Origin of the sequence: Bradyrhizobium sp. IAR9, from assembly GCF_013408065.1 — a bacterium.
Lineage (GTDB): Bacteria > Pseudomonadota > Alphaproteobacteria > Rhizobiales > Xanthobacteraceae > Bradyrhizobium.
This window is the reverse complement of the sequence record NZ_JACBZW010000001.1, coordinates 115,344-338,494: the sequence shown is the minus strand read 5'-3', so window position 1 is coordinate 338,494 and position 223,151 is coordinate 115,344. Positions and strand designations below refer to the sequence as shown.

Here is a 223,151-nt window from a genome sequence, read left to right as displayed (position 1 = left end):
GCTGGAAGCGCGGCGCTCGGCCAGTCCCTTCTGCACGAGGCGGTCGATCACGCCGGTGATGGTGGTGCGGTCATAGGCGATCAAGCCTGCCAGCGTCACCTGGTCGAGCCCCGGATTGGCCTTGATGGTCGCGAGCGCGGCGTATTGCACCGGCGTGAGATCGAAGCCGGCATCCTCGACCTCGGCCAGGAACACCGCGACGGCGATCTGCTGGAACCGGCGTGCCAGATGCCCGGGCATGTCGTTGTTGTCTTTCACCGAATTCTCCTCGAAGGCGGGGCGGTGCGCGATCGTTGACAAGTATACTGATAGTCAGCATACTGAGCAATATCAAAACAGGTTGACGGGAGAGGCTCATGCAATTCCATCTGAATGGATTTCAGCCGGGCGACCCTGACATTGCCGACCCCGCCGAGCGCGTTCAGGCCCCGGGCGCGGCGGGCGCCGTGCCTGGCGAGGTCGATGTCCTCATCGTCGGCTGCGGTCCTGCGGGCCTCACGCTCGCTGCCCAGCTCGCGCAATTCCCCGACATCAAGACCTGCATCGTCGAGCAGAAGCCGGATCGCTTGCTGGTCGGGCAGGCCGACGGCATCGCCTGCCGCACCATGGAAATGTTTCACGCCTACGGCTTCAGCGAGCGCGTGCTGAAGGAGGCCTATTGGGTCAACGAGACGACATTCTGGAAGCCGGACGAGCGCCTGCCCGAGACCATCGTCCGCAGCGGAAGGGTGCAGGACGTCGAGGACGGCCTGTCCGAATTCCCGCATGTCATCCTCAACCAAGCGCGCATCCATGACGGCTTTCTGGACGTGATGCGCAAATCGCCGGCCAAGCTCGCCCCACATTACAGCCGCCGCCTGCTCGACCTCGAGGTCGATCCGGACGCGGGTCCGGCCGACCATGCCGTGACCGCGCGCCTCGAACGCGTTGATGTCGGAAGCGAGGGCAAGGTCGAGACGATCAAGGCGCGCTATGTCGTCGGCTGCGATGGCGCGCGCAGCACCGTGCGCAAGTCGATCGGGCGCGAGCTGCATGGCGATTCCGCCAACCACGCCTGGGGCGTGATGGACGTGCTGGCGGTGACCGATTTTCCGGACATCCGCTTCAAATCGCTGATCCAATCGGCGAAGGACGGCAGCCTGCTGATCATTCCGCGCGAAGGCGGCTACATGGTCCGCATCTATGTCGAGCTCGCCAAGCTCGATGTCGGCGAGCGCGTCGCCAGCCGCAACATCACCGCCGATGACGTGATTGCGAAAGCGCAGAGGATTCTGAAGCCCCATACGCTGGACGTGAAGGAGATCGCCTGGTGGTCGGTCTACGAGATCGGCCAGCGTCTCACCGACAAGTTCGACGACGTGCCGGAAGCCGAGATCGCAACGCGGCTGCCGCGCATCTTCATCGCCGGCGATGCCTGCCATACCCACAGTCCGAAAGCCGGGCAGGGCATGAACGTCTCGATGCAGGATGCCTTCAATCTCGGCTGGAAGCTTGCCGCCGTCCTCCGGAAGCAGTGCGCCCCACACCTGCTGCATTCCTATTCGGCGGAGCGTCAGGCGGTTGCGAAAGAGCTGATCGATTTTGATCGCGAGTGGGCGGGGATTCTGGCTTCGTCAGCAAAGGCGGGCGGCGCCGACGCCGCCAGGACGCAGGACTATTTTGTCAGGCATGGCCGCTACACCGCGGGCACGGCGACACATTACGCGCCATCGATCCTCACTGGTGCAGCCTCGCATCAGTACCTCGCGCAAGGCCTCGTCATCGGCAAGCGCTTCCATTCCGCCCCGGTGATACGGCTGGCGGATGCCAAGCCGTTTCATCTCGGCCACGCCGCGCAGGCTGATGGCCGCTTCCGGATCTATGCGTTTTCGCCTGCTGAAAATCCCGCAGCGTCGGACTCGGCCATTCGTAAATTGTGCAATTTTCTCGCGGAATCCCCGAAATCTCCGATCCGGCGACACACGACCCGAAGCTCCGACATCGACAGCGTGATCGATCTGCGCGCGGTGTTTCAGCAGGATCATCGAGAACTCGCGATCGAGGCGATGTCGCCCATGTTGCTTCCGAGCAAAGGCCGTTACGGCTTGTACGACTACGAGAAGATGTTCTGTCCGGACCTCAAGAGCGGCCAGGACGTTTTCGCCATGCGCGGCATCGATCGGAAAGCCGGCTGCATGGTCGTGGTGCGGCCGGACCAGTATGTCGCGAACGTGCTGCCGCTCTCTGACTTCGCCGGGCTTGCGTCGTACTTCGACGCGTTCATGTTGCAGGCCAACTGATTGCAGGTCGACTGACGGTCCGCCAGCGCCGCTTACGCGTTGCGCCGATGAACGGCGGATGAATATTGAACCGCGCGCGGCACGCGTTTCAATCTTTCGATGGATGGGCGCGCCATGTGCGGAACGCCTGTTCTGCCCGCGCGTTCCGACTCGAAAGAGGAGGAACACGCCATGACATTCAAGAGCGTTTTGGTTGCCGCATTGCTGCTCGCGCCAACAGCCGCATTGGCCGCGCCGGGCATCGTCACCGTCTCGACCGGCCTGCGCGCCGGGCCGGGTTCAGGCTTTCCCCTGGTCGATCGCATCCCCGGGGGCGCCCGCGTCAACATCCATGGCTGCCTGCGCGGCAATGCCTGGTGCGACGTCAGCTTCTCCGATGATCGCGGCTGGGTGTCGTCGCAATATCTCGAATATCTCTATCGCAATCACTACGTCTATCTCCCCGACTATGTCGACCAGATCGATGTGCCCGTCGTTCCCTTCGTGCTGACCTCGTATTGGTCGAGTTACTATGGGGGACGTCCCTGGTATCGACGCCATGCCTATTGGAGTAATTACTGGACCTCTCATCAGAGCGTCGCGACGCGGATGACGATTGATCCGCGTGCGGCCCGCATCGGCCGCGCGGCAACGCGCGACGGGGCGATCGCACTCGAACGCAGCGGTGTGCGCGGCAAGGGAGCCGCCGCGATCTTAACGCGCGACGCCGCGACTACACAGCGCGATGCGGCGATCGCGAAGCGCGACGCTGCGATCGCGAGGCGGGACGCTGCGGTCGCCAAGCGCGGCGCTGCGGTTACGCCCGACCGGACCCGCGTTGGACCAAGTGAGCGCATCGCGCATGAGCGGACCAATGTGCAGACCCGCAATCCGCGTGATGCACAAGCCCGCATGATGCGTGAGCAGGCCGCGACCCGCGCCCCGGTGCGCGCGCAGCCGATGGCCCGCACGCATGAAGCGCCGCGTGCGTCGGCCGCGCCTTCAGCACGTCCCGCGACGCCGCATGTCGCCCAGCCAAGCGTGAGCCATGGTTCGCCGATGAATGCCCGTGCGCAGATGCCGGCGCCGCGCGCGGCCGCGCCTGCCATGCCGCACGGCGGCGGGGGTGGTGCTCCGCATATCAATGCCGCCCCGCGTGGCGGCGGCGCCCCGGCGGGCGGGCCCGCCGGCGGACATCAGAAGCACTAGCTTTGCAAGGAAAAGCCCGGCCCTGATGCCGGGCTTTTTCTTCGCCGTGCCGAGGCCTTTACAATTTAAGTCAGATCTTCGCGGGCAGATTTCATCGATCGTAACATGTCTACCCAAAGGTGTAAGCATCCACTCGGGGCAGCGGGGCACGGGAGGATGATATGAGACAGAGCCAGGCGGAGACGCGCCGCCAAAATGTCGCGAAGCGTTCGATGACGAAGGAGGCCAAACAGCTGACCGGCCTGATTGCCGGGCTGCGCGAATCCCTCGAAGGGATCCACAAGGAACGGACGAGCACAAAGCTCACCGGCGCCGAGATGGGCATGCTCGACGAGCGTCGCAACAACCTGCTGCTCACCATCGCAGCCCTCGACGACCGCCTCTCCGCGGTGCAGGGGCTGATCGATCTCGGCCGACCCCACATCATCCGCGTGCACTAGCGGGGGCTCGGCCATGGGACGCTCGGTTCCGTTGCTGCCGTGACGGGCCGCCCCCGGCGGTCGATCCGGCACGCCATGGTCCAGCACGGCTGGTAGACGGCCCCGTCGTCGCAGGGAAAACCTGCGGCGGGCCGGAATCGCATCCCAGCGGGGCACGGCTCGACGCCGGTCGCCGGCGCCGATCATCGGCGCCACGCCTGCGGTTGGCACCAAATTGCCATGCTCCCGGCGAATTGCCGCCAAAGCCCGCTGCCACGAGGAGGCCGGGTGCAGGGCGACGCAAGGGGATGCGAATTGGCCTACAAGATGGTCGCAGAACGCGACAACGAGAAGTACAGTTTCGCTCGCGAGAGCCGGCTGCTCATCGTGGCGAAGGCGAAGGTGTGGGCGAGCGAGGGATGGCGGGTCGTCATCACCGACCAGGACGGCAAGGCCTACGCACCGCCGGAGTTCGATCAGCTGTCGGCGGCGTGACCGAAGGGCGGGCGAGGGGACGGCATTTGAGATCGCTGTTTCGACTGGGGCGCGATCGGATCGTGCCCGTGATGACTTTTGCAGCCGCCGCTGTTCTGACGGTGACGGTCGCCGCCGCGCAAAATCTCGACGCCGGCAAGCCGCCCGCAAAGCTCTTCGCTGAGGGCTGCGCGACCTGCCATCGCAGCCCGCGCGGCCTGGCCAAGGGTCGCTTCAGCCTGACGTTAACCTGGTTCCTGAAGGACCATTACGCGACCAGCTCGGACTCGGCCAAGGCGCTCGCGGCGTATCTTGAGTCAGTCGATACTCCGCCGCCGCGCGCTGCGGCCAAGCCCGCCAAGAAGCCCACCCGGTCCGCACCGCATCCGCCCAAGCCGGTGCAGAGCCAGTAGGGCGTGCGAGGCCGCTATCTGCGCCGATTGGTCTGAGCGAGCAGCCGTGCGTGCACGGCGCGTAGCTCGGCGCTCATCCGCGTCTGTCCCGTCGTGACATAGGAGAGCCATGCGCCGTCGGCGGCGAGACGCACGATTTGCAGATCGGGCGCGTCGTCGGTCGTGCGATGACGCTTCAGGCGCGCCTTGATCCAGTCGTTCCAGAGCCGGCGCAGCGGCGGATCGGTGACGACGACCATGCTCAACGCCGCCCAGGGGGTCGCGAAGCCGAAGGCCTTGCCGGTGAACACGGCATTCACATAGGCCCGCGTGAAGCGGCCGCGAGGCTTCGGATCGGCTTCAATCGCGGCGTCGATCTCGGCATCGACGCGCGCGAGCAGGTCGGCAAACAGGCCCTCAATCAACGCCTGCTTGCTGCCAAAGTGGTGAAACAGCCCGCCCTTGGTGACGCCGGCTGCGACTGCGACCGCCTGCACCGTGACGCCGGCGACGCCGTGGTCCATGGCGATAGCCGCGGCACAGTCGAGCAGGGCGCGCCGGACCTGCTCCGGCCGCTTGGCGCGGGTGTAGCGGCTTTCCGCCATCAATGCACACTGGCCTGCGAGAACAGGTTGATGACCACGACCCCTGACACGATCAGCGCGATGCCGACGAAGGCCGCGGAGTCCAGCATCTGGCGGAACAGCACGAAGGAGACGGTCGCCGTCAGGATGATGCCGACCCCGCCCCAGATCGCATAGGCGATGCTCAAGGGGATGACGCGGATCGCCACCGACAGCGCATAGAATGAGGCGACATAGAACAGCACCATCGCCAGCGTCGGCCACGGGCGAGTGAATTGCGCGGATTGCTGCAGGAAGGCGGACGCCGTGACCTCGAGAACGATGGCGAGGGCGAGCGCTGCGTAGGCACTGAAGGCGGAGGTCATGGTCAGCTCCGGCGGGGCGATAGAAAGATACCGCGCGGTAGGTATGTTTAGCACGCCGTGTCCGGCTTTGGCCATGACGAGGTATCACGTGTGCGTGACGCGGCTGCGACACGCGGCAACGCAGCAGGACGCCGCCGCGCGATGGATCGCGCAGCGGCTTCAAGCTTTCGTGGCGTTTCGGCCGGTGTTCAGCTGATCCGCATCGAGAGTTCGACGTCTTCGGCGAAGGGCGTGGACATGTAGCCGCTGCCGGGCGCGCGCACGCGCGCCAGATAGTCCGGGCTGTCGTCGGCATTGTCGGCGACGATGATCGCACCCGGTCCGAGATGGCCTTCCAGCAGATCGAGGATATCCGGATAGAGCGCCTTGGCGCCGTCGAGCAGCACGAAGTCGATCGCATCGGGCAGATCGGCGCTGAGCGTCTTCAGCGCGTCGCCTTCACGGATTTCGACCAGATCGATCAAGCCGCCGGCGATCAGGTTCTCCCGCGCCCGCGCCGCCTTGGACGGCTCGAACTCGCTCGTGATGAGGTGGCCGCCGCCATTGTCGCGCAGGCCTGCGGCGAGGTGCAGCGTCGAGATGCCGAACGACGTGCCGAACTCGACGATCACCCGGGCGCGGGAGCTGCGTGCCAGCATGTAGAGCAGGTGGCCCGTCTCGCGCGAGACCGCGAGCGGCGCGTCCTTCAGGCGTCCGTAGAGGTCGCGATAGTCGGTCTTGCTTCGCATCAAGCGCGCCCGATCTGCGTCGGACAAATCTGCGACGGCGGCGCGCGTTGCGCCATTTGCCGCCTCGGCCTCGTCGAACAGGCGGTCCAGCAGCGGCGCAAGCGATGTGATGGTCGGGGTGGTCATATGAGGTCTCCAGAGTTGGCGAAGAAACGCGTGCTTGCGTGCCGAGTGAAATACGACTAATTCGTCGCATTTCCTATTCGCATTGCCTGAGTGAGCCATGGCCGATCGTCGAAGCCGTTCAATTTCTTCACGAAAACAGCCGCAACAGGCCCGCTCCAGCGAGCTGGTCGCGGCCATTCTCGATGCTGCTGTTCAGGTCCTGACCAAGGAGGGCGCGCAGCGTTTCACCACGGCGCGGGTGGCGGAGCGGGCCGGGGTGAGCGTCGGCTCGCTCTATCAATATTTTCCGAACAAGGCCGCGATCCTGTTCCGCCTGCAAAGCGATGAGTGGCGGCGCACGAGTGACCTCTTGCGCGGCATCCTCGAAGACCGGGTGAAGCCACCGCCGGCGCGGCTGCGCGAGCTGGTCCATGCCTTCATTCTGTCCGAGTGCGATGAGGTCGCGATAGAGCGGCGCGCTCAGCGATGCCGCGCCGCTCTATCGCGACGCGCCCGAGGCGCAGGACGCGCGCGCCGCCGGCGAGGGGATCATCGCGGCGTTCATGCGGGAAGCGTTGCCCAAAGCCTCCGAGGCGACCCGCGCGCTTGCCGGCGAGTTGATCAAGACGACGCTGAGTGAGGTCGGCAAGCGGTTTTCGGAGACGCCGCGCAGCGAGGCCGAGATCGCGCGTCATGCTGACGGGCTCGCCGACATGTTCTGCGCTTACCTCGGCGAGCTGGCGCAACGCTGAGGCTACTCTTGCCACACACGACGTTTGACCTTACGGACCTCTTTCATGCTCGTGATCTCCATTCAAAGCCAGGTGGTCCACGGCCATGTCGGCAACAGCGCGGCCGCCTACGCCATCCAGGCGGAGGGCGTGAACGTTGCGGCGGTGCCGACGACGCTGCTGTCCAATCATCCGCGCTATCCGAGCCTGCGCGGGCGGGTGCTGGAGACCGAGCTCATTGCCGATCTTCTGACGGGCGTGGAGGAGCGCGGTCTGGTCGATGAGGCCGCCGTGCTCATCACCGGCTATCTCGGCTCGCCGGGCAACGCTGCCGTCATCGCCGATTTCGTCGAGCGGGCGCTCACGCGGAATTCCAAGCTCGTCTATCTCTGCGATCCCGTGATCGGCGATGATGGCCGCGTCTATGTCGCCGACGGCATTTTGGATGTGGTCCGGCACCGGCTGCTGCCGGCAGCGAAGCTGGCGACGCCGAACCAGTTCGAGCTCGAGCTGCTCTCAGGCCTCAGAACTGCGGATGCGCAGGGCCTGCGCGCGGCGTGTGCGGCGTTGGTGGGGACCGGCCGCATCGAAATCGTCGCCACTGGCTGTACGCTCACCGATACGCCCGGAGGGCAGGTGGAGACGATCCTGTGCGCCGGCGGGCAATTGTCGCGCTTTGCGACGCCGCGCCTGCCGATCCGTCCCTACGGCACCGGTGATCTCCTCACCGGCCTGATCGCGGCGCATCTGGCCAAGGGCCAGGCGACCGAGGCCGCGGTGCGGCTTGCGGTCGAGACCGTCTTTGCGGTGCTCGTGCGCACGCAGGACGCCGGCACGGCCGAGATGCGGCTCGTGCCGCTGCCGACGCCGGGACACCAGCCGTAGGCCTCAGGTCGCGCGCTTGCCGGTCGATTGCGCCGATTTCTGTGGCTTGGCCGGGCTCTTCTGCTCGCGCGCGGCCTGTGCCTTTTGGGCCTTTGACGGCTTGGCGCTCGCAACAGTCCGCGTCTTCTTCGATTTGGCGCTGGCGACTTCCTTGCGCTCGCTCGTGCCACGCTTTGAGATGTATTCAGCGCCGTCGACCGGGCCGACATGCGGCGGATCGCGGCCGAGATAGGGCCGGCCGATGCCGTAGGCCTTGCCGTTGGCGTCGACCCACTTCCACAGAATTTCCGTCGAGACCCAGCGCTGCGCGCGGTTGTTGCCCTGGGTGCTGACGATGTCCGCGGCCATGCCGTGGCCGTAGCCGCCGCGCGTGCTGCCACCGTGATAGGAGCGGTCGGAGGCGGCCTTCAGGCCGCTCGCAATCGACTGGCGATAATCGTCACGGAACGCGCTGGTGATGCCGGGCGAGAGGCCGGCGGCTTCCGCAGCGAGCAGCGTGCGGAATAGTTTCCGCTTGAAGCTCTTGTCCATGCCGCCGATGACGTAGTCCATCATCGACATGCCGGCGTGCTCGGCGGCCTTCGGATCCTTCCATGTGAAATCCTGGTCGACCAGCTTGGTGAAGCTGCGCATCACCGTGACCGTCTTGCCCTTGCGCTTGATGGTGACGGCGCGGCGCTCCTGGACCTTGATCGAGTCCTCTTTTGCGGTGCGCTGATAGAGCGCCCAGAGGTAGCGGTCGATGCAGGCATCCATGACGAAGCATTCGTCGAGTACGGCGACGGTGTCGGCCGGCGGCGATGCCTTGCTCGCAGGCGTGACGGGGCCGCTCGCGATCGCCGCGGGGGACAGCGCGTCGGTCGTCACGATCTCGGTGGGATCGGCAGATGCGAGCTTGACGGGCGCCGGCGCTGCAACTGGAGCAGTCTCGCTGATGACGGGCTCTGGTTCAGGCGATATCTGCGGCGCGGGCGGCGTCTCCGTCGGAAGGATCAGCGCCGGATCTGCCGAGGCGAGCTTGATGGCGGGAGGCTCGGGCACCGCTTCAGTGATCATCGGGGCCGGGGCCGCAGCGACGGCAGCCGCGATGTCGGCGGTCAAGGCGATGCCGTCCTCGATCGTCGCAGCGTGCGGCACGTCCGCGAGGTCGAGCCGGCTGAGATCTTTCGCGCGCGACACGGCAGCGGCATTGGCGCCGCTGTTCTCGATGAGGGCAGGGGCATAGGCGGAGAGGGAAAGTGCCAGCCAGCCGGCGAGAACGGCCGAGGGGCACGCGACCGCCACCAGAAGAGACCGCCGATCGTTCATGATCCCTGCCTCCAAACGGTTCTGTTCGGACACGCTCTGTCGGAACAGTCATGATGCAAAAACAATCTTGCACGGAAAGGCACGCAGCGCCTCGATTGTTCGGAGGACCGTGTGGCGACGCAATGGCGTAATTCGGTGAAATCGGGCTTTTCGCGGAGGTGTTGCCAAGCTGCAACGCGAGTTCCCACCGCAGTTTTCAAGGGAATCGTCGGCAAATGCGGCGTTCATTGTCGTCAACTTGAAGCCATTGGGTTTACTCAATCTTGGATTGTAGTCGTGCATTTCTCGCCTGCCGGCCGTTCCGGCAGAGTTGGGAAGGACACGATTGTGAAGTTGAAATGCAAATGGGCTGAATTCGCCGCCGATGAATCCGGCGCCACCGCGATCGAATACGGCCTGATCGCAGCCGGCATCGCGCTCGCGATCATCGAGATCATCTATGCGCTCGGCACCAATCTGGTCGCAAAGCTGCAATCGCTGGCGACCGCTTTGAAATAGGGAGTCGCGCCACGGCATCGATGATGGAGTGCGGGGGCCAGCATCACCTTCTTGATGAGAGCGTCTTGCCTGACGCGTTGCCGCAACTTTGCTGCGGCTGGCGCGTTTGGTCGGCCATGACGCATTCCTCGCTTCGTCCCATGGACGCCTTCGATCCCACCGAACCCGCCATTCTGCACGATCGCCTGACGGATACGATCATCACCTGGACCGCTGACCAGGCCGACGATTACCGCCAGGCCAGTCGCCCGGGCGAGGACGGAACCGTGGCCTGGAAGGCCTATCTGTTCGATGGCTGGGGCAATGTGCTCGGTGGCTGAGCACCGTCCATAAAACCGTCATGTCGCGGCCGGCGGTGATTCGGCCAACGCCTTGTACGCATTAAACATATCGCCATGCATAATGCGCGCTGTTGCAATGCAACAAAGCATGTCGCATTGCAGCAAAACGCGCCTAAATATGCTTCGACTCTTCCACTCAGGAGCATCACCAATGAACAAGAAGACTCTGTCGATCGCCGCCGCCATCCTGACGATCGCGGGCAGCACCGCGGCTTTCGCCGCCGAACTGCCGACTTACGAGACCAACGGATTTCCGGTCTCGCCCTTGCAGGTTCGCGTCCTCGGCGCCGCGCATGTCGAGCAGCAGACCGCTGCGCCGACCACGCTGGCCTCGGTCCACCAGGCGAAGGCGCTCAGCCCGCGCAAGGTGAAGACCGCGACCGTTGGCGTGGCCCACTAAGCTGACATCGTGAACGGCAGATGGGTTCCGCGGAGAGGCGGGACCCATCTGCATCACGTGATCGAAATCGACGCTGCTCGCGCATCGCATCGTGCAAGGTCTCGGCACGATGAATTGACACCGATGCGCTGATTGAGAATCCGGCCGCGAACAAGTTCGCGTGAATGTGCTGGTGATGTATGCCCGTTCATAACGGGCTTGATCCTTTTAACAGTTGCTTTGCACGTCGGGTTGCTTGATGCGGCCGCCGCATTGTTGCGGCCAATTTTGAAATCATAATGGAGGCCATTATGCCCGTTGCGCAGAAAGTCGTTGCCGCCACCACGTCGCCGCGTGCGTTCATTCTCAAGCAGACAACTTTGTTCGCCGCCGCCGCTTTGTTCGTGTTCGTGCTGAGCCTGACCTACGGCCTCGATCTCAGCCCCGGATTTTTCTGAGCGATCTTCCGCCGCGCGCTAAGCTCTCCGCGCGCGCAGGCTTGACGGCGCGCGGCCGTAGAGCTCGGCGAAGGCGGCGTTGAATCTGCGCAGGCTGCCGAAGCCGGCCTGGAATGCGATATCGGTCATGCTGTCGTCGCCGGCATCGAGCAGGCGCTTGGCGCGCTGGACCCGCAGCGTCCTGGCGAGCTGATGCGGCGTGGCGCCGACGTGGCGCTCGAACAGGCGCGCCAGGTGACGCGAGGAGATGCCGAGCCGCATCGCCAGATCGACCACCGAGCCTTCGTCGAGCGCGCCGTCATCGATCAGCTTCATGGCCCGCGCCACCGTGGAGCGCGTGCCGTTCCAGGCCGGGCAGAACGGCGCGGTTTCGGGCCGGCAGCGCAGGCAGGGCCGGAAGCCGGCGGCTTCGGCCGCCGCTGCCGTCGGATAATAGGCGACGTTGCGCGTCAGCGGTTGCTTGGCCGGACAGACCGGGCGGCAATAGATGCCCGTGGTCTTCACGGCCGTGAAGAAGCGGCCGTCATACCGGGGATCACGGCGCAGGCGCGCGGCGTTGCAGACATCGAAGCTCAGCATGGCCGGATCATAACGCATGAGGGCAGGGGTGGAAGGGTTGCGGGATGACCGAGTCCGATTGTGGCGAGCTGCAAGGCGCATCGCGGCCTAGAAGGCGCCCCTCAACGAAAACGAGGGAGCGCATCATGTCCAGCCCAAGAGATATCGTCCTGAACGCGTGGAAGATCTTTTCGACGCGCGATGCCGAGCGCATCGCCGCATTGTTCACCGATGACGCCGAATGGATCGCGCCGAAGGGCAATGCCACCGCCGTCGCGCTCGATCACACCGACCACATGGTGGGACCGCACCAGATCGCGCGCTTCATCGCGCAGGAGATGCACAGGATGTTCTCGAACATCGATATCGCGTTCCGCGGCGTCTATGCCGACGGCGATGTCGTGATCGTGGAGGAACGGATGCGCGCCACGCTGCCCGGCGGCAAGCCCTACGAGAACGACTATTGCTTCGTGTTCACGGTGGCGGGCGACCGGATCCGGCAGGTGCGGGAATACATGGATACGCGCAAGGGATGGCAGATGGTCTTCGAACAGGAGGCTGATGCGTGAGCCCCACAATCACCGCCGCGTGCCAGCCCTGCAGCCGCGTGGGTTGAGCCGATATACGCGCTGACATAAGGCTTGACCCCATGGACCAGCGAACGAGCGGCGCCGACGCTCTATCTCAGAACAAGATTGCGGCGCCGGCACTGCTCGGCGTCACTTGCGGCCTTGCCGCGGCGCTGTTCTGGGCGCTCGGCTTTGCCGCCACGCGGCATGGCCTCAAGCTCGGCTTCACGCCGGTCGATCTCCTGGTGCATCGCTATGTCTGGTCGGGGATCGCGTTCCTGCCGCTGGTGTTCCGCGCCGGCATCTCCGATCTCTGCGGCATCGGCTGGAGCAGGGGCCTCGTGCTGATGGTGCTCGGCGGCCCCGTGATGTCGCTGATCTCCTACACCGGCTTCCTGTTCGTGCCGCTCGGCCATGGCAGCGTGATCCAGCCCTCCTGCGCGACGCTCGGCGGCCTGCTGCTCGCGGCGGTCGTGCTGAAGGAGCACATCTCCGCCTCGCGCCTTGCCGGCGCGGTCGTCATCGTCGGCGGCCTCGGCGTGATCGGGACGGAATCGATCGGCCATATCGGGGCCGACGGCGTGCTCGGCGATTTGATCTTCGTGCTCACCGGATTGATGTTCGCCGGCTTCGGCGCAGCTCTGCGCCACTGGCGCGTCTCGGCCGTGTCGGCCGCGCTGGTGATCAACGTGCTGTCGCTGCTGCTGCTGCCGGTCTACATCGCAACCGTCGGGCTCGCCCATGTCGCGGCGATCGGCGTGACCGAGAACGCGATCCAGGCGCTGGCGCAGGGCGTGCTCGCCGGCCCCGCCGCGCTCTATCTCTACGCCGTCTCGGTCCAGCGCCTCGGCGTTGCCCGCGCGGCGGTGTTTCCGGCCTGCGTGCCGGCGCTGACGCTGCTCACCGGCTGGCTGCTGCTCGGCGAGCCGCCGACGATGCTGCAGGCGGCGGGACTGGTGGCGGTGCTGTGCGGGTTCTATCTGGCGCAGCGGCAAAGGTAAGCGCGAGCTACGCCTTCTTCACGAACTCCGACTTCAGGTTCATCGCGCCGATTCCGTCGATCTTGCAGGCGATGTTGTGGCCGTCGCTGGCGTCCTGCAGGCGGATGTTGCGCACCTTGGTGCCGCCCTTGACCACCGAGGAGGAGCCCTTGATCTTGAGATCCTTGATCACGATGACGCTGTCGCCGTCCGCGAGCACATTGCCGTTGGCATCGCGCACGCCCGCGTCCTGCGCGGTGTCCGCCGCCGCCTCCGCCGCACCGCTCCATTCATGGCCGCATTCCGGGCAGACCCAGAGATCGCGGTCCTGATAGGCGTGCTCGGAGTTGCAGGCGGGGCATTTCATCGTGTCGGTCATGGCAAGTCTGGTCTAACCCTTCGCTCGTCTCAACGCTTCGTTCGCGGCGCGACCGTAGGGGCAGGATTTGGGAAAGCAAGGGAAAGCTGCGGCCTGCTCGCAATCGCCGTCGCCTGCCGGTGCGATATCACCGAAACAGCGCGACGAAGATCACGTAGAACCAGCCCAGGATGCCGTGGATGATCGCCCACAGGATGGAATGGTTGTTGGTGTAGGAGATCGCGATGGCGAGCGCCGAGCCGAAGCCGACGCCGTATTTCGCGCCCTCGACGCGGACGCCGTAAGAGCGATTGCCGTTCATGGTGATGCCTCCGTGAGTCGTTGACGGGCGCGAGCCTATGCGGTTGCCGCGATCCTGGCGACCGGCTTGATCCATGAGGCAATGTCGCCCTTGCGAGTTGACTGCCTCAACACCTCCGACACATCGAATCGCGAAAACAACCCCATGCACAGTAGAGACAGCCTTGATAAGGCTCGTGTTTTCGGTTGTGCCGAATAATGTTCTGATGCGTCGGGCAAAACAGTGGCATGATGCGATGGTGCCGCTCGTCCGCGAGGCGCTTTGAGCGGAGTGCGCAGCACGGATGGAGCGCAAGCGTAATCCGGGATTTCATCCTTCCGAGACAAGACCCGGATTGCGCTTCGCTCCATCCGGGCTACGCTGCGCCGGCAGTCGAGATAACGGGACCACATGCCGGCAAAACCGAAACGAAAACTGAAGACCTACCAGACCTCGCTCGGCTTCTATGACCAGGCCATCGCCGCGCCTTCGATGAAGGCGGCGCTGGAGGCCTGGGGCGCCAGCTCCAACCTGTTCCATCAGGGCGCGGCGAAGGAGACTGACGATCCCGATATCGTCGCGGCGACCATGGCAAAGCCAGGCGTCGTGCTCAGGCGCCCCGTGGGATCGGACGGGCGGTTCACCGAGAGCGCCGAGCTGCCCACCGATCTCGTCGATGACGACGCCAGGCCCAGACGCAAGGCCAAGGGCAAGACGCGATCGACGAAGGCTCCCTCCAAGGCCGCCAACAAATCATCCGGCAAGATCGACGCTCAGGCCGCCCGCAAGGCGGCTGCGGCATTCGAGAAGGAGGAGCGGCGGCGCGAGGCCGAGCGCCGCAAGGAGGAGGCCGCCCGTGCCAAAGAGCGCGCGCGCCGCGACAAGGCGGTCGCCCTCGCCGAGGCGGCGCTGGACAAAGCGAGACGGGAGCACGATGCCAAGGCGGAGGAGATCGACGCCGAGCGGGCCGCACTGGATGAGCGCGCCGCGGCGGAGGAGGCGCGCTGGGACAAGCAGCGGGCGAAGCTGGAACAGGCCCTGCGCCGCGCGCGGGAGTAGGGCCTTGCTACGATCCAAGAGATCGCGAGAGCAATTCCTTTACCATGCCATCCAGTCCCGGCTGAGGCGGCTGCCGGTTAGGAGTTGCAGGAAAGTTCTGCGCTATCTTCGTCCCGATTTCGGCAGCGTTGGAAACGCTGCCGCAAGTTTTCGGGAGCTGTCATGAGCGATCATCGCGCCGCAGTCAGGCATCACACGTTGCGCACCGGCATGGTCGAGTTCGACAACGGCACCGGCAGCATCGTCAGCGTGCCCTGCACGATCCGCGATGTCTCCGGCACCGGCGCGCGCGTGGCGCTCAACAGCTCGGCGTGGGTGCCGGAGCAGTTTTCGCTGATCTTCTCGAACGGTCTGCGCAAGGGCTGCCGGCTCGCCTGGCGCAAGGAGCGGCTGATCGGCGGCGCGTTCGCGGACGGCTATGCGAGCGTGGACGAGCAGGCGGCCATGATGACCGCGGACGAGCAGGCCCGGCATAGGCTGGGGATCGGCGCGCGCGTCAGGGCCGCACGCGAGACCCGCGGCTATACCGCGGCCCAGCTCGCCGAGCGCCTCAGCGTCACCCCCGCCTTCGTGTCGCAGGCAGAGCAGGGCGAGGCGGACATTCCGCTGTACCAGCTGATGCACATCGCCGATCTGCTGATGGTCAGTCTTGACGGGCTCGTGGCGGGGCCGGTGCCTGAGGATGTTGATGCGGGGTAGGGTTTCGCAAGCCTCCCGTAGCCCGGATGGAGCGAAGCGCAATCCGGGATGTTGCCACCGTATTCACTGGTCCCGGATTACGCTGCGCTCCATCCGGGCTACGCGCGCTGAAGCGCCCAAGCGCGCGCCTCGTCGCTGAGGAGCCCGCTCTAAGCGGGCGTCTCGAAGGATGGCCGCAGAAAAAGTCGCGCGAAATTCGCTTGCCTTGCCCCGAGTCCTTTTGCACTCTTGCCGCGAAGGAGACCACCGCATGACAAAAATGACCGCCGCCTGCGCGCTCGGAACTGCCCTGGTGCTGAGCAGCCTTGCAACATCAGGCGCGGAAGCGCGGACGCGGAAAGCCGTCGTCGTTCGAGCCCCACAAGAGCGGCTCATCGTCACGGCGCCGGTGCTGAGGCCGACGCCGTGGGATTACAATGTCGTTCCGCGCTATCGTTATCGCCCCGAGGACGACAAGGTCGATCCCTACGGCCCGCCGCTGGTGCCGTCCTATGTTCGCTATGAGGGATGGCGCTGGCCGTATTGGTGGTAGTGATCGACGCTTCGCAGTTCGTAGCTTCGTAGAGTGGGCAAAGGCGCACTTGCGCCGTGCCCCACGTCCTCTCCTCGATCAGCCAAGACGTGGGCACGCTTCCGCCTTCGCTCTTCGAGCTACGGCGGACAAGTCGCTTTGCCCACCCTACGGCACTGCGCGTGCGGCGGCCCTCGATTCCGCCACGCTCGATCGGGGCCGGGCTCGTTCGGCAATTCGGACCCGTTCATTTGTGTTTGACAGGTCCGGAGCTTGAGAAAACGACATCTCCTCCAACTGATACGCCGATAAGTTGAAGTCTGATTGCTCGTCATCTCTGCGTGCAGAGGTGACGATTGGGAAAAAATGGCAAAGTGGAGGCTGTCAAGAGTACATCGAGGTAGAACGACACTTATCCCCGTAATAAACCCGATGCTGTTTGGGGTTCTGGGCGTATCGGGAGGATCAGTCGTGGCAAGTGTTGAACAATTGCACAGACGAGAGGGAGTGAACTTGGTCCAACTCGAAGCGGACATCACGTCGATCCGCTCGGGAAGCTCCATTACTTCAATTAATTTGCCTGATTACGTCGAGCACACCGCGGGCGTGTCGCGCGTCGGTGCGCTCAGTGCAGAGGCGGTCGTTCGCGACTATGAGTCCGCTGCAAAAGAGATCGAGGCCATGGGCACCGAGTTGATCGACGCCGCGCGAAAATGCGAGGCGCTGACGGCTCAGGTTCATGATGCGATCGCCTTCATGCGAGAAACGGCGGCGGGGTATCGTGAAGAGGGACGGAAGATCTTCCAACGCATCGAAGAATGCGCGCTGTTCACCGAAGACGTGCGCAAGACCTGCGAACAGGTCAAACGCAGAATGGCTGGAGTTTCATTTGGCCCATCTTCCGATGAGGAGCTTGCGCCGCAAGATCCCGAGCTGACGGGGATCGCGGCCAAGGTGACGATGAGCGAGATACGGTAAGGCGAGTGGAGAGCATAGTAGCTTCGTAGGGTGGGCAAACGCGCACTTGCGCCGTGCCCACGTCTTCTCCTCGATCAGCCAAGACGTGGGCACGCTTCCGCCTTCGCTCTTCGAGCTACGGCGGACAAGTCGCTTTGCCCACCCTACGGCAGCTCGCTCACCAATCCGGATCGCCGTAATAAGGGTCGTAGGGCGGCGGCATCCACGGGCCTCGCGGCGGCGGCCTCGGCCGCCGTGGCGCGGCGTCTGGTACGTGCGCCCGGGCACGCGCAGCCGAATCGTTGTTCACCACGCTGCGCGCGACCGGCTTGGCGGCTGCAGAGGCGGATGACGCCGGTGACGCGGTCAGTTGCGTTTGCAGCGCCTGGACCTGTGCGGCGAGGCGCGCATTGTCCGCCGCATCCTTCTCTTGCGCTGTCTTGAGCTGTTGAATGGTGTCGGCCTGCTCGCGCAGGGTCTGCTCGCTCCGGCCTTTCAGTTGCTCGAGCTTGCCGTTGATGTTCGCAAGCTCGCTTGTGATGGCCTTGAGCGATTGCGCCAGCTCCGATGACGACGCCTCAGGCGCCGCGGCGCCGGACTTTGGGGCGCTGTCCGTTTCCTTGGGCACTGGCGGCGCGGCCACCGGGCTCGGCTCATCCGCAGCAGCCAGCAGCACGACGGGCGGCTGCACCGGGTTTTCCGCCGCGGACGCCTGCGGGGGCGTGCTCGCGACCGGCGGAGCCCATCGCGCCATGATCGACTGGCCGATCGATTGGGCCTCATCGCGATATTGCGAAGCGACGGCGGCACCGAGCAGGCCGATCGCCAGCACGAGAATGACCAAGGCGCGCATCATGGCCGGATCGTTCTTCAAGCCGCGATCGCGACCCCCGGTATTCGGAACGTAGGGGCTCGGAACCCTGGCATCGGGCTTCGGCGCCTCGTCTCCGGGAGTGGCGGCTGCCGCCGGCGCGGCGCTTGCACGTGAGGCCCGCGGGCTCTCGCTCTCGCGTTCCATTCCGGAAACCAGTCGGTCCAACCGCGCCAGGTCCTGCTCCGCGCTCTTGATCCGGTCGTAGGCCTGCGCGAACCCGCTATCGGCGCGCGCCTCGTCCGGCTTGGGGGCGTCAGGCTTGCTGGTGTCAGGTTTGGGGTCGTTCGTGTCAGGCACCGATGCGCTCTCCATCCGGTCGGGCGTCAATGGGAGGCAGTCCGATCAAGAAGGATAGGTCTCGCCGCTATCCAACACAACGCGCGTGCAAAGGAAAAATTATGGCGGGACGGGAGCGGGGCTGTGCTCTTCAATGATCCTGGTCCGCCGCCAGCCGCGCAAACTGCCGTTTCATCGCATTGACCCTGCCGACATAGCCCGCGACGAGATGATCGCCGCAGCGTGTCCCGGCGATCATCACAAACTTGCGCCGCGCATAGGCCGCGGCGGGACCTGCGCCGCAGAGATGGATGAAGGCGGCCAGATCCTGCTTCTGCTGCGCGCTCGCTTTCACATCGCCCGCGAGCGTGAGGACCATGGCCACCTGGCGGTCCAGATACACCGAGGCCAGCTCGATGGCATGGCTCGGGATCGCGCGGACGTAGAGGAAGGGAGACCCGCAGCCGGTTTGCGTGACCGCGTTGCCGCGGACACAGAACCGCGCGGCTTCCATGAAGGCCGGATCGGTCATCTGGAAGAGCCCGACGGCGCTGGAGGCGGGCTTGTAAATCGCCAGCGGATTAAGGCTCCACCGCCAGCGCCAATAGGTGCGCGCCACCGGATTGCCCGAACTCTCCACCTGCGCCAGCGCGGCCAGCAATTCCGGCGTGATCGCAGCCGTGGAATAGGTGTGGAAGAGCGGCCCGTATCTCGCCCAGGTCTCGGCCGGCTCCTTGTCGAGGGCGTGACCGACGACGACGAAGAGTTCGGTTGGCTTGCGGAAGATCTGATAGGCGATGTTGAGGAGCGCGAGGGCTGCCAGAAGGATCAATACGCTGCCCGTGATCCGGACCGTCCGCGGCGCGCGCGCAAACTTCTTTCGCGCCCACTGGACGCTCCGCCGGACACTGCGAAGGCGGAGGAGGAGCTTGCTTTTCCTTGGCATGGGCGCTGTGGGCGTAAATCGCGGAGACAATGATGCATGGCGCCACCATCAAGACATGAAGACCATGCAGCTGGGATCACGTAGCATAGACAGAGCGCTCGGCCCCAGTGGCGGCGACTGCATGACCACGGGACAGGACGCCTAGGCCCATGAACTATCTCGATCTCATGGACAACCGACGCCCACCGGCGTCCGCCGACGCCATCCGCGCGCTGGAACAACATATCGGCGCGCCGCTGCCCGCGCCCTACAAGGCGCTGCTGGCGCAATCCGACGGCGGCGGCTTCGAGCCCTGCGGCGTCGAGCTGCCCTGGCGCAACGACCGCACCGTCCTGGACCTGCTGTTCACGACCCATCCGACCGACAGCTACGGCGTCATCGACAATTACGACATGTATCGGAGCATGAACCGAATCCCCCGCCTGAGCTGCCCCTTCGCGCCCGATCCCGGCGGCGACCTGTTCTTGCTGAGCCTCGAGCCGGACAGCTATGGCCAGGTGTTCTACTGGGAGCACGAGCGTGAGCCGCCGGACGGTGGCGAAGAGTTCGCCGATTTCGCGAATACGAACCAACTGGCGCCTGATCTTGAGAGCTTTATTCTCGGGTTGGGGGAGGCGTGAGTTCGGAGATTAGTCCGCAAAGATCAGACCAAAAGAGTTGAGTGCACTGTCACTGAAATTTGGTAGCCCGGATGGAGCGCAGTGCAATCCGGGATGTTGCCACAGGATATACCGCCCCGGATTTCGCTGCGCTCCATCCGGGCTACGCGCTCCATGTGTTAATTGCCGGCCATCAATAGCGGCCGCCGCTGCCCTTTTGCTGCGTGATCCAGGCCGACAATGATTTCGGTGCCGCCTTCGCAGTCCGGCCCGGTGATGCCTTCGCATTGTCGCGGACGCCTTTCGTCGGAGGGGTGCGCGACGCTTCCGTTACGCCAGCGCCCTTCAAGGCAGAAGTCGATGCCTCTGCAGCTTCCTTCTCCAGGCGCAACTGTTTCAATCGCGCCATCTTGATGCGCTCTGCCTCGACTTCGGGTCGTTCGGCGAGCAGCGGCTTGTGTTGAGCAAGCTCGGCCGGGACCAGCACACCGAGAATGGTCGTCTCGCCGAGCGCCTTGCAGGCCTCTAACCGATGCAGTCCCTCGACCAGAACGAGGCGGTCTCCGTCGAGCCTGATGGAAATGGGCTCCTGTTGTCCGATCTCCAACATGCTTTCCGCGACCTCCGCGACGGTCTCGGGCTTGATGGCCTTCTTCTGCTTCGTGGGAACGAAGATCTTCTCGATCGGGAAGCTTTCCGGTTTGGGCATAACTCGACTCCGCTTCTCCCGGGCCCGTCGGAACCCATGCCGGTGGTGGTCGGGAGTTTAGGGGGGAAGGGCGTGACGGCAAAGGCAATTTCGGCGGCGGCGTTTTGATGAGCGTCGAAGCCCAAACCGCGATTACAGCAAAAGTGCACTTAATCGGGATCGCATGTGAAAGTTAACCGAAGTAGCTGATCCGGCGATATCAAACGAATCTAGTGCACGGCAATTTTGGACCCCTCGCGGCGCGCGGGCGAATGTCTTTCGCATGCACCGAGCGCCCCGCCTGACGTTCCGAAGGCCTGGGAGGAGGCTGCTACTCTTCCTTGGCATGACCTGTGTGAAGACAATGGGGGAGTTGGTGCGGTGGCAATTTATGGTTGAATTGCATCAGGCGTCGGTCAAGGATTGGGTAAGGTCGTAAGCGATTAGAAAGATGCGCATCGTCCATGTCCTTACCCGCCGTCCGCGCGCTACTGGAAAGCATCGACGATCTTCCGGATGACCTCGACTTCGAAGAGGAGGACGGCTGCATCTATCTCCGAGCCCCGATCGGATTGAGTGAAGACGATCGATGGCTCACGTTAATTGATGTTGGCCTTACACCGCGGCGCGATTCGACACCGTTCCCCGATCTGAGATCGTTCGACTATCACGAGTTTGGGTATGAAATTACCATACTAGATCAGCTCGGGAAGGTTCCGATCCGGTCGACAATGAACAGGGACATCGCAAAGACCTGGTTACCACCGCGCTGTTCGGGGTTGGTCGTTGATGTTGTAAGTCATTGTTGCCGCAGGCTTTTGCAGGAGCATTCGCCTGGCTATATCTATCGTGTGACGTCCGCCAAACAGGTCGGCGGGCCGGCCCTGCACAAGCACACTTTGGTGACGAATGTGATGCAGAATGAAGGTTACTCGATCCTTATGGACGGGGTGGACGATTGGAAACGGACGTTCTGGCTGATGGGCCGAGAGGGATTTGATCTCTCTTACCTGAGGTAGGGAGTCGATGAAGGTCTTGCGATGAACTGGCAAACGTTGATCTCGACGGCGCTGCAAGCAATCGGTTTCCGGAAGGAGAGCGGGCCGCAACCGCGTGTCTATGAGGGTATCCGCGAACGCCGGGGAGAAGAGGCACAACGGTACCTCGAACAAGCAAACCGTTCGCTGGCCAAAGTTCGGAAGAAGCGGGACGAACGCGCGCATGAGTGCGTATAGCGTGTGAGAAGGGCGCTTAACCCGCTATCTCTGCTGAGCACTGCATGTCGTATCGCTCTAGTTCAACCAGCTGGTCGGAGCCACGCGCCGAAAGTTGAGTGCACGTCACCGTCGCGGTTTCAATTTAACTTTTCAACAACTACAGGATGTTTCGGTTGTTGACCGAATCGACTGTTCATATTATGTTCTCGTGGTTCGGTCGCGGAGGCACCCGTCATGTTTGAGTTGCCCAGATGCCGCCACTGCAGACGTAAGTGGGTTCCGGCCGAAGGCGTGTCCGCGAGGGACAGCTTTTGCTCCGCCTGCAGCGAGGAAAGGCGGGAGCTTGCCAAAATGAAGCTCCGTCTAAAGCCAATTCGACGAAGCGACGTAGTGGGCGGACACATTTTGCCTCGATCGCATCGGGCAAAGAAATCTGCAGCTAGGTAGAGAAGAATTTCTCTAAGGCTCGTATGCAGTCTTTCTTACTGCTAGTGGCTTTGCCTAGATTGCGTTTATTTCCATCACCGATGGGGTAGCTGGCGGCCGACCATTCGTGTTTCTTTAAGCTGCGCTCTAGCCATTCCACTTTAAACCGACGCTTGTCGGTTTTTCGTTCCCAGACAACATGCCCGGCTGCAATTCTGCACTCCCACTTGGGATCGCATGTTACGCCAGAGATTGCGTTGAGAAATTGAGCGGCATTTTGATATCGCTGCTTGGTGTCATCATGCATGGCCTTTCGAATGACGCGACGCCAGCTATCAGGTACGTGGGGCAGCCACGGCAATCGTTGTGCAAAGTTGCCCTTTTTTACTTCGTCAGATGCCGATGGAATTTGAAGACACCATTGTCGGCCGTGCATAAGTCGAAACAAAGTCATGGCAACTGCCCAGATGTCTGATTTCACACTTGTGCCTAGACCTGCCCAGACTTCCGGCGCGAGATGATTGCTGTAGCCTGCGCCCGAACCATACCCGAGGATCAAATCATCCGTCACAAGTCCGAAGTCGCCAATTTTTGCCGTACCGTGTTGATCCAGCAGAATGTTGCCTGGCTTTATGTCTCTGTGAAGCATGCCCCGCGAATGGAGTGCGTCGAGTCCAAGAAGAGTGTCGGATGCAATCCTTTGCACTCGATACAAAGGTAGTGGACCTGCCTCAAAGGTTTTTTGGAGTGATCCTTCGCAGAGCTCCATTGCGAGATGAAGCGTATCGTCGCTAGCGTGTCTGACCAGCTGATGCACTCTAACTATGTTTGGGTGCTCGGCCTGAACTAGCATCTGCGCTTCGTGGAGCAGCGTCTCTTTTCTGACGTTCCAGTCGGCGTCCGATTCTCCTGAATATTGATGTAGCCTTTTCACGGCAACCGGTCCCCGAGCGGGGTCGTCTGCTATGAAGACCTTTCCGAAAAAGCCAGACGCGATCTCCTTGCCGAGTTTAAGCTCGGATGTGAAATCGCTCATTTCCCGCGGCTCGCAATAAGCAGAAGTGCGGCTTCACGACTGCCGCCTCGCAGCTCTTCTCCCGCAACTTGTTCCTTCCAAAATCCATCGTCTTTCAGATACTCGTCGGCCTTTCGCTCGCCAAAGGTGCGGCTAATATTTGCCTTGGCTCTGATCTCCACATCCGCCCCTCCATAGCGAAGAGCGCAGATCGTGACCCCTCGCAATTCGGCGGATTCGAGATGGGCTAGTTTGGGCTTCCCAGCCTGGGTGAGAGCGCTTGCCTTTACGATAGCCTTTTTGATTTTCTTCTCTCGTACGTAATCGCTGATCCTTTGGTGGATCAGCCGATATGCCTCAGCTCTATCACCTTTCTGCAACTTGATGGTCTGATCAAGTACGATGGTGATGGCACCATCGTCGGGCACGTTCGCATCCACCAAGATCACCGCGTCCCCAGATGCAACAACCCCCAATGAACGAATTGCCATTGCGACTCCTTATTGGTCTAAAATATATGGCAACCTAAAGCAGTAAGCAATTTTTGTCGGGCTTCCTGGTTGTAGAAGTTTGTGCGGCGCGAGACTTTGGCCGCACTCCAGTAGCGGGCAAAACCAAACGGGGCGCTCTAAGGAACGCCCCGCCGGTCTCGAAAGTAGTGTTCTACCGTTGGAGGGCTCTACGAACACCCCGTCGTGCTGCCGCACGTATCGCACTTCATACAGGTCCCATTCCGCACCAGCGTGAAGTTGCCGCACTCGCTGCACATCTCGCCTTCGTAGCCCTTGGCCTTGGCTTCCGCGCGCCGCTCGGCCTTGGTGGGGACGAGGGTCTGGGCGGTGCTGCCGGCCTTGCTCCATTGCAGCGCCTCGAGCTTCTCCGTGGGGGAGAGGTCGTGGGCGGCTTCCTGCTTCAGGGCGACGGCGCCTTCGAGGGCGTCGCCGACGCGGGCGCTGGGGCCGTGCGCGGCCAGCGCAGTCACCTTGCTGCCGCCGGTGGGGGCGCCGTCATTGCCCGGCGCGATCGCGGCGGAGCCGCCGCGCATCACGACGAGGTTGTCGGTTCGCGAGCGGGTGAGGCCGCGCGAGACCAGGCGGGTGGCGTGGTGGCCGCCGTCCTCGTCCGGCTCCTTGCCTTCCTCGACGCCCTTGCCGAGCGCGTCGAAGCCGGTCTCGTTGGGATCGACATGGGCGAGGTCGAAGCGCGACATGTAGCTCACCGCCAGCTCGCGGAAGACGTAGTCGAGGATCGAGGTCGCGTACTTGATGCTGTCGTTGCCCTGCACGGGGCCCGCCGGCTCGAAGCGGGTGAAGGTGAAGGCATCGACATATTCGTCCAGCGGCACGCCGTATTGCAGGCCGAGCGACACCGCGATGGCGAAGTTGTTGATGAAGGAGCGGAGCGCCGCGCCTTCCTTGTGCATGTCGATGAAGATCTCGCCGAGACGGCCATCGTCATATTCGCCGGTACGCAAGTAAACCTTGTGGCCGCCGACGACCGCCTTCTGGGTGTAGCCCTTGCGTCGGTCAGGCATCTTCTCGCGCTCGCGCATCACGATGATCCGCTCGACCAGCTTCTCGACGATCTTCTCCGAGACCTGGGCGGTGCGCGCCGCCATCGGCTTCTCGTAGAGGCTCTCGACCGCATCGTCCTCGTCCTCATCATCGCTGATGAGCTGCGAGTTGAGCGGCTGGGAGAGCTTGGAGCCGTCGCGATAGAGCGCGTTGGCCTTCAGCGCCAGCTTCCACGACAGCATGTAGGCGGACTTGCAGTCCTCTACAGTTGCGTCGTTCGGCATGTTGATGGTCTTGGAGATCGCACCCGAGATGAAGGGCTGCGCCGCCGCCATCATGCGGATGTGGCTCTCGACCGACAGATAGCGCTTGCCGATCTTGCCGCAGGGGTTGGCGCAGTCGAACACCGCATAGTGCTCGGCCTTGAGGTGCGGGGCACCTTCCACCGTCATGGCGCCGCAGATGTGGACGTTGGCCGCCTCGATCTCGCGCTTGGTGAAGCCGACGGCCTGGAGCAGGTCGAAGCCGGGGGCGGCGATCGCCTCGGCGCCGATGCCGAGCTGGTCGCGGATGAAGTCTTCGCCAAAGGTCCACTTGTTGAAGGCGAACTTGATGTCGAAGGCGGTCGGCAGCGCCTTTTCGACCTTGGCGATGGCTTCATCGGTGAAGCCCTTTGCCTTGAGGGTCGAGGCGTTGATGCCGGGCGCGTTGGAGAGCGAGCCGTGGCCGACGGCGTAGGCCTCGATCTCCGCGATATCAGCTTCGCGATAGCCGAGCGCGCGCAGCGCCGCGGGGACCGCGCGGTTGATGATCTTGAAGTAGCCTCCGCCGGCGAGCTTCTTGAACTTCACCAGCGCGAAGTCGGGCTCGATGCCGGTGGTGTCGCAATCCATCACGAGGCCGATCGTGCCGGTCGGCGCGATCACCGTGGTCTGGGCATTGCGATAGCCGTGCTGCTCGCCGAGCGCGAGCGCCGCATCCCAGGCCGCCTTGGCATGGGTGACGAGGTCTTGTTGCGGGCACGAGGCGTGGTCGAGCGGCACCGGGTTGACGCTGAGCGCCTCGTAACCGGAGGCCTCGCCGTGCGCGGCGCGGCGGTGGTTGCGGATGACGCGCAGCATGTGCGCGGCGTTCTTCTTGTAGCCGGGGAAGGTGCCGAGCTCGGCCGCCATCTCCGCGGAGGTCTTGTAGGTGATGCCGGTCATCACAGCGGTGAGGGCGCCGCAGAGCGCGCGGCCTTCCTTGCTGTCATAGGACAGGCCCATGGTCATCAGGAGGCCGCCGATATTGGCGTAGCCGAGGCCGAGCGTGCGGAACTCGTAGGAGAGCTCGGCGATCGCCTTCGACGGGAACTGCGCCATCATCACCGAGATTTCGAGCACGATGGTCCAGAGCTGGCAGAGGTGCTCGTAACCCCTGACGTCGAACTGCTTGGTTTCGGTGTTGTAGAAGGTCAGCAGGTTCGCGGAGGCCAGGTTGCACGCCGTGTCGTCCAGGAACATGTATTCCGAGCACGGATTGGAGGCGCGGATGTCGCCCGACGCCTTGCAGGTGTGCCAGTCGTTCATGGTGGTGTTGAAGTGCAGGCCCGGGTCGGCCGAGGCCCAGGCGGCGTAGCCAATCTTTTCCCAGAGGTCGCGCGCCTTCAGCGTCTTCGTCACCTTCTTGGAGGTGCGGGCGTTCAGATTCCAGTCGCCATCGGTCTCGACGGCGCGCAGGAAGTCGTCCTTCAGCGAGACCGAGTTGTTGGAGTTCTGGCCGGAGACGGTGAGGTAGGCTTCGCTATCCCAGTCGGTGTCGTAGGTGTCGAACTGGATGTCCTTGTAGCCTTGCTTCGCAAACTGGATGACGCGCTTGATGTAATTGTCAGGCACGAGGCTGCGGCGCGCGAGCTTGATTTCCCGGCGCAGCGCCGGGTTCTTCTCGGGGTCGAAGCAGTCGTCGCCCGAGCCTTCGCAATTGACGCAGGCCTTGAGCACCAGCTTGAGGTGCTTCTGGTTGATCTTGGATCCCGTGACGAGGGCGGCGACCTTCTGCTCCTCCTTCACCTTCCAGTCGATATAGGTCTCGATGTCGGGGTGGTCGACGTCGACGACGACCATCTTGGCGGCGCGGCGCGTGGTGCCGCCCGACTTGATCGCGCCGGCGGCGCGGTCGCCGATCTTGAGGAAGCTCATCAGGCCGGATGAGCGGCCGCCGCCGGACAGCTTCTCGCCTTCACCGCGCAGGCGCGAGAAGTTGGAGCCGGTGCCGGAGCCGTATTTGAACAGGCGGGCTTCGCGGACCCAGAGGTCCATGATGCCGCCCTCGTTGACGAGGTCGTCACCGACGCCCTGGATGAAGCAGGCGTGCGGCTGCGGATGCTCGTAGGAGGATTTCGAGCGGGTCAGCTTGCCGGTGAAGGGGTCGACGTAATAGTGGCCCTGGCCGGGGCCGTCGATGCCATAGGCCCAGTGCAGGCCGGTGTTGAACCATTGCGGCGAGTTCGGCGCGACCATCTGCATGGCGAGCATGTAGCGGAGCTCGTCGTAGAACGCCTGGGCGTCCTCGTCGGTCGAGAAGTACTTGCCCTTCCAGCCCCAATAGGTCCAGCAGCCGGCGAGGCGGTCGAACACCTGCTTTGCTGAGAGCTCGCTGACATAGCGCTCCTTCTCGGGCAGCGCGGCGAGTGCGTCAGTATCGGGCACGGAGCGCCACAGGAAGGAGGGGACGGATTCCTCCTCGACCTTCTTCAGGCGCGCGGCGACGCCGGCTTTGCGGAAATACTTCTGGGCGAGCACGTCGGAGGCGACCTGCGACCACTCGGTCGGGACCTCGACGCCATCAAGTTTAAACACGACCGAGCCGTCGGGATTCCTGATCTCCGACGTGGTCTGGCGGAAATCGATTCCCGCGTAAGGTGACTGTCCTGCCGTGGTGTGGCGCCGCTCAATCCGCATCGTCTTGCCCCGTCCTTAAGTTTTGACCGGTCCCGCCTCCGTTCAGGCGTGCCGGTCGACATTTCGTTTCGCGGCGCTGTCAGCCATTCGGCCTTTGGCACCGCAGTTCAGCCGGTGGATCCGGCTCTTGTTCTCCCGACGCGATGGCTCGATGCGCGCACCGATCATCCGCCGGCATGTCCAGACCCATCCGCCCCCAAGGGGATGGGCCCGACATGCGTTCAACGCCCCACAACGTTACTTCTACCGATGCCATTCGAGCCTTTTGCCGGCCCGTTCTGGCGCCCGAAAAGTCCCCCTTTCGCGGGCAGACAAGCCCTCATCCGCTGCCTTTGGCTGGCTTGGCGGAGTTGAGATTTGCGAGACCCTTTGGGGGAGTGCCGGCGGGACGCAAACTCACTCGCGCCGAACGGACCGAAAGCTAGGACTCTCCATTGCGCCCGTCAAGAACTAGTGCGAGTTCCTGAATCAAATACTAAATATGGTGGATTGCGGGGGATAACAGGGGGCAAGCCCGCGCCTGTTGTGGAGGCAAGTATCAGTGAGTCCTCAGAGATTCCCAACCGAAAAAATTTGCATCCCGTGGTGCTGCGGATGCTTCATCCCGCTGTTCACAGGGCAGGTATATTTTTGAGCGATGGGATTGCGTCAGCGGGACTCACGTAGCCCTACGGAAGGTGAGGGCAGGCATGCCCGCCGAGGTGGTGGCGAGAGGGGCGAATCCGGGCCAAGCTGAGGGTCGATTTTGCCGGACCACCCACATGCTTGATTCGACCCGCCGGGATGCGCGGCCGTGCATCGCCCCGGCCGGCCTGATGTTCCTTGCCATCACCTCGATCGGCTGGGGCTTCAATTGGCCGGTGACGAAATTCCTGCTCTCCGAGCTGCCGCCGCTGACGCTGCGCGGGGTGACCGGCGTGCTGGGGGCGGTGCTGCTGGCGGCGCTGGCGGTCATCCGCCGGCAGAGCCTCACGGTGGACCCCGCGATCTGGCCGCGCCTCCTCACCGCCGCCGTGCTCAACGTCACCGGCTGGATGGTGCTGATGGGCCTGGCGCTGCTCTGGCTGCCGGCGAGCGAGGCGGCGCTGATCGCCTATACGATGCCGGTCTGGGCCTCGATCATCGCCTGGCCGGTGCTCGGCGAGCGGCCGACCGTGCCGCGCACGCTGGGGCTGGTGATGGCCTTCGTCGGCCTCGCCTCGATCATGGGCGGCAACGGCATCGCCGCCAGCGTCGAGAAGCTGCCGGGTATCATCATGGCGCTGTGCGGCGCGCTGGGCTTTGCCGTCGGCACGGTGTTCTCGAAGAAGTACCCGATCCATCTGCCCCCGATCACGGCCGCGGCCTGGCAGATCGGCATCGGCTGCCTGCCGATCTCGATCATCGGCCTCCTGGTCGAGACCACGCATCTGTCCCAGGTGACGCCGGTCGGCTGGTGGCTCCTGGTCTATTCGACCGTGGTGCAGTTCTGCATCGCCTATGTCAGCTGGTTCGCAGCACTGGCCCGCCTGCCGGCCTCGGTCGCCGCGATCGGCACCATGGCGGTGCCCGTCATCGGCGTCGTCGCCTCCGCGATCGCGCTCGGCGAGCCGCTGGGGGCAGGGCAGATCGCGGCGCTGGTCTTCACGCTGGCGGCGGTGGTGCTGGCGACGCGTTAGCCGTCCGGACGCCGGGATATCAGTGGTCCTGAGGCTCTTTCTCCCGCCGGTGTTGTCCGGAGCCCGGCGATTTCGACCGCAGGTCAGCAGGTGCGACAGCAAAGACTTCGAGGGCCTGGTCGTAGCCTTTGATGGTCCGCTGTCCGAGCGATGCCAACGGAACGCTATCCCTTACCCTTCCAGCGATAGTGGGATCAGCCAGGATCTGTGCGTCCTTGGCGAGATTGCAGAGCCGCGACGCCAAATTCACCACGGCTCCCATCGCCGTGTAGTCCAGCCGACCGTTATAACCAACCGTTCCTACCGTTGCCGGTCCCATCGCAACGCCCACACCAAAGCCGATCGCGTGGCCGGCGTCGCACCATTTGCCGGCAAGGGACTGCACCGTCATTTGCAGGTCGATCGCGAGTCGAACCGCTTGAGTTGCCGGCTGATCGCATGCGACCGGGGCATTGACCAGGAGCATGACTCCGTCGCCGTCAAAGCCGATGAGCGTTGCCTCGTGACGAGTCGTCACGGCGCCGACGGCCTCGTAGTACTCTCGCATGACGGCCATGATGACATCGGGCTCATTGCGGGTGGAGAACGCCGTGAAGCCGCGTAAGTCGCCAAAAATGACAGCCACTTCGCGTCGCTGCCCTTCGAGCAGCTCATGAGAATGCTCGACCAGTTCGGCGACCTGTGACGGCAGGAACTGCTTCAGCCGTTCGATCCGCGCGGATTTCTGCTGCGAGATCGCCAGTTCAGAAGCCATTTCATTGAAGCGCAACGCCAGTTGCTGCAACTCGTCACCGCTGAAGATCTTGATGCGATGCTCGAATTGTCCGGTTCTGATCCGCTCCACGCCCTCTTCCAGTTGCTTGATCGGGCCGGACATTCTGTGCGCGCGCCAATAGGCGAGCGCCAGCGCGATGAGAACACCAAAGGCAATGAGAATTGACGAGCGCCACAACGCCGCGCGAATTGATGCAAAGGCTTCCGAGACCGGCTGCATCGCGATCACCGTCCATCCCACATCGGCGGCCTGAACGGATAGCGCCACCACCGGGTTGCCTCGGTCCCCGGTTATCACCGCCGCTCCGCTCGCCGCGCCGGCGAGATGCTTGATCCGGCCGAAACTGCCCGAGCTGGCGCGGCCGCGCAGGACCAGACTGATATCGGGATGTGCGATCAGATGACCGGAATCATCGACAACAATGGCGTAGCCGGTCTCGCCAATTCTAATGGCTGCGATGACATCCCAGATCAGCTTCAGATTGACCTCGGCGATCGCAACCCCCGCGGCCGGCAGGCTCCCGGCAACCGCGATCCTCATGTAGGGCTCTGAATCTCGCTGGTACTGAACCGGTCCATACCAAACCTTGTTGGCGCGTGCGCCCAGAACAGCGGGATCCGTAGACATATCAATGCCGCGCCCGGTCCTGTTCAGATGCAGCCTGGAAACAAAGACCCGTTCGGCACCGGTCTCATCCAGCAGCGAAACCGAAACGATTGCGGGCACCTGCTGGAGGAGGCGCAAGGCATCGATCTTGTGTTGCGCATCGTCTCCGACAGACCAGGGAAGCTGTACCATCCAACCCAGCTGATCTCGGATGCCATCGGTGAACGCCTCGATCCTGTCGGACGCCGCGCGGGCATCGGCCTGCAGCACCGCGCTGATCTGGCGGCGCTGGTCTCGGTAACCGAAAGAAGCCTCGACGGCCGCGCCGAGTATCAGAGGCACGACCGCAGCGACAAACAACGTCGCGAAGTACTTGCAGAACAGCGAGCGACGCGGGGGCATCGCACACGAAGAGGACTGCGCAGCACCGTCCGTCATAACTACTCTCAGGAGATCACCTTGCTGGCGCGAAACAGGATCGACGACACATCCAGGTCGATACCCAGAAGCCTGGCTGTCTTCAGATTGACTGCCAGTTCAAACTTCTCGGGGCGCATCACCGGAAGATCTGACGGATTTTCACCGCGCAGGATGCGATCGGCATAAGTGGCAAGCCGAAAATAGGTCGTGCGCTGGTTTGCGCCGTAACTCAAGAGACCTCCAGCGTCACAATATTCAGACCAGCCAAACATCGAAGGCAGCCGGTGCGCGATTGCAAACTCCGCAATCTTCGCACGATGCACCAGCGTCACGACATCGGGAAACACGAGGAGAGCGTCCGCGTCCACCTTGCCGGCAGCCATCAACCCATTCTCGATTTCGCGAGCGCCACAGAACGGAACGTAGGCTGCCTCAATGCCGAGCTTCCGGCACGACTCCAAAGTCGCACGCCATTCCAATGGCTCTCCCGGATGATCCGTGTTCGAGAAGACCGCCAGTTTTCGCAGCTTTGGATAAATGTCCTTGAGCAGCTCAACGCGCTTTCCTGCCAGCTCGAGCGACAGGAATGTGCTGCCGGTGAAATTGGTGCCGGGGTGAGCAAGGCTCTTCACCACACCCAAGGCGACGGGGTCACCGCTCAATGCAAACAGCACGGGGATGTCGGTGACCGCAGTCATGACGCGTGTCGCCGGACCGCTCGAGACCACAAGGTCGATATCCCCTCGCTGCAACTCGGAGACGATCTTGCGCAGTGCCTGCGGATTTCCAGGGGCATAATGCGTCTCGAAGGTTACGGTCTTGCCCTCGACGTATCCCAGCGCGCGCATTCCCTCGCGAAAGCCGTCCAGGAAGGGATCTGGTTGGGACTCGGTGGAGACCCAGAAGATCCGATGCAGCTTGGCTCCGCCCTGCGCCCGTGCGATCGCAGGCCAGGCCAGTCCGCCACCAATCAACAAGATGAACTCTCGTCTTCTCATGCGAGCACCTGTCGAAGCTGCGCCGTCAATTCCGGCCGCAGACCAAGATCCTAGCTGTGCATCTGATGACTGCGCTCGGTATCGCGCTCCGCAAGCGGACTGTCGCGACACCGGCTCCAACATTTGTCGCTGAGAGCATGCTCAGAGATTGGGTTGGTGAGACGATTTGTCCTTGAGGTGCGCTTGAGTTTTGCTTGAGACCGGCCCGATCGAGATCAAAACGGCCTTACTTGGTGCATAGCACGGTGTCTAAACACCTCGGACGCGGATCCAGGCGAGCTACGGCGTCTCAAGAGGACAACCGGAACTCACATCAGGAGCCAGTGCCCTCGACCTCTTATATGGTGTGATTGCAGCGCGCCTTCGGCAGTTCACGCCCTAGAGTACTCATCAAGGCAATGTCCGCTCCAGAGGGACGAGCGGAGATCTTCCGATCGGCCGGAGTACTACGGCTTGTGACCCAAGCCGGACGTTAAGCGGCTAGTCTGCGGCTGACTGGGCGAACCGCCCTTCCGTTCCGATGGCCAAGACAGATAAGATGCCCGCGCTCGACCCAGGGGCCGGAAATGACGCGCGTGGTAAAGACGGGCAACAAGGCAGCCAAGGCGAGAGCCCGCAGGAGAAGTTCGCCAAAAGATCGCAAATCGGCCAAGACCAAGCGCGGGATAGCCCCATCTGTCACTCGTCGCGAGGCAGCTTCGGTTGCCGATCTACAGGCGCAGCTTGAACGTCGGACTGTGGAGCTGGATCAAGCGCTAGAGCAGCAGACCGCGACTTCGGAAGTGCTGCAAGTCATATCCAGTTCGCCTGGTGAGCTTGGGCCCGTGTTCGAGGCCATGCTGGAAAATGCCGTGCGCATCTGCAGCGCCAGTTTTGGGACGCTGCTCCTATACGAAGGCGACAGGTTCCGGCGGGTGGCGCGAATGGCCGCGCAAAACGTGCCGCAATTGTATGCGCCCGACCAGGAAACGCCGCCACACTTCATCGCGCCGTTTGATGGGACGCCTTCGCTGGGGCGCCTCGTCGAGACCAAGGCGCTGGTTCACATTGCCGATATTGCCATCGAGTATCCCGACGATCTGATCTACAAGGTCGCCGCAGCCCGCACCGTTCTGATTGTGCCGATGCTCAAGGAGAGCGAGCTTATCGGCGCCTTTGCCGTCTACCGCAAGGAGGTGCAAGAGTTCAGCGACAAGCAGGTCGAGTTGCTAGAACATTTTGCGGCACAAGCGGTGATCGCCATCGAGAACACGCGGCTGCTCCGCGAGCTGCGCGAGCGCACTGACGATTTGACTCGTTCCCTCGACGACCTGCGCGCCGCGCAGGACCGCCTGGTGCAGACCGAGAAGCTGGCGTCGCTCGGTCAACTCACCGCCGGCATCGCCCACGAGATCAAGAATCCGCTCAACTTCGTCAACAATTTCTCCGCGCTCTCTGCAGAGCTCATCGACGAGCTGAACGATACGCTGAAAGCCGCTGCTCTGAACGACAAGCTCCGCGAGGAAGTCAACGAACTGACGAAGTTGCTCAAGGAGAATCTGGAAAAGGTCGGGCAGCACGGCAAGCGCGCCGACTCCATCGTCAAGAACATGCTGCTGCATTCCCGCGAGGGGCCGGGTGAGCAGCGGCCCGCCGACATCAATTCGCTGGTGGATGAAAGCCTCAATCTTGCCTACCACGGCGCACGCGCCGAAAAGCCCGGCTTCAGCATCACGCTGCAGCGCGACTTCGATGCGAATGCGGGTGCGGCCGAGCTGTTTCCGCAGGAGATCACGCGCGCGTTGCTTAATCTGATCTCGAACGGTTTCTATGCCGCGACTAGGCGAAAGGCCGAAGCAGCCGACGATACCTTTGAGCCTGTCCTTAGCGCTGCCACCAAGAACCTTGGCAAGACAGTCGAAATTCGGATTCGCGACAATGGTGTCGGCATTTCACCCGAAGTCAGAGAAAAGATCTTCGATCCCTTCTTCACCACTAAACCGGCCGGAGAAGGAACGGGGCTCGGCCTCTCAATGACCCATGACATCATTGTCAAACAACACGGCGGCAGGATCGACGTCGAGACCGAGCCTGGCGCTTTTACTGAGTTTATCATTACCCTGCCGCGCGGCAACGGCACCGCATCCGGCCCGCGGCCGGAATGATTGCTTATGGCCCTTCTCGGACCTCCTGTTATGTCCGCTACTGCGCCGTTGTTTGGGGGATAGGCGGACATCGCGGATTTATGAGTGCACGCGCTAGCTCGCCGTCATCGTCCCGCCGCCCAGCGCCTTCCTGATCATCTCGGCGAGTTGGTTTCTCCGATAGGGCTTGGTCAGCAGCATCACGCCGTCATCTAACTTGCCGTGATGGACGATGGCGTTGTCGGTGTAACCGGAGGTGTAGAGCACCTTCACACCCGGCCGCAGTTTGGCCACCTCGTCGGCAAGGTCGCGTCCGCTCATGCCGCCGGGGATGACGACGTCGGTGAAGAGGAGATCGAACGGCTGGCCGGCCGCGATCAATTCCAGCGCGGATTTGCCGTCGGGCGCGGCAACCGTCTTGTAGCCGAGGCTCTCGAGCTGCGCAGTGACGAAGTTGCGCACGAGGTTGTCGTCCTCGACGACGAAGATGGTCTCGGCGCCGCCTTCGGCCTGCGGGGCGTGGGCTGCGACGACGTCCGCCGTGCCTTCGCCCGGCGGCAGATAGAGCTTGATCGTGGTGCCGTGGTTTTCTTCGCTGTAGATCTTGATGTGGCCGCCGGACTGCTTGACGAAGCCGTAGACCATGGAAAGGCCGAGGCCTGATCCCTTGCCGACCTCCTTGGTGGTGAAGAAGGGCTCGAACGCCTTCTGCTGGATGTCGGGCGACATGCCGGTGCCGGTGTCGCTCACCGCGAGCATGACGTAGGGGCCGGCCACCACGTCCGCATGGGCCTGCGCATAGGCCTCATCCAGCACGACGCGGTGGGTCTCCAGCAGCAGCTTGCCACCGTTCGGCATGGCGTCGCGCGCGTTGATCGCCATGTTGAGCACGGCATTGGTGAGCCGGGACGGATCGATATGCGCGGTCATCGGCCCCTGTTCAAGCACGGTCTCGATCTGGATCTGCTCGCCGAGGGTGGGACGCAGAAGTTTCGCGATGTCCGCGATCGCGGCGTTGATCTCGACGTTGCGCGGCTGCAGCGGCTGCCTGCGCGCAAACGCGAGCAGATGCTGGATCAGCTCGGCGCAGCGCTCGGCAGCATCGTCGATCAGCCGCGCCGCGCGCTGGAGCTCGGGCTGCTGCTTCAGGCTCGCCACCAGCGTCTCGGTGTTGCCGGAGATCACGGTCAGCATGTTGTTGAAGTCGTGCGCGACGCCGCCGGTCAGCTTGCCGATCGCGTCCAGCTTCTGCGACTGGTACAGCTGCCGCTCGGTCTCGCGCGACATGGTGGCGTCGTGATAGACCAGCACCGCGCCCGTGATGTCGCCTTGCCCGTCCAGCATCGGCCGGCCGCTGATCATGAGATGGCGGGGAGCATTGCCGCTGTGCGGGCGGACGATCATCTCCAGATCCTCGAACTTCTCGCCGCGCAGCACGCGCACCGAGGGCAGCTCGTCGGCCTTCATCGGCGTGACCCCGTCGCCGTGAAACACATCTGACAGCGCGCGCAGATTGCGCAGGTTCATGCCGGCGCGATGCAGCAGCATGCGCTCCGCGGCCGGATTGGACAGCAGGACGTTGCCCTCGGCGTCGATGACCAGCACCGCCTCCGCCATGCTGTGAAACGTGCTTTGCAGCACGTTGACCGACAGGCGCAGCTCGTCATGCGCGGTCACCAGATGCTCGGTCCGCTCGGCCACCGCCGCTTCGAGGGCGTGCTTGGCGGCTTGTGTTTGCTCGAGCGTGGTCTGCAGCTGCACCGTGGCGCGCTGGCTCTCGCGCATCACCAGCGCCACCAGCAGCAGGATCAGCACGGCGCCGGCGACGTCGATGCCGAGCAGCACGATGCCGGTGCGACGTGAGTCCTGGGAGCGCGCGGTGAGCAGGCGTTCTTCATCCGCGCTCAGATGGTCGAGATTGCCCATCACCGTGTCCATCAGGCCGCGGCCCTCGGCCTTGCTGTTGAGCGCGGCAATGCCGGCCTGGTCATTCGCCGCGCGCAGGCGCATCGCTTCGGCGGCGATCTCGACCCGGCGCAGCGCCAGCGGTTCGGTGCCCTCCAGCAGCGTGACCTGATCGGGATTGTCGCGCACGCCGCGCTTCAGCTCGGCCAGCGCCGGTGCGATCTGGACCCGCACGCCCTGAAACTCGTCGGCGAGCGTTTGGCTGCGATAGAGTTCATAGCCGCGGGCGGCGCTCTCGGCGCGGCGCAGCAGCACGCGCAGATCGGAGATCTTCTTCTGCACCTGGACGGTGTGGTTGACCCACGCCGCGTCGGACCGCGACTTGACGTCGAGGGCGATCGAGGCCGCGGTGATGATCAGGAGGATGGCAAGTCCAGCACCGAGAATGACGCGCTGCGTTGGGATCAAGGGGCTTCTTTCTTGTCCTTCGGCTGTGCGCTCTCGCCCGGACCGGCGAGGCATTCCCGGATCGTGGTCAGCAGCGCTTCCGGCGTGAACGGCTTGCGCAGGCAGCGCGTTGCCCCGAGCTCCAGCGCCATGCGGAGGAAATCGGGAGAGGGCGAGGCGGATGAGGCGAAGGCATAGCCGGACATCGCGATCAGCGGAGTAGCCGGCGCGCGCTCGTGAAAGATGCGGATGGATTCGAAGCCGCGCATATGCGGCATGAAGATATCAACGAGCATCACCTCAAAGGCCTGCGCTTCCAGCGCAGCCAGTCCTGTTTCGCCGCCGTCGGCCAGCGTGACGTCGAAGCCCTGACGTTGGAGGAGGACCTCGATGGTCGCGCCGACCATCGGATCGTCATCAACCACGAGAATACGCGGCATGACACTTCCCAGTAATCGAAGTCCCCACTGTGATTGGTGATATCCGCGAATCGTGCCTCGGGTCAATTTTGGATTGGATCGGGGTAGATATGCACGGTGCGGTGCATAGGCTGCGGCGCGTGTTCCGTGCCTTATCTTGGGCCACGCGTCATCTATGCGTCATGGTTCGCGCGGGAGCGCACGCGGCACGCGAAGTGGGAGCAGCTTCGATGAAAGGTTGAAGCAAAGTCGAGGGGATCGCGAGGCCGAACGCGATCGGCAAGACGACTGGCGAAACTGCAGCGGCTCGCAGAACAGACATGGGCGGCGCCCGGCCATCACCGGCGCCGCCCATGAGGTTTGTTGCATCGTCGATTGTTCAGACCGTCTTACGGGCAGGGATGCCGCTGGCCGTCATAACCGAGATAGGTGCCCGAAGCCGGGTCGTATGACTTGTAGCGCCGCGCGCAATAGGCAGAGTCGCCGCCGCTATCCGGCACCACCGCCACGGTCGGCTCATCATAGTAGCTGTCGCCATAGTAGTAGGGGTCATCGTAATAGCCGCCGCCGTAATAGGCATACGAGCCGAGCCCGCCGATCGCCGCACCGGCCGCGAAGCCCGGCCAGAAGCCGCCGCGACGATGATGATGATGCCAGCCTCCGCCGCTCCAGTTGCCGCCGCGGCCTTGCCAGGTGCCGCTGTTGGCGGCTGCAAAGTTACGGCTGACGCCGCCGGTAAAGGACGTGCCGCCGCCCGGACGGACCGCTGGGCCGGCCGCGAAGCTGCCGCCACCTCCCTGCAACGCAGGGCCGCCGCCAACCCGTGCTCCGCCACCGAAACCGCCGCCACCCATGCGCGCGCCGCCGCCACCACCGAAGTGAGCGCCGCCGCCACCGCCACCGCCGATGTGAGCACCACCACCGCCACCGCCGACGTGGCCGCCACCACCGCCGCCACGGCCACCGCCGCCGGGCCCCTGTGCAAAGCTCGGTGAAGTCATGGGTAGAACGAGCGCCAGCGCTGCGGCGGCACTCAAAACTTTCAGACTTTTCATGATAAAACTCCTTTCCCGGAAGCAAACCCTATGAAAGGGCTGGAGTTCCTGGGATCACGCCGGTTTGCGCGTGAACGGAGCCTCGCTCTCAATGGCTGTACCCCGCATGAACGGATCGCGTCCGATTTGCGGCAGCGTTCATGGCGAGGCCGGCGCATTTGCCGAGGGCACCGCCGCCCCGCCGAACTGGACATTTCGCCGCCCGGATGGCATCAGGACCCGACGAAAGCAGGGCCCTTGCCGCATGAAACAATTCTTCCTCAAGTTCTTCACCTGGTGGAACGGCCAGACTTTTGGCACCCAACTCTGGACCAAGCGGTACGGAGAGCTGGTCGGCCAGGACGAGCAGGGCAATCTCTACTATCGCACCCGCGGCGGCGCTGTCGATCCCACGCTCGGCTTCGAGCGACGCTGGGTGGTCTATAACGGCTATGCGGAAGCCAGCCGGATCCCGCCGTCCTGGCACGGCTGGATTCATCACGTTGTCGATGTGCCGCCGACCGAGGCCAACTATCAGCCGCGCGAATGGGAAAAGCCGCACCAGCCGAATCTTACCGGCACGGCAAAGGCCTATCGGCCCTCGGGCTCGACCCTTGCCAGCGGCAGGCGTCCGAAGGCGACCGGCGATTATCAGCCCTGGACGCCTGGCTAGGCTTTCGGTCCTTCCTCGAATCTCGATCGTTCGGTTGGATGCACGCGCATCCGCCTCACCCTGCTGTGGACAACGGGAACAGCGGGGATGCCTTCTGCGTGGGCGTTGCAGCCGCGCAAGCCATGTGGCTCAATGATCCCATCTTACGGAGATGGGAAACCATCGCGTTCGGTTCGGGCAACAGCTCGCGACTGTCCCGAAATGCAGCGGCCGCCGACAAGGACTCGATCGGGAGATAGGCCCCCGGTCTGGAAGGTCCGAAATCGCCCGATGTGAATGTGCAGCCGCCGTAAGACAGGAAAGGCCGCTTGGGAAACCGAGCGGCCTTTTTCTTTGAGGCGCTTCGTCGGCCGGTTTGTGCGCCTCAGTCGTAGCGCACCTTCGGGAAGAAGTCGCCGCGGCCTTCAGGTGTCATGTCGAGCAGGCCCCAGAGCGGATCGACCAGATCACCGGCGCGATGATGCTGCTTCGGCGCGGGCGGCGCGAAACTCATCTCCGAACCCCAGAAGTGCCTGATCTTGCCGTTCGCTCTCTTGAAGACGTTGAAGATCGTCTCGTCCCAATTCTGCCCGTCGGGAACGTGGTGCTGCGCGCGCATACCCTTGGAGAACTTCGAGGTGTCGCCGAAGTAATCCGCGTCAAAGGAGTTGCCGGCTGTGGACAGCAGCGACAGATGCTCCCAACCGCGTTCGTGGGCCCAGGCGGCGAGACGCGCGATCGGCGATTTTGCAACGATGTGAAGCGCGGCACGCTCGCCGACATGCCTTGCGGCGCCGTCGAGCCCGTCAAGCAAATGGGTGCAGCCGGGGCACGGCAGCTCGCGCTCCGGCCCATACATGAAGCTGTACAGGATCAGCGTGTCATGCGGGCCGAACAGCTCCGACATCCTGACCTGTTCCGGCATGTTCGTTTTGCCGATGCGTTCGAAGACGTAATCCTGGGGCACCTCGCCACCGAGCGGCAGCGCGCGACGCCTGGCAGAAACGACCTCAATCTGAGCCCGGAGGGCAATCTCCTCATCCAGCAATGCATTTCGCGCGGCACGATACTCAGTGCTTTCGTTGGGGTAGTGGAGATGCTCCATGATTGCGCTCCGGATGCTGTGAGTTTCGTGCGCATTCAACTCGTCCCCCGAAACCTCGGTTCCGTCGCCGAAAGTGGAACGTCTACACCACCCGCTCCGCCGCGCGCTTCACCGCCTCGAGCCGCCGTGCATGGTTTTGCGCGCCGCGCTCCCGGAGCAAGGTCATTACTTCGGCCGGCGCTGTATCGGGCGAGCCCGAATTGAACGGCGGGGCGGGGTTATATTCCATCTGGAGCTGGATCGCTTCCGCGGTGGTACGATTGACGAGGATCGACACCAGCGTCAGCGCGAAATCGATTCCCGCGGTGACGCCGCCGCCGGTGATGCGGTTGCGGTCGATGCAGACACGCGTCTTGGTCGGCGTGGCGCCAAGTTGGCTCAGCATCTCCATCGCGCTCCAATGGGTGGCGGCGCGGTAGCCCTTGAGCAGACCGGCAGCGCCGAGCGCCAGCGACCCCGTGCAGACGGAGGTGACGTATTTTGCGCCCTCGGCTTGCCGGCGCAGGAAGTCGAGCACCTCCTCGTCATTGAGCAGGTCGTCAGTACCGCGGCCGCCAGGTACGCAGATCACGTCCAGTTGCGGGCAGTCGGCGAATGTCGTGGTCGGCGTCAGCGTCAGCACGGAATCGCTCGGCACCGGCTCGATCCGCTTCCAGATCAAATGCAGCTTTGCGCCGGGCACCATGGCGAACACCTGCAAGGGACCGGTGAAGTCGAGCTGGGTGACGCGCGGAAATACCAGAAGACCGATCTGGAGCGGTGACGACATCGGCAGGTCCTCCAAAGATGAGCTTGACGGGCGAAGATTGGCATGGTGCGGTTGTGTCTGAAATGGCGTAATTCCCTCTATTTCGGACATACCCTATGATCGGCATCCTGATCTTCCCGGACTTCCAGCTGCTCGATGCGGCCGGCCCGATCTCGGTGTTCGAGGTCGCGGCGCGCTGCACTGGCAAGACGCTTGCGCTGCGCGTGCTGGCCGCGAGCGCGGGACTGGTGCGCAGCTCGTCGGGCGTCGAGATGATGGCGCGTGATTTCAAGTCGGCGAATGCGATCACGACGCTGGTGATCGCGGGCGGCGCGGGCGTTGCGGATGCCGCGCGCTGCGAGGTCATGCGCGCCTTCGTGCAGCGGCTGGCGCGGCGCGGCGTGCGCGTGGCGAGCGTCTGCTCAGGCGCCTATGTGCTTGCCGAGGCGGGACTGCTCGACGGCCGCCGCGCCACCACGCATTGGGGGCGGACGCGCGATTTCGTCGCGCGCTATCCGAAGGTGAAGTTCGAGCCGGACCAGATCTTCACCCGCGACGGCAATGTCTGGACGTCGGCAGGAATTACGGCGGGCATCGACCTCGCGCTCGCGATGGTCACCGAGGACCATGGCGAGGAGATCGCGCAGCAGGCCGCGCGGCAGCTCGTGCTCTACCATCGCCGCAGCGGCGGCCAGTCGCAGTTCTCCTCGCTGCTGGAGCTGAAGACACCGAACGGCCGCTTCGGCGCGCTGTTGTCCTGGGCGCGCGAAAATCTCGACGCGCCGCTGACGGTGGAGGACCTCGCCGATCGCGCCGGCATGAGCGCACGGCATTTCGCCCGCGCGTTCGCCGCCGAGACCGGCGCGACGCCGTCGAAGGCGATCGAGCGGCTGCGGCTCGAAGTCGCGCGCGAGCGCGTGCAGTCCTCGCGCGAAGCGATCGAGCTCGTCGCTGAGGCGACCGGCTTCGGCGATCCCGAGCGCATGCGCCGCGCCTTCATCCGCGCCTTCGGCCAGCCGCCCCAGGCGCTGCGGCGCGCGGCGCGGGCAGGTTAGGGGATGCTCGTCGCAGCAGAGCTGGAGGTGTTCGCGCGTACCGTCAGGCGCCGCGCGATCGGCATCAGCATGTAGGGCGCGAGATGGATCGGAAACTGTGTCATCGCGAAATAGAGCCAGGTGGTGGGCGGCAATGCGCCGGCCGTGGCCGCCAGCATCAGGCCGAGATTGCGCTGTGACACCATCAGCCCGAGTGCGAGCGCGCGCTCGGTGCCGATGCGGCGGAATAGCAGCGTGGTGATCGCGAGCAGGGTGAAATAGATCGCGAATGAAAGAGCTGCGAGGCCGAGGGTGAACAGCGGCTGTGCGAGAAGGTCGCTGACGACATCGCCCATGATCGCAGCAGCGAAGATGAAGAGGATGATGATGTTGAGGCCGTCGATCGGCGTCTTGTGACGCTGGATCGCCTCCGCGCCGAAGATCCATCGGATCGCTGTGGCGGCCAGCAGCGACGCTGCGAGGATGCCGAGCAGTTTCAGGCCCAGCGTCAGCGGCGTGACGCTGAGCATGTCGCCGAGGAAGAGGCCGGCGAATAACGAGGCCGTGAAGGGCACCAGCGCGGTCGAAGTCACCAGCGTGATCAGCACGAGCGTGGCATCGAGACCCATCAGTGCGGCCAGTGCCGGAGAGGCCATCATCGGCGAGGCCATGCTCTGGAGCATCAGCGCGAGCGAAAGCCCGGGCGCGCGAGCCGTAAGTCCGGTTGCGTGGGCGATCAATCCGACGATCAGCGGCACGCCGATCGTGGTCCAGGCCGTGGCGGTTGCAACCAGCGCCGGCCGGCGCAGATGGCCGTAGAGGGCGGCCAGATCGACCCGCATGAAGGAGATGCAGAGCAGGCAGAGGATTGCCTCGGTGAGATAGGGACGCAGCAGCGCGCCGAGCGGTGGCACCGCAGCCGCGATGAACACGACAGCCGCGACTCCGCGTGTGCCCTGGCTGCCGAGCCATGTCAGGACGCGCAGCGGGAAGGTGATGATGGTTTGGAGAAGGACAGGCATCGGTATCATTGGTGGTCGGCCTACGGGACTGTCATCCCAATCCCTTCAACCATGCGCCGATCTCGCCGACGGCGACGTTGGCCTGCTGCAACAACTTGCCCATCGTGAAGAAGCCATGGAATTGGCCGGGATAGTGCTTGGTCGTGACCGATACGCCGGCCTGTCTGAGGCGCTCGGCATAATCGTCGCCTTCGTCGCGCAGCGGATCGGCGCCGGCGGTCAGCACATAGGCGGGCGGCAGGCCGGCCAGGTTTTGCGCACGTGCCGGCGAAGCGCGCCAGTCATGGATGTCGGCGGCGCCATTGAGGTAGTGGTCGCGAAACCAGCGGATCACCGAATGCGTCAGCAGCACGCTGGTCTCGGGTTCGCTGTGGGAGCCGTGGGTCATGGCGAAGTCGGTCGCCGGGTAGATCAACACCTGGCCTGCGAGTGCGGGACCGCCAGCCTCGCGCGCGGCGAGCGCGACGACCGCGGTGAGGTTGCCGCCGGCGCTGTCGCCGCCGATCGACAGGCGCGAGGCATCGATGCCGAGCTCGCGCGCGTTCGCGGCGATCCATTGGGTCGCGGCGATGGCGTCCTCAGTCGCCGCGGGAAACTTGTGCTCGGGCGCGAGACGGTAGTCGACCGAGATCACGATCAGCGCGCCCTCAACCGCGAGCTGGCGGCAGACGACGTCGTGGGAGTCGAGATCGCCGATCACCCAGCCGCCGCCATGGAAGAACACCAGCGCCGGCGACAGGCCGTCGTGCCGGCGTGGCTCCTTGGGAACGTAGAGGCGGGTGGGGATCACCCCGTGCGGCGCCGGGATCGATAGCGGCGTGACGCGCGCGAGCTCCGGCGGCTCGGGGTTGGTGGCAAAGCGGGCCTGAGCGTAATAGGCGCGCGCTTCATCCGCCGTCAGCGTCTCGTAGGCGGGGCGGCCGGCCTCCTGGAAAGCCCTATAGACGGCGGCGGCATCGGGATCGAGCATAACGGGCATGGAACGGCGCACCTCGGGGTTTCCGGTTATCGTTGAATGTGATTTTCGGGGCGATGCCCGCCGCGCGCCCCCAAGGAGGGGCTTTCCGACTATCCCACCCGTCAGCCGCCCTGGCCAGCGGGCGGCGGGCAGGGCAGGGATGCCGCCCTTCCCCCGCCGTATTCCCCGTGTTAACCGGAGGGCCTGCGAGCGGCGGTATCCCCTGTAGAATGTCCAACAAGCCCGATTCGCTGTTGAAGCCGCGCGAGATGTTTCGAACCATTACCCTGACAGGTCTTGCGGCGCTTTTGGCCGCCACCGCACTGACGGTTGCGACGCCGGCTCAGGCGCAGATCGGCACGATTTTTTCCGATCCGCCGCCGCTGCGGCCGCCCGGCAACATTCCGCGTGGCCAGCCCCAGCCGCAGCAGATCCCCGATGACGACGAAGAGGTACCGGAGCTGCCGCCGCAGGGCCGCGTGCTGCCGTCGCGCCCGATGCCTCCGCCGCCGGGCCGGCAGGGCAATGTGATGCCGGGGCCGGTCGAGACCCAGCCGCTGGCGCCGCCGCCGGGCTCCACCGTCGCCCCGCCAAACCAGCCGCCGCCTGTGGCGGTCGTGCCGCCGGGCGCCGGCCAGCCGGGTGCGCCGGGTCGCCAGCCGCAGCAGAAGGGCGGGCCGGGTGGCGCCGTGCCGCAGACCCCGGCGAGCCTGCAGCCGGGCGACGAGGTCGTCACCGAGCCGCCGGCCCAGAAGATCGTGAACAAGAAGGCGACCTTCTCGGGGCTCGACAAGATCACCGGGCGCATCATCAATTTCGACGAGGAGATCGGCGAGACCGTCCAGTTCGGCGCGCTCAGGGTCAAGACCGACGCTTGCTACACGCGACCGGCGACCGAGGCCACCAACACCGACGCCTTCGTCGAGGTCGACGAGATCACCTTGCAGGGCGAGGTGAAGCGGATCTTCTCGGGCTGGATGTACGCGGCAAGCCCGGGCCTGCACGGCGTCGAGCATCCGATCTACGACATCTGGCTCACCGACTGCAAAGAGCCGCAGCAGACCATTGCGACCGCAGCGCCGGATCCGGCGACCAAGCCTGCACCTCCGCCGCCGCCCGCGCAGAAGAAGGCCGCGCCGAAACAGGTGCAGCAGCGTCCGCCGCAGCCTCTGCCGCCGATCCAGCAGCAGCAACCGGCACCGCCGCCGCCTCCGCCGCCGGAGCAGCGACCAGGTCTGTTCGGTATCCCGGGGTTTGGCCGCTAGGCCTGGCTATCGATTATTGCCGCGCGGCGATGATCTCGAGCGCGCGTGCGCCTGGGATCGCCTCACCCGCCGAGAGCTTCAGGAAATCGCCCGGCTCGCCCGCGAGCGCCTTGTCGAGCAGCGCGGTGTAGCGCCGCCGCGAAATCTCGGCCGCACCAAAGCTCTTCAGATGTTCGGTGACATATTGGGTGTCGAGCAGCTCGAAGCCGCCATGGATGAGCCGCGCGACCAGATGCACCAGAGCGACCTTCGAGGCATCGCGCGCGGTGTGGAACATGCTCTCGCCGAAGAAGGCCCGTCCGAGGCTGACGCCGTACAGCCCGCCGACGAGGTCCTCGCCCTGCCAGGCCTCGACGCTATGGCAATGGCCGAGCTCGAACAGGCCGCCATAGAGGTCACGGATGCGCTTGTTGATCCAGGTGTCCTCGCGTCCGGCCTGCGGCGCGGCGCAGCCGGCGATCGTCGCCTTGAACGCGGTGTTGACGGTTACGCGAAACACATCCGAGCGCACGGTGCGCGCGAGTCGCGAGGCGACGCGAAATCCGTCGAGGGGGATGACGCCGCGCAGCTCCGGCTCGACCCAGAACAGGGTCGGATCTTCGGCGCTTTCGGCCATCGGAAAGATGCCGCAGGCATAGGCGCGCAGCAGCACGGCCGGTGTGATTTCAGACGGGGCGGAGTCGCGCGAAGTCATGGTTCGCAACCATAGCAGGATCGCGACGCGGTTGCGATGGGGGTGAGCAGGACAGCGAGATCAGCTCGCGGCTGCGGTGCTGGTCCTGCCGGGGGCTGCCGGCATGCGCGCGAATTTCAGCACGATCCGGGTTCCGGAATGGGCGGGATCGCGCTCGACCGTGGCGTCGAGCTTCGAGGCCATGGCCGCGACGATGCGCTGGCCCATGCCGGTGGAGCGCGGATCGGCCTTGACGTTGTCACCAACGCCGTTGTCGGTGATCGACAGCAGGACATCCTCGCCCTGCGCGTGCAGCTCGACATGGATCGGGCCGGCGCCGTCGGGATAGGCGTATTTCACCGCGTTCATCACCAGCTCGTTGACGATGATGCCGACGGCGACCGCGCGGTCGGGATCGATCTCGATCGGCTCGGCCTTCAGCGTCAGGCGCGACATCCGGTTGCCTTCGGCCGAGCGGCGGAGATCCTCGAGCAGCGAGTCCAGATACTGGTTCAGGACCACGCTCTTCAGATCCTGCGAGGTGTAGAGGCGGCGGTGCACTTGCGCGACCGCGGCGACGCGGCCCATCGCGTTGGTCAGTGCCGCCTTGACCTCGTCCTGCGCGGCGGAGCTTGCCTGAAGGTGCAGCAGCGAGGCGATGATCTGGAGCGAGTTGCCGACGCGATGATTGACCTCGCGCAGCAGCAGCTCGCGTTCGGCGGCAAGGGCGGCGTAGCGGTCGCGCGAGGCATGAATCTCGGCCTCGGCTTCCTCGCGCGCCTTCTGCAGTTCCGCCTGGCGTAGCGCGCCCTCGGTTGCGACGTGGAGCAGGGGGATGAAATCGCCGGTGACGTCCTTGACGAGATAGTCGGCCGCGCCGGCCTTCAGCGCGGTCACCGCGATGCTGGAATCCTGCGAGGCCGTGACGAACACCACGGGCGGCGCACCCGGGATCGCCATGATCTGCTCCAGCGTCTCCAGCCCGTCGAGGCCGGGCATGTACTGGTCGAGCGCCACCACGTCGATGCCGCCCTCGACCGCGGCGCGGCGGATGCGCTCCAGGCCTTCCTCGCCGCTCGCGGCATGGACGACCCTGTAGCCGCGCCGCGTCAGGCCGCGATCGACCAGGCGCGCCAGCGCACTGTCGTCGTCGATGTAGAGCAGTGTTGGCGTGCGCTGGTTCATGGGGCGGCGGGAGGGACCTGGATGACCGAGAAGAACAGGCCGAGCTGCCGGATGGCATTGGCGAAATTCTCGTAGTTGACGGGCTTGGTGATGTAGACGTTGCAGCCGAGCTCGTAGCAACGCTTGATTTCCTGGGAATCGTCGGTGGTGGTCAGCACCACCACGGGCGAAGCCTTCAGATATTTGTTTTCCTTGATCTGCCTCAGGATGTCGATCCCGGTCATGTCGGGCAGGTTGAGGTCGAGCAGGATCAGCAGCGCATTACCCTTCTGCACGAGCCCGCTGCCGTCGGCGCCGAACAAATGCTGCATTGCGTCCGTGCCGTTGGGGAACGAGACGATCTCGTTGTTGACTCCCGAGCGGCGGATGTTGCGCTCGATCAGGCGGGCGTGGCCCTCATCGTCCTCGATCATGATGATGGTGACAGGCTGGGTCATCGATCTCAGTTCCGGTTGCTCACATTCCAGGCGATCGGCAGCGTGATCGTGAAGGTGCTGCCCGCGTCCAGTTCCGACGATACCGACATGGTGCCGCCGAGGCGACGCACAAGTGCACGCACATGCGCAAGACCAATGCCTTGGCCGGGCTGGTCCTGGGTTCCCGCACGGCGGAACAGGTCAAATATCCGCTGATGGTCCTTCGGATCGATGCCGCGGCCATTGTCGCTGATCTCGAAGATAGCGTAGCCGAGCTTGGTGCGCCCGCGGATTCTAATTTCGCCGGGCACCCCGCGCTTCAGGTACTTGATCGCATTGTCGATCAGATTGGAGAAGATCTGCTCGAGTGCGAGCCGGTCGCTGACAATGTCAGGCAGCGGCTCGAGGTGGATCTCGGCCTGCGCCTCGGCCGCCTGGTGCGCCAGTGTCGACACGATGGCCTCGATCAGCTCGCTGGTGTCGATCTTCACCGGCTGGAATTCGCGTCGGCCCTCGCGGGTGAGGTTGAGGATGGCCGAGATCAGCCGGTCCATCTTGGCGATCGACGTCTTGATGAAGCCGAGCGCCTCGGAAAAATCCTCCGAGAGCTGCTTGTCGGCGCCTTCGAGCACGATCTCGCCGGGCGCGCCTGGCGCCAGCGGCGGCCCGTCGGCTGGGACGTGGGCGAGGCTGCCGATGCGGCGGAAGACATCGCCGCTGAGCTCTTCGAGCTCGCTGGTGAAGCCCATGATGTTGACGAGCGGCGAGCGCAGATCGTGACTGACGATATAGGCAAAGCGCTGGATCTCGTCGTTGGCCTCGCGCAGGTCCGCGGTGCGTTCGTCGACGACGGACTCCAGATTGACGTTGGCGTCGCGCAGGCGCGCTTCGGCCTCGTCACGGGCGCGGGCCGAGCGCCGCACCAGCCAGGTCGAGATCAGGGCCAGCAGCACGACGAGGCCGGAGCCGATGCCGGTCATCGATGCAGCCAGGGTCTGGCTCCGGTCGGAGTTGGCCGTTCGGACCCGGAACAGCCGCTCCTCCTCGCGGATCATCGCGTTGGCCAAATTGCTGATGGTAGTTGTGGTGTTGCCGGCCGCGGCCTCGCGGATCAGCGCCGTGGCCCTGTCCGGTTGGCCGTCCTTCACGAACTTCATTTCGCGCGAGAACTGGTCGAGCCGGGTCTCGATCGCCGCGCTCAGTTTTTCGATGCTGTCGCGTTGCGCCGGATTGTCGCCGATCTGGCGCGTGAGCTTGTCGAGTGCCGGAATGATCGCTGCGACGGCCTTCTCGTGGTCCGACTGGAAATCCGGTCCCTGCGTCAGCAGAAAGCCGCGGGCGCTGCTCTCGGCGCGGCGGATTTCAAGCAGTAGGGCGTTGATCTGGCTCTCAGCCTCGATCGTGTGAAGCACCCATGTGCTGTCTTCCCTCGCCTTGTTGACGAGATAGACCGAGCCGGCGCTGATCACGGTCAGAATCAGAAGACCCGCCGAAATCAGCAGGATCTGCCAAAATGCGCGCCGTCGATGGGCCTCGGCCGTCACGACGGCCTCGCTCTGTCACGTTCAGCGGAAGTCAAAACGCCCCCTTGGAACTGTCCCCGCGTCGAGAACGCGATGGGGGCCAAAGGGTTCCACGACGAAGTGGATTTATCGCGGAGCGGGTTCCGTCTTGCCGGCCAGATACTGTTCCAGCCAGTGGATGTGATAATCGCCGTTGATGATGTCGTCTTCACGCACCAGCGCGCGGAACAGCGGCAGCGTGGTCTCGATGCCTTCCACGACCATCTCGTCCAGCGCCCGGCGCAGCCGCATCAGGCATTCGGCGCGGGTCTTGCCGTGCACGATCAGCTTGCCGACCAGGGAATCGTAATAGGGCGGGATCGTGTAGCCCTGGTAGACCGCGGAATCGATCCGGACCCCGAGTCCACCGGGCGGATGGTATTGCAGGATGCGGCCGGGCGAGGGACGGAAGGTCTGGGGATTCTCGGCGTTGATGCGGCACTCGATCGCATGGCCGATGACCTGGACCTCTTCCTGCCTGGCCGGCAAATCGCCGCCGGCGGCGATGCGGATCTGCTCCAGCACGAGGTCGATGTCGGTGATGCTCTCGGTGACGGGATGCTCGACCTGGATGCGGGTGTTCATCTCGATGAAGTAGAACTCGCCGTCCTCGAACAGGAACTCGATGGTGCCGACGCCGAGATATTTCATCTCGCGCATGGCTTTCGCACAGGTCTCGCCGATCTTGGCGCGCGCGGCGGCGGCAAGGACAGGCGAGGGGCCCTCCTCCCAGACCTTCTGGTGGCGGCGTTGCAGCGAGCAGTCGCGCTCGCCGAGATGGATCGCGCCGCCGCGGCCGTCGCCGAGAATCTGAATCTCGATGTGACGCGGCTTCTGGAGGTATTTTTCCAGATAGACCGAGGCATCGCCGAAGGCCGATTTGGCCTCGTTGGCAGCCGTCGACAGCGCGACCTGCAGGTCGGCCTCGCTGTGCGCCACCTTCATGCCGCGGCCGCCGCCGCCGGCCGCCGCCTTCACCAGCACCGGAAAGCCGATCTTCCTGGCGATCGCCAGCGCGTCGTCATCGGGACCGACCGCGCCGTCGGAGCCGGGCACCACGGGGATGCCGAGCCGCTTGGCGGTCTTCTTCGCCTCGATCTTGTCGCCCATCAGGCGGATGTGCTCGGCCTTGGGGCCGATGAAATGCAGATTGTGCTCGGCGAGGATCTCCGCAAAGCGGGCATTCTCGGACAAGAAGCCGTAACCGGGATGCACGGCATCGGCGCCGGTGATCTCGCAGGCCGCGAGCAGCGCGGGCACGTTGAGGTAGCTGTCCTTGGATGCCGGCGGTCCGATGCAGACGCTCTCGTCCGACAGGCGCACATGCATGGCATCGGCGTCGGCGGTGGAGTGCACGGCGACGGTCGCGATGCCGAGCTCCTTGCAGGCCCTGAGGATGCGAAGGGCGATCTCGCCGCGATTGGCTATGAGGATCTTGTCGAACATGGTGTCCTGTCGCGAATGGCGAGTGGCGAATGGCGAGTAGGGAAGGGGTGGACCATTCGCTATTCGCTATTCCCCATTCGCTTACTCAATAATCACCAGCGGCTCGCCGTACTCGACCGGCTGGCCGTCCTCGACCAGGATCTGCGTCACCGTGCCGGCGCGCGGCGAGGGGATCTGGTTCATGGTCTTCATGGCTTCGATGATCAGCAGGGTCTGTCCAACCGAGACCTTGCTGCCGACCTCGATGAACGGCTTGGCGCCGGGCTCCGGTGCCCAATAGGCGGTGCCGACCATCGGCGAGCTGACCGCGCCAGGATGCTTCGACAGGTCGGGTCCGGCGGCGACAGGCGCGGCGGAGGCGACCGGCAGGGCGGCGGGAGCGGCTGCCATCTGCATCGGCATGGTCGCAGCAACGCTGACGTTGCGGGCGACGCGCAGGCGCAGGCCCGCACGTTCGATCTCGATCTCGGTGAGACTGGTCTCATCGAGCAGCAAAGCGAGCTCGCGGACGAGCGCGGAATCCTCGCTGGAAAACTTTGCGGCTGCTTTGTCGTCTGGCTGGCGCGCCATGTTGTTTGATCCGAATGTTCTGTTTGATGAGGGGGCTTCAGGCTTTGGGCTTGATGGCAAGCTTGGCGGCAAGGCCCTGGATGGCGAGGCGGTAGCCCTCGATGCCGAAACCGCAGAGCGAGGCGAAAGCGGCGCGTGCGGTGTAGGAGTGGTGACGAAAGCTCTCGCGGGCGTGGATGTTGGTTACATGCACTTCGACCGTCGGGATCTGCACCGCGAGCAGCGCGTCGTGCAGCGCGATCGAGGTGTGCGAATAGCCGCCGGCATTGACGATGATGCCCTTCATCTTGCGCGCATGCGCCTCGTGGATGAAGTCGATCAACTCGCCCTCGCGGTTGGACTGCCGGCAATCGGCCTTGAGGCCGAACGTTGCCGCGGTCTCCCGGCACAGTGCCTCGACGTCGGCCAGCGTGGCGTGGCCGTACTTCTCGGGCTCGCGCGTTCCCAACATGTTGAGGTTCGGCCCGTTCAGGACGAGGATCGTATCGGTTGCAGGTTCTGCCATTCCAATCCCGGGAAGAGGTGCTCGGCGTGGCGGGGTTATAGGTAACAAAGCGGCCTAGGGGAAGCCTTGAAGGGCCTCCCAGAGGCCTTCAAGTACCTCATCCCCGGTGCAAAAACCTGTGCGGAAGCTACGGAAATCGCTTGTTAACCAGTTCTAATCGTGGCTGCCGGAGGGAGGCTCGCAGGAGAGGGCGACGCATAGGCCAAAGGCCCCTGCCGATCTCTCGGCAAGGGCCCATTTGGGTATCAGCGAAGCAGCTTAGCCTTCGATGATGTAGACGATCTCGCGCGTCTGCGGACGGACGATCACGTACTGACCGCGGACGAAGATCACCTCATAGCCACGCCACTCCGGGTAGATCTCCACGATCCGGGGCGGCAGCGGATGGACTCTGACGGAGGCCGGGATCGCGGTGCCGACCGAGATGTTGAAGTTGACGTTCGTCGTCTCTTCGATCTTGGTCGACTTGATCGCCGTCGAGATTTCAGACCGCTTTTCGGCCGGCGGCGCGGAAGCCGTCGCGGAGGCGGTGCCGGTCGTGGTCTGGGACTTGTCGGTCGTAGCCGCATTGTTGGTCTTGGCAGCGCCGCCCGCCTTGTTGTCCTCAGCCTTCATGTCCTTGGCAGACTTGGCGGGGTCCGACTTTGTCGTCGAGTCCGAGCTCATGCTCTTCGACTTGTCCTGCTGGGACTTGTCCTGCGCACGTTCGTCGGTGCGCTGGCCCTTGGTGGCGCCGGCCTTGTCCTCGGCCGCGTTCTTGTTCATCGCGCCGCCCGGGGAGCGCTCGTCCTTCATCGCGCCGGATTTGTCTTCGGAAGCCCGATCGGACTTCATGGTGCCAGCGCCACCGGCCTGGCCGACGGTGCCCTTGTCATGGCTCATGGAATCGCGGCCGCTCGCGCCGCGCTCCGCGGCGCCGCCGGAAGGCTGCGAATGCTGCATCTGCGCGCCACCGGCGCCGCCGCCGCTGTCACGGCCCATGGTGTTCTGTGCGTTCGCCAGACCGGCGCCGGCGACGAGCGCGAGCGTGGCAACCGAAATCATAAAGCGGTTCAACATCGAATTCTCCTCACGTGTTTCTTTGCGTCATTGCCCGCGCCGACAACGAAAGGAGATTTGAGTTGTTCCGGAACTTCGCCTGTTCCGCGGCATTTGTTTGTTGAATGCCAGATGAATGATTTTGCACGAAGACGCCAACGTTCGGCGCAAGAAAAAGGCCGGCTTGTCAGCCGGCCTTTTCGGATTTTCAGGATCGCAAAACGTATGATCAGCAGGTTGCCTTGCCGCAGCGGGCAATGCCGATCTTTTCCTTGAGGCTTTCGACGCCGACCGCGCCGATCACGATCTGCTTGCCGATGACATAGCTCGGCGTGCCGTTCATGCCCATCGCTTCGGCGAGCTTGAAGTTCTCCTCGATGGTGGCGCGCACCTCGGGGCTGGCGATGTCCTTCTCGATCTTTGCGGTGTCGAGGCCGGCTTCCTTGGCCGCTTGAAGCGCGCGCGCCTTGTCGGCCGCGCCACGGCCGCCGAGCAGCTTCTGGTGGAAGTCGAGATATTTCTTGCCCGAGGGATCCTGCATGCGCACGGCGACCGCGACCTGCGCAGCCTCCACCGAGCCCTGGCTCAGCACCGGAAATTCCTTCAGCACCACCTTCAGCTTCGGATCAGCCTTCATGATGGTGAGCATGTCGTCCATCGCGCGCTTGCAGTAGCCGCAATTGTAATCGAAGAACTCGACGAAGGTGACGTCGCCGTCCTTGTTGCCGAGCACGACCTGGCGCGGCGAGTTGAAGATCGCGTCCGCATTCTGCGCGATGCTGGCCTCGTGCTTCTGCGTCTCGGCCGCGGCCTGCCGCTTGCTGAGCTCGGCCATCGCCTCCTCGAGCACCTCGGGATGGCTGATGAGATAGTTCTTGATGATCTTCTCGATGTCGGTGCGCTGGGTGTCGGAGAAACTGTCGGCCGACGCGGGCACGGCTGCGCCGAACAGGGCGAGCGCAAACAACGCGGGAGCAAGCAGGCGCAGCGAAGGCATAGGTAAATCCTCTTATCCAAAGCAGGTTTCGGAATACGTCCCGGCGGACTTAAGCTCGGTGTCGTGACGTCGTGGTATCGGGCGTCGTTCGAGTTACGTCAGTTGCGCGGCGGCTTCGCCGCCACGATGTCGTCGGCCTTGACCCATCCGGGTGTGCCGACGGCGAAACGGGTTTTCGCGCGCGTGGCGAGCTCGCGGGCGGTCTTGTTGTCGCCGCGCAGGTAAGCGGCTTGCGCCGAGGCGAGATCCGCTTCGGCATAGTCGCCCTTCCGGCCATAGGCCATCGCGAGTTGGGTATAGCCGAGCACCGCTTCCGGTTCTCGCGCCACCGCGGCGCGGAGAATCCGAACGGCGTCGTCGGTGTAGGCCTTATTATCGGTTCCAACCAGAGCTTGCCCAAGTAACATCTCGATGAGGGGCGCGTTGTTGGAAAGCTGCGCGGCCTTGCGCAGCGGAGCGACCGCATCGGCCGGCTTGCCGCTCTCCAATAGGGCCTGGCCGCGCACCTCGTAAAAGTACGGGTTGTTGGGCTGCACCTGGATCAGCGCGTCGATCTGGGCCAGCGCGCTGCGCAGATCGCCGTGCAGATAGGTGCTGATGGCGCGGGCATAGCGCGCCGGCATGCTGTCGTTGGTCTGGGGATAGCGTCGGTACACCGTCTCGGGCCGCTCCATGAACGCGGAGATCTTGGCGCGCACCATGTCGTGGCGGAGCTGGAGCGCGGGATCGTCCTTCTTGTTCCAGTAGGGGCTGGAGCTGGCGAATTCCTGAAGCGCGGCGACGCGCTCGGCCGGCATTGGATGCGACTGCAGATAGGGATCGGCGCCGCGCGCGGCGAACAGGCTCTCACTGGTGAAGCGCTTGAAGGTCTCGTACATGCCCTTCGGCGATTGCTGGGTCGCGGTCAGGAATTTCACGCCGGCGCGATCGGCGTTCTCCTCCTGCTGGCGCTGGTAGGACAGCAGCGTCCGGCGGATCACCTCCTGCGGAGCGGAGATCGCGGCGGCGCCGGCATTGGCCAGCCCATTGTTGCCTGCGCTGCTGCGCTGGGTGCTGCCCGCGGCGATCGCGCCGGCGCCGAGCAGCATCGCAATGATCATCTGGGTCTGGGCGGCGGCGAGCTGCTCGCGCAGCTTGGACAGATGGCCGCCGGCCAGATGCCCGGTCTCGTGCGCGAGCACGCCGATGATCTGGTTCGGCGTTTCCGATTGAAGGATCGCGCCGTAATTGACGAAGATGCGGCGGCCGTCGGCGACGAACGCGTTGAACGAGCTGTCGTTCAGGATCACCATCTGGATGTTCTGCTTCTCCAGACCCGCGGCGCGCAGGATCGGGCGCGTATATTCGCGCAGCAGCTGCTCGGTCTCGGTGTCGCGCAGGACAGGCGGCCCCTTTTGCTGCGCCCGCGCCGCCGGAAGCGGCAGCAGCGCGATCGCCGCAGCCGTGACGAGGGCGGTGAGGGCGGTAGCCTTCTTGCGCAATGCGATCTGAAGCAACATCAAACGGTCTGGAGAGCAGTTTCGTGATTGGTTTTGGCGATTGGCGGCGGACCGGATACGCGATATGCCCTTATGAGCCTTACCCCTTATGAGCCGTACAATGCGGCCAGTCTGGGGCGCAAGCGCCCCGTTTCCCGGACCGGACGCACCGGCCCGCCAGCGAAATAGCAGAAATCGATGCACGATGCGACATTGAGGAACCGGTTGGGGCAGTGGCTCGAGCCCTCCCGCCGCAGTGATGTTCCCCCGTTCATGGTGATGGACGTCATGGCCGCGGCAGCCCGAATCGAGGCCGCCGGCGGCCATGTCATCCACATGGAGGTCGGCCAGCCCGCGGCCGGGGCGCCCAGCACCGCGATTGCGGCCGCCCACGCGGCGCTCGAGGCCGGGCGGATCGATTATACCTCCGCACTCGGTATTCCCGGTCTGCGCGAGCGCATCGGGCGCCATTATCGCGATGCCTATGGCTGCGACGTCAGCCCTGACAGGATCGTCGTGACCACCGGCTCCTCCGGCGGGTTCATCCTGGCCTTCCTGTCGATGTTCGAGCCCGGCGACCGCGTCGCGGTGACGGTGCCGGGCTATCCGCCTTATCGCCATATTCTCACCGCGCTCGGTTGCGAGCCGGTGCTGATCGAGACCACGAACGAGACGCGCCATGCGCTCACCGGCGAGGCGTTGCTCGCGGCGCATCGCAAGGCGCCGTTGAAGGGCGTGCTGGTCGGAAGCCCCGCCAATCCGACGGGGACGATGATGTCCCGCGGAGCGCTCGCCGGCTTGATGGCGGCCGCCGAAGACGCAGGCATCCGGTTCATCTCGGACGAGATTTATCACGGGCTCGACTATGCGTTTCCGGCGGTCACCGCGGCCGCGCTCTCCGAGCACGCACTCGTGATCAACTCGTTCTCGAAATATTTTTGCATGACCGGCTGGCGTGTTGGCTGGATGGTCGTGCCCGAAATCCTGGTGCGGCCGATCGAGCGGCTGCAGCAGAACCTATCGATCTCGGTGCCGTCGCTGTCGCAGATCGCGGCAGAGGCCGCCTTCGACGGCGCAGCCGAGATGGAGACGATCAAGCACGGCTATCAGGAAAACCGGCGAATTCTGATCGAGGGATTGCCGAAAGCCGGCCTGAGCAAGTTCTTGCCGGCCGATGGTGCATTTTATCTGTATGCCGACGTCTCGGACTTCACCTCCGACAGTTTCGAGTTCGCCAAGCAGATGCTGGAACAGGCACGCGTTGCGGCCACGCCCGGCGTCGATTTCGATCCCGTTCACGGCCGATCGTTCATTCGCTTTTCTTATGCACGCTCGCCCGAGGAGATGCGCGAGGCAGTTGACCGGATCGCTCACTGGCTTAAATAGCCGCCAGTTTTCGACCACCACCGGAGTTCAACTTGTCTGACCGATCTGTCTCGACCGCTGCTGCGCCACATTCTTCTCTCGCCGCATTGATGTGGCCGACCCGGCCGGGCGAAACCGTCGGCGCGATGCGTGCCGTCGTGCTGATTGTGCTCGGCACCGCTTTGATGGCGCTATCAGCCAAGGTCAGCCTGCCGCTGCCCTATGTTCCGATGACATTACAGACGCTGGTCGTGCTGATGATCGGCGCGGCCTATGGCTGGCGTCTTGGCAGCGCAACCATGATCGCCTACCTCGCCGAGGGCGCGCTTGGCGTGCCGGTATTCGCCGGACCGGTGGGTGGGATTGCACCGCTGGTTGGCCCGACCGCGGGCTATCTGTTCGGCTTCGTCGCTGCCGCTTTCGTGACCGGCTGGCTCGCCGAGCGCGGCTGGGATCGCAGCGTGGCGCTGCTGTTTGCAGCGATGGCGGTTGGCCATATCGTCATTCTGGCCGCCGGGTTCGGCTGGCTGGCGTTCGGCCTCGGGCTGGGCGTTGGAAAGGCCTGGCAGGTCGGCATCGTGCCGTTCATTGCAGCTTCGTTGGTCAAGAATGCGCTTGGCGCGACGTTGATGCCGGCGGCGCGCAGGCTGATCGAGCGCCGCCGGTAAAGCGCGCAAAGAGTTCGCGGTTCCAATTGACAGGGCCGGCCAAGTTGATCTTGGCTGGCCCAGCGTTTTGAGGGGGAGTGAAACAATGACGACGACAACGATGGCGGAGGCGCCGATCGCGCCGCCCGCAGCAAAGCCGTGGTACAAGGTTCTCTACGTCCAGGTGCTGATCGCCATCGTGCTCGGCGCCATCGTCGGTTGGCTGTGGCCACAGTTCGCAACCAACGAATGGATCAAGGCGCTCGGTGACGGTTTCATCAAGCTGATCAAGATGGTGATCGCCCCGATCATCTTCTGCACCGTGGTCTCCGGCATTGCCCACATCCAGGACGCCAAGAAGGTCGGCCGCATCGGCGTCAAGGCGCTGGTCTATTTCGAGGTCGTCTCGACCTTCGCCCTGGTGATCGGCCTCGTCGTCGGCAATCTCGTCAAGCCGGGCGCAGGCTTCGGCAATGCTGCGGCGAGCGAGGCGGCCGTTGCGAACTACGCCAAGCAGGCCGCCGGCCAGAAGTCCGTCGACTTCGTGCTGCACATCATTCCGGACACCGTGGTCGGCGCCTTCGCGCAGGGCGAGATCCTGCAGGTGCTGCTGTTCTCGGTGCTGTTCGGCTTCGCCATCATGAGCTTAGGTGAGCGCGGCCACACCATCCGCAGCTTCATCGACGATGCCGCGCATGCGGTGTTCGGCGTCATCTCGATCGTGATGCGCGCGGCACCGATCGGTGCGTTCGGTGCGATGGCCTACACCATCGGCAAGTTCGGGACCGGTGCGATCCTCAACCTGATCGGTCTGATCGCGACCTTCTATGCCACCGCGGCGCTGTTCGTGTTCGTCGTGCTCGGCATCATCGCGCGCCTGGCCGGCTTCTCGATCTTCAAGTTCCTGGCCTACATCAAGGACGAGTTGCTGATCGTGCTCGGCACCTCCTCCTCGGAGAGCGCGCTACCGTCCATGATGGAGAAGCTGGAGCGGCTCGGCTGCTCCAAGTCGGTGGTCGGTCTGGTAGTGCCCACGGGCTACTCGTTCAACCTCGACGGCACCAACATCTACATGACGCTGGCGACGCTGTTCATCGCACAGGCGCTCGGCGTCGATCTCAGCTTCAGCCAGCAGCTCACCATCCTGGTCGTGGCGATGCTGACCTCGAAGGGCGCCTCCGGCATCACCGGCGCGGGCTTCATCACGCTGGCGGCGACGCTGGCCGTGGTCGATCCGCGCCTCGTGCCGGGCATGGCGATCGTGCTCGGCATCGACAAGTTCATGAGCGAGTGCCGCGCGCTGACCAATCTGTGCGGCAACGGCGTCGCCTGCGTGATCGTCGCCTGGTGGGAGGGTGAGCTCGACCGCGACAAGCTCAACGCCAACCTCTCCAAGCAGATCGATCCGACCGACATGGAGACGGCGATCACGACGGACTGATCTGGACCTGACGGCGCGAGCTGCGCTGTCAGACCTTGAAGTCATAGGGCTGGTCGAGATGCTCGATCAGCCCTTTTTCTTTCGGCTAGAACCGCTCCGGCCGGTACGGCATCGGATCGATCGCAGGCGTCTCGCCGCTCATCATCTCGGCGAGCAGGCGCCCGGTCGCGGGTCCGAGGGTAAAGCCCTGGTGGCCGTGGCCGAAATTCATCCAGAGGCCGGGATGCTGCGGAGCTTGCCCGAGCACCGGCAGCATGTCGGGCGTGCAGGGGCGGGTGCCAAACCACGGATCCGGCTCGACGCGCTTGCCGAGGTCGATCAGCTCGCGTGCGGATGCTTCGGCGCTGGCTAGCTGCACGGGCGTCGCGAGTGCATCCGGGCTCGTCAGCTCGGCTCCGGTGGTGATGCGAATGCCCTTGGCCATCGGCCCCATGGCATAACCGCCGGCCTTGTCGATCAGCGGCAGGTCGAGCGACGCGCCGCCGCTGTAATGCATGTGGTAGCCGCGCTTGCGCACCAGGGGAATGCGATAGCCGAATTTGTGGAGGAGATCGGGCGACCACGGCCCGAGGGTCACGACGGCGTTGGCGGCGTCGAGACGCCCCTGGTCCGTATCGACCGACCAGCCGGTCGCGGTCTGCCGCAGCGACTGCGCATCGCCGAGCACAATGGCGCCGCCGCGGCGCTCGAAAAGCTCGGCATAGGCCGTGACCAGCGCGCCGGGATCGGACACGGTCCAGGTGTCGAGCCAATGGATCGCGCCGGGAAGATCGTCGCGCAGGACCGGCTCGACCCTGGCAAGCTCGCTGCCGGAGAGCACGCGAAAATTCACGCCGAACTCGCGGCGGTCTTCCTCCGCCGTCTTGATCGCCAGATCGAATGAAGCGGCATCGCGATGCAGCATGCGATAGCCGGCGCGGCGGATGAGATTGTCGGCATGGGCTTCGCGAATGAGGATGTCGTGCTCGCTCGTCGCGTAGGCGATCAGCCGCGCCCATGCCTCGACCGCCTCGCGATGGCGCTTCGGGGCCGAATGCCACCAGTAGCGGAGCAGGGGCTCGATATGGAGATGAAGCGACGACAGGCTGTAGCGCACATCGTTGGTGCGGCCGGTCGCGATCTTCAGCAGCGTCGCAAGGTCGCGCGGCATCGGATAGGGGCGGACCGCTTCGGCCTGGATCATCCCGGCGTTGCCGTAGCTGGTCTCGCGGCCCGGCTCCCTGCGGTCGACGAGCCTGACGGCCCAGCCGCGCTGCTGGAGGTGCAGCGCCGCGCTCACGCCGATCATGCCGCCGCCGAGAACAATTGCGCTTTGCATTGGAACTGACCTCGCCAAATCAAAAAACGCCCGGCTTGACCCGGGCGTTTTCTCTTGAGTGTTCGGCTTTATTCACCGCCGCCGAAGCGGCGCGACCACCAGCCGGCGCGGCGTGGCGCCGCCGGTGTTTCGCTTGCCGGTTCCGGCACGGGTTCAGCTGCCGGCGGGGCGGCCGGCTCAGGCGCCTGCGCAACCGGGGCTGCGGGCTCGCTCGGGCTGCTCGACAGGAAGCTCACCTTTTCCCGGACCGTGGAGCGGCGCCGCGCGGTCTTGTCGTCGGCGGGCTCTTCCTCCGCGGCAACCGGCTGAGGCTGGGCCGGCACCGCCTCGGTCTGCACCTCGGCGCGCGGCTCAGGCTGCGAGACTTCAGGCTCAGCGGTGTGTTCGGCCTGGGCAATCGAGGGTGCAGCCTCGCCGCCGAAGCCGTCGAAATCGGCGACTGCGTCGGACGCTTCCGACGGCGCATTTGGCGCGAGCTCGTCGCTGATGGAGCCGGCGAGACCGTCCTCGCCGCCACCACGCCGACGGCGTCCGCCGCGGCGACCACGCCGGCGGCGACGGTCACCGCTGCCCTGCTGCTCGCCGCGGGCCGCCTGTTCCTCGCCTTCTTCGCCATCCTGCTCGGACTCGGCATCCTCTTCGCCTTCGCCGGCCGCAACGGCCGCCTCGGGGAGGGCGGCAGGGCTATCCTCACGCAACTCGCCGTCGCGCTGGCCACCGCGGCCGCGCCGGCGACGGCGGCGCTTGCGGCGCTGGCCGTCCTGCTCGGAAGCTGCCTCGCCCGCAGCCTGCTCCTCGGTGAGACCTTCGGTCTCCTCGGTTTCGACCTCGGATTCGAGTTCGGAATCGAATTCCTCGTCGTCATAGGCGTCTTCAACGATCGGCGGCGGGCTTGCTGCCGCCTGCGCCGCCAGCAGCGCCTTGGCGGCTTCCAGCGTATGGACCTGCTCGCCGCGGTCGATGAGATAGGCCTGCGGCCCGCTGACGCTTGCGTCGGCGATGACCGACAGCGTCACCTTGAAGCCGTTCTCGAGATCGCGCAGATGGCCGCGCTTGTGGTTCAGCACATACAGCGCGACGTCGGTGCGGGTGCGGACCACGAGATTGTGGGTCGCGCCCTTCATCAGGATCTCTTCGAGGCCGCGCAGCAGCTGCAGCGCCACCGAGGACACCGAGCGGACATGGCCGGTGCCGCCGCAATGCGGGCACGGATCGGTCGAGCTCTCGAGCACGCTGGCGCGGATGCGCTGGCGCGACATCTCGAGCAGGCCGAAATGCGAGATGCGGCCGACCTGGATGCGCGCGCGGTCCTGCCGCAGGCAATCGGACAGCTTGCGCTCGACCGCACGGTTGTTGCGCTTCTCGTCCATGTCGATGAAGTCGATGACGATCAGGCCGGCGAGGTCGCGCAGGCGAAGCTGGCGGGCGACCTCTTCGGCCGCCTCCAGATTGGTCTTGAGCGCGGTGTCCTCAATATGGTGCTCGCGGGTCGATCGTCCCGAGTTGACGTCGATCGAGACCAGCGCTTCGGTCTGGTTGATCACGATGTAGCCGCCGGAGCGCAACTGCACGGTCGGCGAGAACATCGCGTCCAGCTGGCTCTCGACGCCCATGCGCGAGAACAGCGGCTGGCCGTCGCGATACTGCTTCACCGCACTGACATTGGCGGGCATCAGCATCTTCATGAAGTCGCGGGCTTCGCGGTAACCGGCTTCACCGGCAACCGAGATCTCGTCGATCTCCTTGTTGTAAAGGTCGCGCAGCGAGCGCTTGATCAGCGAGCCTTCCTCGTAGACGAGGGTCGGGGCCTGCGACTTCAGCGTCAGGTCGCGCACCGTCTCCCACATCCGGATCAGGTATTCGAAGTCGCGCTTGATCTCGGGCTTGGTGCGGGCGGCGCCGGCGGTGCGCAGGATGATGCCCATGCCCTCGGGCACGTCGAGATCCTGCACCACTTCCTTCAGGCGCGAGCGGTCCTGAGCGCTGGTGATCTTGCGGCTGATGCCACCACCGCGTGCGGTGTTCGGCATCAACACGGCATAGCGGCCGGCGAGCGAGAGGTAGGTGGTCAGCGCCGCGCCCTTGTTGCCGCGCTCTTCCTTGACGACCTGCACCAGCATCACCTGGCGGCGCTTGATGACTTCCTGGATCTTGTACTGGCGGCGCGGGCGGAAGGTGCGCTCCGGCACTTCCTCCAGCACGTCGTCGCCGCCGACGGATTCGACGACTTCCTCTTCGGCTTCCTCGCCGTCTTCGTCCTCGTCCTCGTCGTCTTCGCCGGTTGTTTCCGAAGCCTCGGCATGCGGCGCCTCGGCGCTCTCGACCGCAGCATACACGGCATCGGCAGGTTCAGCGGCGGAGGTCACGGCCTCAGCCAGAGCTTCCGCATGCGCTTCGGGGGCGGCGGTCTCCTGCAGCTCGGCGGCGACCACGGGCTCGGCGCCAATCGTTGCGACAGGCGCGGGCGTCTCGTCGGCGTGATCGTGGTCGTGATGATCATGCTCGCCATCGTGACCATGGTCATGATCGTGAGCGTGATGGTGCCCGTCATCATGGGCATGATGATCGTCGTGATCATGCTCGCCATGATCACGATCGTGGTGATCGTGAGCTTCGTGCTCGCCGTGATGCTCTACGTCGGCGTGCAGATGCTCGCCTTCGTGCAGGGCGCCCTCGGCGTGCTCCGGCAGCGCCGCGCCTTCGATCGGCTGGGCCGCGGGATCTGCGCCTTCGACGATGTCGCTGCGCACGCGCTCGCCATGACCGCGGCGGCGGGCGTTGCGGTGGCGCGAACGGCGACGGCCGTGGGAGCGGTTCTCGCTCTCTTCCTCGGCCTCGCGATGGGCCTGTTCCTCGGCCTCGATCAGTGCCTGACGGTCGGCGACCGGGATCTGGTAGTAGTCGGGATGGATTTCGCTGAAGGCGAGGAAGCCGTGGCGGTTGCCGCCATATTCGACGAAGGCGGCCTGGAGCGAGGGTTCGACCCTTGTGACCTTGGCGAGGTAGATATTCCCGCGCAGTTGCTTGCGTTGCGCGGTCTCGAAATCAAACTCTTCGACGCGATTGCCGCGGACCACGACGACCCGGGTCTCTTCCGGGTGGGTGGCATCGATCAACATCTTGTTGGGCATGTCTTAACTCTTGGCGGCGGCGGGCGCGATTCACCGTGGGCGCGAGCTGCGCTGCCGGGTGACGCGACGGTCCACCTGATTCGGGGGTGAGGGGAAGGCCGAAACGCCGTCTCTCGCGCCTTGCCGAACCGGAAGCTTCAGGACCAAGGCGGCGCGCGGGATTTTCACTCCGCAGCGTCGCGAATGATCCTTCAGAATTCGTCGGCACAGTCTGGCGCATCAAGCGTCGGCCCGTATGAAACATTGGGCGGCGAGGCCGCCCTTCAATCAGTTGCTGCTGGCCAGGCATGGCGCGAGCGCGCTCGCCTTGAGGATCACGAACCGCTCCCTTGGGATCAAGGGACCGGGTAATGGGTTACGTCGCTGCCAGAACTGTCCCGGTAACGCGAGAGGTAACCCAGGACCGTCCGCCGCCGGCGCTTGACCCGCTCCACCTCGCTGCCGCGCACCGCGCTGGTCTTAGAGGGGAACGGAAAAACGCTGGAATTCCCAAACCTTGAGAGTTCCGGCGCTGCACCGGGAGGCTGAATGCGACACAACCGGAAATATCGGCCGTCAGCATTCCGTACATACGAGGAATGAGCCATCGGTGCAAGGGAGCGTCGCACGGCGGTCACAGTCAGCGAGTTTCGCGTTTCTGTCATTAAGGATCAATTAACCCTGTGGTTCTATTGCGTTAAAAGGGCTGCTCGGAGGCACGGAATCGGTGGCGAGCCGCACAAATCAACGGGTTTTGCTGGGATGCGCACTTCTGTGCGCCGCAGCGTTGCCGTGCGCTGATTCCTCGCGCCTGAGCGCTGCGGAAAGCCAGCCGCAACCCACTGTTGCGGTAGCGAATTTTCCAGTCGCCTCCGCCGCCCGGCTGGCAGGCGACGGCAAGCAGACCCGCTTCATTCTCGACATCGACCAGACCGTTACCTTCCGTGCGGTCACGCTCGCAGACCCGTACCGGGTCGTCGTTGACGTGCCGCAGGTCAATTTTCAGCTGCCCGCGGGCACGGGGGTCGGGGGGCGCGGCCTGGTCAAGGCCTTCCGCTACGGGCTCGTCATGCCCGGCGGCTCGCGAATCGTCTTCGACCTGACGGGACCGGCCCGGATCGCCAATTCCTATGTGCTGGAGGCGGCCAACGGCCAGCCGGCCCGGCTCGTGCTGGAGCTGGAGGAGGTCGACCGGACCGCCTTCATGCAGTCGCTCGCACCTGAGAACCGCCCCGAGCTGCGACCCACGATCGCCGAGGCGCAGCCTGCAACGGCTCCCGCGACGACAACCCCGGACACGGCGCAGCAGAAGGCCGATGGCCGCCCGGTGGTCGTGATCGATCCCGGCCATGGCGGCATCGATAACGGCACGCAGTCGAGCGGTGAGAGCGAGAAGAACCTGGTGCTGGCCTTTGGACTGGCGCTCCGCGACAAGCTGGAGAAGGCCGGCAAATACCGTGTGGTCATGACGAGGGACGACGACACCTTCATTCCCCTCAATGACCGCACCAAGATCGCCCGGAATCTGAAGGCCGCCTTGTTCGTCTCTATTCACGCTGATGCGCTGCCCCGTGCCGAGGGCGATGCGCAGGGCGCGACCATCTATACGCTGTCCGACAAGGCGTCCGACGCCGAAGCCCAGCGGCTGGCGGACGCGGAAAACCGGGCGGACGCGATCGCAGGCTTCAACCTCGCCGAGGAGCCGACCGACGTCGCCGACATCCTGATCGACCTCACGCAGCGGGAAACACGCACCTTTTCAAACCGTTTTGCCCGTCTTCTGATGGGCGAGATGAAGTCGACGGTGCGGATGCACAAGCATCCCCTGAAGTCGGCGGGTTTCCGGGTGCTGAAGGCGCCCGACGTGCCCTCGGTGCTGGTCGAGATCGGTTATGTCTCAAATAAGGGCGACCTCGAGCATTTGGTCTCCGAGGGCTGGCGGTCGCGTGCCGTGGGTTCGATGGCGCAGGCGATCGACGGGTTCTTGACCAAGCGGATGGCCACGGCGGGATCGTCAAATTGACGACTGGGGGATCGTCGCATTGAAAGGGTTTTTCCGTCCCGCCGCAAAAGCCCTAGTTTGGCCACAGCCGGCGCTTTATAAAAATGCCGCAGGGGGTTCCGGAATCGGAGAGAATCCCGCTCGGCAAGCGTCTAAAGTCCGGCACTGATGGTATTGCGTAAGCCGGTGAATTCGTGACGTGAAGATTGGCCCCTGTTTGGGTGCCAAGGGGCTGATACTGAGCTGATCCAGAGATTGAACGGATAAACACATAATGCGCTTGCTGGTGCGGTTCATGGGCTTCCTGTTCGCCGCGGGAACGGTGGTGTTCCTTGTTGGTGTCGGGGCCGTGGCAGGCCTGATCTGGCATTTCTCCAAGGACTTGCCCGACTACTCTCAGCTTCAGGATTACGAGCCGCCGGTGATGACCCGCGTGCACGCGGTCGACGGCTCGCTGCTCGGCGAGTACGCCAAGGAGCGGCGGCTGTATTTGCCGATCCAGGCGGTGCCGAAGCTCGTGATCAACGCGTTCCTCGCGGCCGAGGACAAGAATTTCTACGAGCATGGCGGCATCGACTACACCGGCATGGCGCGCGCGGGCGTGGTCTACATCCAGAATTACGGCTCGAACCGGCGTCCGCAGGGTGCCTCCACCATCACCCAGCAGGTCGCCAAGAACTTCCTTTTGACCAACGAGGTCTCCTTCGCCCGCAAGATCAAGGAAGCCTTGCTCGCGATGCGGATCGAGAAGACCTACTCGAAGGACAAGATTCTCGAGCTGTATCTGAACGAAATCTATCTCGGTCTGGGTGCCTACGGCATTGCAGCCGCCTCGCTGGTCTATTTCGACAAGTCGGTGAACGAGCTGACGGTGGCGGAAGCGTCCTATCTGGCCGCGTTGCCGAAGATGCCGGCGACGCTGCATCCGGTCCGCAACCGCGACCGCGCCATCGAGCGCCGCAACTACGTCATCGACCGTCTGGTGGAGAACGGCTGGATCAAGCAGGCCGATGCCGACAAGGCCCGCAAGGAGCCGCTGGCCGTCACCAACCGGTCCAACGGCGCCCACACCTTCGCCGGCGAATATTTTGCCGAGGAAGTCCGCCGCGACATCTTCGAGCGCTACGGCGAGAAGAAGCTGTATGAGGGCGGTCTGTCCGTCCGCACCACGCTGGATCCGAAGATCCAGGTCATGGCGCGCAAGGCCATGGTCTCGGGCCTCGTGAACTATGACGAGCAGCAGGGCTATCGCGGCGCCATGAGCAAGCTCGATATTTCGGGCGATTGGGGCGTCAAGCTCGCCGAGATCAAGTCGCTGTCCGACATCTCGCCGTGGCGCATGGCGGTGGTGCTGGAGACCAGCGACCAGTCGGCGCGGATCGGCTTCCAGCCGAACCGCGAGCTTGGCGGCGCCGTGAGCAAGCAGCGCGAGACCGGCATCGTCACGGTTGACGGCGTGCGGTGGGCGCGAGCCGTGCAGGGCGGAACCAAAGGCAAGACGCCGACGGCGGTGTCGCAGGTGCTGCAGCCCGGCGACGTCATCTATGCCGATCCGCTCTACAAGGATGGCCAGCCGGTCGAGGGCCAGTACCGGTTGCGCCAGATCCCCGAAGTGTCCGGCGCAATGGTGGCGATGGATCCCTGGACCGGCCGCGTGCTCGCCATGGTCGGCGGCTTCTCGTTCGACCAGAGCCAGTTCAACCGCGCCACTCAGGCCTATCGGCAGCCGGGTTCGTCGTTCAAGCCGATCGTCTATTCGGCCGCGCTCGACAACGGCTATACACCCTCGACCGTCGTGCTCGACGCCCCCATCGAAATCGACCAGGGGCAGGGCGCTGGCGTGTGGCGGCCTGAGAACTTCTCTTCGGGCAAATTCCAGGGACCGGTGACGCTGCGCAACGCGCTGCGGCAGTCGCTCAACACCGTGACGGTGCGGCTGGCGCAGGACATCGGCATGCCCCTGATCGGCGAATATGCCCGCCGTTTCGGTGTCTATGACGAACTGCCGAACTATCTCTCCTATGCGCTGGGCGCCGGCGAGACGACGGCGATGCGTATGGTCACGGCGTACTCGATGCTCGCCAATGGCGGCCGCCGGGTGAAGCCGACGCTGATCGATCGCATCCAGGACCGCTACGGACACACCATCTTCAAGCACGACCAGCGTGAATGCCGCGGCTGCGACGCGCCGGGCGGCTGGAAGAACCAGGCCGAGCCGCAGCTGATCGACCGCCGCGAGCAGGTGCTGGACTCCATGACGGCCTATCAGATCACCGAGCTGATGGAAGGCGTGGTGCAGGCCGGTACGGCCACGGTCATCAAGGAAGTCGGCAAACCCGTCGCCGGCAAGACCGGCACCACCAACGAGGCCAAGGACGCCTGGTTCGTCGGCTTCTCGCCCGACGTCGCCGTCGCCATCTACATGGGCTACGACAAGCCGCGTCCGCTGGGTAAGGGCAATGCCGCAACCGGCGGCCATCTGGCCGCGCCCATCGCGCGCGATTTCCTCAAGCTCGCGCTCGCCGACAAGCCCGCCGTTCCCTTCAAGGTGCCTGCCGGCATCAAGCTGGTCCGCGTCGTCTCCAAGACCGGCATGCGCGCCGGCCCCGGCGAGACCGGCGGAACCATTTTGGAGGCCTTCAAGCCGGGCACGGCGCCGCCGGATAATTATTCGGTCATTGGCGTTGCCGACGCTGACGGGCGTGGCGGCGGCATGCCGGCCTCGCAGCAGCAGCAGCCGGATTCCGGCTTCTTCATGCAGCCGGGCACCGGCAGGCTGTACTGAGGCTAGAATAATAGGGACGTTATTCGCGTCAGCGGTTGCGCTTTGCAGCCGCCGCCGCTACATCCCCCACTCAATTGCACGCGGGATTCCGCGAGACCAGAGAACGACATGCGCGCCGAAATCGAACGGTTGGTAGAAGAGATCAAGCAGTCAGTCGGGCTGCTGAGGAGGCATCTTTGACGTCGAGAAATCGACGGCACGCCTCGCCGAGCTGAACAAGCTCGCAGAAGATCCCAATCTCTGGAACGATCCCCAGAAAGCCCAGAAGCTGATGCAGGAGCGGACCTCGCTGGAGGATTCGCTCTCGGGCATCGGCAAGGTCGAGCAGGAGCTTGAAGACGACATTGGCATGATCGAGCTCGGCGAGGCCGAGGGCGATGCCGGCGTGGTCGCGGAAGCCGAAGCGGCTCTCAAGAATCTCAAGAAGGAAGTGGCGCGGCGCGAGCTCGAGGCGCTGCTGTCGGGCGAAGCCGACCGGTTCGATTCCTATCTCGAAGTCCACGCCGGCGCCGGCGGCACCGAGAGCCAGGACTGGGCGCAGATGCTGTTGCGCATGTACACGCGCTGGGCCGACACCCACGGCTTCAAGGTCGAGGTGCTGGAAGAGTCCGAGGGCGAAGAGGCCGGCATCAAGTCCGCGACGATCCAGGTCTCGGGCCACAACGCCTATGGCTGGCTGAAGACGGAAGCGGGCGTGCATCGCCTGGTGCGCATCTCGCCGTTCGATTCCAACGCGCGGCGGCACACCTCGTTCTCGAGCGTGCAGGTGTTCCCGGTCATCGACGACAGCATCAAGATCGACATCAAGGAAGCCGACGTCCGCGTCGACACCATGCGCTCGGGCGGCGCCGGCGGCCAGCACGTCAACAAGACCGAATCCGCGGTGCGGCTGACGCACATTCCGACCGGTGTCGCCGTGGTCTGCCAGGCCGGCCGCTCCCAGCACAAGAACCGGGCGCAGGCCTGGGACATGCTGCGCGCGCGGCTGTATGAAATCGAGTTGAAGAAGCGCGAGGAGAAGGCCGCCGCCGACCAGGCCGCCAAGACCGATATCGGCTGGGGCCATCAGATCCGCTCCTACGTGCTCCAGCCCTACCAGATGGTGAAGGATCTGCGCACGGGGGTGCAGACCTCGGACACCTCGGGCGTGCTCGGCGGCGATCTCGACGACTTCATGGCCGCGACGCTGGCGCAACGCGCCTTTGGCACAACCGGTGCCGACATCGAGGACGTGGACTAGCCATGCCCCGCGTCGCCTTCATCGGATTGGGGCGAATGGGTCATGGCATGGCCGGGCGCTACCTCGATGCGGGCTTCACGGTGACGGTGTGGAATCGCAGCAAGGCCAAGGCTGAAGAGCTGATCGCGCGCGGCGCGCTTTGGGCGACCTCGCCCGAGGACGCCGCCATCGATGCCGACGCGGTCGTGACCATGGTGGCCGACGACGAGGCCTCGCGCGCGGTCTGGCTCGGACTGAAGGGCGCCGCGAAGACGGCGAAATCAGGCACGATCGCGATCGAATGCTCCACCGTCTCCTATGACCATGCTCGCGAGATGGGCCGCGAGCTCAACGCGCGCGGGCTGATCTACATCGATTGCCCCGTGACGGGATTGCCGGATGCGGCAGCCGCCGGGAAACTGACGCTGCTGGTCGGCGCCGACGCCGCCGATCTCGAACGCGCGCGGCCGTATCTGACGCCGATCGGCTCGACCATCCGTCATTTCGGCGCCGTCGGCTCGGGCACCGTCTACAAGCTCATCAACAATCTCATGGGCGCGATCCAGATCGCCGGCCTCGCCGAGGGCCTTGCGATCGCCGAGCAGGCCGGGCTCGACATGAAGCTCGTGCTGGAGTCGATCCAGGCAGGCGTGGCCGCAAGCCCGCAGGTAACGCGTCACTCCAAGCGCATGGTCGCCCGCGATTTTTCCGGCGCGACCTTCACGGCGGCACTGCGGCACAAGGATGCGGCCTACGCCGTGAAGCTCGCCGAGAGCCTCTTGGCGGACAAGCCGCTGGTCTCGCGCGCCGCGGTGGAAGCCTACGCGCAGGCGAAGGCTGCGATGCCGGATGATGATGAAGGCAAGATGATCGAGCTGGTGTCGCGGCCGAAGAAGCCGTCTTAGTCAGTCGCATCCACATGGGGCAGCCACGTTCGGAACGCGGTCTCGGCATTGCCCTCGTTATCGCCGCCGCAATTGCTTGGAGCACGGCGCCGTTCTTCACGCGCCTTCTGCCGTTTGATCCCTGGACCATTCTGTTCTGGCGCGGCCTGTTCGCCGGCAGCCTGGTCACCATGCTCCTCGTCGTGATGCAAGGCCGCGCCGGGCTGCGGCAGTTGCTAGTGCCGGGGAAGGCAGGCCTGCTCGTGGCCTCATTGTCCGCGATCGGCATGATTTCGTTCATTCCCGCGCTGCAGATGACCGACGTCATGAACGTGGCGGTGCTGATCGCAACACAGCCGTTCGTCGCGGCCGCGCTGGCTTGGCTGTGGCTCAATGAGGCCGCGACATGGCGCACGCTGATCGCGAGCCTGATTGCCTTTGCCGGCGTGGTGATCACGGTCGGCGGTGTGCAAGCCGGTGCCGATCTCGGTGGCATCGCGCTCAGTTGCCTGATGGTGCTCGCCATCTCCACCATGACGGTGGTGGTCCGGCGCCATCGCGAGACGTCGATGGTGGCGGCAGCCGCGCTGTCGAATTTCATCGGAAGCCTCGTCAGCCTTCCATTCGCCCATGACATCGCTCATGTCGGCGGCAACGGCCTCGCGATCCTTGCGATGTTCGGCTGCCTCCAGGTCGCGCTCGGCCTGACCTTCTACATGCTCGGCTCGCGACTGCTGCGGTCGGGGCAGGCCTCCCTGATCGCGACGCTGGAAACGCCGCTGATGCCGTTCTGGATCTGGGTTGCCTTCCGCGAGATACCCGCCGTCCACGCGCTCATTGGCGGCGCGTTGGTGATTGGGGCGGTAGTTGCGGATATCGCGGGCGATCGCCAGTCACGGGGATGATCTCGAGCAATTTTGTCGGAAACCGGGTGGCGAGATTTTCCGCGTTGTCCTAGGCGAGCAGCCGCGCCGAGGTGAAACGCATGCCCCCAACCGACAACAGGATCGACGCACGCGATTGGTCACTGCTCGCCGTGCTCTCGGTCCTCTGGGGCGGCTCGTTCTTCTTCAACGGCGCGGCCTTGCGGGAATTGCCGCCGCTGACGCTGGTGTTCTTGCGCGTCGCGCTCGGCGCGGCCATGCTGCTGCCGCTGCTGCGCATGCAGGGGATCAGCTTTCCCAGAGGCACGACGGGCTGGAAGCCGTTCGTCGCGATGGGGCTGCTCAACAATGCCATCCCGTTCTCGCTGATCGTGATCGGCCAAACCTTCATCCCGAGCGGTCTGGCATCGATCCTGAACGCGACCACGCCATTGTTCACGGTGCTCGTGATGGCGGCGGCAGGCGAAGAGGCCTTGCACATCCGCCGCGTGGCCGGCGTGGCGCTGGGCCTTGTCGGCGTCATCATCCTGCGCGGATGGGGCCTCGAGACAAGACCGGGGCAGGGGCTCGGCATCCTGCTCTGCCTGGGCGGCGCCCTCAGCTACGGCTTTGCGGCGCTGGCGGCGCGGCGGCTGTTGAAGGACTCTCCGCCGCTGGGCACGGCGACGTTTCAGCTGATGGCATCGACGGTGATGATGGCAATCATCGCTGGCGTGGTGGAGCAGCCATGGCGCCTCGCAGTGCCGGGTGTCGCGACATGGTCCGCGGTGCTTGGCCTTGCGGCCCTGTCGACGGCGCTCGCCTATATCGTGTTCTTCCAGATCATCCGGCGCTCGGGCGCGACCAATGTGATGCTGGTGACGCTGCTCATTCCCGTCACGGCCATCCTGCTGGGATGGCTGGTGCTGGGCGAGCCGATCTCCGCGCGCGAGATCGCAGGCGCGATCGTCATCGGCAGTGCACTGCTGGTGATCGACGGGCGCATTCTGAATCTGCTGCGGCGCGTCACATAGGTTCCATATCCATGTTGCGGAAAATCGCGACGCTTGCCAGTCGCGAGCCGCCTTGCGACACTCTCCGGCAAAACAAGACTACAAAACAGGGGAGAGAAAATGCTGGGTCGTCGCGAAAACCTTGCTGCCCTCGCCATGCTTGCTGCCGGAGTGCTCGCCACGACACCGGCTTTGGCGCAGAAGAAATACGACCCCGGCGCCAGCGACACAGAAATCAAGATCGGCAACATCATGCCCTATAGCGGGCCGGCGTCGTCCTACGGTGTGATCGGCAAGACCGAGGCCGCCTATTTCAGGATGATCAACGATCAGGGCGGCATCAACGGCCGCAAGATCAACTTCATCAGTTATGACGACGCCTATTCGCCGCCGAAGGCGATCGAGCAGGCGCGCAAGCTGGTCGAGAGCGACGAGGTGCTGCTGATCTTCCAGCCGCTCGGCACGCCCTCGAATTCCGCGATCATGAAATACATGAACGCCAAGAAGGTGCCGCAGCTGTTCGTCGCGTCCGGCGGCACCAAGTTCGGCGACCCCAAGAACTTCCCGTGGACCATGGGCTTCCAGCCCAACTACCAGAGCGAAGGACGCATCTACGCCAAGTACATTCGCGATCATTTCCCGAGCAGCAAGATCGCCGTCTTCTGGCAGAATGACGACGCCGGCAAGGACCAGTTCAAGGGCCTGAAGGACGGGCTCGGCGACAAGGCCAGCATGATCATCGCCGACAAGTCCTACGAGGTCAGCGATCCCTCGATCGACTCGCAGATCGTCGCCCTGCACGATTCCGGTGCGGACATCTTCTTCTCATGGGCCGCGCCGAAAGGCTCGGCGCAGGCGATCCGGAAGGTCGGCGAGCTCGGCTTGAAGCCAAAATTCTTCCTGGCCAACACCGCGACCTCCGTCGCCTCGGTACTCAAGCCGGCCGGGCTCGACTACTCCAAGGACATCATCTCGACCATCTATCTGAAAGATCCGACCGACCCGGCCTGGGACAAGGATCCGGCCGTGGTGAAATGGCGGGAGTTCATGGACAAATATTACCCCGATGGCGACAAGACCAATTCCAACAACGTCTACGGTTATGTCCAGGCCGAGGCGATGGCGCAGGTGCTGAAGCAATGCGGCGATAATCTCACCCGCGAAAACGTCATGAAGCAGGCGGCAAACCTGAAGGACTATCACACCGACCTGATGCTGCCGGGCATCATGGTCAACACCTCACCGGACGATTATTTCCCGATCGAGCAGATGCAGCTGATGCGCTTCAACGGGCAAGCCTGGGAGCTGTTCGGCGACGTCATCACCGGCGAGGTCGGCCACGAGCGCAGCCAGTGATGATGTACAGTCGCCTTTTGTCGCGGGCTTAGCCCGCGCTGAGACGCACGCCGGCGCGGAGGAACTTCTGCGGATCGACCGCTTCGCCCTCGATGCGGGTCTCGTAGTGCAGATGCGGACCGGTGGAGCGACCGGTCGACCCGACCAGACCGACGACCTGGCCGATCTTCACGGTCTCGCCGACCCTGACGTTGATCTCGGAGAGATGGCCGTAACGGGTCGAAAGTCCGTTGCCGTGGTCGACCTCGACCATGCGGCCGTAACCGCCGGACCAGCCGGCCGACACCACCTTGCCGTTGGCGGTGACGCGAACCGGATCGCCGGTGGCGGCGCGGAAATCGAGCCCGGTATGCATTGCGGGCCGGCCGAGGAAGGGATCGCTGCGGACGCCGAAGCCGGAGGTGAACTCGACCTCGCCGATGACGGGCTTGCGGTAGGGCACCAGCGCCAGCGTGCGGTTGAGACGGTCCATCTCGGCGCGCGTGGTGTTGATGCGGTAGAGCTGCTTCTCGAACGGTCCGGCATTGGCCGTCAGTTTGACCGGCACGAAAGGACCACCCATCGCGCTGCGCGGCACGGCGGATTCGAGATTGGCGAGATTCAGGCCGAGATCGCTGACGACGCCGCGCATCCGGCGCATCCGTGAATCCATGCCTTCCTCGACGGCGCTGAGCGCCGCCATCTGGCGCCGTTCAACCTGGTCGAGCGAGGTCGTGAGCCGGACCAGGACGCTGTCGAAACCCTGGTTCTTGGCGAATTGGCTGGTCGGGGCCGCTGCGACAGTGGGGGCGCGCGATTCCAGGCGGGCCTCACGGTCCGGAGGCGCCACGAAGATCACGGTGTCGCTGATCGGCGAGGGTTTAGGCGTGCTCTGGCTCGAATCGCCGCGCTGGGGCGTCGCACGCGGAATCGAGCCGGTTACATCAGGCATGGCTCCGAGCGCCGTCGCCCGGGACTCCAGCGCCGTCTGGCGCTTCATGATCTGGTCGAGTTTCTGGTCGAACTGTTCCTGGTCGAGCAACTGGCGGCTGGTGGTGCGGTCGACCTTGGCGCGCAGCTCGGCGATACGGTCCTCATAGGCGTATTGCATCTCGGCCTGACGGGCGATCAGCCGGGTCAGGACGTCGTCACGGAAAGCGAAATAGGTAGCGGTTGCCGCCGACCAGAGACCGAGCAGCACCACCGTGCCAACCACGATCCAGAACACCACGGGCCCGAAGCGAACCTGCTTGCCGGCATGGACGATGGTGTAGGCGTCGTCGGTCGCGGGTAGGGGAATCGCTGCGGTTGCCGCGGGGGCAGGACGGCGTTGGGAGGCCCGTCCGCGGTCGTGAGGATGATGTTGGGCGTACTGCGAGTATTGGGCAGAACTTTTCGACATCGGCACTCCCGCGCCGGTCGGATGAGTCCGTACGGCCTAATTGCCGCAGCAATCTGGGCGGTCATGGTTAATTTTCCGGAAACGGGAACGCGCGAATTTAAAGGACTGGTTAAAGACTTCTTGCCGCTTCCAGCACCTCGTCGGCATGACCGTCGACCCGGACATTGCGCCAGATCCTGGCCAGTTTGCCATCGGCCCCGACCAGTATCGTGGTGCGAAGAATCCCAAGGAAGCTCTTGCCATACATGGACTTTTCGCCCCAGGCGCCATAGGATTCCAGCATCTGGTGCGTCTCATCCGAGATCAGGGGGATACCGAGCTTGTGCTTGTCGCGAAACTTCTCCTGAGCCTTTAACGGATCGGCGGAGACGCCGAGCACGGCAGTGTCGGCAGCCGCGAAGGCACCGGCGAGGCGAGTGAAGTCGATCGCCTCCCGGGTGCACCCCGGGGTGTCGGCGCGGGGGTAGAAGAACAGGACGAGCTTTCGGCCGGCATAGTCCGCCAATGTGACGACCTCGCCGCCGTCGCGGGGCAGGCGGAAGGCGGGGGCCTTCTGGCCCTCGGTCAGGCCCGACTTCGCCTTGGCGGGCGGAGACACCGATTTGGAGGAATTTAACTGTTTCGATGCGGCCGTATGTGATCCTGCTTTTGCTAAGGTCCCGGTTGATTTGCTCGCCGGTGTCCGCGGCGTTTTCGCGGACTTTGTCGGAGTAGAGGCCCGCGTTTTCGGGGCCTGCTTTTTAGCCGTCGGACTGCCGGAGGGCGTTTTGGACGATTTCGTTCGGGATTTCTTGGACATACGCCTTCCTTTCGACGCTTTCGGCGGGTCAACCGAAACGGTATTGCAGCTCTCGTCCGGTGTGCCGGAATCGCCCCCTCGGCTGGGCAAGTCTGGCGGCGCCGGAGTATGGTTACAAGGAATTCCACGCACCACCCCACTGCTCGTTGAACGCGCTCCCGGGGCGAAATGACGAACAGCAGGAATATTCGAGGTATGGCGGCAATGCCGGCGCAGGGAGCTTCGCTTCCCGCGGACGGCTGCGGTCCCGGCGGCGCTCAATCCTATGACGGGCGCCTGTATCGAGAGGCAATGGCAAGGAATAAGTCGCCCCAGGATTATAATCGGGACTTCGATCGGCGCGGCGTTCAGCAACAGCCGCAGGAATGGGACGATGCCGATTGGGATCCGGATCAGGAGGCGGCCGCGGGCCATCGCGCGCGCCGGCTGTTGTCGCGTTCCAATTCGGGCTTTCATCGCTTCGGTGACGGGTTTGGGGCGCTACGCCGCTGGCTGGCGGCCGATCGCTGGCTGAAGCGCGTCGTCCTTGTCGTCGGGACTCTCGCCGTCATCTTCATCGGCTGCTTCGGCGCGCTGTGGTGGCGGCTCGGTGCCGGCCCCATCAATCTCGACATTGCAACGCCATGGCTGGCGGCCGCGATCGAGGACAATATCGGTCACGGCAATACGGTTGAGATCGGAGGCACCCAGATCGAGCGCGCCGGCCGGGTTCGCATCGCCGTCCGCATCCGAGACATCATCGTCCGCGATCGCGATCACGCCATCGTTGCCAGCGCGCCGAAGGCTGAAGTGAAGCTATCGGGTGCCGGCCTGCTGATGGGTCACCTGCGCGCCGAGAGTCTCAATCTGGTCGATGCCGAACTCGCGATCCGCATCGCGCCCGACGGTACCGTCACCGTGTCCGCCGGCGATACCGCAAAGCCGCTGGCAACCGGCGTCGCCTCGAAGAAGGACGCGGGTCTGCCGCCGACATTCCCGCGCAACGGCGTCCCGCCGCCGCCATTCGCCACGGCGCCTGCGAACCAGGATCCATCCCAAGCCGCCTCTCAAGGCCCGCCTCAGGCGACGGCACAAAGCGGCATCCTTCAGGGCCTCGACTGGCTCGACAGTCTCAGCATGACCGGCCTCGACGGCCAGAATCTGAACGAGATCGGCCTGAAGAACGGCAATCTGATCGTCGACGATCAGCAGCGCGGCAGCAAATGGTCGTTTGAGAACATCACGCTCAGCCTGCGTCGGCCGAGCCGGGGTGGCGTCACGCTCAGCCTGGGCGAAGAGGGCGCGCGCCCGTGGATGCTGCGTGCCACGATCGGACCGGCCGAGAACGGCGTGCGCTCGGTCGACATCAAGGCCGACAAGGTCTCGACCTCCAACATCCTCCTGGCACTGCGGGTCAAGGATCTCACCTACACCGCCGACCTGCCGCTGACGGGCGAGCTCAAGGGCGAGCTCGGCCGCGATGGCGTGCCGACCTTCTTCCGCGGCAAGATCGCGGTCGGCGCCGGCAATATCATCGACACCGACACGCCGGACTATCCGATGGCGATCGACCAGGCCGAGATCAACGTCGAGTGGGACGCCAATCGGCGGGTGCTGGTGGCACCGTTCAAGATCCTGTCGGGCGCGAACCGCCTGACGCTTCTGGCTCATCTGGAGCCGCCCAACGGCACCATCAATGACTGGCAGCTCGGCTTCAGCGGCGGTTCGATCCTGCTCGGCGGCATCGACAACGAGCCGCCGCTCGTCTTCAACCGCATCGCGATCGGCTTCCGCTTCGACACCGACCACAAGCGCCTCTTGCTGACGCAGGCCGACATCAGCAATGGCGAGATCGGTGTCGCCGGCACGGGTGCGATCGACTATTCCGGCGAGCCGCGGCTGACGCTGGGCTTTGCGGGAACGCCGATGTCGGCCTCCGCGCTGAAGCGGATGTGGCCGACGCTGGTCGTTCCCGAGTTGCGCGAATGGGTGATCGAGCGGATCGAGCGCGGTACGCTCCAGCGCATCGAGATCGGCGTCAATTCGCCGACGAAGAACTTGCCGCGCAAGGGTCCGCCCATTCCCGACGACGGCCTCTCGGTCAACATCGTCGCGAGCGGCGTCGCGGTCCGTCCCGTGGACGGCATGCCCGTTGTGCACGATGCCGATCTGAAGGCGCGCGTGACCGGCCGCACCGCGACCGTGACCATCGGGCAGGGCATTGCCGATACGCCCGCCGGCCGTAAGGTCACGATTTCCGATTTCGTCTTCGAGGTGCCGGATATGGCGCCCAAGCCGTCGCCGTCGCGGACCAGGTTCCGCGTCGACGGACCCGTGCCTGCGGCGGCCGAGATGCTCTCGAATGATCGCCTGAGTGATCTGTCATCGACCGTCGTCGATCCCAACACCAGCAAGGGGACGTTCACGGCGAACATCCAGCTCGGCCTGCCCGTCAAGGGCGAGCTGACCAAGACGGACACGACCTACGCCGTCACCGCCGATCTCAACGGTTTTGCCGCCGACAAGCTGGTGATGAACCAGAAGCTGGAGGCCAACACTCTCAAGATCGTCGCGAGCAACACGGGTTATCAGGTCAAGGGCGACGTCAAGATCAACGGGCAGGCGGCCTCGCTCGACTATCGCAAGCCCGCCGAGGGCGACGCGGATGTCAGGTTGCAGGCGACGCTGGACGATGCGAGCCGGGCGCGCCTGGGATTCGATCTCAGCCCCGCCGTCAGCGGATCGTTGCCGATCAAGCTGTCGGGCAAGATCGCCGGCAGCCCCGATCAGACGACGAAGCTCGGCGTCGAGGCCGACCTGACCTCGGTGAAGCTCGACAACATCCTGCCCGGCTGGGTCAAGCTGCCGGGCAAGTCGGGCAAGGCCAGCTTCAAGGTCGTGCCGACCGCGCAATCGACGCGACTGGAAGACATCGTCATCGAAGGCGGTGGCGCCTCGATCAAGGGCTCGCTCGAGGTCGACGCGAACGGCGATCTCATGAACGCGAACTTCCCGACCTATTCGCCGTCCGATGGCGACAAGGCGTCGCTGAAGGTGGAGCGCAGCCAGGATGGCGTCATCAAGGGCACGATGCGCGGCGACGTGTTTGACGGTCGCGGCTTCCTGAAGTCGGCGATCTCCGGCAATTCCAAGGACGACAAGAACAAGATGAAGAACGTCGATTTCGACATCGACGTGAAGCTCGGCGCCGTCGCCGGTTTCAACGGCGAGGCGATGCGCAGTGTCGATGCCAAGATGTCGAAACGCAATGGTGCCATCAAGGCGTTCACGCTGAGCGGCAAGGTCGGCAAGGACACGCCGGTGGCGGCTGACCTGCGCGGCGGCCGTGCGCAGGGCAACCGCGAGGTGATCTACCTCCAGACCAACGATGCCGGCGCGCTGCTGCGGTTCACCGACACCTACACCAAGGCGGTCGGCGGCCAGATGGTGGTGGCGATGGAGCCGCCGACATCCGAGCCGAACACCTCGCGCGAGGGCCTCATCAACGTCCGCGACTTCACGGTGAAGGGCGAGGCGCAGCTCGAACGCGTCGCCGCTGGCGCGCCCAACGGCACCGGCAACGGCGTCTCGTTCAGTGCGCTCCGCGCCGAGTTCACGCGGCAGAACGGTGCGCTGACGGTCCGCGACGGCGTGGTCAAGGGTCCCATGATCGGCGCCACCATCGAGGGCTCGATCGACTATCCCGGCAACCAGGTCTGCATGAGCGGTACCTTCGTGCCGATGTATGGCGTCAACAACATCTTCGGCCAGATCCCGTTGTTCGGCATCTTCCTCGGCGGCGGCAACAATGAAGGGCTGATCGGCGTGACCTATGAGGTCGTCGGCACACCGGCTGCGCCCGTGATGCGCGTCAATCCGATCTCGGCGATGGCCCCCGGCCTGTTCCGCAAGATCTTCGAGTTCAACACCGGCAAGCAGAACTCGCCGTTCGAGGAATTCCCCTCGCAGTCGAACGACGGTTCGACCGGGTCGACGCGCCAGCTCTCGAGCGGCTGTAGCCTGACACGGCGGTAGTAGGGGGCGGCTGTCTCCGGCATCATGGCCGGGCTTGTCCCGGCCATCCACGCCTCACCACGCGGCACCAAGAACGTGGTTGCCCGGGACAAGCCCGGGCATGACGGAGATCGCTTGGAGTGTTGTCGGCCGCCTAAGCCGCGCGCACGCCCGCCAGGAAGGTGCCGACTTCACCGGAGAGCTGCTCGGCCTGCTTGGAGAGGTTCGAGGCGGCGGCGAGCACCATGCCGGCGGCGTTGCCGGTCTCGTTCGCGGCGGTCGAGACGCCGCCGATATTGGTGGTGACTTCCTTGGTGGCTTCCGCCGTCTGCGAGACGCTGCGGGCGATCTCGGCGGTGGCGGCACCTTGCTCCTCGATGGCAGCCCCGATCGAGGTGGCGATGCGGCTGACCTCCTCGATGGTGGCGGTGATGCCGCCGATGGCGTCGACGGCCTCCTTGGTCGCGCCCTGGATCTGGGCGATCTTGTCGCCGATCTCGCGCGTGGCTTCGGCAGTCTGGCTCGCCAGCGACTTCACCTCGGAAGCGACGACGGCAAAGCCGCGGCCGGCTTCACCGGCGCGCGCGGCCTCGATGGTGGCGTTGAGTGCGAGCAGGTTGGTCTGCGCGGCAATGCTGGAGATCAGCTCGGCGACGTGCTCGATCTGCTGGGCGCCGTCCGAGAGCGCACGCACGATGGTGTCGGTGCGGCGCGCGCTGTCGACCGCGCGGCCCGTGACTTCTGCGGACTGAGCGACCTGGCGGCTGATCTCGGTGATGGAGGAGGAGAGCTCCTCGGCGGCAGCCGCGACGGTCTGGACGCGCTGGCTCGCCTCGGTGGCGGCCGTGCCGACCACGGCGGCGCGGCGGTTGGTGCCTTCGGCCGTGGATGACATCGACTTGGCGGTGGTCTCGAGCTCGCCGGAGCCGGAAGCCATCAGGCCGACGAGCTGACCGACGGAGGCATCGAAGCGATCGGCGAGGGCGATCAGGGCGTCGCGCTTCTCCTGCTCGCTGCGGGTCTTGGCGGCGACCTGCTCGGCTTCCAGGTTACGCGCCGTCAGTGCGGTCTGCCTGAGCACTTCGAGCGTCTCGGCCATGCGGCCGATCTCGTCGCCGCGGTCGGTCTCCTCGACCGGCTTGTCGATGGCGCCTTCCGAAATCTCCTGCATGCGGTTCTTCTGGCGGTCGAGAGCGCCGAGCACGTCGCGGGCGATCAGCCAGGACAGCGTCGCCATCAGCAGCATCAGGCCGATGCCGATCGCGGCAAGCTCCAGCGTCAGCGCGCGCACGTCGGCGTCGATGTCGTCGACATAGAGACCGTAGCTGATGGTCGCGTTCCAGGGCGCGAATTTGCGCGCAAAGACGGTCTTGCGCACGGGCTCGGTCTGGCCGGGGCGGGGGTAAAGATAGGAGGTCACTCCGCCCTGTGCGGTCTCGCCGCCGGCCTTGATGATGGCGTCGGCGATCAAGACGCCGTTAGAGTCCTTGGCCCCAGTGATCTTGCCTTCCAGCTGCTGGTTGGCGCCATTCACCAGGATGGAGGTGTCGGGGTTGTAGACAACGGGGTAGCCTTGGTTGCCGTTGAAGTTCATGCGGCGGCCACGCTGGTGGAACTGGGCCTTGGCGTCGGCCGGCGTCAGCTTGCCGGCGGCAACCTCTTCCTGAAGCGATTGCGCGTAGTTGTAGAGCAGCTCTACCGCAGTCCGCATCTGCTGGACGCGATCCTCCATCATGCGACTCTTGCTGAGGACGGACGATACGCCGATGATGGCCGTGACTGTGAGAGCTGAAAGACAGACCATGCTGGCGAGCTTGGTCCGGATCTTGAGATGACTCATCAGCTTCATCGCGGCCTCGAAAGAAATGGTTGTTATTGCTCGCGTCGGTAGCATGAAGTTCTTACCAATCATGAATGGACGCGTGCGACGTGCTGCCGCGCGCGCAGCGTTCGCAGCCGGATGCGCAAGCATGCAGGCGGAATCGCGCTTTGCCAGTGCATGGCGCGTCCGGTCGTCGAGACAGATGATGTCGGAATTTGGTGGTGACCGAGCCGGGCCGGAGCGGCAATGAACCGATTCGTTCACCGCATCGTCATGGCCGTGCTGCTCGTGGCTGCCCTGGTCCTGATCTGGAACGTGCTGGGCGCGCGCTGAGTCGGCACCGGCAGATCCGCCGGTGCCGACTTGCTTTCAGGTTAACTAGCGAGCGCCTCAGCGCCGTGCGTAGGCGTCGCCCGCCGCGTCGCTCTCCTTGCCCATCAGCGCATCGACGCTGACCGAACCGCCGCCGGCGGCCGCGAGGTAGAGGCAGGCGAAGCAGAACAGGATTGCTGCGGTGCCGCCATTGAGCAGCGGCAGGAACACAGGCGCTTCGCCTTTGAGCATGTGGCCCATGAAGTAAGCGAAGGCCATTTCGCCCGAGAGAATGAAAGCGGTGAGGCGGGTGAACAAGCCGAGCATCAGAAGCGCGCCGAGCACGAGCTCGAGCGCACCGGCCGTCCAGATCAGCGGCGGGATGTTCGCGAAGTAGGGGAGCACCGGAAACTTGAAGATCTTTGCGATGCCGTACTGGAACAGCAGCAGTCCGGTGACGAAGCGAAACAGGCTCAAGAGAACCGGTTGAAAGCGAGTGAGATACGGAAAGTTCATTGGTTTGTGCCCTCCATCCAATGCTGCGACTTGGACCGCATTCGGTTTCGCCCTGCAAGCCGTGCACACTCGATTCGTCCTGACATTTTCGTCATGTCGGACAAAACACCGCAGGCCAGGATTTCAGCCCCGTGCGACCGCACTTTTTGCGCGTGTTCCCCGTCGCGCCCATCCGTAATTTGCCGGTGACGCGGATGCGCGCAAGTTACCTCCAGGAAACTCACCGCCGCAAGGCGGGCACGATCAGGAACGGGATCATCCCGAGCACCACGCTCGCAAGTGCGAAAGCAAGCAGCGCGTTATACCCGTGGGTCGCGTCATGGATCAGGCCGCCGCTCCAGGAGCCGAACGCCGAGCCGAGTCCACTGCCGATCGAGATGGTGCCGTAGATGGTGCCGACCCGCTTGCCTTGGAAAATCCTCATCGCCGTGGCGCTGATCAGCGGGCCGCGCGAGCCCATCATGCTGCCGAAGCAGACGACGAAACCGGTGAGCAGCAGGATGTTCGGAGAATACTGCAACAGCCACAGCAGGACGATGCCGAGGATCGAGATCGCGTAGCTCAGCAGCACCGACGGCCGGCGCCCGATCAGGCCGTCGAGCGCGGACACGCCGAGCATGCCGAACACAAGCACGACGCCGGAGAAGCCCCAGGCGGTTGCGGCCTGCAGCGGCGGAAAGCCGGCGTCGATCAGATAGGCCACGATCTGCGCGGCAATTGAGTACATGCCGACGGCAGTGAAGAAGAAGGTCCAGAACAGCGCCCAGAAGGCGTGATGGCGCATGGCACGGAGCAGCGTCCAGCCATTGTCGACGAAATCTGGGTCGGTCCTTTTCACGACATGCGGCGAGCCCGCAGCGAACAGCCGCCACGGCAGCAGCATCAGCGGGAGCAACAGGCCGAGTGCCGTAAAGCCGAATAGCTGGTAGGTGTCGCGCCAGCCGACGTGATCGATCAGGAGCTGCGAGGCCGGCAGCAGCGCCAGCACGCCGCCGCCCATCGCCGAATACACCACCGACATTGCAGTCGGCAGACGGGGCCCGAACCAACGGCCGAGCAGGATCGAGTTCGGCACGATGCCGATGAAGGCAACGCCGATGCCGACGCAGAGGCCGATCGAGAGTTGGAACTGCCAGAGATGTTGCGCGTGGGCTGCGACCAGGAATGCCGCGCCCAGCAGCAACAGCCCGAGCGCATAGACGATGCGTGGTCCGGAATGGTCGAACAGGCGTCCGACGAAGGGCGCAGTGAGACCGCTCGCGAGCCAGGTCAGTGAATAGACCGAGACGATCTGCGCGCGGTCCCAGCCAAAACTTTCCGAAATCGGTTTCAGGAACACCGTAAAGCTGTCGCCGAGCCCGCGGCCGAGCACGGCCAGCGTGAAGCACAGGGCGAGCACGACGAGCGCGGTGCGAACAGCGTCCCGCTGATCGCTCGCGACGTTCTCCCTGGGAGTGTTCTGATCCATTGCCTGTCAGGGAGCGCGCATCCGTGCGCCCTGACAAGCAGCGAAAAGCTCATACGCCTATGCAGGCTTAAGCAGGACGTGCTTCTTCTTGCCGAAGGAGAGCTTGATCACGCCCTCGGGCGTCAGATTGTTTGTCGACAGTGCCATCTTTTCGTCAGTGACCGGCTCGTCGTTGACGCGAAGGCCGCCGCCCTTGATCTGGCGCCGGGCTTCGCCGTTGGAAGCAACGAGGCCCGCCTTGACGAAGGCGTTGAGCACGCCGAAGCCGGCGTCGATCTCGCCCCGCGGAATTTCCACCGTCGGCAGGGTTTCGGCCAGCGCACCTTCCTCGAAGGTGCGGCGGGCGGTCTCCGCCGCCTCGTTCGCGGCCTCGCGGCCATGCAGCAGCGCGGTCGCTTCAGTGGCGAGCACCTTCTTGGCCTCGTTGATCTCCGAGCCGCCGAGCGCTTCGAGCTTCCTGGTCTCAGCCATCGGCAGCGTCGTGAACAGCTTCAGGAATTTGCCGACGTCGGCATCCTCGGTGTTGCGCCAGTACTGCCAGAAATCATAGGGCGAGAACGCGTCGGCGTTGAGCCAGACTGCGCCTTGCGCGGTCTTGCCCATCTTGGCGCCCGATGCGGTCGTCAGCAGCGGCGTCGTCAGCGCGAACAGCTGGTGCGTGCCCATGCGGCGGCCGAGATCGACGCCCATGATGATGTTGCCCCACTGGTCCGAGCCGCCCATCTGCAATTTGCAGCCGGTGCGCTTGGCAAGCTCGACGAAGTCGTAGGCCTGGCAGACCATGTAGTTGAACTCGATGAAGCTCATCTCCTGCTCGCGCTCGAGGCGCAGCCGGACGGAGTCCATCGTCAGCATGCGGTTGACCGAGAAGTGCCGGCCGACGTCGCGCAGCATCTCGATCCAGTTCAGCTTGGTCAGCCACTCCGCATTGTCGAGCATGACGGCGTCGCTTGCGCCGCTGCCGTAGCGCAGCACTTTCGCGAACACGCCGCGGATCGATTCCTTGTTGGCCTCGATCTCGGCAATGGTGCGCATCGCGCGCGTCTCGTCCTTGCCGGAGGGATCGCCCACCATGGTGGTGCCACCGCCCATCAGCGTGATCGGCTTGTTGCCGGACTGCTGCAGCCAGTGCAGCATCATCATGGTCAGGTAATTGCCGATATGCAGCGAGCGGGCGGTGCAATCGTAGCCGACATAGGCGGTCGCCTCGCCCTTGGCGGCGAGCGCGTCCAGCCCCTCGAAATCGGAGCATTGGTGGATGAAACCACGTTCCTGCAGGATATTGAGGAAATCCGATTTAAATGCAGTCATCTGTCGGCATGCCCAACAATTCTTGGTTTACTGTTTCGGGAGCAATTTAAGGGTCTTCCGTGGGAACCCGATTGCTGCCCGCCACTTGGCGCTGTGGCATTATAAGATGTGTCCCTCTGGCACAAGATCGGCATGCCGGAGGGGGTCTCTTGAGGACGCTGATCCATGATGTTGACGGCACTCGGTTTGATGAGCGGCACCTCGCTGGACGGGGTGGATGTCGCGCTGATCGAAACCGATGGAAAACAGGTGAAGGCATTTGGGCCGTCCGGCTACCGGGCCTATAGCCCTGCGGAGCGCAATCTGCTGCGTCAGGCTCTCTCCGAGGCTGTGCACCTGGCGCAACGTGACGCCCGGCCAGGCATCCTGGCCGAGGCCGAGCGCGCGGTGACACGGGCCCATGCCGAGGCGGTTGCCGCCTTCTTCGCCCAGAACCGCATGAAGCCCGAGGATGTCGACATCGTCGGCTTCCACGGCCAGACCGTGCTGCACCGCCCCGAGCGGCGCCTGACGGTGCAGATCGGTGACGCCGCGGCGCTGGCGAAGGCGATCCATATCCCCGTGATGCATGATTTCCGCGCCGCCGACGTCGAGGCCGGCGGGCAGGGGGCGCCCTTCGTACCAGTCTACCACCGCGCGCTCGCCAACTCGCTGGATCGCGAGGGGCCGATCGTCGTGGTCAATATCGGCGGCGTCTCCAACATCACCTATATCGACGGCAACGATACGCTGATCGCCTGCGACACCGGCCCCGGCAACGCGCTGCTGGACGATTTCATGTACCGCACCATGAACCAGGCGTTCGATGCGGAAGGAAAGTTCGCAGCCCTCGGGAAGGTCGATGAGGTCTGGATCGCTCGCGCGCTGGAGCTGCCGTTCTTTGCGCTGCCTCCGCCGAAATCGCTCGATCGCAATGATTTTGTCGCCTTGAGGCTCGGCGACGTGGCGCCGGCCGACGGTGCGGCGACCCTGACCGCCTTCACCGCGACGGCGATCACCCGCATCATCCCGTTGCTCCCGCGTCGGCCGCGCAGCTGGATCGTCTGCGGCGGCGGCGCCCGCAACCTCACCATGCTCCGCATGCTGCGGGAGCGGGTGGGATCGGCGACAGTCGAGGCCGCCGAGACGCTCGGCTGGGCCTCCGACGCCATCGAAGCCCAGGCCTTCGGCTTCCTCGCGGCGCGTGGGCTGAAGGGCCTGCCATTGTCCTATCCGACCACCACGGGCGTGCCGATGCCGATGACGGGCGGGGTGATCGCGCGGCCCTGAGCGCGGCTTTTCGAATTGGGGCAACTGCATCGCCCTTTCAATTGGCTTTCCAGATTGCAGACACGCCATTGCAGTCTCGCGGCAGGTTTCGCCCGAGCCTTGCTGTCGTTCGGCGCCCTCAATCGGACCAGAGGGCGCAGGGAAGGCCGGGCGCCGGCGGCACCCGCAGGTCCGTGGGCGATAAGAACGCACACGGGGTGGACCACAGGCGTGCCGGTCGCCCGGCCTTCCCTGCGCGGATGGTTTTAACGGTGTCCTTCGTGCTCTCCTCGGGGAGCGTTGCACTATTGCCCCCGTCGCCTCACGGCTGATCGATGTGCGGACCCGGTCGGGCCGCCGCATCACCGCGAGCCTTGACGCCAGAACCCCGGGCGCCGGGACCACACGACTTCTCCGTCCGCGGACGTCCCCGCCAGATCATCAGGGGCTGACGCGTGCTCGCCCCCGATGTCCAACGTGGCCGCTGTGACCGCGCCGTGTCGTATGCACGTTGCGCCGGGACTCACGGTTGCCCGCCCTGTCCTCACACATCGCGCCGGCGCTACCGCGTCCACCGCAGCCCGGCCCGCATCTCGTGACGATCGCGAAGCGCCCCTCTGGCAGGGCCGGGATAGCGCGTGTATGCCATAAATCCGAAATTCGGAAAAGCGATATATTTCTGCCGGAAGGGGTTGACGGGTTTTGGGTGTTTTGCCCGACGTGTCGCCACGCCGTCATTTGCTTAGCTTCCACTACAATGGGCGACGGTAGCGAGTACGGAGAACGGAGTTGAGACATGATGGGTTCGCAAGGGCTCAACCGATCCTACGAGCTAGGCACGGGGCCTGACCATGAAACTGATGATCGTCTTCCGCCGGATTTTCCCTTTCTGGCGGACCGGCCGGTCTGGCTGTTCGTTCTGCTCTTGGCGGTCGGAATGACGGCCATGTGGATGACCGACAATCTCTATTTTAGCTGGCTGCACCGCAGGGCCCCAAGGCTGTTTCGTCCCCGTGTCCTGCTGGCCATTCTGGCGGCCTGCGTCGCCTTTATCGCGATCGGAATGGCGATCAACCCACTCCCGGTTCGGCCGTAACGCCAGTTCAATGCAGTTGCATTGATCTTGACGTATGCATGCAAGTGCATTTATATTGGATGCAGTTGCATCGAACCGCCGGGATCGCGCCATGACCGCTTCACTGAAACTGATCAGCCACAAGCTTTGTCCCTACGTGCAGCGCGCCGTGATCGCGCTGACGGAGAAGGGCGTTCCGTTCGAGCGGGTCGATATCGATCTCGCCAACAAGCCGGACTGGTTCTTAAAGCTCTCGCCGCTCGGCAAGGTGCCGGTGCTGGTTGTGACGACCGACAAGGGCGAGGTCGCGCTGTTCGAGAGCAACGTGATCTGTGAATACATCGAGGAGACGCAAGCAGGCCTCAAGCTGCATCCGGCGGATGCGCTGAACCGTGCCGAGCATCGCGCCTGGATGGAGTTCGGCTCGGCGATCCTCGGCGACCTCTGGGGACTGGAGACGACGACGGATCCGGCGACCTTCGAAACCAAGCGCCAGGCGCTCGCTGCGAAATTCGCGCGCGTCGAGGCAGCGCTTGGCGCGGGCCCGTATTTCGCAGGCGATGCGTTCAGCCTGGTCGATGCGGTGTTCGCACCCGTCTTCCGCTATTTCGATGTGTTCGACGAACTGACCGAGCTCGGCATCTTCAGCGATCTGCCGAAGGTGCGGGCGTGGCGTGCGGAGCTGGCGAAGCGTCCGAGCGTACGCACCGCGGTCGGCGCCGACTATCCGCAATTGCTGCGGGCTTTCCTGGTGCGGCACGACGCGCATCTGCTCAAGCTCGCCGCCTGAGGCGAGCCGATGTCACAATCCATGGCCTGGCTGATGCTGGTGATCGCCGGCGCGCTCGATGTCGGCTGGGCGATCTCGATGAAGTACGCGGAAGGCTACACGCGGGTGGGCTGGAGCATTGCTTCGCTCGTGCTGCTCGCGGCCTTCGTCTTCCTGCTCGGGCGTGCCTTGAAGGTGCTCGAGGTCGGCGTTGCCTATTCGGTGTGGACCGGCATCGGGGCTGCCGGAACCTTCGTCATGGGCGTGGTGCTGTTCGGCGAGACCTTGAGCGCGATGAAGCTTGCCGGCATCGCGCTCGTCTTGACAGGGATCGCCGCGCTCAAGCTGGCTTGAGCTGCGAGCCTTGGCTTCGTAGCCCGGATGGAGCGGAGCGCAATCCGGGGCCGTGTATCCGCGGATGGAGTTTCCCGGATTTCGCTTCGCTCCATCCGGGCTACAAAATCTCAGCGCACGTTCGCGAGCCGCATGTCGAGATAGGCGGTGATGGTTTCCATCAGCGGCTCGAGCTTGGCGTCGAAGAAATGGTTGGCGCCGGGGATGACCTGCTGGTCGATCACGATGCCCTTCTGCGTCTTCAGCTTCTCGACCAGCGTGTTGACGTCCTTCGGCGGCACCACCGCGTCCTTCTCGCCATGCACGATCAGGCCCGACGACGGGCAGGGCGCAAGGAACGAGAAGTCGTAGAGGTTGGCCGGCGGCGCAATCGAGATGAAGCCCTCGACCTCGGGGCGGCGCATCAGAAGCTGCATGCCGATCCAGGCGCCGAAGGAGAATCCGGCGACCCAGCAGGCGCGTGCTTCGGGATTGATGGTCTGCGCCCAGTCGAGGGCTGCGGCGGCGTCCGACAATTCGCCGGTGCCGTGGTCGAACGAGCCCTGGCTGCGGCCGACGCCGCGGAAATTGAAGCGCAGCACCGAGAAGCCACGATGCGCGAACGCATAATAGCACTGGTACACGATCTGATGATTCATCGTGCCGTGAAACTGCGGATGCGGATGCAGGATCATCGCGATCGGCGCGTTCTTCTGCTTGGCCGGGTGATAGCGGCCTTCGAGACGGCCGGCAGGGCCAGTGAAAATAACTTCAGGCATCGATGATCTCTTGATTGACTTGCTGGAGAGACGATCCTCGGCAATCAACCGATTGTGGCCTCATCGGCAGGTGCCGACGGAAGCGCGAATGAAGGGTGAGAAGGCGCGCCTTGCGGTGATGCGCTGAAGGCGTGCGGTGACTTGACGGTGCGGGTTCTAACATAGGCAGAGGGTCAAAAAGCAAGCATCTTGAACATCACCCAATGGGCTCAAGGCGTTAGCGTGTCATGGTCGCGTCATCGGCTGCCGCGGATCTGGAATCGCCCGTTGCCAAGCGCATGTCGGGGCGCCATGTCGAGCTGGAGGGGGCTCCACGGGCCAAGTTTCCCAAGCAAGGTAATATAATACTAGATGCGGAACCGCGTTTATCTCGACTGGAATGCGACCACACCGCTGCGCGCCGAAGCGCGACGCGCGATGCTCGCCGCCTGGGACCTGGTCGGCAACCCGTCCTCAGTCCATGCCGAGGGGCGGGAGGCGCGACGGCTGGTCGAGGAGGCCCGCGCCGCGCTCGCGGTGGCGGTAGGGACGCTGCCGCGGAACGTCGTCTTCACCTCCGCAGGCACGGAAGCCAACGCACTGGCGCTGTCGCCTGGCCTGCGGCGGTCATCCGGCGGCCCGGTCGAGCGGCTGCTGGTCTCGGCCGTGGAGCACGCTTCGGTGCTGGCCGGTGGCCGGTTCCCGGCGGACAGGGTCAGCCCGATCCCGGTGACGCGTTGCGGTGTGGTTGACCTCGACCATCTCACGAGTCTGCTCGGTGACGGCGCTCCGGCACTGGTTTCCGTCATGGCCGCGAACAACGAAACCGGCGCGCTCCAGCCGGTCGCCGAGATTGCCCGGGTCGTCCACGAGGCCGGCGGCCTCCTGCACGTCGATGCAATCCAGGCGCTTGGCAAAATCCCATTTGAAATCAAAGTTATGGGCGCGGATCTTGCGACTTTTTCTGCGCATAAGGTCGGCGGCCCCAAGGGCGTCGGCGCTCTGGTCGTGGCGGAGGGACTGACGGGACTGGAGCCGTTGTTGCGGGGAGGCGGCCAGGAGCTGAACCGGCGCGCGGGAACCGAGAATGTTGCGGGAATCGCCGGCTTTGGCGCAGCGGTGAAGGCCGCGCTTCAGACTCTTTCCGAAGATGCGGAACAGATGGCAACCCTCAGAATTCGCTTGGAAAACGGCATCCGAGCAATCGCCGGCGCAACGATCTTCTCGGACGAGGTGACGCGGTTGCCAAATACCGTCCTTTTCACCGCGCCCGGCCTCAAGGCTGAAACCGCCGTGATCGGCTTCGACCTCGAAGGCATCGCAGTCTCCTCGGGTTCGGCCTGTTCCTCGGGTAAGGTCCAGCGGTCCCACGTGCTGTCGGCTATGGGGTACGATCCCGCCGTGGCCCAGGGAGCGGTGCGCCTCAGTCTGGGCTGGTCCACGGAACTCGAAGACATCAATAGGGCGTTAGAGGCTTGGCGAAAGCTCGGTAATACCCTACTTAAGAGCTAAGCGATGAAACACGGCTTGAACGGTTCTAAGCACGTGCTTTCCGCCAAAAAACATCGTAATAGACACCGTAATAATCGTTCGAGTTTGATCCACCGCGGTCCTTGAAACCGCGAGCGGAGGATGGAATGCCAGCCGTACAAGAGACGGTCGAGCGCGTGAAGCGCATCGACGTCGACCAGTATCGTTATGGGTTTGAGACCCTGATCGACTCCGAGAAGGCCCCCAAGGGGCTTTCGGAAGAGATCGTAAAATTCATCTCGCAGAAGAAGAACGAACCCGACTGGATGCTCCAGTGGCGGCTCGAGGCCTATCGGCGCTGGCTAACCATGACCGAGCCGACCTGGGCGCGCGTCGACTATCCCAAGATCGACTTCCAGGACCTCTATTACTACGCGGCGCCGAAGCCGAAGAAGACGGTCACCTCGCTGGACGAGATCGATCCGGAGATCCTGAAGACCTACGAGAAGCTCGGCATCCCCTTGCGGGAAGTTGCCATGCTCGAAGGCGTCGAGCCGAAGGTAGGCGAAGAAGATCCCGCCCGCCGGAAGATCGCGGTCGACGCGGTCTTCGATTCGGTGTCGGTTGCGACCACCTTCAAGGCGGAGTTGAAGAAAGCCGGCGTGATCTTCATGCCGATCTCTGAGGCGATCCGCGAGCACCCTGAACTGGTGCAGAAATATCTGGGCTCGGTGGTTCCGACCTCGGACAATTTCTACGCGACACTGAACTCGGCGGTGTTCTCCGACGGCTCGTTCGTCTACGTGCCGCCGGGCGTGCGCTGCCCGATGGAGCTGTCGACCTATTTCCGCATCAACGAGCGCAACACCGGCCAGTTCGAGCGCACGCTGATCATCGCCGACAAGGGCGCCTACGTCTCCTATCTCGAGGGCTGCACCGCGCCGCAGCGCGATGAGAACCAGCTGCACGCCGCCGTGGTCGAGCTCGTCGCGCATGACGATGCCGAGATCAAATATTCGACGGTGCAGAACTGGTACCCCGGCAATTCGGAAGGCAAGGGCGGCATCTACAATTTCGTCACCAAGCGTGGCGACTGCCGCGGCAACCGTTCGAAGATCTCCTGGACCCAGGTCGAAACGGGTTCGGCGATCACCTGGAAATATCCGAGCTGCATTCTCCGCGGTGATAATTCGAGCGGCGAGTTCTACTCGATCGCGATCTCGAACGGCTTCCAGCAGGTCGACTCGGGCACCAAGATGATCCATCTCGGCAAGAACACGTCGAGCCGCATCATCTCCAAGGGCATCGCGGCCGGCAAGTCGCAGAACACCTATCGCGGCCTCGTTACCGCGCACCGGAAAGCGACCGGCGCGCGCAACTTCACCGCCTGCGACTCGCTGCTGATCGGCGATAAATGCGGCGCGCACACCGTGCCGTACATCGAGGCCAAGAACTCCTCGGCGACGTTCGAGCACGAAGCGACGACCTCGAAGATCTCCGAGGACGTGCTGTTCTACTGCATCCAGCGCGGTCTCTCGCAGGAGGAGGCGGTCGGCCTCGTCGTCAACGGCTTCGTCAAGGACGTGCTGCAGCAACTGCCGATGGAATTCGCGGTGGAAGCGCAGAAGCTGATCTCGATCTCGCTTGAAGGGTCGGTCGGTTAATACCGACCCTCGCGGTGCGCTTAGGCGCTCCATGCATCATTTGAATAGACTGGACACCAAAATGGCTTTGCTTGAAGTGAAAGACCTCAAGGTTCGTGTCGAGGAGCGTGAGATCCTCCACGGGCTGACGCTGACCGTGAACGAGGGCGAGGTCCATGCGATCATGGGGCCCAACGGCTCCGGCAAATCGACGCTCTCCCACGTCATCGCCGGCAAGCCCGGCTACGAGGTCACCGACGGCCAGATCCTGTTCAAGGGTGAGGATCTGCTCGAGATGTCGCCGGACGAGCGCGCCGCCAAGGGCGTGTTCCTGGCGTTCCAGTATCCGGTCGAGATTCCCGGCGTCGCCACCATGAACTTCCTGCGCACCGCGCTGAATGCGCAGCGCAAGGCGCGCGGCGAGGATGAATATTCGACGCCGGACTTCCTGAAGAAGGTCCGCGAGGTCTCGAAGTCGTTGAACATCCCGCAGGACATGCTCAAGCGCGGCGTCAATGTCGGCTTCTCCGGCGGTGAGAAGAAGCGCAACGAGGTGCTGCAGATGGCGCTGTTCGAGCCGAGCCTGTGCATCCTCGACGAGATGGATTCCGGCCTCGACATCGATGCGCTGCGCATCGCGGCCGACGGCGTCAACGCGCTGCGTTCGCCGGGGCGCGCGATGGTCGTCATCACCCATTATCAGCGGCTGCTGAACTACATCGTGCCCGACGTCGTGCACGTGATGTCGAAGGGCCGTGTCGTGAAGAGCGGCGGTAAGGAATTGGCGCTGGAGCTGGAAGCATCCGGCTACGCCCAGTTCGAGGATGCCGCGTAAGGAATTTTGCGATGAACGTTGCTGTGGCAAAGACCGGAAAGGGCCGCGCGGTGAGCGATCTCTTCACCAGCGCCGAGGGCCGGCTGCCGGGTTCGTCCGCGGTCACCGCTGTGCGCCGCGAGGCGTTCGAGACCTATGAGCGTCTCGGCCTTCCGCACCGCCGGATCGAGGAATGGAAATACACCGATCTGCGTGCGCTGGTCGGCGAGGTGCTGCCGCTGGCAGCCGCGCCCGATGCGGCCGCGCTGAAGCGCGCCGCGGACACGGTGAAGACGCATGCGATCGCAGGCGCCCGCAAGCTGGTGCTGGTCGACGGCGTGTTCGCAGCCGATCTTTCCGACGTCAAGGCGCTGGCCGCCGAGGTCGGCTTCAAGACGCTACGGGATGCGCTGGAGAAGGATGCCGGTCTGTTGAAGACCGCGTCCACCGATGCCGTGATCTCGCTCAACGCGGCGATGGCGACGGATGGCGTGGTGCTGTCGATTGCCGACGGTGCGCAGCTGTCCGCTCCGATCCAGATCATCCACATCGCCACCGCCACATCGGCGTCGGCCTTCACCCGCTCGCAGGTCACGATCGGCAAGGGCGCGCACGCCACCATCGTCGAGAGCTTCGTTGCGGCAGGCGCTGCGGCCTACCAGGTCAATGACGCCGTGATCGTTTCTGTCGGCGATGACGCCGACGTTGCACACATTCGCCTGATGGACGATGCACCCGACGCCTTGAACGTCTCGTCGCACTTCGTCACCGTCGGCGCCAATGTGAAGTTCAATTTCTTCAACATGACGACCGGGGCTGCTGTCAGCCGCCTCCAGGGCTTCATCACGCTGGCGGGCGAGGGCAGCGAGCTCTCCGCCAACGGCGTCAACCTGTTGCAGAAGACCGAGCATGGCGACACCACGCTGGTGGTCGACCATGCCGTGCCGAACTGCGTCAGCCGCGAAGTTTTCCGCGCGGTGATCGACGATCGCGCCCATTCGGTGTTCCAGGGCCGCATCATCGTCCGTCCCGATGCGCAGAAGACCGACGGCAAGATGATGACCCGCGCGTTGCTGCTCTCGGATGAAGCCGAGGCCGACAACAAGCCCGAGCTCGAGATCTTCGCCGACGACGTCTCCTGCGGCCACGGCGCGACCGCCGGTGCGCTCGACGACAGCCTGCTGTTCTACCTGAAGGCGCGCGGCCTGCCGGAGAAGCAGGCCCAGGCGCTGCTGATCCAGGCTTTCGTCGGCGAGGCGATCGAGCAGATCGCCGATGACGGTTTGCGCGAGCATGTGATCGGCATTGCCGAGCGCTGGCTGGAGCGGCGGTCATGAGCACGCATCCGGCGGTCAAGAACGGTGCCTACGACGTCGCGCGCGTGCGCCAGGATTTTCCGGCGCTCGCGATGCAGGTCTACGGCAAGAAGCTGGTCTATCTCGACAACGCCGCCTCGGCGCAGAAGCCGAGCGCCGTGCTCGACCGCATGACGCAGGCCTATACGAGCGAATACGCCAACGTGCATCGCGGCCTGCATTACCTCGCCAATGCCGCGACCGAAGCCTATGAGGGCGGCCGCACCAAGGTGGCGCAGTTCATCAACGCGCCCCGTACGGAAGAAGTGATCTTCACCCGCAACGCGACCGAGGCGATCAATCTGGTCGCCTCGTCCTGGGGCGGGCCGAACATCAAAGAGGGCGACGAGATCGTCCTTTCGATCATGGAGCACCATTCCAACATCGTGCCGTGGCACTTCCTGAGGGAACGCCAGGGCGCCGTGATCAAATGGGCGCCGGTCGACGACGAGGGCAATTTCCTCATCGACGAGTTCGAGAAGCTGCTGACGGCCAGGACCAAGCTGGTCGCGATCACGCAGATGTCGAACGCGCTCGGCACCATCGTGCCGGTCAAGGAGGTCGTGAAGATCGCCCATGCCCGCGGCATTCCCGTGCTGGTCGACGGCAGCCAGGGCGCGGTGCATCTGCCCGTCGATGTCCAGGACATCGGCTGCGATTTCTACGTCTTCACCGGTCACAAGGTGTATGGGCCGACCGGAATCGGTATCCTCTGGGCCAAGTACGACCACCTCGTCGCGATGCGTCCCTTCAACGGCGGCGGCGAGATGATCCGCGAGGTCTCGCGCGATGTCGTCACCTATGGCGATCCTCCGCACAAATTCGAGGCGGGCACGCCGGCGATTGTCGAGGCCGTCGGCCTTGGCGCGGCCATCGACTACGTCAATTCGATCGGCAAGGAGCGCATCGCCGCGCACGAGCACGATCTCACGACCTATGCCCAGGATCGGCTCCGCGAGATCAATTCGCTGCGGCTGATCGGCACGGCACGGGGCAAGGGCCCGGTGATCTCGTTCGAGCTGAAGGGCGCGCACGCCCACGACGTCGCCACCGTGATCGACCGCCAGGGCATCGCGGTGCGCGCCGGCACCCATTGCGTGATGCCGCTTTTAGAGCGGTTCAACGTAACGGCCACCTGCCGGGCCTCGTTCGGCATGTATAATACGCGGGAAGAAGTCGATCATCTGGCACAGGCGCTTTTGAAGGCGCGGGATTTGTTCGCATGAGTGACACGGCCGAAATCAAAGCTAGTCCGATGGAGACCCATTCGGCGCTGCCGCCGGAGGAAACCGAGCGGCTGACCACGGAGATCATCGCCGGGCTGAAGACCGTGTTCGACCCGGAAATCCCGGCCGACATCTACGAGCTCGGCCTGATCTACAAGGTCGAGATCAAGGACGACCGCTCCGTCGACGTCCAGATGACGCTGACGACGCCGAACTGCCCGGCCGCCGGCGAGTTGCCGACCATGGTCGAGAACGCAGTTGCCAGCGTCCCCGGCGTCGGCGTGGTCGACGTCAAGGTCGTCTGGGAGCCGCCGTGGTCGCCGGAACGCATGAGCGACGAGGCGCGCCTCGTGCTCAACATGTGGTGACGCGTAACCTCAGCATTGAATTTGCTCCGCAACGGACCAGATAGATAAGATGACCCAGGCGACACCAGCATCCACTCCAAAGCCCCGGCGGCCGCGCCCGCAGGTGATGCGGCTGACGGACGCTGCTGCCCAGCGCATCACCGAGCTGACCCAGCGCGCCGATTCCGAGATCGTGGGCTTGCGCGTTGGCGTGAAAAACGGCGGCTGCGCCGGCCAGTCATACACGGTCGAATACGCCCACGACGTCCGCCCGACCGACGAGGTCGTCGAGGACAAGGGCGTCAAGATCCTGGTCGATCCCAAGGCCGTGCTGTTCCTGCTGGGCACCGAGATGGACTACAAGGCCGACAAGATGCAGGCCCAGTTCGTCTTCAACAATCCGAACCAGATCTCCGCCTGCGGCTGCGGCGAGTCGGTCGAGCTGCGGCCGGCCAAGATCGACGGGTAGGCCCGGCTCACGCCAAGCACTCCGCTGTCGTCCCCGCGAACGCGGGGACCCATACCGCGTGGATCTATCTTGAGCGGAAGGTGCCAGTACCGGAGCTGGCACGACTAACAGTCTTCGCTAAACTCCTCCCTGTGATTATCGCGACGAGCGCGAAGCGCTCGCGCTGGGGTCGCTGCGTTCGCAGGGACGACACTAGGGAGTTAGTTGGGCCATGGACCGCGAATTCCTGATCGACCTGTTCGCCGATTTCGGCCCCGTCACCATCCGAAAAATGTTCTCCGGCTACGGCATCTCCGCCGACGGCATCAACTTCGCGCTGTCACTGCGTGCCGGCCTGTTCTTGCGCGCAGACGAGGTGACGATCCCGGACTTTGAAGCCGAAGGCTCAAAACCGTTTCAATATTCGACCCGCGCCAAGACCGTGGTGGTCAACTCCTATTGGGAGCTGCCGGCGCGCCTGTTCGACGATTCCGCCGAGCTCGCGCAATGGGCGAGGGCGGCGCTCGCCGCCGCCCAGCGCGCCAAGGTGAAGACGCGGCCGAAGAAGGTTGCATCGAAGAAGTCCGTTGCCAAGAAGCGGTTGGCAAAGAAGCCAGTCAAGAAGACGGTCCGTAGGGTGGGCAAAGCGAAGCGTGCCCACCGTTCGAAATAATCATGCGCAGATCGTGGGCGCGGCGCTGTGCGCGCCTATGCCCACCCTACGAGAGCTCAGTCTGCGGCCTTGGTCAGGCCGACCCTCATGTCCTTCGCCGTAAACATGCAGATGCCGTCGGCGAGCACGCGGCCGTCGGCTATCCCGAGCACCAGCTTGCCGCGCCTGACCATCCTCATGGCTACCTCGTAACGCACGCATCGCGTCTCCGGCGTGACGGTGCCCGTGCACTCGACTTCGCCGACGCCGATGGCGCGGCCCTTGCCCGGTGAGCCCGACCAGCCGAGCCAATAGCCCACCATCTGCCACATGGCGTCCAGTGCGAGCGTCGGCGGCATCATCGCGTCACCGCAATAATGGGCATCGAAGAACCAGTGGTCGGGCGCGATGTCCAGCTCGCCGACGATATGGCCCTTGCCGAATTCGCCGCCGTCCAGGCTGATTTCCGTGATGCGGTCCATCATCAGCATCGGCGGCGCGGGCAATTGCGCATTGCCGGGGCCGAAATAGCCGCCGTCGCTCGATCTCAGCAGCTCATCCCTGGTGTAGGACGATTGCGGCGTGTGAAAATCATGGGGATTGGGCACGACGACAAGTCCTTTGGGGGCTCGGGTGCAGACGGCCAATGTTGTCTTGTCAGATTTTGTTCGCCACGGAATAATGTCAAGCGGCGATGCTGTAGGGTGGGCAAAGCGAAGCGTGCCCACGGTTCGAAATAATCATGCCGAGATCGTGGGTACGGCGCTCACGCGCCTTTGCCCACCCTACGGCAGCTCTTTGAAAATCTACGCCACCCGGCTGTGGGTTTCGACCGCGTATTCCGGATCGGCTTCGCAGATCACGCGGTTGCGGCCGTTGCGCTTGGCGGCGTAGAGGCAGGCATCCGCACGCTCGATCAGCGCGTCGGTGTCGTCGCCCGGCTTGAGCATGGAGACGCCGACGGAGATGGTGACGCGGCCGAGGATCTCGCCGGTGGACTTCTTCTTCAATTCCTTCGCCATCACCGCGCGGCGGATATGGTCGGCCACCGTGAGAGCCTGACGCAGTGCGGTGTTGGGCAGCACGACCGCGAATTCCTCGCCGCCATAGCGCGCGGTGATGTCCTGGCCCTTGATGGTCTGCTTCAGCGACAGACCGACGAGCCGCAGCACCTGGTCGCCGGTGAGATGGCCGTAGGAATCGTTGAACGACTTGAAATGATCGATGTCGAACAGCAGCAGCGACAGCGGCTCGCCCGAGGCGAGGGCGCTCTGCACCGCCATGTCGATCATGCGGTCGAAATATTTGCGGTTGCCAAGGCCCGTGAGCGGATCGGTCAGGCTCTCGGCGCGGATCGCCTCCAGGCTCTGCTGGAGATTGCTGATCTCGTTCTTCGACAGCGTCAGCCGGTCTTCCAGCGTCTTGTTGGTCTCGCGCATCTCGCTGGTCGAACGCAGCAGCGTCTCGACGATCGCCTTGATCTGCTCGCGGCTCTTGGCCGACGCCAGTTTCTCGGTGGCTCCCGACAGGCTGGCATCGTAGGAGCCGGTCATGCCGAGTGCATCGCTCAACACCTTCATCACGTCGTCGATCTCGCCGATGACGCGCGCGCCGACCTTGTCGATGCGATCGGTGGTCTTGATGTGGGAGAGATAGGTCTCGTAGATCTGCTCAAGATCGGCTTCAGTCAGCTTGCCGCTGCGCGCCAGCGTCTCGTTGACGATCTTGTTGAGCGGCGCGTTGTAGCCGGTGGCGTAGACGTACCAAATCTCATAATTGCGGGGAATTGCCGTCTGCCGCAGCGATCGGATCTGCCCGAGCGCTACCTCGGCGAACGCCATCGTGCGTTCGTGTTCATCGAGAACCTTGACCACGGAACATACCCCACAGCGGTCGATGCGCCGTCGACCGCAGCAATGCTTAAATTATGTTCGTAGGCTAACGGACGATCGTGAACACCCCGTAAATATACGTTCACGAATGCATCTAAAAAATTGTGCGGCGGCTTTGCTCAACCGAAACCTGGGGCGCCTCGCGCCTCAGGCCCCGGCGGGGGAGGAGCGAACCGGCCGCAGCAGAAACGCCGGCAAATGCGAGTGATCGCCCGGCTCGCTGTCGGCCTCGCGCTGACGGCGGGGCTCGGGACGGCCGATCGACGGCACATGCGAATTATTGGACTGCTGTCGCGCGTCGTGACGCGGCTCGGCCCTGCGCTTGTCGTCGGAACGATGCCTTGCTTCAGCGGGCTGTCTTGCCTCCGAAGAACTCTTTGCTTCGGAAGCATGTCGCGTTTCGCCACGGGCCTCGCGCGGCTCATGGCTGCGCTCACGATCACGGCCGCGCTGCGGCTTGCCGCGTCCGCCGCGTGAACGTTCGCGGCCACGCGACTCGCGCGGACGCTCGGCCCCATCGGAGGCTTCGGCGTGGATTTCAAAGTCGCCTTCGGCGCGCGGAATGCTCTGGCCGATCAGCTTCTCGATGGCCACCATCGACTTCTGGTCGAGCGGCGTCACGATCGAGATCGCGGTGCCGGTGCGGCCGGCGCGGCCGGTGCGGCCGACGCGATGGACGTAGTCATCGGGATGGTGGGGGACGTCGAAATTGAAGACGTGGCTGACCTCGGGAATGTCGAGGCCGCGGGCGGCAACGTCCGAGGCGACGAGGAGGGGGAGCTCACCCTTGCGGAACTGTTCGAGCGCCGCCATGCGGGCCGGCTGGTCCATGTCGCCGTGCAGTGCGCCGACGCTGAAACCATGCTTCTGGAGCGATTTGTGAACGATGGCGACTTCGCGCTTGCGATTGCAGAAGATGATCGCGTTCTTGAGGTCCTTGGCCTCGCGCAGCAGGCGGCGAAGCAACTCGCGCTTCTCGTGCGCCTCGCGTCCCGCGGGCACCTGCGACTGCGTGACCGTCACGGCAGTCGTGGCAGGCTTGGACACTTCGACCTTCTGCGGATTGTGCAGGAAGGCTTCGGTGATGCGCCGGATTTCCGGCGGCATGGTCGCAGTGAAGAACAGGGTCTGTCGCGTGAACGGGACGAGCTTGCAGACGCGTTCGATGTCGGGGATGAAGCCCATGTCCAGCATGCGATCGGCTTCGTCGATGACGAGCAGCTCGACCCCGGTGAGGAGCAAGCCGCCGCGCTCGGTATGGTCGAGCAGGCGGCCGGGGGTGGCGATCAGCACGTCGACGCCGCGCGTCAGCTTGGCATCCTGGTCACCGAAGGAAACGCCGCCGATCAGTAGCGCGACGTTGAGTTTCTGGCCGGCGCCGTAGCGGTCGAAGTTTTCCTTGACCTGGGCCGCGAGCTCACGGGTCGGCTCGAGGATCAGGGTGCGCGGCATCCGCGCCCGGGCCCGGCCCTTTTCGAGGATGGTGAGCATCGGCAGCACGAAGGCCGCGGTCTTGCCGGTGCCGGTCTGGGCGATGCCGAGCACGTCCTTGCGTGCGAGGACGTGGGGGATCGCCTGTTCCTGAATGGGGGTGGGGGTGGTGTAACCGGTGGCCGCCACTGCGGCGAGGACTTTTTCGGACAGTCCGAGATCTGAAAAGGACATTGAGCCTCTGGTCGAAACCGCCGTTCGGAATCGAGGGTAATAAGGCTGTCGCGTTCCACCCCGAAACGGCGCGCTCTCAAAGAAGCTGGGGGTGCTGACTCACGCGAACAAAGCGCCAGGCTCAGGAATCGGTCTTCGATCTGAGCCGCGTCGCCCCGGAACATAGGCGGGAATCGGCCAAAGTCAATGGAGCGGGCGCGGGAAGGTCCTAAAAAACCTGAGGTTTTTACCAAATAGCGGGTGCAACTGGGGTTTTTCCGCCCAGCCCCGCGCTCCGGCCGGAGCCGCCAAAACGACGGCTAACCCCTATCCGAGCCCTGCGCCCGGAAGTCACCCGGGGCCATGCCATAGGCGGCATTGAAGACCCGGTAGTAGGTCGCCAGGCTCTCGAAGCCGCAGGAGGTCGCGATGTCGGCGATCAGCCGCTCCGGTGCCTCACGCATCAGGCGGCGGCTCTGTTTCAGGCGCTCGTCCGTCACGGTCTGCGAGAAGCTCTTCGCCGCGGTCTCGAACAGCATGTGCAGGTGGCGCACCGACACGCCGAGCTCGTCGGCCACCATCGTCGGCGCCAGATCCGGGTTTTGCAGGTGGCCCGCGATCAGGCGCCGGGCCCGCGAGAGACGGGCCGTCCGCAGCGCGGCCTGTCCGCGCCGGCTGCCGGGCCTGACGATGCCGCGCTCGATCAGCGCCAGATGGGCCAAAGCCTGAACGAGGGAGGTCGCATCGCTGGCGCCCTGATCCGCGGAGGCTTCGCCGAGCTCGGCAAAGCAGGCCCCGAGCAGGGGCGCCAGGGTGGGATCGCTGAACGTCCGGGGCGCAAGCTCGCGCATGCGTTTGTCCTGCGCCGGGATGCCGCTGACCGGAATCTTCAGGATCCGCAAATGGAATCCCCCGGCGCCCAGCGGCGCCGTGCGGTAAGGCAGGTCAGTATGGCTGGTGGCGAAACTGCCCGGGGCGATCGCGAAGTCGTTTCCGCGCATGCCGCCGAACCAGCCGCCGCTGCCGAGTTGCTGGTAGACGCAGATGCTGTCGCCGGGTGCGTAGGCGATGTCGGAGCTGCTGCGTTCGACCGTATATTGCGAGGCCTTCAGCTCGACGAGGCCGGCGCCGCCCAGCTGGCGCAGCGAGAATTCGCCGAAAAAGTCCGCGCGCCGTTCGCGCTCGAGTTCGGCGGTGACGCCGAACAATCCCTTGGAGCGCACCTCGCGCCAATAATCGAAGCGATCGTGCGGCTCGACTTCGTCGGTACACCAGCGATACACGGCAGCCCCCTCGCTTCGAGCGCGTTTGCCTGATGCCAAAGAAAAAGCAGATTCCAGCGCAATCTGCCATAGGCAGATCGTGGAACCGGGACCCGGGCCCTTGAACCCTCGTTACGTCTGGGCCGACTATCACACAGCGGCAGGGGATCCAATGAACTGCTGTTCGAGGGAAGCGGCGTGGCGCCGTTCTGCAACGGGAATTTTGCGATGACGCGTCGGCTTTTCGGAATTCTGGCGGCCCTTGGCCTGGCGACGGGCCTGAGCGGCTTCGTAGCTCCCGCCTATGCCGAGAAGCGCGTCGCGCTCGTCATTGGTAATAACGACTACAGGAACGTGCCGAAGCTGCTCAAGGCGGTCAACGACGCCCGCACCATGGGCGATACGCTGAAGCAGCTCGGCTTCTCGGTGATGGTCGCAGAGAACCAGAGCCGGCAGCAATTCTCCGAGACCCTGCTCGCCTTCGACAAGGCGATCGAGCCGGGCGATACCGCGTTCTTCTTCTACGCCGGCCACGGCTTCGAGATCGCGGGCCAGAACTACCTGCTGCCGACGGACGTGCCGGCAGCGACCGAAGGGCAGGAAGAGCTGGTGCGTGACGCATCGATCCTGGCCGACCGAATCGTCGAGCGCCTCCAGAACAAGAAGGCGCGGACCTCGATCCTGGTGTTCGATGCCTGCCGCAACAACCCGTTCGAGCGCAAGGGCACCCGCGCGGTGGCCGGTGGCGGCGGGCTTGCTCCGATGGTGCAGCTGCCTGAAGGCGTGTTCTCGGTGTTTTCGGCAGGTCCCCGCCAGACCGCGCTCGACCGCCTCTCCAACGACGACGCCAATCCCAATTCGGTGTTCACGCGCACCTTCGCCAAGGAGTTGCTGCAGCCCGGCGAGAACCTCGTGCAGGTGGCGCAGCGCACCCGCCGTGCCGTCAGCGAGATGGCCGATAGCGTCAAGCACAGGCAGGTGCCGGTCTATTTCGACCAGATGGTCGACGACGTCTTCCTCAGCGGCATGGCGAAGGATGCCGTCGCGCGGCCAGCTGATCCGCCGCGGCAGAAGCTCGCGGCGCTGCCGCCGGTGTCAGTGCCGCAAATGCCGAAGGAGGAGACCCTCAACGCGCCGATCGCGAGCTTCTCGCGGCACAATGGCGGCTGGAGCGTGGTGTTCTCGTTCGCCGACCCGACGCTCGGCATTTCCTGGCGCATGGCCGGCAAGGGCGATTTCCGCGAGACCGGCTTCATCGACACGCTCGATCCGCGCACGCGCAAGCGGATGCCTAACCCGTCGATCGAATTGCCGCCGGACGCTGCGGCCGGCACCATCGAGGTCCGCTATGTCGATCAATCCGGCGACATGAAGGGGCCGTTCCCGATCCGGTTCGATCCCGAGGCCGCGCTGATCCGCGACCAGCGCAAGATCCTCGACATGACGTCGACGAGCTGGCTGTCGTTCCGCGAGTTCAACGGGCTGCTGGTCTACTACACGCACCTCGTGTCCTATCGCTGCGCCATCCGCGAGGTGCGCATCGGCATCGACACTGCCGTGCCCAACCAGGTGCTGAAGATGCCTGCTTGCGACATGCGCGACCCCAGTGCGATCACCGCCGGCATGCCGCTCTACATGAAGCTTGCGCCCGCCACGCAGTCCGTCTCGGTGGAGCTGACTTATCGCGACGGCAGCGTCTCGGAGATCAAGAGCTTTCGGAGTGCGAACCGGCAGTAGTGATTGACGGCGTTCGCTGGCCGGAGCGCGGCCGTCAAAGCAGGGTGGTGACCCGAGGGAGCGGATTTCTCGCAGCGAGGCTCGGATCCGGCAAAATACAGAAAATCTTACGCAATAGCCTTTAATCAATGCGTGAGCTCACCGAACCGAGCAAACCTCTGTTGCTAACCCCGTAATTTGAGCCGAAGACTGGATCAGGCTGGAGGCTAGGCCGGGGGAACGGCTGATGCCAAAAACGATCCAGGAACAACTGGAAGAGGTGGAGCGTGATATCAAGCTTTATAAGGAGTTCGATGAGGCCGAGATAGCTCGCTTCGAACGCGAGTCCTTCCTTTGGACCGCTGAAGGTCGCATCGAGTGGCAGGAGACGCAGCGTTCGAATAAGCAATATCTCCGCGAACTTCACGACAAACGCCGTGCCTTGCTCAAGGAGATTGGGCGGTGACTTGGTACGTCTAGGCCCCCGAGGGGACCAATACACGGCGGGATTGTGGGCGTTTCCCAAGGACGGCGGACCCGTGTTCACCCAGGCGACGGAACAACTCCTTGGTCACATGGATTGTCCACCAAACCAGGGAGACGATTCATGATCCGCAAGTCCATCCTCGTAGCTTTCGCATGCGCTGCGCTTTCGACGACCGCTTTTGCTCAGGGTGGCGGCGGTGCTGGCGGAGGCGGCGGTGGTGCTGCTGGCGGTGGCAGTGCCGCGGCCGGTACAGGGACCGGCGGCGCGGGATCTGCGGCCAGCTCAGGTGCCGGAATGGGTACCTCATCCAGCAGCGCCAATTCGGGGCCGTCGGCTCCTTCGGGAATGGGGGTTCATGGCACCACCACCGGGGCGAACATCAACACCAACACCGGCCTGAACAATCCGAACGTTCAGTCCCCGACTGCAAACGGCACCTCGCCAGCGGCCGCGCAAGCTGGACGGAACGCAGGTGTCGGTCATGCACCGAACGGGTTGCCGATCGGCAGTCCCGGCACCGGGACCAGCAATGAGGATCAGAAATAGTTTGGCTTCCGTCCATGAAAGGGCCCGCGCGGTGCGGGCCTTTGATGCCCTTCAGGGTCTTATCTGCTGATAACAGCAGGGGGCCGCTTATTCCCGGATCGCAAGGATTGGTGCGATCTGAGCGGCCGGCGTTGGAGATCGCACAGCCAAATTCAAGCGCCATTCGACCGGAATCGGCGTTACATTGCCCGCCATATCTTGATCGAGACTCGCATCGCGGATCGTGGCTGCAATGACATCCGACCAACAACCGAACCGCACGAAAAAAGTCCGCTGCTGCATCGTCGGAGGCGGGCCGGCTGGCATGATGCTCGGCTATCTCCTGGGGCGCGCCGGCATCGAAGTCGCGGTGCTGGAGAAGCATGCCGACTTCTTCCGCGATTTCCGCGGCGACACCGTGCATCCCTCGACGCTTCAGGTGATGGACGAGCTCGGTCTGATCGACGGCTTCCTGAAGCTGCCGCACCAGCGCCTACAGAAGATGGACGGCCTGTTCGGCGGCACACCGGTGCGCATCGCCGATCTCAGCCGGCTCCACACCAAATACCCCTTCATCGCCTTCATGCCGCAATGGGACTTTCTGAATTTCCTGCGCGAGGCCGGCCGGCGCTTCGCCTCGCTCGAGGTGATGATGAGCACTGAGGCGGTCGATCTGATCCGCCGCGGCGAGACGATCGCCGGCGTGCGGGCGAAAACGCCCGACGGCATCATCGACATCGAAGCCGATCTCACCATCGCCTGCGACGGCCGGCATTCGACGGTGCGCGAGCGCGCCGGCCTCGTCGTCGAGGAAATCGGCGCGCCGATGGACGTGCTGTGGTTCCGCGCCGGCCGCAAGGCCGACGAGACGGAAAGCGTGTTCGCGCGCGTCGAGCCCGGCAAGATGATGATCACTTTCGACCGCGGCGACTATTGGCAGTGCGCCTATGTCATCGCCAAGGGACAGCATGAGGCGGTGAAGGCGAGGGGACTGCAGGCGCTGCTCGACGACGTCGTGCGCATGGCGCCGATCCTTCGCTCCGGCATCGCCGACGTGAAAAGCTTCGACGACGTCAAGCTGCTGACCGTCGCGATCAACCGCATGGCGCGCTGGACGCGGCCGGGTCTGCTTTGCATTGGCGATGCCGCGCATGCGATGTCTCCGGTCGGCGGAGTCGGTGTCAATCTCGCCGTGCAGGATGCAGTCGCAACCGCCAATCTGCTGGCAGACAAGATGCAGCACGGCTGCCCGTCAGAGAGCGATCTCGATGCCGTGCGCCGTCGCCGCGAGTTCCCGGTGAAGATGACGCAGCGCATGCAGGTGATCGTGCAGAACAACATCATCAGCGGCGCCTTGCAGGGGAGCGATAGGCCGCTCAAGGTGCCGCTGATCGTGCGTCTCATCACTGCGCTGCCATGGCTGCAGGGCATCCCGGCGCGCCTGCTTGCGCTCGGCGTGCGGCCCGAGCACGTGCATTCGAAAGCCGCGCCGGCATCGTAGCGCAGGAGTTCGGCAGGGATAATTTCGCGTTAAATCGCGCATGTGGCGTTGCGGGCGTGCAACAGCGCCAACGGATTCACGGACCTGCGCGTGCCCATCCGCCACGTTAACTCTGTTGATTCGAATTTTAGTAACACCCGTCTGTGACCGTGCGTCCATCAAAGGACACGGGGTTGTACCATGCGTAACAAATTGATTGCCGCCTTCGCCTGCACGACCGCTCTGGTTTCGACGGGCGTGGCCTCTGCCGCCGATCTCGGCGCGCGCTACGCGAAGGCGCCCGCTTATGTCGAGCCGCTGTTCAACTGGACCGGCTTCTATGTCGGCGGCCACATCGGCGGCGCCTGGACCAACCAGCAGTTCATCAACAATGGGATCGGTGCGCCGTTCGGCGATCTCGTCCCGGGCGAGGGCTATCGTCAGCGCAGCGCGGGCATCATGGGCGGCGCCCAGATCGGCTACAACTGGCAGGCCAACAACTACGTGTTCGGCATGGAAGGCACGATCTCCGGTCTCGACAACAAGGGCTCGTTCACCAACACCGCGTTCGGTGCGGGCGACGACGTGTTCTCCTGGCGCACCAACGTGCTCGCGACCGTGGTCGGCCGCGCCGGCTTCGCCGTGCAGAACAACCTCTTCTACGTCAAGGGCGGCTATGCCGGCGCGAACAACCGTCTGTCGGTCAGCGACACCGTCGGTGTGTCGGGCTCGGGCGGACAGACCCACTGGGCCAACGGCTGGACTGTCGGCGCGGGCTGGGAATACGGCGTCACCCGCAACTGGATAGTCGGCCTCGAATACAATTACGCGGCCTTCGGCAGCCAGACCTATCAGCTCGGCGGCACCTCGGGGAATTACACCTTCGACGCCAAGCCGCGCGACATCCAATGGGCCGTCGTGCGCGCGAGCTACAAGTTCGACGCACCGGTCATTGCCCGTTACTGAGCACGTCGACGACGCAACGCGACCAACGATCAAAAAAAGCACTGCATAAATTCAAAAGCCCCGGACTTGTCCGGGGCTTCTTTTTTGCGTTGCTGAATGGCCGGAAGGTGTGGCCTCAGGCCATCACCGAGAAGCCGCCATCGACGGGGATCGCGGTGCCCGTGACGAAGTTCGATGCGGGCGAGGCCAGGAACACGGCGATGCCGGCGAAATCGTCGATGTCGCCCCAGCGCCCCGCAGGCGTGCGCGCCAGCACCCGCTCGTGCAATCCCGATACCTGCTGCCGCGCGCCGCGGGTGAGGTCGGTATCGATCCAGCCCGGCAGGATCGCATTGACCTGGATGTTGTCGGGCGCCCAGGCATTGGCGCAGGCACGCGTGTACTGCACGATGCCGCCCTTGCTTGCCGCGTAGGCGGTGGCGAAGCTCGCACCGAAGATCGACATCATCGAGCCGATGTTGATCACCTTGCCGTTTCCTGACGCCTTCAAGGCCGGATAAGCGAGCTTCGAGCACAGGAAGGCGCTGGTGAGGTTGGTGTCGATCACCTTGTTCCACTCGTCGAGCTCGAGCTCGTGCGGCGGCTTGCGGATGCTCATGCCGGCATTGTTGACGAGGATGTCGATGCGGCCGAGATCCTTCACCACGCGCGCGATCATGGCTTCGATCGCGGCCCTGTCGGTGACATCGGTCGCAACTGCGATCGCCTTGACGCCGCGCTGCCTGAGATCTTCGACCGCTGCTTTGGACTTGGCTTCGTTGCGGCCGACCACGGCGATGTCGGCGCCGGCATCGGCAAGGCCGCGCGCCATGCCGAGCCCGATGCCGCCATTACCTCCTGTTACGACCGCGACCTTGCCGCGGAGCTCGAACCGGCTGGATGTCATGCTTGTATTCCCTGGTTTCTTTTATTGATTGCTCTGCCAGATCAGCACCAGCCCGAAGCCGGCCATGGCGGCGCCATAGCCGGCCCAATGCAGCTGGTCGACCATGAAGCTCGATCGCGGCCACGGAACCGTACCCGTGCCCTGTCCAATCCAGAGCAGCCCGACGGCGAGGGCAAACAGGCCTGCTACAAGCAGAAATCTGCGCATGCATTCCTCCCCGTCGGTCCGCTTCCGTCGCGACCCGCGGCATCAATCGCCACGGTCAGGAAAGCTTGGCACCAGACTAGCCGTAGCTTCAGTTCAGATACAATGGCCGCCGATGCAGGGCCGCAGCAGGACGCATGTCCGGGGCAGGAATGATTCCGGCCGCAGCTATCTTGGCCGCGCTGGTTGCGGATTGTGATGCGATTCCGCGCCCGGGCGGATCTGCTGCAGGCTAGCGCGCGAGGGGAGCCCCATAACGAAAAAGCCCCGGCGATGCCGGGGCTTTGACGTCTGAACTTGCGTTCGGATCAGTACTTCGCGACGACCGGACCGGTCCAGTTGAAGCGGTAGACCAGCGAGGTCGAGATCGTCTGGTTCCAGCTGTTGGCGCGGATGTCGCGGCCGACCAGCGCGTTGGTACCGTCGAAGAGCTCGTTCGAGGTCTTGGCGTTGTAGAAGGCCGAACGATACTCGGTCTTCATGAACCAGCCGGGCGAAGAGACGCCGAAGATGTTCAGGCTGTTCTCGACACCGCCGCCGACGAACCAGCCGTTGCGGTTGTAGCTGTTGAGGTGGATGCCGGCCGGGGTGCCGCCCAGCGTGGTGAAGTTGGTCTGGCCGAAGTGGGCGCCCGAGTAACCGCCGTTGACGTAGGAGAGAACGTTCGGGGCGACCAGCCAGCCGAGGCGCACGCCCGCGGCCCAGGAGGTTTCCAGCTTCTGGTTGCCGGTGATGCCGACGATCGGATCCTGGATGGTGGCGCGGATGCTGCCGAACTGGCCGTCAGCGAACACACCGGCGACCCAGGTGCCGCTGAACTGCCAGTCGTAACCGGCGCCGACGGTGCCGAACCAACCGGAGCCGCCCTGACGCTGATCGATCGTCAGCGGAACCGCACCAACGGTGGTCTGGACGTGCTGGTCGGCATTGGAGAGGCCGCCGCCGCCGCCGCCGAAGACGTAGAAACCAGTCCAGTTGGCGACGGGCGCCGGCATCGGGGCCTTCACGTAGGGACGGGCACCGAGATCGGCCGCCGAGGCCGAACCGGTCATCGCGGCAACCGCGGTCAGAGCGAGCAAAACCTTCTTCATGATAAAAATCCCCAACCTTGGTCTGTGTAGCAGCGCGAGCGCACTGAAGTTCGTGTCATCTGATGTCCGGACTATAGACGTTTCCCGCCGGAATGCTGTTGCCGGGCAGGCACAGTCGCCGGAAAACGCCGATACGCGGGCATTTCGGTCGCGGTTGTCGAGATCTGGAATAACCCCATAAATTCAAAGCCTTACTGAGATTTTTGGAATTCAACCTCGGGTAAGGTTTCGTTAGCAAATCCCGCCTTGTCCGAAATGGAGGCAGTCGTGCCTCCGCCTGAGCGCCGTGAGTCGCTGGCCGAGTCGCAACGATGGTGCCGGGAATCGCTCAAAGCCATCCGGACCGCAGCGACGTCATCGCCCCCGCAAAGCAAAAGAGCCCCGGCTTGTCGCCGGGGCTCTCGATGAAGCGCCACAGCGCCGAGGACTCAAACGTCCAGCAGCTCTTCGCTGGCAAATTCCGCCTTGTCCGAGATGAACGCGAAGCGCGCCTCGGCCTTGGTGCCCATCAGTCGTTCCACCGAATCCGCCGTGGTGTCGCGATCGTCGGCGAGCAGCACCACCTTGAGCAGCGTGCGCTTGCTCGGATCCATGGTGGTCTCCTTGAGCTGCGCCGGCATCATCTCGCCGAGGCCTTTGAAACGGTTCACCTCGACCTTGGCGTTGGCGTTGAACGCGCTCTTGATCAGCTCTTCCTTGTGCTTGTCGTCGCGCGCGTAGACCGACTTGGTGCCGTGCGTGAGCTTGTAGAGCGGCGGCACCGCGAGGAAGAGGTGCCCTTCGTCGATCAGCCGCGGCATCTGCCGATAGAAGAAGGTGATCAGCAGCGAAGCGATGTGTGCGCCGTCGACGTCGGCGTCGGTCATGATGATGATGCGCTGATAGCGCAGATCCTCTTCGCGGTATTGCAGGAGCTGGCCGCAGCCGATCGCCTGCACGAGATCGGAGAGCTGGGCGTTGGCCGTCAGCTTGTCCTTGCCGGCCGATGCGACGTTGAGGATCTTGCCGCGCAGTGGCAGCACGGCCTGGGTCTTGCGGTCGCGCGCCTGCTTGGCGCTGCCGCCGGCCGAGTCGCCTTCGACGATGAAGAGCTCGGAGCCTTCGGTGCCGGCGTCGGTGCAGTCGGCGAGCTTGCCGGGCAGGCGCAGCTTCTTGCCGGCGGTTTTCCGCGCGGTCTCTTTCTCCTGCCGCCGCCGCAGCCGCTCTTCGGCGCGGTCGATCACGAAATCGAGCAGCCTGTTGGCCATGTTCGGATTGCCCGAGAGCCAGTGATCGAACGGATCCTTCATCGCCTGCTCGACGATGCGCTGCGCCTCCGCGGTGGCGAGACGATCCTTGGTCTGGCCCTGGAATTCGGGCTCGCGCACGAACACCGAGAGCATCACGGCGGCACCGACCATCACGTCTTCCGACGTAATGGACGAGGCGCGCTTGCCCTGGCCGACGCGCTCGGCATGATCCTTCAGGCCGCGCAGCAGCGCGCTACGCAGGCCGGATTCGTGCGTGCCGCCGTCGGGTGTCGGGACGGTGTTGGTATAGGAAGAGAGGAAGCCGTCGGCATCTGCGGTCCAGGCCACCGCCCATTCGCAGGCGCCATGCGCGCCATTGCGGCCGGACTTGCCGGAGAAGATATCCGGGTGCACCAGCGTGTCGGCGTGAATTGCTGCCGCCAGATAATCCTTGAGGCCGCCGGGGAAGTGGAACGTCGCCTCCGCCGGGACGTCCTCGACGCCCTTGAGCAGCTCGGGCGCGCAATTCCAGCGGATCTCGACGCCGCCGAACAGATACGCCTTCGAGCGCGTCATCTTGAACAGGCGCTGCGGCTTGAACGCAGCCTTGGCGCCGAAGATGTCGGTATCGGGCTTGAAGCGGACGCGCGTGCCGCGGCGGTTGTTGATCTTGCCGAGATCCTCGAGCTTGCCCTTGGGGTGTCCGCGCTCGAACGTCATGCGGTAGAGCTTCTGGCTGCGCGCGACCTCGACCTCGAGCAGCGAGGAGAGGGCGTTCACCACGGAGATGCCGACGCCGTGCAAGCCGCCGGAGGTCTCGTAGACCTTGGAGTCGAATTTGCCGCCCGAATGCAGCGTGCACATGATGACTTCGAGCGCCGACTTCTTCGGGAATTTTGGATGCGGATCGATCGGGATGCCGCGGCCGTTGTCGGTGACGGTCAGGAAACCATCCGCGGAGAGCTCGACGCCGATGAAGGTCGCATGTCCCGCCAGCGCCTCGTCCATCGAGTTGTCGATGACCTCGGCGAACAGATGATGCAGCGCCTTCTCGTCGGTGCCGCCGATATACATGCCGGGCCGGCGCCGCACCGGTTCCAGGCCTTCGAGCACCTCGATGTCGGCTGCGGTGTAGTCGGCTTCCCCGCCGGTTCCGCGCGAAGCCGCCTTGGCAGGCGCCCGGGTTTTCGGCTCGTCGCCGCCAAAAAAATCGTCTTTTGCTTTGGGTTTCAACTGCTTGGACATATATCTTGATACGCTTTGAGGGCCGCATAAGCGGCGAATCGGTTAGGCCGACTATGCCACTTCTGACTTGGAAAGGTTACCGCGGGGCGGACCCGGCGGTGTCGTTGGGAGCCAATCCCGGCGATTTTACGCCGCTGGCCCTGTAATTCCCGGCAATTTGACCGGCCGGTCTGCGGCGAGGCGAGTTTTGTGACTTGATGTCACACAAGCCCTTGGCTTACCAGTCTTTTTCATCGAGCAGCACCTTGAGACGGGGCGGGAAGGCTTTTTTTGATGGAGCAGTATGCGCACGCCCTGGCCGAATTCGTGCGCGCTCACCAGGCCTGGGCGGCCCCGATCGTGTTCGTGCTCGCCTTCGGGGAATCGCTCGCGTTCATCTCGCTGCTGGTCCCGGCCTGGGGCGCGCTGGTCGCGATCGGTGCGTTGATCGGGGCGAGCGGGATCAGCTTCTATCCGGTCTGGATCGCCGGCGGCCTCGGCGCCGCGCTCGGCGACTGGGTTTCCTACTGGTTCGGCTACCGCTACAAGGAGAAGGTCGCCCAGATGTGGCCGCTCTCGCGCTATCCGGAACTCCTGCCCAGGGGCGAGGCTTTCGTGCGCAGCTGGGGCATCCCCAGCATCTTCATCGGCCGCTTCTTCGGGCCCTTGCGCGCCTCGGTGCCGCTCGCGGCCGGCATCTTCGAGATGCCCTATTGGAGCTTCCAGGCCGCCAATTTCGTCTCGGCCCTGATCTGGTCGGCCGTGCTCCTGATGTTCGGCGACGTGCTCGCCAAGATCATGGAATGGATCTGGCGGGTCATCTGACGCCGAAACCTTGACGGAAACCCGATCTGGCCTTATAGCCGCGCGCCATGATCAACGCCGCGACCATCCTGTTCGCCCGTCGCCGCCGCCGCTCTTTAGCGGTTTGGGCGGTCGATCGCGTTTGAGATCATCGTCTTTGCCGCTGGATCCGATCCGCGGCACTCTCTCTCCTGTCAGCGCGATCTGATCCGGCGGCCCCCCAAGGAGGCCCAGCAGGAGACCACGATGTACACGCCACCCTTTTTCAAGCAGGACCGCGCCGCAAGCCTGAAGTTCGCCGAAGAGCGCGGCTTCGGCACCATGTGCGCCTTTGACGGCAAGAAACCGGTCGCTTCCCCGCTGCCGTTCTATTTGACCTATGCCGCCGACGGCACGCCGCAGGCCGCCTTTCATGTCGCCCGTCACAATCCGCTGCTAAAGCTTGCGGACGGCGCAGCGTCCTGGCTGCTCGCGGTCAATGGCCCCGATGCCTATGTATCGCCGGACTGGTACGTCTCGCCGGACCAGGTGCCGACCTGGCTCTACCAGTCGGTGCATCTGAGCGGGCCGGTGCGGATGTTGTCTGACGACGAGCTGGCGGTGCAGATCGCCACGCTCAGCGACAAGTTCGAGAACTGGCTGCTGCCGAAGAAGCCGTGGACATCGGACAAGATGACGGCTGGACGGCTCGAGACGATGAAGAAGGCGATCGTGGGTCTGGTGATGACGGTTGAGGAGGTCGAAGGCAACTTCAAGCTCAACCAGCACAAATCGGACGCCGACTATGCGGCGATCGCCAATGCGCTCAGCGCCGGCGATGCCGACGCCAAGCAGATCTCAGATTTGATGCGGCAGGCAAGGCCGCAGGTTTTTGCAGACGACACGAACATGCTCGAAGGGAGCGCATCATGAGCCTCGCTGACACCAAACAGGCCCCGAAGGGTGCTGCCACCAAGCCCGCGACCGTCTTCGTCGATGGCGGCTCCGGCACCACCGGGCTCGGCATCAACGAGCGGCTGAAGCTCCAGAACGACGTCGTCGTGAAGACGATCGCCGACGACAAGCGCAAGGACCCCGCGGCCAAGAAGGCGCTGATGGAGGAGGTGGACCTCGTCATCCTCTGCCTGCCCGACGATGCCGCCAAGGAGACGGTCGCGCTGGTCGACAGCATGGGCGCTGCGGGCCCGAAGGTGCTGGACGCCTCGACCGCGTACCGGGTCGCGCCCGACTGGGCCTACGGTTTTCCCGAGCTGACGCCGGACCAGGCCGGCAAGATCAAGGCGGCGAAGAAAGTCTCCAATCCCGGATGCTATCCGACCGGCGCGATCGCGCTGCTGCGGCCCATCGTCGATGCCGGCCTGTTGCCGCCCGATTATCCCGTCACCGTCAACGCGGTGAGCGGCTATTCCGGCGGCGGCAAGTCGATGATCGCGAGCTTCGAGGACGGCAGCGCGCCATCCTTCGAGCTCTACGGCCTCGGCTTCGAGCACAAGCATCTGCCGGAGATGCAGCTCTATTCGAACCTGACGCGGCGGCCGATCTTCATTCCCTCGGTCGGCAACTACCGGCAGGGCATGCTGGTCTCGGTGCCGCTGCAACTCGACACGCTGCCCGGCAAGCCCGGCGGTGCCGATCTGCAGGCTGCGCTCGCCAAGCGTTACGTCGGCTCGAAATACGTTTCGGTGATGCCGCTGCAGAACGAGGCCTCAAAGGGCGGCCGGATCGAGCCGGAGGCGCTCAACGAGACCAACATGCTCGAGCTCTACGTCTTCGCCAGCGACAAATATCACCAGGCCGTGCTGGTCGCCCGGCTCGACAATCTCGGCAAGGGCGCCTCGGGCGCAGCCGTGCAGAACATGCGGCTGATGCTGGGATTGCCGGAGGAGTAGGGCAGTCTCGTGCCCCGGACGCAGCGCAGCGCCACTTGGCGGTGCGCTGCTGAGCCGGGGGCCCATGTTTTCTGCTTCGTTTGCGGCCATCTGGGTCCCGGCTCGCGCTTCGCGCGTCCGGGACACGAAATCAAACCACCTTGAAGATCGCCAGCACCAGCACGGCCTGGGCGAGGAAGCCGACGGTGAAGGCCAGCGTGCGGAACACCGGGATGCCGATCGCGTAGACGATGAGATGCGCGACGCGGGACCAGAAATAGACGGCGCAGGCGAGCACGGTCCATTTTGTCGAATAGTCGATCGCGTTGAGGATCAGCACCAGCGGCGCAAAGAGCACGAGGTTCTCGACCGCATTGTCGTGCGCGAACATCAGGCGGTTCGCCCATTCCGCCTGCGGCTTGTCGCCGCGCGAGGGATTGGCCAGCGCGCCACTGAGACCGCGGACCTGGCACCGGTTGATGGTGTAGGGAATCCAGAGGATGCCGGTCAGGATCACCGTCAGTGTCAGCCAGAACAATTCGCGCGTCATAGTCCGGTCCCCTCTGTCGTCGCTGCTGCCTTGAGAGCGAGTCTATATAAGAGCGCGGCAGAGTCCGCTATGCGCGAACCCTGACATAGCTGCCGGGCGCGTCCTCGATCGGGGGCAGGGCGTCGCTGCCGACGCTGCGCGCCGGGACTTGCTCCGGATCGAGCTCGCCCAGCCATTGGCGCCAGTCCGGCCACCACGAGCCCTTGTGCTCGACGGCTTCCTTCATCCATTGCGCGACGTTGACGTCCTTGATGTTGTCGTTGGTCCAGTACTGGTACTTGTTCGAGGCGGGCGGATTGACGACGCCGGCGATGTGGCCCGAGCCCGACAGCACGTATTTCACCGGGCCGCCGAAGAACTGCGAGCCATACAGCACCGATTCAGCAGGTGCGATGTGGTCCTCGCGGGTGGCGAGGTTGTAGACGGGCACCTTGACCTTGGAGAGATCGAGCAGCGTGTTGTCGAGCACCATCGTGCCGGTGGAGAGGCGGTTCTCCAGATAGCAATTGCGCAAGTAATAGGAATGGTTCGACGCGGTCATCCGCGTCGCGTCCGAATTCCAGTGCAAAAGGTCGAACGCGCTCGGCTGCTGCCCCTTCAGATAGTTGCTGACGACGTAGGACCAGATCAGATCGTTGGAGCGCAGCATGTTGAAGGCCATCGCCATCTTCGAGCCTTCGAGCACGCCGGCCGCCCTCATGTCCTGCTCGAGCGCCGTGATCTGCTCCTCGTCGACGAACACCAGGAGGTCGCCGGCGTGGGTGAAATCGACCTGGGCCGCGAAGAACGTCGCGGACGACACGCGCTGGCGGCGCTTCTCGGCGAGCCAGGCCAGCGTGGTCGCGAGCATGGTGCCGCCGACGCAATAGCCGGCGGTATGCACCTTCATCTCGCCCGTGACCCTCTCGATCACGTCCATCGCCGTGAGCGGACCTTCCTTCATGTAGTCTTCCCAGCTCTTGTTGCCGAGCCGCTTGTCGGGATTGACCCATGAGATCACGAACACGGTGATGCCCTGGTCGACGCACCACTTGATGTAGGATTTCTCCGGCTTGAGATCGAGGATGTAGAACTTGTTGATCCAGGGCGGCACGATCAGGAGCGGGGTGCGCAGCACCGTCTCCGTGGTCGGCGAATACTGGATCAGCTGCATCATCTCGTTCTGGTAGATCACCTTGCCCGGCGTCGTCGCCATGTTGACGCCGACGACGAGGTTGTCCGGATTGGACTGGCGGATCTTCAGCATGCCCTTGCCGGCTGCGATGTCCTCGGCCAGCATCTTCAGGCCGCGGGCGAGGTTCTCGCCGCTGCTGGTCACGGTCTCGCGCAGCACCTCGGGGTTGGTCAGCACGAAGTTGGACGGCGAGATCGCGTTGAGGACCTGCTGGACGTAGAACTCCGCCTTGCGGCGGGTCTGCGGATCGAGCCCCTCGGCATCGCGCACCAGCTCCTGCGCCCATTTGGTCGTGAGCAGATAGAGCTGCATCACGAAATCGAAGAACTGGTTCGATTTCCATTCCGGGTCGGCAAAGCGCTTGTCGCGCGGCGAGGGCGCGATCGCGGGCGGCGCGTCCTGGCCGGCCATGCGGCGCACCGCCGAGCCCCAGAGGTCGAGATAGTCCTTGGCGAGCTTGGTCTGCAGATCGGAAGAGCGGGACGTATCCGAGAGCCAGTATTCGGCAACCGAGGTGAAGGTCTTGACGACCTCGGTGAGCTCGGGCGGCGGGCGATCCTGCACCTCGCCGCTCTCGCGCGGCTTGAGGTAAGCGGCCAGCGCCTTGCCGCCGCTCTCCATCGCCCGCGCGACATTCATCGCGAAGGCTTCCGCATCGAACTTCGTCTCGGGTTTGGGCGTATCGGTCGTGGCCATACTCATGAGCAGAACAGTAACGATTCATTCCGTATTCGTCACCGCGAAGCTCGCATGTTTGACGTTAAACACTCTCGAAGATGTGTTGCACTGCGACAAATCTTCTTGGTTCCGTCACATTCGGGCCGCACCGCTCGGCTTGGTGGGCATTGGCTGTTTTCTGGCTCGCACCATTTGGGCAGCAATGGTTTGAGCTTGGGCACGGTCTTGGGTAAGGTTGCCCGGGGCCGTGCTTTGGGACGAGTAGGGGATTTCCCAAGTGTTGGCGTTGTGGGACCTGCAAAAGACGCTGCCGATCCGCGGCGCGCTGCTGATCGCGGCGCTTGCCGTCGGCGGCTGCTCGAGCCAGCTCGCGGATATGACGCCCACGGACGCGCAGGCGCATCCCAGGGAGCCCGGCACCTATCTGCCGGTGCACGACCTGCCGCCGGATCGCGATCAAGCGGTCATCCCGCCGGAGCAACGTGCCAAGATCGAGGCTGAGCTCGCCGCCGCGCGCGATCGCCAGGCCGTCGCCGGCAAGGATGCGAAATGAGCCGCTCCAAGGTAATCGCTGGCGCCCCCGCCTTGCCGTGCTAAAAGACCACGGTTCAGCCGAGAGTCAGGGCGAACGACTTCAGTCTTCGTCGTCGATGATTGCTCTAAGCACTTGATTTTGAGTAATTTTCACGACGGAAATGGGCGCGTTTCCGAATCGCCGTCCAGGCCTGTCGATTCTGTCCTGACCGGTTGCCCCGGAGCCCAGAGAGCCATGGAAGAATTTTACCGCATCCGCCGCCTTCCGCCTTATGTGTTCGAGCAGGTCAATCGGGCCAAGGCGGCCGCGCGGAATGCCGGCGCCGATATCATCGACCTCGGCATGGGCAATCCGGATCTGCCGGCCCCCTCGCATGTGCTGGAAAAGCTGAAGGAGACACTCGGCAAGCCGCGCACCGATCGCTACTCGGCGTCTCGCGGCATCCCCGGACTGCGCCGGGCCCAGGCCGGCTACTACGCCCGCCGCTTCGGCGTGAAGCTCAACCCCGACACCCAGATCGTCGCGACGCTCGGCTCGAAGGAGGGCTTTGCCAACGTGGCGCAGGCGATCACCGCGCCCGGCGACGTCATCCTCTGTCCGAACCCGAGCTACCCGATTCACGCCTTCGGCTTTTTGATGGCAGGCGGCGTAATCCGCTCGGTGCCGTCGGAGCCGACGCCGCAGTTCTTCGAGGCGGTGGAGCGGGCGATCGTGCATTCGATCCCCAAGCCGCTGGCGCTCGTCGTCTGCTATCCCTCGAACCCGACCGCCTATGTGGCGAGCCTCGACTTCTACAAGGACCTCGTCGCGTTCGCGAAGAAGCACGAGATCCTCATCCTGTCCGATCTCGCCTATGCCGAGGTCTATTTCGACGAGAACAATCCGCCGCCCTCGGTGCTCCAGGTGCCGGGCGCGATGGACGTCACGGTCGAGTTCACCTCGATGTCGAAGACCTATTCGATGGCCGGCTGGCGCATGGGCTTTGCGGTCGGCAATGAGCGCGTGATCGCAGCGCTCGCCCGCGTCAAATCCTACCTCGATTACGGCGCCTTCACGCCGGTGCAGGTCGCGGCGACTGCCGCACTGAACGGCCCGGACGATTGCATCAAGGAGATGCGCGACACCTACCGCAAGCGCCGCGATGCGCTGGTGGAATCGTTCGGCCGCGCCGGCTGGGAGATCCCGCCGCCGGAGGCCTCGATGTTCGCCTGGGTGCCGCTGCCGGAAGCCTTCCGCAGCGTCGGCAGCATGCAATTCGCGACCCTGATGGTGGAGAAATCCGGCGTTGCGGTCTCGCCCGGCGTCGGCTTCGGCGAGCATGGTGAAGGATATGTCCGCATCGCCATGGTGGAAAACGAGCAACGGATCAGGCAGGCCGCGCGCGGCGTGCGACGCTTCCTTGAAAGCGGCATCGAAACGTTGCACAACGTCGTTCCGCTCGCCAATCGGCGTTAAGTTCTCTTCGGCAGGTTTTCTAAGTCATCATGGTTGCACCCCTGAAAGTGGGCATAGCGGGGCTCGGCACCGTGGGCGCCGAAGTTGTCCGTCTGATTGAAACGCAGGCCCGCGTGCTTACAGGCCGCAGCGGCCGCGGCATCCGTGTCGTTGCCGTCACCGCGCGCTCGAAGGCGAAGAAGCGCGGCATCGACCTGCGCGGCGTCGAATGGGTCAAGGATCCCATGGCGCTGGCCACGCATCCCGGCATCGATTGCTTCGTCGAGCTGATGGGCGGCGCTGGCGATCCCGCGCTGTCGGCGGTCGAGGCCGCGCTCAGCGCCGGCAAGTCAGTGGTCACCGCCAACAAGGCGCTGCTCGCGAAGCACGGTTTGAAACTGGCGAAAGCCGCTGAAAAGCACGGCGGCGCGCTGAATTACGAGGCAGCCGTCGGCGCCGCGATCCCCGTCATCAAGACGTTGCGCGAGGGACTTGCCGGAACCGGCATCAACCGCGTCTACGGCATCCTCAACGGCACCTGCAACTACATCCTGACCCGGATGGAGCAGGAGGGCCTGTCCTTCGCCGAATGCCTCGCGGATGCGCAGCGGCTCGGCTATGCCGAGGCCAACCCGTCCTTCGACGTCGACGGCCACGACACCGCGCAAAAACTCGCCATTCTCGCCAGCCTCGCTTTCGGCACGAAAGTTGCTCAAAGCGCAGTGTATGTCGAAGGCATCTCCTCCATCGCGCCGGAAGATCTGCGCGCGGCCGCGGATCTCGGCTACCGCGTCAAGCTGCTCGGCGTTGCGGTGCGCACCGCCAAGGGCATCGAGCAGCGCGTGCATCCGACCATGGTTCCGAAATCCTCCTCGATCGCGCAGGTGATGGGCGTCACCAATGCGGTCACGATCGACGGCGAGGGCATTCCGCCGATCACGCTGGTCGGCCCCGGCGCCGGCGGTGCCGCGACGGCATCCGCCGTAGTCGCCGATATCGCCGATGCCGCGCGCGGCATCCGCGCCAATCCGTTCGGCCGGCCGATTTCTCATTTGCGCGACACCAAGAAGGCGCCGATGGAGCGGCACGAGGGCGGCTATTACATCCGCCTTCTGGCGCGCGATTTCCCCGGCACCGCGGCTGCGATCGCGACCCGGCTGGCAGAGCAGAAGATTTCGATCGAGTCGATCGTGCAGCGTCATCCCAATGGCGGCGCTGCGCCAGCCGACGGCAAGGCGGTCCCCGTGCCCGTCATCCTGATCACCTATGCGACGCATGAGGATGCGGTGCGCCGCGCGCTAGCCGCCGTGCAGAAGGACAAGGTGATCAGCGGACGGCCGCAGGTGATCCGGATCGAGAAGAACTAGAGCGTGCCCCCCGGCCCAGAGGGCCGCGCCAGCGCAAAGCGTTGAAGCGGTTTTCCGGAAAGGTCATGCTGAAACAATGAGGCGGTTTGAGCGAACGAACCGTGGGCGTTGAGAGTTGATGCGGGCAGAGACTTCTGTCCAAAACCGTTTCGAAGGAGTAAGCCGATGTCGACCCATATTTCAGTCCCCCCGCACGCATTGCTCGAGCGCATCCTCACGTTGGAGATCGTACGCGTGACGGAGCGGGCGGCGGTGTCGTCGGCGCGGCTGCGCGGGCACGGTAACGAGAAAGCGGCCGATCAGGCTGCGGTGGATGCGATGCGCCGCGAGCTCAACAAGCTCCCGATCGAGGGTACCATCGTGATCGGCGAGGGCGAGCGCGACGAGGCGCCGATGCTCTTCATCGGCGAGAAGGTCGGCCTGAACGCCGGTCCGCAGGTCGACATCGCGGTCGATCCGCTCGAAGGCACCACGCTGTGCGCCAAGAACATGCCGGGCTCGATCGCCACGATGGCGATGGCCGACGGCGGCACGCTGCTGCACGCGCCCGACGTCTACATGCAGAAGCTCGCGATCGGGCCGGGCTACAACAAGGGCGTCGTCGATCTCGATGCAACGCCGGCCGACAACGTCCGCCGTCTCGCCAAGGCCAAGGGTGTCCAGCCCGACGGCATCACGGTTCTCGTGCTCGATCGTCCGCGCCATGCCAGCATCATCGAGAGCGTGCGCTCGACCGGCGCTGCCGTGCGCCTGATCACCGACGGCGACGTCGCCGGCGTGATCCATTGCGCCGATCCCGACAATACCGGCGTCGACATGTATCTCGGCACCGGCGGCGCGCCGGAAGGCGTGCTCGCGGCCGTGGCGCTGCGTTGCATCGGCGGCCAGATGCAGTGCCGTCTCATCCTCGATTCCGACGAGAAGCGCGAGCGCGCCGCCAAGATGGGCGTCAACGATCCCAAGATGATCTATGGCATCGAGGACATGGCGCGCGGCGACTGCCTGTTCGCCGCCACCGGCGTCACCACGGGTTCGCTGCTCTCGGGCGTCAAATTCCGCAAGGACGGCGTGATCGAGACCGAGACTGTGGTGATGCGCTCGGTCACCGGCACCGTGCGCTACATCAAGGCCGAGCATCGTGAGCTCGCGAAGTTCCATCTGGACTGAGTAGGGCATAACAACTGCCCCCATTCCGGGGCGACGCAAAGCGTCGAGCCCGGAATCCATAACCACGATCGGGAGTATGGATTCCGGGCCTGCGCCTAACAGCGCATCCCGGAATGACAATAAGAATAATCGGGAAGCGCCATGTCCGAACTCTCCGCCGTCAAAGCCCTGGTGTTCGACGTGTTCGGCACCGTCGTGGATTGGCGCACCAGCCTGATCTCGGACTTCATGTGGTGGAGCAGGCAGCGCGGCATCAGCGCCGACTGGACCGCTCTGGTCGATGGCTGGCGCGGCATGTACATGGCCTCGATGGACGATGTGCGGCAACATCCCGAGCGCGGCTATGTCATGCTGGATGATCTGCACCGCCGCTCGCTGGAGAAGCTGGTCGCGCAGTTTTCGATCAAAGGCCTCACCGACGCCGATCTCGATTATCTCACCAAGGGCTGGCATCGCCTCAATCCCTGGCCGGACAGCGTCGCGGGCCTGACGCGGCTGAAGTCGAAATTCGTGATCTCGCCGCTATCGAACGGCAATGTCGCATTGCTCACCAACATGGCGAAGTTCGCCGGACTGCCGTGGGACCTCATCATGTCGGCCGAGCTGTTCGAGCACTACAAGCCCGATCCCGAGACCTATCTCGGCGCAGCAAAGCTGCTTTGCCTCAAGCCGGAGGAGGTGATGATGGTCGCCGCCCACAACGGCGATCTCGCGGCCGCCCAGAAGAACGGGCTGAAGACCGCGTTCGTCGCACGGCCGACGGAGTACGGTCCGCTCCAGAAGGTCGATTTCGAAGCCACCGGCAATTGGGACATCGTCGCCAAGGACTTTGGCGGGATCGCCGACAGGCTCGGCTGCTGACAGCGCGCTGCTACCGCGACTCGGCGGGCGCTGCAGTCAGCACGGCCCTGCGCTCGTGAATGAGGTTCTCGAGGCGGTGGGCCGCCACGTTGAGGGTGGCAGCATCCAGCGGGTCGTCGTCGCCGTCCAATCTCGCGCGCTGGCTACGAAGCACATTGTCGATCTGGTCTTCGATCGCCAGCAGGTCGGTTTCGTTTTTGGCCTCGCGGATCTGTCGGCCGAGCGTGTACAGCGCGTCGAGTGCCGGTTCGCGCGGCTGGTGTTCGCTCGACCGGAGAAACCGCCACAGCGCCGCCGCGATCGATGCAAGCGCGCCCAGCGCCATCGGCGCCAGAAAAATCACGTTGCTCCACTTGTCGAGGAAGCCTAGCTGGCTGCCATTGTAGAACTCGGCGGCGCCGGCATGGACCGGGAGATATGCGCCGGCATCGGTATCCGGTGCCTTGAACTGGGCGAGGACCGGCCATTCCGACAGGATGTCCCTGCGCGCGGCAGTGATGGCCTGCGTGAAGCTGGCGACGACGTCGTTGTCGAGGCTCTTCTTGGCGACCACATAGAAGGCGACGCGCAAGCTTGTGACGTCGTCCGCGGGAACTGGCGGGGACCCGCGCAGCGCTCCCTTGGGGATGTCGAAGCTCTCATAGGCGCGCTCCTTCTCCGCAATCGCGCCTGCATTTTCGATCGGGATCAGAATCGGCGCGGTCTTGGCAGTCTGTGAGAACAGGCGGCGTAGCAACGACAGATACCGCTCGCTGAGCGGCATGACGAAAAGCACCGTGCGCACCTCTTTCGCGTCCAGCGCGCGGCGAACGTCGTCCATCGCGATGTTCTTGAAGACGACATTGGCGCGGCCAAGGTCGTATGCGCTGGTGAGGACGCGGACCACCTTCTGGTTCGTGTCGCCGGCGACAACCCCTACCGTCGTGCGTTTCAGGCCGGCGATATCCGAGATCGCCGATCCCGGCGGAGCCACCAGCAGGGCGACGGCTTCGGTGAGCACGACGATCGCTTGCGCTTGAGAGAGATCGCCGACATCGCCGCGCACGACGGCGAGGTCGGTCTTGCCCGACGAGAACGCCGCGGCGGATTCGATGGGCCCGCCGGTCTCGACCAGCTTGAGGCGCACTGGCGCGTTGTTGACGGCAAGCCTGCTCGCGAGCGCCGAGACGATCCTGGGAGCGTCGCCATCCAGGGATCCGACTGCGATCGACAGTGTCACGGGCCGGGCGTACCAGCGATAGGCAGCGAGGCTCGCGCCGGCGGCAAGCGCTACGATCACGATCACCACCACGAAGCGCAGCCAGCCCGGCAGCCTGGCGGCATCAATCCCCATTTTCGAGAGATCGTCCATGACGCGGCTCGCCCGAGTTTCCGTAGGCCAGCATTGTTGCCGCGAGCGGTCGGATGTTGATTTGCGTCAAGCAATGCTCGGGCTCCCTCGAACCTGTTTGGTCCGACTCCGGGGTTGCGGAGGGCCAGAATATTACGAGGCTTGCGCCTCTTCGGTTGCACAGAACGTCGCGATCGCAAGGTCGATCCGCCGGTCCAGCACGCGGCGATTGAGCTTGAATCCGGTGTCGGTCAGCAGCCTGAAATGATCGTGGCTGAACACCATGCCGAACAGCATTTCGGCGATGAGGCGGAGCGGCACAGCTGCGAAACGAGGCTCCAGGCGAACGGCCTTCAGTAGCTCGACGATATGCTCTGTGCCGCTCTCCATGATGACCTCGGCGAACATGCGCCCCAGCTCCGGCGAGGCCTGACGTTCACCGATGATCAGACGCTGCAGGGCGATCTCGCCAGGCGACAGCGCCACGTCGGCCGCCTCGCGCAGCATGTTTCGAAGTCGGATCACTGGTGATCCTTCCGAAGGGGCATCGGCGAAGTCTGCTTCCGGCAGGCTGCGCAGCAGCATGGCGCGAAACAGCTCGGTCTTGCTCTCGAACAATTTGTAGAGCGTCTTCTTCGACATTCCGGCGGCACCGGCGATGTCGTCCATCGTGGTCGCGGCAAATCCCTTGCTGGTGAAGGTGTCCTTCGCCGCCGCCAGCAGTTGCGTCATGCGAGCGTCGGGGGCGGGAAGGATGACGGCCGGCTTGGTCCGCTCCGACGGCGGAGCAATACGTCTCTGATTTCTGGATTCTCTCGCCATGGACACACCCGCCGTTGAATCTGAGCTGTTTCACGACTGCTTGAACGCTGCTGCGCAGGCAGCCTAGCACTTGACTTCGGGGAAGGAAACTATCAAGTTTCCAGATGGAAACTGACTAGTTTCCGAATGTTTCCGTGCGCGATCCTCCTCGAGGGGCCGCAACTCACCCATGGATCGTCATCATGCGCCCCCCGATCGTCCGCGCTGTTCCCTTGATTGCCCTGCTGCTTGCCGCTTGCGGGGAGCAGAACCCGCAAGCGGCATTGCCGCAGATGGTGCCGGAGGTCGGCATCATGACCCTGAAACCGCAGGAAGCGAAGATCTCGACGTTGCTGCCGGGCCGCGTCGTCGCCTATCAGGTTTCCGAGGTCCGTCCGCAGGTCACGGGCATTCTGCTCAAGCGCGACTTCGTGGAAGGCGCCGAGGTGAGGGAAGGCGACCTGCTCTATGAGATCGATCCGGTGCAGTACAAGGCGGGTCTGGCGAGCGCCGAGGCCGCGGTGCAGAGGTCGGAGGCAACGCTCGTCAGCGTCAAGCTGAAGGCTGCGCGCAAGACCCAGCTTCTGCAGACCAACGCGGCGAGCCAGCAGGACGTCGATGATGCCGTTGCCGCCTACAAGCAGGGCGAGGCCGACGTGAAGGCGGCGCAAGCCAACCGCGACACCGCCGCGATCTCGCTGGATCGCACCAAGGTCACCGCGTCGATCTCGGGCCGGATCGGCAAGTCGAGCATCACACCCGGCGCGCTGGTTACCGCGAGCCAGGCGACGGCGATGACAACGATCCAGCAGCTCGACCCTGTCTATGTCGACCTCGATCAGTCGACCTCGGAGATGGAGCGCCTGCGCAGCCAGATCGCGAGCGGAAAGCTCAAGCGTCCCGCCGAGGGTGTGCAGGTCGAGCTCCTGATGGAGAGCGGCAAGACCTACGGCCACAAGGGCAAGTACGGTTTCACCGATGCCAGCGTCAACGAGAGCACCGGCTCGGTTTCCTCGCGCGCAGTCTTCGCCAATCCCGAGCGGGCGCTGCTGCCGGGCATGTATGTGCGCGCCCGCGTCGTCGCCGGCGTCGATCCGGCTGCGATCCTCGTGCCGCAGCGCGCCGTCTCGCGCAATCCGCTGGGGCAGGCAGTGGCGATGTTCGTCGACAAGGACGGCAAGGTCGAGCAGCGGATGCTGGAGCTCGGCGAGGATGTCCGCAGCAACTGGCTGGTGCGCTCCGGCGCCAGGCCGGCGATCGCCTGGTCGTCGAGGGCACGCAGAAGGCCCGCCCCGGGGCGCCCGTCAAGTCCGTGGAGGTCGCGGTCGATCCCGCAACCGGCCTCACCGTGAATCCGACGCGGCAGGCCGATGCGCGGCCTGCAGCAGCCGCAGCCGAGCAGTAACCGTCATGTCCCATTTCTTCATCAAGCGGCCGATCTTCGCCTGGGTCATCGCCATCCTGATCATGCTGGGCGGCGTTCTCGCGATCATGCGCTTGCCGATCGCGCAATATCCGCAGATCGCGCCGACTGTGGTCACGATCACGGCGACCTATCCCGGCGCCAATGCCGAGACCGCGGAGAACTCGGTGACCAAGGTCATCGAGCAGAACATGACCGGCCTCGACTATCTGCAATACATGTCGTCGTCGAGCACCTCGACGGGCCAAGTGCAGATCTCGCTGACCTTCACCAACGAAGCCGATGCCGACATCGCCCAGGTGCAGGTGCAGAACAAGCTGCAGCTCGCGACGCCGCTGCTGCCGCAGGTGGTGCAGCAGCAAGGCATCAAGGTCGTGAAGTCCTCGGCAAGCTTCCTGATGGTGCTCGGCTTCGTCTCCGAGGACGGCCGGCTCGCCGCCAGCGACATCGCCGATTACGTGGCGTCCTCGGTCAACGATCCCATCAGCCGCGTCGCTGGCGTCGGCCAGGTGACTTTGTTTGGCGCCGAATACGCCATGCGAATCTGGCTCGATCCCGACAAGCTGGCGAAATACAACCTCATGCCTGGGGACGTGACTGCGGCGATCCAGACTCAGAACACCCAGGTGACCGCCGGCCAGCTCGGCGGCCTGCCGTCCGTCGGCGGCCAGCAGCTCAATGCCACCATCACCTCGCAGAGCCGCCTGCAGACGGTCGAGCAGTTCAAGGACATCATCCTGCGCACGGCCACGACCGGTCAGACGGTCCGCATCGGCGACGTCGCGCGGGTCGAGCTCGGCTCGAAGTCCTATGATTCCGCCGCGCGCTACAACGGCAAGCCCGCCGCGGGCATGGGCATCAGTCTTGCGACCGGCGCCAATGCGGTCGCGGCCTCGGAGGCGGTGAAGGCACGTGTCGCCCAGCTCAGCGCCGCGATGCCGGAGGGGCTCCGCGTCGTCTACCCCTACGACACCACGCCCTTCGTCAAGCTGTCGATCGAAAAGGTGATTCACACGCTGTTCGAGGCGATCGCGCTGGTCTTCGTCGTGATGTTCGTGTTCCTGCAGAGTTGGCGGGCGACCATCATCCCGACCATTGCCGTGCCGGTGGTGCTGCTCGGGACCTTCGGCGTGCTCTCGCTTGCCGGCTATTCGATCAACACGCTGACGATGTTCGCGATGGTGCTGGCGATCGGCCTCCTGGTCGACGATGCCATCGTCGTGGTCGAGAACGTCGAGCGCGTGATGGCCGAGGAGAAGCTCGGCCCGCGCGAGGCGACCGAGAAATCCATGCGCGAGATTACCGGGGCCCTGGTCGGGATCGGCGTCGTGCTCTCGGCCGTGTTCATTCCGATGGCGTTCTTCAACGGCTCGGTCGGAATCATCTACCGGCAGTTCGCGCTCACCATCGTCACGGCGATGCTGCTGTCGGTGCTCGTGGCGCTGGTGCTGACGCCGGCGCTGTGCGTCACGATCCTGAAGCCGCCGAAGCATCATGGCGCGCAGCGCGGCTTCTTCGGCCTGTTCAACCGCGGCTTCGACCGCATGGCGGACGGCTATCAGCGCACCGCGGGCGGTGCGATCAGGCGCATCGCGGGAGTGATGATCGCCTTCGCGGCGATCCTCGCCGCCATGGACGTCCTGTTCCAGCGGCTGCCGAGCTCGTTCCTGCCCGAAGAGGACCAGGGCACGATCATGACGCTGATCCAGCTTCCGGTCGGCGCCACCTCGACGCGTACGCTCGATGTCATCAAGCAAGTCGAGCATCAATATCTCGACAACGAGAAGGACGCCGTGGACGGCGTGTTCGCAGTCAGTGGCTTCAGCTTCGCAGGGCAGGGACAGAACGTTGGCCTTGCCTTCGTCAGCCTGAAGCCGTTCGACGAGCGCAAGAGTCCTGCAGCCTCGGCGCAGGCCGTGGCCGGCCGTGCCATGGGGGCGTTCATGAAAATCCGCGACGCCATGGTGTTCGCGGTGCTGCCGCCGTCGATTCCCGGCTTCGGCAATGCCGGCGGCTTCGACCTCTATCTCCAGGACACCGGCGGCAACGGTCACGAGGCGCTGATCCAGGCGCGCAACCAGCTGCTCGGGCAGCTCGCGGCGGACAAGCGCGTGGCACAGGCCCGGCCGAACGGACAGGACGACACGCCGCAATTCAACCTCGACGTCGACCAGGCCAAGGCCACCGCGCTCGGCGTCAACCTCAGCGATCTCAACACCACGCTGTCGGCAGCGTGGGGCGGCGCCTATGTCAACGACTTCATCGACCGCGGCCGCGTCAAGCAGGTCTATGTGCAAAGCGATGCGCCGTTCCGCATGGATACCAGCGACATCGGCCGCTGGTATGTGCGCAACGCCTCGGGCTCGATGGTGCCGTTCTCGGCGGTCGCGACCGATCGCTGGAGTTTTGGTTCGCCGCGCCTCGAGCGCTACAACGGCGTCGCCGCCGTCGAGCTGCAGGGGCAGGCAGGGCAGGGCATCAGCTCGGGTGTCGCCATGCAGGCTGTGGAGGAGCAGATGGCCAAGCTGCCCAAGGGCTACGGCCATGAATGGACCGGATTGTCGTTCCAGGAACGGCTCACCGGCAGCCAGACGCTGTATCTGTATTCGATTTCGCTGCTGATCGTCTTCCTGAGCCTTGCCGCACTGTACGAGAGCTGGTCGGTCCCGTTCGCGGTGATGCTAACGGTGCCGATCGGCGTGCTCGGCGCGCTGCTCGCGGCGACGCTGTTTGATCAGGCCAACGACGTCTATTTCCAGGTCGGACTGCTCACGACGATCGGGCTGGCCTCGAAGAACGCGATCCTGATCGTCGAATTCGCGCTGGAGCAGATCGCTTCGGGCCGCAGCCTGGTCGATGCCACCCTGCACGCATCGCGCCAGCGCCTGCGCCCGATCCTGATGACGTCGCTCGCCTTCATCCTCGGCGTGCTGCCGCTGGCGGTGGCGACGGGCGCGGGCTCGGCCAGCCAGAACGCGGTCGGCATTGGCGTCGCCGGCGGCATGATCGCCGCAACCGTGCTCGGCATCTTCTTCGTGCCCGCGCTGTTCGTGCTGGTGAAGCGGATATTCCCCGGTGCCCGGGCGGACGCTGCGGCCTCAGGCGCCGGCGCGGTTGCCGAGCCCGCGGAATAGGGCGCATCAATGGTCCGGACGGCGCGCGCCGTCCGGACCTGATCGCGAGAACCTACAACGTCATCTGCATCGGCTGGGGATAATAGTGGAAGCCGTCGCCGGCCTTGGCGACATGGCCGTAGCCCGGCCAGGCGAAATGATACGACATCACCGGGACCTTGTTTGCCGCGAGCATCGTGAGCAACTTCACCCGCGATTCCGCCGCCTGCTTCGGGTCGGTGTCGTAGGAGAATTCCATGCGCGGCCGTTCGAGCAGCAGCACGGAATGGTGCGAGAGGTCGCCGAGGAAGGCAAAGGATTTGCCGGCCGACGACACCATGAAGATGGTGTGGCCGACGGTGTGACCGGGCGCGGCGATCGCCTGGACCCCCGGCAGGAATTCCTGGCCGTCCTTGAAGAATACGATCCGGTCACGGACCGGCAGCAGGTTCTTGCGGGCGTGAACGACGAAGTCCTTGGCCGGGCTGCCGAGCTTGCCTTCGTCGGTCCAGAAGTCGAAATCGGTCTGCGAGATGTAGATCTGCGCGTTCGGAAACAGCGGCTTGCCGCCTTCGTCGACGATGCCTCCGATATGGTCGATATGGGCATGCGAGCACACCACGGCATCGATGTCCCCCGGCTTGATGCCGGCCTCCGTTATGCTCTTCTGTTGCCGGCCGGTGCTGGCGCCGAACATCTTCGATGAGCCCATGCCGGTATCGAACAGGATGAGCTTGTCGCCGGTGTTCACGATCGGGGAGTTCTGTTCGAGCACGACGTTGTCCGGCGACAGGAAATTGTCCGCCAGCATCTTCTTCACCTCTTCCTTGGGAACGCCGGTGAAGGTTCCGGAGGGATCGCCGAGCGGCAGCGGCCCGTCGGACACGACGGTGACCTCGGCATCGCCGAGAACGAAGCGGTGCCAGTAGGGCGTCTGGGTGCCGAGCTTGGGTGCCCGCGCCATCGCGCTGGTGCCGAGCATGGCGCTGGCACCAAGGCCCGCTCCGAGCGTGAGAAGGGACCGACGTGAGACATCGATTGTCATGCGTTCCTCGCTTTTGTCTTTTATTTTGCGCGACTGTTCGCGCGTTGGCACCGGCCTGATCGGCCGCGCGGCCGCAGGTCGGCAGAGAAGTATGCTGCTCCGGCCGCGACAAGCTAGCAAGTGGAATTAGTGCGCAGATTCACGCGGAGCGCGAACGAGCCGCGGCAGCGGGCCGGCCGCGTGTGGACGCGCGCTCCGCCGGCCAGGACAACGCGAATTGCGCCTTACGCAATTCTAAGCGTGAGATCGGTCCCTTCCGTCTCGGCAAAGCCCGCCCGCAACACCTCTTCGCGCTTGTGGCGGAGATGCGCGCGCAAAATGTGGGAGAGGCCGGCGCCGTCGCGGCGCTGGAGCGCGTTCAGGATGGCGTCGTGCTCCTTCACGGCGAGCGCCCAGCGCTGCGGCGTCATCGGCGTGACGTAGCGCGCGCGCCGGATGCGCGCCGTTACTGATGTGTAGAGCCCCGCGAGCACGGGATTTCCGGCTGCGGTGACGATGGCCTCGTGGATGGCGCGATTGCCGCGATAGTACTGGATCAGATCGCCATCGCGATAATGCAGCACCATGGCCGCATGCGCGGCGGCGATCTCGTCGATCTCGGCGTCCGTGATGCGTTCGCAGGCGAGCTCGCCGGCGAGGGCCTCCAGGCCCTGGCAGACCTCGAACAGGTCGCGCATGTCCTTGTCGGTCAGTTTTGCCGCGCGCGAGCCGCGATGCGGCAGCAGCTGCACGAGGCCCTCGGCGGCCAGCACCTTGAGCGCCTCGCGCAGCGGCGTGCGCGAGATCTCAAGCCGCTCACACAGCTCGCGCTCGGGAATCCGAGCGCCCGGCGGGATTTCGCCGTCGAGCAGAATGGCCCGGATACGGCCGACGACTTCCTCGTGAAGCATGGGGACCAGCGCTCCAATTTGAATGCAAAACTTGGATATTCGATCGAAACTTCGAAGTTCCAGCTTGCTAATCCCAGATTTTGCATTCAAAAATGTAAAAAACAAGAGGATATGAGGAAATGGACCTGGCGGTAGAGGCAGACGACCTCGTTTTTGAATGCAAAGACGGCATCGGGCGGATCACCTTCAACCGCCCGCAGGCCCGCAACGCTTTCACCTTCGCCATGTACGAGCGGCTCGCCGCGATCTGCGAGCAGGCCAACAGCGATCATGCGATCAAGGTGCTGGTGCTGCGCGGAGCCGGCGACAAGGCCTTTGCGTCCGGCACCGACATCAATCAGTTCCGCGAGTTCAAGACGCCGCAGGATGCGATCGACTACGAGAACCGGATTGATCGCGTGCTGACCACGCTCGAGCAGTGCCGCGTGCCGACCATCGCGGCGATCAACGGCTTTTGCACCGGGGGCGGCGCCGGCATCGCCGCGGCCTGCGACCTCCGCATCGGCACGGCAAGCGCGAAGATCGGATTCCCCATTGCCCGGACGCTCGGCAATTGCCTGTCGATGTCCAATGTCAGCCGTCTTACCGCGCTGATTGGCGCTGCGCGCGTCAAGGACCTGATCTTCACCGCGCGCCTCGTCGACGCCGCGGAGGCTGCGAGCGTTGGGCTGCTCGGCGAGGTGGTCGAGGACATTGCCGCGCTGGACAAGCGCGCCGACGAGGTGGCCCGGCTCGTCGCCAGTCACGCGCCGCTGACGCTGAATGCGACCAAGCAGGCGGTGGCCCGCCTGCAACGGCGGCTGACCCGGGACGAAGGCGAGGACCTCATCCTGATGTGCTACACGAGCCAGGATTTTCGCGAAGGGCTCGATGCTTTCCTCAACAAGCGCGCCCCGCAGTGGCGCGGCCAATAGGACGGGCCCGATGCAAAGCGATCGATCGCAAACCAACCCCCGCCGTTCGGGACCGCTGGCCGGCCTCAGGGTCGTCGACCTCACCCATGTCATGGCCGGGCCGACCTGCACCCTGATGCTCGCCGACATGGGTGCCGACGTCATCAAGATCGAGAAATCGCCGAACGGCGACGACACCCGTCATTCGGTGCCGCCGAAGATCGGCGAGGAGGCGGCCTCCTTCCTGATGATGAACCGCAACAAGCGCGGCATCGTGCTGGACCTCAAGACCGAGGGCGGCAAGCAGGTGCTGCGGCGGTTGATTGCGGACGCCGACGTGCTGGTCGAGAACTTTGCGCCGGGCGCGATGGAGCGCCTCGGCTTCGGCTACGAGGCGCTGCACGCGCAATTCCCGGCGCTGATCTATTGCTCGCTGTCGGGCTTCGGCCGCACCGGTCCCTACAAGCACCGCAGGGGATTCGATCTCGTCGCCCAGGCCATGAGCGGCATCATGAGCTTCACTGGCGAACGCCCGGATGGGCCGCCCGTCAAATGCGGCCCGCCGCTGTCCGACATCACCGCCGGCCTGCTCGCCAGCATGGGCATCCTCGCGGCCTATACGCACCGCCTCAAGACCGGCGAGGGGCAGTGGGTCGAAACCTCGCTCTATGAAGCGGCCCTGGTGCAGACCTATTGGCAGTCGACCATTGCGCTAGCCGCGGGCACAGCACCGCGCGCGATGGGCTCGGCCCATCCGCTTAATGCGCCGTATCAAGCATTTGAAGCTTCCGACGGTTGGCTCGTGGTCGGCGGCGCCAACAAGAAGCATTGGTTGTTGATGCTGGAAGCGCTCGGAGCAAGTGAGCTCGCCGCCGATCCGCGCTTCGTCACCGGCGCCGACCGCATGGCCAATCTCAAAGTGCTCGAAGCGGTGCTGAGCGAACGCTTCCGCACGAAGTCGCGGGCGCACTGGCTCGCGGCGCTGGACGAGAAGGGCGTGCCGTGCGGACCCGTGCACGACATGCTGGAGGCGCTCAGCGATCCCCAGACTCTGGCGCGCGAGATGGTCGTCGAGGTCGAGCATTCCACGCTCGGCCCGGTCAAGACAATCGGTCTTCCGGTCAAGTTTTCGGAGACCCCAGGCAAAGTGCTATCGGGCGCGCCGGTCTATGGTGAGCACACAAGCGAGGTGCTGGCCGAGTACGGGTTCGACCAGAAGCAGATCGAAGCTCTCGAAAAAGAAGGCGCAATCGTCCTGGCATCGGGAAGGCGCGAGGAACGCGTCGCCTGATCGGACGTCGATAGGACAGACAACAATAAGAGACAAAAATCAGCTGGAGGAAATCATGGGTCGGACGTCGATATTTATGCTCTCCGCAGCCGCGACGATGCTCGCCGGCACGATGCCGGCGCTCAGTGCCTGGCAACCGCAAAAGCCGATCGAGTTCATCGCCACCGCCGGGCCCGGCGGCGGGACCGACAACCTCGCGCGCGCGGTGCAGAACATCATCACCAAGCACAAGCTGACGGAGCAGCCGATCGTCGTCGTCAACAAGGGCGGCGGCAGCGGCGCCGAAGGCTATGTCTATGGCAAGGCCTCCGCTGGCGATCCCTACAAGGTGATCTTCGGCACCTCGAACGCGTGGCAGCAACCGCTCGTCTCCAAGGTCGCCTTCAACTACACCGATCTCACTCCGATCGCGGCGATGGCGCAGGACGAGTTTTTGCTCTGGGTCAAGCAGGACGCGCCCTACAAGACGGCGGGCGACTATCTGAAGGCGGCCGCATCGGGCGAGTTCAAGATGGGCGGCGCCCAGTCAAAGGACACCGACGAGGTGCTGACACGCATGATCGAGAAGGCCGGCAAGGTCAAGCTGACCTACATCCCCTTCAAGAGCGGCGCCGAGACCGCCGTGCAGCTCGCCGGCGGACATCTCGATTCCCACGTCAACAATCCCAGCGAAAGCCTCGGGCAATGGCGCGGCGGCACGCAGCGGCCGCTCTGCGTTTTCAGCCCGAAGCGGCTGCCGCAGGGCGCCAAGGTCACCGCGACCGAGGGCTGGGGCGACGTTCCGACCTGCGTCGAGCAGGGGCTCGACATCAAGCAATATGAGCAGCCGCGCACGGTGTGGTTGCCCGGCAAGGTCACGCCGGACCAGGCCGCGTTCTATGTCGACCTCATGAAGAAGGTGCAGGCGACGCCGGAATGGAAGGACTACATCGAGAAGACCTCCCAGGTCGACACGTTCCTGACGGGTGCCGAGTTCGACAAGTTCATCAAGCAGGATCTCGAACACGTCAAACAGGTCGCGGGCGAGCAGGGCTGGCTCGTCAAGTGAGGTGGGGCGCGCCTCAAACTCCGCTGTCGTCCCTGCGAACGCAGGGACCCATACCGCGTGATCTCTCGAGGAGTGCTGGTGGTGGTACCGGCGTGGATGTGACGTCAAGTCTTCGTCAAACGTCTCCCTGGGGTTATGGGTCCCTGCGTTCGCAGGGACGACAGCGAGGGCTGGGCAAAGACGCATGCGCCACTACCGACCCTTGTCCGACGCCTGAGCGGAGCCCCCCATGATCTCACGCCGCGCTCTTGAACTTGCGACTGCCGTGCTCACCGGCGGCTTCGGGGTGTCCGTCGTCATCTCCAGCCTCGACAACGGCATCGGCTGGTCGAGCGCGGGCGTGGACGCCGGCACGTTTCCGTTCCTGACCGGCATCGTCATCGTGCTCGGAAGCCTCTACAACCTGGTGCGGGGCGTGTTGCCGGTTGCGTCCCTGGCAAACGTTCCCATCGCGATCACGCCCTTCGAGCTGCGCCGGCTCGCCGGCCTGTTCGTGCCGGCCGCGATCTTCGTAGCCGCGATCCCGCTCGCCGGGATGTACGTCGCCTCGTCGCTCTATGTCTTCGCGGTGCTGGCGATCCCAAAACATCAATCCGTGCCGCGCGCGCTGGGGATGGCGGCGGCGACGGCACTCGCGCTCTACGTCGTGTTCGAGCGCATGTTCCAGGTGAGCTTGCCGCACGGTGCGCTCGCAGCCGCCCTCGGGTTCTGACGGAGGACCGATGGACAATCTCGGGGAACTCCTCCACGGCTTCACCATCGCGGTCACCGTGCCGCACCTGGTGCTGATGGTCGTCGGCGTGCTGCTCGGCATTCTCGTCGGCGTGCTGCCGGGGCTGGGTGCGCCAAATGGCGTGTCGCTGCTCCTGCCGCTGACCTTCGGCATGCAGCCGGTGTCGGCGATCATCCTGCTCTCCAGCATGTATTTGGGGGGCGTTGTTCGGCGGCTCGGTCACCTCGATTCTGTTCAACATCCCCGGCGAGCCGTCGTCGGTCGCGACCACTTTCGACGGCTATCCGATGGCGCGTGACGGAAGGCCGACCACGGCGCTTGCCACCGCCTTCGGCTCGGCCGCCTTCGGCGCGCTAATCGGCGTCATCCTGATCACTTTCCTCGCATCCTGGGTGGCGCAGGTCGCGCTCGCCTTTGGCCCTGCGGAATATTTTGCGGTTTATTTCCTGGCCTTTGCCAGCTTCGTCGGCATGGGCGGCGCCGCGCCGATCAAGACCGTCGTGGCGCTCGCGATCGGCTTTGCCATCGCCGCGATCGGCATCGACACGGTGTCCGGCAGCGTCCGCCTCACCATGGGCGTCGACGAGCTCGTCAAGGGCGTGAGCTTCGTCGTCGCGGTGATGGGCCTGTTCGGCATCGGCGAACTGCTGGTTGCGGTCGAAGAGGAATTCCATGCCCGCGCGGTGTCCTCGAAGATCGACTGGCGCGAGGTGTTCCGCGCCGTCGGCCGCCTGCCGCGACATGGCATTGCGTTGCTGCGCAGCGCCGCAATCGGCTGCTGGATGGGCATCACCCCGGGCGGGCCGACCGCGGCATCCTTCATGAGCTATGGCATTGCCCGCCGCTTCTCGCGCCGGGGCCGCTATTTCGGCACCGGAGAGGTCGAAGGCATCATCTCGCCGGAGACGGCTGACCATGCCGCCGGCACCAGCGCGCTGCTGCCGATGCTCTCTCTCGGCATTCCCGGCTCGGCGACCGCGGCCGTCATGATGGGCGGGCTGATGATCTGGGGTCTCAATCCCGGGCCGATGCTGTTCGTCGACCAGAAGGACTTCGTCTGGGGCCTGATCGCCTCGATGTATGTCGGCAACATCGTCGCCGTCGCCTTGGTGCTGCTGACTGTTCCGGTGTTTGCCGCCTTGATGCGGATTCCCTTCGTCGTCATCGCCCCGCTGATCGTGATCATCTGCGTCGTCGGCGCGTATTCGGTGTCGAACTCCTATCTCGACGTCGTCATGATGCTCGGCTTCGGCATCGTCGGCTATCTCTTCAAGAAGCTGTTCTATCCCTTGGCGCCGCTCGTGCTCGCCATCGTCATCGGCGACAAGGCCGAGGATGCGTTCCGGCAGTCGATGCTGATGTCGAAGGGATCGCTCGGGATATTCTTCGCGAACAAGCTGGTGACATGCCTGATCATGGCCGGCATCGCGCTGTTGCTGCTTCCGCTCGTGCTGCAGCTCGCGCGCCTCTGGCGCAAACCCGCATCCCCCGCGACCGAACCGACGGCCCAGGAGAAGGTGATCATATGACCGCAAAGCCGCTGATTGCATTGGCCATGGGAGATCCTGCCGGCATCAGCCCGGAGCTGACGGCCAAGCTGGTGGCGCAGGACGACGTCCGCGCGAGCTGCCGGCTCGTCGTGATCGGCGACCGCCGCATCTTCGAGGAGGGCGCGCGCATTGCCGGCGTCAAGCCGGTGCTGAAGATGGTGGAGCAGGGGGCCGATCTTCGCGCGGCGGAGGGCGAGGCGCTGTTTCTCGATCTTCGTCACCTTGATCCCAAAGAGGTCGAGCCGAAGACCGCGACGCTTGCGGGCGGAAAGTTCGCACTGGCGAACTATCGGCACGCGCTCGAACTCGGCCGCGACGGCCATGTCGATGCGGTCTGCTTCACTCCCTTCAACAAGCAGGCGATGCGGCTCGCCCGCGCCGAGTACGACGACGAGATCGCATTCTCTGCGGAGGTGGTCGGGCTCAAGTCGGCGGCGAGCGAGTTCAACGTGCTGGACCGGCTGTGGAACGCGCGGGTGACCTCGCACATCCCGCTGAGGGACGTTGCTGCAAACCTGTCCAGCGAACGCATCCATCGCGCGCTCAAGCTGACCGATTCCTGCATGCGCAACGCCGGCTTCGCGCGGCCGCGGATCGCGGTGGCCGGTCTCAATCCACATGCTGGCGACGGCGGCAATTTCGGTCGCGAGGAGATCGATATCATCGCGCCCGTGGTCGTAGCCGGCCAGCGCGAGGGCATCGCCGCGGAGGGGCCGTTCCCGGCCGACACCGTCTTCCTGCGCGCCAAGGGCGGCGCCTTCGATGCGGTGCTGACGATGTATCACGACCAGGGCCAGATCGCGATGAAGCTGATGGGCTTCGATCGCGGCGTGACCATGCTCGGCGGCTTCCCCTTCCCGATCTGCACGCCCGCGCACGGCACCGCCTACGACATTGCCGGGCAGGGAATCGCATCGATCGGCGCCAGTCGCGCCGCGTTGCTCCTCGCCGCGGAGATGGCCGCCCGACGCGCCGCCTGATTTGCACGCACTGGCAGTGAGCGCTTGCTGCGCTCGCCTTGCGGGCAGGATTAGACTTTCGGGAAAAACTGGAAACTTCCGCCGTCGCGACGAGTTGGCGTCCCATGGATATCTCCAGTGGGAGCTGGGAAGATGGTCGACGACGACCCGCTACGAACGGCGGTCGATACCGCTTGGTGCGTGTACCGCGCCCGCCATGGCGGTGTCGATGCTGCAGACGGCCGTCGATGCCTGCTCGAGCGTCATTTGCGAGGGAGATGGGAAGCGCGCGAGAGTAACGGCGATGCCCAGGAGCTCACGGGTTTCGGGCTTGCCTATCTCGAGCGGCTTTCTGATGACTCATGCTGAGCCTGATTGAGAGCCTTGTGTGCCGCCTGGCGAGCGCAAGCGCGAGGCCGCAGTGGACGTTGGTCGCGATCTCGAACCTTCTGTCCGCGGCCATCGTGCTGATCGTCCGGTCAGCGGTATAGCGGCGGGCAGTCATGCGCATCGCTCAGCTTGCTCCCCTGGCCGAAAGCGTCCCTCCAAAGCTCTACGGCGGCACCGAGCGGGTGGTGGCCTGGCTGGTCGATGAACTCGTCAAGCTTGGACACGACGTCACGCTGTTTGCGAGCGGCGACTCCCGCACGACCGGCAATCTTCACCCGGTATGGCCACGCGCGCTGCGACTCGGCCGAAAGGGCGCGGATCCGGGTGCGGCCAACGCAATGCTGCTGGAAGCGATCGCGAAGCGGGCGAGAGATTTCGATGTGATCCACGCGCATATCGACTGGCTGCAACTGCCGTTGCTCAGTCGGCTTGGCGTGCCGTTCATGACGACCGTGCACGGTCGCCTCGACTTGCCTGGGTTGCCCGAATTGGTTCGGCAATTCCCCGAGGCTGGTTTCGTGTCGATCTCCGATCATCAGCGCCTGCCGCTTCCGGATGCGAAGTGGATGGGAACGATCCAGCACGGATTGCCGTCGGAGCTGTTGCGCCCCTCTTATGAGGAGGGAGCCTATCTGGCGTTTCTCGGTCGCCTGACGGCCGAGAAGGGGCCGGAGGACGCCATCCGCATCGCGCACGCGGCCCGGATGCCTCTGCGCATCGCCGCGAAGATTCCGCGCGCCGAGACCGCCTATTTCAAGAAGCACCTCGAGCCTCAAATCGACGGCGAGAAGATCCAGCTTGTCGGCGAAGTCGATGACGTGAAAAAGCAGGCCTTCCTCGACAGGGCCGCCGCGCTGCTATTTCCGATCGATTGGCCGGAGCCTTTCGGGCTGGTCATGATCGAGGCGATGGCCTGCGGCACGCCTGTGATCGCTTACCGCTCCGGCTCCGTCCCTGAGGTGATCGAGCACGGTGTGACCGGCTTCATCGTCGAGAACGAGGATCAGGCGGTCAAGGCGGTCGGCGAATTGGGCAAGCTGGATCGAAGGAGGGTGCGAGCCCGCTTCGAGGAACGCTTCACCGCACGCCGAATGGCGCGGCAGTACGAAGATCGGTATCGCGCGCTGATTGCCGTTACAGATCGAGAATTCACCGCACAACGGACGGAAACATGAAAGAAGACGGCGATGTCGCCGACAAAGGCGGGGCGGGTTCGCATCTTTGTCTTCGCCCTGGCGATCTCGCCAGCATTCGCGGCCGAGATCACCGCGGATGCCGTCAATTCCGCCCAGCCATCGAAGAAGACCCTCTCGAATAGAACCCGACCCTGGCGGGAGTGCGTCTGCAGGCTATTTCGGCATAGGCATTGTCAGCTCCTTGTCGGCCGTATCCACCACGAACACGGCAAGCAGCTTGGCAGGCTCGGTATCGCTGGCGTTCGCGCTGATGCCGTGGCGGTCGCCGGGTCTTTCGGAAAAGTTCTCCCCCTTGCGAAAGACCTGGGCCGGGCCGTCATTGACCTGACTGCGGATCGCGCCTTCCAGGACGGTGGCATAGATGAAGGCGGAGGGCGCGTGGATGTGGGCCGGCGACGAGCCCCCAGGACCATACTCGACCAGCACGCCCTTCATGCTCTTGCCGGGGACATTGGGCAGCGCCTGGTCAAATACGACCGTGACCTTGGCCGATGGTGCTGCCGTCTCGGCCGCATGGACCGTCAGGACAGACGCGGCGTAAACCGCCGTTGCGATCAGCAATCTGCGCATGGGATTTCCTTCATTGCCGTTTCTGTATTGATTGCGGGATGGCGGCCCCTCAGAGGCGCGCGAGCCATGTTGCGAGCGGCGTCTTCCCGAGCCGAGCCTCGCCGAGCGGGTTCAGCGATGTGTCCTGAATGGAAGCGCCGTAATATTGCGCTTTTGGGTCGCCGACCACCGTACGGCTGTCGCCGGAGGCTTTCTGGCGGCGCGCGACGAACTCATTGAAGGGAGCCTTCTCGGGGCCTGCGATGTCGATGGTGCCATTCAGCGGCCGCCCCGTCGCGATCTCTGCGAGGCAATCGACCACGTCGTCGGCGGCGATCGGCTGAAACAGCGCCGACGGAACGACGATTTTGTCGCCGGCCGCTCCGGCCTCGCCAATGGCGCCGAGGAATTCGAAGAACTGCGTGGCGCGGACGATGGAGTAGGGGACCGCGGAGGCCTTGACGATGGTCTCCTGGGCGAGCTTGGCACGGAAATACGCGATGTCGGGCGAACGATCGGTCCCCACGATCGAGAGCGCGACGTGATGCTTGACGGCTGCGGCGGCCTCGGTCGCGGCGAGATTTCGGCTCGATCGCTCGAAGAATTCGAGCACGGCGGCGGGCTCCCAGGACGGCGCGTTGGCCACGTCGACCACGACATCCGCGCCGGCCAGCGCCGCCGCGAGGCCTTCCCCGGTCACGGCGTTCACGCCTGATTTCGGCGAGGCCGCTACCGCGTCGTGGCCCTGCTGTTTGAGCTTCGCCACGAGCTTGGATCCGATCAATCCGGTTCCGCCGATCACGACGATCTTCATGGCAGGTCTCCTTGGCATGTAACGAGCGCGAGATGATTAGCCAGGGCGGACTCGCGCGCTCACGTCGATCAACGTGATGCGAAGCGACTCTATCGATCAAGGGCGCGGGGCTCTTGCCTGTTACGGGCGTGGCTTGCCGGAAAATGCTTCAGAAGCCGGAGTGCGATTTCACAAAACCGCTAGGGTCATTCCCTCGCGCCGCAAACACACTCTGCGATGATCGCAGAGTGCCAGTGTTTTGCCCGACTTGTCAAAATGTTTGAGAGAACGAGGACGCAAGCCCGGCTGAAAACACCAATGAAAGCAGCCCTTTGGCTACTGTGCATGGGGTTGTTTTCGCGTTTTCTAGATCGGCCGGCTGTCTCACGCCCCGCAGACGATCACGCCGTACCAGCCGAGCCCGCGATAGGTCTCATAGCCCGGCGTCGCATGGAACGCGACCAGGGCACCCGAGCGGTCATGGTAGAAGCCGGAGCGCTGGCCGTTCAGCGAGATCGAGATGCGCTCGCTGAGGATGCCCTGGCCGTCGGACGCCGCGATGATGCGGAAATTCGAATCGACCAGCAGCACGCGGGCCTTGTCGCTGTCGCCGACGCGCACGCCCTGCACGATGGCGCGGGCCTGCGCCTCCCAGTCGAAGTGGATGGCGAGCACGCCGATCGGGGCGCCGTGGGCCTGGCCGCCGGCGCGGACGCTGGCGCAATAGGTCGCCACCTGCGCGTTGCCGAGCAGCGGCTGGTTCTCGACGTCGCCGGCGACGTAGTCGTCACCGGAGCGCAAGGTTCGCGCCTCGCGAAACCACTTGGTGTGGGCGACGTTCTGGCCGACGACGCGGAAGCGGTCGGCGCGGCCGTTGGCGATGACGTTGCCGTCGAGGTCGCAGAGCCAGAGATCGAGATAGACGGTGTAGGCGCCGAGGATCACGCCCAGGCGCTGCGAGGCGTGCGACACCGCTGCGGCGGTCGGCGAGGCCGCGCAATCGACCACGGCGGAATCGGTCGCCCACCAGCGCACGTCGCAGGTGCGCTCATAGAGGTTGCGGTCGATCAGCTCGATAGCGTTGAGCGACAGGTCGACCATGCGCTCGCCGCGCGAGCGCTGGCTCATGCGGTCGATCGAGGCGACGAGATCGCCGGTGCGTTTGGTCAATTGGCTTTCGAGCTCGCGCGCGATGGTCTCGACCTGCTGGCCGACGCCGCGTACCTCCTGTGCCACCACCGCGAAGCCCGCGCCTTGCGCGCCGGCGCGCGAGCTCTCGATCAGCGCGTTCAGCGCCAGCATCTTCATCTGGTTGGTGATCTGCTGGATTGACTTGGTCTTGTCGACCGCGATCTGGTTGACCTCCGCGGTGAGGCGGTTGATCAGCGCGGAGATGTCGGAATCGTCGTCAGCGGGTTCGGTGGCGATCGGCTTGGCCTTCAGACCCAGCGCAGCAGACATCGGGGATTTCCCTTGGCAATGAGGTCTGATCTGCAATGAACCCGGAACAATCGCTTACAGATCGAATACGATTCTTTTTCGAGGATTCCGCCTAACGCCTGCTTAATTTGCTGTTCCGCCGAATGCCCAAATGATAGTCAGTCGGCGCAGCAAATCGGCAATCCACCGCTTTGTGCGACGCGGAGATTGCAAATCCCAGGCGATTCCGGGTCAATCGTCGTCGCCAGCCGAACCGATGCGACAGCTCCGACTTCCGGGTCCCTCTAGCCAGCCCCTCATCATGACGCCGCCCGCCACTGCCTTGCCTGTCGAAGCGCCCCAGGCCTTTCTCGGCGTCGCCCGCTCGCTGACCGACAAGCTCTGGCGCGACCGGCTGGATCCCCGCGGGGCGGCCCAGGCGCTCGCCATCGTGCAGCGGCACCAGCTTCCCGAATTGCTGGCGCGGGTGCTGGCCGGCCGCGGCGTCGATATCGACGCGGTGCCCGACTTTCTCGATCCGACCATCCGCAAGCTCATGCCGGACCCGTTCACGGTGACGGAGATGGAGGCGGCGGCGAAGCGGATCGCGGATGCGGCGGCGAAGGGCGAGAAGGTCGCGATTTTCGGCGATTACGACGTCGACGGCGCGACCTCGGCGGCGCTGCTGGCCTGGCACCTGCGTCATTGCGGACTCGATCCGCTGATCCACATTCCCGACCGCATTTTCGAAGGCTACGGGCCCAATGTCGAAGCCGTTCGCGGGCTGGCGGCCAAGGGCGCCACGCTGCTCGTCACCGTCGATTGCGGTACCACCAGCATCGAGCCGCTGGCGGAAGCCAAGCGCCTCGGCATGTCCGTCGTCGTAATCGACCATCACCAGGCCGGCACCGAGCTGCCGGAGGTTGACGCGCTGGTCAATCCGAACCGGCTCGATGATCTCTCCGGCCTCGGCCATCTCGCCGCTGTCGGTCTCGTGCTTGTGACGCTGGTTGCGGTCAACCGCGAGCTGCGTCAGCGCGGTTTCTGGAGCGCGGAGATGCCCGAGCCCGATCTGCTCGGCATGTTGCACCACGTCGCGCTCGGCACGGTTGCCGACGTCGCGCCGCTGATCGGTCTCAACCGCGCTTTCGTCGCCAAGGGGCTGATCGCGATGCGGCGGCGCGACCATGTCGGTCATACCGCGCTGATGGACGTGGCGCGGCTCAACGGGCCGCCGGAGGCCTGGCATCTCGGCTTCATGCTGGGGCCTCGCATCAATGCCGGCGGCCGCATCGGCCGCGCCGATCTCGGCGTGCGGCTCTTGCTGGAAGGCGACGGCGTCGAGGCCGCGCGGATCGCCGCCGAGCTCGACCGCCTCAACGGCGAGCGGCGCGTCATCGAGCAGGCCGCTGAAGCCCAGGCCGAAGCCGAGGCGCTGGCCTCGATCGGGCTCGAGGACAAGCTCGGCGTCATCGTCACGGCGTCCGAAGGCTGGCACCCCGGCGTGGTCGGCCTCGTTGCCTCCCGGCTGAAGGAAAAGTTTTCGCGGCCCGCTTTCGCCATAGCGCTCGAGCCCGGCGGCATCGGTACCGGATCGGGCCGCTCGATCGCGGGCGTCGATATCGGCAAGGCGGTGCGGCAGGCGGTCACTGACGGCATTCTGCTGAAGGGCGGCGGCCACGCGATGGCCGCGGGCGTGACGTTGCGGAAAGAGAAGCTCGCCGAGTTTCGCGCCTATCTCGAAAATGCGCTGGCGCAGGACGTCGCCGAGGCGCGCCACGTCAACGAGCTCTATATCGACGGCGCGGTCTCCGCGCGCGCCGTGACGACGGAGCTTGCGGCAACGCTGAACCGTGCCGGTCCGTTCGGCAGCGGCAATCCGGAAGCCGTGCTGGCGCTGCCGGCGCACCAGCTCGTCTTTGCCGACGAGGTCGGGCAGGCGCATCTGCGTCTGCGCTTCAAGTCGGGCGATGGCGCCATCGTCAACGGCATCGCGTTCCGCTCGGTCGGCCAGAAGCTCGGCAACGCGCTGCTGGCCAACCGCGGCCAGCAGCTGCATGTCGCCGGCTCGCTCTCGGTCGATCGCTACCAGGGCGTCGAGCGGGTGCAATTCCGCGTCATCGACGTCGCGCTACCGGACCAGGGGCCATCCGTGATTAGATAACGCAAGATCTGACCAGCGCAGACGACGCAAAGTACGTCGCTCAAACAACAAAAAAGGGAGTGAACATGGCAGGGCAGGTTGAGGGCAAGGTCGCGCTGGTGACCGGCGGCGCCTCGGGTATCGGCGAGGCCATCGTCGATCTGTTCGCGCGTGAGGGCGCGACTGTTGTCATCACCGATATTGACGAGCTGCGCGGGCCCGAGCTCGCCAAGCGCGTGACGAAAGCCGGCGGCAAGGCGATGTTCCTGGAGCAGGACGTCATCAGCGAGGAGCGCTGGATCGATATCGTCGCCGAAATCGCCAAGCGCCATGGTCGGCTCGATATTCTCGTCTCCAATGCCGGCATCGGCATCTCCGTGCCATCGATCGTCGACATGACACTCGCCGACTGGCGCAAGCAGAATGCGATCAACCTCGACGGCGTGTTTCTCTCGGTCAAGCATTGCCTGCCGCTGATGCGCAAGCATGGCGGCGGTTCGATCGTCATGATGTCCTCGCTCGCGGGCCTGCGCGGCGCGCCGGGCCTGTCGGCCTATTCGGCGACCAAGGGCGGCGTGCGGCTGTTCGCCAAATCGATCGCAATGGAATGCGCGGCGGCCGGCGACGGCATCCGGGTCAATTCCGTGCATCCCGGCATCATCGATACCCCGATCTGGGGCAAGATCCCGACGGGTGCGACCGGCGCCGGCCAGAACGCGCCAATCGATCCCGAGGAGCGTGCCAAGGTCGTCACGCCGCTCGCCCGCGCGGGGCAGGCGGCGGAGATCGCCTCAGGCGTGCTGTATCTGGCCTCCGATGCCTCGCGCTACGTCACCGGCAGCGAGCTCGTCATCGACGGCGGCATGAATGCCGGCGGCGTGCCGCGGCGGGCCTGAGCCGCGCAGGGCAGGGTGGCGGTCGCAGGGGCTGACGCGCAGGCGCCGCCCCTGTACAAGACGGCAGCTTTCGATCGACAGAGGTGTCCTTCGCCATGGCGCACAGCCTTCACGCTTCCTCACCCGCGTCAGCGCCATTCCGCTCGAACCGGCCGGACCTCGCCACCGATGCAATCCGCACCGCGCGCGAGGACCTCGCCGCCTGCTTCCGCATGGCGGCGCGCAACGGTTTTGAGGAAGGCATCTGCAACCACTTCTCGGCCGTCGTGCCTGGGCATGACGATCTGTTTCTCGTCAATCCCTATGGCTATGCCTTTCGCGAGATCACGGCCTCAAAGCTGCTGATCTGCGATTTCCACGGCAATGTGCTCGACGGCGAGGGCGTGCCGGAGGCGACCGCGTTCTACATCCATGCCGAGATGCACAAGCGCCTGCCGCGCGCCAAGGTCGCATTCCACACCCATATGCCCTATGCGACGGCGCTGTCGATGACCGAAGGCGATCCCTTGATCTGGGCCGGCCAGACCGCGCTGAAATTCTATGGCCGCACCGCGGTCGATCGCGACTACAACGGTCTTGCGCTCGACAACCAGGAAGGTGCGCGCATCGCATCCGCCGTCGGCGATGCCGACATCGTCTTCATGAAGCACCACGGCGTGATGGTGCTGGCGCCCACCATCGCGGAAGCCTGGGACGATCTCTATTATCTCGAGCGCGCCGCCGAGGTGCAGGTGCTGGCGATGTCGACGGGACGGAAGGTGCTGCCCGTCGATCCCGCGATCGCGGCCGAGACCTACAGGCAGATGCGCGAAGGCGATTCCGAATCCGCCCGGCTCCATCTCGCCGCGATCCGCAGGCAGCTCGACGCCGAAGAGCCGCAGTACCGGCATTAGCGATGAGTGCGTAGCCCGGATGAAGCGCAGCGAAATCCGGGGACTTCAACAGCGGAGGTATTGTCCCGGATTACGCTGCGCTCCATCCGGGCTACGGGCCAACGCGAGGCCTACGACCCCTGCCGCAGCTTGGCCAGCACCTTCAGCCCGCCATAGCCGTCCGCTGGCGCAATCCCCGCGCGCTGCTGGAAATCCTTGATCGCCTTCATGGTGTCGTTGCCGACCCGGCCGTCGGTGCCGCCGGTGTCGAAACCGGCTTTCGTCAATCGCGTCTGCATCTCCTGCACCTCGGCGAGCGTCAGCGCGCGCTCGGAGCCGGGGAAGGGCTGGATGAAGGGCGGCGCCCCCAGGCAGCGGTCGCCGAGATGGCAGATCGCAAGCGCATAGTTCATGGAAGGGTTGTAGCTCTTCACCGAGTAGAAATTCGGTCCGAGCAGGAAGGTCGGTCCGCCTGCAACCGGCGTCCACATTTGCGCGGATGCGTTCGGCTGCGGGAACGGCTGGCCGTCGGCTCGGGTGACGCCGGCTGACGCCCAGGCCGCATAGGTGCGGCTGCCGCTCATATTGCCGGCGGCGCGCACCTCATAGCCCCAATGCTCGCCGCGATGCCATTTGCCGCGGTTGACGAGATATTTTGCGGTCGAGCCCAGCGCGTCGTCGGGCTTGCCGAAGGGCGAGACCTTGCCGTCGCCGTCATAATCGATGCCGACATTGAGCCAGACTTCCGGCATCCATTGCGAATGGCCCATCGCGCCGGCCCAGGATCCCTGCATCTGCTCGGGCGTGCTCCAGCCCTTGTCGACGATGCGCAGCGCATTGATCAGCTCGGTCTCCCAATAGGCCTTGCGGCGCGGCTCGTTCCAGGCGAGCGCGGCGAGCGAGGGAAACACCGGCGTCATGTGGTTCTGCTGCACCAGGGGATCGCCATAAGCGGACTCGACGCCCCACAGCGCCAGCAGCGTGCCCCGCTCGACACCGAAATCCCGCTCAATGCGCGCCAGCAGCGCCTCGTTGTTCTTCAGCGCGATCTTGCCGTTGATGATGCGCCAGTCGGAGACGCGGCGGTTGATATATTGCCAGACCTGCTCGTGGAATTCGGGCTGGCTCCGCATCTGCTTGAACACGCTCATGTCGGGCTCGACCCGTCCCATCGCGCGCTGCCAGGTCGCGGCCGAGATGCCCTTGGCTATCGCGCGTACGCGAAAGCTCTCGCGCCATTCGTCGAAGCCTGGAGGCGCGGCGAGCACGTGTGTCGGGAATGCGAGCAAAGCGGCTGCACCGAACGTCGATTGCAGCAGGCTGCGGCGAGTCGGATGGGGGGAGGAATCAGCGTGCGTCATGGGCACATTGTAGCCCGAAACATGGCCGGTGTGCGTCGGTTCCTGGAACAGCCGCGCGGCTGATTCTGCGCGGCCCGGGATCATGCTTCTGTCGGAACAAACTGTCGCAGTCCTGCATTCCCTCCGTATCCGGAAGGAGGAAGAGATGATGAGGACATATCTGTTTGCCGCCGCCATGATCACCGCCGTTGCGACGCCTGCGTTCGCTGATGAAGTCGGCGTTCACGTCGGCCCGGTCGGCGCCGGCGTGACGGTCGGTCAGTCCCACGAGTATCGTGAGCGGGATCGCGATCGCGACCGCACCACCGTCATCAGGGAGCGCGAGCCCTCTGATCGCACCACGGTGATCAAGAAGCAGGATGAATTCGGCAATCGCAGCAAGACCGTGATTCATCACGACAACGACTGACGGAGCAGGGCCCCGGCGGAGCGTCGGGGCCCGCCTTGCGCATGCAGTCCGTTCATCAAACATTCGGGGTGGAATGAAGATACATACGCATGCGGAAAGCCATGTCGTCGAACTCGACGACGGATCGCAATGGCAGATCTTTCCCGGCGATCTCGCAACCACGCTGAGTTGGAAGCCCGAGACCGATTTGCACCTCGAGCAAAGCGCCGACCAGGTGAGCTCGCATGTGCTGGTGAATGCTGCCGACAACAGCCGCGTACGGGTGATCGCGGCGGACGAGACCTGGGTCGACGGTGAGGTTAAGAAACTGTTGAAAGGCGGGTAGTCGGCTCCCGCGCTTCCCGATATCCCTGACTTTAGGCCTGTCGTTTTACGGTCGGTTCGCTTCCGCCTGCGTAAGATGCGGCATGCGGGAGCTGTTCGACATCATCCGTGCCAATCCCTGGCCCTTCGGCGCCGGGCTCTTCGTCGTCGTTCTGATGATAATCTCCGAGAACTTTGGCCGCGGTATTCAGGGCGGCGACGGCGGTGCGGGTGGCGATTTCTCGGATGCCGCCGGCTGTGACGGCGGCGACGGGGGAGGCGGCGACTAGGCCTCGCCTAGTCCCCCTGCAGCTCGGTCGCGACGTTGGCGAGCCATCGCCGAATGCTCGCTTCGGCCTTGGCATCGAGGCCATCGGCAAGACGCTTCTCCAGCACCATCACCCGTTCCCGGCACGCTTTCAACAACGTCGTTCCGCGCTTGGTCAGTGTCCATTGCTGGATGCGGCCATGGACGGGATGAGGGGTCATCAGAATCGCGCCGTCGCGTTCGAGGTTGCGGATGATGACCCCGACCGTCTGCGGCGTGAGGAAGGTGAGGCGGGCGACATCGGCGCCTGATAGTCCGGGATAGGCATTCAGCATCGTCAGCACCGCGAATTGCGGCGAGGTCACGCCGAGATCGGCGAGCGTCCGCTCCGTCGTCAGACGGACTGCGGCGTGAGCCTGGCGCAGCAGATAGCCGAGATAGCCCTGCTCGCCGCGCTTGCCTTCGCCGGCAGCGGGAACACGCACCGCCGCGTCGCCGGCAGGTTCGGGCACCGGGCGGGTTTTCGATCTGGTGACGGCATCGGTCTTGCGTGACATGTCAGAGCTCTTATAAGATGTAAGCACACTTATAATAAGACGAGGTGAACCGCAATGTCACATGCCCGTAGCGAATACGAAGATTTCAAGAAGATCGCGCCCGACGTCTATGATCTGGTGCTGGCGCTGGGTCAGCTTGCGGCCAAGGCCGGCCTCGACAAGCAGCTTCTCGAGCTCGTCAAGTTGCGCGCCTCGCAGATCAACGGCTGCGCCTTCTGCGTGCAGCATCATGTCCTGCTGTCGGAGCGGATCGGCGTTCCCGTCGACAAGCTCCATTTGGTCGCGGTCTGGCGCGAGGCGCCGATCTTTTCGCCGCGTGAGCGTGCCGCGCTGGCCTGGGCTGAGGCGCTGACCGTCCTGCCCGACGGCGTCAGCGAGGACGTCTATGCCGAAGCGGCCCGGGAGTTCTCCGAGACCGAACTGATGTACCTGACCTCGGCGGTCGCCTCGATCAATGTCTGGAATCGCTTTGGGGCTGCGTTTCGCTGGACGCCGGCGCCGCGGCCGGTGGCCGCGAATGCTGCGGCATCCTGATCGGCACAAGGGAGGTTATGATGACAGCAATGAGCTTATCTGCCGTACAGCGTCCGGCACCGTCACGTTCGACCGCGCTCGCCGTCGTCGCAGGGCTGGCCTGTGCGCTGGCGATCGGCAAGGCGCTGCCGGTGACGATGGATGCCGTCTCCGGCGCGCTGGCGCCGCTCTGCGCCAGCGCGGCGGAGAGCTCGCCGCTCGACAAGGTCGAACCGATCGGCTCCTACGCATTGCCGAACGTGCCGGGCAAGCGCGTCACCATCGTGCGCGTCACCTATGGTCCGGGCGGATTCTCGCGCCCGCATCGTCACGCAGGATCCGTGACCGCCTACATCACCAAGGGCGAGATCCGCTCCCAGCTTGGCGGCGGTCCTGTCGCGACGTTTGGCGTTGGCCAGTCCTTCTTCGAGCCGCCGGGCTCGACGCATCTGGTCTCGGCCAATGCCAGCCTGACGGAGCCTGCGGAATTGATCGCGGTGTTCGTGGCGGACGAGGGCGCGCAGCTCACAACGTTCTTGGAGTAGAGCACGGCTAGGAGGCGCGATCCCGCGATCGCCTCAGCCGTTTCCATGCCGGCGAGAGACCGTATTGGACTGCCGGAATCGCAACTGCGCCGACAAGAAGTCCAAGCACGCCTGAGATGGCTGCCTCGACCGACCATTCGATGATGCCGGCAATGGATGGAAGGGCGTGTGCGGCCGCCTCGGTTGCGGCATGGACCGTGCGGCCGACCACGGGCGGGCCGTATTTTTCGATGCCGTGCAGGATGATGCCGCCGCCAACCCAGATCATGGCGGCAGTGCCGATGGTGCTCAGCACCGTCAGGAACGTGGGCATACCGCGGACCAGCGTGCGTCCAAGCGAGCGGATCGCGGCGCCAATGACTGAGGCGCCATCGTAGCCCGCAAGGGCCACGCCGGCATCGTCAGCCTTCACGATCAGGGCCACCACGCCGTAGACCCCGACCGTGATACCGAAGCCGACCAGTGCCAGCACCAGCGCCTGCGTCCAGATGCTGCCTGCCGGAAGGGCCGCCAGCGTGATCGCCATGATCTCTGCCGACAGGATGAAATCCGTCTTGATGGCGCTCGCGACCTTCTCGTCCTCGACCGACCGGGCATTCAGCGCGATCGGCTCGAGCTGGGCTTCATGGTGGTGCGCATGATGCGGCATTACGGCTTCGAGCACCTTCTCGGTACCCTCGTAGCAGAGAAAGGCTCCGCCCAGCATGAGCAGCGGCGTCACCGCGGCGGGAAGGAAATAACCAAGCAGCAGGGCAGCGGGAAGCAAAATCAGCAATTTGTTGCGCAGCGATCCGACTGCAATCTTGCCGACGATCGGCAGTTCGCGCTTCGAGGCAAAACCGATGACGTAGTTCGGCGTGACGGCCGCGTCGTCGATGACCACGCCAGCCGCCTTTGCGCCTGCTTTGGCAGCCTGGCTCGCCACATCGTCGAGCGAGGCCGCTGCCACCTTTGCAATCGCCGCGATATCGTCGAGAAGACCGATCAGTCCGACACTCATCACCCCGATCCCTGTTTTTGTTTGAGCCGGCGGTGCGCGCGACAACAAGCTCTTGCACCGCCCTTCGTTGGAGCGAGCAAGCCGTCAATTCTCCTCGCCGCTCGATCCCTCGCGCAGATCCGGCTTGATCACGTCGTCCGGCAGTGCATGGGCGACCGGCTGCGACGTGACGGCGATCTCCGGGCCGACCTCGCGGCCGCGGGCGTGGATCAGGCGTTCGTAGGCGGAGACCAGGGTGACGTAGGGGCTGACCCAGATCCAGCCGTCGCGTGTGAACACCTGCACGTCGAAATGCAGATGCATCGAGGTACCGGCGGGATGGTCGAGATAATTCGAGATCACGCCGATCTTCTCGCCTTCGGTGACGATGCGGCCATTGAGCACGCCATCGGCGTTCATTGCGTGCGGATTCATGTGCATGTAGCGGAAGCGGATGTGCTCGGTGCGGCTGTTGACTTGAAGCGTCGCGGCCTGGTCCCTGGACGCGCGGATCACGATGGCATCGCGCACCGCGACGACACCGCGCTGCTTGGGATCGCAGGGCTCGCGGCCTTCGCCGGGCGGTGGGCAGTCGGCGGCGCGGATGTCCTCGCCCTGGTGGCCGTAACCGCCCGCGCATTGCCAAACCTCGAAACTGCGGGACTCGCAGAAATTGTCGCGCCAGGGATAGGCGGTCGTGCTCTCCGTCCTGTCCCGCTTGGCATAGGATTGCGAGCGGACGAAGGCGGGAGCCTTTTCGAGCGGAAAGCGGATCTGTGCATAGGCCATTGCGTCGGGATGGCCGCCCTGCTTGCGGTAGCCGGTGTTCGGGATGATGTCGCCGCTCGGCCGGTAGCTGAAATCCGGTGAACGGCCCGTCGGGCGATCGAGGATGTTGGAGGCGATGTCCGTCAATGGTCGCATGCGCTGGCCGCCGGCGACGCGCAGGGCCTTCAGGAAGCGCTCGGCGACCGGATAGGCTTCCTTGCAGGCCAGCCGCCGCGGCTTGGCGACGCTGTCGAGGCACTGAATCGACACCACATAGGCGACGCCGAAACGGGTAAAAGCGTAGCGTACATAGCCTTCCCGGATAAACCTGCGCAGGTCCGGATAGAGCGCTATGAGCGGTTTGATCTGCTCGCCCTTGCCGCCGGTGGGATCGGCGATGTCGTAGACCAGCGCCGATCCCGTGATCTGCACTTCGACCGGCCATGTGAACACCCGGCTTGGCATGCCGTCGCCGGCGCCGGGCTCGAGCGAGAAGGTCGCGCTGTAACCGGCGGGGCCGGCATCGAACATGTCGACGGGATTGAAGTCCGCCTGATAGCGCGACAGCGCGAGCGTCGCCGTCGCGCCGCTGCGCTGCGCCTCGAGGTAAGCGGCGGCGTCGAACGGCAGCAGCACCGGTACGGGACTGCGGGTGATGCCGGTGAAGAGTCGCGAGGATACCGCGTTGAGCTGCACCAATGCGGGCATCGCGCGGGGATCGTAGCGCGGCACCGAACGGCGAGGGGCGAAGATGAAATCGTCCGCGACCCGGGGGCGGCTGTTGATCTCGGTGCGGAGCTGGTCGAGCGCTGCGCGCCAGTCGACGCGCAGGGCCGTGAGCGAGGGGCTGCGGAATTCATCCGCAGCGAGCGGAGTGGCAATGAGGAGCGAAAGCGACGCCAAAAGAAGCGAGACGAAGCGGAAACCCTTCCCAACCACTGTCTCGCCCCCCGGCGGCACCTGCTGCGATCGCTCTGTTCCCCGTCAGTCCTTGGCGCGTTCTGAGTAGGAGCCGTCCTCCGTCATGACGACGATGCGGGTGCCGACTGCGATGTGCGGCGGCACGGTGGTGCGCACGCCGTTGGAAAGCACCGCCGGCTTGTAGGAGGACGAGGCCGTCTGGCCCTTGGTCACCGGCTCGGTCTCGACCACTTCCAGCGTCACGCGCTGGGGCAGCGCGAGCGAGACCACGTTGACGTCGTGGGTCGACAGCTTGACGGTCATGTCCGGTTGAAGATACGAGGCCGCGTCGCCGACGACGTCCTTGGAGACCTGGACCTGGTCGTAGGTCTCCGGGTTCATGAAGTGGAAGCCGTCGCCATCTTCATACAGGAAGGTGTAGTTGCGCTCCTCGATGGTGGCCTTTTCGACCTGGTCGGTGGTCTTGTAGCGCTCGGAGATCTTTACCCCGTCCGAGATTCGGCGCATCTCGATCTGGCTGACCGGGGTGCCCTTGCCGGGGTGGATGTTTTCGGCGCTGACGACGACATAGAGCTTGCCGTCTTGCTCGATCACGTTGCCTTTGCGAATAGAACTGGCGATGACTCTCAAAGCTGTATTTCCTGCTTGCTTGGCCCGGCACCGGCCAGGACGTGATCAATTCGATGGGGGACTTGGGGTCTCAAATCGGACCTCGGCGCCCGTTTCGGGCCGCAACATACTGATTTTGCCGTTAGATGCCAGCATTTTGCTCGGCCGTGGGGCGGTCAGGTAATGGCTGGGGACAAGCCCATCTCACCGTTCTGGTCGCCCGGGCGCCATCTCGACCGTCGGCCGTTCCTCCAGGCCAGGGGGGCCATTACCGGGTCTCTACGGGGCTTTTTCGCCGAGCAGGGGTTCGTGGAGGTCGAAACCTCCGTTCTCCAGGTCTCCCCGGGCAATGAGACCCATCTGCACGCCCCCCGGACCGAGATCATGCGGCCGGACGGCAGCCGAGCCCTCCGGTATCTGCGGACTTCGCCCGAATTCGCCTGCAAGAAGCTGCTGGCGGCGGGCGAGACGCGGATTTTCGAGCTCGCCCGGGTGTTCCGGGACCGTGAGCGCGGCGACCTTCATCTACCCGAATTCACCATGCTGGAATGGTATCGGGCAGGCGCCTCCTATGACGCCATCATGGCCGATTGCGTCGTCGTCATCGCCCGTGCGGCGCAGGCGACCGGCATCGGGACCTTCTCGTTCCGGGGGCGGACCGCCGATCCCTTCGCCGAGCCCGAGCTGCTGACCGTGGCGGGCGCCTTCGAACGGTTCGCCGGCATCGACCTGCTGTCGACAATCAGGGACGGCGAGGGTAACCGTGCCGCTCTGGCCGAGGCGGCGAATAGCAAGGTCCGTGTGGCCGAGGACGACACCTGGTCCGACATCTTCAGCAAGGTGCTCGTCGAGCACATCGAGCCGCATCTGGGGCAGGGGCGTTTGACCATTTTGTTCGAATACCCATCTCCAGAGGCGGCGCTGGCACGGGTGAAGGCTGACGATCCCAGGGTTGCCGAGCGGTTCGAGGTCTACGCCTGCGGCGTCGAGCTCGCCAACGGCTTTGGGGAACTGACCGATGCCGAGGAGCAGCGAAAGCGCTTCACGGAATCGATGACGGAGAAGCAGCGCCGCTACGGCGAAGCCTATCCGCTCGACGAGGACTTTCTGGCCGCAGTTGCGGCAATGCCGGAGGCCAGCGGCGTCGCCCTCGGCCTCGACCGGCTGGTGATGCTGGCAAGCGGCGCATCGCGGATCGATCAGGTAGTTTGGACGCCACCTGCAAATGAAGCGTCTAGTGAGACATGACGAAAACGAACCTTGCACGCACTTTGCGCGAGCCGGCTGAGCTCGTCGCCGAAGGTCTGGCGCCTGCAACAGCGCTGCCGGCGCTCGAACGCGTTGCCGCACGCTATGCTGTGGCGATCACGCCGGCGCTGGTCGAACTGATCGATACATCCGACCCCGACGATCCCATCGCACGGCAATTCGTTCCGAGCGCCGCGGAGCTTGAGATGCAGCCGGGCGAGGACGCCGATCCGATCGGCGATCATCCGCACTCGCCGGTCGCAGGGATTGTGCATCGCTATCCCGATCGCGTGCTGTTCAAGCTCGTTCACGTCTGCGCGGTCTATTGCCGCTTCTGCTTCCGCCGCGAGATGGTGGGCCCCGGCAAGGACAGCGCGCTGTCGGACGGCGCCTATCGCGCGGCGATCGATTACATCCGTTCTCATCACGAGATCTGGGAAGTGATCCTGACCGGCGGCGATCCCCTGATGCTGTCGCCGCGCCGGATGGGCGAGATCATGGCCGAACTCGCGGCAATCGATCACGTCAAGATCATCCGCCTTCACACCCGCGTGCCCGTGGCCGATCCCGCGCGCATCAGCGACGAGTTGGTTGCGGCACTCAAGGTCGAGGGCGCGGCCACCTGGGTGGCGCTGCACGCCAATCATGCGCGCGAACTGACGGGACCGGTGCGCGCCGCGTGCGCGCGGCTCGTCGATTCCGGAATTCCCCTGGTGAGCCAGTCCGTGCTGTTGCGCGGGGTCAATGACAACATTGCCGCTCTGTCGGATTTGATGCGAGCTTTCGTCGAATGCCGGATCAAGCCCTATTATCTGCATCACGGCGACCTCGCGCCGGGCACGGCGCATCTGCGCACGACGCTGGCGGAGGGGCAGGAGTTGATGCGGCAGTTGCGCGGGCGGGTGTCAGGGCTATGTCAGCCGGACTATGTCATCGACATTCCCGGGGGTGCCGGCAAATCCCCGGTGGGGCCGAGCTACGTCCTGGCGCCGCATAATACCGCACCCCATGCGGGTGATGCGGGAGCCGAAACGCGCTATCGTATCGTGGACTATTGCGGCGACGTTCATCTCTATCCGCCCGAGACCTGAGCGGTGATGGAGAGCGCGCCGGTTCGAGAATGGAGAAGCAAGAATGAAGAAGATCATGGTGGCAGCATTGCTCGTGGTCTTGCTTGCCGGCGCGGCGGAAGCACAGACCGGCGGTTCCAAGGGATCGACGTCGAGCGGCAGCGGCGGAACCTCTGGGGTGTTGCCGGCACCGGTCGGTCACCGCCAGCCGCGCGCGGCTGACGTGCCGAGCGAGAAGAATTTGAGCAATCCGAACACCCCCGCGAACAAGGAAGATGCGGAGCTCGATCGGAAGATCAAGAGCATCTGCCGCGGCTGCTGATCCTTTCACCTCTCCCCGTCGGGGAGAGGTGAGGAGAGCGAACGCGCGTTCGCTCTGAACTAGGCCGAGCGCTCCTGCAGTCCGGCGCGCCGGGCGTTGCGGCGGATTTCCACCGCGTCGGCAAGCTGCTCGAGCGCGGTCGCCGTAGTCGGCCAATCGATGCAGCCGTCGGTGATGCTCTGGCCGTAGGTGAGCGGCTTGCCCGGCACGACGTCCTGGCGGCCGGCAACGAGGTTGCTCTCGATCATCACGCCCATGATGCGGCCTTCGCCGCCTGAGATCTGGCCGGCGATGTCGGCCGCCACCAGCGGCTGGTTCTCGGGCTTCTTGCTCGAATTGGCGTGACTGGCATCCACCATCACCAGCGGCGCGACCCCGGATTTGGTCAGCTCGTTGCAGGCGGCCGCGACGCTTGCCGCATCATAGTTCGGCTTGCTGCCGCCACGCAGGATGATGTGGCAGTCCTCGTTGCCCGCGGTCGAGGCGATCGCCGAGCGGCCGAGCTTCGTCACCGCCATGAAGTGATGCGGATGCGAGGCCGACTTCACGGCGTCCGCCGCGATCCGCACATTGCCATCGGTGCCGTTCTTGAAGCCGACCGGGCAGGACAGGCCCGAGGCCAACTCGCGATGGATCTGGCTCTCGGTCGTGCGCGCGCCGATCGCGGCCCAGGACACGAGGTCGGCGATGTATTGCGGCGTCGTCATGTCGAGGAATTCCGTGCCGGCGGGCAGGCCGAGATTGTTCACCGCCGACAGCACGTTGCGCGCCAGCCGCAGGCCCTTGTTGATGTCGAAGCTGCCATCCAGATCGGGATCGTTGATCAGGCCCTTCCAGCCGACCGTGGTGCGCGGCTTCTCGAAATAGACCCGCATCACGATCTCGAGCTGGTCGGCGAGCTCTTCGCGCAAGCTCGCGAGGCGCTCGGCATATTCGAGCGCGGCCTTGGGGTCATGCACCGAGCAGGGGCCGACCACGACCAGCAGGCGGTCGTCCTGGCCGGCGAGAATGGCGTGGATGGCGTTGCGCGCCGCCAACACCACGCGCGTCGCGGTGAGCGTGCGCGGGACTTCCCGCATCACCTCTTCCGGCGTGCTCAGCTCTTTCAATTCGCGGATACGAAGATCGTCGGTCGTGCTCAGCACGGCGGGCTCCTGTTTGTTTCGAACCTGCCGGCCAATAAAAAAGCCGCCAGGTCTGGCGGCTTGTTCGGACGTTTGCTTCAATATTCAGATTGAGCGCGATCCTCCTGCCGCCAGCGAGCTGTCGTAGCTAAAGTACCAAAAATAGCTGGTGGCGACGGTGATCATGGAGGGGCATATAGCGCGCTATCAGCTGATTGTCACCCCCCAATCGGCGCGGCAGGCGACGAGGCAGGTCAGGTGTTGCTGTTGCGCGCCGCCAGCGCCAGGCCGATCAGGCTGGCGCCGCCGAACAGGAGGTTGATACCGACGAGGACGCCGATGGCCCATTCAGCCGAGCTCGGCAGTCCCGTGATCACCATGAAGGAGATCGCGATGTCGACAAGGCCCGAGATCAGCAGCCACGACCAGCGGCCGCTGAGCTCGCGGCGGTGCTCCAGTGCGTACATGATGGTGGCGACGCCCTCGGCCAGGAAGTAGGCGCCGACCACGATGGTCAGCGTCAGCACGGCCTGCATCGGCCGGGCCAGCAGCAGCATGCCGGCGAGCACGGCAAGCGCAGCCGAGATCAGCGACCACCAGAAGCCCGGCGTGCTGCGCGCCCAATAGGTCACGATCAGCCCGCCAATGCCGCTGATCAAGAACATCCAGCCGAGGAAGATCGTGATCGCAAGACTTGCCAGCGGCGGCAGGATCAGCGCCGCGACGCCGAGAATGGCGAGCAGGATGCCCTCGAACAGAAAGGCCTTCCAGTGCGCCTTGACCGTCTGGCTCATGATGGATTGCAGCCGTGAAAAATCCTCGGGCGACGTCATCGGCAGGCTCCAGATCGAAAGGTCAGCGCTCAATCTAGTATGCACGCGGCGCGCTCGCCATCCCGCGGCTCACCCGCCGCCGGGCGCCGAGGAAAAACCTTCCGCGCTGGTGCGGATGCGGTTGCGGCCGAGAACATAGATCGCCGTTGTGACAATCAGAAGCGCCAGGCCGAGCAGGATGGAGACGAAACCGATCGGGATCAGGGCCAGCGTCAGATTGCGCTCGGGGTTGATGAGCCAGTGATGGATCGAGGTCAGCACGAAGGCGAGCCCGAGAAAGCCGACGCCGCCGCCGGCGAGCAGCAGCGCCCACATCCGCCGAAGCTGGCTGAGCCGCTCCCGCGCGACATCGGTCCGAGGTGCGTGGTGGCGGGCGACGCGCCGGACCAGGCGGATCGCGAAGGCGATCGAGCTGAAGCCGATCAAGAGGCTGGAGGCGCCCAGCCACATCCGCAGCGTCGGATCGAGATCAGGCATTCTTTGCAGGGTCAGCAGCGGAAAGTCGAAGGCCGAATGCAGCGCGAGCGGGCCGGCCAGCATCAGGAGGCGGCTGGAGAGGCGGGCCCAGTCGCGATGGTGGCGGTTCGCGCCCAGCGCCGTGCCGGCGCGTGCGATCGTCAGGTAGGCGCCCGCGATGATGCCGAGCGCGCCGTGGAACGGCACGGTCAGCACGCTGCGCAAGGCGGCCAGCGAGCGCCACATCTCGGCGTGCTGGACCAGATAGGCGAGGTTCTCGTAAGCGGCGAAACCGAGGCCGACCGCGGCGCCATAGACCACGGTGTCCATCGGATTGGCAAAGGTCCGCCGCTTGGTCGAGGAGATCGCCACGATGGCGATCACCTTGACGGCTTCCTCGGGCAGCGCGACGCCGAAGATCGAATGCATGGCCAGCGCCGCCCAGGGGTCGTCGGGCGCGGCGACCATCTTGGCGAAGGGGGCGCGGGCGAGGCCCAGCAGCGAGATGCTGGCCGCTCCTAACAGGAACGCGGTCCAGACCTGGGCCGGCGGTCCCGGACGTTCCTCGGCGGCGATGACAAGCCACAGCATCAGCAGCGCCGGGGCGATGGCGGCCGTTCCGATGACGGTGGGCAATGCTTCAATCAGGTACATCGGCGCCGAAAATAGGTTCCCTTGATCCGCTTATCTACATTCACCGATGCGACCATGTGTCATGCGCTTGCTGTCGGCTCGCTTAACGAGCGCGACAGCCTTCGTTCATGTGCCGTCGCCCGCCCCGCCGTAGAATGCAAGCGTAATCAATTGCATGACAGCACCTGTTCGTCATCCATGATAACGCTCGCGTCACCGAGCCTGAGGCGCGATTGGCAAGCCGTATCAAGGAAATGCGTGAGTTTCTTCGATTCACGGCGTAGCCGTGCGCCGGGGCAGGCCAGCTAGCTGCGCTTCGTTGGGCCCTCGCGGGGCGGCGAGGCGATCCGGCGCGCCCGCGACTGCTCGAGCTCCCAGAAGGCGCGGACGAGGCACGCGCCGAGACAGACGACGATGAGCAACAACAGGAAAGCCTGGTCGACCGCGGGGACATGTAGCATGGCGATGATAAAGCAACGCCCATGCCATGCGTTCCGCAACAGCCGGCGCTTTCCGCCCTCAGTGCGTGGTGAACGGCAGCGGCGCCCCGGGAGCCACGTCGAAGGCGCCGAGATGGAATTCCTCGCCGACGGATGTGTCAGCCTCGCCCGGTTGCGCCAGCAGCGTGAACGCGGCCTGTGGGTAGATCTTCCAGATCTCCAGATCGCCGGCGGTGATGGTGAGCCAGCCGAACGTGTACATGTAGCGTCCGGGCTCGGTGACCCGGCCGACCCTGTCCCAGGTGATCTTGTCCACTGTAACTTTGTCGACTGCCATTCGGTCCCCCGATCGCAAGTCTGCAAATGACGCCCGGCCTGGAGGCACGGACCTTCAAAAGCTGATCCCGCAATGGGGCCGCGATAGGGCGGCGATGCGGAGGCAAGACGGCCTGTCGGAGGCCGCTGCCTGCCGATTCAGCGCGCCGTCGAGGCCGCCTCTGCTTCGGCCGCCCGCTCCAATTGACGGTGCGAGGCGTGGAAGACGTCGTGGACGAGACCGATCTTTTCCAGGCCCAGGATGATCAGGCCGTTGAGATCGATCTCCCACCAGGCGTGCGAGATGTAGGCGTCCCGCGGGAAGCGGTGATGGTTGTTGTGCAGACCCTCGCCGAAGGTGAGGATCGTGGTCACGAACTCGTTGGTCGAGGCGTCTTCGACGTCGAAGCGGCGATAGCCGTAGGCGTGGCAGACCGACCCGGTGAGCTGGCTGGTGAGGATCAGCAGATAGGCGCGGAGCAGGCCGGAGAATAGCACGCAGCCGATCATGGCGTGCACGCCGCCGAATGTGTAGCCGATCACGCCGGGGATGAAGACTGCCGACATCCCGTACCAGACCCAGCGCGTGCGCACGAAGAACATCGCGATCGGATCGGCGAGGATGTCCTTGGCATAGTATTCGTTGTCGGTGGTGGCCTGGTCGAACACCCAGCTGCCCTGGGCGTGCAGGAAGCCCTTGAACGCGCTGACATAGCGATTGCCGAAGCCGTCGAATTGCGGGCTGTGGGGATCGCCGACGTCGTCGGCGTAGAGATGGTGGCGGCGGTGGTTGGCGACCCATTTGGCGATCGAGCCCTGCACAGCCATCTGGGCGATGGCGCAGAAGAAGACACGCATGATCGGGCCGGTACGGAAGCTGCGATGGACGAACAGGCGGTGCATGCCGGCACCGATGCCGAACGTCGTCAGCGCGAACATCCAGGCGAACGTGAACAGCTCGACCTTGCCGACGCCTTGCGTCACGGCCCAGATGATGCCGGCGACCGCGCCGACATAGAGGATGCCGAGCAGGAGATAACTCTCGCGCAGCTTGGCCTGGACCAGCGGCCCTTCGGTGACGACGCCGGGTGGAAGCTGCGGCTTCAGCGCGATCTCTGCCGGGGCGAACTCGGCGTCGGCGATGGACATTCCGGGGCTTCCAATATTCAAGGCCCGCAGTGATTGCGGACGTACCGGGTCACACCCTACCGCGCAGGGGTCGCCATCTCCAGTATTTAGTTAAAAAAGAGTTAAGATTGATCGGGCCGGCTTCAGGCCGACTGCAGCAAGGGCGTGCGGACGATCAGGCGGACGAGGTCATCGCGTGACTGTTTTTCGGCGAATTTGACCGCAAAACCGTGCTCGAACTTGCGGATCACGCGCCCGACGCAGGCGCCGACCGCTAGCGGGGTTCCGACCGGCGGATCGTATTCGCAGGAGATCGCGACGCCAGCCGTGGAGACGTCGATGATGAAGCAGGGATGGCTGCTGCCGTTGGCGAGCGTCAGGAACGTGTGCGAGACCTGCGGTACGAAACGCGCGTCGTTCCGCAGCTCCTGGACGCTGGCATCCTTCTGCTTCTTCTCGAGCCAGGTCAGCTTTTCCGACATCCAGGCGCGCCGCGCCCGCGTCATGTCGAGCTCCATCAGGAAGCCCGATTTCAGCGTCGCGCTGATCGTGCACTGGAATTCGCCGAAATCCTGGAAGTAGGAGGTGAGGCGCTCGCCGACCTTGCCGACGACGGGCACGTCCACGATCATGCGGAAGGGCGAGACGCGCTTGGTGCGGCAGGCGAAGCTGCGCAGCTTGCCCTCGCAATCATACCAGCGGGGCAGCGAGTAGCTGCCGCTGACCGTGACGTCCACTGCACGCTGCCTGAGGAACTCTGCGACGGACATGAGGTGCCAATGATGTTCGGGATTGCTTCCGTAATTCCACGGTAGCGGTCAAATTCTAAGCAAATGATACTAGCGCGCAGGAGCAGGGGTAAATTTCCGGTAAATGTGCGCCTCGCTCGCCCGGCTGAAAGCGCGGCATAAGGACCCGTTATGCTGCAGGCCGTCTCACAACATCGTCATTGATGGCGCAGTCAAGCAACGACGCGCCGCGGCGGCTAGAGAGATCCGAACATCACCAGCAAAGCCAGCGAGCCCATGGCCATCGCGAACTGGATCGTCGTCCAGACCAGTCCGTTCGGGCTGATCTCCAATCCCAGCGGCGGCAACGCGCGCCGCATGGCCAGCGCCGTGAAGGCTTCGACGACGGCGAGCAGGAGGGCGATGCCGGCGATGAAAGACCAAGTCTCGGCCGGCGGCATCCATGGCGCGAGCCAGGCGGGGACGGAGCCTTTCAAGGCGGCGAGCAACGCGAACCAGCCGAACCAGAATGCCGAGCGCTTGACGATGTCGGGGCCGATCGTTTCGGGCTCAAGGCGGATACCTATCGCTGCCAGCGCGCTTTCGATGCGCTCGCCGTCGGTCAGGACGACGAACGCGCCGAGATAGAGCGGAATGCGCGACTGGAAGAGCAGGGCGAGGATACCGAACAGGATTATGTGGCCGATGACGTCGCCGAGAGTGTCGCCGATCACGTTCTTGGCGCTGCTGCCTGACGGCACGAGCGCCGCCGGCGCAGAATCTGCGTGACGCTGCGGCAGCGATCCGTCGCGCGCCATGTGCTCCAGCATTTTGGCGCGCCGGTCCGATGGATGCTGGCGAGGATGGCTTAGCCACGGCGGAAGGCGCGGCGTCACTGCGGACGCGGCGGACGAACGCTCTATCTCGGGGTTACACTGCGCCATGGGCCTGGACCGGTTCCAACTGACGTTGGTCGGTGGCGAGCAGCGGGGAGGTTCATGCGGGAGCGGGGGAAATTGCAGCCGGGCTGTCATTGGCGGCCCATTGCGGCGCCATCTATCGCCGTCGCGTGCACTGGCGCTCCCTAGCGGAATCGAACCGCTCTCTCCACCGTGAAAGGGTGGCGTCCTAACCGATAGACGAAGGGAGCAAACGCAGGGCCCTGCCGTTGTTCCCGGCACGGCCGCTGGCCGGCCGAGTCGGGCCCGGCGGCTTGCAGCGGGCGAACGTATAGTGGCCTTTCCGGCTTCCGGCAAGCCGTCCGGGACCGGTCTTTTGGCCCCGGTGGACAGCGCCGGCCCCCGGGGTGATCCGGAGGCGATTTCAACGGTTTCTTAGGGTTCCCTGAGTAGCGCTGGAACGGGAGATCTTTCGCCAATGCCACCGCCGAAAAAGCGCGCAGCCCGCAAGCTGCTGTCGCAGCATGCTTGGATCACGCTCGACGGTGGCTTCGCCGCGCGGCATTGCCTGGTCCAGGACATCTCGGATTCCGGCGCCAAGATCACGCTGGACGAGGACGCGAGCCAGCTCCCGGGCGTGATCCGGCTCGCCTTCGCACGCGACGCCCGCACCGGGCGGAGCTGCCAGGTGGTCTGGCGCCGCGGCAAATCAGCCGGCATCAAGTTCATCTGATCGCGGCCGCGGCCGCCCCGATGGCGCCCGGCACCGCTCCGGGCTAGAACGCCGCCATGCGCACGCCGCTTCTCATCCTGATCTCGTTGCTGGCCACATCCGCCGCCGCGGCGGAGGCCTTGCGTCTGCCGCCTGCGGAGCGGCCGCAAGCCGGCAAGGCCCTGCCGCTGAAAGGCGCGGCCGGGAAGGCACGGGCGGGCTCCTGCGCCACTTACGGCCCGCGCTTCGTCATGGTCGAGGGCACCGGGACCTGCGTGAAGATCGGCGGCTCGATCAGCATCGACACTACCGTGAGGCGCTAGAGGCCCATGCCGGTGGACCTGCTGCGCCTCGACCTCATCGTTCCCGTGCTGATGTACTGCGCGCTGCTGTGGTGGGTCGGCCGCGGCCTGAGCTGGACGGCGCGGCTGGCGACCGCGGCGGTGACCTTGGTGCTGATCGTCTGCGTGCTGATGGTTGAGCGCGGCTGGCGGTAAAGCATGATCCGGAAAAGTGCGCAGCGGTTTTCCGAAAAGATCATGCTTAAACAACAACCTAAAGCGCGATGACGCTTCATCCTGATCGCATCGCGCTTTAAAGCCAAAACTAAAAAACGCTAAAACAACCCCATGCACAGTAGCGTCAAGTGCTGAGTTGACGCCGCTGGATTGCGCCAAAACGCGGATTCATCGCGCTCTCGCCGCAGCTTGCGCCGCGCTGCCGGCTCACGACATCGGCGGTGCGACATGCTGTGCAAAACCGGGCCGTTTGCCGAGCTCGGCGAGCCAGCGCGTCAGATGCGGCTGCGCCGGCCGGGTGATGCCCTCGACGCCGAGCCAGCGCCGCGCATAGGAGCCGAGCGCGATGTCCGCGAGCGTGAACGCATCGCCCTCGATGAAGCGGCGCGAGGAGAGCAGGCGGTCGGCGATCGCCCAGACCTCGGCGGCGGCATCGGCATCGCGTTGCACCTGGATCATGTCGCGCTCGGCGGGCGCCGTGCGCACGATGCCCCAGAACACCGGACGGTCGACCGGCTGCACCGTCGACAGCGTCCAGTCGAGCCAGCGGTCGACCGATGCGCGGCTCTTCGGCGCCTCCGGGTAGATCGGCGTGCCGCTTCCATGCGCGAGGCAGAGATAGCGCATGATCGAGTTGGACTCCCACAGCACGAAGTCGCCCTCGACCAGTGTGGGGATCCGCGCATTGGGGTTCATCGCGAGATAGTCGGCCTCGCGGGTCCGGCCGTAACTCATGCCGGCGTCGATACGCTCATAGGGCAAAGCGAGCTCAGTGAGGCACCACAGCACCTTCTGCACGTTGACCGAATTGGCGCGGCCCCAGATCGTCAGCTTGGTGTCAGGCATGAAGCGTCTCCCGCGGCGTTGTCGCTTGCCGCGGGTGATAGCGGAATTCGCCGTTCGGAGCGATGCACGATTGCGGCGCGCCTCTCATGCAAAAAGCTCCGCCCGAGGCGAAGCTTTCGTTGCAAAACAACTCGCAAACTTGAACCCGTCGTCAGCGGCCGAAGAACAGCCACAACAGAATGATCACCGGGATCGGCACGCCAAGCATCCACAGCAACAGCCCTCTCGCCATCACATCCTCCTCCAATCGGCTTCGTTGAAGAGAGAACGTCGGGCGCGAAAGCTTGTTCCTGCCGGGGCCTTACCAATGGCCGGTATTGGGCATCGATGCCCAGGGCTCCTGCGGCGGCTTCGGCTCGCCCTTCTGCAGCAGCTCGATCGAGTGCAGATCGGGCGAGCGGACGAAGGCCATGTTGCCGTCGCGCGGCGGACGGTTGATGGTGACGCCGGCCTTCATCAGCTGCGCGCAGGTGGCGTAGATGTCGTCGACCTCATAGGCGAGATGGCCGAAGAAGCGATCCTCGCCATACTTCTCCTCGTCCCAATTCCAGGTGAGCTCGACCAGGGGCGCGCCACGCGTCTGCGGCTGCTTCTTCAGCGCCTCGAGATCGTCCGCCGAGCACAGGAATACCAGCGTGAACCGCCCCTTGTCGTTCTCGATCCGCCGCACCTCCTTCAACCCGAAAGCATCAACATAGAATTTCAGCGCGACATCGAGATTGCGCACGCGCAGCATGGTGTGGAGGTATCGCATGGTTGTTGCTCCCTAACGTTTGGAGGGTTTTGCTTTGGGCCGGGGGCGGCGGAGGTAGGAGATAGCAGGAAAATGGGAGGAGGGGCAGGGGCGGGCGAATGTGCGTGAAGGGAAAGGGTTGGTGAAGCGAGCCGGCCGAGCATGGACTGGAGCCGCGGAGTAGGCGGGCTGGCGATGGCGAATGACCTGAGCAGCCCTGTCGCGGCCAAGGTACTTCTGGACTGCTCTGCGACGGTTGCGGTTGAACCCCAACTCCGCCGGCGCGACCCATCCATATGCTCCAAGCCGTGCTCAGCGCGATCGTGGATATCCTCCTGTCTGCCGCATGGAGCGCCGTCGTCAGATTCTTCGGTCTGGAAAACGTCGTCGAGATCGTGACGGCGATCTTCGGCTTTGGCTGTATCGTGATCGGCACTGCGGTCTTGTTGCTCGGGCACTGACTAGGGCAATCGTGAGAGATCACCGCAGGCGAGCTTCTCGCCACGTTGATCTTCGGATGCGATTGCCCTGCCTCGACAGGACTCGACCGCAACGGCCGCTGAAGCAATCGGTACGAGATGGCCGCGCCGTTCCGTGGGGAGCGACGCAGTCGGCCGTGCAGAACGCCGGCTTACTTCATGTTGCTGCGGGTCTTCGTGCCGCCCTGGTCGCTACCCGGGCCCGAGCCGCCCTGGCCGGAGGCGTCGGGCTTCACCATTCCGCCCTTGCTCATGCCGTCCTTGCTCATCCCGGTCGTGCCCTTGGTCATCGAGCCTTTGTTCGGGTTTTTCATGCCGGGCTTCTGCATGTTGTCGGACTGCGGGGCGGGGCCTGTCTGGGCAAAGGCGGAGCCGCACATGAGACCGAGTGCGGCGGTCGCGATCATGAACTTCTTCATCGCAAGCTCCTCGTTGGTTGCATGGGCCAACGGGAACGCGGAAGCCATGTTCCTCGGCTTGACGTTCAGGAGGAAAGAATTCTCCGACGCCGGAAGTCGCCGCCCGCGATTTATGTCAGCAGGCGTGCGTTCTTGCGCGGGGGCGAGCTGCCTGGGGCGACGCCGACGTCGTCTCCGGCTGCAACTAGGCCGCAATCCGTTGTTCGACCGGGGCCGTCAGCAGCTTGAGCGCTTGTGCGTGTTGCAGGTCGGGGACCGCGATCGCCGTGTGGCTGTAGATCGCATGGCTGCGCGATTTTGCAATCTTGTCCAGGATCTGGCTGCCCTTGATGACGTGAAGGCCCATGCCCTCGTCAGTGGGGAAGATCGCCAGCACCACGTCATAGGCCGCGATGACGGCCCTGAGTGCCTCGGCCTTGTCCTCGGCGACGTCGACAAAAACACGAACATCAGCCGCGAGTTCACGCAGCTCGTCAAAATCCAGCACTGTGGGGATACTCCAAACGCAACGAGACTGAATGGAGCTTGGCGGCGTTGGGTTACTGAAGTGTCAACAAGGCGTGCCGAGCCACAAGTTTCACGACGAGGTGACTTCACGCTCTAGCGCTTTGCTTCCTCCTTGCGAAGCCGGGCCTCCGCGGCCTCGTCCACGAGGTTCAAGGCGAGGCCGTCATAACTCAGCTTGAGCCCGCGGCCGACGATCCATGTCCATCCCTCTCGCTCCTTGATGGGTTGCGCGTTGAACTGATCGGAGATCGATTTGACGGCAGCGTCCTGCGCCCCCGGATTGTTCAACTCCGCCTTGACGCGCCAGATCGGGTGCCTGGCGTCGACCTCCTCGCTGTCGACCGTGACCTTGGCGCCGTTGATGTCGCATTCGAAGGTGTAGGAGTCGCGGCTCCGGCGGCAGAGATAGCGGCGTTGACTGACGAGCTTGCTGGTCTCGTCGAATGTCATCCCGGGCGAGAAGCCGAAGATGTCGGACTTCTTCACGAGGGCGAGGGACGCAGGCTTCAGGAAGCTCGGCTGGATCGCGACGAGGGCTGCGACGGCGACAACGATCAAACCTGCGATGACGATAGCGACCTTCATGAGCACCCCACGAGCAACCTTCAGACCATTATAGGCAGCCGGGCCGTTCTACCATGCCCCCAAAAGCGAAAACCCCGCCTGGGGGAAGCGGGGCTCTCTGGTGGGGTGAAGCTTAGGGACTTCAATGATATGACGCGCCGGCTGCAAAATGGTTCAAACGGAAATCGGAAGGTCCTGCGGCATCTTCACAGGAAGTAGGGAACCCCGCAGAAGCCCTGCTTGCGTTTTCGGCCTCGATGGGTTCTAAGCCCCGTCACTTCATGACCTCTGGCATGAAATCAGCAGCGCGCCCCCGCGCTTCAGGCCGCGTCCCCAGCAGAGTTGCTCGCGCGCACAAAAGGAATTCAGACATGGCGAAGATGACGAAGACTCAATTGATTGATGCAATTGCCGAGGGCACGCAGCTTTCGAAGAACGACGTGAAGTCGGTGATCGAGTACATGGCGACAGTCGGTTACAAGGAGCTCAACGAGTCCGGCGAGTTCGTCATTCCCGGTTTCGTGAAGATGTCGGTCGTGAACAAGCCGGCGACCGAAGCCCGCATGGGCGTCAATCCCTTCACCAAGGAGCCGATGCAGTTCGCGGCCAAGCCGGCGAGCAAGTCGGTCAAGGCCTCGCCGCTGAAGGTTGCCAAGGACGCCGTCTAAGGTGCCGGCGATGTCGTTGCGGCGGAGCGATGCCGCAACGATCAATGGCTGAAGACAAGGTGGTGCTCGGCGACGGCGATGCCGAACATCACCACGACAATCAGGACGAACCACAGAGCGCGCCGGTCGGTTTGTCCCGGCGCGCTCTGCGGTTTCCCGCAAGCCGGGCAGACCGAAAGGCCGATCGGGATCTCGGTCTCACAGAACTCGCAGATCATCGGCGCCTCGATGATGAAGAGCACCGGCTCCGGAGTCGGACGCGGTAACGCGGGACACCGCCTCATTCGGCCGGTCAATGCGAACGCTGGAAGATTCGTTCCCGTGGCTACGACCCGCTGCACCTGGCAGGCAGCCGTGGCCTTCAAAGAAAAACCCCGCGCTTTCGCACGGGGCTCTTCTGGCTGACGGCGTTGGGATTTCAGCGCCTGGCCGCCAGCCGTATTTCTAACTTAAAGTTGAAAGTCCAAAAAGCAACAGCGCCGCGATGACGGAATATGTTCGTTCACCGCAGCGCTGCCATATGACTGGGCGCTGAAATCCCCAGCTTCCATGGGTCCACGCGGCGTTGAAAAGGTTCAACGCGACATGCCGGGAAATCGCGCGCGAGGGACTGGACTTTTTGTTCTCATTTTGTTCTAGTGAGCCGCCTTAAGGTCCGCTTGGGAGGTGACTCATGACCGTCGAAAAACAGCGCGAAGTGATCAGGCTCTGGAACGAGCTCAGGAAGCTCGAGGGCCCGGCCGCGGAAGAGCTCCGGATCCAAATCCTGGAATGCTTCTCGGAAAAGGAAAAAGTGAAGCGGGCGGCTTGATCTGCTCCGGCGGACGCCGACAACGCCAGGGATCCGGCAAGCGCCGTCTGGTCTGACGGCTCGCGCTTGGTCGGGCGGCTCGTAGGGGCGACGAGGCGACCAACTTGAAGTCCGTCTTGGCGGGGTGTGGTCGCTGCTGCGAGCATTCGCCGCTGATGATTCAGGAACGAACATGTGCCGTCAGCGTTCGGCCTGCATGACTTGCCCGCGATGCGCCAAGCCGATGATGGCGACTTCCGCCAACAGCTTTCGATGCGAACCTTGCCGCGAGATCGTCATCGTGTTTGCGGTCGTCTCGAAATTCTTGCCGCGGAAGATTGTGCCGAGCTACGTCGCTGAAGAGGTTGCGTCGCGCGTTTTCATCGATCGTTAGGAATCGCTTCGCACTGATTTTTCCGATTCCGATTCGTTCTTTGAGAACGAAATGGAGTCGGATGCAGAACATGTCGCGCCTGCCGCACGCGATGCGGCCACACGCATCAAAACGAGACAGCGTGATGCTTCGCACAGTCGCGTCCGCGCCTTCTCCGTAAGGAGTGAGGCGAGGGAGAGCGAGATGAATGCGTGCTGGTTTCTCGCCGAGATCGCGAAAGTGTTCTGGTACGATCGGCACCCGCGCTTGCGCAAAGGCAAACCGTCAGTGCCGCAAGTGCCGCCGCCGGGATCGAAATCTCCCGAGGCCTCGTCTCCTGATGCGACTTGAGCCGATCGTCGTGCCTGCGCGCACGTTTTGTTAAGAGTTGCTCCGCGCCGATTTCTTCGATCCGATTCGTTCTTCGAGAACGAAATGGTGTCGAAGCTGGAACAAAGCCGGTCGCCAGGCTACGGTCGCTTCGGCTTCCTGCGATATGGCAAGCGGCTAGCTGGAAATCCCAGGCGCTCCGCAAACCCTAACGATCATTTGCGCGGAAGCCGATAACCCTATTCGGTTAGGTTAAAAGCCCAATCGCATTGCGCTTGGCCCTCGTTGCGATAGGTGTCTGGCAACGACAAGCAAGAAACGACCTTTGCCAAGAAGCATTTTTATCATGACACCTTTTTCTGAGCCGTCCTTTTACCAAGGCGACCGACAGACCTACCGGCGCGTTGCCATCGTCGGCACGCTGTTCTGTCTCGCTTTCGTGGTGATCAGTTTCTCGCTGCAGCCGCAGGCCGAGGACACGCGCGTCGCGGTCAAGGCCGACCGGCTGGTGCGCACGGCGGGCCAGGCGGCGCACGCCAATTAGAGGCGGCGCTAGCGATCGTCGCTGTGGATGCGATCGTCGGCCGGCACCTGCGGGCTCGCGGTGCCGCGCGAGGCGAGCGCCACGAAACCGGCATAGCCGGACAAATTGAGCAAAACTTCGAGCCACGCGGGCATGTCGGCCTCTTCCGCTCTCTGAAGAGGGATTCAACGTCCGCGCGCAATTCTGGTTCCGTGCTCCCGGAAGGAACTCGAAAGAACTTCAAAGCGGAGAGGAGGGGTCGAGCCGCCGGCCGAGGGTCGCGACGGATTCGCTCGACGGCTGCTCTTTCAGGAACTCGGCGATCGCCCGCGCCAGCTCGCCGTCGCTCATCGGCGTCGGCGGCGGATGCAGGGTGCCGACACCGAAGCTGCGAACGATCTCGTCGTAGTGCTGATCTTCGGATCTGGGAACCAGCTTCCGGATACGGGCCAGCAAAGCGGATAGCGGCAAACTCTCCTCCTCGGTCGTTCGCCCCGCTGGCAGCAATCCTCGTCTGCTGCCATCTGCTCCCGTGAAACTGAAAACCCCGCCAGCATCGCGGAGATGCTGACGGGGCTTCGTGCTGTTGCCTCAACCCGGATGGCGGAGGCTCCCGCACTTAAGGAGGCAATCGCTGGCCGGCGATTTCGTTCCGCCCGCATCGGCTTTTTTTGACCCGCCCGGTTCCGCGCCCTGCGCGCAACCATCGCTGGCGCTCGTGGTTATCTCGGCGAGACGCGAAGGAGGAGAGCATGAAGAAAACACTGGCAGTTCTGGCCACCGTCGCAGCCGTTGGCGTGACCGCGGTTGCGGCCCCTGCGCCTGCCGAGGCGCGCGGGCGCGGCATCGGCCCGGGCCTCGCATTCGGCCTCGCCGCCGGCGCGATCACCGCGGGTGCGGTCGCGGCGTCCCATCCGTACGGCTATTACGGCCCGCGCTACGGCTATTATGGCGGCCCCGACTATTATTACGGGCCGGGCTCCTACGCCTATTATGGCGGTGGACCGTACTACCGGCACCATCACCATTGGCGCCATTGGTAGCCACTCTCAAGCGAAAAGCCCGGAGCGATGCTCCGGGCTTTTTTCATGCGCATTGATCGGGACGTGTATTACGGCCAGAGCGAGGGCCGTTCGACCTTGCGGGCGTTCTCCAGGGTCGACACGAAATACTCTTCGCGCTCCCGCTTGAATTTTTCCTGCGTGGCACGGAAGGCGGCGACACGGGCTGCGATTTCATCGCGCTCACGAGCTTTGCGTTCTTCGTCTTCGGTCATGACCATCCCCTCGGGTTTACTTAACTCAAGCACTGCCGCCGCATCATCTTGAGTCGCATTGACACATCCATTGGGGCTCCTGAATGGGGCGTCAATGGGGAGGAGGCATTGCAGGATTGTGATATGCGAAGGTCGGAAGAAATTGCCGAGCGCTTCGCGTTGGCGCTTGATAAGAGCGTCAACAATCTTGCCGCTTGCGCATGATGCTGTCAGGCAAAGACGAATCGGGAGGCCGCGATTGATTGCATCGAATCTTCAGAGCGGCGTTGAGCGGCTCGGCGACATGATCGCCGAGGCGAGGGTCATCGTGCCGTTCACCGGCGCCGGCATCTCGACCGAATGCGGCATTCCCGACTTCCGCTCGCCGGGCGGAATTTGGACACGCAACCGTCCGATCCCGTTCGACGAATTCGTCGCGAGCCAGTCAGCGCGGGACGAATCCTGGCGCCGCCGTTTTGCGATGGAGGAGGTCTTCGCGGCGGCGAAACCCGGCCGCGGCCATCGGGCGCTCGCCTCGCTCTACCGTGCCGGCAAGGTTCCCGCCGTCATCACCCAGAACATCGACAATCTGCACCAGGCCTCCGGCTTCGCCGGCGAGGACGTAGTTGAACTTCACGGCAATACCACTTATGCGCGCTGCATTGGATGCGGGCAGGCCTATCCGCTCGATTGGGTGAGGCGTCGCTTCGACGACGACGGCCTCGCGCCTAATTGCACCGCGTGCGACGAGCCGGTGAAAACCGCCACGATCTCATTCGGCCAGATGATGCCCGATGATGAAATGCAGCGCGCGACCGCATTGTCGCAGGCCTGCGACCTCTTCATCGCGATCGGTTCCTCACTCGTGGTCTGGCCCGCGGCGGGCTTTCCGATGATGGCAAAGAACGCCGGTGCACGCCTGGTGATCATCAATCGCGAGGCGACCGAACAGGACGACATTGCCGATCTCGTCATCCATCATGACATCGGCGAAGCGCTCGGGCCCTTTGTCGCCAATTGAGGCATCAATTTGATTCGCGGCTGTGCAAGCTGTTCATAGGTTCCGGCGAATCTCTTTTTTGTCTATGCCTCGCAACCGGGAGTGTTATCTTTTGAGTCGAAAGATTCGCGTCGCGTCCAGTTGAGAAGGTTCTCGAAAGACGCGTGATTCGATGCCGCTGCTGAGGCGGGTCGCATGACAGTGTGGGGTCCGGGGTTATGGGGTCGTCGGACGGATTTGAGTCCAAGAAGCTCGGGGTTCCCGGGCAGGGGGCATCGCCCGGGCGGATTACGCCGGGCGAGCACGGCAGTGCCGGTCGCGAGAGCGGGCTCAGTCCGTTCAGCGGGCTCGGCGAGACCAGCGCCAATCTCGTCGAAGTCCACGGCGTCATCAAATGGTTCGACGCCTCCAAGGGCTATGGCTTCATCGTTCCTGACAATGGTTGGCCGGACGTGCTGCTGCACGTCACCGTGCTTAGGCGCGATGGCTTCCAGACCGCGTATGAGGGCGCCCGCATCGTCGTCGAGTGCATCCAGCGCGCCAAGGGTTACCAGGCGTTCCGGGTGGTCTCGATGGACGAGTCGACCGCGATCCATCCGGCGCAGATGCTGCCGCCGCGTACCCATGTCACCGTCACTGCGACCAGCGGGCTGGAACGGGCCCAGGTCAAATGGTTCAATCGGCTGCGCGGCTTCGGCTTCCTGACCTGCGGCGAGGGCACGCCCGACATCTTCGTGCACATGGAGACCTTGCGACGCTTCGGCATGACCGAGCTCAGGCCCGGCCAGTATGTCCTGGTCCGCTTCGGGCCCGGCTCGAAGGGCATGATGGCGGCCGAGATCCATCCCGAGACCGGATCGCCGGGATTGCAGTCGCACTAAGCGCGGGGAGACTCGCGCTCTAGCGTCCAAGTCCCCGCAGTCTTTCAAATCCCCCAAGCTTCATTTCCCGCAATTGTGAGCAGGGCCGCGTCGGCAGACCGGTGCGCCTCTGGCTTTTCCGGCGACCGCCGCGTAAGGACTGGTCCAGTCCCACGCCTCGAGTGCCCCCATGAATCCTGATCGTAAGGCGGTCTGGTCCGCTCTGAAGGGCTGGCTCGCCGCCGTCCTCGTTATCGCCGGCTGTGTCGTTGCCGGCGCGCCCGCCGGCGCCGCCAGCTTCCAGCCGCTCGAGATCGTCACCAAGAACGGCGTGCAGGTGTTCTCGGTGGAAGTAGCCACGACCGAGGAGGAGAAGCAGACCGGCCTGATGTACCGCAAGGAGCTGGCGGACGGCAAAGGCATGCTGTTCGACTTCAATCCCGAGCAGGAGGTGTCGATGTGGATGAAGAACACCTATGTCTCGCTCGACATGATCTTCATCCGCGCCGACGGCCGCATCCTGCGCATCGCCGAGAATACCGAACCGATGTCGACCAAGATCATCTCGTCCCGGGGGCCCGCCAGGGCCGTGCTGGAGGTGGTGGCGGGAACGGCGCAGAAATACGGCATCCGCCCCGGCGACCGCGTCGGCCATCCGCTGTTCGGCAGCAAATAGGCGGGCAGGCGGGCGCCTCGGGGCTTGACGGCGCCTTGGAAGCTGCCGGGAGGCTTGCCGGCGCCTTGGAAGCCTTGCTGGCGCCTTGGGAAGCGTGTATCGACGGGGCTCGCCGGACATTCGGGGTATAGCGCAGCCTGGTAGCGCGGCAGTTTTGGGTACTGCAGGTCGTTGGTTCGAATCCAGCTGCCCCGACCAGTTCTGGGGGAAATCTCCTAGGCTTTTCCCTGCGACCTCCGACGTGATCTGACAGGCAGGGCTTACGGCGTCCCCGCGAGTTCTTCGCGATGCTTCAGGCCACTGCGCCCTCGCGGATCGGGACAGAATTGCCGACGCCGGATCGAACCTTTGGCTGTCGCCATAGACATAAGTGTGTTGGGGATTTCAGCGCCCAATGTCTAAACGGACGCCGCCAAGCGATGATATTCCGCTTGCGCGGCGTTGCGCTTTTCAGGTGTCGCCTTTTCGGATCCGACCCATCAGCTCGAGGCGTACCAGCCGAGCGGAAACGGCAGCAGGGGCCAAATCCCGTGGTTGTCGTTGGCGGCTTTCGGCAGCTCATGCCCCGGCATCCTTGCGATTGGCGCAGGAGGCGTCGATCGCAGCGCCAGGCGCAGACGTTCACACTGCAAATTCATTGTGGTCGCCCTGACGAGATTCTCGAAATTTCAATTCACAAAATTGGACGTCAGCTCAATCAAATCGCTACGCGCCCAAGATGGCGCGGTCATTCTCAAATCGCGCGCGTATTGTAGATAAATCGGCGCCGGCTTTCAACCGATCCCGGCCCCAGGCCGCGCGAAGTAAGGTTGACTGGTTAGGTTAAGGATGAGCGGTTGTTGCGGCCGCTTCGGCGATCGTTATCAGATCGATTCCGGCTCGCGACGGGCTGCCTGCAAGTCGTGCTCACACAAGGTCACGGTTCGTCGCAGCGCGCATATCCTGTGAGTTCTGCGTCATGTCTTTCGATCGCAACTTCAAAACCGCCGGTCCGCAATCGAGCTGGAGCGAGATCTGGCACCTCTGGACCGTGATCGTGCCCCGTCGCTCGATCAACGGGCAGCTCGTGGTCGGCAAGGTCTGGCGCCGCCATGACGGCCGCGACTGGATCTACAAGAAATTCACCGAGTTCGATGGCGAAGAAGCCGCCTGAAGCGCGACGAGCTCGGAATGAACCATCATCGCGCCTTGGGCTTTTGCTGAGGCCGTCGATCTCGGCCATGGCGGTTGAAGGTCGCGCTTCAACCGCCAGGCGTTCCCGGATCAGGCCGCTTTCGCCGGGGCAGCCGCCGGCTTGGGCGGCGGTGGCTTCAGCGGCTTGTCCTGCTTCTTCGACCACGAGATGTAATAGGCCACCGTCGTCATGATCGCGATGCCGGCAACGCTGACGAAGATCTGTGCGAGCAGCGAGCCCGAGCTCATCGACAGCTCGAAATGGCCGACGAAGGACAGGAACACGCCGACGCAGAACACGGCGAGCGACTGCTGGCCGCAGACGATCAGGGGATCGAACACCTTCCATTCCAGCCCCGGCCATTCCTTCGGCACGAAGCGGATCACCAGGATCACGATCACGACGAAGTGGATGAAGCGGTAGGGCGCAAGGTTGGTCTTGTCGTTCGGGTTGAAGGCCGAGAACAGCCACTCCGGGAACATGCCGCCGAATGTGGGGAAGCGGCCGGCCATGGTCATGACCAGCGCGAACAGGAGATAGCCGAGACAGAGATAGAGCGTGATCGGCGCGTTGATCAGCGTCATCGAGCGCCGCGCGCCGCCCATCGCGCACCAGGCGCCGAACACGAACAGCACCTGCCAGCAATATGGGTTGAAGTACCACTGGCCGGCCGGATAGGCGTTCAGATTCCAGCCGAAGTGACGCGCCGCCAGCCACAGCACGATCGCCAGCACCATCGTCAAATCGGGCTTGCGCAGCATGAACCACAGCACCGGCGGGAACAGGCCCATCAGCACGATGTAGAGCGGCAGCACGTCGAGATTGAGCGGCTTGAAGCGCAGGAACAGGCCCTGGCGCAGCGTCTCGGTGGCGTTGTCGACCAGGCCGGCGACGTTGAACTCGTTGATCATCTCGCTATCGCCGAAGCGCAGCGCCAGATAGCTGATCGAGGCGATATAGATCACGAACAGGATGATGTGGGCGACGTAGAGCTGCCAGACCCGCTTGGTCAGCCGGGTGGCGCCGACCAGGAAGCCGCGCTCCAGCATCATCCGCGCATAGACGAACGAGGCGGTATAGCCGGAGATGAACACGAACAAGTCGGCGGCGTCGGAAAAGCCGTAATTGCGCGTCGTGACCCAGTTCACGACATTGTCGGGGATGTGGTCGAGGAAGATCGCCCAGTTCGCGACCCCGCGAAACAGGTCGAGCCTGAGGTCACGGCCTTTTTCAGGGAGCGTGGCGTTGATGTTCAGGAAGGCCATGCGACGGGAGCTTTCGGGAGGGGCGGTTACGCTGATGTCGTCGAAGCAGTGCCGCCGGGCGGGCCCCCAGCGCGAAAGGTGGGTACGCAATTGTCACGGTGCAGCATAATGACTATACCGGTGGTGAGGGGTGCCCCGGGGCCGGAATCACCGATCAGTTCCCAATCGGTGTCTGTATACTATCCCTGAGGTTTCCACCAACTGCTACCGTGACGCATCGAAATCGAACGAAAGACGAAGAGGCCGGACCGCCAATGACCGCACGCATTTTCAAGCCCGCCAAGAACGCGATGCAATCCGGCCGGTCCAAGACGAAGGAATGGCAGCTCGACTACGAGCCGGAGCAGCCCCGCGCGGTCGAGCCGCTGATGGGCTGGACCTCGTCGGGCGACATGAAGCAGCAGATTACGCTGCGCTTCCACAGCAAGGAAGAGGCGGTCGCCTATTGCGAGCGCAAGGGCATCGCCTACCACGTGATCGAACCGCAGGATTCAATCCGCCGCCCGGTCGCCTATGCCGACAACTTCTCGTTCCGTCGCGGCGAGCCCTGGACGCATTGAGAAGGCGGCTGCTTCGACTTCAAACGACTTGATGTTCTCGTCATGCCCGGGCTCGTCCCGCCTGCGCGGCCGAAGCCGCTTCGGCGAGGCAGAGGCCCGGGCATCCACGTTTTGGGTGGGCGTGAACGAACGTGGATCGCCGGGTCAACCCGGCCATGACGGTCGTGGGAGGCATTCCTCCCGAACGCGATAGCGTCGCGCCCCGGGGTTCGGACCCTTGGCACCAATTCCGCCACGTGCTTCGCTGGTCCTGACATCGGGACCACGACGGGGTGGGGTATGGCGGGGCGTGACCAGCTCGACGGCGTCGATCTGAAGATATTATCCGAGCTGCAGCAGGACGGGCGCATCCGCAACAACGAGCTGGCGCTGCGCGTCGGCGTGTCCGCGCCCAACTGCCTGCGGCGGCTGAAATCGCTGTTCAGCCGCGGCGTGATCCGGGCGGTGCGGGCCGTCATCGACGAGCGGCGGCTCGGCTATGAGGTGGTCTCGTTCGTCTCGATCCAGCTCGGCAGCCAGGCCCAGCCGGTGCTGGAGGCGTTCGAGAGTTCGATCGCTGCGATCCCGCGCATCCAGCAGTGCTGGCGGATTTCGGGCGACACCGACTATCTCCTGAGATGCGTGGCGCCGAGCGTCGAGAGCATGCGCCAGCAGCTGCTGCATTTCGCGGCAATGCCTGACGTGAAGAACGTCCGCAGCTTTCCGGTGTTGGGCGTCGCGAAGGATGTGCCGCTGCCTCTGCAGGACGTCGCGGCGGTATCGGCGTGATAGGGGAACGTTCCAGGCGGCCGTTACTCCAAGATCGCGAAAAATCGGACGGCGCTACGCGTCGTCGACGTCAGCACTATAATGCTGATTAACTCACATAACTGTGACATGTGATTTCGGAAGTCCTGCGATGCGCTGAGACGTGATTGCCGGTCTCGGTGCGCCGCCTAGATGCAAGGGGTGAACCTCAGCCTGCGTCGCATCCTGAGGACTCTTTTGTGGGACCCCTGAAGCTGGAAAAGACACCATGACCTCGACCTCGAAGACGATTGTCGCATCCGCTGCGACGCTGTTTGCATCGGCGTTTCTCATGATGACCGCACCCGCCGCGCAGGCGGAAGAGTACTGCATCACCAACGGCGCCCAGGCCGCTCATGGCTGCGGCTATCCGACGATGGAAGCCTGCCGGGCTGCGGCGGGCGGGATCGGGGGCACCTGCTCGCAGAGCGGCGGCGCGAAGACCTCGAACGACGCGCTGGCCTATCAGCCGAAGCAGTCGCGCACGAAGCTTCGCCCGGGCGCGCAGACCAACTCGAATTAACCTGAATACGGGTTTCGAGACTGCGGCCTCCGAGAATTCATCTCGGAGGCCGCAAATTCATGACAGTGATGCGACGGCGGGCGTGTCTCAGCGATACCGGCCGCGAAACTCGCGCGGCGAGGCACCGGTCCAGGTGCGGAACGCGCGGGAAAAGCTCTTCTCGTTGCGGAAGCCCGCGATCTCCGCGATGCGTTTGATCGGCGTGCGGCCTCGCATCAGCTCCTGTTTTGCCAGTTCGAATTTTGCCTCTTCCTTGAGATCGCGCAACGAGGTGGCCTCCTCCCGCAGGCGCCGATGCATGGTGCGGGTGGAGAGCGCAAGCTCGCTCGCGACGTCCTCGGCACCAAGACTGCGTCCGCGCGCATTGCGGAGCACGCGGCGGACACGCTCGACCAGCAGCCGGTCGCGCCGATAGGGCAGCACGGTCAGCCTGAGCGCGCCCTTGAGCATGTTGTCGAGATCGGCGGCGCTGCGCGTCAGCGGCAGCGAGAGATAATGCTTGTCGAAGATGATAGCGGCGCGGTCCGCATCGAAGCGGACGGTCCGGCAAAAGATGGTCGGATAGACCGAGACATGGCCGGGCTCCGCGTACGGGAACTCCGCCGCGCGGAGCGCGATCTGGGAATCGACGGCCCAGCAGGAGAAGCCGAGCACGTAGCGGAGCAGGGTGACCAGGCAGAATTCACGCAGCGGCCCGAGATCGCGCAGCTCACGGATGGAGACCACGGCGGTCTCCTCACTGAGCTCGAGATGGAGCAGCACGTCCTCGGTGAGCAGGCGGTGATGCCGGCACCACCGCTTGAGCGCCACCTCCAGCGTAGGCGCTGTGATCGAGGCGCGGCACAGCATGCCGTAGGTGCCGAAGGGCAGGCGGCGCGAGAACCAGCCGAGCGCCTCGTCGTCGAGCTCGCGCATGGCATGGCCCGCCAGGGCCTCGAACTGGGCGGCCGTGACCCGCCCGTCCGGAGAATTGACAAGGTCTGGCGCTACCTGACCCCGCTGCAACGCCTCGGCCGGATCCCGTCCGTATCGCGCATAGGCGGCAACCACGCCCCGCACGAAGGCGGCGGGGGTGACGGCGCGGCGCGGGATCGCGGTTGCGGCTTGAAAGGGCATTGCGAACCTTTGGGAATTCTCTCGGGAAAATCCTCGCCAAGTTTGGCGGAAAATGCAACCTTTTCGACCGCAAGAGGGCCCTGACCCCGCTAGGTTCGGTCCCCAAAATACGGAGGAATCGCCTTGAACATCCCGAGCATCGACTTCGATCTGGGCGAAGACATCAGCCTGCTGCGTGACACGCTTCGTGCCTTCGTGGAGGCCGAGATCACCCCGCGCGCGGCCGACATCGAGAAGGCCAATCTGTTCCCCGCAGACCTCTGGAAGCGCTTCGGCGACCTTGGCCTGCTCGGCATGACCGCGCCGGAGCAATATGGCGGCTCGAACATGGGCTATCTCGCCCACATCGTCGCCATGGAGGAGATTTCGCGCGGCTCCGCTGCCGTGGGGCTATCCTACGGCGCCCATTCCAACCTCTGCGTCAACCAGATCCGCCGCAACGGCAATGACGCGCAGCGTCAGCGCTATTTGCCGAAGCTGATTTCCGGCGACTATGTCGGCGCGCTCGCGATGTCCGAGCCGGGCGCCGGCTCCGACGTGGTCTCGATGAAGCTGCGCGCCGACAAGCGCGGCGACCGCTACGTCCTCAACGGCTCGAAGATGTGGATCACCAATGGCGGCGACGCCGACGTGCTGGTGGTTTACGCCAAGACCGATCCGGAGGCCGGCCCGCGCGGCATGACGGCTTTCCTCGTCGAGAAGGGCTTCAAGGGTTTCACCCACGGCCAGCATCTCGACAAGCTCGGCATGCGCGGCTCCAACACCTATCCCTTGTTCTTCGACGATTGCGAGGTGCCGGAGGAGAATGTGATGGGCAAGGTGGGTGAGGGCGTCAAGGTGCTGATGTCCGGCCTCGACTATGAGCGCGCGGTGCTGTCGGGCGGCCCGCTCGGGATCATGGCGGCGTGCATGGACGCGGTGGTGCCCTACATGCACGAACGCAAGCAGTTCGGTCAGCCGATCGGCGATTTCCAGCTGATGCAGGGCAAGCTCGCCGACATGTACGCGACCTGGCAGGCCACGCGCGCCTATGTCTATGCGGTGGGACGCGCTTGCGACCGCGCCGACCACTCCCGCAGCTTGCGCAAGGATGCGGCCGCGGCGATCCTCTATTCCGCGGAGAAGGCAACGTGGATGGCCGGCGAGGCGATCCAGGCGCTCGGCGGCGTCGGCTATACCAGCGAATTCCCTGTGGGACGTCTGTGGCGCGACGCCAAGCTGTACGAGATCGGCGCGGGGACGTCCGAAGTTCGCCGCATGCTGATCGGCCGCGAACTGATGTCCGAGACGGCTTAAAAACCTTCACTCATTGGAATCAACATGCCGCTCCATTCCAGCATCGATCCGTCTTCATCCGACTTTGCGCGCAATTCCGAGGCGATGCGCACCCTGGTCGCGGACTTGCGTGAAAAGCTCAGCCAGGTCGCCGGCGGTGGCGGCGAGGTCTCGCGCAACCGCCACACCTCGCGCGGCAAGATGCTGGCACGCGAGCGCGTCGACCTGCTGGTCGATCCCGGCACCTCGTTCCTGGAGCTGTCACCGCTCGCGGCCTACGGCCTCTATGGCGGCGATGTGCATTCGGCGAGCGTCGTGACGGGCGTGGGGCGCATTTCGGGGCGCGAATGCATGATCGTCGCCAACGACGCCACCATCAAGGGCGGCACTTACTATCCCATGACCGTGAAGAAGCATCTGCGCGCGCAGGACGTGGCGCGGCAGAACAATCTGCCCTGCGTCTACATGGTCGATTCCGGTGGCGCCTTCCTGCCGCTGCAGGATGAGATCTTCCCGGACGAGCGGCATTTCGGCCGCATCTTCTACAACCAGGCGCAGATGTCCTCCCAGGGCATCCCGCAGATCGCGATCGTGATGGGCTCGTGCACCGCCGGCGGCGCCTATGTCCCCGCGATGTCGGACGAGAGCATCATCGTGCGCAATCAAGGCACCATCTTCCTCGGCGGCCCGCCGCTGGTGAAGGCCGCGACCGGCGAGGTCGTCAGCGCCGAGGAGCTCGGCGGCGCCGACGTGCATTCGCGCCAGTCGGGCGTCACGGATCACTACGCCCAGAACGATGCCCATGCGATCGGCATCGCCCGGCGCATCGTCGGCACGCTGAAGCCGTCGGTGCGGCCGAACCTCAATATGCATCCGGCGCGTGAGCCGCTGTTTGCTGCGGAGGAGATTTACGGCGTGGTGCCGGTCGACGGCAGAAAGCCGTTCGACGTGCGCGACATCATCGCCCGCGTCGTCGATGGCTCCGAGTTCGACGAGTTCAAGAAACTCTACGGCACGACGCTGGTGTGCGGCTTTGCCCATATCTGGGGCTATCCGGTCGGCATCATCGCCAACAACGGCATTCTCTTCAGTGAGAGTTCTCTCAAAGGCGCCCATTTCATCGAGCTGTGCTGCCAGCGCGGCATTCCCCTGGTGTTCCTGCAGAACATCACCGGCTTCATGGTCGGCAAGAAATACGAGGCCGGCGGCATCGCGCGCGACGGCGCCAAGCTGGTGACGGCGGTTGCGACCGCCTCGGTGCCGAAGTTCACCGTGGTGATCGGCGGCTCCTACGGCGCCGGCAATTACGGCATGTGCGGCCGCGCCTACTCGCCGCGCTTCCTGTGGATGTGGCCGAACGCGCGCATCTCGGTGATGGGGGGCGAGCAGGCCTCGATGGTGCTGAGCCAGGTCCGCCGCGACAATATCGAGGCCAAGGGCGATAGCTGGTCGAAGGAAGAGGAAGACAAATTCCGCGAGCCCATCCGGGCGCAATATGAAAGCCAGGGGCACCCATATTATGCCACGGCGCGGCTGTGGGACGACGGCGTGATCGACCCGGCCGATACCCGCCTCGTGCTCGGCCTCGGCCTCTCGGCGGCGTCGAATGCGCCGATCGAGCCGACGAAATTCGGCCTGTTCAGGATGTGATGCGATGGACCGCTCAAAGCTCTACCGCCGTTTTCGCACCCTCCTGATCGCCAACCGCGGCGAGATCGCCTGCCGCGTCATCCGCACCGCGCGCGCCATGGGGCTGCGCACGGTCGCGGTCTATTCCGAGGCCGATCGCGATGCGATGCATGTCGCGCTTGCGGATGAAGCCGTGCTGCTCGGGCCGGCGCGGGCCCGCGACAGCTATCTCAATGTCGAGCGGCTGATCGAGGCCGCGCGCAAGACCGGCGCCGAAGCCGTGCATCCCGGCTATGGCTTCCTGTCGGAGAATGCCGAATTCGCACGGGCCTGCTTCGATGCCGGGCTGGTCTTCGTCGGCCCTACCGCCGGGATGATGACGGCGATGGGCTCGAAGTCCGGCTCGAAAGAGCTGATGGAGAAGGCCGGCGTGCCGCTGGTGCCGGGCTATCACGGCGAGGCCCAGGACGAGGCGACGCTTTCGAAGGCGGCCGACAAGATCGGCTTTCCCATCCTGGTGAAGGCCTCCGCCGGTGGCGGCGGCCGCGGCATGCGGATCGTGCGCTCGGCCGATGAGCTTGCGCCCGCGATCGTCAGCGCCAAGCGAGAGGCCAAGGCCGCGTTCGGCGACGACCGCATGCTGATCGAAAAATATGTCGACAATCCCCGGCATATCGAGGTGCAGGTGATCGGCGACAGCCACGGCAATCTGCTCTCGCTGTTCGAGCGCGAATGCACCTTGCAGCGCCGACACCAGAAGGTGATCGAGGAAGCGCCGTCGCCGACGCTCAATCCCGCGCAGCGCGAGGCGGTTTGTGCCGCCGCGCGAAAGGCCGCAGGCGCGGTGAACTATGTCGGTGCCGGCACCATCGAGTTCGTCTCCGACGGCAAGGACGTTTTCTTCATCGAGATGAACACGCGTCTGCAGGTCGAGCATCCCGTGACCGAGCTGATATCAGGCGTCGATCTCGTCGAATGGCAGCTGCGCGTTGCCTTCGGCGAGGCGCTGCCCTTGAGGCAGGACGAGATCAAGCTCAACGGCCACGCGGTCGAGGCGCGCGTCTACGCGGAAAATCCGACCAAGAACTTCATGCCGTCGGTCGGCAGGATCTCGACCTGGCGGCTGCCCGCGGAGACCGGTGGCCTGCGCATCGACGCCGGCTACCGCGAGGGCGATAGCGTCTCGCCTTACTATGACGCCATGCTCGCCAAAATGATCGCGTGGGCGCCAACGCGGGATGTCGCTATCGAGCGGCTGAACCGCGGGCTGGAAGAGTCCGACGTCCGCGGCATCGTCACCAACATCCCGTTCCTGTCGGCGCTGATGACGCATCCGAAGGTGCGGACGAATGCGATCGACACCGGCTTCATCGAGCGTGAGCTGGCGGTGCTGACACAGGCCGCGCCGGCGCCGGGTGAGCTCGAGCTGTGCGCCGCGGTGGCTGCTATTATCAGCGACGAACGACAGGCGGCACAGGCGGTGGCGAATTCGCCCTGGCAAACCTTTGGCTGGCAGCCGGTCGGCCGCCGCCAGCGCAGCTTTGCCTTTCGTGTCGGGCACGGCCCCGAGCAGAAGATCGTGCTGAACTACGGCAGCGGTCCGTCGACGCTGATCATCGGCGAACGCGAATTGGCATTTGCGATCGCGCTGCGCGACGGCGGCTTCGACCTGACGCTTGACGGCGTCAAGTCGTCGGTCGCCGCGGTCGTCGCCGGCCATGAGCTTTACCTGCGCACGCGCAACGGCCGCTTCGACCTGCATTGGGTCGATCCGTTCGGCGGCGAAAGCGAGGAGCATATCGGCGAGGACAAGATCGCAGCGCCGCTGCCGGGCACCGTCGTCGCCGTGCTGGCCGAGGAGGGGGCCAAGCTCGAGAAGGGCGCGCCGATCCTGACGCTGGAAGTGATGAAGATGGAGCAGACGCTGCGCGCGCCCTATGCCGGCGTCTTGAAGTCCATCAAGTGCAAGGTCGGCGACATCGTGCAGGAGGGCGTCGAGCTCGCGGTGGTCGAACCTGCGGGAGAGTGACATGAGCGACCCCGTCCGCATCATCGAAATGGGGCCGCGCGACGGCCTCCAGAACGAGAAGACACCCGTCAGCGTCGAAGCCCGTATCGCCTTCGTCGAGGCGCTGGTCGCGGCCGGCCTCGATACGGTCGAGGTCGGGGCGTTCGTCTCGCCCAAGGCGATCCCGCAAATGGCGAGCTCGGATGCCGTGCTGCGCGGCGTGAACCACATCAAGGGCGCCGAATTCCACGTGCTGGTGCCCAACGAGAAGGGCTATGACGCAGCGCGCGCCGCGGGCGCGAGAGTGGTCTCGGTGTTCGCCGCGGCCTCCGAGGGTTTTTCTCGCGCCAACATCAATTGCACCGTTGCGGAGTCCATCGATCGGTTCAAGCCGGTGCTGGCTCGTGCCAAGGCTGATGGCGTCAAGGTGCGCGGCTATATCTCCTGCGTGCTCGGCTGTCCGTTCGACGGTGAGATCAAGCCGAAGGCCGTCGCCGATCTTGCGAGCACGTTGTGGGAGCTTGGCTGCTACGAGGTCTCCCTCGGCGACACCATCGGCGTCGGCACGCCTGATAAGGCCAAGGCGATGCTGCGCGCGGTTGCCGCCAACATTCCCGCCGCCAATCTCGCAATGCATTTCCACGACACCTACGGACAGGCGCTCGCCAATCTCTATGCCGGCCTGGAGGAGGGCGTGCGCGTCATCGACGCCGCCGCCGGCGGCCTCGGCGGCTGCCCCTACGCGCCGGGCGCCACTGGCAACGTCGCGACCGAGGATGTCGTCTACATGCTCGAGGGCATGGGCGTCAGAACCGGCGTCGAAATGGACAAGCTGCTGGCGGCCACGAACGAGATGAGCCGCGTGCTGGGCAAGCCGCCGGTGAGCCGGGTGGCGTCCGCGCTGAATGCGAAGAAGAAGCGGGCGGCTTCGTAGGTCTTCGCCATTGTAAGCGCAGGTGCCGTAGGGTGGGCAAAGGCGCCTAGCGCCGTGCCCACCATCTTTTTATGATCGAGACAGGTGGTGGGCACGCTTCCGCCTTCGCTCTTCGAGCTACGGCGGACAAGTCGCTTTGCCCACCCTACGAGACCTGCTTTCAGGCCGCCTTCAGGCCCACATCCGGCAGGCGCGGCCGGCTCTTGAGTGCCTTGGCCATCATGGCCTCGACCTCGGCCTTCTCCTGCGGCAGCAGCGCGAGGCGCGGCGGCCGGGTCAGTGCGGTACCGCGGCCCATGATGTGCTCGCACAGCTTGATGCACTGGACGAGGTCGGGGCGCGCATCGAGATGCAGGAGCGGCATGAACCATTCGTAGATCGGCATCGCCTCGGCGAAACGCCCGGCCTTGGCCAAACGAAACAGCGTCTCGCCCTCGCGCGGGAAGGCGTTGGACATGCCGGAGACCCAGCCCACGGCGCCCATGGCGATGCTCTCGACGATGACGTCGTCGAGGCCTGCGAACAGCACGAAGCGGTCGCCCACCATGTTCCTGGTGTCGATGAAGCGCCGTGTGTCGCCGGAGGAATCCTTGAAGCACACCACGGTCTCGACGTCAGCGAGCGAAGCCAGGATGTCAGGCGTCACGTCGTTCTTGTAGATCGGCGGATTGTTGTAGAGCATCACGGGAAGGTCGGTCGCGGAGGCGACGGCGCGGAAATGCGCGGCGGTCTCGTGCGGCTTGGACGAATAGACCAGCGCCGGCATCACCATCACGCCGTCGATGCCGACGCGCGCGGCTTCCTTCGCCGTCTCGACCGCAAACGCCGTGGTGAATTCGGCGATGCCGCACAATACGGGCACGCGGCCGGCGGCGACCGACTTCGCCGTCTCCATGATCGCGACCTTCTCCTTGCGCTCCAGCGAGGTGTTCTCGCCGACCGAGCCGCAGACGATCAGGCCCGAGACGCCGTCGCGGATCAGACCGTCCATCACCTTCGCGGTTGCGTCGATGTCGAGCGAAAGATCGTCATGGAATTGGGTGGTGACGGCCGGGAAGACGCCTTCCCAGGAAACGCGGCGGCTCATTGATTTGACTCCAAGTAAGATTGCCGGCGGGGGGCTGGATCCGCCGGGCGTGGTGAAGAGGATGGCGGGTGGGATCAGAGCGTCGCGCCGACCTTGCGCAGCTCGGCGAGAATCGGTGCCTTGGGCAGCCAGATCTTGTCGAATTCGGCGATGACGGCCTCGGTGTCGCCCGCCGGGACCTGACGGATTGGGATCGGCGCGTTCTTGAAGTTCTCGATCAGCGCGGGCTCATTGCCGGCGAGTTCGTCGATCTGCGCATCCAGAGTCGCCTTGACAGTCTTGGCGATCAGCTCGCGGTCGGCGGCGGGGAGCGACTGCCAGACCCGGCCGGAAACGACGGCCGCCATCGGCATGAAGACGGCATTCATCTGCAGGATCACCTTCGACACCTTGTCGAAACGCTGGTTCCAGGAGAATTCGAGATCGGCCTCGAGGCCGTCGACCTGGCCGTTGGCCATCGCGTCGAACACCTGCGGCGTCGGGATCGGTGTCGGCGCTGCGCCGAGGGACGAATAGAAATCACGATAGACCGGCGTCGGGTTGATGCGCAGCTTCATGCCCTTGATGTCGGCGAGCGTCGTCAAATCCTTCGACGAGAACACCGCGCGCATGCCGATGATGCCCCAGCCGAGGCCGATGGTGCCGGTCTCCTGCGGCAGCACCTCGAACAACTTCACGGCCGCCGGATGCCGCACAAATTTCGCCACCGCCGGCGTCGAGCGCACGATGTAGGGCGCGTTGATCGCGGCGATGTGCGGCACGCGCGAGCCGAGTTCGGCGGCCTGGATGAAGCCCATGTCGAGCGCGCCGGATTGCAATTGCTGCATCATCGCGGGCTCGTTGCCGAGCTGGCCGGAGTGGAACACGGTCAGTGTCAGGCGGCCGTTGGTTGCGGCCTTGAGATCGTCACCGAATTTGAGCGCGGCCTTGTTCCAGGAATGGCCGTTCGGAGTGATCAGGCCGAGGCGGAATTCCTTGGCCTGGGCGAGCGCCAGCGACGGTGCGAACACCGATGCGGCGGCACTGGCGGCGAGAAAGCGGCGGCGTGTAAGCGGCATGGTCGGGCTTCCTTTTGAACGGGCCTATTTGATGAGGATCAGCGAGAGCGACGGATAGAGCGAGAGCAGCACGAGGAGGACGCAGGAGATGACGAAGAAGGGCAGCGTCACCATGAACATCTTGCCGGGCTTGGCGCCGGTGACGGCGGCCGCGACGAAGAAGCAGAGCCCGACCGGCGGCGACAGCAGGCCGAGCACGAGATTGATCACCACCACGACGCCGAAATGCCGGGGATCGATGTGATAGACCTCGGTCGCAACAGGCAGCAGGATTGGCACCGTCATGATCAGGCCGGGAATGCCGTCGATGACAGTGCCGATCACCAGCAGGATGACGTTGCAGATCAGCATGAAGCTGACCGGGTCCTTGGCGGCCGTCTGGATCCAGGCAGCCGTCTCCTGCGGCACCTTGCCGAAGATCAGGACCCAGGAGAACACCGCGGCGGCCGCGACCAGGAACAGCACGATCGCCGAATAGATCGCGCTGCGCAGCATCATCTGCGGCAGCTGCGAGAACTCGAACTCCCGGGTCCAGTATTTTCCGACGAGTGCGGCGGCCACAGCGCCGACCGCGGCGGATTCCGTCGCATTGGCGAGACCGCTCAGAATCGTGCCGACGATGACGACCGGGATCAGCAGCGTCGGCGACGTCCGCAGGATCGTCATGACGCGCTGGCGCGGCGTCTGATAATCCGCGCGCGGATAATTGTAGACATAGCCCATCAAGGCGATGACGAGGCAGAACATCACCGTGAGGATGACGCCCGGCACGATGCCTGCGATCAGCATGTCGCTGACCGAGACCTGCGCGAGCACGCTGTAGACCACGAACATCACCGAGGGCGGGATGATGGGGCCGAGCATGCCGCCATAAGCGGTCAGCCCCGCCGCAAACGTCTTGTCGTAACCCTTCTTCTCCATCTCCGGCACCATGATCTGGGCCATGATCGCGACCTGCGCGGTCGCCGATCCCAGGATCGAGGAGATGAACATGTTGGCGAGGATGTTGACGTAGGCGAGCCCGCCTTTGAGCGAGCCGACGAAGGCCATCGCCATGTCGACGATGCGCCGTGTGATGCCGCCGCCATTCATGATCTCGCCGATCAGGATGAAGAGGGGAATCGCGATCAGGCCGTAGCTGTCGACGCCGCCGAACAGCTGCAGCGGATAGGACTGGAACAGCACGGGATTGCCGGATGCCGCAATGTAGACGAGGCCGGCGAGGCACAGGCAGAGGCCGATCGGCACGCCGACCAGCATGAAAACCATAAAGGCCGCCGACGTGATCATCAGTTGACCCCGTCGAGCTCGGAGAGCTGGAAGCCCTTTGGCGGCATGCGCGGCACCAGGCTGAGATCTTCCAGCAAATTGGCGAGGCCGTGAACGGTCATCGACACCGCGAAGATCGGCAGCGTCAGGTAGAGCACCCAGGTCGGCCAGTTCAGCGTCTGGGTGTGCTCGGTGTAGAGGAAGTTGAAGGTTTCGGCCGCGAGCTTGCGCCCGTCGAAGCCGGCGCGGGCAAGGCCGATCGGATCCATCCAGAGCACACAGGTGACGATCAGGGCGGCGCCGAACACGACGACGAGGCCGGTCGAGATCACCTTCGCGATCTTCTGGTGCTGCGGCGAAAGACGTTCCGTCAGCATGGTGACCGCGAAGTCGAGCCGCAGCCGCGTCATCGCGGAGGCGCCGATGAAGGTCAGCCAGACCACGCAATAAACAGCGGATTCGTCGATCCAGTAGATCGGAAAGCGCGCGTAGCGGGTGACGACGTTCACCAGGATCAGGCCGGTCAGCACGTACATCAGGCCCATCAGCGCAAGGCGCTCCACGGCGAGCAGGGCGCTGGAGGCGCGAATGACCATCCGTCGAACGCTGAACGCGCGGTTGGCCGGGATCGTCTGCTCGATCATGAAAGAGGCCCCACACCCCGAAAATTGTCGTGCTATCGACAAATGTATAATTTATACAATCTGAGTGTCAAACGGAGATTGCGGTCATTTCGGCGGCAGGCCGCGCTTTTGCTGGGCACGCTGCTTTGTGGGACGCCCGGCTTTTGCTGGAGCGCCCGACATGCAAGAGAGAGACCGCTTCGGCCGGACGAGTCGGGAAGGACAACAGAAGGTCAGATGAAACAGCCTCTGAAGCATCGCACCCTGTCGGCCGCGATCGTCGACCAGCTCAGGCAGGCGATCCTCGACGGTACTTATCCGGCCGGATCACAGTTGCGGCAGGATGCGCTTGGCGAGGCCTATGGCGTCAGCCGCATTCCCGTTCGCGAGGCACTGTTTCAGCTCGAGGCCGAAGGTCTGGTGCGGATCGTGCCGCAGAAGGGCGCCATCGTCTCGGAGCTGTCTCTGGACGAGATCAACGACGTGTTCGATCTGCGTTGCATCCTGGAGCCGCGGCTGCTGGCGCAGTCGGCGCCGCGTTTCAGCGCTGACGATTTCGACGGGCTCGACGACATCCACAAGCGCTTCGAGAAGGCGATCAAGGCGAAGAACGTCAGCGAATGGGGACAGCTCAACGCCGACTTCCACATGGCGCTGTATGTCCACGCCCCGCAGCCGCGCACGCGGGCGATCGTGCTGTCGCTGCTCCAGACCAGCGACCGCTACACGCGTCTCCAGCTCTCCAACACCAAAGCGATGGGGACAGCCGAAAGGGAGCACGCCCATATGATCGCGCTCTGCCGCGCACAGAAGGTCGAGGAAGCCTGCCGCTTCCTGGAGCGGCACATCGAAGCCGTGCGCAAGGATCTGTTGCAGGTGGTGGCGATCGCGCCGCGATCTCGGCGGAAGAGCGAGCCATGATCAATGCGCTCGTAGGGTGGGCAAAGGCGCATGGCGCCATGCCCACCATCCCTCCGTGACCGCAATCGCGAATGGTGGGCACGCTTCGCTTTGCCCACCCTACGGCAGCCGTGATTGCCGTTACCTGCTCCCGTCCGGCCCCATCACCAGATCCGGCAGCCCGGTCGAAATCGCCGGAAAGAAGCACAGCAGCAGGACTGCCAGCATCATCAGCAGCACGAACGGCAGCGTGCCCCAGATCACCTCGCGCAGGGGAATGTCCGGTGCGACGTTGCGGATGACGAAGATGTTGAGGCCGACGGGCGGATGGATCAGCCCCATCTCCATCACGATGGTCATCACCACGCCGAACCAGATGATGTCGAAATTGGCGGCACGCAGCGGCGGTAGGATGATCGGCGCCGTCATCAGGATGATCGAGACCGGCGGCAGGAAGAAGCCGAGCACGACGACCATGACGAGGATCGCGAACAGCAGCTCCCAGCGCGGCAGGTGCATCGCGACGATGGATTCGGCGACCGATTGCGAGATGTGCAGATAGCTCATCACGTAGGAATAGAGCAGCGACATGCCGATGATCATCATCAGCATGGTCGATTCCCGGATCGTCGACTTCATGATCGGCGCAAGGTCGCTCGGGCGCCACACGCTGTAGATCGCAGCGATCAGCGCCAGCGCCAGCAGGCCGCCGAGGCCGGCGGTCTCTGACGGCGTGGCATAGCCGCCATAGAGCGCGATCATGACGCCGGTGAGCAGCAGCACGAATGGAATCACCCGCGGCAGCACGCTGAAGCGTTCGGCGAGCGTGTATTCGTCGCGGGCGAGAATCGCAGCTTCCGGGCCGCCGTTCTTGTAGATCGCTTCTGCGGCGGCGTATTCCTGACGGAAGCGGATCACGGCGTAGGCGCCGAACAGCGAGACCAGCAGCAGGCCCGGTCCGATGCCGGCGAGGAACAGCCGTCCGAGCGATTTTTCGGCGGCGACTGCGAACAGGATCATGGTGATCGAAGGCGGCAGCAGGATGCCGAGCGTGCCGCCGGCAGCGATGATCCCTGCGGCAAAGCCGCCGGAATAGCCGCGCTTGCGCATCTCGGGGATGCCGGCCGAACCGATCGCCGAGCAGGTCGCAGGCGAGGAGCCCGCCATCGCCGCGAACAGCGCGCAGGCGAAAACGTTGGCGACGCCGAGCCCGCCGGGCACGCGATGCAGCCAGGCATGCAGGGCCGAATAGAGATCCTGGCCGGCGCGCGACTTGCCGATCGCGGCGCCCTTCAGGATGAAGAGCGGGATCGACAACAGCGTGATCGAGGCCATTTCCTCGTAGACGTTTTGCGTCACCGTATCGAGGGACGCCGCCGGCATGTAGATGCCCATGAACACGACCGCGACCGCGCCGAGCGCGAACGCAATGGGCATGCCCGAGAACATCACGAGCAGCGTCGCAACGCCGTAGGCAACGCCGATACCGAACACGCTCATGAACGCTTGGCTCCGGTAAACGGCAGCGCAAGCTGCACGAGGATCTGGATGCAGAGCAGGCTCATGCCGAACGCCATCAGCGAATAGGGAATGGCGAGCGGCGGCGACCACATCGAGTTGGAGACCTGGCCGTCGACATAGGCCTCATGGGCCAGCGTCCAGGACTTCCAGGTGAAGAAGGCGCAGAACAGGAACGTGAAGGCGTCGACCAGCCAGAGCCTGATCCGGTTCGCGAGCGGCGAGAGCAGGCCGACAAAGGCCTCGATGCCGATATGGCCGCGGTTCTGCTGCACATAGGCGGCCGTCATGAAGGTCGCGCCGACCAGCAGGAACACGGCGGCCTCGTCCTGCCAGTAATTGGCGGCCTTGAACAGCGCGCGGCTGAGCACGCTGTAGCTCAGGATGGCGCAGGCCGCGACCAGTGCGATCGCGGCGAACACGACGATGATACTGTTGAGGATTGCAAGACCGCGATCGATCGCCGCCGCAAGGCCGGTCCCTGCGGCAGCGATGGTTTGATCGTCACGATCCGGAAGCGGACCGTGGCTCATGCGGCGACGTCGATGGCGAGCTTGAGCAGGTTCGCCGCGGTCGCGGTCTTGGCGCTGTAGTCCTTCCAGGCGGTGTCGCGGGCGATGTCACGCCACTTGCCGACGGTCGCGGCGTCGAGCACCGAGACCTTGGCGCCGGCCTTCTCGTAGACCTTGGCGACCTCGACGTCGTCGTCCTGCGCGCCCTTGCGGCCGAAGGCCTCGAGCTCGGTGCCGACCGCGAGCAGGATGTCCTGCTGGTTCTTCGGCAGCTTGTCGAAGATCGCTTTCGACATCATCAGCGGCTCGAGCATGAACCAGTAGGAGGCGCCCGCGCCCGAGGTCAGGGACTTGGCGACCTCTTCCAGACGGAACGAGATCAGGCTGGTCGAGGAGGTGATGCCGGCATCGCAGGCGCCGGTCTGCATCGCCGCGTAGATTTCGTTCGAGGGCACCGACAGCACCGAGGCGCCGGCGGTCTGCAGCACCATGTCCATCTCGCGCGAGCCGCCGCGTACCTTCAGGCCCTTGGCGTCTTCCGGCGCGACGATTGGCTTGGAGCGGCTGGCGACGCCGCCGGCCTGCCACACCCAGGTCAGCAGGATGATGCCCTTGTCGGCGAGAAAGTCGGTCAGCGCCTTGCCGACCGGCTCCTTCTTCCAGCGCAGGCCCTGGTCGTAGGTGGTCACGAGGCCGGGCATCAGGCCGATATTGGTCTCCGGCAGCTCGCCGCCGGCGTAGGGCATCGGATAGAGGCTGATGTCGAGCGCGCCCTTGCGCATCGCGGAGAACTGCGCGTTGGTCTTGATCAGCGAGGAGTTCGGATAGATCTCGGCGGCGATGTCGCCGTTGCTGCGTTTAGCGACTTCAGCAGCGAACATACGGCAAAGCCGGTCCCGGAAATCACCCTTGTCGATGGTGCCGCCCGGGAACTGGTGCGAGATCTTCAGCGTGGTCGCGGCCTGCGCGGTGCCGGTGCCGAAGCGGAGAATGGCGGGTGCGGCGACCGCGGTCGCGAGCAGATGGCGGCGCGTGAGCATGGTGTGATCCCTCTGAGCGTTTCTTCGAACGGTTCTTGTTGGCGTGATTTGGGCGGGTCATTTGACCGGCACGTAGGCCCATCCTAGCCGGTCTTTCACCCGATATTCTCTCATCTGATAGTTCGAGACCGAATGCCGCGGCAAGGGGGTGGTGACCGTGCTGCGCTGCACACATCCGCTTTCCACCGCAGGCCCCGGCCTGCTTAGAACGGCGGATCGCAGCAGGCTCGTCAAAAATTTATCTCGCGGCGAGGTAACAATGCGGGGCGTCCATCCGTCGAGATTGAATAGCGGCGTCCGTCGCTGACCAACACCATCTCGAAGGAAAGATGATCCATGACCATTCGCACCCGTATCGTGCTCGGCGTCTCCGCTGCCGCTCTCTCGCTCGGCCTCGCGCTCGCGCCGGCCGCCTTTGCTCAGGACAAGAGCAAGGATGACGGCATGATGAAAAAGGACACGATGTCCAAGGACGGCATGATGAAGAAGGACACCATGTCCAAGGACGACGGCATGAAGAAAGATCACATGTCGAAGGACGGGATGAAGAAGGACGACGGGATGATGAAGAAGAACTGATCTTCGACTGTCGTCCGCAGCAGACGGACGTGCGTCGAAAACCCAGGGGCGGTCACGCGGACCGCCCCGGAATAGTCAGTTCAACTTCAGTTGAACGCGACCGTGAATGCTACTTGCGCTTGGCCTTGCGGGCGGCGTAGCGGGCGTCGCGCTTGGCCTTCTGCTCGGCCTCGATTTCAGCCTGCTTGGCGATCGCTTCCTCCGCCTCGCGGGCGATCCGGGCTGCCTCTGCTGCTGCGGCCTCTTCCGCGATACGCTTCTGCTCGGCCTTTTCGGCCTCGCGCGCTGCCTTTGTCTCGGCGCGCTTGGCCGCGAGGGCCTCGCGCTCGGCGCGTCGTGCCGCGACCGCCGGATCGTCGTGACCGGGCTGCGACTTGAATTTGTTCAAAAGATTTTTGCGTGCTTCCTGCGCCGCCTTTTGTCGGTCGGAGAAGCCTGGTTCCCTGAATCCACTCATCGAACGAACCTTGTCTTCCTCACTTTCAGCCCTACATCACTGCGTGTTGGTACGTCGGCTGGGCATAGCGGGCGCCACGCGACGCAGAAGCGTGTACATCGGCGCGCGTCGCGAAGCCACCCATAATCGCAGCCGATCAGGTAGACGAAAAATCGCCGCCCCGACGATCTCGTAGCCCGGAAAAACTGCCGAATTGTGATGTCCCTCATAAGGGAGCACGCGGGCGACGCCTAGCGTCCGCCCCGATACGAGACGGAGCACGGGCATGACGTTCTTCCGCTTCCACCAAAAGGCGCTCGCAATCGCCTTGGCCCTGATAGCCGTTGCCGGCGCGGCGCTGCTGCTCGCTCGTCCGCAGCCCATCGAGAGTGCCGTCCTGGGTGCCGACTGGGAATGTACCCAGACCGCGTTCGTGCTCACGACCTGTGCACCGCGGCTCCAACAGGCGATCCCGGCGGTCGAAACCTCGCGCAAGGATGCGATCCGGGCGACCCGAGGCTGAACCGAACTGGGCTGATCGGGATGTGACGGGACGTCGCAGAGGTGTTAAGCCGGCACGCCCGCGCGGTAGGTAGCCATGTCCACGTCCAAGCTCGAGTCCAAGCCCGAACGAGGCGAAAAGCCGAAATCCCAGCCGAAGCCTCAACCCGGTGATAACCGCCGCGGCGCGATCGCCGGCTTGATCATCGCGATCCTGATCCTCGGCGTCGGCTGGTGGCTCGCGCGGGACCTCACCGCGGCCAGCAAGATGCAGGACTGCCTGATGTCCGGGCGGAGCAATTGCAACGTGATCGAGCCGGCCCGCTAGAAGCGCCCCAGCACGGCCCGTCGAGCCGAAAAAATGCCGTGATCTTAACCATTTGTAACGCGACATAGCTGACCAAAGCAGGTCAGCTATGTCAGCCGGCATCAAGCCGAGCGCGATCCGAATCGTCTATCGCGCCAGGCACCACGGCATTCGAGAGAGTAGGGGTCAAGCACGCATGAGTGCGTCCAGCCGCATGAAGATCATCATTTCCTTGGTTTCGGCCATGTCGTTGCTCGCGCTTTCGGCACAGGCCCAGGACGCCGGGCCGTCGAGGGACGCAAGGCCACCAAGGGACGCCGGCCAGCCTCCGGCCCGCCCGGGCGCAGGGGCACCGCCTCCGGACAGTCAGAACATGCGCAGGGGCCCGCCGCCGCAGCAGGCGGCCCGACCCGCGCCGCAGCCCGGTGGCCAGCGCCATGCTGGTCCCGGTCCGCATGGCGCCGGCGGCCCGCCGCCGGGAGGCCATGTCGCCCGTGGTCCCGCTCCGACGCGCGACTGGGGCGGACAGGCCTATCGTGGCAATCGCTCCTGGGACGGTGGGCGCTGGCGCCACGAAGTCCACAACGGCCGCTCCGGCTGGTGGTGGGACGTTGGCGGCGTCTGGTATTATTATCCGCAGCGGATGGCCGGTCCGCCGGCCTACATCTCCGAGGAGTATTACGACGACGTGCCGGTGGCCTACGCCCCGCCGCCGCCTCCGGTCGCCTATGCACCGCCACCTCCGCCGCCGCCGGCTGATCCCGGCGCGAGCGCGCTTGGCGGCGCCATCGTCGGCGGCGTGCTGGGCGGACTGATCTCGGGTAACGCCACAGGGGCCGCCGCGGGCGCGGTTCTCGGCGGCGCGACCGGAGCCATCGCCGGTGCCACCGCCGCCTCTCAGCCCGGCTACTACTGGGCGCAGGGCAATTGCTACTACCGCTATCCTGACGGGCAGTACGTGGCGACCGATCCGCGAGCGTGCCGCTAAGGCAATGGTCGCATCCTGACCTGAAAGAGGCGGGCGAAAGCCCGCCTCTTTTGTTCTGGTGCCGCCAACCGATTGTCTCGATGCGCATGTCGGCGCGACGTTCGGCGGCGCACAACAATTGCCTCAAAATAGCACTGGCTCCCGATGCCGCTTCACGCGATTCTCAAAAGAAAAAACGTTGGGAAAACGATTCGCGGGGACGTGGGACATGCTGGATGCAATCCAGATCAGCTTGGCGCTTTGGGCCATGATCGTTTGCGGCGGGATCAAGCTGGGGCAGGTGGTGCACTGCCTGTTCTAAAGCGCGATGAGATTTGGATGAATCGTCATCGCGCTTTCGGTTGTTGTTTGCGCATGATCTTTCCGGAAGACCGCTTCGCACTTTTCCGGATCATGCTTTAGCGCACGATCGCTGCCGCGAGCCTGCGTCACACGAGCCAGTTGAAGAACGCAATCGCGCCCCAGACCAGGCCGGCGATCCAGGCCAGCATCACGATGCCGATGGTCCCGAGATAGGCGATGCCGAGCAGGTCGGTCCTTTGTCGTTGCGTCGGGACGTTGGCCGGAGCTGCTGCTTCTTGTGTCATGACGGGAAATACCATCGATGCCTTCGCGGGCTGCTGGAGCGTCGAGACATGGTCTAACCGAGATGCAGGTCGCGGACTGTGACACAATTCACAGATCGCCTGGATGAAAGCCCAGCCAAATGGCTTCGCAATCAGCGCATGCACGCAGTGAAGCAGTCGTGCCGGCCGTTTGCCTCAGTCCGGCAGACGCGGACGTTACCCCGCAATCATACGGACGAAATTGCCATGGGCTTGTCCAGATGGCCGGCTAGAGTCGGTCTCATGTGTACCAAGTACGACCCACAGCACGAAGCGGAGGCCGCGATGAAGCGGGCCGCGGCATCGGAAGGCGCCGATCGGCAACGGCTGATCCAGTTGGCGCTGGCCTGGCACGAGCTGGCCCGCGAGCGGCGCGACGAGCGGGCGGACTAGGGGCATACGCAGGGGAATTTCGCGTCAGACGATGACGGGCCGAGCCCGGCCGGTAGGTTGATCTGCATGAGAAAGCCCCGCGCTCGGGGGACAAGCACGGGGCCCTTCAAAGCCGACCGGGGTTGGCAGGTCGGCACCACCTGATTTCAAGCCATCCAACGTCCAGGTCGTGATCTCGTTCCACGCCGCTGCTCAATTTTGTTGTGCTCTGCTTGATACGCCTGGCGTTGCGCGGGGCAACGCCTCGCTCACGCTCAGGAACCTCCGTTCCCCGCGGACGTTGGCCGTCCATGACCGACCCTGAGTTACGCGCACAGTCCTTCGACATTGCCTGGAAATATCTCGACCGATCCGGCCTGCTCACAGGCGAGCACGAGGACTCCGCTCGCTTCATCCTGAACAGGATCGATCGGTTGATGCTGCGAGGAGAGCGCCGCAGGCTGTTGTTGTCGAACGCTGCGATCGACGCGTACCTGCTGCGGCCGACGCTCGTGCCCATGGCTACGTGATCGATGGCTACGTGATCGATCCGACGAAACGCGATGTTAAGAAAAGCTCAGCGCCGATTGTGCGATTACGATTCGTGCTTTTGGAACGAAGCGGAGTCGGATCGTGAACAAACAAAAAGCCCCCGAAGGGGCTCAATGTTCAGGCGGCTTCCGTCTTCGGCACGGCGTCGGCATTCATTGAGAGCTTGACGACATCGCCTTCGACGGCACCCACATATTTCGTGTCGATGTAGTGATGATGGTCCTTGTGACCTTCCGGGCTGTCCTTCCGCGTCAGCTTGATGCGGTTGCCCTCGACGCGGTCGACCGTGCCGACATGTACGCCGTCCTTGCCGATGATCTTCATGTGCTCTCTGATCTCAGACATGTTGTCCTCCTTGCACCGTCTCAACGGCCAGGATGGACGTTCGTTGCAGCGGGCGCGCGTTGGACCCAAGGCGATTTCCGCACGTTGTCATCCGATCGGATCTGCCCAAGACGCGCATGGAGACCATTCAGGCCTATCTCGAACGGAAGCACTGGGAACTCGGGCTGTTGAATGACTGCCTGAGGCATCGGCTCGATTTGACGCGTCCGCGATCGGTCGACGAGGTCGTCAGGTCCAAATTCCAGATCACTGCGGCGCTCAGGGCAGAGCACGAGCTGCACGAGTGGAAGGCAACGGAAACAGCCTGGTCGCACACCGCCGATCCCGTCAGCGGGCCCTTCAAGTTCAGTTACGATTACCAGCGTGCCGATCTTACGGTGCGCGGTCCTTCCTTCTATGAGGTCGACGGCGGCTGCATGAGCGCGGCGATCTATACTGCCTCAGGCATGGCTGCGATCTCCGCCGTGCTGCTCGCCTCCGCGCAAATCGTCGAGAAGGCTGATTTGCTGGTGCTTCCCGGCTCCTATGGCGAGACACTGGAGCTGATCCGGGGTCTTGTTCCTCATCTGCGGCTCGTAGCTTTGAGTCCGCCGCTGAGCGATGCGTTTGCTTCGGCGAATTCCCCGAAAATTCTTCTGTTGGATTCCTGCTCCCGCGCCGGCGCTTTTGAGGCGGCGATCCGAAGCGACGGCTCGGGCCTCGATCTCGTGATTTTCGATACGACATGCTTCGCGGGCAGCTCGGGCCGGATCCGGCGCGTCCTGAGCTGGGCCCGGCGATACGGAATTCCACTGGTGCTGGTGCGAAGCCACAACAAGCTCGATTCGCTCGGGGCGGAATATGGCCGCCTCGGCTCGGCGGTTTTCGTGCAGGGGAATGAGGACCGGCAGCGGGCAGGGCGGCCTGATTGGACACATCTCGCAGCCGAAACCCGCAACGCGGTGCGGCTTCTCGGCGGCGCGGCGTTGCCGGCGCACTTCCCGCCCTTTGTCGGCAGCGCGGCCTACTGGGCCCTCACGAAGCGGCGTGTTGCGGCGATCCTGCGCAACGGCCGAAGCATGGGCCGCCATTTTGCTGCAAAGCTCCCGGCGCTCTCGGCCGAGCTCCATTTCGCCCACGGTCTCTATGTGACCTTGCGGGGCGCGCGCCCTCTCGACGAGGCGAGCGCGCGGCAGGCCGCCGAGGACATGAGCAACGAACTGCGCGCCGAGGGCCTCCCGATTCGCCATGCCGGCAGCTTCGGTTTCGACTTTGCCGCGACCGAGTGGTTTCACGACGCGACCACGGACCAATATAGTGTGCGGGTGGCGGTCTCGGATTTGCCGACGGAGGTCTGGGGCGATCTCACCTCAGTGATTGCGCGCTGGTGGCAGATTCGTCAGTCGACTGGTGGCGGAGGATGAATCTCGTCGCTTGCGCGGACGAGGGCGTCTCGATCAGTCGATCGCCAGGCAATGCTCCAGGGCCGGCTTTTCGTTGTTGTCGCGGCTGGGACGCGCCCACTCCTGAACGGCGAAGGCAAGGTGATGCTGGCCCATTCCAGCGCCAATGATCGATGCCTGAGCTACCTTGATGGGCCTTGTGACCACACTGGTGTTCACCACGCCTGCGTCGATTGCCAGATACGACATCGCGACGATCGCCACCGCAGATGCGATAGCCATTCTCGTCCATTCGGTAGGAAGCATCGGAGTCCTTAACGCGGGCGCAATTCGCCCAGCGCATACATAGGGCTGATCTGCGCCGTTCAAAGGCCGGCGTATGGTTACCCACGCGTTCGTGAAGGGCGGTGGATCCAAATGAGACTGGCGATCCCAGCAGGACTCGAACCTGCAACCCGCGGAGTAGAAATCCGCTACTCTATCCAGTTGAGCTATGGGACCGTCGCTACGCCAGCCTCCGTTGGGAGGCCGGCTGGTTCATCTACCATGCCAAATATGAAAAATATCGTCTTTCGCCAAGTCTGAACCGAACCCTTTTCCTCAGAGCCGCGACAAAGCGAGACGGTGGCATGTCAGGGTGCCGGGTTGAGCGGCCGCGGACTGGACGATGGATCACATCGCCGGGAACGCTGGCCAGCTTCCGGGATGTGGCCGCCGGTCGACGGGTCGGGTATCGCTGCGCCATCAGGACGGCGTGAGCGGCGGTATCTTGATCGGTCTCCTCTGGGCTTGCCTTTCCATGGCGAATGCGACGATTTGCACCTTTGGTTCCATCGCCTTGAGTCCGTCACCTTTCCGCGCATTTCATGCTGCCAGCGGGCGGCTGTCCGCGATTTCCGGGAGTCCACCATGATCGGTCTTGTTCGCGCCGTCACAATCTGCGCCACGCTGGCGCTCGGCCTTAGCGCAACACACGCTGCCGACAAGGCGTTCAAGCGCGACGACCTCGCCGATTCCGCGATCAAGCTGGAGGCCCAGATCAAGAGCGAGGCGGGGCCCGTCGCCAAGTCCAACGCGACGCTGAAGACGGACGCCGATGCCGCCTTCCGGCGCAATGATTACCGCACCGGCCTGTCGGTGCTCGGCCAGATCGCGGCGACCACGCCGGAAGACACTGGCAACTGGCTGCGGCTTGCCAAAGCCATCTTCCAGATATCGCCGAAGGGCTCGAGCGAGCAGACCTTCCTGCTGGAACGCGCCTCGACCGCGGCCTACATCGCCTACCTGCGCGCCGGCAATCCGGGCGAGGAGGCCGACGCGCTTGCGGTGCTCGGCAAGTCGCTGTCGGAGCGCAAGCTGTGGCGGCCGGCGCTGGATTCGCTGCGGCTGTCGCTCGACCTGCGCGAAGTCGCCGACGTCCGCGGCCAATATGAGAAGATGCGGGACGAGCATGGCTTCCGGCTGCTCGACTACACCGTGGACTCGGATTCGGCGAGCCCGCGGGCCTGCTTCCAGTTCTCCGAGGAATTGGCAAAACGCACCGACTTCGCGCCGTACCTCGCGCTGGCGGGGCAGGACAAGCCGGCGCTGTCGGCCGAAGGCAAGCAGCTCTGCGTCGACGGGCTGAAGCACGGCGAGCGCTACAACATCAATCTGCGCGCCGGCCTGCCGTCCACCGTGAAGGAGGGGCTGCCGAAATCGGCCGAGTTCAACGTCTATGTGCGCGACCGCAAGCCGTTCGTGCGCTTCACCAGCCGGGCTTATGTGCTGCCCCGAACCGGCCAGCGCGGCATTCCCGTGGTCAGCGTCAACACGCCCGCTGTCAATATCAACGTGTTCCGGATCGGCGACCGCAATCTGATCAACACGGTGGTCGACAGCGATTTCCAGAAGACGCTGTCGAAATACCAGCTCTCCGATCTCGGCGATGAGCGCGGCGTAAAAGTCTGGACCGGCGAGCTCGCGACCGCGATGACGCTGAACCAAGACGTCACCACGGCATTCCCGGTCGACCAGGCACTCGGCGAGCTTCAGCCGGGCGTCTACGTGATGACGGCCGCCGCCAAGGGCCCGGGCTCGGACGACGATTACCAGCTCGCCACGCAATGGTTCATCGTCTCCGATCTCGGGGTGTCCGCCTATTCCGGCAATGACGGTATCCATGTCTTCGTCAACTCGCTGGCCTCGACTGATCCGGTCGGCAAGGCCGAGGTCCGGCTGGTTGCCCGCAACAACGAGATCCTGGCGACCCGCAAGACCGACGACAGTGGCCACGTGCTGTTCGAGGCGGGGCTTGCGCGCGGCGAGGGCGGCCTGTCGCCGGCGATGCTGACGGTCACGGGCGAGAAGGCCGATTATGCCTTCCTAAGCCTGAAGTCCTCCGCCTTCGATCTGTCCGATCGCGGCGTCTCCGGCCGCGTGGTGCCCGCAGGCGCCGATGCCTTCGTCTATGCCGAGCGTGGCGTCTACCGCTCCAGCGAGACCGTCTATCTCACCGCGCTGTTGCGCGACGGGCAGGGCAATGCCGTCAGCGGCGGACCGCTGACGCTGGTGATCGAACGTCCTGACGGCGTCGAATACCGACGTGCCGCGCTCGCCGACCAGGGCGCCGGCGGCCGTACGCTGTCCGTGCCGCTCAACTCGGCCGTTCCGACCGGGACGTGGCGGGTGCGCGCCTTCACCGACCCGAAGGGCTCCTCGGTTGGCGAGACCACCTTCATGGTCGAGGACTATGTTCCCGATCGGATCGAATTCGACTTGTCCGCCAAGGACAAGCTGATCAAAGCTAACGCTCCAGTGGAGCTTAAGGCGGACGGCCATTTCCTCTATGGCGCGCCCGCGTCCGGCCTGCAGCTTGAAGGCGACGTGCTGGTCGCGCCGGCAAGCGAACGTCCGGGCTTTGCCGGCTACCAGTTCGGCGTCGCCGACGAGGAGACCACCTCCAACGAGCGCACGCCGCTTGAGAACCTGCCCGAGGCCGACGCCAACGGCGTTGCGACATTCCCGGTGACGCTGGACAAACAGCCGGCCTCGACCCGTCCGCAGGAGGCACAGATCTTCGTCCGCATGGTGGAGACCGGCGGCCGCGCCGTCGAGCGCAAGATCGTGCTGCCGGTTGCGCCCGCGACCGCCCTGATCGGCGTCAAGCCGCTGTTCGGTGACAAGAACGTCGCCGAGGGCGACAAGGCCGAGTTCGATGTCGTGTTCGTCTCGCCCGAGGGCGAGAAGCTGCGTCGCGACGGCCTGCGCTACGAGCTCCTGAAGATGGAGTCGCGCTACCAATGGTACCGCCAGAACAATTACTGGGAGTACGAGCCGGTCAAGTCGACCTCGCGCGTCGCCGACGGTGATGTGACGGTTGCCGCCGACAAGCCGGCGCGGATTTCGCTCAACCCCCAGCCTGGGCGCTACCGGCTCGATGTGAAGTCGAACGATGCCGATGGCCCGGTGACCTCGGTGCAGTTCGACGTCGGCTGGTATTCCGACGGCAGCGCCGACACGCCGGACCTCCTGGAGACCTCGATCGACAAGCCGCAATATTCCTCCGGCGATACCATGACGGTGTCGGTCAATGTCCGCAGTGCCGGCAAGCTCACCATCAACGTGCTCGGCGACCGCCTGCTGACGACGCAGACGATCGACGTCAAGGAAGGCACTGCCCAGGTGAAGCTCCCGGTCGGCAAGGACTGGGGCACCGGCGCTTACGTGGTGGCGACGCTGCGCCGGCCGCTCGATGCCGCGGCCCAGCGCATGCCGGGCCGGGCGATCGGCCTGAAATGGTTCGGCATCGACAAGCAGGCCCGCACCTTGCAGGTCAAGCTGTCGCCGCCGGCGCTGATCCGGCCGAACGCAGCGTTGACAATCCCGGTCAAGCTCGACGGGCTCAATCCGGGCGAGGACGCCAAGATCGTCATCGCCGCGGTCGATGTCGGCATCCTCAACCTCACCAATTACAAGCCGCCGGCGCCGGACGATTACTATCTCGGCCAGCGCCGCCTGAGCGCCGAAATCCGCGATCTCTACGGGCAGCTGATCGATGGCATGTCCGGTACGCGCGGCCAGATCAAGTCCGGCGGTGACGCCGGCGCTGGTGAGCTGCAGGGTTCGCCGCCCGCGCAAAAGCCGCTGGCGCTCTATTCCGGCATCGTCACGGTTGGCGCCGATGGCAGTGCGGAAGTCAGCTTCGACATTCCGGAGTTCGCCGGCACCGCACGCGTGATGGCGGTGGCGTGGACCGCGACCAAGCTGGGCCGCGCCAACACCGACGTCGTGATCCGCGACCCCGTCGTGCTGACCACGACGCTGCCGCGCTTCCTGCTCAACGGCGACCACGGCACGGTCAACCTCGAGATCGACAATGTCGAGGGCCAGGCCGGCGACTACGCCATCAACGTGAAAACGGGTGGTCCGGTGAAGATGACGGGCAATCCCGCCACCACGGTCAAGCTCGCCGCCAAGCAGCGCAACTCGTTCACGCTCGCGATCGACGCGACCGCGGCCGGGCAGGCGACGCTCGACGTCGACATCAAGGGACCGAACGGGCTGACGCTGGCGCGCCACTACGCGTTTGACGTCAAGGCGGCGACGCAGGTGCTGGCACGGCGGTCGATCCGGACCCTGGCGAAAGGCGAGAGCCTGACGCTGACTTCGGACATGTTCTCCGACCTGGTGCCGGGCACCGGCAGCGTCTCGGTCTCGGCGAGCCTGTCGACCGCGCTCGATGCGGCGACGATCCTGAAGGCGCTCGATCGTTATCCCTATGGCTGCTCGGAACAGATCACGAGCCGCGCGATGCCGCTGCTCTATGTCAACGACCTCGCGGCCGGTGCGCATCTGGCAATGGACACCGAGGTCGACCAGCGCATCCGCGATGCCATTGAGCGGCTATTGGCCCGTCAGGGTTCAAACGGCTCGTTCGGCCTGTGGTCGGCCGGCGGCGACGACGCCTGGCTCGACGCCTACGTGACGGACTTCCTGACCCGCGCCCGCGAAAAGGGTTTTGCGGTGCCGGACGTGCTGTTCAAGAACGCGCTCGACCGCATCCGCAATTCCGTCGTCAACGGCAACGAGCCGGAGAAGGACGGCGGGCGCGATCTCGCTTACGGCCTCTATGTGCTCGCACGCAACGGCGCAGCGCCGATCGGCGATCTCCGCTATCTCGCCGACACCAAGCTGAACAACCTCGCAACGCCGATCGCGAAGTCGCAGCTTGCGGCGGCTCTCGCTCTCGTCGGCGACCGCAATCGCGCCGAACGCGTGTACGGCGCCGCGCTCGACTCGCTTGCGCCCAAGCCGGTGCTCGAGTTCGGCCGCACCGACTACGGCTCGCAGCTTCGCGATGCCGCAGCTTTGGTGTCGCTTGCCAGCGAAGGCAATGCGCCGAAGGCGACGCTGACGCAGGCGGTGTCGCGGGTCGAGACCGCGCGCGGGCTGACGCCCTACACCTCCACGCAGGAGAATGCGTGGCTGGTGCTGGCGGCGCGAGCGCTGGCCAAGGAGAACCTGTCCATGGAAGTGGATGGCCAGCCGGTCAAGACCGCGCTCTATCGCAGCTACAAGGCGGACACGTTGAGCGGCAAGCCGCTGAAGATCACCAACACCGGCGATGCGCCGGTGCAGGCGGTGGTCTCGGTGTCGGGCTCGCCGATGACGCCGGAGCCGGCCGCGTCCAACGGCTTCAAGATCGAGCGCAATTACTTCACGCTCGACGGCAAGCCGGCCGACATCAGCAAGGTCAAGCAGAACCAGCGCTTTGCCGTGGTGCTGAAGATCACCGAGGCCAAGCCCGAGTACGGCCACATCATGGTGTCCGACTATCTGCCGGCGGGCCTGGAGATCGACAATCCGAAGCTGGTCTCATCGGGCGACAGCGGCACGCTGGACTGGATCGAGGACGGCGAGGAGCCTGAGGATACCGAGTTCCGCGACGATCGCTTCACGGCGGCGGTCGATCGCGCCTCGGATTCGAAGTCGGTCTTCACCGTCGCCTATATCGTGCGCGTGGTCTCGCCCGGCAAATACGTGCTGCCGCAAGCCTATGTCGAGGACATGTACAACCCCTCGCGCTACGGCCGGACGGGCACGGGCACCGTCGAGGTGCGGACGGCGAAGTGAGTGCTGATTGAATGAGCGCAGCGGAGCCACATACTCAGTCGTCATGCCCGGGCAGAAGCGCGGAGCGCGTCTTCGCGCAAATGTCCCGGGCATCCACGAACTGTGGCGCAGCGGGCAAGAACGTGGATGGCCTGGACAAGCCCGGCCATGACGCAGCAAGGGGCCGCGGCCTTCGTATCCTCTCCGCCCTCGCACTCTCTTTCATCCTCGCCATCACCGGCTTCGTCGGCTGGGTCTACTCGCTCGGACCTCTCCCGCTCGACGAAGCCCGGCACATCTCCACCACCATCGTCGACCGCAACGGCAAGCTGCTGCGCGCCTACGCCATGGCCGACGGCCGCTGGCGGTTGCCGGTCGATGCCAAATCCAGCGTCGACCCGACCTATCTCAAGCTGCTGTTCGCCTATGAGGACCAGCGCTTCTATGCCCACAACGGGCTCGACCCGCTCGCACTCGGTCGCGCCGCGTTGCAGATTGCGACGCGCGGCCACATCGTCTCTGGCGGCTCGACCATCAGCATGCAGCTGGCGCGGCTGATGGAGCCGCGGCGGCAGCGCTCGCTCTACGCCAAGCTGCGGCAGATGGTGCGCGCGATCGAGATCGAGCGCAGCATGAGCAAGGAGCAGATCCTCGACCTCTATCTCGCGCTGGCGCCTTATGGCGGCAATCTCGAGGGCATCCGCGCCGCTTCGATTGGCTATCTCGGCAAGGAGCCGAAGCGGTTGTCGCTGGCTGAAGCCGCGCTGCTGGTCGCGCTGCCGCAGTCGCCGGAGACGCGCCGCCTCGACCGCCATCCCGAGGCCGCGCGCAAGGCGCGTGACCGCGTGCTCGACCGTATGGTCGAGGAGCATGTGGTCAGCGCCGACGACGCAAGGCAGGCCAAGGCCGTGCCCGTGCCAAAGCTGCGCCGGCCGATGCCGATCCTGGCGCCGCATGCGTCCGATACCGCGCTGTCGACGGTCAAGGATAAGCCGGTCATCAAGCTGACGCTCGACGCGAACCTGCAGAAGGTGCTGGAGCCGCTGGCGCGCGACCGCGCCATTGCGCTCGGGCCGAACATATCGGTCGGCATCATCGTGGTCGACAATGAGAGCGGCGACGTGCTCGCGCGCGTCGGCTCGGCGGATTATTTCGACGAGAGCCGGGCAGGGCAGGTCGACATGACCCGTGCGATCCGCTCGCCGGGCTCGACGCTGAAACCCTTCATCTACGGGCTCGCCTTCGAGGACGGCTTCGTCCACCCGGAGAGCCTGATCGACGACCGGCCGGTCCGCTTCGGCTCCTACGCGCCTGAGAATTTCGACATGACCTTCCAGGGCACAGTGCCGGTGAGGAGGGCGCTGCAACTCTCGCTGAACGTGCCGGCGATCGTGCTGCTCGATCGCGTCGGATCGAGCCGGCTGGCGTCGCGACTGCGGCAGGCCGGCGGCAACCTGGTCCTGCCCAAGGACGAAGCGCCGGGGCTTGCCATGGGTCTGGGCGGCGTCGGCGTGACGCTGCAGGATCTCGCCCAGCTCTATACGGGCTTTGCCCGCCTCGGCACCACCAAGCCGCTGCGCGAGGTGATCGCTGACAAGGACGACCGCGAGCCGCTCCGGCTGCTGGATCAGGTCGCGGCCTGGCAGGTCGGCAACGTGTTGCTGGGAACGCCGCCGCCGGAGAACGCCGCCCACAACCGCATCGCCTTCAAGACCGGCACCTCCTACGGCTATCGAGACGCCTGGTCGGTCGGGTTCGACGGCCGGATGACCATCGGGGTCTGGGTCGGCCGGCCCGACGGTGCGCCGGTTCCCGGCCTGATCGGGCGCGTCGCCGCCGCACCGATCCTGTTCGATGCCTTCGCCCGCAGCGGCAAGACGCTGACCGCATTGCCGAAGCCGCCAAAGGGAACCCTGGTTGCCAGCAACGCCAAGCTGCCGTTGCCGCTTAAGCGGTTCCGTCCGTTGGGGGAACTGGTGCGGACCGGCCGTGAGCAGCCGCTGCATATCCAGTTTCCGCTGAACGGCTCGCGGATCGACGTCGATCGCTCCGGGGGGCAGGAGAGCGCCGCGATGCCGGTCAAGGTCGCGGGCGGCGTGCTTCCCATGACCGTCATGGTTAACGGTACGGCGCTCGGCGAGATCGACGGCCGCCGCCAGCGCCTGATCGATCCGCCCGGTCCGGGCTTTGCGCGGCTCACCGTGATCGACGCCACGGGCGCCGCGGACACAGTCGTCATTCGAATTCAATGACCCTGCCTTAAGCGGTTGTGGCGATGGCGGTTTCAGCGTAAGCGGAACCAATGGCCGAGACCTACCCAACTCCCCGTTTTGGAGCGCCCCGCGAGCCAAAATCGCCTGCAAATCCGGGCAGCGGGCTCGTGCGCATGCTCGATGTCGCCACGGCCAGCCATGCCCGCGCCGTTGCCTTCCTGCTCGTGTGCGCGCTGCTGTTGTTCCTGCCGGGCTTCTTCACGATCCCGCCGATCGATCGCGACGAGGCGCGGTTCGCCCAGGCCACCAAGCAGATGGTCGAGAGCGGCGACTATGTCGATATCCGCTTTCAGGAGGACGTCCGCTACAAGAAGCCGGTCGGCATCTATTGGTTGCAATCGGCCACGGTCGAAGCCGCCTCGATGCTCAAGCTGCCGAAGGCCGAATTGCGGATCTGGGTCTACCGCCTGCCGTCCCTGTTCGGGGCGATCGGCGCCGTGCTCATGACCTATTGGGCCGCGCTCGGGTTCGTCACGCGGCGTGCCGCGGTGCTGGCGGCGCTGATGATGTGCGCTTCGGTGCTGCTCGGCGTCGAGGCGCGGCTCGCCAAGACCGACGCGATGCTGCTGTTCTGCGTGACCGCCGCGATGGGTGCGATGGCGCGAGCCTATCTGTCCTGGCAGCGCGCCGAGGACGAGACGCATCCGCCGTGGAGCTGGCCCGCGATCTTCTGGACCGCGCTTGCGGTCGGCATCCTGATCAAGGGCCCACTGATCCTGATGTTCGCAGGGCTGACCATCGTCGCGCTCGCGATCCAGGACCGCGATGCCTCCTGGCTGTGGAAGCTGCGCCCGGTCTGGGGCCTGATGTGGATGCTGGTGCTGGTGCTGCCCTGGTTCGTCGCGATCTTCTGGCGCGCGGGCGATGCCTTCTTTGCCGATTCCGTCGGCGGCGACATGCTGAGCAAGATCGGCGCCCAGGAATCCCATGGTGCGCCGCCTGGACTTTACCTGGCGCTGTTCTGGATCACGTTCTGGCCGGGCGCACCGCTCGCGGCGATGGCGGCACCCGCGGTGTGGCGGGCGCGGCGTGAGCCCGGCGCGCAGTTTCTGCTGGCCTGGCTGATCCCGTCCTGGATCGTGTTCGAGGCGGTGCTGACCAAGCTGCCGCATTACGTGTTGCCGCTGTACCCGGCGATCGCCATCCTCACCGCCGGTGCGGTGGAGCGGCGCGTGCTGTCGCGCTCCTGGCTGATGCGCGGTTCGGCCTGGTGGTTCGCGATCCCCGCGGCCACCTCGATCATCGCGGTGGTCGGCGCCGTGATGCTGACGCGGCAGCCCGCTTTTGTGGCTTGGCCGTTTATCGCGGCATCGCTGATTTTCGGCCTGTTCGCCTGGTGGCTCTACGACAACAACCGCGCCGAGCGCTCGCTGCTCAACGCGCTGGTTGCGGCCTTGATGCTGGCGGTGGTGGTGTATGGCATCGTGCTGCCGTCGCTGACGCCGCTGTTTCCGAGCATCGAGATCGCGCGCGCCTTGCGTAACGTCACCTGCGTCGGGCCGAAGGCGGCGGCTGCCGGCTATCACGAGCCGAGCCTCGTCTTCCTGACGGGCACCCAGACCCTGCTCACGGACGGGTCGGGCGCGGCCGACTTCCTGAGGCAGGGCAGCTGCCGCTTTGCGCTGATCGAGCAGCGTTCGGAGCGGAGCTTCGTGCAGCGCGCCGAGGCGATCGGGCTGCGCTACAAGGTTGGCACCCGCATCGACGGCTACAATTTCTCGCAAGGGCGCGCGATCTCGATCTCGATCTTCCGCTCGGAAGGCACCGAATAGGATGCCTGTTACGACCAGCCCCGCGCCCCGTCCGGGCTATCCCGCGCAATTGCTCGCCGTGTCCCGGAGCGCGCTGGCGCAGCTCGTCCGCACGCCCTCGCATTCGCGCCGCGCAGAGGCCGCGCGAAAGCTGGCGCGGCATTCGCTGTGGCTCAGTGCGACGGGCGCGGCTCTCGTCATCGCGCTGATGCTCGCGTTCGACCAGACCGAGATCCAGCTGATGCCGGCGCGCGGCACGCCAAGCCTGTGGCCGATCCGCATCCTCACCGATTTCGGCAAGGACGAGTACCTGCTCTCGGTGCTCGGGGGCGTGCTGGTGGTGTTGGCGTTCGTTGCGGCGGGGCTTCACGGCACAAGCCGCGCGCTGCTCCTCGGTCTCGGCACACGGCTGCAGTTTGTGTTTCTGTCGATTGCCGTGTCGGCATTCGTTGCCGAGGTCCTGAAATATGTCATCGGCCGCGGACGTCCGTTTGTCGGCGGCAAGGCCAATCCGTTCAACTTCGTGCCGTTCGAGGGGACGGGGGCCTACGCCAGCCTGCCGTCGGGCCATGCCGTGGCAGCGTTCGCGCTGGCGTTTGCCGTGTCGGCATTGTGGCCGCGCTTGCGCGTGTTCATGTTCACTTACGCAATCGTGATCCTGTTGACGCGGCTGGTGCTGGTCGCCCATCACCCGAGCGACGTCGTGGCCGGCGCCCTGGTCGGTACGGTCGGCGCCATGGCGGTCCGCTATTGGTTCGCGGCCAGGCGGCTGGGTTTTGCCATCCGCGCCGATGGCACCATTGTGCCTCTTCCGGGGGCGGTCTCGGGCCGTCTCAAAAGGGTTGCCCGCGGGGCATCCGCCCCATAAAAGCGGCTGCCTGCCGGGACCGCCGGTTCCCAGGGGTCCCCAGGCCCACTTCCAACCACGAGCCGCCTTTGTCGACGTCCCAGCCCTCGGTTTCCATCGTCGTTCCCGTGCGCAACGAAGCCGACAACATCGCGCCGCTGATCGCGGAGATCGGCGCGGCGCTCGATGGCCGCTGGGACTACGAGATCATTTACGTCAACGACGGCTCGACGGACACGACCGGCGACCGGCTCGCGGCGATGATGAGGCAGCGGAGCAATCTGCGGCAGCTGCGTCATGCCAGATCGGGCGGCCAATCGGCGGCGGTGCGCAGTGGCGTGCGCGCGGCGCGCGGGGCGATCGTGGCGACGCTCGATGGCGACGGCCAGAACAATCCAGCCTTCCTGCCCGACCTGATCGCGGCGGTCGAGAAGGGAGCAGGGCGCGTCGGCCTCGCTGCGGGGCAGCGCGTCGGACGCAAGGATACCGGCTTCAAGAAATTCCAGTCGCGCGTGGCCAACGGCGTCCGCAACTCCATCCTGAAGGACGGCACGCGGGATACCGGCTGCGGGCTCAAGGCATTCCGCCGCGAGGTCTTCCTGATGATGCCCTATTTCGACGGGCTGCATCGCTTCCTGCCGGCGCTGGTCCGCCGCGAAGGCTACGACATCGCCTATGTCGACGTGATCGACCGGCCGCGCCATTCCGGCGTGTCCAACTACGGCTTCTTCGACCGGCTGTGGATCGGCATCATGGATCTCGCCGGCGTATGGTGGCTGATCCGCCGCAAGAAGCCGACACCAGATGTGACTGAGGTGAACGCATGATCATTCAATACGGTCAGGCGCTGAGCAATTATCTCTACGACGTCTTCGTCGCCAAGTTCGATTTCTGGCTGGCATTCGGCCTCGTCGCGCAGTTGTTCTTCACCGCGCGCTTCCTGGTGCAGTGGATCGCGAGCGAGCGCGCCGGCAATAGCGTGGTGCCGATGGCGTTCTGGTTCTGCTCGATGGGCGGCGGACTGATGACGCTGGTCTACGGCGTCGTGAAGCGCGAGCCGGTGATCATCCTCGGACAATCGCTCGCGACCATCATCTATATCCGCAACATCATGCTGATCATCAAGAACCGCGGCCGCGCCTCGAAGACGCTCGATCGCTGAGCCCAGGTTCTAGTGCGGCAAGGCCGAGGCCGCGCCTGAGGTTGGCAGGGCCGCTGTCTCCGCCTCGGTCCTGCGATAATGCACGCCGGCCGCGTCGAGCACGGGATAGGCGACCGAGCAGATATGCGAGTGGATGCGCCTGAGGTCGCGCAGCACGTCGAGATGCAGCGACGTCGTTTCGATGGTTTCGGGGCGGCCCTCGCGCAGGCGGTCGAGATGTCGCTCGACCGCGGCGAGTTCGGTGTTGCGCAGCGCGGTTTTCTCCACCAGCAGCTTGCGCGCCTCGTTGGCATCACCGGACATGAAGACCCCGAAGGCGATCCGCAGCGAGTCCATCGTGCGCTTGTGGAAGGCGGCGAGTTCGTCGGCCCCTTCCGCCGAGAACTGGAAGCGCCGCTTGATCTTCTTGGTGGCGAGCTCGCTCAGGCTCTTGTCGATGATGTCGCCGATATGTTCGAGATTGATGGCGAAGGAGATGATCTCCATCGCACGCCGTCCTTCGCTCTCGTCGAGGCTGCCCCGCATCAGCTTGGTCACGTAGAGCTTGATGGCCTCGTCGAGACCGTCGACGAAATTGTCCATCTTGGAGACCTGGTCGACCAGCGCACGGTCGCCGGTCATCATCGCCGCCATCACCTTCCGCAGCATGACCTCGACGAGATCGCCCATCCGCAAGGTCTCGCGAGCGGCGTCGGCGAGCGCCAGTGACGGCGTCTCCAGCGCCGTCTCGTCAAGATAGCGCGGGCGGGCCGGATCGGCCTCTTGCGCGCGATCGGGCAGGAGGCGTGTCAACAGGCGCGACATGGTGTCGAGCAGGCCGATGAAGAGGACGGCGGTGCCGACATTGAAGGCGATGTGGAAAGCCGCCGTCATCCTGGCGAGTTCGGGCTGCCAGGCGTGCATGTGCTCGGCGATCGCGCCGAGGAAGGGCAGGACGAGGGCAATCCCGATCACGCGGTTGATGAGGTTGCCGACCGGCAGGCGGTAGCTCGCGGGGTCGTCACGCCTGGCGCCCTCGAACACGGGATTGATGGCACTGCCGAGATTGGCCCCGAGCACCAGCGCCAGCGCCGCGTAGGGCGTGATGAACTGCGAATAGGCCAGCGACATGATCAGCAGCACACTGGCGACGCTCGAATGCACGGCCCAGGTGACGAGGGCGGCGATGACGATGCACAATATGGGATCGCCCGTGATGGCCGACATCACGATGCGGACGCCCGGTGCGTTCTCAGCCGGCGCCAGCGTGTCGAGCAGGATGTGCAGCGAGAGCAGCATCAGGCCGAGGCCGATGCAGACGCGGCCGATGTCCTTGATCCGCGATCGCGGGCCGGAGCGGAAGGCGACGAGGCCGAGCACGAACAGGACCGGCGCGACGGCTGCGATGTTGAACGACAGCACCTGCACGATCAGCGTCGTGCCGACATTGGCCCCGAGCATGATGGCGAGCGCCGCGGCGAGGCTGACGAGGCCTTCGGCGGCGAACGAGCTCGTGATCAGGGCGGTCGCGGTGCTGCTCTGGAGCAGCGCGGTGAGGCCGAGGCCGGCGGCGAAAGCGCTGGCGCGGTTGCTCAGCGCCTTGCCGAGCAGGCGCCTGAGGTCGGGACCGAAGGCGCGCAAGATCCCGCTGTGGACCATATGCAGGCCCCACAGCAACAGCGCAACGCCGCCCATCAGATCGAGCAGAACCAACGTTCCCATGCTCCGTGTCCGGATTGGAGTCGATTGGTGAGGCTAGCGCCAAATGCTTGAGGTTCAAACCTTTTGTTGGCGCGTCGGCGTTAACGTTTACGCCAGCTGCACGTTCCCGCGGCGCGTTGAGCGTCCGTCGCGGCGCGTTGAGCGTCCGCCGCGGCGCGCGTTGGCGCGTCCGCAGTCGAGATGCCTTGTGAGCAGGCTCACATTGCCGCTTTGAGGGCAGCGAAGCCGCGGTCGAGATCGGCCTTGAGGTCGTCGACGCTTTCCAGTCCGATATGCAGGCGCAGCGTCGGGCCGCCGGGCGCCCACTTGGTCGCTGTGCGATAGGCATCGCAATCGAAGGGAATCGCAAGGCTCTCGAAGCCGCCCCATGAAAAGCCCATGCCGAACAGCTTGAGCGTGTTCAGCATGGTGTCGACGGCCTTCTGCGGCGCCGGCTTCAGCACGATGCTGAACAGGCCGGACGCGCCGGTGAAGTCGCGCTTCCAGATCGCGTGGCCGGGATCGGTCTCCAAGCCGGGATGCAGCACACGCGCGACCTCGGGCCGGCCCGCGAGCCAGCGCGCCATGTCGAGCCCTGAGCGGTGATGTTGTGCCAGCCGCACCGACAGCGTGCGCAGGCCGCGCAGCGCCAGGAAGACGTCGTCGGGTCCAGCGCAGACGCCGAGCAGGCGGATGCCCTCGGCGACCATCGGCCAGGCCTTGGCATTTGCCGAGATGGTGCCGAACATGATGTCGGAATGGCCGCCGATATATTTGGTTGCGGCCTGCATGCTGATGTCGACGCCCTGTTCGAGCGAGCGGTGATAGAGCGGCGTTGCCCAGGTGTTGTCATCGATGACGAGCGCGCCGCGCCCATGCGCGACCTCGGCGATGGCGCGGATGTCCGGCATCTCGAACGACTGCGAGCCTGGGGCCTCCACCAGCACGGCCCGGGTGTTGGGCTTGAACAGCTTGTCGATGCCGGCGCCGATCATCGGATCGAAATAGCTGGTCTCGACGCCAAAGCGGGTGAGCATGCCGTTGCAGAAATTGCGCGAGGGCCGATAGACGTTGTCGCAGACCAGGAGATGGTCTCCGGCCTTGAGCACCGAGAGCAGGGTGGTCGAGATCGCCGACAGCCCCGACGGCACGATGCCGACGCCGGCGCATTGCGGTCCCTCCAGCGCCATCAGCGTCTCCTGGAACGCCTTGGTGGTGGGGGAACCGTGACGGCCATAGGTGAACTCGCCGCGATGGGCGTGCAGGTCCTCGGCGGTCGGGTAGAGCACGGTCGAGCCGTGAAAGACCGGCGGATTGACGAACCCCTTCTGCGCCTTGGTGTCGCGGCCGGAGGTGACCAGCCGGGTCTCGGCCTGCTGCTCTTGGGGGTGCGAGGAATCCATGCGTCTGCTTTCAAAACCGCGTTTCCGCTCGGGCTTGGCGCCTGACGGGCTGGCCGAGAGGCCGCTGTCGTTAATAACAGAACACAGAAGAGTCCCGTCAACCCCTTGACCCGGCACGCCAGTCGTTCTGTGATGCGCAGGTGCTATTCAGTCGCCGCATGTTGAGGGGCCTGCCGCGACCTTCGATCCATCGTCTGACCGGACCTTGCGCCACAGCCATATCGGCGGGCGCCTGCGGCGGGGATTAAGGTATGGCCTCCCGGGATCGGCGGGTGTTCGGCAAGGTTTTCCAGCATGACTCTTGCAGGGCTGGCCTTGATACGCCTAGCCCTGGCAGCGATGATCCTGAGACAACGTTCCTTGAGACGACTTTGAAAGGCCCAAAGCCCATGAAACGCGTAACCCTGGCTCTCACCCTTGCTCTCGCCGCCGGCCTCTCCGCCCAAGCCGCCGACGCGCAAACGCTCAAGACGGTCAAGGACCGGGGCATGCTGTCCTGCGGCGTCAGCCAGGGCCTGCCGGGCTTCTCCTCGCCCGACGACAAGGGCAACTGGACCGGCCTCGACGTCGACGTCTGCAAGGCGATCGCCGGGGCGATCTTCAACGATGCGACCAAGGTCAAGTACGTGCCGCTGTCCGCCAAGGATCGCTTCACCGCGCTGCAATCCGGCGAAATCGACGTGCTCTCGCGCAACACCACCTGGACCATCTCGCGTGATACATCGCTCGGCGCCAATTTTACCGGCGTGACCTATTATGACGGGCAGGGCTTCATGGTGAAGAAGTCGCTCAAGGTGAATTCGGCGCTCGAGCTCAACAGCGCCTCGGTCTGCGTGCAGACCGGCACTACCACCGAGCAGAATCTGGCCGACTACTTCAAAGCCAACAACATGAAGTACGAGGTGATCGCGTTCGGCACCAACGACGAAACGGTCAAGGCCTATGAGGCCGGACGCTGCGACGTCTTCACCACCGACCAGTCGGGCCTGTACGCCAATCGCCTGAAGCTTGCCAATCCCAACGACCACATGGTGCTTCCCGAGATCATCTCGAAGGAGCCGCTCGGCCCCATGGTGCGCCACGGCGACGATCAGTGGTTTGACATCGTGAAGTGGACGCTGTTCGCGATGGTCACCGCCGAAGAGCTTGGCGTGAGCTCGAAGAACGTCGACGAGAAAGCGAAGCTGGAAAATCCCGAGTTGAAGCGCGTCCTCGGCACCGACGGCAATTTCGGCGAACAACTCGGCCTGACCAAGGACTGGGTGGTGCGGATCGTGAAGGCGGTCGGCAATTACGGCGAGGTGTTCGATCGCAATGTCGGCGCGGGCTCGCCGCTCGCCATCAATCGCGGTCTCAACAATCTCTGGAACAAGGGCGGTCTTCAGTACGCGCCGCCGATCCGCTGATCATCCTGATCCGCTGGCAGCGGCATGAGCACCGAGGCCCGAAAACCGCCACCCCAGATCGCGCTGAAGATCAGGCGCGTTCTGGGTGGCAAGGCAGGCTGGAACGGCGTTGCCGTCCAGTTTGCCTTCGCGGCGATCCTGGGCTGGATCGGCTATGAGATCGTCTCCAATGCCCGCGCCAATCTCGAAAACCAGCACATCGCCGCCGGTTTCGGCTTCCTCAGGAATAATGCCGGCTTCGACGTCAACCAGACCCTGATCTCCTATACCGGTTCGGACACGTTCCTGCGCGTGTTCGTGGTCGGGCTCCTGAACACGCTCGTGGTCTCGGTGGTGGGCATCGTCTTCGCCACCTTGATCGGCTTCATTGTCGCGCTGTGCCGGCTGTCGCCCAATTGGCTGTTGTCGCGCGTCGGCGAGATCTATGTCGAGATCATCCGCAACCTGCCGCTGCTGTTCCAGATCCTGTTCTGGTACCTCGCGGTGCTCGCTGCCTTGCCCAATCCGCGGCAGAGCATCTCGCTGCTCGGCGTTGCCTTCATCAGCAATCGCGGCCTCGTCATTCCTAGCCCGATCGGCGGGAGCGGCCTGATGCCATTCCTGGCGATGCTGGCGCTCGGTATCGCAGCGTCACTGGTCTTGCGCTTCTATGCGCGGCGCGCGCTGTTTCAGGAAGGGCGGATGATCCGGATCTGGCCCACCGTGCTGGCCCTGCTGTTCGGGCTGCCGCTTGCCACGATGTTGGTGTTCGGTCTGCCCTTCACCTTCGAGCTGCCGCAGCTGAAGGGCTTTAATTTTGCCGGCGGATCGCGGATCATCCCGGAGTTCGTGGCGCTGACGCTGGCGCTGTCGACCTATACCGCCGCCTTCATCGCCGAGATTGTGCGCGCCGGAATCTTGTCCGTCCACAAGGGGCAGATGGAGGCGGGGGCCTCGCTCGGCCTCAGCCGCGGCAACACGCTGCGGCTGATCGTGGTGCCGCAGGCCATGCGCGTCATCGTGCCGCCGCTGACCAACCAGTACCTTAATCTCACCAAGAACTCGTCGCTGGCGGTCGCGATCGGCTATCCCGACCTCGTCTCGGTGTTCGCCGGCACGTCGCTGAGCCAGACCGGGCAGGCGATCGAGATCATCGCGATGACCATGGGCATCTATCTCCTGATCTCGCTGCTCACCAGCGCGATCATGAGCGTCTACGGGTGGCGCGTCAGCCGGAGTCTGGGCGCATGAGCGATATTGCCTCGAGCAGCTTCGTCCGCCGCGACCTGCTCACCGAGCGTCCCGCACCGATGAAGACCACGGGCTTTGTCGGGCTGATGCGCACGCGCCTGTTCAACTCGCCGACCAACATCCTGCTCACGATCGTCGGCGTCCTGCTGCTGTGGTTCACCATCGTTCCCTCGGTCAGGTTCCTGATGGTCGATGCGGTCTGGAGCGGCAAGGACCGCACGGCATGCCTCTCGGAGAACGCCGGCTTTGCGGTCGGCGCCTGCTGGCCCTACATCCAGGCCAAGCTGCCGCAATTGATCTATGGTTTTTATCCCGAGGCCGAGCGCTGGCGGGTCAACCTCGCGTTTGTCCTTGCGGCGGTCCTGCTTGTGCCACTGCTCGTGCCGCGTCTGCCGGCAAAGGGGCTCAACGCCAGTCTGTTCTTCTTCGCATTTCCAGTGGTCGCGTTCTTTCTGCTGCACGGTGGCGGCATCAAGGGCTTTGGCCTCAGTTGGACCGCCGGCCTGCTGGAATTGTTCGACGAGAGCATCATCGGCGCCGGGCAGGCCGTGCTCGGTTTCAGCAAGACGTCCGCCGTCGCGCCGCTGTTGTGGGCGGTCGGGAATTTCATCGTGCTGTTCGGCACGGCGATCTCCTGGCTGATCCTTCCGCTGACCTGGTTGCGCGATCAGATCCAGGGAGCGGGTCAGTCGGTCTGGGCCGATTTTGCCGTCACGACCGCAGTCGTGTCGTTGATCGCCTTCGGCCTCGGCGGCGGCTTGCGCACGGGTTGGCGCGCTCTGGCTTCGAGCATTGCTGCCTTCGTCGCCATCGCCGCGGTGATCAAGCTGATGGGTCTCGATCGCGGTGGACTGCCGGTCGTGACGACGAATTTGTGGGGCGGCCTCCTGGTGACGCTGGTGGTCTCCGTCACCGGCATCGTCACCTCGCTGCCGATCGGCATCGCGCTGGCGCTCGGCCGCCGCTCCACCATTCCGCTGATCCGGATCTTCTCGATCGCCTTCATCGAGTTCTGGCGCGGCGTGCCGCTGATCACGGTGCTGTTCTTCGCCACCTACATGCTGCCCCTGTTCCTGCCCGGCAATTTCACCGTCGACGGTCTCGTCCGCGCGCTGATCGGCATCGCGCTGTTCACGGGCGCCTACCAGGCCGAGAACGTCCGCGGCGGGCTCGCTGCGATCCCGCGCGGGCAGGGCGAGGCGGCCGCGGCCCTGGGGCTGTCCTGGTGGAAGACGACCTCGCTGATCGTGCTGCCGCAGGCGCTGCGTCACGTCATTCCGAACCTCGTCAACAGCTTCATCTCGTTGTTCAAGGACACCTCGCTGGTCTCGATCGTAGCGCTGTTCGACCTGTTGGGCTCGCTCAGGGCCTCGTTCTCGGACCCGAAATGGTCGACGCCTTCGACCGCGTTCACCGGCTTCGCCTTCGCCGGGATCATCTACTTCATCTTCTGCTTTGGAATGTCGCGCTACTCGCTGTTCGTCGAGCACCGCCTCAACGCCCACCGCCGCAACTGATCGAGGTCACCATGTCCGACCCCATCGTCAAGATTTCCGGCCTCAACAAATGGTACGGCGACTTTCACGTGCTGCGCGACATCGACCTTGCGGTCGAGAAGGGCGAGCGCATCGTGATCTGCGGGCCCTCGGGCTCCGGCAAGTCGACCCTGATCCGCTGCATCAACGCGCTGGAGGAATTCCAGGAGGGCGAGATCGTCGTCGACGGCATCGCGCTCGGGCCCAACCTCAAGCACATCGACGCGGTCCGCCGCGAGGTCGGCATGGTGTTCCAGAGCTTCAACCTGTTCCCGCATCTGACCGTGCTGGAGAACTGCACGCTGGCGCCAATCTGGGTGCGCAACATCCCGAAGAAGGACGCCGAGATCAACGCGATGAAGTTCCTGGAGCGGGTCAAGATCCCGCATCAGGCCAACAAGTTTCCGGGGCAGATGTCCGGCGGCCAGCAGCAGCGCGTCGCAATCGCGCGGGCCCTCACGATGAACCCGAAGGTCATGCTGTTCGACGAGCCGACCTCGGCGCTCGACCCCGAGATGGTCAAGGAGGTGCTGGACACCATGGTGGACCTCGCCGAGGAGGGTATGACCATGCTGGTCGTCACCCACGAAATGGGCTTTGCCCGCGAGGTTGCCAACCGCGTGGTCTTCATGGATGCCGGCCAGATCATCGAGGCCAACACGCCGAACGAATTCTTTGCGGCGCCCCAGCACGCCCGCACGAAACTGTTCCTGAGCCAGATTTTGCGCTGAGCACCTGCCATCCGGAGACCGCGCCGGTCTGACCGGGCCGCCAGCCTGGCACCATCCGAATCAGCTGTGCCTCGTTCCGGACCAACTTCCGGAGAGAGATCTTGCAGAGCAGTGTCGGCGCGCGCGCATTCCAGAATGCGCGATTGCAAAAGAAGTTGAGGAAGCAGGCGGACGCTGTCATGTCGCTCGCGGTCGAGGCGCTCCGGCAGGGCAGATTTGCCGAGGCCGAGACGCTCTGCCGCGGCATTGTGGACGAGGTTCCGGATCATTTCCATGCCACGCACCTGCTTGGCCTTCGCGCCTATGAAGGCGGGCGGCTGGAGGAGGCGCAACAGCTGTTCGAGCGCGCGATTGCGCTCGATCCGCGCTCGCCCGATGCCCATGGAAATCTCGGCGCTGTGTATTTCGATGTCCAGAAGTTCCAGGACGCCCGCGCATGCCAGGAGAAGGCCATTGCGCTGAAGCCGAATTGTCCGATCACCCTCACCAATCTCGGCAATACGCTCCTGAACGTCGGCCTCGGCGAACAGGCGATCAGGCTGCACGAACGCGCTATCGGGCTGCGGCCCGACTACGCCGATGCATTTTGCAACCGCGGCATGGCGGAGCTGATGATCGGCCGGTCCGAGCGCGCCAAGGAGAGTTTCGATCGCGCCCTGTCGTTTCAGCCGCGTCATGCTGAAGCGATCGCCGGCAAGGGCATGGTGTGCATCGAGCTCCGGCATTACGAGGAGGCGGAAGCCGCCCTCGCGGCAGGCTTGGCGATCAAGCCGGGTTCACCGAGGATTCTGGCCCAGCGCGGACGACTCAACTTCGATCTGCATCGGCTGGAGCAGGCGGCGGCGGACTTCGATGCGGCGCTGGCGCAATCGCCGCGGCTCGAGCTCGCACTGCGTGGCAAGGCGCAGGTCAACCTTCTCTTGGGAAACACGACGCAGGCGATTGCGGCCGTCAAGACCCTGCTCGAGGACAATCCGCGGTCCGATTATGCAATCGTGCTTCTCGGGGCGTGCTACGCGAACCAGGGGGACGTCGCGACGGCGCTCGAGCACCTCGACGCGGCGCTCGAGATATCACCTGACTATGCGGATGCCATCGCACGCAAGATCTTCATCCTGGATTATCTGCCCGAGGCCGATTTCGCGGTCCAGCAGGCGGCGCGAAAATCCTGGTGGGATGCGATCGGCGCCAGGCTGCCGCAACGGACACTGCCGCCCCGGGCGCTCGATCCGGACAGGCGGATCGTCGTCGGCTATGTCGCGTCGGAATTCAGGAACCACTCGGCCGCGTTCGCGCTGTTGCCGGTGCTGCGCCAACACGATCACACGAGGTTCGAGATCGTCTGCTATTCCTGCTGGCCGCTGCAGGACGAGATTACCGAGAGATTCAAGCCTCTCGCGGACGTCTGGGTCGACGCCGCGCAGCTTTCGGACGACGAGCTGGCCGATCGCATCCAGGCGGACAAGATCGACATCCTGATCGACGTATCCGGGCATACGGCCGGCAACAGGCTGCCTGTCTTTGCCCGCAAGCCGGCCCCGATCCAGGTCACGGGTTTCGGACACGCCACGGGCACCGGCCTTCAGACCATGGATTACGTGCTCGCCGATCCCATCTTCATTCCGCAATCGGCGCGCCATTTGCTGGCCGAAAAAGTCCATGATCTGCCCTGCCTAATCACGATCGATCCCATCCTGGACGTGCCGCCCTCGGAGCTTCCCATGCTCCGGAACGGCCATGTGACCTTCGGCGTGTTCAACCGCATCTACAAGATCTCGGATGATGCGATACGGGTGTGGTCGAAAGTGATGCGTGAGGTGAGGGGGTCGAAGATCATCATCAAGCACGGGCTGCTCGACGATCTCTTGCTGCGCGACGGCCTGATCGCGCGGTTCGTGGCCCAGGGCATTGCCGAAGACAACATCACCTGCCTGGGCTCGACCACGCGCCACGAGCATCTGCTGGCCTTTGCGCAAGTCGACATCTCCCTCGACACCTTCCCGCAAAATGGCGGCATCAGCACCTGGGAATCGCTCTATGCGGGCGTTCCGGTCGTCGCCAAGCTCGGCAATGGCTCTTCGGCACGCGCCGGCGGCTCCATCGTGGCGGCCGTCGGCCTCGACGACTGGGTCGCCGAGGATGACGACGGCTACGCCGCGATCGCGTGCAAATATGCGACGCAGCCCGCTCATCTGGCGAAATTGCGGGCGGAACTGCCGGCTCGGATCGCAGCCTCACCTGCCGGCAACGTCGAACTTTACACGCGTGAGGTCGAAGCGGCCTATCGCCGGTTCTGGCACGATCATTGTGCCGCGGCCTCGGAACGCGGCGAGGTGGCGTAGCCCGACCTTGCGTTGCCCCCCGGGAAATCCCGGAGTCGCTGCTGGTCCGGTGACCGGCCGGCCATGGCTGCGAATCAGTTAGACTCGCCTCAGGGCATCCTCCGGAGAGACACCTTGCAGAACAGCGGCGGCGGCGCGCGCGCATTCCAGAATGCGCGATTGCAGAAAAAATTGATGAAGCAGGCCGATGCCGTCATCGCCGCTGCGGCGAACGCCTATGGCCAGGGCCGGTATGCCGAGACCGAGGCGCTGTGCCGCGAAATCCTGAAAGCCCTTCCGGATCATGTCGACGCCCTGCACCTGCTCGGCATGTGCGCCCACGACGGCCGGCGCTTCGAGGAGGCGCAACAGCTGCTGGAGCGCGTGATTGCGCTCGATCCGCGCCTGCACGATGCCCATAACAACCTCGCGACCGTGCATTTCGACCTCGGCAATTACGAGGACGCGCGGCGCTGCCAGGAGAGGGCGATCGCGCTGAAGCCCAATTTCGCGGTGGCGCTGACCAATCTCGGCAACACGCTGATGCATATGGGGCTGTACGAGCAGGCGCTCGAAATGCACGAGCGCGCCATCAAGGTCAAACCGGATTATGCCGATGCGCTCTGCAATCGCGGCATGGTCGAACTCGTGCTTGGGCAGATCATGCGCGCCAAGGAGAGCTTCGATCGCGCCCTGCTGTTTCAGCCGCGTCACGCCGAGGCCATCGTCGGCAGCGGCATGGTCAGCATGGAGCTGCGGCACCACGAGGAGGCGGCAGCCAAGTTAGCCACGGCGCTTGCGATCAAGCCCGGCGCGCCGAGGATCCTGGCCCAGCGCGGGCGGCTCAGTTACGAGTTGCAGCGCCTCCACGAGGCGCTGGCGGATTTCGATGCGGCGCTTGCGATTTCGCCCAAGCTCGAACTGGCCCTTCGGGGCAAGGCGCAGGTCTGCCTCGTCATGGGAAAGACCGCGCAGGCGATGGCGGCGGCGACGACCTTGATCGAGCGCAACCCGCGCTCCGAGATGGGGTTGGCGCTGATGGGCTTCGCTTATTCGAACCAGGGAGAGATGGACGCTGCGATCGAATATCTCGATCGTGCGCTGGCGCTCCGGCCGGACTATGGAGACGCGATCAGAGGCAAGATCTTCCTGCTGGACTACCTCGCGGATGCCGATTTCGCGGTCCAGCAGGCTGTACGAAAGTCATGGTGGGATGCGATCGGCTCGAAGATTCCGCAAAGAACGCTGCCCAAGCGGCCGCTGGATCCGGACAAGCAGATCGTGGTCGGATATGTCGCGGCCGAATTCCGGCAACACTCGGCGGGGCTCACCTTGCTGCCCGTGTTGCGCCATCATGATCACGCCAAGTTCAAGATCATCTGCTACTACTCCTGGCCGGGAGCGGACGAGTACACCGCCATGTTCAAGCAAATGGCGGACGTCTGGGTCGACGCTTGGCAGATGTCGGACGACGAACTCGCCGATCGCATTCAGGCCGACAATGTCGACATCCTGATCGACGTTTCGGGCCACACGACCGGCAATCGGCTGCAATGCTTCGCACGGAAGCCGGCTCCGATCCAGGCAACCGGCTTCGGGCACGCGACGGGCACGGGCATGCAGACCATGGACTACGTGCTCGCGGATCCCATTTTCATTCCGCCATCGGCTCGACATTTGTTTCCGGAAAAGATCTACGATCTGCCGTGCCTGATCACGATGGAGCCGGTCACCAATCTGCAGCCTTCCGAGCTGCCAATGCTCCGCAACGGCTACGTCACCTTCGGCGTGTTCAACCGCATCTACAAGATCTCGGATGATGCGATCCGTGTGTGGTCGCGCATCATGCGGGAGGTGCCGGGATCGAAGATCATCCTCAAGCATGGTTTGCTCGACGATGCCTTGCTGCGCGATAGCCTGATCGCACGCTTCATCGCGCAGGGCATTGCCGAGGAGGACATCACATGCCTCGGCACCACCTCGCGCGACGATCACCTGATGGCCTTTGACAAGATCGATATTTCGCTCGACACGTTCCCGCAGAATGGCGGCATCAGCACCTGGGAATCCCTCTACAAGGGCGTTCCCGTCGTCGCCAAGCTCGGCATTGGAGCTTCTTCGCGTGCCGGCGCCTCCATCGTGGCCGCCGTCGGTCTCGGCGACTGGGTCGCCGAGGATGACGACGGCTATGTCGAGATCGCCCGCAAATATGCGTCGCAGCCCGAGCATCTGGTGAAGTTGCGCGCGGGTTTGCCGGCTCAGATCGCGGCCTCGCCCGCCGGCAATGTCGAGATCTATACGCGTGAGCTCGAAGCGGGTTACCGTCAGTTCTGGCGCGACTATTGTGCCGCAGGCGCGGAAAGCGGCGACGCTGCGGTAAGCGGGGCGGACGCATCCGGCGGTTCCTGAGCCGGATCCTGCAACACGCCCCGGAACGCCCGGAGGGATTTCGGCTCCGGCCGACCGGCCGGCCCGGAACGCGAATCAGTTAGACTCGCCGCGGGCCATCTTCCGGAGAGACACCTTGCAGAGCAGCGCCGGCGCGCGCGCATTCCAGAATGCGCGGTTGCAGAAGAAATTGAAGAAGCAGGTCGACGCCGTCATCTCCGCCGCGGCGAGCGCCTATGGCCAGGGCAGACATGCGGAGACCGAGGCGCTCTGCCGTCAGATCCTGCAAGCCATTCCGGATCATTTCGACGCGACGCATCTGCTCGGCCTGAGCGCGCAACAGGGCGGGCGCCTGGAGGAGGCGCAACAATTGCTCGAGCGCGCGATCGCGATCGATCCGCGTTCGCACGAGGCCCATAACAATCTCGCGGCTGTGCACTTGGCCCTTCAGAAATTCGAGGCCGCCCGTGCATGTCAGGAGAAGGCGATCGCGCTGAAGCCGAATTTTCTGCCGGCCCTGGTAGG

The 223,151-nt window shown here is 64.5% G+C and carries 214 protein-coding genes, 3 tRNA genes and 2 pseudogenes (2 of these 219 cut by a window edge); 122 read left to right on the top strand and 97 right to left on the bottom strand.

The genetic code is table 11. From position 1 onward, the window contains the following. A protein-coding gene (locus GGD67_RS01575; RefSeq protein WP_026202849.1) for a MarR family winged helix-turn-helix transcriptional regulator crosses the window boundary here: on the bottom strand, positions 1 to 258 show its 5' portion. Its footprint begins 207 nt before the window's first position; 258 of the gene's 465 nt are visible here — the first part of the coding sequence; the start codon lies at positions 256 to 258; the stop codon falls past the left edge of the window. Between the two features lie 98 nt (positions 259 to 356). On the opposite strand from GGD67_RS01575, the gene GGD67_RS01570 reads away from it, so the two are divergent. The 5 genes from GGD67_RS01570 (at position 357) to GGD67_RS01550 (ending at position 4,773) form a co-directional block, all read left to right on the top strand. Continuing rightward, positions 357 to 2,279 carry an FAD-binding monooxygenase gene (locus tag GGD67_RS01570; RefSeq protein ID WP_179730626.1) on the top strand — a complete coding sequence of 641 codons (1,923 nt, stop codon included), beginning with the start codon at positions 357 to 359 and terminating at the stop codon, positions 2,277 to 2,279. A 171-nt stretch (positions 2,280 to 2,450) separates the two neighbouring features. Then, the gene (locus GGD67_RS01565; RefSeq protein ID WP_179730625.1) at positions 2,451 to 3,467 is read left to right on the top strand and encodes an SH3 domain-containing protein; all 1,017 of its coding nucleotides are present in this window, start codon (positions 2,451 to 2,453) and stop codon (positions 3,465 to 3,467) included. A 212-nt stretch (positions 3,468 to 3,679) separates the two neighbouring features. Further along, positions 3,680 to 3,907, top strand: coding sequence for a hypothetical protein (locus GGD67_RS01560; RefSeq protein ID WP_244550826.1), 228 nt, complete (start codon positions 3,680 to 3,682; stop codon positions 3,905 to 3,907). A gap of 267 nt (positions 3,908 to 4,174) precedes the next feature. Beyond that, a complete protein-coding gene (locus GGD67_RS01555) occupies positions 4,175 to 4,381 on the top strand; it encodes a hypothetical protein (RefSeq protein WP_018322958.1) in 207 nt (68 codons plus the stop codon). A gap of 71 nt (positions 4,382 to 4,452) precedes the next feature. Next, the gene (locus tag GGD67_RS01550; RefSeq protein ID WP_179731385.1) at positions 4,453 to 4,773 is read left to right on the top strand and encodes a hypothetical protein; all 321 of its coding nucleotides are present in this window, start codon (positions 4,453 to 4,455) and stop codon (positions 4,771 to 4,773) included. 14 nt (positions 4,774 to 4,787) lie between these two features. Here the strand turns inward: GGD67_RS01550 and GGD67_RS01545 are convergent, their stop codons facing one another. The 3 genes from GGD67_RS01545 to GGD67_RS01535 form a co-directional block, all read right to left on the bottom strand. Continuing rightward, a complete protein-coding gene (locus GGD67_RS01545) occupies positions 4,788 to 5,357 on the bottom strand; it encodes a TetR/AcrR family transcriptional regulator (RefSeq protein WP_179730624.1) in 570 nt (189 codons plus the stop codon). Beyond that, positions 5,357 to 5,701, bottom strand: a complete 345-nt coding sequence (locus GGD67_RS01540) for a multidrug efflux SMR transporter (RefSeq protein ID WP_179730623.1) — start codon at positions 5,699 to 5,701, stop codon at positions 5,357 to 5,359. Before GGD67_RS01540 ends, GGD67_RS01545 begins: the two co-directional genes overlap by 1 nt. A gap of 188 nt (positions 5,702 to 5,889) precedes the next feature. Continuing rightward, complete coding sequence (locus tag GGD67_RS01535) at positions 5,890 to 6,555, bottom strand: O-methyltransferase (RefSeq protein WP_179730622.1); 666 nt, start codon at positions 6,553 to 6,555, stop codon at positions 5,890 to 5,892. Between the two features lie 97 nt (positions 6,556 to 6,652). Between GGD67_RS01535 and GGD67_RS01530 the strand changes: the two are divergent. Beyond that, positions 6,653 to 7,286 (top strand): annotated as a pseudogene (locus GGD67_RS01530) (TetR family transcriptional regulator). Positions 7,287 to 7,331: 45 nt separating this feature from the next. Beyond that, the gene (gene pdxY / locus GGD67_RS01525) at positions 7,332 to 8,150 is read left to right on the top strand and encodes a pyridoxal kinase (protein ID WP_179730621.1); all 819 of its coding nucleotides are present in this window, start codon (positions 7,332 to 7,334) and stop codon (positions 8,148 to 8,150) included. Between the two features lie 3 nt (positions 8,151 to 8,153). On the opposite strand, the gene GGD67_RS01520 is transcribed toward pdxY, so the two are convergent. Next, positions 8,154 to 9,458, bottom strand: a complete 1,305-nt coding sequence (locus GGD67_RS01520) for a hypothetical protein (RefSeq protein WP_179730620.1) — start codon at positions 9,456 to 9,458, stop codon at positions 8,154 to 8,156. Positions 9,459 to 9,791: 333 nt separating this feature from the next. On the opposite strand from GGD67_RS01520, the gene GGD67_RS01515 reads away from it, so the two are divergent. The 4 genes from GGD67_RS01515 to GGD67_RS01500 all read left to right on the top strand — a co-directional run bounded on the left by GGD67_RS01515 (position 9,792) and on the right by GGD67_RS01500 (position 11,134). Beyond that, positions 9,792 to 9,956, top strand: coding sequence for a Flp family type IVb pilin (locus tag GGD67_RS01515; RefSeq protein ID WP_027569789.1), 165 nt, complete (start codon positions 9,792 to 9,794; stop codon positions 9,954 to 9,956). Positions 9,957 to 10,021: 65 nt separating this feature from the next. Continuing rightward, entirely contained in the window at positions 10,022 to 10,276 is a 255-nt protein-coding gene (locus GGD67_RS01510) for a hypothetical protein (protein WP_246784235.1), read from the top strand. A gap of 172 nt (positions 10,277 to 10,448) precedes the next feature. Then, positions 10,449 to 10,697, top strand: coding sequence for a hypothetical protein (locus tag GGD67_RS01505; protein ID WP_179730619.1), 249 nt, complete (start codon positions 10,449 to 10,451; stop codon positions 10,695 to 10,697). A 290-nt stretch (positions 10,698 to 10,987) separates the two neighbouring features. After that, positions 10,988 to 11,134, top strand: coding sequence for a hypothetical protein (locus GGD67_RS01500; RefSeq protein ID WP_179730618.1), 147 nt, complete (start codon positions 10,988 to 10,990; stop codon positions 11,132 to 11,134). A gap of 18 nt (positions 11,135 to 11,152) precedes the next feature. Here the strand turns inward: GGD67_RS01500 and GGD67_RS01495 are convergent, their stop codons facing one another. After that, positions 11,153 to 11,713 (bottom strand): bifunctional transcriptional activator/DNA repair enzyme AdaA, encoded by a 561-nt coding sequence (locus GGD67_RS01495; protein WP_026202855.1) that lies wholly within the window; start codon positions 11,711 to 11,713, stop codon positions 11,153 to 11,155. 125 nt (positions 11,714 to 11,838) lie between these two features. Between GGD67_RS01495 and GGD67_RS01490 the strand changes: the two genes are divergently transcribed. Beyond that, a complete protein-coding gene (locus GGD67_RS01490; protein ID WP_179730617.1) occupies positions 11,839 to 12,261 on the top strand; it encodes a nuclear transport factor 2 family protein in 423 nt (140 codons plus the stop codon). Positions 12,262 to 12,341: 80 nt separating this feature from the next. After that, on the top strand, positions 12,342 to 13,262 hold the full coding sequence (locus tag GGD67_RS01485) for a DMT family transporter (protein ID WP_179730616.1): 921 nt from the start codon (positions 12,342 to 12,344) through the stop codon (positions 13,260 to 13,262). Between the two features lie 7 nt (positions 13,263 to 13,269). Here the strand turns inward: GGD67_RS01485 and GGD67_RS01480 are convergent, their stop codons facing one another. After that, positions 13,270 to 13,620, bottom strand: a complete 351-nt coding sequence (locus tag GGD67_RS01480) for a zinc ribbon domain-containing protein YjdM (protein WP_179730615.1) — start codon at positions 13,618 to 13,620, stop codon at positions 13,270 to 13,272. 127 nt (positions 13,621 to 13,747) lie between these two features. Further along, the gene (locus GGD67_RS01475; RefSeq protein ID WP_177237474.1) at positions 13,748 to 13,921 is read right to left on the bottom strand and encodes a hypothetical protein; all 174 of its coding nucleotides are present in this window, start codon (positions 13,919 to 13,921) and stop codon (positions 13,748 to 13,750) included. Between the two features lie 390 nt (positions 13,922 to 14,311). On the opposite strand from GGD67_RS01475, the gene GGD67_RS01470 reads away from it, so the two are divergent. The 4 genes from GGD67_RS01470 (at position 14,312) to GGD67_RS01455 (ending at position 17,147) form a co-directional block, all read left to right on the top strand. Continuing rightward, positions 14,312 to 14,959, top strand: coding sequence for a cell envelope biogenesis protein TolA (locus tag GGD67_RS01470; protein WP_179730614.1), 648 nt, complete (start codon positions 14,312 to 14,314; stop codon positions 14,957 to 14,959). A gap of 162 nt (positions 14,960 to 15,121) precedes the next feature. After that, positions 15,122 to 15,658, top strand: a complete 537-nt coding sequence (locus tag GGD67_RS01465) for a helix-turn-helix domain-containing protein (RefSeq protein WP_179730613.1) — start codon at positions 15,122 to 15,124, stop codon at positions 15,656 to 15,658. A 250-nt stretch (positions 15,659 to 15,908) separates the two neighbouring features. Next, positions 15,909 to 16,190, top strand: coding sequence for a hypothetical protein (locus GGD67_RS01460; protein ID WP_018322975.1), 282 nt, complete (start codon positions 15,909 to 15,911; stop codon positions 16,188 to 16,190). A gap of 411 nt (positions 16,191 to 16,601) precedes the next feature. Next, positions 16,602 to 17,147 (top strand): hypothetical protein, encoded by a 546-nt coding sequence (locus GGD67_RS01455; protein ID WP_018322976.1) that lies wholly within the window; start codon positions 16,602 to 16,604, stop codon positions 17,145 to 17,147. Between the two features lie 157 nt (positions 17,148 to 17,304). Here the strand turns inward: GGD67_RS01455 and GGD67_RS01450 are convergent, their stop codons facing one another. Both GGD67_RS01450 and GGD67_RS01445 read right to left on the bottom strand, forming a co-directional pair. Further along, positions 17,305 to 18,312, bottom strand: a complete 1,008-nt coding sequence (locus GGD67_RS01450; protein ID WP_179731384.1) for a hypothetical protein — start codon at positions 18,310 to 18,312, stop codon at positions 17,305 to 17,307. Positions 18,313 to 18,427: 115 nt separating this feature from the next. Next, complete coding sequence (locus tag GGD67_RS01445) at positions 18,428 to 19,222, bottom strand: transglycosylase SLT domain-containing protein (protein WP_179730612.1); 795 nt, start codon at positions 19,220 to 19,222, stop codon at positions 18,428 to 18,430. 149 nt (positions 19,223 to 19,371) lie between these two features. On the opposite strand from GGD67_RS01445, the gene GGD67_RS01440 reads away from it, so the two are divergent. Further along, the gene (locus tag GGD67_RS01440; protein ID WP_092262023.1) at positions 19,372 to 19,842 is read left to right on the top strand and encodes an SMI1/KNR4 family protein; all 471 of its coding nucleotides are present in this window, start codon (positions 19,372 to 19,374) and stop codon (positions 19,840 to 19,842) included. 172 nt (positions 19,843 to 20,014) lie between these two features. Here the strand turns inward: GGD67_RS01440 and GGD67_RS01435 are convergent, their stop codons facing one another. Continuing rightward, positions 20,015 to 20,530: a ParB N-terminal domain-containing protein gene (locus tag GGD67_RS01435; RefSeq protein ID WP_179730611.1), complete on the bottom strand. Its 516-nt coding sequence runs from the start codon at positions 20,528 to 20,530 to the stop codon at positions 20,015 to 20,017. 443 nt (positions 20,531 to 20,973) lie between these two features. Between GGD67_RS01435 and GGD67_RS01430 the strand changes: the two genes are divergently transcribed. Further along, positions 20,974 to 21,528 carry a hypothetical protein gene (locus tag GGD67_RS01430; protein ID WP_179730610.1) on the top strand — a complete coding sequence of 185 codons (555 nt, stop codon included), beginning with the start codon at positions 20,974 to 20,976 and terminating at the stop codon, positions 21,526 to 21,528. 637 nt (positions 21,529 to 22,165) lie between these two features. Here the strand turns inward: GGD67_RS01430 and GGD67_RS01425 are convergent. The 3 genes from GGD67_RS01425 to GGD67_RS01415 all read right to left on the bottom strand — a co-directional run bounded on the left by GGD67_RS01425 (position 22,166) and on the right by GGD67_RS01415 (position 27,620). Next, positions 22,166 to 23,188 (bottom strand): serine/threonine-protein kinase, encoded by a 1,023-nt coding sequence (locus GGD67_RS01425; protein WP_179730609.1) that lies wholly within the window; start codon positions 23,186 to 23,188, stop codon positions 22,166 to 22,168. Then, positions 23,185 to 23,658 (bottom strand): hypothetical protein, encoded by a 474-nt coding sequence (locus GGD67_RS01420; protein ID WP_179730608.1) that lies wholly within the window; start codon positions 23,656 to 23,658, stop codon positions 23,185 to 23,187. Before GGD67_RS01420 ends, GGD67_RS01425 begins: the two co-directional genes overlap by 4 nt. Before the next feature lie 188 nt (positions 23,659 to 23,846). After that, a complete protein-coding gene (locus GGD67_RS01415) occupies positions 23,847 to 27,620 on the bottom strand; it encodes a vitamin B12-dependent ribonucleotide reductase (protein ID WP_179730607.1) in 3,774 nt (1,257 codons plus the stop codon). Between the two features lie 761 nt (positions 27,621 to 28,381). On the opposite strand from GGD67_RS01415, the gene GGD67_RS01410 reads away from it, so the two are divergent. Further along, on the top strand, positions 28,382 to 29,278 hold the full coding sequence (locus GGD67_RS01410; protein WP_179730606.1) for a DMT family transporter: 897 nt from the start codon (positions 28,382 to 28,384) through the stop codon (positions 29,276 to 29,278). Positions 29,279 to 29,297: 19 nt separating this feature from the next. Here GGD67_RS01410 and GGD67_RS01405 read toward each other — a convergent pair whose 3' ends face one another. Both GGD67_RS01405 and GGD67_RS01400 read right to left on the bottom strand, forming a co-directional pair. Beyond that, entirely contained in the window at positions 29,298 to 31,097 is a 1,800-nt protein-coding gene (locus GGD67_RS01405; protein WP_179730605.1) for an adenylate/guanylate cyclase domain-containing protein, read from the bottom strand. 8 nt (positions 31,098 to 31,105) lie between these two features. After that, entirely contained in the window at positions 31,106 to 32,056 is a 951-nt protein-coding gene (locus tag GGD67_RS01400) for an ABC transporter substrate-binding protein (protein ID WP_246784236.1), read from the bottom strand. Between the two features lie 587 nt (positions 32,057 to 32,643). Between GGD67_RS01400 and GGD67_RS01395 the strand changes: the two genes are divergently transcribed. Then, positions 32,644 to 34,221 carry a sensor histidine kinase gene (locus GGD67_RS01395; protein ID WP_179730603.1) on the top strand — a complete coding sequence of 526 codons (1,578 nt, stop codon included), beginning with the start codon at positions 32,644 to 32,646 and terminating at the stop codon, positions 34,219 to 34,221. Positions 34,222 to 34,314: 93 nt separating this feature from the next. Here GGD67_RS01395 and GGD67_RS01390 read toward each other — a convergent pair whose 3' ends face one another. The 3 genes from GGD67_RS01390 to GGD67_RS01380 all read right to left on the bottom strand — a co-directional run bounded on the left by GGD67_RS01390 (position 34,315) and on the right by GGD67_RS01380 (position 38,026). Beyond that, the gene (locus GGD67_RS01390) at positions 34,315 to 36,573 is read right to left on the bottom strand and encodes a CHASE3 domain-containing protein (RefSeq protein ID WP_179730602.1); all 2,259 of its coding nucleotides are present in this window, start codon (positions 36,571 to 36,573) and stop codon (positions 34,315 to 34,317) included. After that, positions 36,570 to 36,992, bottom strand: coding sequence for a response regulator (locus GGD67_RS01385; protein ID WP_018322990.1), 423 nt, complete (start codon positions 36,990 to 36,992; stop codon positions 36,570 to 36,572). Before GGD67_RS01385 ends, GGD67_RS01390 begins: the two co-directional genes overlap by 4 nt. A gap of 368 nt (positions 36,993 to 37,360) precedes the next feature. Beyond that, positions 37,361 to 38,026, bottom strand: a complete 666-nt coding sequence (locus GGD67_RS01380; protein ID WP_092262035.1) for a BA14K family protein — start codon at positions 38,024 to 38,026, stop codon at positions 37,361 to 37,363. Positions 38,027 to 38,270: 244 nt separating this feature from the next. Here GGD67_RS01380 and GGD67_RS01375 point away from each other — a divergent pair, with 244 nt between their 5' ends. Then, positions 38,271 to 38,678: an NADH:ubiquinone oxidoreductase subunit NDUFA12 gene (locus tag GGD67_RS01375; RefSeq protein WP_018322992.1), complete on the top strand. Its 408-nt coding sequence runs from the start codon at positions 38,271 to 38,273 to the stop codon at positions 38,676 to 38,678. 364 nt (positions 38,679 to 39,042) lie between these two features. Here the strand turns inward: GGD67_RS01375 and GGD67_RS01370 are convergent, their stop codons facing one another. Further along, positions 39,043 to 39,762: a DUF899 family protein gene (locus GGD67_RS01370; RefSeq protein ID WP_018322993.1), complete on the bottom strand. Its 720-nt coding sequence runs from the start codon at positions 39,760 to 39,762 to the stop codon at positions 39,043 to 39,045. Positions 39,763 to 39,844: 82 nt separating this feature from the next. Next, a complete protein-coding gene (locus GGD67_RS01365) occupies positions 39,845 to 40,531 on the bottom strand; it encodes a DJ-1/PfpI family protein (protein ID WP_026202858.1) in 687 nt (228 codons plus the stop codon). Positions 40,532 to 40,626: 95 nt separating this feature from the next. Here GGD67_RS01365 and GGD67_RS01360 point away from each other — a divergent pair, with 95 nt between their 5' ends. Beyond that, positions 40,627 to 41,565: a GlxA family transcriptional regulator gene (locus GGD67_RS01360; RefSeq protein ID WP_179730601.1), complete on the top strand. Its 939-nt coding sequence runs from the start codon at positions 40,627 to 40,629 to the stop codon at positions 41,563 to 41,565. Here GGD67_RS01360 and GGD67_RS01355 read toward each other — a convergent pair. Both GGD67_RS01355 and GGD67_RS01350 read right to left on the bottom strand, forming a co-directional pair. After that, positions 41,562 to 42,566: a hypothetical protein gene (locus GGD67_RS01355; RefSeq protein WP_018322996.1), complete on the bottom strand. Its 1,005-nt coding sequence runs from the start codon at positions 42,564 to 42,566 to the stop codon at positions 41,562 to 41,564. The genes GGD67_RS01360 and GGD67_RS01355 overlap by 4 nt on opposite strands. Positions 42,567 to 42,597: 31 nt before the next feature. Beyond that, positions 42,598 to 43,545, bottom strand: coding sequence for an alpha/beta hydrolase (locus GGD67_RS01350; RefSeq protein WP_179730600.1), 948 nt, complete (start codon positions 43,543 to 43,545; stop codon positions 42,598 to 42,600). 209 nt (positions 43,546 to 43,754) lie between these two features. On the opposite strand from GGD67_RS01350, the gene GGD67_RS01345 reads away from it, so the two are divergent. Continuing rightward, the gene (locus tag GGD67_RS01345; protein WP_179730599.1) at positions 43,755 to 44,789 is read left to right on the top strand and encodes a DUF2155 domain-containing protein; all 1,035 of its coding nucleotides are present in this window, start codon (positions 43,755 to 43,757) and stop codon (positions 44,787 to 44,789) included. A 13-nt stretch (positions 44,790 to 44,802) separates the two neighbouring features. On the opposite strand, the gene aat is transcribed toward GGD67_RS01345, so the two are convergent. The 10 genes from aat to GGD67_RS01295 form a co-directional block, all read right to left on the bottom strand. Next, the gene (gene aat / locus GGD67_RS01340; RefSeq protein ID WP_018322999.1) at positions 44,803 to 45,483 is read right to left on the bottom strand and encodes a leucyl/phenylalanyl-tRNA--protein transferase; all 681 of its coding nucleotides are present in this window, start codon (positions 45,481 to 45,483) and stop codon (positions 44,803 to 44,805) included. A gap of 60 nt (positions 45,484 to 45,543) precedes the next feature. Continuing rightward, a complete protein-coding gene (locus GGD67_RS01335) occupies positions 45,544 to 46,647 on the bottom strand; it encodes a sensor histidine kinase (protein WP_092262041.1) in 1,104 nt (367 codons plus the stop codon). After that, positions 46,644 to 47,084, bottom strand: a complete 441-nt coding sequence (locus GGD67_RS01330) for a response regulator (RefSeq protein ID WP_018323001.1) — start codon at positions 47,082 to 47,084, stop codon at positions 46,644 to 46,646. The genes GGD67_RS01335 and GGD67_RS01330 overlap by 4 nt, the downstream gene beginning before the upstream one ends. 5 nt (positions 47,085 to 47,089) lie before the next feature. Then, positions 47,090 to 48,607, bottom strand: a complete 1,518-nt coding sequence (locus tag GGD67_RS01325) for a CHASE3 domain-containing protein (RefSeq protein ID WP_179730598.1) — start codon at positions 48,605 to 48,607, stop codon at positions 47,090 to 47,092. Positions 48,608 to 48,712: 105 nt separating this feature from the next. Next, the gene (gene accC, locus GGD67_RS01320; RefSeq protein ID WP_018323002.1) at positions 48,713 to 50,071 is read right to left on the bottom strand and encodes an acetyl-CoA carboxylase biotin carboxylase subunit; all 1,359 of its coding nucleotides are present in this window, start codon (positions 50,069 to 50,071) and stop codon (positions 48,713 to 48,715) included. Positions 50,072 to 50,152: 81 nt separating this feature from the next. Further along, positions 50,153 to 50,641: an acetyl-CoA carboxylase biotin carboxyl carrier protein gene (gene accB / locus GGD67_RS01315; RefSeq protein WP_018323003.1), complete on the bottom strand. Its 489-nt coding sequence runs from the start codon at positions 50,639 to 50,641 to the stop codon at positions 50,153 to 50,155. Between the two features lie 37 nt (positions 50,642 to 50,678). Further along, positions 50,679 to 51,146, bottom strand: coding sequence for a type II 3-dehydroquinate dehydratase (gene aroQ, locus GGD67_RS01310; RefSeq protein ID WP_092262044.1), 468 nt, complete (start codon positions 51,144 to 51,146; stop codon positions 50,679 to 50,681). 258 nt (positions 51,147 to 51,404) lie between these two features. Then, positions 51,405 to 52,205 carry a DUF1236 domain-containing protein gene (locus GGD67_RS01305; RefSeq protein ID WP_179730597.1) on the bottom strand — a complete coding sequence of 267 codons (801 nt, stop codon included), beginning with the start codon at positions 52,203 to 52,205 and terminating at the stop codon, positions 51,405 to 51,407. Between the two features lie 208 nt (positions 52,206 to 52,413). Further along, a complete protein-coding gene (locus GGD67_RS01300; RefSeq protein WP_179730596.1) occupies positions 52,414 to 53,181 on the bottom strand; it encodes a DsbA family protein in 768 nt (255 codons plus the stop codon). Between the two features lie 98 nt (positions 53,182 to 53,279). Next, positions 53,280 to 54,680, bottom strand: coding sequence for a M48 family metalloprotease (locus GGD67_RS01295; protein ID WP_179730595.1), 1,401 nt, complete (start codon positions 54,678 to 54,680; stop codon positions 53,280 to 53,282). Between the two features lie 177 nt (positions 54,681 to 54,857). Here GGD67_RS01295 and GGD67_RS01290 point away from each other — a divergent pair, with 177 nt between their 5' ends. From GGD67_RS01290 to GGD67_RS01280, 3 genes are all read left to right on the top strand, one after another. Beyond that, entirely contained in the window at positions 54,858 to 56,045 is a 1,188-nt protein-coding gene (locus GGD67_RS01290) for a pyridoxal phosphate-dependent aminotransferase (protein ID WP_179730594.1), read from the top strand. Positions 56,046 to 56,134: 89 nt separating this feature from the next. Continuing rightward, positions 56,135 to 56,692: a biotin transporter BioY gene (locus tag GGD67_RS01285; protein WP_179731382.1), complete on the top strand. Its 558-nt coding sequence runs from the start codon at positions 56,135 to 56,137 to the stop codon at positions 56,690 to 56,692. An 85-nt stretch (positions 56,693 to 56,777) separates the two neighbouring features. Then, on the top strand, positions 56,778 to 58,112 hold the full coding sequence (locus tag GGD67_RS01280) for a dicarboxylate/amino acid:cation symporter (RefSeq protein ID WP_018323010.1): 1,335 nt from the start codon (positions 56,778 to 56,780) through the stop codon (positions 58,110 to 58,112). A gap of 85 nt (positions 58,113 to 58,197) precedes the next feature. Here the strand turns inward: GGD67_RS01280 and GGD67_RS01275 are convergent, their stop codons facing one another. Together GGD67_RS01275 and GGD67_RS01270 are read right to left on the bottom strand one after the other, a co-directional pair. After that, complete coding sequence (locus GGD67_RS01275) at positions 58,198 to 59,430, bottom strand: FAD-binding oxidoreductase (protein WP_179730593.1); 1,233 nt, start codon at positions 59,428 to 59,430, stop codon at positions 58,198 to 58,200. Between the two features lie 68 nt (positions 59,431 to 59,498). Further along, positions 59,499 to 61,862, bottom strand: coding sequence for a ribonuclease E/G (locus GGD67_RS01270; protein WP_312013650.1), 2,364 nt, complete (start codon positions 61,860 to 61,862; stop codon positions 59,499 to 59,501). Between GGD67_RS01270 and GGD67_RS39855 the strand changes: the two genes are divergently transcribed. From GGD67_RS39855 to GGD67_RS01235, 8 genes are all read left to right on the top strand, one after another. Beyond that, on the top strand, positions 61,818 to 62,651 hold the full coding sequence (locus tag GGD67_RS39855) for a hypothetical protein (protein ID WP_312009903.1): 834 nt from the start codon (positions 61,818 to 61,820) through the stop codon (positions 62,649 to 62,651). The two genes, GGD67_RS01270 and GGD67_RS39855, sit on opposite strands and share 45 nt — an antisense overlap. Positions 62,652 to 63,267: 616 nt before the next feature. After that, positions 63,268 to 64,563: an N-acetylmuramoyl-L-alanine amidase gene (locus GGD67_RS01265; protein ID WP_179730591.1), complete on the top strand. Its 1,296-nt coding sequence runs from the start codon at positions 63,268 to 63,270 to the stop codon at positions 64,561 to 64,563. Positions 64,564 to 64,816: 253 nt separating this feature from the next. After that, positions 64,817 to 67,327, top strand: coding sequence for a penicillin-binding protein 1A (locus GGD67_RS01260; protein ID WP_018323014.1), 2,511 nt, complete (start codon positions 64,817 to 64,819; stop codon positions 67,325 to 67,327). 108 nt (positions 67,328 to 67,435) lie between these two features. Beyond that, a protein-coding gene (prfB, locus tag GGD67_RS01255) for a peptide chain release factor 2 (protein ID WP_099091752.1) occupies positions 67,436 to 68,567 on the top strand; the annotation gives its coding sequence in 2 pieces (ribosomal slippage) (positions 67,436 to 67,504 and positions 67,506 to 68,567; 1,131 coding nt in all). A 2-nt stretch (positions 68,568 to 68,569) separates the two neighbouring features. After that, entirely contained in the window at positions 68,570 to 69,451 is an 882-nt protein-coding gene (locus GGD67_RS01250) for an NAD(P)-dependent oxidoreductase (protein ID WP_179730590.1), read from the top strand. Between the two features lie 14 nt (positions 69,452 to 69,465). Then, complete coding sequence (locus GGD67_RS01245) at positions 69,466 to 70,335, top strand: DMT family transporter (RefSeq protein WP_179730589.1); 870 nt, start codon at positions 69,466 to 69,468, stop codon at positions 70,333 to 70,335. An 80-nt stretch (positions 70,336 to 70,415) separates the two neighbouring features. Continuing rightward, on the top strand, positions 70,416 to 71,327 hold the full coding sequence (locus GGD67_RS01240) for a DMT family transporter (RefSeq protein ID WP_179730588.1): 912 nt from the start codon (positions 70,416 to 70,418) through the stop codon (positions 71,325 to 71,327). Between the two features lie 99 nt (positions 71,328 to 71,426). Then, the gene (locus GGD67_RS01235) at positions 71,427 to 72,662 is read left to right on the top strand and encodes an ABC transporter substrate-binding protein (RefSeq protein ID WP_179730587.1); all 1,236 of its coding nucleotides are present in this window, start codon (positions 71,427 to 71,429) and stop codon (positions 72,660 to 72,662) included. 28 nt (positions 72,663 to 72,690) lie between these two features. On the opposite strand, the gene GGD67_RS01230 is transcribed toward GGD67_RS01235, so the two are convergent. Both GGD67_RS01230 and GGD67_RS01225 read right to left on the bottom strand, forming a co-directional pair. Continuing rightward, positions 72,691 to 74,043, bottom strand: a complete 1,353-nt coding sequence (locus tag GGD67_RS01230; RefSeq protein ID WP_179730586.1) for a M23 family metallopeptidase — start codon at positions 74,041 to 74,043, stop codon at positions 72,691 to 72,693. A 109-nt stretch (positions 74,044 to 74,152) separates the two neighbouring features. Continuing rightward, complete coding sequence (locus tag GGD67_RS01225) at positions 74,153 to 74,842, bottom strand: peroxiredoxin (RefSeq protein WP_179730585.1); 690 nt, start codon at positions 74,840 to 74,842, stop codon at positions 74,153 to 74,155. 204 nt (positions 74,843 to 75,046) lie between these two features. Here GGD67_RS01225 and GGD67_RS01220 point away from each other — a divergent pair, with 204 nt between their 5' ends. Continuing rightward, positions 75,047 to 78,856, top strand: a complete 3,810-nt coding sequence (locus GGD67_RS01220; protein ID WP_179731380.1) for a DUF3971 domain-containing protein — start codon at positions 75,047 to 75,049, stop codon at positions 78,854 to 78,856. 133 nt (positions 78,857 to 78,989) lie between these two features. On the opposite strand, the gene GGD67_RS01215 is transcribed toward GGD67_RS01220, so the two are convergent. The 4 genes from GGD67_RS01215 to tyrS all read right to left on the bottom strand — a co-directional run bounded on the left by GGD67_RS01215 (position 78,990) and on the right by tyrS (position 84,264). Next, a complete protein-coding gene (locus GGD67_RS01215) occupies positions 78,990 to 80,684 on the bottom strand; it encodes a methyl-accepting chemotaxis protein (protein WP_179730584.1) in 1,695 nt (564 codons plus the stop codon). A gap of 363 nt (positions 80,685 to 81,047) precedes the next feature. Next, positions 81,048 to 81,485, bottom strand: a complete 438-nt coding sequence (locus GGD67_RS01210) for a DoxX family protein (RefSeq protein ID WP_179730583.1) — start codon at positions 81,483 to 81,485, stop codon at positions 81,048 to 81,050. Between the two features lie 220 nt (positions 81,486 to 81,705). Beyond that, positions 81,706 to 82,953 carry an MFS transporter gene (locus GGD67_RS01205; protein WP_018323025.1) on the bottom strand — a complete coding sequence of 416 codons (1,248 nt, stop codon included), beginning with the start codon at positions 82,951 to 82,953 and terminating at the stop codon, positions 81,706 to 81,708. Between the two features lie 57 nt (positions 82,954 to 83,010). Next, positions 83,011 to 84,264, bottom strand: a complete 1,254-nt coding sequence (gene tyrS, locus GGD67_RS01200) for a tyrosine--tRNA ligase (RefSeq protein ID WP_179730582.1) — start codon at positions 84,262 to 84,264, stop codon at positions 83,011 to 83,013. Positions 84,265 to 84,429: 165 nt separating this feature from the next. Here tyrS and GGD67_RS01195 point away from each other — a divergent pair, with 165 nt between their 5' ends. From GGD67_RS01195 to GGD67_RS01180, 4 genes are all read left to right on the top strand, one after another. After that, positions 84,430 to 85,533, top strand: a complete 1,104-nt coding sequence (locus GGD67_RS01195) for an anhydro-N-acetylmuramic acid kinase (RefSeq protein ID WP_179730581.1) — start codon at positions 84,430 to 84,432, stop codon at positions 85,531 to 85,533. A 775-nt stretch (positions 85,534 to 86,308) separates the two neighbouring features. Further along, positions 86,309 to 86,608, top strand: a complete 300-nt coding sequence (locus GGD67_RS01190; RefSeq protein ID WP_179730580.1) for a hypothetical protein — start codon at positions 86,309 to 86,311, stop codon at positions 86,606 to 86,608. Positions 86,609 to 86,699: 91 nt separating this feature from the next. Continuing rightward, on the top strand, positions 86,700 to 87,377 hold the full coding sequence (locus GGD67_RS01185; RefSeq protein WP_179730579.1) for a glutathione S-transferase family protein: 678 nt from the start codon (positions 86,700 to 86,702) through the stop codon (positions 87,375 to 87,377). 9 nt (positions 87,378 to 87,386) lie between these two features. Further along, positions 87,387 to 87,710: a multidrug efflux SMR transporter gene (locus GGD67_RS01180; RefSeq protein WP_018323029.1), complete on the top strand. Its 324-nt coding sequence runs from the start codon at positions 87,387 to 87,389 to the stop codon at positions 87,708 to 87,710. 110 nt (positions 87,711 to 87,820) lie between these two features. Here GGD67_RS01180 and GGD67_RS01175 read toward each other — a convergent pair whose 3' ends face one another. Continuing rightward, positions 87,821 to 88,468 (bottom strand): alpha/beta hydrolase, encoded by a 648-nt coding sequence (locus GGD67_RS01175; protein ID WP_014495555.1) that lies wholly within the window; start codon positions 88,466 to 88,468, stop codon positions 87,821 to 87,823. A 351-nt stretch (positions 88,469 to 88,819) separates the two neighbouring features. Between GGD67_RS01175 and GGD67_RS01170 the strand changes: the two genes are divergently transcribed. The 8 genes from GGD67_RS01170 to GGD67_RS01135 all read left to right on the top strand — a co-directional run bounded on the left by GGD67_RS01170 (position 88,820) and on the right by GGD67_RS01135 (position 96,423). Continuing rightward, the gene (locus GGD67_RS01170; RefSeq protein ID WP_179730578.1) at positions 88,820 to 89,959 is read left to right on the top strand and encodes a cysteine desulfurase family protein; all 1,140 of its coding nucleotides are present in this window, start codon (positions 88,820 to 88,822) and stop codon (positions 89,957 to 89,959) included. Positions 89,960 to 90,084: 125 nt separating this feature from the next. Further along, positions 90,085 to 91,581, top strand: a complete 1,497-nt coding sequence (sufB, locus tag GGD67_RS01165; RefSeq protein ID WP_018323031.1) for a Fe-S cluster assembly protein SufB — start codon at positions 90,085 to 90,087, stop codon at positions 91,579 to 91,581. A gap of 61 nt (positions 91,582 to 91,642) precedes the next feature. After that, positions 91,643 to 92,395 (top strand): Fe-S cluster assembly ATPase SufC, encoded by a 753-nt coding sequence (gene sufC / locus GGD67_RS01160; RefSeq protein ID WP_020508824.1) that lies wholly within the window; start codon positions 91,643 to 91,645, stop codon positions 92,393 to 92,395. Between the two features lie 11 nt (positions 92,396 to 92,406). Then, positions 92,407 to 93,711: a Fe-S cluster assembly protein SufD gene (gene sufD / locus GGD67_RS01155; RefSeq protein ID WP_179730577.1), complete on the top strand. Its 1,305-nt coding sequence runs from the start codon at positions 92,407 to 92,409 to the stop codon at positions 93,709 to 93,711. Next, a complete protein-coding gene (locus tag GGD67_RS01150) occupies positions 93,708 to 94,955 on the top strand; it encodes a cysteine desulfurase (RefSeq protein ID WP_092258573.1) in 1,248 nt (415 codons plus the stop codon). Before sufD ends, GGD67_RS01150 begins: the two co-directional genes overlap by 4 nt. Beyond that, positions 94,952 to 95,323 (top strand): SUF system Fe-S cluster assembly protein, encoded by a 372-nt coding sequence (locus GGD67_RS01145; RefSeq protein WP_018323035.1) that lies wholly within the window; start codon positions 94,952 to 94,954, stop codon positions 95,321 to 95,323. The genes GGD67_RS01150 and GGD67_RS01145 overlap by 4 nt, the downstream gene beginning before the upstream one ends. Positions 95,324 to 95,372: 49 nt before the next feature. Beyond that, a complete protein-coding gene (locus GGD67_RS01140; RefSeq protein ID WP_018323036.1) occupies positions 95,373 to 95,771 on the top strand; it encodes an iron-sulfur cluster assembly accessory protein in 399 nt (132 codons plus the stop codon). Between the two features lie 211 nt (positions 95,772 to 95,982). After that, the gene (locus tag GGD67_RS01135) at positions 95,983 to 96,423 is read left to right on the top strand and encodes a TfoX/Sxy family protein (protein ID WP_092258570.1); all 441 of its coding nucleotides are present in this window, start codon (positions 95,983 to 95,985) and stop codon (positions 96,421 to 96,423) included. A 56-nt stretch (positions 96,424 to 96,479) separates the two neighbouring features. Here the strand turns inward: GGD67_RS01135 and fabA are convergent, their stop codons facing one another. The 4 genes from fabA to GGD67_RS01115 all read right to left on the bottom strand — a co-directional run bounded on the left by fabA (position 96,480) and on the right by GGD67_RS01115 (position 101,221). Next, positions 96,480 to 97,010: a bifunctional 3-hydroxydecanoyl-ACP dehydratase/trans-2-decenoyl-ACP isomerase gene (gene fabA / locus GGD67_RS01130; RefSeq protein WP_179730576.1), complete on the bottom strand. Its 531-nt coding sequence runs from the start codon at positions 97,008 to 97,010 to the stop codon at positions 96,480 to 96,482. Between the two features lie 198 nt (positions 97,011 to 97,208). Next, positions 97,209 to 98,276, bottom strand: a complete 1,068-nt coding sequence (locus GGD67_RS01125; RefSeq protein ID WP_179730575.1) for a GGDEF domain-containing protein — start codon at positions 98,274 to 98,276, stop codon at positions 97,209 to 97,211. Positions 98,277 to 98,441: 165 nt separating this feature from the next. Continuing rightward, positions 98,442 to 99,959: a DEAD/DEAH box helicase gene (locus GGD67_RS01120; protein ID WP_092258561.1), complete on the bottom strand. Its 1,518-nt coding sequence runs from the start codon at positions 99,957 to 99,959 to the stop codon at positions 98,442 to 98,444. 299 nt (positions 99,960 to 100,258) lie between these two features. Continuing rightward, a complete protein-coding gene (locus tag GGD67_RS01115; RefSeq protein ID WP_179730574.1) occupies positions 100,259 to 101,221 on the bottom strand; it encodes a helix-turn-helix domain-containing protein in 963 nt (320 codons plus the stop codon). A gap of 207 nt (positions 101,222 to 101,428) precedes the next feature. Between GGD67_RS01115 and GGD67_RS01110 the strand changes: the two genes are divergently transcribed. The 5 genes from GGD67_RS01110 to GGD67_RS01090 all read left to right on the top strand — a co-directional run bounded on the left by GGD67_RS01110 (position 101,429) and on the right by GGD67_RS01090 (position 106,374). Further along, on the top strand, positions 101,429 to 102,937 hold the full coding sequence (locus GGD67_RS01110) for a caspase family protein (protein WP_179730573.1): 1,509 nt from the start codon (positions 101,429 to 101,431) through the stop codon (positions 102,935 to 102,937). A gap of 226 nt (positions 102,938 to 103,163) precedes the next feature. Continuing rightward, entirely contained in the window at positions 103,164 to 103,382 is a 219-nt protein-coding gene (locus GGD67_RS01105) for a hypothetical protein (RefSeq protein ID WP_179730572.1), read from the top strand. A 141-nt stretch (positions 103,383 to 103,523) separates the two neighbouring features. Then, positions 103,524 to 103,949, top strand: a complete 426-nt coding sequence (locus GGD67_RS01100) for a hypothetical protein (RefSeq protein ID WP_179730571.1) — start codon at positions 103,524 to 103,526, stop codon at positions 103,947 to 103,949. Positions 103,950 to 104,181: 232 nt separating this feature from the next. After that, complete coding sequence (locus GGD67_RS01095) at positions 104,182 to 105,429, top strand: FAD-dependent oxidoreductase (protein WP_179730570.1); 1,248 nt, start codon at positions 104,182 to 104,184, stop codon at positions 105,427 to 105,429. A 180-nt stretch (positions 105,430 to 105,609) separates the two neighbouring features. Then, the gene (locus GGD67_RS01090; RefSeq protein ID WP_018323046.1) at positions 105,610 to 106,374 is read left to right on the top strand and encodes an outer membrane protein; all 765 of its coding nucleotides are present in this window, start codon (positions 105,610 to 105,612) and stop codon (positions 106,372 to 106,374) included. Positions 106,375 to 106,489: 115 nt separating this feature from the next. Here the strand turns inward: GGD67_RS01090 and GGD67_RS01085 are convergent, their stop codons facing one another. From GGD67_RS01085 to parE, 4 genes are all read right to left on the bottom strand, one after another. Next, positions 106,490 to 107,260, bottom strand: a complete 771-nt coding sequence (locus GGD67_RS01085) for an SDR family NAD(P)-dependent oxidoreductase (protein WP_018323047.1) — start codon at positions 107,258 to 107,260, stop codon at positions 106,490 to 106,492. Between the two features lie 21 nt (positions 107,261 to 107,281). Next, positions 107,282 to 107,467, bottom strand: a complete 186-nt coding sequence (locus GGD67_RS01080) for a hypothetical protein (protein WP_179730569.1) — start codon at positions 107,465 to 107,467, stop codon at positions 107,282 to 107,284. A 305-nt stretch (positions 107,468 to 107,772) separates the two neighbouring features. After that, positions 107,773 to 108,555 (bottom strand): outer membrane protein, encoded by a 783-nt coding sequence (locus tag GGD67_RS01075; protein WP_018323049.1) that lies wholly within the window; start codon positions 108,553 to 108,555, stop codon positions 107,773 to 107,775. 428 nt (positions 108,556 to 108,983) lie between these two features. Then, positions 108,984 to 111,029, bottom strand: a complete 2,046-nt coding sequence (parE, locus tag GGD67_RS01070) for a DNA topoisomerase IV subunit B (protein ID WP_179730568.1) — start codon at positions 111,027 to 111,029, stop codon at positions 108,984 to 108,986. Between the two features lie 273 nt (positions 111,030 to 111,302). Here parE and GGD67_RS01065 point away from each other — a divergent pair, with 273 nt between their 5' ends. From GGD67_RS01065 to argC, 3 genes are all read left to right on the top strand, one after another. Then, positions 111,303 to 111,833 (top strand): DedA family protein, encoded by a 531-nt coding sequence (locus tag GGD67_RS01065; RefSeq protein WP_018323051.1) that lies wholly within the window; start codon positions 111,303 to 111,305, stop codon positions 111,831 to 111,833. Between the two features lie 225 nt (positions 111,834 to 112,058). Further along, on the top strand, positions 112,059 to 112,724 hold the full coding sequence (locus GGD67_RS01060) for an FMN-binding negative transcriptional regulator (RefSeq protein WP_179730567.1): 666 nt from the start codon (positions 112,059 to 112,061) through the stop codon (positions 112,722 to 112,724). Further along, a complete protein-coding gene (gene argC, locus GGD67_RS01055) occupies positions 112,721 to 113,701 on the top strand; it encodes an N-acetyl-gamma-glutamyl-phosphate reductase (protein WP_179730566.1) in 981 nt (326 codons plus the stop codon). Before GGD67_RS01060 ends, argC begins: the two co-directional genes overlap by 4 nt. Positions 113,702 to 113,831: 130 nt before the next feature. Here the strand turns inward: argC and GGD67_RS01050 are convergent, their stop codons facing one another. Continuing rightward, positions 113,832 to 114,230 (bottom strand): MAPEG family protein, encoded by a 399-nt coding sequence (locus GGD67_RS01050; protein ID WP_018323054.1) that lies wholly within the window; start codon positions 114,228 to 114,230, stop codon positions 113,832 to 113,834. A gap of 67 nt (positions 114,231 to 114,297) precedes the next feature. Next, the gene (locus GGD67_RS01045; protein WP_179730565.1) at positions 114,298 to 116,106 is read right to left on the bottom strand and encodes an alpha/beta hydrolase; all 1,809 of its coding nucleotides are present in this window, start codon (positions 116,104 to 116,106) and stop codon (positions 114,298 to 114,300) included. 253 nt (positions 116,107 to 116,359) lie between these two features. Between GGD67_RS01045 and GGD67_RS01040 the strand changes: the two genes are divergently transcribed. From GGD67_RS01040 to GGD67_RS01020, 5 genes are all read left to right on the top strand, one after another. Next, positions 116,360 to 116,635, top strand: coding sequence for a hypothetical protein (locus tag GGD67_RS01040; RefSeq protein WP_049815128.1), 276 nt, complete (start codon positions 116,360 to 116,362; stop codon positions 116,633 to 116,635). Positions 116,636 to 116,851: 216 nt separating this feature from the next. Continuing rightward, positions 116,852 to 118,072 (top strand): LL-diaminopimelate aminotransferase, encoded by a 1,221-nt coding sequence (locus tag GGD67_RS01035; RefSeq protein ID WP_018323057.1) that lies wholly within the window; start codon positions 116,852 to 116,854, stop codon positions 118,070 to 118,072. A gap of 29 nt (positions 118,073 to 118,101) precedes the next feature. Next, a complete protein-coding gene (locus GGD67_RS01030) occupies positions 118,102 to 119,418 on the top strand; it encodes a homoserine dehydrogenase (RefSeq protein ID WP_179730564.1) in 1,317 nt (438 codons plus the stop codon). 165 nt (positions 119,419 to 119,583) lie between these two features. After that, positions 119,584 to 120,585: a class II fructose-bisphosphatase gene (gene glpX / locus GGD67_RS01025; RefSeq protein ID WP_018323059.1), complete on the top strand. Its 1,002-nt coding sequence runs from the start codon at positions 119,584 to 119,586 to the stop codon at positions 120,583 to 120,585. A 141-nt stretch (positions 120,586 to 120,726) separates the two neighbouring features. Beyond that, positions 120,727 to 121,446: a haloacid dehalogenase type II gene (locus tag GGD67_RS01020; RefSeq protein WP_018323060.1), complete on the top strand. Its 720-nt coding sequence runs from the start codon at positions 120,727 to 120,729 to the stop codon at positions 121,444 to 121,446. 10 nt (positions 121,447 to 121,456) lie between these two features. Here GGD67_RS01020 and GGD67_RS01015 read toward each other — a convergent pair whose 3' ends face one another. Further along, on the bottom strand, positions 121,457 to 122,797 hold the full coding sequence (locus tag GGD67_RS01015) for a TAXI family TRAP transporter solute-binding subunit (protein WP_179730563.1): 1,341 nt from the start codon (positions 122,795 to 122,797) through the stop codon (positions 121,457 to 121,459). 132 nt (positions 122,798 to 122,929) lie between these two features. Then, positions 122,930 to 123,508: a TetR/AcrR family transcriptional regulator gene (locus GGD67_RS01010; RefSeq protein ID WP_018323062.1), complete on the bottom strand. Its 579-nt coding sequence runs from the start codon at positions 123,506 to 123,508 to the stop codon at positions 122,930 to 122,932. A 272-nt stretch (positions 123,509 to 123,780) separates the two neighbouring features. Between GGD67_RS01010 and GGD67_RS01005 the strand changes: the two genes are divergently transcribed. Together GGD67_RS01005 and GGD67_RS01000 are read left to right on the top strand one after the other, a co-directional pair. After that, the gene (locus GGD67_RS01005; protein ID WP_246784238.1) at positions 123,781 to 124,929 is read left to right on the top strand and encodes an efflux RND transporter periplasmic adaptor subunit; all 1,149 of its coding nucleotides are present in this window, start codon (positions 123,781 to 123,783) and stop codon (positions 124,927 to 124,929) included. Positions 124,930 to 124,987: 58 nt separating this feature from the next. Beyond that, complete coding sequence (locus GGD67_RS01000; RefSeq protein WP_179730562.1) at positions 124,988 to 128,134, top strand: efflux RND transporter permease subunit; 3,147 nt, start codon at positions 124,988 to 124,990, stop codon at positions 128,132 to 128,134. 52 nt (positions 128,135 to 128,186) lie between these two features. On the opposite strand, the gene GGD67_RS00995 is transcribed toward GGD67_RS01000, so the two are convergent. Further along, on the bottom strand, positions 128,187 to 129,158 hold the full coding sequence (locus GGD67_RS00995) for an MBL fold metallo-hydrolase (RefSeq protein ID WP_179730561.1): 972 nt from the start codon (positions 129,156 to 129,158) through the stop codon (positions 128,187 to 128,189). A 224-nt stretch (positions 129,159 to 129,382) separates the two neighbouring features. Further along, positions 129,383 to 130,048 carry a GntR family transcriptional regulator gene (locus tag GGD67_RS00990; protein WP_026202870.1) on the bottom strand — a complete coding sequence of 222 codons (666 nt, stop codon included), beginning with the start codon at positions 130,046 to 130,048 and terminating at the stop codon, positions 129,383 to 129,385. Between the two features lie 119 nt (positions 130,049 to 130,167). Between GGD67_RS00990 and GGD67_RS00985 the strand changes: the two genes are divergently transcribed. The 8 genes and pseudogenes from GGD67_RS00985 to GGD67_RS00950 all read left to right on the top strand — a co-directional run bounded on the left by GGD67_RS00985 (position 130,168) and on the right by GGD67_RS00950 (position 138,087). Next, positions 130,168 to 130,962 (top strand): enoyl-CoA hydratase/isomerase family protein, encoded by a 795-nt coding sequence (locus GGD67_RS00985; RefSeq protein WP_018323066.1) that lies wholly within the window; start codon positions 130,168 to 130,170, stop codon positions 130,960 to 130,962. Positions 130,963 to 130,972: 10 nt separating this feature from the next. Beyond that, positions 130,973 to 132,232, top strand: a complete 1,260-nt coding sequence (locus GGD67_RS00980) for a CaiB/BaiF CoA-transferase family protein (protein WP_179730560.1) — start codon at positions 130,973 to 130,975, stop codon at positions 132,230 to 132,232. A gap of 55 nt (positions 132,233 to 132,287) precedes the next feature. Further along, positions 132,288 to 133,280 carry a tripartite tricarboxylate transporter substrate binding protein gene (locus tag GGD67_RS00975; protein WP_179730559.1) on the top strand — a complete coding sequence of 331 codons (993 nt, stop codon included), beginning with the start codon at positions 132,288 to 132,290 and terminating at the stop codon, positions 133,278 to 133,280. Positions 133,281 to 133,509: 229 nt separating this feature from the next. Further along, a complete protein-coding gene (locus GGD67_RS00970) occupies positions 133,510 to 133,992 on the top strand; it encodes a tripartite tricarboxylate transporter TctB family protein (RefSeq protein ID WP_026202871.1) in 483 nt (160 codons plus the stop codon). Positions 133,993 to 134,002: 10 nt separating this feature from the next. Next, positions 134,003 to 135,542 (top strand): annotated as a pseudogene (locus GGD67_RS00965) (tripartite tricarboxylate transporter permease). Next, a complete protein-coding gene (locus tag GGD67_RS00960; RefSeq protein WP_179730558.1) occupies positions 135,539 to 136,543 on the top strand; it encodes a 4-hydroxythreonine-4-phosphate dehydrogenase PdxA in 1,005 nt (334 codons plus the stop codon). Before GGD67_RS00965 ends, GGD67_RS00960 begins: the two are co-directional and overlap by 4 nt. Before the next feature lie 132 nt (positions 136,544 to 136,675). Continuing rightward, positions 136,676 to 136,891, top strand: coding sequence for a hypothetical protein (locus tag GGD67_RS00955; RefSeq protein WP_179730557.1), 216 nt, complete (start codon positions 136,676 to 136,678; stop codon positions 136,889 to 136,891). A gap of 134 nt (positions 136,892 to 137,025) precedes the next feature. Then, complete coding sequence (locus GGD67_RS00950; RefSeq protein ID WP_179730556.1) at positions 137,026 to 138,087, top strand: glycosyltransferase family 4 protein; 1,062 nt, start codon at positions 137,026 to 137,028, stop codon at positions 138,085 to 138,087. 174 nt (positions 138,088 to 138,261) lie between these two features. Here the strand turns inward: GGD67_RS00950 and GGD67_RS00945 are convergent, their stop codons facing one another. The 3 genes from GGD67_RS00945 to GGD67_RS00935 form a co-directional block, all read right to left on the bottom strand. Continuing rightward, a complete protein-coding gene (locus GGD67_RS00945; protein WP_018323073.1) occupies positions 138,262 to 138,678 on the bottom strand; it encodes a cupin domain-containing protein in 417 nt (138 codons plus the stop codon). A 49-nt stretch (positions 138,679 to 138,727) separates the two neighbouring features. After that, the gene (locus tag GGD67_RS00940) at positions 138,728 to 139,471 is read right to left on the bottom strand and encodes an SDR family oxidoreductase (protein ID WP_091956819.1); all 744 of its coding nucleotides are present in this window, start codon (positions 139,469 to 139,471) and stop codon (positions 138,728 to 138,730) included. 363 nt (positions 139,472 to 139,834) lie between these two features. Further along, positions 139,835 to 140,911 carry a methyl-accepting chemotaxis protein gene (locus GGD67_RS00935; RefSeq protein WP_092258484.1) on the bottom strand — a complete coding sequence of 359 codons (1,077 nt, stop codon included), beginning with the start codon at positions 140,909 to 140,911 and terminating at the stop codon, positions 139,835 to 139,837. A 280-nt stretch (positions 140,912 to 141,191) separates the two neighbouring features. Between GGD67_RS00935 and recJ the strand changes: the two genes are divergently transcribed. The 3 genes from recJ to GGD67_RS00920 all read left to right on the top strand — a co-directional run bounded on the left by recJ (position 141,192) and on the right by GGD67_RS00920 (position 144,801). After that, positions 141,192 to 143,033 (top strand): single-stranded-DNA-specific exonuclease RecJ, encoded by a 1,842-nt coding sequence (gene recJ / locus GGD67_RS00930; protein ID WP_018323076.1) that lies wholly within the window; start codon positions 141,192 to 141,194, stop codon positions 143,031 to 143,033. A gap of 65 nt (positions 143,034 to 143,098) precedes the next feature. Continuing rightward, the gene (locus tag GGD67_RS00925) at positions 143,099 to 143,908 is read left to right on the top strand and encodes an SDR family NAD(P)-dependent oxidoreductase (RefSeq protein WP_179730555.1); all 810 of its coding nucleotides are present in this window, start codon (positions 143,099 to 143,101) and stop codon (positions 143,906 to 143,908) included. Between the two features lie 95 nt (positions 143,909 to 144,003). Beyond that, positions 144,004 to 144,801, top strand: a complete 798-nt coding sequence (locus GGD67_RS00920) for an aldolase (protein WP_092258474.1) — start codon at positions 144,004 to 144,006, stop codon at positions 144,799 to 144,801. Between the two features lie 110 nt (positions 144,802 to 144,911). Here GGD67_RS00920 and GGD67_RS00915 read toward each other — a convergent pair whose 3' ends face one another. After that, complete coding sequence (locus GGD67_RS00915) at positions 144,912 to 146,141, bottom strand: lytic murein transglycosylase (RefSeq protein ID WP_179730554.1); 1,230 nt, start codon at positions 146,139 to 146,141, stop codon at positions 144,912 to 144,914. A gap of 148 nt (positions 146,142 to 146,289) precedes the next feature. On the opposite strand from GGD67_RS00915, the gene GGD67_RS00910 reads away from it, so the two are divergent. From GGD67_RS00910 to GGD67_RS00900, 3 genes are all read left to right on the top strand, one after another. Next, entirely contained in the window at positions 146,290 to 146,550 is a 261-nt protein-coding gene (locus GGD67_RS00910) for a hypothetical protein (protein ID WP_026202873.1), read from the top strand. 73 nt (positions 146,551 to 146,623) lie between these two features. Next, complete coding sequence (locus GGD67_RS00905; RefSeq protein ID WP_179730553.1) at positions 146,624 to 146,875, top strand: hypothetical protein; 252 nt, start codon at positions 146,624 to 146,626, stop codon at positions 146,873 to 146,875. 82 nt (positions 146,876 to 146,957) lie between these two features. After that, on the top strand, positions 146,958 to 147,143 hold the full coding sequence (locus GGD67_RS00900; protein ID WP_179730552.1) for a hypothetical protein: 186 nt from the start codon (positions 146,958 to 146,960) through the stop codon (positions 147,141 to 147,143). A gap of 7 nt (positions 147,144 to 147,150) precedes the next feature. Here the strand turns inward: GGD67_RS00900 and GGD67_RS00895 are convergent, their stop codons facing one another. After that, entirely contained in the window at positions 147,151 to 147,678 is a 528-nt protein-coding gene (locus tag GGD67_RS00895) for a MarR family winged helix-turn-helix transcriptional regulator (RefSeq protein ID WP_179730551.1), read from the bottom strand. Between the two features lie 54 nt (positions 147,679 to 147,732). On the opposite strand from GGD67_RS00895, the gene GGD67_RS00890 reads away from it, so the two are divergent. Then, positions 147,733 to 148,212, top strand: a complete 480-nt coding sequence (locus GGD67_RS00890) for a carboxymuconolactone decarboxylase family protein (protein WP_179730550.1) — start codon at positions 147,733 to 147,735, stop codon at positions 148,210 to 148,212. 20 nt (positions 148,213 to 148,232) lie between these two features. Further along, positions 148,233 to 148,736 carry a cupin domain-containing protein gene (locus tag GGD67_RS00885; RefSeq protein WP_179730549.1) on the top strand — a complete coding sequence of 168 codons (504 nt, stop codon included), beginning with the start codon at positions 148,233 to 148,235 and terminating at the stop codon, positions 148,734 to 148,736. A 7-nt stretch (positions 148,737 to 148,743) separates the two neighbouring features. On the opposite strand, the gene GGD67_RS00880 is transcribed toward GGD67_RS00885, so the two are convergent. The 3 genes from GGD67_RS00880 to efp all read right to left on the bottom strand — a co-directional run bounded on the left by GGD67_RS00880 (position 148,744) and on the right by efp (position 152,034). Beyond that, positions 148,744 to 149,736, bottom strand: coding sequence for a DUF808 domain-containing protein (locus GGD67_RS00880; RefSeq protein ID WP_179730548.1), 993 nt, complete (start codon positions 149,734 to 149,736; stop codon positions 148,744 to 148,746). Between the two features lie 84 nt (positions 149,737 to 149,820). Beyond that, positions 149,821 to 151,443: a M23 family peptidase gene (locus GGD67_RS00875; RefSeq protein WP_179730547.1), complete on the bottom strand. Its 1,623-nt coding sequence runs from the start codon at positions 151,441 to 151,443 to the stop codon at positions 149,821 to 149,823. Positions 151,444 to 151,467: 24 nt separating this feature from the next. Continuing rightward, entirely contained in the window at positions 151,468 to 152,034 is a 567-nt protein-coding gene (gene efp / locus GGD67_RS00870; protein ID WP_018323088.1) for an elongation factor P, read from the bottom strand. A gap of 162 nt (positions 152,035 to 152,196) precedes the next feature. Between efp and epmA the strand changes: the two genes are divergently transcribed. The 3 genes from epmA to GGD67_RS00855 are packed head-to-tail and all read left to right on the top strand — an operon-like array spanning position 152,197 to position 154,653. Beyond that, a complete protein-coding gene (gene epmA / locus GGD67_RS00865) occupies positions 152,197 to 153,261 on the top strand; it encodes an EF-P lysine aminoacylase EpmA (protein ID WP_179730546.1) in 1,065 nt (354 codons plus the stop codon). Further along, entirely contained in the window at positions 153,258 to 154,352 is a 1,095-nt protein-coding gene (locus tag GGD67_RS00860; RefSeq protein WP_179730545.1) for a lysine-2,3-aminomutase-like protein, read from the top strand. The genes epmA and GGD67_RS00860 overlap by 4 nt, the downstream gene beginning before the upstream one ends. Positions 154,353 to 154,395: 43 nt before the next feature. Further along, positions 154,396 to 154,653: a hypothetical protein gene (locus GGD67_RS00855; protein ID WP_179730544.1), complete on the top strand. Its 258-nt coding sequence runs from the start codon at positions 154,396 to 154,398 to the stop codon at positions 154,651 to 154,653. Positions 154,654 to 154,712: 59 nt separating this feature from the next. Here GGD67_RS00855 and GGD67_RS00850 read toward each other — a convergent pair whose 3' ends face one another. The 8 genes from GGD67_RS00850 to GGD67_RS00815 all read right to left on the bottom strand — a co-directional run bounded on the left by GGD67_RS00850 (position 154,713) and on the right by GGD67_RS00815 (position 161,460). After that, the gene (locus GGD67_RS00850) at positions 154,713 to 155,798 is read right to left on the bottom strand and encodes a 3-deoxy-7-phosphoheptulonate synthase (protein ID WP_179730543.1); all 1,086 of its coding nucleotides are present in this window, start codon (positions 155,796 to 155,798) and stop codon (positions 154,713 to 154,715) included. 233 nt (positions 155,799 to 156,031) lie between these two features. Beyond that, positions 156,032 to 156,610: an HdeD family acid-resistance protein gene (locus tag GGD67_RS00845; RefSeq protein ID WP_092258444.1), complete on the bottom strand. Its 579-nt coding sequence runs from the start codon at positions 156,608 to 156,610 to the stop codon at positions 156,032 to 156,034. Between the two features lie 69 nt (positions 156,611 to 156,679). Further along, a complete protein-coding gene (locus tag GGD67_RS00840) occupies positions 156,680 to 157,720 on the bottom strand; it encodes a PrsW family glutamic-type intramembrane protease (protein ID WP_179730542.1) in 1,041 nt (346 codons plus the stop codon). Positions 157,721 to 158,218: 498 nt separating this feature from the next. Further along, positions 158,219 to 158,476 carry a hypothetical protein gene (locus GGD67_RS00835; RefSeq protein ID WP_018323096.1) on the bottom strand — a complete coding sequence of 86 codons (258 nt, stop codon included), beginning with the start codon at positions 158,474 to 158,476 and terminating at the stop codon, positions 158,219 to 158,221. Positions 158,477 to 158,613: 137 nt separating this feature from the next. Next, positions 158,614 to 159,603: an acyl-CoA desaturase gene (locus tag GGD67_RS00830; RefSeq protein WP_092258438.1), complete on the bottom strand. Its 990-nt coding sequence runs from the start codon at positions 159,601 to 159,603 to the stop codon at positions 158,614 to 158,616. 122 nt (positions 159,604 to 159,725) lie between these two features. Continuing rightward, positions 159,726 to 160,352 (bottom strand): pilus assembly protein PilZ, encoded by a 627-nt coding sequence (locus tag GGD67_RS00825; protein WP_026202874.1) that lies wholly within the window; start codon positions 160,350 to 160,352, stop codon positions 159,726 to 159,728. Between the two features lie 215 nt (positions 160,353 to 160,567). After that, complete coding sequence (locus GGD67_RS00820) at positions 160,568 to 161,140, bottom strand: hypothetical protein (protein ID WP_246784239.1); 573 nt, start codon at positions 161,138 to 161,140, stop codon at positions 160,568 to 160,570. Between the two features lie 245 nt (positions 161,141 to 161,385). Beyond that, positions 161,386 to 161,460, bottom strand: a tRNA-Glu gene (locus GGD67_RS00815). A 227-nt stretch (positions 161,461 to 161,687) separates the two neighbouring features. On the opposite strand from GGD67_RS00815, the gene GGD67_RS00810 reads away from it, so the two are divergent. Genes GGD67_RS00810 through GGD67_RS00800 form a run of 3 tightly spaced genes read left to right on the top strand, consistent with a single transcriptional unit; the run spans position 161,688 to position 162,418 of the window. Next, positions 161,688 to 161,942 (top strand): PilZ domain-containing protein, encoded by a 255-nt coding sequence (locus GGD67_RS00810; protein WP_018323099.1) that lies wholly within the window; start codon positions 161,688 to 161,690, stop codon positions 161,940 to 161,942. A 56-nt stretch (positions 161,943 to 161,998) separates the two neighbouring features. Beyond that, positions 161,999 to 162,244, top strand: coding sequence for a hypothetical protein (locus tag GGD67_RS00805; protein WP_018323100.1), 246 nt, complete (start codon positions 161,999 to 162,001; stop codon positions 162,242 to 162,244). 6 nt (positions 162,245 to 162,250) lie between these two features. After that, positions 162,251 to 162,418, top strand: a complete 168-nt coding sequence (locus GGD67_RS00800; protein ID WP_179730540.1) for a hypothetical protein — start codon at positions 162,251 to 162,253, stop codon at positions 162,416 to 162,418. 228 nt (positions 162,419 to 162,646) lie between these two features. On the opposite strand, the gene GGD67_RS00795 is transcribed toward GGD67_RS00800, so the two are convergent. Continuing rightward, positions 162,647 to 163,285, bottom strand: coding sequence for a glutathione S-transferase family protein (locus GGD67_RS00795; protein WP_018323101.1), 639 nt, complete (start codon positions 163,283 to 163,285; stop codon positions 162,647 to 162,649). Between the two features lie 301 nt (positions 163,286 to 163,586). Next, on the bottom strand, positions 163,587 to 164,039 hold the full coding sequence (locus tag GGD67_RS00790; protein WP_018323103.1) for a VOC family protein: 453 nt from the start codon (positions 164,037 to 164,039) through the stop codon (positions 163,587 to 163,589). Positions 164,040 to 164,326: 287 nt separating this feature from the next. On the opposite strand from GGD67_RS00790, the gene GGD67_RS00785 reads away from it, so the two are divergent. Further along, positions 164,327 to 164,479, top strand: coding sequence for a hypothetical protein (locus tag GGD67_RS00785; RefSeq protein ID WP_179730539.1), 153 nt, complete (start codon positions 164,327 to 164,329; stop codon positions 164,477 to 164,479). Positions 164,480 to 164,649: 170 nt separating this feature from the next. Here the strand turns inward: GGD67_RS00785 and GGD67_RS00780 are convergent, their stop codons facing one another. The 3 genes from GGD67_RS00780 to GGD67_RS00770 form a co-directional block, all read right to left on the bottom strand. Then, positions 164,650 to 164,916, bottom strand: coding sequence for a hypothetical protein (locus GGD67_RS00780; protein ID WP_026202876.1), 267 nt, complete (start codon positions 164,914 to 164,916; stop codon positions 164,650 to 164,652). 184 nt (positions 164,917 to 165,100) lie between these two features. After that, positions 165,101 to 165,403, bottom strand: coding sequence for a hypothetical protein (locus GGD67_RS00775; protein ID WP_018323106.1), 303 nt, complete (start codon positions 165,401 to 165,403; stop codon positions 165,101 to 165,103). A 113-nt stretch (positions 165,404 to 165,516) separates the two neighbouring features. After that, a complete protein-coding gene (locus GGD67_RS00770) occupies positions 165,517 to 166,008 on the bottom strand; it encodes a hypothetical protein (RefSeq protein ID WP_179730538.1) in 492 nt (163 codons plus the stop codon). Between the two features lie 350 nt (positions 166,009 to 166,358). Between GGD67_RS00770 and GGD67_RS00765 the strand changes: the two genes are divergently transcribed. Then, on the top strand, positions 166,359 to 166,655 hold the full coding sequence (locus GGD67_RS00765) for an HU family DNA-binding protein (RefSeq protein WP_018323108.1): 297 nt from the start codon (positions 166,359 to 166,361) through the stop codon (positions 166,653 to 166,655). Positions 166,656 to 166,696: 41 nt separating this feature from the next. On the opposite strand, the gene GGD67_RS00760 is transcribed toward GGD67_RS00765, so the two are convergent. After that, positions 166,697 to 166,897, bottom strand: a complete 201-nt coding sequence (locus GGD67_RS00760; protein ID WP_018323109.1) for a hypothetical protein — start codon at positions 166,895 to 166,897, stop codon at positions 166,697 to 166,699. 431 nt (positions 166,898 to 167,328) lie between these two features. On the opposite strand from GGD67_RS00760, the gene GGD67_RS00755 reads away from it, so the two are divergent. Continuing rightward, entirely contained in the window at positions 167,329 to 167,466 is a 138-nt protein-coding gene (locus GGD67_RS00755) for a hypothetical protein (protein ID WP_162832227.1), read from the top strand. A 1,028-nt stretch (positions 167,467 to 168,494) separates the two neighbouring features. Further along, positions 168,495 to 168,692, top strand: coding sequence for a hypothetical protein (locus GGD67_RS00750; protein ID WP_179730537.1), 198 nt, complete (start codon positions 168,495 to 168,497; stop codon positions 168,690 to 168,692). An 8-nt stretch (positions 168,693 to 168,700) separates the two neighbouring features. Here the strand turns inward: GGD67_RS00750 and GGD67_RS39675 are convergent, their stop codons facing one another. Together GGD67_RS39675 and GGD67_RS00745 are read right to left on the bottom strand one after the other, a co-directional pair. Further along, entirely contained in the window at positions 168,701 to 168,826 is a 126-nt protein-coding gene (locus tag GGD67_RS39675) for a hypothetical protein (protein ID WP_283813642.1), read from the bottom strand. 85 nt (positions 168,827 to 168,911) lie between these two features. Beyond that, entirely contained in the window at positions 168,912 to 169,142 is a 231-nt protein-coding gene (locus tag GGD67_RS00745; protein ID WP_179730536.1) for a hypothetical protein, read from the bottom strand. A gap of 281 nt (positions 169,143 to 169,423) precedes the next feature. Here GGD67_RS00745 and GGD67_RS00740 point away from each other — a divergent pair, with 281 nt between their 5' ends. Beyond that, positions 169,424 to 169,714 (top strand): hypothetical protein, encoded by a 291-nt coding sequence (locus GGD67_RS00740; RefSeq protein ID WP_018323115.1) that lies wholly within the window; start codon positions 169,424 to 169,426, stop codon positions 169,712 to 169,714. A gap of 68 nt (positions 169,715 to 169,782) precedes the next feature. On the opposite strand, the gene GGD67_RS00735 is transcribed toward GGD67_RS00740, so the two are convergent. Continuing rightward, a complete protein-coding gene (locus tag GGD67_RS00735) occupies positions 169,783 to 169,947 on the bottom strand; it encodes a hypothetical protein (protein WP_162832225.1) in 165 nt (54 codons plus the stop codon). Positions 169,948 to 170,185: 238 nt separating this feature from the next. Between GGD67_RS00735 and GGD67_RS00730 the strand changes: the two genes are divergently transcribed. The 5 genes from GGD67_RS00730 (at position 170,186) to GGD67_RS00710 (ending at position 173,615) form a co-directional block, all read left to right on the top strand. Further along, on the top strand, positions 170,186 to 170,947 hold the full coding sequence (locus tag GGD67_RS00730) for an NAD-dependent protein deacetylase (RefSeq protein WP_179730535.1): 762 nt from the start codon (positions 170,186 to 170,188) through the stop codon (positions 170,945 to 170,947). A gap of 197 nt (positions 170,948 to 171,144) precedes the next feature. Continuing rightward, on the top strand, positions 171,145 to 171,807 hold the full coding sequence (locus GGD67_RS00725) for a cold-shock protein (protein ID WP_026202878.1): 663 nt from the start codon (positions 171,145 to 171,147) through the stop codon (positions 171,805 to 171,807). A 169-nt stretch (positions 171,808 to 171,976) separates the two neighbouring features. Further along, positions 171,977 to 172,462, top strand: a complete 486-nt coding sequence (locus GGD67_RS00720; RefSeq protein WP_018323119.1) for a DUF192 domain-containing protein — start codon at positions 171,977 to 171,979, stop codon at positions 172,460 to 172,462. Positions 172,463 to 172,583: 121 nt separating this feature from the next. Beyond that, positions 172,584 to 172,660: transfer RNA gene (locus GGD67_RS00715), tRNA-Pro, on the top strand. Between the two features lie 760 nt (positions 172,661 to 173,420). Beyond that, positions 173,421 to 173,615, top strand: a complete 195-nt coding sequence (locus GGD67_RS00710) for a hypothetical protein (protein WP_018323121.1) — start codon at positions 173,421 to 173,423, stop codon at positions 173,613 to 173,615. 110 nt (positions 173,616 to 173,725) lie between these two features. Here GGD67_RS00710 and GGD67_RS00705 read toward each other — a convergent pair whose 3' ends face one another. Beyond that, positions 173,726 to 174,901, bottom strand: coding sequence for an OpgC domain-containing protein (locus GGD67_RS00705; RefSeq protein WP_018323122.1), 1,176 nt, complete (start codon positions 174,899 to 174,901; stop codon positions 173,726 to 173,728). Between the two features lie 254 nt (positions 174,902 to 175,155). Here GGD67_RS00705 and GGD67_RS00700 point away from each other — a divergent pair, with 254 nt between their 5' ends. The 3 genes from GGD67_RS00700 (at position 175,156) to GGD67_RS00690 (ending at position 176,770) form a co-directional block, all read left to right on the top strand. Further along, a complete protein-coding gene (locus GGD67_RS00700) occupies positions 175,156 to 175,461 on the top strand; it encodes an ETC complex I subunit (RefSeq protein WP_179730534.1) in 306 nt (101 codons plus the stop codon). Positions 175,462 to 175,740: 279 nt separating this feature from the next. Further along, complete coding sequence (locus tag GGD67_RS00695; RefSeq protein WP_179730533.1) at positions 175,741 to 176,229, top strand: Lrp/AsnC family transcriptional regulator; 489 nt, start codon at positions 175,741 to 175,743, stop codon at positions 176,227 to 176,229. 247 nt (positions 176,230 to 176,476) lie between these two features. Then, entirely contained in the window at positions 176,477 to 176,770 is a 294-nt protein-coding gene (locus tag GGD67_RS00690; RefSeq protein ID WP_092258394.1) for a DUF3551 domain-containing protein, read from the top strand. Between the two features lie 87 nt (positions 176,771 to 176,857). On the opposite strand, the gene GGD67_RS00685 is transcribed toward GGD67_RS00690, so the two are convergent. Further along, entirely contained in the window at positions 176,858 to 177,886 is a 1,029-nt protein-coding gene (locus tag GGD67_RS00685) for an AraC family transcriptional regulator (RefSeq protein WP_179730532.1), read from the bottom strand. A 123-nt stretch (positions 177,887 to 178,009) separates the two neighbouring features. On the opposite strand from GGD67_RS00685, the gene GGD67_RS00680 reads away from it, so the two are divergent. The 4 genes from GGD67_RS00680 to GGD67_RS00665 are packed head-to-tail and all read left to right on the top strand — an operon-like array spanning position 178,010 to position 183,732. Continuing rightward, complete coding sequence (locus GGD67_RS00680; RefSeq protein ID WP_179730531.1) at positions 178,010 to 179,182, top strand: isovaleryl-CoA dehydrogenase; 1,173 nt, start codon at positions 178,010 to 178,012, stop codon at positions 179,180 to 179,182. Positions 179,183 to 179,206: 24 nt separating this feature from the next. After that, positions 179,207 to 180,811 (top strand): carboxyl transferase domain-containing protein, encoded by a 1,605-nt coding sequence (locus tag GGD67_RS00675; RefSeq protein ID WP_018323127.1) that lies wholly within the window; start codon positions 179,207 to 179,209, stop codon positions 180,809 to 180,811. 4 nt (positions 180,812 to 180,815) lie between these two features. After that, positions 180,816 to 182,819 (top strand): acetyl/propionyl/methylcrotonyl-CoA carboxylase subunit alpha, encoded by a 2,004-nt coding sequence (locus GGD67_RS00670; RefSeq protein ID WP_179730530.1) that lies wholly within the window; start codon positions 180,816 to 180,818, stop codon positions 182,817 to 182,819. Position 182,820: 1 nt separating this feature from the next. Further along, the gene (locus GGD67_RS00665; protein ID WP_179730529.1) at positions 182,821 to 183,732 is read left to right on the top strand and encodes a hydroxymethylglutaryl-CoA lyase; all 912 of its coding nucleotides are present in this window, start codon (positions 182,821 to 182,823) and stop codon (positions 183,730 to 183,732) included. A 160-nt stretch (positions 183,733 to 183,892) separates the two neighbouring features. Here GGD67_RS00665 and GGD67_RS00660 read toward each other — a convergent pair whose 3' ends face one another. The 4 genes from GGD67_RS00660 to GGD67_RS00645 all read right to left on the bottom strand — a co-directional run bounded on the left by GGD67_RS00660 (position 183,893) and on the right by GGD67_RS00645 (position 187,790). After that, a complete protein-coding gene (locus tag GGD67_RS00660; RefSeq protein WP_179730528.1) occupies positions 183,893 to 184,819 on the bottom strand; it encodes a dihydrodipicolinate synthase family protein in 927 nt (308 codons plus the stop codon). Positions 184,820 to 184,893: 74 nt separating this feature from the next. Continuing rightward, positions 184,894 to 185,877, bottom strand: a complete 984-nt coding sequence (locus GGD67_RS00655) for a TRAP transporter substrate-binding protein (RefSeq protein WP_179730527.1) — start codon at positions 185,875 to 185,877, stop codon at positions 184,894 to 184,896. A 24-nt stretch (positions 185,878 to 185,901) separates the two neighbouring features. Continuing rightward, positions 185,902 to 187,167, bottom strand: a complete 1,266-nt coding sequence (locus tag GGD67_RS00650) for a TRAP transporter large permease (RefSeq protein ID WP_028144739.1) — start codon at positions 187,165 to 187,167, stop codon at positions 185,902 to 185,904. Next, the gene (locus GGD67_RS00645; RefSeq protein ID WP_179730526.1) at positions 187,167 to 187,790 is read right to left on the bottom strand and encodes a TRAP transporter small permease; all 624 of its coding nucleotides are present in this window, start codon (positions 187,788 to 187,790) and stop codon (positions 187,167 to 187,169) included. The genes GGD67_RS00650 and GGD67_RS00645 overlap by 1 nt, the downstream gene beginning before the upstream one ends. Before the next feature lie 216 nt (positions 187,791 to 188,006). On the opposite strand from GGD67_RS00645, the gene GGD67_RS00640 reads away from it, so the two are divergent. After that, positions 188,007 to 188,690, top strand: a complete 684-nt coding sequence (locus tag GGD67_RS00640) for a GntR family transcriptional regulator (RefSeq protein ID WP_179730525.1) — start codon at positions 188,007 to 188,009, stop codon at positions 188,688 to 188,690. Positions 188,691 to 188,810: 120 nt separating this feature from the next. Here the strand turns inward: GGD67_RS00640 and GGD67_RS00635 are convergent, their stop codons facing one another. From GGD67_RS00635 to dctP, 3 genes are read right to left on the bottom strand one after another with little or no spacing between them, the layout of a single operon-like run. Continuing rightward, positions 188,811 to 190,169, bottom strand: a complete 1,359-nt coding sequence (locus GGD67_RS00635) for a TRAP transporter large permease (RefSeq protein ID WP_018323135.1) — start codon at positions 190,167 to 190,169, stop codon at positions 188,811 to 188,813. Continuing rightward, positions 190,166 to 190,720, bottom strand: coding sequence for a TRAP transporter small permease (locus GGD67_RS00630; RefSeq protein WP_092258376.1), 555 nt, complete (start codon positions 190,718 to 190,720; stop codon positions 190,166 to 190,168). The genes GGD67_RS00635 and GGD67_RS00630 overlap by 4 nt, the downstream gene beginning before the upstream one ends. After that, complete coding sequence (gene dctP / locus GGD67_RS00625) at positions 190,717 to 191,739, bottom strand: TRAP transporter substrate-binding protein DctP (RefSeq protein ID WP_179730524.1); 1,023 nt, start codon at positions 191,737 to 191,739, stop codon at positions 190,717 to 190,719. The genes GGD67_RS00630 and dctP overlap by 4 nt, the downstream gene beginning before the upstream one ends. 336 nt (positions 191,740 to 192,075) lie before the next feature. Here dctP and GGD67_RS00620 point away from each other — a divergent pair, with 336 nt between their 5' ends. After that, on the top strand, positions 192,076 to 192,318 hold the full coding sequence (locus GGD67_RS00620) for a pentapeptide MXKDX repeat protein (RefSeq protein WP_179730523.1): 243 nt from the start codon (positions 192,076 to 192,078) through the stop codon (positions 192,316 to 192,318). Between the two features lie 109 nt (positions 192,319 to 192,427). Here the strand turns inward: GGD67_RS00620 and GGD67_RS00615 are convergent, their stop codons facing one another. Further along, positions 192,428 to 192,775, bottom strand: coding sequence for a DUF6481 family protein (locus GGD67_RS00615; protein ID WP_018323139.1), 348 nt, complete (start codon positions 192,773 to 192,775; stop codon positions 192,428 to 192,430). Positions 192,776 to 193,040: 265 nt separating this feature from the next. Between GGD67_RS00615 and GGD67_RS00610 the strand changes: the two genes are divergently transcribed. The 3 genes from GGD67_RS00610 to GGD67_RS00600 all read left to right on the top strand — a co-directional run bounded on the left by GGD67_RS00610 (position 193,041) and on the right by GGD67_RS00600 (position 194,550). Continuing rightward, on the top strand, positions 193,041 to 193,277 hold the full coding sequence (locus GGD67_RS00610; protein ID WP_026202882.1) for a hypothetical protein: 237 nt from the start codon (positions 193,041 to 193,043) through the stop codon (positions 193,275 to 193,277). 75 nt (positions 193,278 to 193,352) lie between these two features. Continuing rightward, positions 193,353 to 193,583 carry a hypothetical protein gene (locus GGD67_RS00605; protein WP_179730522.1) on the top strand — a complete coding sequence of 77 codons (231 nt, stop codon included), beginning with the start codon at positions 193,353 to 193,355 and terminating at the stop codon, positions 193,581 to 193,583. 175 nt (positions 193,584 to 193,758) lie between these two features. After that, positions 193,759 to 194,550, top strand: a complete 792-nt coding sequence (locus GGD67_RS00600; RefSeq protein WP_179730521.1) for a hypothetical protein — start codon at positions 193,759 to 193,761, stop codon at positions 194,548 to 194,550. Positions 194,551 to 194,978: 428 nt separating this feature from the next. On the opposite strand, the gene GGD67_RS00595 is transcribed toward GGD67_RS00600, so the two are convergent. Beyond that, positions 194,979 to 195,137: a hypothetical protein gene (locus GGD67_RS00595; RefSeq protein WP_018323143.1), complete on the bottom strand. Its 159-nt coding sequence runs from the start codon at positions 195,135 to 195,137 to the stop codon at positions 194,979 to 194,981. A gap of 701 nt (positions 195,138 to 195,838) precedes the next feature. On the opposite strand from GGD67_RS00595, the gene GGD67_RS00590 reads away from it, so the two are divergent. Then, complete coding sequence (locus tag GGD67_RS00590) at positions 195,839 to 196,057, top strand: hypothetical protein (RefSeq protein ID WP_018323145.1); 219 nt, start codon at positions 195,839 to 195,841, stop codon at positions 196,055 to 196,057. Positions 196,058 to 196,196: 139 nt separating this feature from the next. Here GGD67_RS00590 and GGD67_RS00585 read toward each other — a convergent pair whose 3' ends face one another. After that, complete coding sequence (locus GGD67_RS00585) at positions 196,197 to 196,424, bottom strand: DUF2171 domain-containing protein (RefSeq protein WP_179730520.1); 228 nt, start codon at positions 196,422 to 196,424, stop codon at positions 196,197 to 196,199. A gap of 116 nt (positions 196,425 to 196,540) precedes the next feature. Here GGD67_RS00585 and GGD67_RS00580 point away from each other — a divergent pair, with 116 nt between their 5' ends. Further along, positions 196,541 to 197,827: a hypothetical protein gene (locus GGD67_RS00580; RefSeq protein WP_179730519.1), complete on the top strand. Its 1,287-nt coding sequence runs from the start codon at positions 196,541 to 196,543 to the stop codon at positions 197,825 to 197,827. A 33-nt stretch (positions 197,828 to 197,860) separates the two neighbouring features. Here the strand turns inward: GGD67_RS00580 and GGD67_RS00575 are convergent, their stop codons facing one another. Further along, positions 197,861 to 198,112: a hypothetical protein gene (locus GGD67_RS00575; RefSeq protein ID WP_092258365.1), complete on the bottom strand. Its 252-nt coding sequence runs from the start codon at positions 198,110 to 198,112 to the stop codon at positions 197,861 to 197,863. A gap of 118 nt (positions 198,113 to 198,230) precedes the next feature. Continuing rightward, a tRNA-Arg gene (locus GGD67_RS00570) sits at positions 198,231 to 198,307 on the bottom strand. A gap of 408 nt (positions 198,308 to 198,715) precedes the next feature. Between GGD67_RS00570 and GGD67_RS00565 the strand changes: the two genes are divergently transcribed. The 6 genes from GGD67_RS00565 (at position 198,716) to GGD67_RS00540 (ending at position 209,932) form a co-directional block, all read left to right on the top strand. Then, positions 198,716 to 203,920: an alpha-2-macroglobulin gene (locus tag GGD67_RS00565; RefSeq protein WP_179730518.1), complete on the top strand. Its 5,205-nt coding sequence runs from the start codon at positions 198,716 to 198,718 to the stop codon at positions 203,918 to 203,920. An 80-nt stretch (positions 203,921 to 204,000) separates the two neighbouring features. Next, entirely contained in the window at positions 204,001 to 206,151 is a 2,151-nt protein-coding gene (pbpC, locus tag GGD67_RS00560) for a penicillin-binding protein 1C (protein ID WP_210286285.1), read from the top strand. 50 nt (positions 206,152 to 206,201) lie between these two features. Then, complete coding sequence (locus GGD67_RS00555) at positions 206,202 to 207,944, top strand: glycosyltransferase family 39 protein (RefSeq protein ID WP_179730516.1); 1,743 nt, start codon at positions 206,202 to 206,204, stop codon at positions 207,942 to 207,944. Position 207,945: 1 nt separating this feature from the next. Continuing rightward, entirely contained in the window at positions 207,946 to 208,791 is an 846-nt protein-coding gene (locus GGD67_RS00550; protein ID WP_179730515.1) for a phosphatase PAP2 family protein, read from the top strand. Positions 208,792 to 208,859: 68 nt separating this feature from the next. Then, on the top strand, positions 208,860 to 209,597 hold the full coding sequence (locus GGD67_RS00545) for a glycosyltransferase family 2 protein (RefSeq protein ID WP_179730514.1): 738 nt from the start codon (positions 208,860 to 208,862) through the stop codon (positions 209,595 to 209,597). Beyond that, on the top strand, positions 209,594 to 209,932 hold the full coding sequence (locus tag GGD67_RS00540) for a lipid-A-disaccharide synthase N-terminal domain-containing protein (RefSeq protein ID WP_018323154.1): 339 nt from the start codon (positions 209,594 to 209,596) through the stop codon (positions 209,930 to 209,932). The genes GGD67_RS00545 and GGD67_RS00540 overlap by 4 nt, the downstream gene beginning before the upstream one ends. Positions 209,933 to 209,941: 9 nt before the next feature. Here GGD67_RS00540 and GGD67_RS00535 read toward each other — a convergent pair whose 3' ends face one another. Both GGD67_RS00535 and metC read right to left on the bottom strand, forming a co-directional pair. Continuing rightward, positions 209,942 to 211,633, bottom strand: a complete 1,692-nt coding sequence (locus GGD67_RS00535) for a Na/Pi cotransporter family protein (protein WP_179730513.1) — start codon at positions 211,631 to 211,633, stop codon at positions 209,942 to 209,944. Positions 211,634 to 211,830: 197 nt separating this feature from the next. Next, positions 211,831 to 213,015, bottom strand: a complete 1,185-nt coding sequence (metC, locus tag GGD67_RS00530; protein ID WP_179730512.1) for a cystathionine beta-lyase — start codon at positions 213,013 to 213,015, stop codon at positions 211,831 to 211,833. 389 nt (positions 213,016 to 213,404) lie between these two features. On the opposite strand from metC, the gene GGD67_RS00525 reads away from it, so the two are divergent. The 7 genes from GGD67_RS00525 to GGD67_RS00495 form a co-directional block, all read left to right on the top strand. Then, positions 213,405 to 214,421, top strand: coding sequence for an amino acid ABC transporter substrate-binding protein (locus tag GGD67_RS00525; RefSeq protein WP_028144715.1), 1,017 nt, complete (start codon positions 213,405 to 213,407; stop codon positions 214,419 to 214,421). A 24-nt stretch (positions 214,422 to 214,445) separates the two neighbouring features. Further along, the gene (locus tag GGD67_RS00520; RefSeq protein WP_179730511.1) at positions 214,446 to 215,651 is read left to right on the top strand and encodes an amino acid ABC transporter permease; all 1,206 of its coding nucleotides are present in this window, start codon (positions 214,446 to 214,448) and stop codon (positions 215,649 to 215,651) included. Continuing rightward, complete coding sequence (locus GGD67_RS00515) at positions 215,648 to 217,168, top strand: amino acid ABC transporter permease (RefSeq protein ID WP_179730510.1); 1,521 nt, start codon at positions 215,648 to 215,650, stop codon at positions 217,166 to 217,168. Before GGD67_RS00520 ends, GGD67_RS00515 begins: the two co-directional genes overlap by 4 nt. Before the next feature lie 11 nt (positions 217,169 to 217,179). Then, positions 217,180 to 217,917 (top strand): amino acid ABC transporter ATP-binding protein, encoded by a 738-nt coding sequence (locus tag GGD67_RS00510; RefSeq protein ID WP_018323160.1) that lies wholly within the window; start codon positions 217,180 to 217,182, stop codon positions 217,915 to 217,917. A gap of 101 nt (positions 217,918 to 218,018) precedes the next feature. Next, complete coding sequence (locus tag GGD67_RS00505) at positions 218,019 to 220,259, top strand: tetratricopeptide repeat protein (RefSeq protein WP_179730509.1); 2,241 nt, start codon at positions 218,019 to 218,021, stop codon at positions 220,257 to 220,259. A gap of 114 nt (positions 220,260 to 220,373) precedes the next feature. Then, positions 220,374 to 222,647, top strand: a complete 2,274-nt coding sequence (locus GGD67_RS00500) for a tetratricopeptide repeat protein (protein ID WP_179730508.1) — start codon at positions 220,374 to 220,376, stop codon at positions 222,645 to 222,647. Positions 222,648 to 222,762: 115 nt separating this feature from the next. Next, a protein-coding gene (locus GGD67_RS00495; protein ID WP_179730507.1) for a tetratricopeptide repeat protein crosses the window boundary here: on the top strand, positions 222,763 to 223,151 show its beginning. 1,837 nt of this gene lie beyond the right edge of the window; 389 of the gene's 2,226 nt are visible here — the first part of the coding sequence; its start codon is at positions 222,763 to 222,765; its stop codon lies beyond the right edge, outside the window.

Excerpts from the sequence above, each read along its gene's own strand:
- GGD67_RS01570 (WP_179730626.1), top strand. The coding sequence starts at position 357 with ATGCAATTCCATCTGAATGGATTTCAGCCGGGCGACCCTGACATTGCC.
- GGD67_RS01565 (WP_179730625.1), top strand. The coding sequence starts at position 2,451 with ATGACATTCAAGAGCGTTTTGGTTGCCGCATTGCTGCTCGCGCCAACA.
- GGD67_RS01560 (WP_244550826.1), top strand. The coding sequence starts at position 3,680 with ATGACGAAGGAGGCCAAACAGCTGACCGGCCTGATTGCCGGGCTGCGC.
- GGD67_RS01550 (WP_179731385.1), top strand. The coding sequence starts at position 4,453 with ATGACTTTTGCAGCCGCCGCTGTTCTGACGGTGACGGTCGCCGCCGCG.
- GGD67_RS01545 (WP_179730624.1), bottom strand. The coding sequence starts at position 5,357 with ATGGCGGAAAGCCGCTACACCCGCGCCAAGCGGCCGGAGCAGGTCCGG.
- GGD67_RS01540 (WP_179730623.1), bottom strand. The coding sequence starts at position 5,701 with ATGACCTCCGCCTTCAGTGCCTACGCAGCGCTCGCCCTCGCCATCGTT.
- GGD67_RS01535 (WP_179730622.1), bottom strand. The coding sequence starts at position 6,555 with ATGACCACCCCGACCATCACATCGCTTGCGCCGCTGCTGGACCGCCTG.
- pdxY (WP_179730621.1), top strand. The coding sequence starts at position 7,332 with ATGCTCGTGATCTCCATTCAAAGCCAGGTGGTCCACGGCCATGTCGGC.
- GGD67_RS01520 (WP_179730620.1), bottom strand. The coding sequence starts at position 9,458 with ATGAACGATCGGCGGTCTCTTCTGGTGGCGGTCGCGTGCCCCTCGGCC.
- GGD67_RS01505 (WP_179730619.1), top strand. The coding sequence starts at position 10,449 with ATGAACAAGAAGACTCTGTCGATCGCCGCCGCCATCCTGACGATCGCG.
- GGD67_RS01500 (WP_179730618.1), top strand. The coding sequence starts at position 10,988 with ATGCCCGTTGCGCAGAAAGTCGTTGCCGCCACCACGTCGCCGCGTGCG.
- GGD67_RS01495 (WP_026202855.1), bottom strand. The coding sequence starts at position 11,713 with ATGCTGAGCTTCGATGTCTGCAACGCCGCGCGCCTGCGCCGTGATCCC.
- GGD67_RS01490 (WP_179730617.1), top strand. The coding sequence starts at position 11,839 with ATGTCCAGCCCAAGAGATATCGTCCTGAACGCGTGGAAGATCTTTTCG.
- GGD67_RS01485 (WP_179730616.1), top strand. The coding sequence starts at position 12,342 with ATGGACCAGCGAACGAGCGGCGCCGACGCTCTATCTCAGAACAAGATT.
- GGD67_RS01480 (WP_179730615.1), bottom strand. The coding sequence starts at position 13,620 with ATGACCGACACGATGAAATGCCCCGCCTGCAACTCCGAGCACGCCTAT.
- GGD67_RS01475 (WP_177237474.1), bottom strand. The coding sequence starts at position 13,921 with ATGAACGGCAATCGCTCTTACGGCGTCCGCGTCGAGGGCGCGAAATAC.
- GGD67_RS01470 (WP_179730614.1), top strand. The coding sequence starts at position 14,312 with ATGCCGGCAAAACCGAAACGAAAACTGAAGACCTACCAGACCTCGCTC.
- GGD67_RS01465 (WP_179730613.1), top strand. The coding sequence starts at position 15,122 with ATGAGCGATCATCGCGCCGCAGTCAGGCATCACACGTTGCGCACCGGC.
- GGD67_RS01460 (WP_018322975.1), top strand. The coding sequence starts at position 15,909 with ATGACAAAAATGACCGCCGCCTGCGCGCTCGGAACTGCCCTGGTGCTG.
- GGD67_RS01455 (WP_018322976.1), top strand. The coding sequence starts at position 16,602 with ATGCTGTTTGGGGTTCTGGGCGTATCGGGAGGATCAGTCGTGGCAAGT.
- GGD67_RS01450 (WP_179731384.1), bottom strand. The coding sequence starts at position 18,312 with ATGGAGAGCGCATCGGTGCCTGACACGAACGACCCCAAACCTGACACC.
- GGD67_RS01445 (WP_179730612.1), bottom strand. The coding sequence starts at position 19,222 with ATGCCAAGGAAAAGCAAGCTCCTCCTCCGCCTTCGCAGTGTCCGGCGG.
- GGD67_RS01440 (WP_092262023.1), top strand. The coding sequence starts at position 19,372 with ATGAACTATCTCGATCTCATGGACAACCGACGCCCACCGGCGTCCGCC.
- GGD67_RS01435 (WP_179730611.1), bottom strand. The coding sequence starts at position 20,530 with ATGCCCAAACCGGAAAGCTTCCCGATCGAGAAGATCTTCGTTCCCACG.
- GGD67_RS01430 (WP_179730610.1), top strand. The coding sequence starts at position 20,974 with ATGTCCTTACCCGCCGTCCGCGCGCTACTGGAAAGCATCGACGATCTT.
- GGD67_RS01425 (WP_179730609.1), bottom strand. The coding sequence starts at position 23,188 with ATGAGCGATTTCACATCCGAGCTTAAACTCGGCAAGGAGATCGCGTCT.
- GGD67_RS01420 (WP_179730608.1), bottom strand. The coding sequence starts at position 23,658 with ATGGCAATTCGTTCATTGGGGGTTGTTGCATCTGGGGACGCGGTGATC.
- GGD67_RS01415 (WP_179730607.1), bottom strand. The coding sequence starts at position 27,620 with ATGCGGATTGAGCGGCGCCACACCACGGCAGGACAGTCACCTTACGCG.
- GGD67_RS01410 (WP_179730606.1), top strand. The coding sequence starts at position 28,382 with ATGCTTGATTCGACCCGCCGGGATGCGCGGCCGTGCATCGCCCCGGCC.
- GGD67_RS01405 (WP_179730605.1), bottom strand. The coding sequence starts at position 31,097 with ATGACGGACGGTGCTGCGCAGTCCTCTTCGTGTGCGATGCCCCCGCGT.
- GGD67_RS01395 (WP_179730603.1), top strand. The coding sequence starts at position 32,644 with ATGACGCGCGTGGTAAAGACGGGCAACAAGGCAGCCAAGGCGAGAGCC.
- GGD67_RS01385 (WP_018322990.1), bottom strand. The coding sequence starts at position 36,992 with ATGCCGCGTATTCTCGTGGTTGATGACGATCCGATGGTCGGCGCGACC.
- GGD67_RS01380 (WP_092262035.1), bottom strand. The coding sequence starts at position 38,026 with ATGAAAAGTCTGAAAGTTTTGAGTGCCGCCGCAGCGCTGGCGCTCGTT.
- GGD67_RS01375 (WP_018322992.1), top strand. The coding sequence starts at position 38,271 with ATGAAACAATTCTTCCTCAAGTTCTTCACCTGGTGGAACGGCCAGACT.
- GGD67_RS01370 (WP_018322993.1), bottom strand. The coding sequence starts at position 39,762 with ATGGAGCATCTCCACTACCCCAACGAAAGCACTGAGTATCGTGCCGCG.
- GGD67_RS01365 (WP_026202858.1), bottom strand. The coding sequence starts at position 40,531 with ATGTCGTCACCGCTCCAGATCGGTCTTCTGGTATTTCCGCGCGTCACC.
- GGD67_RS01360 (WP_179730601.1), top strand. The coding sequence starts at position 40,627 with ATGATCGGCATCCTGATCTTCCCGGACTTCCAGCTGCTCGATGCGGCC.
- GGD67_RS01355 (WP_018322996.1), bottom strand. The coding sequence starts at position 42,566 with ATGCCTGTCCTTCTCCAAACCATCATCACCTTCCCGCTGCGCGTCCTG.
- GGD67_RS01350 (WP_179730600.1), bottom strand. The coding sequence starts at position 43,545 with ATGCCCGTTATGCTCGATCCCGATGCCGCCGCCGTCTATAGGGCTTTC.
- GGD67_RS01345 (WP_179730599.1), top strand. The coding sequence starts at position 43,755 with ATGTCCAACAAGCCCGATTCGCTGTTGAAGCCGCGCGAGATGTTTCGA.
- aat (WP_018322999.1), bottom strand. The coding sequence starts at position 45,483 with ATGACTTCGCGCGACTCCGCCCCGTCTGAAATCACACCGGCCGTGCTG.
- GGD67_RS01335 (WP_092262041.1), bottom strand. The coding sequence starts at position 46,647 with ATGAACCAGCGCACGCCAACACTGCTCTACATCGACGACGACAGTGCG.
- GGD67_RS01330 (WP_018323001.1), bottom strand. The coding sequence starts at position 47,084 with ATGACCCAGCCTGTCACCATCATCATGATCGAGGACGATGAGGGCCAC.
- accC (WP_018323002.1), bottom strand. The coding sequence starts at position 50,071 with ATGTTCGACAAGATCCTCATAGCCAATCGCGGCGAGATCGCCCTTCGC.
- accB (WP_018323003.1), bottom strand. The coding sequence starts at position 50,641 with ATGGCGCGCCAGCCAGACGACAAAGCAGCCGCAAAGTTTTCCAGCGAG.
- aroQ (WP_092262044.1), bottom strand. The coding sequence starts at position 51,146 with ATGGCAGAACCTGCAACCGATACGATCCTCGTCCTGAACGGGCCGAAC.
- GGD67_RS01305 (WP_179730597.1), bottom strand. The coding sequence starts at position 52,205 with ATGTTGAACCGCTTTATGATTTCGGTTGCCACGCTCGCGCTCGTCGCC.
- GGD67_RS01300 (WP_179730596.1), bottom strand. The coding sequence starts at position 53,181 with ATGCCTTCGCTGCGCCTGCTTGCTCCCGCGTTGTTTGCGCTCGCCCTG.
- GGD67_RS01295 (WP_179730595.1), bottom strand. The coding sequence starts at position 54,680 with ATGTTGCTTCAGATCGCATTGCGCAAGAAGGCTACCGCCCTCACCGCC.
- GGD67_RS01290 (WP_179730594.1), top strand. The coding sequence starts at position 54,858 with ATGCACGATGCGACATTGAGGAACCGGTTGGGGCAGTGGCTCGAGCCC.
- GGD67_RS01285 (WP_179731382.1), top strand. The coding sequence starts at position 56,135 with ATGTGGCCGACCCGGCCGGGCGAAACCGTCGGCGCGATGCGTGCCGTC.
- GGD67_RS01280 (WP_018323010.1), top strand. The coding sequence starts at position 56,778 with ATGACGACGACAACGATGGCGGAGGCGCCGATCGCGCCGCCCGCAGCA.
- GGD67_RS01275 (WP_179730593.1), bottom strand. The coding sequence starts at position 59,430 with ATGCAAAGCGCAATTGTTCTCGGCGGCGGCATGATCGGCGTGAGCGCG.
- GGD67_RS39855 (WP_312009903.1), top strand. The coding sequence starts at position 61,818 with ATGCGCTTCGGGGGCGGCGGTCTCCTGCAGCTCGGCGGCGACCACGGG.
- GGD67_RS01260 (WP_018323014.1), top strand. The coding sequence starts at position 64,817 with ATGCGCTTGCTGGTGCGGTTCATGGGCTTCCTGTTCGCCGCGGGAACG.
- GGD67_RS01250 (WP_179730590.1), top strand. The coding sequence starts at position 68,570 with ATGCCCCGCGTCGCCTTCATCGGATTGGGGCGAATGGGTCATGGCATG.
- GGD67_RS01245 (WP_179730589.1), top strand. The coding sequence starts at position 69,466 with ATGGGGCAGCCACGTTCGGAACGCGGTCTCGGCATTGCCCTCGTTATC.
- GGD67_RS01240 (WP_179730588.1), top strand. The coding sequence starts at position 70,416 with ATGCCCCCAACCGACAACAGGATCGACGCACGCGATTGGTCACTGCTC.
- GGD67_RS01235 (WP_179730587.1), top strand. The coding sequence starts at position 71,427 with ATGCTGGGTCGTCGCGAAAACCTTGCTGCCCTCGCCATGCTTGCTGCC.
- GGD67_RS01230 (WP_179730586.1), bottom strand. The coding sequence starts at position 74,043 with ATGTCGAAAAGTTCTGCCCAATACTCGCAGTACGCCCAACATCATCCT.
- GGD67_RS01225 (WP_179730585.1), bottom strand. The coding sequence starts at position 74,842 with ATGTCCAAGAAATCCCGAACGAAATCGTCCAAAACGCCCTCCGGCAGT.
- GGD67_RS01220 (WP_179731380.1), top strand. The coding sequence starts at position 75,047 with ATGCCGGCGCAGGGAGCTTCGCTTCCCGCGGACGGCTGCGGTCCCGGC.
- GGD67_RS01215 (WP_179730584.1), bottom strand. The coding sequence starts at position 80,684 with ATGAAGCTGATGAGTCATCTCAAGATCCGGACCAAGCTCGCCAGCATG.
- GGD67_RS01210 (WP_179730583.1), bottom strand. The coding sequence starts at position 81,485 with ATGAACTTTCCGTATCTCACTCGCTTTCAACCGGTTCTCTTGAGCCTG.
- GGD67_RS01205 (WP_018323025.1), bottom strand. The coding sequence starts at position 82,953 with ATGGATCAGAACACTCCCAGGGAGAACGTCGCGAGCGATCAGCGGGAC.
- tyrS (WP_179730582.1), bottom strand. The coding sequence starts at position 84,264 with ATGACTGCATTTAAATCGGATTTCCTCAATATCCTGCAGGAACGTGGT.
- GGD67_RS01195 (WP_179730581.1), top strand. The coding sequence starts at position 84,430 with ATGATGTTGACGGCACTCGGTTTGATGAGCGGCACCTCGCTGGACGGG.
- GGD67_RS01190 (WP_179730580.1), top strand. The coding sequence starts at position 86,309 with ATGATGGGTTCGCAAGGGCTCAACCGATCCTACGAGCTAGGCACGGGG.
- GGD67_RS01185 (WP_179730579.1), top strand. The coding sequence starts at position 86,700 with ATGACCGCTTCACTGAAACTGATCAGCCACAAGCTTTGTCCCTACGTG.
- GGD67_RS01180 (WP_018323029.1), top strand. The coding sequence starts at position 87,387 with ATGTCACAATCCATGGCCTGGCTGATGCTGGTGATCGCCGGCGCGCTC.
- GGD67_RS01175 (WP_014495555.1), bottom strand. The coding sequence starts at position 88,468 with ATGCCTGAAGTTATTTTCACTGGCCCTGCCGGCCGTCTCGAAGGCCGC.
- GGD67_RS01170 (WP_179730578.1), top strand. The coding sequence starts at position 88,820 with ATGCGGAACCGCGTTTATCTCGACTGGAATGCGACCACACCGCTGCGC.
- sufB (WP_018323031.1), top strand. The coding sequence starts at position 90,085 with ATGCCAGCCGTACAAGAGACGGTCGAGCGCGTGAAGCGCATCGACGTC.
- sufC (WP_020508824.1), top strand. The coding sequence starts at position 91,643 with ATGGCTTTGCTTGAAGTGAAAGACCTCAAGGTTCGTGTCGAGGAGCGT.
- sufD (WP_179730577.1), top strand. The coding sequence starts at position 92,407 with ATGAACGTTGCTGTGGCAAAGACCGGAAAGGGCCGCGCGGTGAGCGAT.
- GGD67_RS01150 (WP_092258573.1), top strand. The coding sequence starts at position 93,708 with ATGAGCACGCATCCGGCGGTCAAGAACGGTGCCTACGACGTCGCGCGC.
- GGD67_RS01145 (WP_018323035.1), top strand. The coding sequence starts at position 94,952 with ATGAGTGACACGGCCGAAATCAAAGCTAGTCCGATGGAGACCCATTCG.
- GGD67_RS01140 (WP_018323036.1), top strand. The coding sequence starts at position 95,373 with ATGACCCAGGCGACACCAGCATCCACTCCAAAGCCCCGGCGGCCGCGC.
- GGD67_RS01135 (WP_092258570.1), top strand. The coding sequence starts at position 95,983 with ATGGACCGCGAATTCCTGATCGACCTGTTCGCCGATTTCGGCCCCGTC.
- GGD67_RS01120 (WP_092258561.1), bottom strand. The coding sequence starts at position 99,959 with ATGTCCTTTTCAGATCTCGGACTGTCCGAAAAAGTCCTCGCCGCAGTG.
- GGD67_RS01110 (WP_179730573.1), top strand. The coding sequence starts at position 101,429 with ATGACGCGTCGGCTTTTCGGAATTCTGGCGGCCCTTGGCCTGGCGACG.
- GGD67_RS01105 (WP_179730572.1), top strand. The coding sequence starts at position 103,164 with ATGCCAAAAACGATCCAGGAACAACTGGAAGAGGTGGAGCGTGATATC.
- GGD67_RS01100 (WP_179730571.1), top strand. The coding sequence starts at position 103,524 with ATGATCCGCAAGTCCATCCTCGTAGCTTTCGCATGCGCTGCGCTTTCG.
- GGD67_RS01095 (WP_179730570.1), top strand. The coding sequence starts at position 104,182 with ATGACATCCGACCAACAACCGAACCGCACGAAAAAAGTCCGCTGCTGC.
- GGD67_RS01090 (WP_018323046.1), top strand. The coding sequence starts at position 105,610 with ATGCGTAACAAATTGATTGCCGCCTTCGCCTGCACGACCGCTCTGGTT.
- GGD67_RS01085 (WP_018323047.1), bottom strand. The coding sequence starts at position 107,260 with ATGACATCCAGCCGGTTCGAGCTCCGCGGCAAGGTCGCGGTCGTAACA.
- GGD67_RS01080 (WP_179730569.1), bottom strand. The coding sequence starts at position 107,467 with ATGCGCAGATTTCTGCTTGTAGCAGGCCTGTTTGCCCTCGCCGTCGGG.
- GGD67_RS01075 (WP_018323049.1), bottom strand. The coding sequence starts at position 108,555 with ATGAAGAAGGTTTTGCTCGCTCTGACCGCGGTTGCCGCGATGACCGGT.
- parE (WP_179730568.1), bottom strand. The coding sequence starts at position 111,029 with ATGTCCAAGCAGTTGAAACCCAAAGCAAAAGACGATTTTTTTGGCGGC.
- GGD67_RS01065 (WP_018323051.1), top strand. The coding sequence starts at position 111,303 with ATGGAGCAGTATGCGCACGCCCTGGCCGAATTCGTGCGCGCTCACCAG.
- GGD67_RS01060 (WP_179730567.1), top strand. The coding sequence starts at position 112,059 with ATGTACACGCCACCCTTTTTCAAGCAGGACCGCGCCGCAAGCCTGAAG.
- argC (WP_179730566.1), top strand. The coding sequence starts at position 112,721 with ATGAGCCTCGCTGACACCAAACAGGCCCCGAAGGGTGCTGCCACCAAG.
- GGD67_RS01050 (WP_018323054.1), bottom strand. The coding sequence starts at position 114,230 with ATGACGCGCGAATTGTTCTGGCTGACACTGACGGTGATCCTGACCGGC.
- GGD67_RS01045 (WP_179730565.1), bottom strand. The coding sequence starts at position 116,106 with ATGAGTATGGCCACGACCGATACGCCCAAACCCGAGACGAAGTTCGAT.
- GGD67_RS01035 (WP_018323057.1), top strand. The coding sequence starts at position 116,852 with ATGGAAGAATTTTACCGCATCCGCCGCCTTCCGCCTTATGTGTTCGAG.
- GGD67_RS01030 (WP_179730564.1), top strand. The coding sequence starts at position 118,102 with ATGGTTGCACCCCTGAAAGTGGGCATAGCGGGGCTCGGCACCGTGGGC.
- glpX (WP_018323059.1), top strand. The coding sequence starts at position 119,584 with ATGTCGACCCATATTTCAGTCCCCCCGCACGCATTGCTCGAGCGCATC.
- GGD67_RS01020 (WP_018323060.1), top strand. The coding sequence starts at position 120,727 with ATGTCCGAACTCTCCGCCGTCAAAGCCCTGGTGTTCGACGTGTTCGGC.
- GGD67_RS01015 (WP_179730563.1), bottom strand. The coding sequence starts at position 122,797 with ATGGACGATCTCTCGAAAATGGGGATTGATGCCGCCAGGCTGCCGGGC.
- GGD67_RS01010 (WP_018323062.1), bottom strand. The coding sequence starts at position 123,508 with ATGACGCAACTGCTGGCGGCGGCGAAGGACACCTTCACCAGCAAGGGA.
- GGD67_RS01005 (WP_246784238.1), top strand. The coding sequence starts at position 123,781 with ATGCGCCCCCCGATCGTCCGCGCTGTTCCCTTGATTGCCCTGCTGCTT.
- GGD67_RS01000 (WP_179730562.1), top strand. The coding sequence starts at position 124,988 with ATGTCCCATTTCTTCATCAAGCGGCCGATCTTCGCCTGGGTCATCGCC.
- GGD67_RS00995 (WP_179730561.1), bottom strand. The coding sequence starts at position 129,158 with ATGACAATCGATGTCTCACGTCGGTCCCTTCTCACGCTCGGAGCGGGC.
- GGD67_RS00990 (WP_026202870.1), bottom strand. The coding sequence starts at position 130,048 with ATGCTTCACGAGGAAGTCGTCGGCCGTATCCGGGCCATTCTGCTCGAC.
- GGD67_RS00985 (WP_018323066.1), top strand. The coding sequence starts at position 130,168 with ATGGACCTGGCGGTAGAGGCAGACGACCTCGTTTTTGAATGCAAAGAC.
- GGD67_RS00980 (WP_179730560.1), top strand. The coding sequence starts at position 130,973 with ATGCAAAGCGATCGATCGCAAACCAACCCCCGCCGTTCGGGACCGCTG.
- GGD67_RS00975 (WP_179730559.1), top strand. The coding sequence starts at position 132,288 with ATGGGTCGGACGTCGATATTTATGCTCTCCGCAGCCGCGACGATGCTC.
- GGD67_RS00970 (WP_026202871.1), top strand. The coding sequence starts at position 133,510 with ATGATCTCACGCCGCGCTCTTGAACTTGCGACTGCCGTGCTCACCGGC.
- GGD67_RS00960 (WP_179730558.1), top strand. The coding sequence starts at position 135,539 with ATGACCGCAAAGCCGCTGATTGCATTGGCCATGGGAGATCCTGCCGGC.
- GGD67_RS00955 (WP_179730557.1), top strand. The coding sequence starts at position 136,676 with ATGGTCGACGACGACCCGCTACGAACGGCGGTCGATACCGCTTGGTGC.
- GGD67_RS00950 (WP_179730556.1), top strand. The coding sequence starts at position 137,026 with ATGCGCATCGCTCAGCTTGCTCCCCTGGCCGAAAGCGTCCCTCCAAAG.
- GGD67_RS00945 (WP_018323073.1), bottom strand. The coding sequence starts at position 138,678 with ATGCGCAGATTGCTGATCGCAACGGCGGTTTACGCCGCGTCTGTCCTG.
- GGD67_RS00940 (WP_091956819.1), bottom strand. The coding sequence starts at position 139,471 with ATGAAGATCGTCGTGATCGGCGGAACCGGATTGATCGGATCCAAGCTC.
- GGD67_RS00935 (WP_092258484.1), bottom strand. The coding sequence starts at position 140,911 with ATGTCTGCTGCGCTGGGTCTGAAGGCCAAGCCGATCGCCACCGAACCC.
- recJ (WP_018323076.1), top strand. The coding sequence starts at position 141,192 with ATGACGCCGCCCGCCACTGCCTTGCCTGTCGAAGCGCCCCAGGCCTTT.
- GGD67_RS00925 (WP_179730555.1), top strand. The coding sequence starts at position 143,099 with ATGGCAGGGCAGGTTGAGGGCAAGGTCGCGCTGGTGACCGGCGGCGCC.
- GGD67_RS00920 (WP_092258474.1), top strand. The coding sequence starts at position 144,004 with ATGGCGCACAGCCTTCACGCTTCCTCACCCGCGTCAGCGCCATTCCGC.
- GGD67_RS00915 (WP_179730554.1), bottom strand. The coding sequence starts at position 146,141 with ATGACGCACGCTGATTCCTCCCCCCATCCGACTCGCCGCAGCCTGCTG.
- GGD67_RS00910 (WP_026202873.1), top strand. The coding sequence starts at position 146,290 with ATGAGGACATATCTGTTTGCCGCCGCCATGATCACCGCCGTTGCGACG.
- GGD67_RS00905 (WP_179730553.1), top strand. The coding sequence starts at position 146,624 with ATGAAGATACATACGCATGCGGAAAGCCATGTCGTCGAACTCGACGAC.
- GGD67_RS00900 (WP_179730552.1), top strand. The coding sequence starts at position 146,958 with ATGCGGGAGCTGTTCGACATCATCCGTGCCAATCCCTGGCCCTTCGGC.
- GGD67_RS00895 (WP_179730551.1), bottom strand. The coding sequence starts at position 147,678 with ATGTCACGCAAGACCGATGCCGTCACCAGATCGAAAACCCGCCCGGTG.
- GGD67_RS00890 (WP_179730550.1), top strand. The coding sequence starts at position 147,733 with ATGTCACATGCCCGTAGCGAATACGAAGATTTCAAGAAGATCGCGCCC.
- GGD67_RS00885 (WP_179730549.1), top strand. The coding sequence starts at position 148,233 with ATGACAGCAATGAGCTTATCTGCCGTACAGCGTCCGGCACCGTCACGT.
- GGD67_RS00880 (WP_179730548.1), bottom strand. The coding sequence starts at position 149,736 with ATGAGTGTCGGACTGATCGGTCTTCTCGACGATATCGCGGCGATTGCA.
- epmA (WP_179730546.1), top strand. The coding sequence starts at position 152,197 with ATGGCTGGGGACAAGCCCATCTCACCGTTCTGGTCGCCCGGGCGCCAT.
- GGD67_RS00860 (WP_179730545.1), top strand. The coding sequence starts at position 153,258 with ATGACGAAAACGAACCTTGCACGCACTTTGCGCGAGCCGGCTGAGCTC.
- GGD67_RS00855 (WP_179730544.1), top strand. The coding sequence starts at position 154,396 with ATGAAGAAGATCATGGTGGCAGCATTGCTCGTGGTCTTGCTTGCCGGC.
- GGD67_RS00845 (WP_092258444.1), bottom strand. The coding sequence starts at position 156,610 with ATGACGTCGCCCGAGGATTTTTCACGGCTGCAATCCATCATGAGCCAG.
- GGD67_RS00840 (WP_179730542.1), bottom strand. The coding sequence starts at position 157,720 with ATGTACCTGATTGAAGCATTGCCCACCGTCATCGGAACGGCCGCCATC.
- GGD67_RS00835 (WP_018323096.1), bottom strand. The coding sequence starts at position 158,476 with ATGGCAGTCGACAAAGTTACAGTGGACAAGATCACCTGGGACAGGGTC.
- GGD67_RS00830 (WP_092258438.1), bottom strand. The coding sequence starts at position 159,603 with ATGTCCATCGCCGACGCCGAGTTCGCCCCGGCAGAGATCGCGCTGAAG.
- GGD67_RS00825 (WP_026202874.1), bottom strand. The coding sequence starts at position 160,352 with ATGTCCGTCGCAGAGTTCCTCAGGCAGCGTGCAGTGGACGTCACGGTC.
- GGD67_RS00820 (WP_246784239.1), bottom strand. The coding sequence starts at position 161,140 with ATGCTGGAGCACATGGCGCGCGACGGATCGCTGCCGCAGCGTCACGCA.
- GGD67_RS00810 (WP_018323099.1), top strand. The coding sequence starts at position 161,688 with ATGCCACCGCCGAAAAAGCGCGCAGCCCGCAAGCTGCTGTCGCAGCAT.
- GGD67_RS00805 (WP_018323100.1), top strand. The coding sequence starts at position 161,999 with ATGCGCACGCCGCTTCTCATCCTGATCTCGTTGCTGGCCACATCCGCC.
- GGD67_RS00800 (WP_179730540.1), top strand. The coding sequence starts at position 162,251 with ATGCCGGTGGACCTGCTGCGCCTCGACCTCATCGTTCCCGTGCTGATG.
- GGD67_RS00795 (WP_018323101.1), bottom strand. The coding sequence starts at position 163,285 with ATGCCTGACACCAAGCTGACGATCTGGGGCCGCGCCAATTCGGTCAAC.
- GGD67_RS00790 (WP_018323103.1), bottom strand. The coding sequence starts at position 164,039 with ATGCGATACCTCCACACCATGCTGCGCGTGCGCAATCTCGATGTCGCG.
- GGD67_RS00780 (WP_026202876.1), bottom strand. The coding sequence starts at position 164,916 with ATGAAGAAGTTCATGATCGCGACCGCCGCACTCGGTCTCATGTGCGGC.
- GGD67_RS00770 (WP_179730538.1), bottom strand. The coding sequence starts at position 166,008 with ATGAAGGTCGCTATCGTCATCGCAGGTTTGATCGTTGTCGCCGTCGCA.
- GGD67_RS00765 (WP_018323108.1), top strand. The coding sequence starts at position 166,359 with ATGGCGAAGATGACGAAGACTCAATTGATTGATGCAATTGCCGAGGGC.
- GGD67_RS00755 (WP_162832227.1), top strand. The coding sequence starts at position 167,329 with ATGACCGTCGAAAAACAGCGCGAAGTGATCAGGCTCTGGAACGAGCTC.
- GGD67_RS00750 (WP_179730537.1), top strand. The coding sequence starts at position 168,495 with ATGACACCTTTTTCTGAGCCGTCCTTTTACCAAGGCGACCGACAGACC.
- GGD67_RS39675 (WP_283813642.1), bottom strand. The coding sequence starts at position 168,826 with ATGCCCGCGTGGCTCGAAGTTTTGCTCAATTTGTCCGGCTATGCCGGT.
- GGD67_RS00740 (WP_018323115.1), top strand. The coding sequence starts at position 169,424 with ATGAAGAAAACACTGGCAGTTCTGGCCACCGTCGCAGCCGTTGGCGTG.
- GGD67_RS00735 (WP_162832225.1), bottom strand. The coding sequence starts at position 169,947 with ATGACCGAAGACGAAGAACGCAAAGCTCGTGAGCGCGATGAAATCGCA.
- GGD67_RS00725 (WP_026202878.1), top strand. The coding sequence starts at position 171,145 with ATGGGGTCGTCGGACGGATTTGAGTCCAAGAAGCTCGGGGTTCCCGGG.
- GGD67_RS00720 (WP_018323119.1), top strand. The coding sequence starts at position 171,977 with ATGAATCCTGATCGTAAGGCGGTCTGGTCCGCTCTGAAGGGCTGGCTC.
- GGD67_RS00710 (WP_018323121.1), top strand. The coding sequence starts at position 173,421 with ATGTCTTTCGATCGCAACTTCAAAACCGCCGGTCCGCAATCGAGCTGG.
- GGD67_RS00705 (WP_018323122.1), bottom strand. The coding sequence starts at position 174,901 with ATGGCCTTCCTGAACATCAACGCCACGCTCCCTGAAAAAGGCCGTGAC.
- GGD67_RS00700 (WP_179730534.1), top strand. The coding sequence starts at position 175,156 with ATGACCGCACGCATTTTCAAGCCCGCCAAGAACGCGATGCAATCCGGC.
- GGD67_RS00695 (WP_179730533.1), top strand. The coding sequence starts at position 175,741 with ATGGCGGGGCGTGACCAGCTCGACGGCGTCGATCTGAAGATATTATCC.
- GGD67_RS00690 (WP_092258394.1), top strand. The coding sequence starts at position 176,477 with ATGACCTCGACCTCGAAGACGATTGTCGCATCCGCTGCGACGCTGTTT.
- GGD67_RS00685 (WP_179730532.1), bottom strand. The coding sequence starts at position 177,886 with ATGCCCTTTCAAGCCGCAACCGCGATCCCGCGCCGCGCCGTCACCCCC.
- GGD67_RS00675 (WP_018323127.1), top strand. The coding sequence starts at position 179,207 with ATGCCGCTCCATTCCAGCATCGATCCGTCTTCATCCGACTTTGCGCGC.
- GGD67_RS00670 (WP_179730530.1), top strand. The coding sequence starts at position 180,816 with ATGGACCGCTCAAAGCTCTACCGCCGTTTTCGCACCCTCCTGATCGCC.
- GGD67_RS00665 (WP_179730529.1), top strand. The coding sequence starts at position 182,821 with ATGAGCGACCCCGTCCGCATCATCGAAATGGGGCCGCGCGACGGCCTC.
- GGD67_RS00660 (WP_179730528.1), bottom strand. The coding sequence starts at position 184,819 with ATGAGCCGCCGCGTTTCCTGGGAAGGCGTCTTCCCGGCCGTCACCACC.
- GGD67_RS00655 (WP_179730527.1), bottom strand. The coding sequence starts at position 185,877 with ATGCCGCTTACACGCCGCCGCTTTCTCGCCGCCAGTGCCGCCGCATCG.
- GGD67_RS00650 (WP_028144739.1), bottom strand. The coding sequence starts at position 187,167 with ATGATCACGTCGGCGGCCTTTATGGTTTTCATGCTGGTCGGCGTGCCG.
- GGD67_RS00645 (WP_179730526.1), bottom strand. The coding sequence starts at position 187,790 with ATGATCGAGCAGACGATCCCGGCCAACCGCGCGTTCAGCGTTCGACGG.
- GGD67_RS00640 (WP_179730525.1), top strand. The coding sequence starts at position 188,007 with ATGAAACAGCCTCTGAAGCATCGCACCCTGTCGGCCGCGATCGTCGAC.
- GGD67_RS00635 (WP_018323135.1), bottom strand. The coding sequence starts at position 190,169 with ATGAGCGTGTTCGGTATCGGCGTTGCCTACGGCGTTGCGACGCTGCTC.
- GGD67_RS00630 (WP_092258376.1), bottom strand. The coding sequence starts at position 190,720 with ATGAGCCACGGTCCGCTTCCGGATCGTGACGATCAAACCATCGCTGCC.
- dctP (WP_179730524.1), bottom strand. The coding sequence starts at position 191,739 with ATGCTCACGCGCCGCCATCTGCTCGCGACCGCGGTCGCCGCACCCGCC.
- GGD67_RS00620 (WP_179730523.1), top strand. The coding sequence starts at position 192,076 with ATGACCATTCGCACCCGTATCGTGCTCGGCGTCTCCGCTGCCGCTCTC.
- GGD67_RS00615 (WP_018323139.1), bottom strand. The coding sequence starts at position 192,775 with ATGAGTGGATTCAGGGAACCAGGCTTCTCCGACCGACAAAAGGCGGCG.
- GGD67_RS00610 (WP_026202882.1), top strand. The coding sequence starts at position 193,041 with ATGACGTTCTTCCGCTTCCACCAAAAGGCGCTCGCAATCGCCTTGGCC.
- GGD67_RS00605 (WP_179730522.1), top strand. The coding sequence starts at position 193,353 with ATGTCCACGTCCAAGCTCGAGTCCAAGCCCGAACGAGGCGAAAAGCCG.
- GGD67_RS00600 (WP_179730521.1), top strand. The coding sequence starts at position 193,759 with ATGAGTGCGTCCAGCCGCATGAAGATCATCATTTCCTTGGTTTCGGCC.
- GGD67_RS00595 (WP_018323143.1), bottom strand. The coding sequence starts at position 195,137 with ATGACACAAGAAGCAGCAGCTCCGGCCAACGTCCCGACGCAACGACAA.
- GGD67_RS00590 (WP_018323145.1), top strand. The coding sequence starts at position 195,839 with ATGACCGACCCTGAGTTACGCGCACAGTCCTTCGACATTGCCTGGAAA.
- GGD67_RS00585 (WP_179730520.1), bottom strand. The coding sequence starts at position 196,424 with ATGTCTGAGATCAGAGAGCACATGAAGATCATCGGCAAGGACGGCGTA.
- GGD67_RS00580 (WP_179730519.1), top strand. The coding sequence starts at position 196,541 with ATGGAGACCATTCAGGCCTATCTCGAACGGAAGCACTGGGAACTCGGG.
- GGD67_RS00575 (WP_092258365.1), bottom strand. The coding sequence starts at position 198,112 with ATGCTTCCTACCGAATGGACGAGAATGGCTATCGCATCTGCGGTGGCG.
- GGD67_RS00565 (WP_179730518.1), top strand. The coding sequence starts at position 198,716 with ATGATCGGTCTTGTTCGCGCCGTCACAATCTGCGCCACGCTGGCGCTC.
- pbpC (WP_210286285.1), top strand. The coding sequence starts at position 204,001 with ATGTCCCGGGCATCCACGAACTGTGGCGCAGCGGGCAAGAACGTGGAT.
- GGD67_RS00555 (WP_179730516.1), top strand. The coding sequence starts at position 206,202 with ATGGCCGAGACCTACCCAACTCCCCGTTTTGGAGCGCCCCGCGAGCCA.
- GGD67_RS00550 (WP_179730515.1), top strand. The coding sequence starts at position 207,946 with ATGCCTGTTACGACCAGCCCCGCGCCCCGTCCGGGCTATCCCGCGCAA.
- GGD67_RS00540 (WP_018323154.1), top strand. The coding sequence starts at position 209,594 with ATGATCATTCAATACGGTCAGGCGCTGAGCAATTATCTCTACGACGTC.
- GGD67_RS00535 (WP_179730513.1), bottom strand. The coding sequence starts at position 211,633 with ATGGGAACGTTGGTTCTGCTCGATCTGATGGGCGGCGTTGCGCTGTTG.
- metC (WP_179730512.1), bottom strand. The coding sequence starts at position 213,015 with ATGGATTCCTCGCACCCCCAAGAGCAGCAGGCCGAGACCCGGCTGGTC.
- GGD67_RS00525 (WP_028144715.1), top strand. The coding sequence starts at position 213,405 with ATGAAACGCGTAACCCTGGCTCTCACCCTTGCTCTCGCCGCCGGCCTC.
- GGD67_RS00520 (WP_179730511.1), top strand. The coding sequence starts at position 214,446 with ATGAGCACCGAGGCCCGAAAACCGCCACCCCAGATCGCGCTGAAGATC.
- GGD67_RS00515 (WP_179730510.1), top strand. The coding sequence starts at position 215,648 with ATGAGCGATATTGCCTCGAGCAGCTTCGTCCGCCGCGACCTGCTCACC.
- GGD67_RS00510 (WP_018323160.1), top strand. The coding sequence starts at position 217,180 with ATGTCCGACCCCATCGTCAAGATTTCCGGCCTCAACAAATGGTACGGC.